The sequence below is a fragment of the Acinetobacter sp. TW_SC_4 genome (assembly GCF_054861205.1).
In genome coordinates, this window is record NZ_CM142174.1 from 865,073 (window position 1) to 1,095,758 (window position 230,686).

Consider the following 230,686-nt stretch of genomic DNA (forward strand, 5'->3'; position numbering starts at 1 on the left):
AGTCATGTGGGCAGGTTTCTGTAATTTCCTTGGGGTAATGGTGGCCAGTGGTGCTGTTGCATACGGAATCATTGCATTATTGCCTGTCGAACTGATCATGAATGTCGGCACAGGTGCCGGTTTTGCCATGGTCTTTGCCATGCTGATCGCTGCGATTCTCTGGAATCTGGGCACCTGGTTTCTTGGCATTCCTGCTTCCAGTTCACATACCCTGATCGGTTCGATTCTGGGTGTAGGCATCATGAACTACCTGCTAAATTCAGGTGGTGGTGCTTCCGGTGTGGATATGGAGCAGGTGCTGAAAGTCGGTAAAGCATTGCTGTTCTCACCTTTGATCGGTTTTGCTTTTGCTGGAGTGCTATTTCTGCTGGTGAAAAAGATCTTCAGAAAGCAGCTTGAACTGTTCAAGCCACCTGAAGGGAACAAGCCACCGCCACCGCTGATTCGTGCCATTCTGATCTTTACCTGTACAGGTGTAAGCTTCGCGCACGGTTCAAACGATGGTCAAAAAGGTATGGGTCTGATCATGCTGATCCTGATCGGCTGTGTACCTTTGGCATATTCACTGAACAAAAATCTGGATGCAGCTCATATCCAGTCTTTTGGCCAGTTGTCTGCGCAAACGGCTGATGCGATTTATCCGCAGCATGAAGATATTCCGGATGAGAAGGCTCGTGCCATCATTACCACATACATTCAAACTAAAGAATTGAATGCTGAGGTTGTTCCTGCACTGGCAAGCTTGACGGATCACTTGGGTGATAAAGTCGGTAGCTACAGCAATATTAAAGATGTCCCAGAAACGCAAGTTTCAGAATTCCGTAATGATATGTACCTGAGCACCACAGCGTTTAAACGTCTGGATAAAGCAGAAGCTTTACCGGCAATGAGCGAGGCTCAGGAAAAAACCGTCGACGAATACCGTGACAATCTGGATTCATTCCTGCAATACATTCCGACCTGGGTAAAAGTCGCAACAGCCTTGGCACTTGGTCTGGGAACGATGGTCGGCTGGAAACGAATTGTCGTGACGGTTGGTGAACGGATCGGTAAAGAACATATGACTTATGGTCAGGGCATGTCTGCTGAGTTGGTTGCCATGTCTACAATTGCAGCTGCTGATGGCTTTGGTATGCCGGTTTCTACTACTCACGTTCTGAACTCTGCGGTTGCAGGTACCATGGTGGCGAATAAGTCTGGCTTGAACTTCAAAATGGTGAAATCGATTCTGTCTGCTTGGGTATTCACCTTGCCAGCAACGATCTGTTTATCAGGTGGTTTGTACTGGATTCTATTGAAAGTGTTCTAAGAAATTCGATGTAAAAAACGCTGCTTAGGCAGCGTTTTTTTATGGGTGCTAGAAAAGTTTTAGCCTTAAGAAATAGCGATTTTCTTTCTGAAAATAAGAGACTTTTTATTATCTCATGGCTTTTAGAAATATAAGGGATGATGCTCCCTCTCCCTATGGGATGAGTAGCATTGCTGCGCAAGGGGGTGAGGGTAATCAGAAGGGTAAAAGTACTTTCAATAGAGAGATTAATAGCTAATTTCAACTAAATGTAAAAAATGAGTATTTCTTAGCCTTACTTTTGAAAGATGAGAAGTGCACTTCGCAAGGTAACAAAACTCTTTTGTTAGGCTGATGATACTTCCTGAGTATCTTTACAAGCACTGCTTGTGAAAGATACGCAAGACAGCCTAACGGCGACATCCATGTCGCCTGACCAATAAAATTGATTTCATCTTTATTTCAGAAAAAATTACTTCTTCAACTTACCCAACAATCCCTTCGGCAGTTTATCCGTTGCAAAACCATAAAGCGCGGCAAATGGTAGAGCAGTACGTGCCAGATAAGCCACACGCCATAAACCGCCATGATTTGCGCCTGACATCATCAATTCAAGTGGGTGATTGAGTTGTACATCAGGATTTGCAACAGACTCAGAGTTGCGTAAGTCATGAATCCACAGGGCTGCCATAATCGCATTAGTGGTTTCAGGTGCAAACGCTTCTACATCAAACAGGCTGGCACCATTAAACGCAGCTTTCAGCAGTGGATTCTTGGTCACTGAATAAGTCGTTGTTGAAGGAGCGATATTGATGCTCACTTGCTGCCCGCTGGCACGAGCCAATGTTGCACGCCATTGCTGGATGCGTTTAGCCAGTGCATAGTTTGGACCTTGCTCAACGACCAGACAGTCGCAAACACCATAGGACTTGTCGCCAACCTTAAACAGATCCTGCTTATTTTTCTGGAAAAAATGCTTGCGTGAAATCAGTGAAATGCCTTTGGTTAAAGTACTTTCCAGTTTCGATAACTGCTGGTATTTGCTTTGTGAAGCCTGAATCACTTCTTCTGGAACTGCATATACATCCGTCGGGGTGCACATATACATCAGGCTGGTATTGGCTTTCTGCTCACTGACATATTTCATAATGGCATCCATTGCCATAGAAACACGGACGTGCTTTTCACCGTCCAGATAAGCAATTGCCGCGAGATCCAGATCCTGTTTGAAATGAATCAGCCATTGGGCAATTTCAGGAATCTGGGTGAGCAGGTTAGCCCCTAGTTTTTCTTTTAAAACTTCCAGTGAAGTATCAGTTGGCAGCGCTTCAACTGATGGTGCATATAAAGTGGCGTTGCCTTGACTAACCGTATCTAAAATCTTGCCCCACACCCGGGTATTCGGTAGATCGATCGCGACGATATTGGCTTTCCATTTCGACAGCCAGATCAATGGACCTGCTTCAGAAGCGGCACCTAATAGAACAGTGGTACGATCGGATAGGTCAAACCATTCCGGATGGGCAATACATTCACGTAGCACATTGGCATGACTAGGTTCGACGATACCACGATTTTCCCAAGACTGGATTTGATCCAGTAATGCTTGTCCTTGCAGCTTTTTGCCATGGTAAGGCACATACCATTCTGGAGCTTTTTCAGACTGGCCTTTCAGCTGGAAAGTATTCAGGTTCTGCGCAGGCAGAGACATCACATCTTTTAGTAGATGCTTCTGGCCATCACGATAAAACTCAAAGCTAGCATGTGCGGTTTCCAGACCTTGCTTGGCAATACTCAATGCTGCACCCGCAGAGCGTAATCCACCTTCAACCAGATGTTTAAAGTGTAGTGGATATTGCTTACGCCAGTTCTTTTCTTGTTGTGCTGCAGTAGCATGTACAGGATCGACTGCGCCTAAGGCTTCAGAAATAATGTTACGGCCGATTTTCGATGTGCTTGGTTTTTGTTGTGAAGCAGAAATGGGAAATTGAAGACCGTCTAGGGAAGTGGACATGCAAAATATCTCGCGACTTACAGCAATTAATATACAGATGTATACATTATCGCTGCTAAGTTGCTTCTTGGGTTGGCATTAAATTCCAGTCTTGAGCGTTAATTTATTACGAGATGTTTCAAGGAAAAAGGAAGCTCGAAACTTCCTTTTTAGTAATGGATTAAAAATTAATTCGCTGTGCCTTTGATCAGTTCTTTCAACATGAAAGCGGTATTGTCCAAACCCGCACCAGTGATATACCAAGCATCAGCATTCACATAGATCACTTTTTTCTCTGCCAAGGCTTTGGCATTTTTTAGGGCAGGGTGTTTCTGAATATTATCCTGAGCGGTGTATTTCTGGGTATTCACTGCACCACGATCCAGGACAATGATGTAATCCGGATTCTTCTCAACGGCTGTTGTAATACGCTGAACATTTTTCTCCGCTGCTTTCAATGCTTCCGGAGAGCCTACTTCTGGACGGGGTGCATTTGACTGTTCAGAGGGGTCCAATACCGGTTTAAAACCTGCTAATTCATAAACAAAGCCAAAACGGTCATTTTCTGCATGTGGCATAAAATTTTCACCGACTGCAAACAGCATCAGTGCAGTTTTGCCTTCAGTCTGCTTTTTCAGTTGTTGCTGCAGCGTTGCGATTTTACTAAGCTTTTCAGTAGCAATGTTCTCTTTACCAAATGCACGTGCCAAGACATGGGCACGTTCCGTCAGATCGGCAATATATTGGCTAGTATCTGGAGAAAGATCTAAAGTCGGAGCAATACCTTTAACAGCCTCTGCTTTAGAAGCCGAACGGCCACCGACAATAATCAGGTCAGGTTTAGCAGTTTTTAGTACATTGAGATCCGGTTCGAACAGTGAACCAGCTTTGGTGAATTTGCCCTGCTGGTATTTGCTTAAATTGCCTGCAAAGCTTGCTGCAGGCACCAGCTGAGCTTCAAGCCCTAGTGCATTCAAGGTATCCAGTGCAGATAGGTCATATACTGCGATCTTTTTCGGAGCTTTTTTAAGTTGAATATTTTGGTCTTTATAGTCGAAAGTGACCTGTGCAGAAACTGTAAAAGAAGTTGTCAGTCCTAATATTGTGGCAAGTGCTAAAGTCTTAAATTTCATGTTTATTCCTTTAAATTCGCGACAAGATTAGCATAATTTATAGAAATGAAAATCATTTACATATGTGAATAATTAAAAAAGGGATAATGGCTATCCCTTAATCATTCAAAACTTTAGAAGGGAATTTGAGTCAGTTTATTCAGGAAATGCGGAATAAGTCGTGGTTCCAGAATAATCGTCATCACCACACCATAAGCCGCACCCCACAGATGGGCACTGTGATTGATATTGCTGTTGCCGCGTTTGCCCGACCAGATACTATAGGCCACATATAAAACAGCAAAAATAATCGCAGGGACTGGAATAAAGAACACGAAAATCAGCTTCCATGGTTCAAACAGAATATAAGCGAACAGAACCGCGGATACTGCACCGGAAGCACCCAAGCTGGCCCAGCGCGCATCATTTTTATGTTTCAGATAACTTGGCAAAATCGCTGCAACCAGACCACCAAGATAAAACAGAATAAAGCCCAGATCATATAAATACTGGCGATAAAAACTTTCAATAATGCTGCCAAAAAAGAACAGCGTGATCATATTGAACAGTAAATGCGTGCCATCTGCATGGATAAAACCATGGGTAATGAAACGGTCATATTGACCACGTTGCATCGCAGGCGGCCAGAAAATCAGACGATTCATTACCGTTTCTTTTGAAAAAGCAATAAAAGAAACAATACAGGTGATCAGAATAATAGTGACGGTATGATTAAAAGGTAAATCAAGCATATAAGTAATTCTGGTTCTATCTATTTGACAATGATCATGCCATTAAAACAAATCTAAAGTGCGACTTTTATAATAAATCCGACAATTTTGGTTGAATTTTTATAATTACCCCGCATCTTCAGTTAAAATAGCAGCTTCAGCTTGAGGAAATTATTGTTATGTCGACTGAGAACAGCAACACTCCGGTTGCAGAAGAAATTCCAAATCTTTTGATTACACCGACAGCACAAGAGTATTTAAAGGATCTATTGGACAAACAGAATACACCAGGTATTGGCGTACGTGTGTTTGTAGAAAATCCGGGTACACCGCGCGCTGAATGTTGCATGGCTTATAGTGCACCTGATGAGGTTGTACCTACAGACTATAAGCAGGAATATCCAGATTTTCCGGCCTATATAGACTCTCCGTCAATTCCATACTTGCTAGATGCAGTTATTGACTACAATAAAGACCGTTTTGGTGGTCAGCTGACTTTCCGTGCACCAAATTCTAAAGTGCCACGTGTGGGTCCTGATGCCTCTGTAGAAGAACGTATTACTTATGTGCTTCAGTCAGAAATTAACCCAGGTCTGGCAGGTCATGGTGGTAACTGTGCACTGGTTGAAGTGGTTGAAGATCCTGAGCATGGCTTAACTGCGGTTCTTAAATTCGGTGGTGGTTGCCAAGGCTGTTCAGCAATTGATGTGACTTTAAAACAAGGCGTTGAAACGACCTTGAAACAGCACATTCCTGAGTTGGCACGTGTCGTTGACCAGACTGACCATACCCAAGCTGAAGGTGCTTATTTCAAATAAGTCTCTAATAAAATTTAGCTTGTAAGAAATACCTCGAATAATCGGGGTATTTTTTTATTTGTATTTGATAGTGATAATAATTATCAATAGTGATTGTGTTTGTAATTACTTTTGTTACAATGCGTCACAATTCCAGCAATATTTCTTCATAAATCAACTTTTGGGGCACCTTCGAATATGAGTAAGCCGTTTATGAAATCGACTTTGGCCTTTGCAGTGCTTTCAGCATTAGCTGTTTCAGTACAAGCACAAGATCAGGTAACTGAAGAACAAAAAGCAGCATTACAGACTGAAGCTACTAAATTGCAGACTATTGTGGTAACCACAGCGGGCGGTTTTGAACAAAATATTGCAGATGCACCTGCTTCTATTTCAGTCATTACCGCGGAAGAATTACAAAAAAAATCATATACAGATGTAATTGATGCTGTAAAAAATATGCCAGGTGTTTCTGTACAAGGCGGTGGCAATAATAAAGAGATTACAATCCGAGGTATGGGTGCAACCTACACGAAATACCTTGTTGATGGCAGACCAATTAGTGCCGGTAGAGCAGTGAATGGTAATGGTACAGATGGTGGGAAAATTGGTGCATATTTACCACCAATTGACATGATTGAACGGATCGAAGTCGTACGTGGTCCAATGTCATCACTTTATGGTTCAGATGCTATGGGGGGGGTAATTAACATTATTACTAAAAAAGCGTCTGCTAGTAATTGGCATGGAAGTATTTCTCCTGAATATACGAAGTCTGATAATGATTATGCAAATGATAGTTATGGCGTCAGCATGTATGTCACAGGCCCATTAATTCAAGATAAATTATCTTTAAGTATAGATGGTAACTTCCAGGGGAATGACGAAAGTGACTTTGTCGGTGGAGAAGGGCAAAAATCTGGTTCAAGTGAGTCTGAGAAGAAAGTTAGAAAGCTCGGTACTGAACTGGTTTGGAATGTCGATGAACATAACGATATTGGTTTGAGATATGATTTTACAGGGCAGCAGTACACCACGACACTGGGTAAAAGTGTGGATGTTGCCACTCAAGCCTCTATCAATGAAAATGAGAAAAATCTATATACCTTAACGCATAAAGCACGTTACGATAATTTTACCCTTGATTCATACTATCAAGATGAAACAACTAAAAAAGTTTATAGTGGTGCCGTTGCTGACGAAAAAAATGAAGAATTAAAAGTCTTTAATACACAAGGCTCATTCTTTTTGGGTAACCATGCATTAACAGTGGGTGGTCAATATCAAAAAGAAAAAATCACTGATACCACAAATGGTCTAGCCGATATTACTGGGGTCACTTCACTCGACCGTTGGTTATTTGCTTTATATGCAGAAAATGAGTGGAGCATTACCGATGATTTCGCTTTAACTGTGGGCGCCCGCTACAATAAAGATGAATACTTTGGTGGTGAAATTACACCGCGTGTCTATGGTGTTTATCATTTAACAGATGCTATAACTTTGAAAGGTGGTGTAAGTACAGGCTATAAGCAACCAACGATTAGCCAAATTTCAGAAGGTTTTGGTAGCAGAACAGGAAAAGGCAGTGCTGTCATCATTGGTAACCCTGATTTGTCTCCAGAAAAAAGCACGAGCTATGAATTCGGATTTAACTATTCGGCTCCTGAACTTGGCTTAACAAGCAGTTTAATGGTCTTTAAATCTGATTTTAAAGATAAAATTGTTGAAGATCGTTTATGTGACACGCCAGGAACAACAAATAGTTCTCCTGTAGAAGAATGGAAATGTTCGGCAAATGGCAAGCCATATCGATTTGTTAGCCAAATGAAAAACGTTTCCGATGCAGAAATGAAAGGTGCTGAATTTACATTAGACTATGATGTACTTGATAATCTTCACGCGAGTACAAGTTATACTTATACAAAAACTGAGCAAAAAAGTGGCGAATTTAAAGGCCAGCCTTTGAATAAAATGCCAAAACATATGCTGAATGTCGGTCTGAATTATGATGTTTCAGATACCTGGACGACCTGGCTAGACTATAATTACCGTGGCAAAACCAGTGATTATTTAAGCCGTACTTCTATGGATAATGGGACACCGGGATATGGTACTTTTGATGCCGGTGCAGTCTTTAAAGCGACAGATAACTTAAGTTTGACTGCTGGTATTTATAACATTGCCAATAAAGAAATTACCAATGGCGATTATGACATTGTACTTGATGGTCGTAGATACACCGTAGGTATGAATATCAAATTCTAATTCATAGATATGAAAAAGCCGCTCTCGAGCGGCTTTTTTTAGTCTTCAATCTTTAAAATTTTTAAGGTATTTTCAGCATAATAGAATTTTTCTAGATAGGCACGGGCACGTTCACGCAAATAGCCCTGATGAATCATCTGCTGAATTATCGGTGTTAGCAATTCATTCAGCTCATATTGAATCAACGATTCATCAATATTCAGATCTCGTAATAACTGATCAAATGTATGTTCCTGATTGCGTACATACCAGGTATAAATCCCGTCATGCAGTTGCTGCTGTATATATTCCGTCTGGCGCATATGATCCCAGATTTCGTGCCCCAAACTTACCGTCTGGTTCAGATCCTGGGTTTCAATATAGTTCTTGAGCACGGACAGCGGCATGTCTTTGATCTTATGCCAAAGATTGGCCTGAAAATGGTATAGCTTGTCATCATCAAAGTGCTGGTTCAGCACATGCTCACTCATTTGGCTAAGTTTTAAAATATTTTTTTGCAAATAACGGGCAACTGTATTGTCCAGACTGGAATCCGTAACATTTTCCAGAACAGATTTTCCCATTTTCATGAAGCGGGAAACGCCCGGAACACTCTTGGCAATCACAGAATTATCCAGATAATCCTGAATCGAATGCTGGATCAGTTGCGTAATCATGGCTGAAAAAGCAGGATTATTCACCACCGCTTTGATCAGGCGCTGACGATGACCACTTTTGCTGGCCACATATTGTGCAATTTTATCAATGGTCAGTACCGGAATGACATCTGCAATTTTGGTCGTATCATTGGCTGGATGAACCAGTGCGAACCGGATATGTTCGGCAATCTGCTCAATTAGAAAAGAACTGGCAGCAGTATCCAGAATCTGCTTTTGTAGTAGCTGATTGATCAGTTCACAGCTCCACAGATCTTTAAGCGTCTGCTTGCGCAACCAGAGATAAAACTCGTGAAACTCGCTTTGAATGGTTTCAGATTGAGAAAATAACTGATCAAGAAAATCAAGTTGAGCATCAATCAACTGCTCAATCATCGGATGTTTCTGCATAACTTCTCTGAAACTTAATTAAAAGGAATGAGTTTATCAGCTAGTGGATTTTTTAGGGTCTGTGTCTTGGCCAGGAAAGGCAAATAATGTTGGGCGACCTGTTTTTCTGCTTCCAGAATCGGCATATGACCAACATTATTTAAAATCACCGGAGTTTCAGCACGTTTTAATAAAGAATATAACTCTTTCACCACTTCGACATTAATAATCCGGTCCTGTTTTCCCCATAGAATCAAGGTAGGCGCTTCCACTGTACGGGTCAGACGGGCAAAGGTATCAGGCGTATACAACCGGTTAAGCATTACCACCTGATCAATCGATTTGCTGGTTTGTTCGGAACGGGCAATCAACAGTTTTTCCTGCGCATGTCTTAACTGGTAAGGCATCGCTGGCGGATTCTGCATTAGCTGTTTGGAGACATCTTCCAGATCACCAGGTTTACTGACAATCAGGTCTTTGAGTGCATGCGGGTCTTTGGTATAAGGCGTATTTCCCATTTTATAGATGCCGGCACTATTCACTAGAAACAGGCTTTGGGTATCGAAAGGGTATTGTGACGCATAGACTGTCGCAATTGAGCCGCCTAGAGAATGACCGGCGACATGCAGATTTTTTTCAATCTTCAGGGTTTCGACAAAGGTACGTAATTGCGAAGTGACATTGGGTACAGACAAATCAAAATCTGCTGGAACCCGGGTATCGCCATTGCTCGGCAAATCTGGAATGATGACATGATAATAGGGCGTCAAAAACTGGGCGACACGATTCCAGTTGTCGCGTGTGCCTGCCAGACCATGAATCAGGATAATTGAGGGTTTGTTTTTTGCACCGCCTTCGCTATAACTCCAGGTCACATCACCGACTTTCAAGGTTTTGGATTGTAGACCCGCCTGAATGCGTTGCTGGCTCAGATAAAGCTGTAAAACTTCGGCAGACTTGGCTTTCGGCGGCGTAAACAGATATTGGCTATGGCTCAGGCTGGATATGCTAAGACCCAGAGCGACTAAAGTGGAATAGATAATTTTTGAGCGCAATTTTATTATTTTCTTCATTAGCACTGTCCCCTGAAAAAACTGAGCAAAAACGCTCAAAATACTTCCGTGTTATCGATTTGCAATTTATAGATGAATCAAATCGTAATCTTTCACTTATTTTAAAGCATTCCTTAATATTGTACATCTGTTAATTATTAGCTGAAGCAGAAAAACTGCCCAAAAAACGTGACGAACTTCACAGAAAAATTCCCAGAACAAGAAATCATCAAAGCGTTAAAAATTTTACAGCTAATTTTTTTTGCAAGTGACATTCAAAAAATCTAGCAGTAAGATATTCCCACTAAAAACATCGATGGTAAAAAAGAATGCTCACAGCTCAGGAAGCTATAGATCGTCTTAAAAAGGGTAACCAGCGCTTTGTCAATGGTGAAACGCAGCATTTAAAATTATTATCGCATCAGCAACGTGCTGAGATGGCAGAAAGTCAGGAACCATTTGCTATTGTTTTAGGATGTTCAGATTCACGTGTACCCGCAGAAATGGTCTTTGACCAAGGGTTAGGTGATCTGTTTGTCATTCGGGTAGCAGGTAATATTGTTGCACCGTCTCAAGTCGGCAGTGTCGAATTCGCAGCAGAAAGTTTTGGCTGTCCGATTGTAATTGTCTTGGGTCATACACATTGTGGCGCTATTCATTCAACAATTGAAGCATTAACCAATCCAGCAACGCCGCCATCTGCAAATCTGATGTCGATTGTGAACCGTGTACGTCCATCAGTTGAAATTCTAATGCAGACTGAACTGAAAGATGACCTGAATAAACTGTCTAAACATGCAGTCCGTTCCAATGTATTTGCTTCAGTAAATCAATTACGTCATGGTTCTGCAGTTCTGGAAAGCCTGATTGCTAAAGGTAAGTTACAGGTGATTGGTGCAGAATATTCACTTGAAACCGGTGAAGTAACTTTCTTTGACTTCTAAGAAAATTTTAAGATTTGATCCAGTTAAAGGCGCCTTAGAGGGCGCCTTTAATATAAGGATAAGCATTATTTAATAAAATAGTTTGGGCTTTGGCATTGGGATGAATGTGATCCTGTTGCATTAGGCCTTTATTGCCAGCGACACCTTGCATAAAGAAGGGTAGTAATTTGACCTTATACTGCTGACTGACCACCTTATAGTTATTTTCAAAAGCCTTGCTATATGCCTGACCATAATTTGGTGGCATTTTCATTCCAAAAACAATGACATTCGCCTTGGCTTTCTGGCTCTGCTGTACCAGAGCTGCTAAATTTTTTTGAATCATTTGGGGTGGCTGCCCACGCAGGCCATCATTCCCGCCAAGCTCAATCACCACAACATCTGGACGGTGAGTCTGCAATAGTTTTGGTAATCTCGCCAGGGCACCACTGGTGGTTTCACCGCTCACACTTGCATTGACCACTTTATGCTGTTTCGGATAGTGTTGGTCCAAACGCTTTTGTAATAAATGTACCCAACCTTGCTGTGGTTGCATGCCATAACCAGCACTTATACTGTCACCCACAATCATAATGGTCTTTGCCGACAGACTAAAAGGAATCAGGCACAGTCCAAAGAATACCAGGCAAGGCAATACACGATTTTTCTGATTTAGATCTTTCATATAGGACACGTATGATTCAAAGCAGCAACGATTCGACCATCATGCCACAAGCGATTATTTCTGCCCAGAAATTGACACAAAAGATACAACTTTCACAAAAACAACTGACTATTTTTGAAGATCTTTCGCTGGAAATTTTGACTGGAGAACAGGTCGCCATTACCGGACGTTCCGGTTCAGGAAAGTCGACTTTACTGGGCATTTTGGCCACTTTGGATCAGGCCAGTGCCGGGCAGTTAAAGGTCTGTGGGGAGCTGGTATCGAGCTTGAATGAAGAACAGCGCGCTTTAGTCCGGCTAAAAAATATTGGCTTTGTGTTTCAGTCTTTCCAACTTTTGCCTCATCTTACGGCACTTGAAAATGTCATGCTGCCTTTGCGTTTACAGCCATATTTTAAATATAGCCATGCTGAACAAAAGGCGCTGGCATTGCTACAAAAGGTCGGATTAGACCGTCAAGCTCAGCAAACACCGAAAGTACTGTCGGGTGGGGAGCAGCAACGTGTCGCCATTGCCCGCGCACTGGTCAGTGAGCCCAAAATCATTTTTGCTGATGAACCGACAGGTAATCTGGACGGGGAAACTGCCCAAGAAATCGAACAGCTGCTCTTTCAGTTGAATCGTGAATTAAGCACCACGCTGATTCTGGTTACCCATGATCCTGATCTGGCCCGGCAATGCCAGCGTCATTTTGAACTGGTCAATGGTCAGTTGATTGAACATGCGAGTGGAGGCTGATATGCAGCATCTGTTTCGTCCTTTACTCAGACAAAGTTTTAATACGACAGGAATTTATCTGCTAATCATCGCGCTGACCTTAGCGATTAGTGCCACAACGGCACTAAAGTTCAGTAATGAACAGATTCAGAACGCCGTTGCTTTACAGGCAGCTGAAATGCTGGCGGGAGATTTGGTACTTTCTGATAATGAGCCGCTAGCTCAGGAATGGCGTGATCAGGCCAGGCAGCTCGATTTACAGCAGTCTGAAGTCACATTTTTCAGTACGATGGCTTATACCAATGATCAGTTTGTCATGGTCAATGTTAAGGCTATTGATCAGGCTTTTCCTTTACGAGGAGAGCTACGGGTTCAACCTGCAGCAGACAAAATCCAAGCGGGGGAAATCTGGCTGAGTTCACGGGCCATGGATCTACTTAAGGTCAAACTGGGTGATGAACTGAATATTGCCGATGCCAAATTTAAGGTTACTGCAAAAATCGAGCAGGATTCGAATCAGGAGCTCGGTTTTTCTGGCTTTTCGCCGACTGTGATTATTGCTCAGTCTGAAGTGGCGCGCACCAATGCGATTCAGGTCGGTAGCCGGATCGATTACCGTTTATTAATGGCAGGCAATCCAGCCGATACCCGGCAATATGAAACCTGGTTCAAGCAGAAGATAAAATCTGAAAATGGGACTTCAGATGAAGCAGATGCTGAGGTTGAGGGGCAAGAACTGGAACAGCAGGGCAGTCTGCGCTTACGTAATGCCAGCGAAGGCAATACCCGTTTAATGAAACCAATTGCCAATCTGGATACTTTTTTGCAACTGGCCAATATTCTCACCATTTTGTTATGCGGGATTGCCATTGCTTTAACTGCGCAGCGTTATGTACAGCAGAATCAGGATCATATTGCCCTGATGCGCTGTATTGGCGCGACCAAAAATCAGATTCTGGCCGCTTATCTGGCTTTGCTAGGTTTAGTGCTTTTAATCGCCATGCTGATTGGTAGCGTAATAGGTGTAGCATTGGGTTATGGCTTATTGCAACTTATGCTACAGCTGATTCCAAACTTGCAGCTTGAGTTTTCTGCTACGGCGATGCTGCTGGGACCATTGCCAATTGCCATGCTGACCAGTGCTGTGGTGTTATTGGGCTTTGTCATGCCAAGTCTGTTTCAGCTCTTGAATACCCCTCCGATTCGGGTCATTCGTCAGCAGGAAAAATCCGTCCATTCGATGTTGTGGATGTTACTGACCGGAACCTTAAGTCTGATTATTTTCAGTGTGATTTTAACGGAAAATATTCTGCTGACAGCTTGGGTGATCGGGGCCATTATCCTGCTCTGTGCCGTACTGTATTTCACGGTCTGGAGTATCTTAAAACTGCTGCGTAATCTGAAATCCAACCTGTCTGCGTATGTGCGGACACCGTATCAGACCGCTTTACAAATTACTGCTTTAGCCCTTGGACTCAGCTTGATCAGTGTGCTGGCTGTGCTACGTACCGACCTGCTTGATCGCTGGCAGCAACAGTTGCCGGAAGGGACACCCAACCAGTTTGTCTATGGTCTGCCGCCTTTTGACATGCCTGACTTAAAAGCTCAGTTAGAACAGAATGGCTGGAAAAGTACACCCTTGTATCCCAATATTCGCGGGCGTCTGGTGGCGAAAAATGATCATCCTTTTGCTGCTGAACTGGTCAAGCAGAGTAATACCTTAAGACGTGAACTGAATCTGACTCAATCGGACCGCTATCCTCAGGATAATGTCATTGTGCAGGGGGAGGCAGGATTGAAACAGCCGGGTGAAGTTTCGGTCGAAGCCAATACTGCACAAGAGCTGGGCATCAAACTGGGGGATAAGCTCAGTTTTAGCTTGCCTGAAGGCATACTCGAAGCCAAAGTGGTGAATCTCAGAACGGTAGAGTGGGAAAGTTTTAGTCCAAACTTCTTCTTTATCTTTGCACCAAATACCATGGATGCTAATGCTGGCAGTTATCTGGGCAGCTTCTATGTACCGGAAACAGATAAAGATAAACTGGTGAATCTGGTTCAGCGGTTTTCCAATACGGTATTTATTGATGTCAGCCTGATTCTGGAAGAAATCAAACGGATTGTGAATGTACTGGTGCAGATCATTACCATTCTGGCTGTGCTGGTCAGCGTATCCGGTTTTCTAGTACTGATGGCCTGTCTAAACCTGCTCATGGATGAACGTAAACGTGAAGTGGCTTTGCTCCGGTCTTTTGGTAGTTCCAAACAGAAGCTGAAAACCATGATGAGTCTGGAAATCGGTTTTATCGGACTATTCGCAGGTATTGTTTCATGTCTGTTTGCAGAAGTGATCAGCGCCATTGCCAGCTATAAGATGGATCTGATCATCGAGCCCCATTGGGAAATCTGGATTATCCTGCCTGTGTTTATGACAGTTTTGTGTACCCTGATCGGGCGTTATCGTCTGAGTTATCTTTCCGAGATTCCGCCCTTGCAAAGCCTGCGTGAGATGAATCAATAAGATTTATCTTGCGGGCTGATCCGCCAACTGCTGTTGTAGCATTTGTAAAATTTCCTGCCAGAGTGGGCGGATCGGTTCAAGCAGGGCCAGATTATATTGATACAGCACGACACAGGCAGCGACGCCGAGCAGTAAGGCAACCAGACTGACCAAACGGCCACGCTGCATTTTCTGACCGAGATACCAGAGCGCTGTTAGTCCGGCCCCCATGATCATGCCGCCAATATGTGCGGCATTGTTAATTCCGCTAATCATAAAGCCCATCGCCAGGTTAAGGCCCATGATCATTACCAGTGTCTTTTTATCCAGAATAAAGGGCTGACGGGGCAACATCGGCAGTAAAGACAGAACAGTCAGTGAGGCACCGAGACCCATGACTGCACCCGAAGCACCCGCACTAACACCCGGCAATAAGCCAGGATTGGCTACACCGCCTTCGATTAAGGCATAGCTGTCCTGGATGCTCATATAACCACTAAGTAAACTGCCCATCAGGCCGGCACAAATATAAAGACCTGTAAAATAGATCCGGCCAAAAATTTGTTCAGCGACACTACCAAAAATATACAGTGCCCACATATTTAACATCAGGTGAATTAAGCCAAAATGAAAAAACATGCTACTAAACAGGCGTATGGGTTCCGCTAAATACGTTAAAGGTGCATAATCTGCTCCCCAGCGAATGGCATCTGGAGAACTGGGCTGTGTGATATCCATACCATTCAGAACCTGCCAGCCAAACAGGCCGACATTGATGCAGATCAAGAGTGCGGTCATCCGCCAGAGCTGCATTTCAAGTTTGCGATGTGTTGTTGGGGGAGAATTTTCAGGCATGCTATTTTTTTGCTGTGATTGTATATTTCGAATAAGCTTAACACGAAAAATTGAATTTTCAGGAGTAACGCGCTGACATGAAAGCCTTTCTGACCCGCACCCTTCTCGTGATTGTCAGTGTGATTTTACTTGTTCAACTGTGGATTTTTGCAAGTTTAGCCTGGTGGCGAACCAATCCGGTGAATACCACCATGATGATGCGGATTGATTATTGGACTGAGTCCTCCAAGCCCATTCAACATCAGTGGCGCCCTTATGATGAAATCAGTACCAATCTGAAACGGGCGGTAGTGACTGCAGAAGATGGAAAATTCATGCACCATCATGGCTTTGACTGGGATGGTATTCAGACTGCGCTCAGCCGTAACAAGAATGAAGGCCGTGTCGTAGCCGGTGGGTCAACCATTTCCCAGCAGCTGGCTAAAAACCTGTTCCTCGTCAACAAGCGTTCATTCCTGCGTAAAGGTCAGGAAGCTGTTGCGACCTGGATGATGGAACGTATGTGGTCTAAAGAGCGTATTCTGGAAGTGTATCTTAACTCGATTGAGTTTGGAGACAATATCTACGGGGCAGAAGCTGCAGCCAAACATTATTTCGGTAAGACTGCAGAGAGCCTGACGCGTGATCAGGCCATCTTCCTGGCAGCGATTCTCACCAATCCAAAATATTTTGAAGATCATCGTAATGCATCAGCCCTAAAAGCACGTAAACGTATGATTCAGCGTTATATGCGCTATGCTGAAATCCCTTAAATAAAAATATCAAGATAAAGCCCAAATATTTGGGCTTTTTTTATGAAAATGTCATTAATTTGAAGCATACTAAAAGCAATAAGCAAGACTTGAAAATAGCGTAGGTTTGATATGAATACGGCAGCCAGTACGACTTCGGCACCAACCGAATATACTTATAATGATCGTTACATTAATCGTGAACTGTCTATTCTGGATTTCCATTTGCGAGTGCTGGAACAGGCGGTCGATCCTCTGCATCCTTTGCTGGAACGCATGAACTTTCTTTTGATTTTTTCACGTAATCTGGATGAGTTTTTTGAAATTCGTGTGGCTGGCGTCATGGAACAACTGGATTTGGGCAATGAAAGTCGCAGTCCGGATGGTTTGACGCCAAAACAAGTATTAGAACAGATTGCCGAAACTGCGCATGCCGCCATTGAACGTCAGTACCGTATTTTAAATGAAGAGATTTTGCCGAAACTGCGTGAGGAAGATATCTGTTTTCTGCGTCGTGGAGAGCTAACACCGGCACAATCGACCTGGGTGAAAAAATATTTTCAGGAGCAGGTTGCGCCAGTTTTAACGCCCATTAGCCTTGATCCGGCACATCCATTCCCACGATTGGTCAACAAATCTTTAAACTTTATTGTGACGCTAGAAGGGAAAGATGCCTTTGGCCGTCAGATTGATCTTGCGGTTGTTCCTGCGCCACGTTCATTGCCGCGTGTGGTGCGTTTACCTGATGAACTGACTGATGGTAAAGAACATCATGTGATGTTATCCGCCATCATTCATGAACATGTGTCTGACCTGTTCCCGGGCATGACCGCGACGGGATGTTACCAATTCCGTGTTACCCGGAATGCCGATCTAGCCTTAAATGAAGATGTTGAAGACCTGGCCAAAGCCTTAAAAGGCGAGCTAAGTTCGCGCCGTTTTGGTCGTGCAGTCCGTCTGGAAGTGACTGAAAATTGTCCGCAGCATATTTATGAATATTTGCTGGAAGAATTTGATCTGGATGAAGACCAGCTCTATAAAGTCGCAGGACCAGTTAATCTGGCGCGATTACTGTCCAACTTCAAACGTCCACATTTACGTTATGATTCACATACGCCAATTCTGCCTAAAGTACTAAAAAAATCTGAAAATGTTTTCAGTGCCATGCAGAAGCAGGATATTTTGCTACATCATCCATTTGAATCTTTTGCTCCAGTGATTACGCTGTTACGTGAAGCGGCACGAGACCCTCAGGTGCTGGCGATCAAGCAGACACTGTACCGCAGTGGTCCAGATTCCGAGATCGTGCAGGTGCTGGCAGAAGCGGCCCGTAACGGTAAGGAAGTGACTGCAGTCATCGAGCTACGTGCACGTTTTGATGAAGAATCCAATATTGCAGTTGCCAACGTACTGCAAGAGGCGGGGGCTGTCGTGGTCTATGGCATTGTTGGCTATAAAACCCATGCCAAAATGATTCTGGTGGTACGCCGAGAAAATAACAAGCTGGTGCGTTATGTGCATTTAGGAACCGGAAATTATCATGCGGGCAATGCACGGATTTATACCGATTATGGCTTGTTAACCACAGACAAAGATCTGTGTGAAGATGTGCATCGTATCTTCCAGGAATTGACGGGAATGGGGAAAATGGCCAAGCTGAAAAAGCTGCTCCATGCTCCATTTACCTTGCATGCCCAGCTCATCAACTATATTGATAATGAAATTGCCAATGCCAAAGCGGGCAAGAAAGCTCAGATTATCGTGAAGGTGAATGCTTTAACTGAGCTGCAACTAATCAATAAACTTTATGAGGCTTCACAAGCGGGCGTACAGATTGACCTAATTATCCGCTCGATTTGCTGTCTACGTCCAGGCTTGCCGGGACTTTCAGAGAATATCCGGGTACGTTCAATCGTCGGCCGTTTCCTTGAACATACACGCGTGTTTTATTTTAGCAATAATGGCGATTCCCGCATTTATTGCTCAAGCGCGGACTGGATGGATCGTAACCTGTTTAATCGTGTAGAAGCCTGTTTCCCGATTGAAGATGAAACATTGAAGAAACGCATTTACCAGCAAGGTTTATTAAATTACCTGAAAGACAATCAGCAGGCCTGGTTGTTACAAGGAGATGGAACCTGGGTGCGTGCCCAAGTTGCAGAAGGTGAACAACCGCATAATGCACAGCGTACCTTGCTGGAAACCTTTAAATAACTCTATGCAAACTAAAAAGGCTGATAATTCAGCCTTTTTTATATTTTGTTAATTTTGAGAATGGATAAATGGATTCTCGAGTTTTTGATAGATTTTACGAATAGCAGCATAAATCTGGTAATCGTGCAGACTTAATCTGTTTTGAATTTCGGCCAAAGTCAGGTCTTGGCTGAAATACTTTAAAATCTGTACTTCAGTCTGATTTAAAAAATGTATTTTTGTTTCCTGACTCACTAAATAACGGGCTAATTCAGGATGTAAATCGGAACCACCTCGTAGGATGATTTTCAGGCTTGCTACTATTTTTGAAACAGGATGCGATGCAATCAGATATCGATCCACGCCAGATGACAAGAATAAATTAATCATTTCAGGTGAATCATCAGCTAAAACTGCAATCAGATGAGGAATCTGGATCCGGGTTTGAACCGTATACAGATGATTGAGTTGGGCTTTCTCATGAATCTCATATAGCACTAGATTGGGAAGATACTGTTCAATATGGGATTGAGCAGACAGATGATCGGTATAGGAGACAGCATATCCGGTTGATAACCGAGCTGTAGCAATGCAAGATCAAGATTAGAAGAGAGCGGTGGTGGATAAGGTTACACCAATAATACGGGTGCGGGCAAAAATGAGGCCAAAGAAATCTTATCCTGAGAGTAATTAATATACAGATGTATTTTGGCTTAACTTAGTCTTAATGCCAATCCCAAGAAATAGGGATTTAATCTTTATATATTATAAATAGTTAAAGTTTGAAAAATTGGTTTTTAGATCATTTTAATTGACTGAATTTATAAAAATTTACTTTATCAGAAGACACAGGCAATAAAAAAAGGAGCAATCTAAGTGCTCCTGTTTTCTTAGGGCTTAATTAAGCTGCATCATGGGCAGTAATTTTTTGCAAAATTTGTAATAACACATCGAATTCGCTTTGTAGCGGTGTGCTCTTACGAGTGACCAACGCCAGAGTACGGCTTGGTGCAGCATTGATTGGATTAATACGCAGATCCGGATTGGCTTTGATCATATTGGTATGCAGTGCAATTTCTGGCAACAGGGTAAAACCAAGATCAGCAGACACCATTTCGATCAACGTCGGTAATGAACTTGCTTTCAGGCGATGATCATTTTTGCGCTCACCAATTGGACAGGCACTCAATGCATGATCACGCAAGCAGTGGCCTTCTTCCAGAAGCATCAGGCGAGACAGGTCCAGATCTTCCAGAGATTTGGCTTGAGCCGCATTCTGGTCAGATTTGTGATGTACCAGATACAGATTCTCTTTGGCAATTTCAGCAACTTTCAGGCTACGGGTATCGAAAGGCAGCGCTAGCACTACCATATCCAGATTACCATGCTCCAGTTTCTCTACAATTTTCTCACTTTGAGCTTCATGTAAATGTAGCTGGATTTTCGGTAGCTGCTGATGCACTTCATCCAGAAATTGCGACAGAATGAAAGGGGCAATGGTTGGAATAACGCCAAGATGCAGATCACCGGTTAATGGTTCACTCATTTCACGACTTAAACGCATTAAGTCCTGAGCATCAGCCAGTAGAACACGGGCACGTGCAACCACTTGTTCACCAAGCGGCGTTAAACGTACATTCTGGCGATCGCGTTCAACAAGAACGCCACCGAGTAAACGCTCCAGCTCCATAATACCGCCAGACAAAGTTGACTGGGTAACAAATGAGCGGCGAGCAGCTTCTGTAAAATGCAGCGTCTCAGACAGTGTTACGAGGTATGACAGCTGTCTTAGGGATGGTAATGCAGCCATAGTGTCCTAATGTTTATGATTTAAAATGATCAGCAAATAATTCGCTAAGATATGGAATAAAATGCGGAGGGATATCATGCCCCATTCCATCAATTAATTCAAATTTAGCCCCTGAAATTGCTTTTGCAACAGCCTTACCATGACTAGGAGGCAGCAATCTGTCACGAGCACCATGAACCACCAGGGTCTCTTGTTGGATTTGCTTATCCAGTTGCAGCAATGAACCTGTACATAATATTGCTAAAAACTGTTGAAGTACACCCGCTGGATGGTAACTTCGCTTATATAGCTTACGGGCGGTCTGAATCGCTTCCAGATGATTCACATAACCCGGCGAGCCAATAATGTTAAACAGTTTCAAGCTATGATCAACAATGCCATCTTCATCTGTGGAAGCGGGTTTGTCAATTAAACTAAAGAGTTGCTTTGGAAAAGGCGGGGGTAACAGTGGCTGGTTATTACTGGTAAACAGTAAGCCCATTTTTTTAACTTTATCAGGATAACGTGCGGCCAGAATCTGGGCAATCATGCCGCCCATAGAGGCACCGAGCACATAGACCTGACCCAGTCCCATTTTTTCAATCAGAAGATGTACATCATCTGCCATATCATACAGTGTATAAGGCGCGCCCTGATTGCCTAAACCCAGTACAAAACGGCTCATCATTTTTAAAGTGTTTAAGCGAGGCTCTTTATGGTGAATCTTGGAAGATAAACCAATATCCCGGTTGTCAAAACGCACCAGATGATAGCCCTGATCAATGAGGGATTTACAGAAGAAGTCCGGCCAGTACAGCATCTGTGCCCCAAGCCCCATAATTAGCAGAATAGTCGGGTGTTCAGGATTTCCTCCGACTTCTACGTGCAATTCGATGCCATTGCCAAGATCGACCTTGGTTTCACGCATGAAAGCGGTATACGGAGAATGATTGAACTGCAGGGCACTATGCATGATATATTTCCTGATTAAAGGACATTTCGCTTAAAAAATGTCCTTTGTATTAAACATCTAAACTGTAGCTGGAATCAAGTCAGGAACCTGCTTGGTCAATGCCAGGCGTTGTTTGGCAGCAGTGGCACCAAGCAGGACAAAACCACGTAAAGTACCGCTGGCATCAAAGGCTTTGGCCAGCATACCGTCATCAAACTCTTCATTTTCCCAAGTTACTTCGACATCAACCGGAGCAGGAAGGACAGTCAATGGCGCAGCTGGGGTTTTGACCGCTACAGGCATCGCTGGATAGTGGACTGCTGTATGTTCACCATTCAATGTTTTAGATAGGGCTCGGGCCTGCTGCATGATTGGCATCACATAGGGCAAAAGCATTCCATTTACTTCCGCACAGTCGCCTACTGCATAAATGTCCGGTTGATTGGTTTCTAGTTTTGTATTTGTCAGAATCCCGCGACTGGTGTGAATATCGGCTTCTTTTGCGACAGAAATATTCGGCTGTAAGCCCACAGCAGACAGCACCACATCAGCAACTACCGACTGGCCATTGGCAAGTGTGACCAGATAATCACCATTTTCAACTTTAGAGACTTTTTCGACTGTTGTCCCCAGTACAAAATGAATGCCCGTCTCTTCAAGATTTTGCTGGAAAGCATCTGCGACATGAGCTGGTAATAAGCGACCTAAAGGCTGGGGTGCTAGATCAATCACGGTGACCTGATGATTAGTATGCTGCAAGTCATTGGCAAATTCACAGCCGATCAGGCCTGCGCCTAGAATCACCACACGTTTATCTTCACGGGCTGCCAGATTATGACGGAAAGCTTTATAGTCAGTCAGGTTATTCACCATATGAATATCGTCGCTCGCATCACCAGCAATGGCCAGGCGTACTGGATTAGCACCCACAGCCAGCACCAATTTAGAATAATCCTGTGAGCTTTCCTGACCGTCTTTTTCTAAAGTGAGCTGATGCTGTTCAGGATGAATCGCTTTGACCCAAGTGTTTTTTTCGATGCACATTTTCAGCTGCGTTGACATTTTTTCTGCATCACCCAAAGGGATATGTTCTGGTGCTTTGTTTCCTGCTAAAGCATTAGAAAGCGTAGGTTTTGCATAATTAGTCGCATCATCAGCACAAATCATGAAAAGTTCATGGTCTGGGTTGAGTTTGCGAAACTCACGTGCAACAGCATAACCCGCCATGCCCGAACCAATGATGACGATAGGATGCATACGATTCTCCATGCTTTTTTAAATTAGTTTTTTTCAGGTATAAAGGACATAAAAAAGACCATTCAATATGGTCTTTAAAAGAACATGATTAGATTTCAATCATTTCAAAATCGACTTTAGAAACACCACAATCCGGACAAGTCCAGTCATCAGGAATATCTTCCCATTTGGTTCCAGGAACGATTCCGTCCTCAGGCCAACCTTCTGCCTCGTCATAAATCCATCCACAAACGATGCATTGATATTTTTTCATATAACTCTCCAAAACTGACCAACTGTAGCTGTCAGCTTAAAATCCACAAATGGCAAGACCCTAAAGAATATGACTTTTAATAGTAAACATATTTGGCTAAATTTTTACGCAGTTCTATTCATAAAGTAAAGCGAATAAAAGTTTAATCAGTGAAATTAACAGCAGAAAGGTCAGTCTCTAGATATTTCATTACTAGAAATATATTTAAGGTTAGGCAAAGAGTTGTATTTTTAGTTTTATAAACACTCTTCTGGCTTAGATTTTAAGTTGTAGACCAAAGTCGGGCAGAAAATATGATTAAAATCAGATAACTTAGACTCAGCAAAGTCTTTATTAAATATTTTTAAAATAAATTTAGTTATGTAAATCAATTGCTTATTATTGTTTTTTGCTTTATTATTGCACAGTCGTTGTTGTTACACATTGTTAATTTAGTTTAAAATTCAGCTATTCCCTTCCTTGTTTAAAGATCTCCCATGAGCAATTTGTCTACTACTCTGTGGTCTCACATTCGTACTGTCCAGAATTTTCCAAAACCAGGCATTTGTTTCTTCGATTTGACTCCATTATTCATGAATAATCTGGGGCCATTAACTGAGGCTTTGATTGCCAGCATTCCTGAAGAAAAGCTAGCTGAAGTAGACAGCTTTGTGGCAGTGGAAGCACGTGGTTTTGTGCTGGCAAGCCTGTTGGCGCAGCTTACGGGCAAAGGCTTATTACTGGTTCGTAAAGCAGGTAAATTGCCGCCTCCAGTGGTAGGTGTAGGTTATAGCCTTGAATATGGTCTGGACCGTCTGGAAATGTCTGCAGAAGTTCAAGGACAAAAAGTGATTATTGTGGATGATGTTCTGGCAACTGGCGGTACATTAAAAGCAGTACATGAGTTGGCTGAAAAATGTCAGCATCAGGTTCTAGGTGCGAGCATCTTCCTTGATCTGCCAGATTTACACGGTGAATTAGGCTTGGACATCTGGTCAGTACTTGACGATAAATCTCAGCCTGAAGCTGCAGTTGCTTAAGTCTGGATGATCAAAAAAGCCCCAACTATTGGGGCGTTTTTATTGCCGGATAAAATGATATTCAATTTCCTGAATCAGGTCGTTAATCTGTTCGGGATATTCCAGACGATGATGACCACCTTCAATGACATGAATTTGCATATAATCTTCAAGCTGTGCTTGTGCTGCATGCATATCCAGAATTTCATCACCTAATTCCAGATAGGCCATTTGCGGAATATCATGCTGCAAATCACTGTCACAAATCGCAGGATAATCATCGCGGAAATTCGGTTGTAAACTAGGATTCGCGATCACACAAGGGATCTGATGAGCTTGTGACATTTTTAGCGCCCAATAACCGCCCAGACTGTGTCCGACCAGAATATCCGGTTTAATGGTTTCAACCATTTCGTGGTAGAAATCGGCTACCGACTGGTAGCTCAGATTGCGATAATCCACATCTATACAATATTTATGCATTGAATCAATTGCATGAAATTTCGTGGACTGTTTTGACGAATCCAAGCCATGAAAAAACAATATTTTAGACATATTTTTACTCATTTTTATCGGACATGGCAAAGTCGTGGTCAGGGTGTTAAAACACCACCTTCTAATATGGTCATTATTGTAAAACGTCTATTTTGAGGAAGCAGTTAGCTATTGGTCTAAGCTGATACTGGATATAAAGGCATAATTTGTGCAGAAGGTTGGGATCTTGGACTTTCATCTAATAAAAGTTTGGCAATATTTTAAAAAACCAATCATAAAATTCGAAACTGAAAATAATGCAAATCATTTGCCTTTAAGAATTTCATATATCCAGAAATTTTTCTCAAGAAAAGCCGCGTGTGGGAAGTCTTTACGCTACGATTTGATGCAGATTTCTGCTATTCTATGCAACTTCTATTTTTTAACTAATCTTATCCGAGGCAGAGATGACGCAAAATAACGCTCAATCGACTTCTGAACAAATCATTTCCGAAAACGATTTAATTGCACAGCGTCATGCCAAGTTAAAGCAGATTCAAGACCACGCAAAAGAAACTGGTGTTAGCCCATGGCCAAACACATTTAAACGTGAACATTATGCGCAAGACTTACAAGACCAGTTTGCTGATAAATCTAAAGAAGAAATTGAAGCTGGCGAACACGTTCATGTAAAAGTAGCAGGTCGTGTGATGTTGAACCGCGGTTCATTCATCGTGATTCAGGATATGACCGGTCGTATTCAGCTTTATGTTCCACGCAAAGAGCTTGAGCCAGAAGTACTTGCAACGATCAAAGGCCTAGATCTGGGCGATATCATTGCAGTTGAAGGTTATATCGGTCGTTCTGGTAAAGGTGACCTGTATGTTCATATCGAACATTTTGAATTACTGACAAAATCATTACGTCCACTTCCAGACAAGTTCCACGGTTTGACTGATACTGAAGTGAAGTATCGTAAGCGTTATCTTGATCTGATCGTGAATGAAGAAACCCGTAAAACTTTTGAAGTTCGTGCCAAAGTTGTTGCCGGTATTCGTAGTTTCCTGAATGACAAACGTTTTATGGAAGTTGAAACCCCGATGATGCACGTGATTCCAGGTGGAGCATCTGCGCGTCCATTTGAAACGCATCATAATGCGCTGGATATGCCATTGTTCCTGCGTATTGCACCTGAGCTTTATTTGAAACGTCTGGTTGTGGGTGGTTTCGAGCGCGTATTCGAAATTAACCGTAACTTCCGTAACGAAGGTGTTTCTACTCGTCATAACCCTGAATTCACTATGATCGAATTCTACCAGGCGTATGCAGACTACAAAGATCTGATGGAATTGACTGAGCAAATGCTGGAAAAACTGGCAATTGATATTCTGGGTACCACTGATGTGCCTTATGGCGATGAAGTCTTTAGCTTCAAAGGGCCATTCAAGAAAATTTCAATGTTTGATGCCATTCTTGAGCACAATCCACAGTTCACTCCAGAAAATGTCAATGACAGTGAGTTCCTGGCAAAATTTATTCAGGACGAACTGAAAGAACAGGTAAAACCAGGTTTTGGTCTGGGTAAACTGCAAACAATTGTGTTTGAAGAAACGGTAGAAACTCAACTACGTCAGCCTACATTCGTGACTGAATATCCAGCAGAAACTTCACCATTAGCACGCCGTAATGATCAAAACCCGCATATTACAGACCGTTTTGAATTCTTTATCGGTGGTCGTGAACTGGCAAATGGTTTCTCGGAATTAAATGACCCGATTGATCAGGCTGAACGCTTCCAGGCGCAGGTCGCTGAGAAAGATGCGGGTGATGATGAAGCAATGCACTATGATGCTGACTTCATTGAAGCCTTGGAATATGGTCTGCCTCCTACAGCAGGTGAAGGAATCGGTATTGACCGTCTGGTGATGATCTTTGCGAATGCTCCAAGTATCCGTGATGTAATCTTATTCCCGCATATGCGTCATAAACACTAATGACTTATTCGAAAAAAGGCAGTTTTTAAAACTGCCTTTTTTATGTGTTCAGTATTTATTTTAAATAAAATTAAAAACCAGCATTATTTCATTCTATTTTTTACATTTGTGATTTCATTTTTGTATTTCTATCTCATTTCTTGAAGCGATTTTTTATTTTAAAAGTCAATTAAATCTAGGGTTTCATATTATACTGATACAGTTTCGCCATTGAATATTGTTTTTGAAATATCTATGGTTAGGCAAAAATAAACTTGAGAATATTGATCCCATGTTTCTAAAAAAACCATTATTAAGTGCACTTCTTACGACGCTTTCGCTTCCTGTTTTTGCTCAAGGGCTGGTTCTGAATGATGCAAATCTTCGTACTGACTTGAACTGGTTAAACCAGCAAGGGGTGATCCAGATCAGTACCTCGACCTGGCCGCTCAGTGGGGATGAAATTCAACGTGCTCTATCCAATGCACAAGTGAGTAACAAAGTACAACAACGTGTTATTGATTCAGTTCTGGCAAAATTAACAGCAGACAATCAGCAGCTCAAAGTAGGCTTATTTGCGGAAAGTGATCCAAAAGATATTCCTCAAGCCTTTGGCGATCAGCAAAAGGCACAATTTCAGGCAGCTTTAGAGTTTAATGCAGGTGGCGAAAACTGGGATGCCAAGATCCGGGTTAATGCCGAAAAAGATCGACAAATTGAGAATGATCAGGATGTAAATCTGGAAGGATCTTATCTAGCAGGGAAACTCTGGAATCAATGGCTGATTGCTGGCCAAATTCCGACCTATTGGGGTCCAGGACATGATGGCAGCTTGATTCGTGGCGATGCTAGCCGCCCAGTATATGGTTTTATGGCACAGCGTGCAGAACAAACCGCTTTTGAAACTAAATGGCTGTCCTGGATTGGACCGTGGCAATATCAGGCTTTTGCAGGACAATTGGATGATTATACTGCCGTTCCAGATGCCAAACTTATTGGTCTTCGTGTAACTGCTCAACCTTTATCTTACTTGGAGCTAGGTGCTTCTCGTGCGGTTCAATGGGGGGGGGAAGGACGTCCTGAAAGCTTAAGTTCATTATGGGATGCTTTTGTCGGGAATAAAGATAATGGTGGTACGGGTAAACCTGACCCATCAAACCAGATTGCTGGTTTTGATGCACGTCTGAATCTGTTTCCTTTGACACAGGTGCCTATAGGCTTCTATGGGCAATATGTTGGTGAAGATGAAGCAGGTAGCCTCCCTGCGAAGAAAATGTATCTGGCTGGGATAGACTATTCTGCAACTGTAAGAAATATGCCATATCAACTTTATACAGAATGGGCAGATACACGGACTAACGGCAAGGTGCGCGGTATTTCTTATAGCCATACCAATTATACTGATGGCTTTTATCAGCATGGTTATCCGTTGGCACATCCTTTAGGTGGTGATGCGCAGATGGTTTCAGTAGGTGGTGATATCCGTGTTGATCCGATGAACCGCTTATCAGGACGGGTATTGTTTGCTGAAGTCAATCAGTCTGCACGTGCAAGTGCAAATAATGCTGCTTTTGCTTTTGATGATGAAATTAAAGCATTAGATGTCACCTGGTCGCATTATATTCGTCCAGAAATGCCACTTAAAATTAATGCCTGGATAAGTGACTCAGATGTAAATGGTCAGGATGGCGGTGCTTCTATTGGAATTGAAATTCCATTAGAAAAAAGCCTGTTCAAATATTAATATTCAAGAACCAACAACAAAATCCTGCTCATCTGGCAGGATTTTTTTATATTTTCAAAAATTACAGACAAAAAAAACGCAATGATTGGGGTTGTCATTGCGTAGAAAAAGGAAGTTTCTTTTAAAACTAAATCAAGATTAACTGTGGAGAGAGTTAAATTTGATTCCTTACTATATGTAAGTATATTAGGACTCATTCTCATGTGACTCATCAGTATTCATGTTAATAGATGTTAAGTAAGGTTAAAACTATGAAGAATCTGTGTGGAAACGTGCCTTATTTTTGCGCATTTTGGACTTACATAAAAAGAAGCCCCTCATATGAAGGGCTTCTTTTTAAATATTGTTTATCTTAGAAATGGAAAACGCCTAAGCCTGTTTTCACTTCATCTAAAGTGGCCTGTGTAATATCACGGCATTTATCTGTACCCGTTTTCAAAATATCCATGATGTAATCCGGGTCTTTAGTCAGTTCCATACGACGTTCACGAATCGGACCGATCAGCTCTTTCAGAATACCTTCCAGACGTTTTTTCACCGTACCATCACCTAAACCACCACGGCGATAATGTGCTTTCAGTTCTTCCAGTTCTTCTTTATTGGTGTCGAAAGCATCCAGGTAGGTAAATACCACATTGCCTTCAACCTGGCCTGGATCTTCAATATGCAGGTGATTCGGATCGGTATACATCGCATTGACAGCTTTTTTGATATCTTTATCAGAAGCATCTAGAACAATGGTATTGCCTAATGATTTAGACATTTTCGCTTTGCCGTCAAAACCTGGTAAGCGTCCCACATTAGAAAGCAGCGCCTTACATTCAGGCAGTAATTCACGGCCAATCTGACGGTTAAGGCGACGTACGATTTCATTGGTCTGTTCGATCATTGGAATCTGGTCTTCGCCCACCGGAACTACAGTGGCTTTAAAGGCTGTGATATCTGCTGCTTGAGCCACTGGATAGCATAAGAAACCTGCAGGAATATCACGCTCGAAACCACGCATCTGAATTTCTGATTTAATGGTCGGGTTGCGCTCTAGACGTGAAACTGTCACAAAGTTCAGATAGAGCATAGTCAATTCGTTTAAGGCTGGCAGGCAAGACTGAACACAGATTGTAGTTTTGGTTGGATCAATGCCGACAGCCAGATAATCTGTCGCCACTTCAATAATATTGCGACGTACTTTTTCAAAGTTATCTGCATTATCTGTCAGGGCTTGAGCATCAGCGAGTAACAAATGTTGATGGTGAGAATCTTGTAAACCTACGCGAGAGCGTAATGAACCGACAAAATGGCCAAGGTGAAGCTGTCCGGTAGGACGGTCGCCAGTCAAGATTACTGGACGATTATCTTGATTACTCATTATCTATTCCAAAAGTAGTCTGTACTACATCTATATTTTAACGAATGGCCACATTGTACGGCATTCTGTTTTTGAATGTCAGCCAGAAAAAAAGTCGTAGTAAAAAAATCTTATTAATTAAACAAGTGAATACAATATTTTTTAAATATTTTCATTAAAATATGTCTAAAGATGATAAGGATAACAAGAATGGCGAGCAGCTTATTAATATTATTGGATGATATTGCGACTGTTTTAGACGATGTTGCCGTGATGAGCAAGATGGCTGCAAAAAAGACAGCAGGTGTCTTAGGAGATGACTTGGCATTAAATGCCCAGCAAGTCAGTGGTGTACGGGCAGAACGTGAACTTCCTGTAGTGTGGGGAGTAGCGAAAGGTTCTTTTATTAATAAACTGATTCTTGTTCCTTTGGCTTTACTTATTAGTGTGGTTGCGCCCTGGTTAATCAATCCTTTACTGATGATTGGCGGTTTGTTTCTCTGTTATGAAGGCGTAGAAAAAGTTCTGCATAGCTTAAAGCATAAAAAAGCCAAGACTGAAGAAGACGCTGAGGCTGAATTCACTACGATCGAAACCGATTTGGCCACATTTGAAAAAGAGAAAATTAAGGGTGCAATCCGAACTGACTTTATTTTGTCTGCGGAAATTGTAGTGATTTCTTTGGGCACCGTGGCAGCCGCAGCTTTTACCACCAAGGTCATCGTACTGGCCGGGATCGCCATATTAATGACAGTCGGGGTGTACGGCTTCGTTGCCATGATTGTTAAAATTGATGATTTAGGTTTGTACCTGGCTAAGCAGGTATCTAGCTTCAAGCAAAGTATAGGCCGTGGATTACTGGCTTTTGCCCCTAAATTGATGAAAACCCTGACGATTGTAGGTACGATTGCGATGTTCTTGGTCGGTGGCGGGATTATTGCACATACCATTCCATGGTTTCATCATTTCACTGAAGATTCAGTTGAGTATGTAGAGCATATTCCTAGCCTAGGAAGTATCGTAGGGGCTGTTACGCCTACATTAATTAATCTGGTGATTGGTTTTGTGGCAGGGTTAATTGTATTTATCTTGATTGGCTTTATTCAAAAAATCAGATCGAAACCAAAGCAGGTATAAATTAGGCCCGTTAAAATAAGCTGACTTTAAACTATAAGGAATCTCACTATGCGCTGGAAAGGACGTCGTGTTAGTAGCAATGTAGAAGACCGTCGTGGCGGTGGTGCCAAAGCCGGTGGAATCAGTATTCTCGGGTTGATTATTGCTTTCGTGGCCTGGAAGTTTTTTGGTGTCGATCCACAGCAAGCCTATCAAACCACCAAGCAGGTCACTCAAGGTGTTTCTAGTGCAGAAACACGGGGTCTGGAAAATCCAACGCCAGAGCAGCAAGAAGCGATCGATTTTGTAGGAACTGTCCTTGCCGATACAGAAGATACCTGGTCTCAAGTATTTCAGCAGCAGCTGAACCAGCAATATACTGCACCTAAGCTGGTTCTATTTAGTGGGGTAGTAAATTCTGGTTGTGGTACGGCGCAATCGGCCATGGGACCTTTCTATTGTCCGGCAGACCAGAAAGTTTATATTGATACAGCATTCTTTAAAGATATGCGTACTCAAATGGGAATCAGCGGGGAACAGAACTCAACCGAGTTATCTCGCAATGATCAGGCAGGCGATTTTGCTCAAGCCTATGTGGTAGCGCATGAGGTGGGTCATCATATCCAGACCATTTTAGGTATTTCCTCACAGGTACAGCAGGCACGTCAACAAGCCACTCAAGTTCAGGGCAATCAGCTTTCTGTACGTCAAGAACTACAGGCAGATTGTCTGGCTGGGGTATGGGCTTATCATAACCATGAGCGTACTCAGTTCCTGGAGCAAGGTGATGTGCAGGAAGCAATGGATGCGGCACACAAGATCGGTGATGACTATCTGCAGAAAAAGGCACAAGGCCATGTCGTACCTGACAGCTTTACGCATGGTACCAGTGCACAGCGGGTAAAATGGTTTAATACCGGCCTGAAATCAGGTCAGATGGCTGCTTGCGATACTTTTAATCAAAATATCTAAAATTAAAGATCAAAAAAGGGGAGCAAATGCCATTGCTGTCCCACAATTTTTCACAAGAGGAAGCTCATTTGAGCTTCCTCTTGTTTTATGGGTATTTTATCGGGTGAAAATAAAGCTTTTAAAGTTCTTCTTTCAAACAAATTCACTTGAATTATTCTGAGTAAACGTTGAACTGTCCAACCTGTTTTTCCTAAATGTTGAGCGAAACTCACCAATAAATAGGCGATCATCGCAATCCAGATTTGTGTCTGAATTGCGTTCCTGCTGCGGCCTAGAAACGCTTTTAATTTGAGATTCTGCTTAATCGCCTTAAAGAACAGCTCAACTTTCCAACGATCTTTATAAATCGCCGCAATGGTAGAGGCGGCTAAATGAAAGTTATTGCTGAGAAAGCTAAAGTGCTTGCCACTTTGCTGATCTCTATATTCAATTCTTCTTAACACTGGGGCTTTTCTTTTTAGGGCATGTGCGCTATTCAGCTGAATGGTTTCATCTTTTAGAATACCTTTGGATTCAAGCACTGGATGTTGCTGGATCACCTGATACACAGATTTAGGCCTAAAACGTGTGACAAATCCAATGTTTTGAGCAGTCAGATTTGCATACCATTGGTAATCGACATAGCCTTTATCAAAAACTACAATGCTGCCAGCAGGAAACTGGAATTTGCGGCCTTGTACCATGTCATTTTCTTTGCCATTTTCAACTGCAACAAACTCAGGAATATCATTGCTGTGATTCAATCCTATACTGAGTTTCATGCTGGCTTTTGAGTCGTGAACTTTGGCCCATTCACATAAGGAAAGCGACAGGTCAATATGACTGGCATCCAAGGAATACAAGGGATTCTTAAAGCGAAATTTATGAGCTACTTTTGAGTGTTCATAGTATTTAAGCAACTTGTAAAATAGCTGTTGATACAAGGCAGCAGGCTGCTGCTCATTGATTCGTGCCAGCGTGCTTCGGGGAATAGACTTTGCTCCGAGATGACTTAGCTTTTCCTGTTGGCACTCCAAATTGGATTGAATATCTCTCAGACTTTGCCTACAAGAGAATTGAGACATCAATATGGCAATAAACTGATCCCACCGGGAAGCCGCTCTAAATTTCTGTCCAACATGGTGTACTTTAGCAAGTTGTTCAAAATCCTGTCGCACAACAGGTTTAATTAGCTCATGAAATACGGTATTCTGATGTGACAAAACCTGAGTCCTGGTCGTTAAAGTGTTTGTATGCACTCATATTTTAACTGTTAGGACTCAGGTTTTTTTATTTAAAGCAAACTATGGGACAGCAGTGGAGCAAATGCTCCCCTAATGATTGAATAGTTATTTTTCCAGAAAACGACGGAAGTTTTTCAAAATCTTGATACTGACAAATAAGGCAGCCAACGCAAATAGCGAAATCGCAAAGAGAATATATTTTAAATTGCTGATGTCATTATTATAAAATTGCTTCAATTCATTTTTGGAATAGCTAAGTTTAGTGATCTGACCAGTTCGACTATCTTGGAACTGAATATTTTCAATATAAAAATAATTTCTCACTTTTACTAAATTAACATTCTGAATCTGCCGGGTATGTGACTGATTGTAGTCATCAGTACATAGGGCAGCATAATGCTCACAGCTGATTTTTGCTACATAACCATTTCCCGCAATCAGGATAAACATCGCATTGTCTGGACGTTGTTTATTAGACACCAGTACATATTGCGCTTTGGTATTGCTTTTTAAAGGAATGCTCACAGCTTGCTGATAATATTGATCTGCTTTCAGGATTTCCTGAACTTTGGCAACACAGGTGAACATCAAGGAAAGTGTGACCAGAAAAATGACAGCAGCGAGACATAGACGGAATATGGTTTTGACAGTTTGATGCATAGGAGAAAATTTCTAAATAGAAAGAAGAGAGATGAGAGATGAGCAATAAAGTACTTTAAGACTGTATGTTAAATCATCAGTTGTGAATATTGAAAAGAAACTTAACTTAATTCGAAAAAAAATGGGACTAAACTTGATCCGCTAAAATATACTGTTTTTTTAAACTTATATTTCAAGTAAATCTTTCAGCTCACGGATGCAAATTGCCAAATCTTAGGAAACCTAATGGGAAGTTTCTTTTTTTTACAACTGTTGACGGTGGTCTTTGCTCTGTCAATTGCCACTACCATGTTCAACAAACGTGTTCTAAGTTTTCCTCAAGCGATTGGTGTGCCGATTGTTTCCGCTATTTTTGTATTTATCCTGCAATGGTGTGCCAGCCTGTTACAGGGTAATCCATTTTTTAGCATCAATATTGATAATATTGAGAAAGCAGTTCGCCATGTCGATTTTTATGACTTCCTGATTAATGGTGTGATTTGTTTTATTCTGACTTCATCCGCATTGAAGTTTAAGGTTTCAGATTTACGCAATCACTGGCGGCCGATTGGTATTCTGGCCAGTCTGGCATTGGTTTTCTGTGCAGTTTTCTTTGGTATTGCGCTGTACGGTTATCAGTTTCTGATTGGTAACCATGTCGATATATTGGTTCTACTATTGCTAGGTGCTGCGCTCGGAGCAACGGATCCAATTGGGATTAAAGGTGTCCTCAGTTCGGTACGCGCACCCCATCATTTGATCGTGAAGCTGGAAGGTGAGTCGCTGTTTAATGATGCCATGTGTATTGCATTATTTATGACCTTATTAAATGTACTGCAAGGTGAAAACTTTACCTTACTCGCCGTCCTGCAAACATTGCTTTATGAAATTGTCGTGGCAGTCTTGATCGGAATTGGGTTTGGTTTGGCGATTTTACGTATTCTGCGCGGTAAGCATGAAATGGAATCACTGATATTAACTACTGCACTGTTGGCTTGTGGTTCATATCTGGTTGCTTTACTGGCGCATGCTTCTGCACCAATTGCCTGTGTAATAGGCGGCTTGATTGTCGGTAATAAATGGAAAGAAATTCTGGCTGATGCAGATATCGGTGATGTAAACCATTTCTGGCATACGGTAGAGGGGATTATCAATTCCTTCCTGTTCACCTTGATCGGCCTGGAATTGTTCATTATTGATCTAAGCACCAGTCTGGTTCTAGGCGGAATTGTTGCTTTCATAATTCTGCATTTGGCGCGATTCCTGGCCAACCATCTGTCTTTTGCATTATTCCCTAGAATGAGCAAGAAGAGTTATAACGGCAGTTTAACCATTCTGTCTTGGGGCGGTGTACGTGGCGGGATTTCCTTAGCCCTGATTCTGGCAGTGGCCAATATTCCACAACTGGAAGCATATAGCAGTATTCTGATTGGATATACCTTTATTGTGGTGCTTCTTTCAGGGGTGGTTTGTGGCCTAGGTTTGCCAGCCGTAATGAATGCCTTTTATTACAACCCGAATGAAGAAACCCAAGGTTTTAAAGGCTGGTATCAGCGGATGTGCCACAAAATGAACCGTCGCGGTTTTCAGTATATTGTAGGGGAGGATGCAAATGGAAATGAAACCATCACCATCTTCCAGCCAGAAATGCTGATTGATAAGAAAGATGCAGATGGAGTAGCAACAGTGCATCATCCTGACAAAGTACAGGAAGTGAAGCGTTTAGAGAATCCGGAGAATTTCTAATTATTAGAATTTTCTATCAAGATTGAAAGCCTATGACATCAAGTGCAAGCCAGGAAATGGCACAAATGATTCTGAGTGTGGTTAGCCAAATTCCTTATGCGAAAGTAGCGACTTATGGGCAGATCGCTAAGCTGGCTGGCTTGCCTAAACATGCACGTCTGGTAGGTAGGGTTTTAAGTCAGCTTGATACAGAAACCGATTTGCCTTGGCATCGTGTCCTGAATGCTCAAGGTAAGATCAGTCTCAATAAACTGGATGAATATGGACATAATATTCAACAGCAAAAATTAGGCGCAGAAGGGATTTTATGTGCTGGAAATTGGGTCAGCTTAAAGCAGTTTCAATGGGATGGATTTGTTTGAAAGAGAAATCCCCACTTGATTGAAGTGGGGATTTTTTATTACTTACGGATGACCATTACAGGAACATTGGCCTGTCCCAAGATGCTTTGCGCAACACTTCCCAGGAACAGTTTCTTAAATCCAGTACGGCCATGTGAACCAATTACAATCAGATCAGTATTCAAGGATTCAGCTGCCTTGACAATTTCGCTATAAATCACCTGACCTTCAAGTAACTGAGTCTCTGCCTCAATACCTGCCGCAGCAAATTTTGCTTTTGCTTCGTCAAGTGTTTTTAAAATCGCGGTACGGGCACGTTCAACCAGATCATTGGTTTGAGCTGCTGTAATGTATTCAGCAGCGATATAGGGATCAAGTGCCAGCACCTGAACCACTGTCACTTTACTATTAAATGCTTTGGCAATTTCGACGGCTTTATCGACTGCAGCGTAGGAAGTTTCTGAACCGTCAACGGGTACTAAAATATGTTCAAATGACATTAGAATTCTCCTTATCGGAAATAAGTTTTATAAAAATATGACGCGTTAAAATCGTGTACGAATTGTTGTTTATACTTTGATCATAGCGCGTATTTTATAAAAATAAAACCAAGTAAATACCTCAGTATTATGTTTAACAAAGCAATAATTTTTAATGGTTGGTATATTTTATAAGTTTTTGATTTATAATTATATTTTAAGATTAAAATAATATGATTTTAGAATATTAATGAACTAGGTTAAGAAAGCCATCTAATTTTAATAATGTATTATTACCTGTAATTTTAGATTCAAAAAATCCCTGTTATATAAAACTGTAGGGACAGGTTTAAAATTGAGATTTTAATAATAAAAAATCTATCAAACTGCATAAAGATAGCCTGCTATTTCTAATAGTAAGCTTCTATCAGCATAATTTTAGTGTTCTAAAATTTCCCTTTCCGAGGGTGGGGTAATACCGTTATTTTCTTGTTTAGATTGATCATGATCTGAAATGGATTTCTCACATTCATTATAGTGATCAATTGCAAAATTTTTAATTAAGGTTGAGCGTTCAAACTGATCTTATAGTATTTCATATTTAAACGCTTTTTCAGTAAGTTTTATACCAATCAGAGCATGGAGATCATTCTCTGTACCGTAGTGCTGCTTTATTTGCTGAATCATCCATTTCTGAGGTGCACCTTTGAGTCTAAAGAGCATGACTTCTTGAGCCAGATCCTTTACATCTTCACATCCTAAAAATCTGCTGCTTGGATAAATAACAGTTGCAGTGGCTAAACTTGTAAAACTCAATAGGAGCAGGCTTAGGTATATTTTGAATTTCGTCATCTTCAGTTTTGCTTTAATCCAGAGATACTATTGGCCATATTTGGAAAAGCATTATAGCGATAGGAAAAGGTAGTAGATTCACTTTTTATTTTGTTTCTTCAGCAAGTTATTCTTAAAATTAAATATTATTTGATACGACTTCGATTCAGATTTGGCTTTAAAAAAAGATACTAATTTTCATAGTATTTGCTAATAGGTTTCGAATTAAAGCATGATTTGTACAAAGTTTAAGGGTTTATGATTAATTTGCATAAAGACTGAACATTTGTGGTTTAAAATGCTTGACGATACAACCTGAAATTACGATAATGCGCACACAGTTTACGGCTATGTAGCTCAGTTGGTTAGAGCACCGCACTCATAATGCGGGGGTCACAGGTTCAAGTCCCGTCATAGCCACCATTTTTAAAGACCAAGCTCTCAGCTTGGTCTCTTTTTTTGTACCATAAAAATATTAATAAAAAATTAAGAGAAAGTTCTTCTAAATTTCTTTCTGTTTAAATTTTTGAATCTTCTTTTAATTTCTTAACCCTATTTATTGCTTAAAGATAAAAAAATGCCCAAGCATTTACTTGGGCATTATGGCTAATCTAGTTTTGTTAAAACTTAGATACCTGCTTTCCAACCATTAACGACTGGATAGCGACGTTCACGACCATAAGACCGCGAGCTGATACGTGGACCAATTGCCCCTTGACGACGTTTGTATTCGTTAATATCAACTAGACGAATCACTTTTTTCACGACTTCAGCTTCAAAGCCTTTGGCAATGATGTCATCTTGGCTCAGATCTTCTTCAATATAAGCATAAAGAATCGCATCAAGCACTTCATAAGCCGGTAATGAATCCTGATCGACCTGATCTGGACGAAGTTCTGCTGATGGTGGACGAGTAATGACACGCTCAGGAATTACTGGAGTTTCTGCGATGCTGTTACGGTATTTTGCCAGTTCAAACACAATGGTTTTATAAACATCTTTTAATACCGCGAAGCCGCCGACCATATCGCCATATAGTGTGCAGTAACCAACGGCAAGTTCGGATTTATTACCGGTTGCCAGAACCAGATTGCCGAACTTGTTAGAAAGCGCCATTAATAAAGTACCGCGTGCGCGCGCTTGCAGGTTTTCCTCAGTAGCATCTACAGGGGCATTGCCAAAGAATGGATACAGGGTTTGCAAGAAGCCACTTACAATCGGGTTAATCTCAGCAATACCGAAAGTTACACCCATCGTTTTCGCCTGTTCAGTGGCATCTTCTACACTGATCTGAGCAGTATAGGTATAAGGCATCATCACTGCTTGGACTTTGTCAGGGCCAATCGCATCTGCTGCGATGGCAAGAGTCAGGGCAGAGTCAATACCACCAGACAGACCCAGAATCACGCCTGGGAAACCTGAACGCTGTACATAGTCACGAGTTGCCGTCACCAGACTTTGATAAATCTCAGCCATGGTTTCTAGGGCTGGAGTAATCGTGCCTTTGCTGAACTCTAATTTTTCTGCATCATATTCAGCGATATACAAGCCTTTTTCAAAGCTAGGCGCTTGTAGAGCCACTTCGCCTGATTTATTAAGTACAAAGCTGGTGCCGTCAAAAATGAGGTCATCTTGGCCACCTACCTGGTTACAGTACACCAAATTGATATTCAACTGTTTGACCAGTGCAGCCATGGTATCGATACGGTGTTGCGGTTTGCCTACTTCGTATGGAGAAGCATTTAGAACCAGCGCAGTATCAATATTTAATTGAGCCAGCTGTTGAACGGTAGATAATGACCAGACATCTTCACAGATCAGAACACCAAACTTGTGTCCCAGATATTCGAAGACCAGATGCTGATGTCCTTCACCAAAATAGCGTTTCTCATCAAATACACCATAGTTTGGCAGAGTTTGCTTATTATAAACCCCTAAAACTTCACCATCTTTCATGACGGCTGCTGAGTTATAGCGTTCACCATCTTCAGCCTGATTGACAAACCCGAAGACCATGACGATATCTTTTACTTCAGTCAGTTTCTCAAACGCCAGTTTTGTACGTTTAGCCAGACTTGGACGAATTAATAAATCTTCAGCCGGATAACCTAAAGTTGAAAGTTCAGGGAAAATAATAAGATCAGCATTATCTTTTTTGGCCTGATTTGCCAAATCTATCATTGTCTGCGTATTTGCATCTAAATTGCCCACATGTGGAGAGAATTGAGCAATCGCAATTTTAAAACTTTTCATTCCAATTAAGTCCTATTCCTATAGGTGAATACACTAAATCACTGATTTTTAAAATTCTAATTATCCAGCTGAGTGCAGTTTGATACGAACAAAATGCCAAATGGCCAAAATTAAAAAAGTCATGACCGCATGATCATTAAATCTTGATTTGCGAGCTACAAATATCATACTTGGCTTATTTTATCGAAATTTGAGGCAGATGCTAGAGCTGTTTCAGGAGAATTGAAACAGATATACAAAGTTATGATCAGAAATGATTTATTATGGTGCTTTTTTATTCTGGTAAATGCAAAAAAATACTCAATTGGATTTAAATGAGTTTATTTTCCAAAAATAGAAATCAACAGAATACTTGAGTGAAAAATATTCAATATCATCTGCTTAACTGATTTTTTAAAATAATATTAGGGATTTTTTTTAGAAAAATATCGCGTGCAATATCTCCCTGTTGTTCAATGTTATAGTCTAAAAAGGATTTGTTGGGATTAAATTGATATTTGTAAGGATTATATTTTCCCATACTTAAAAAATAAGCGGCTTGCAAAAAAGCACCCTTAAACAACACATTAATATTCTGCTGATATTGATAAATATGCGCCATTTCATGAATGAAAAGCGCCTGATAAGAACGGCTTTCTTTAGAATAATCGTCCCGATAATTCAGGTTACGCACATGAATATAACCACTTGGTGCCATAATCACATGCTTGGATTGCCAAGGCAGGAAAGGGTGATTCATGACACGGACTGCTGAATAGTCAATCAGGTCAGCAAAGACTTGCTGGCAAAGCTTGATTTCTCCTGAAGTCAGACTCCGGCTTTTAAACTGATCAAAACGAATCATTCTCAGGATGAAGGGAAGCAGGTAAAACAGCATTAAAACTCAATCCTTAACGATATAAGAGTAATTTCTAGAAATTTGCAGAAATTGAAAATTCTTCAGGTTTACTATTTTAAGTTTTTCACATCTTGGTTGTGTTGGTTTTTGTCAGTCATAAAAAAACCACCCAGAAGGGTGGTTTCTTACGTCTTTCAACGCTAACCGAATTAACGGTTGATGTCGCGTTGAACTTCGCCAGTGTAAAGCTGACGAGGACGACCGATCTTGTAAGGACCGCTGTGCATTTCTAACCAGTGGCTGATCCAACCAACTGTACGAGCAAGCGCGAAGATCACAGTAAACATTTCTGTTGGGATACCAATCGCTTTAAGGATGATACCTGAGTAGAAGTCTACGTTAGGGTAAAGGTTACGTTTGATGAAGTATTCGTCAGAAAGTGCGATACGTTCAAGTTCCATAGCAAGAGCAAGCTGTGGATCGTTGATGCCAAGAGCACCAAGAACTTCGTCACAAGTTTCTTTCATTACTTTCGCACGTGGATCGAAGTTTTTGTACACACGGTGACCGAAGCCCATGAGTTTAACTTCTTTAGTTTTCACTTTTTCCATGAAGCCAGCAACGTTTTCTACAGTGCCGATTTCATCAAGCATCTTAAGAACAGCTTCGTTCGCACCACCGTGAGCAGGACCCCAAAGTGCAGAGATACCAGCAGCGATACATGCATATGGGTTAGCGCCAGTAGAACCAGCTAAACGTACTGTAGACGTAGAAGCATTTTGTTCGTGGTCAGCGTGAAGTGTGAAGATACGGTCCATTGCTTTCGCAAGAATTGGATCTACTTTGTAGTCACGGTCTGCTGGAGTAGCAAACATCATGTACAGGAAGTTTTCAGCGTAAGTCAAATCGTTACGTGGGTAAACGAATGGTTGACCAACAGTATATTTGTAGCTCCAAGCCGCCAAAGTAGGAATCTTAGCGATTAAACGAATCGCAGTGATTTCACGATGGTTAACATCTTCGATGTCCAGATTGTTATGATAGAACGCAGACAACGCACCAACAACACCAACCATGATTGCCATAGGGTGAGCATCACGGCGGAAACCGTTATAGAAGCGGCTTACTTGATCGTGAACCATAGTGTGGTTACGAACTTTAGCGTCGAATTCTTCTTTTTGCTCAGCTGTTGGAAGCTCGCCATTAAGAAGTAAGTAGCAAGTTTCTAGGTAATCAGCTTTAGTTGCTAACTGGTCAATTGGGTAGCCACGGTGTAAAAGAACACCTTTATTACCATCGATGAAAGTGATTTTAGACTCGCATGCAGCTGTTGCCATAAAACCAGGATCAAAAGTAAAGTGACCTGCAGCCAACACATCCTTAACGTCGATTACATCTGGGCCCAATGTGCCGCTGTAAATTGGTAATTCAATTTCTTTGCCATCAAGCTGTAAAACGGCTTTCTTGCCAGTTGCTTCAGACATTCAATAGATCTCCTGTCCTGGTGAATGTATATCCGAGTTGCCTATCAATCTTTTAATGCACAAAACGGACGGATCAAAAATTTGCTATAAGATTAGTGGCTACTGAAATTTTGTCAATTATACTTATGGATGAAAAATGACATTCTCACAGTGGTTTAGTCATTTATCTTGGTATAAAAAGTTTAATAAAATCACAGTACCAAACCTCTATAATAAGTCAAATTGAACAGAAGGTGCAGAAAAAAATATAGTCTCTGCCGTATTTGTAAGCGTTTTTTCCTAGCAAAAAATAAAGCAGAAATTGAGAAAATATTTTAAGGCTGCAACTTAAAATTATATAAATCTCGTAACTTACATCGATTTCCTTAAGTTTTTACTTCAAACTTGAATTATAAATAAAAGCAATAAATTTTCTTTTTAGCTGTCTTTAGTCGGCTAAAAAATAGCTCGCAAATTTGCTTCACTTTGTTTAATGCAACTTAAACAAAAATAAATAAGTGTTTTTTTGAATCCAAAATGTCTAAAAACATCAAAAAAACTATGATCTACAAAGAGATAAGTAGGTTTTGGTACAAAAATTCCAAATTGAGATACCTCTATATAAATAGTCATTATTTATTTGTGAAATATATCCTTATGATTTTACTTGGGATTAAAGGACTTAGGGGCAGAATTACATTTTTACCGTTCATCTTTAGTCTAAATCTACTTAGTCGAAGCTTGGCTACATAACAGGCTAAATTAATCAGGTTAATTATTAAAAAACAAATATCTAGAATGAAAATATGAAGATAAAGCAAGTAGGGGAGAACTTAAAGTTGTTGTTAATGATTCTTATTTAAAGGTTTTTTATTTAAAAAGCCAAATACAGTTGTTTGTATTTTAATAGTTCACGTTTTATAATTCAGTGTCGTTTTATGTTTAGGCATGTATTTGCCTGATAATGCCAGCTTTCCTTCGAATTAATTCCAACAAACTCCGGATGGAGTTTTTAACTACAGGATGCCCGCTGTGAAAAGCAACAGACCTGTCAATTTGTCCATGGGTCAAGTTTTAGAAGTAAACTTAAAATCACCCGTGGCTATTGCATCAATTCTACACCGTCTTTCAGGTGTCATCGTATTTTTACTCGTACCGGTCCTTTTGTGGCTGTTGGATAAATCATTGTCTTCAGCAGAAGGTTTTGCTGAAGTGCAGGAAATCTTTAACGGTTTCTTTGTTCGCTTTATCGTATGGGTATTTGTAGCCGGCTTAATTTATCATTTGTTCACTGGTATTAAGCACTTACTTGCAGATATCGGCGTTGCAGAAGAACTGCAAAGCGGTCGTACTGCAGCTACTATTTCATTAATCTTGTCTGCAATCGGTATTGTTGCAGCATTTGTATGGATCGTACTCTAATGAAAAGTGCTACTGGTTTAACAGGTTCAGGTTCTCGTGATTGGTTTGTCCAACGCATTAGTGCTGTAGTTCTAGCTGTTTATACCGTTGTGGTGTTTGGTTGGATCCTACTGAATGGTGGCTTCAACTACGAGCAATGGTACGGCTTTATGATGACAGTTCCAATGAAGATTATGTCTTTGTTGGCAGTCTTATCTCTTGTTGCGCATGCATGGATCGGTATGTGGCAGGTATTCACTGACTATGTGACTACTCGTCAAATGGGTCCATCAGCATCAGGTTTACGCCTTGTACTGACTTCAGCAGTGATTATTGCTGTATTTGCATATGCGATCTGGGCAATCCAGATTTTTTGGGCGAATTGATAGGAAACAATCATGGGCGCTATAACCCCTAAAGAAGATTACACAAATATTCCACACGAAACTTTCGATGCAGTTATCGTTGGTGGTGGTGGTTCTGGTATGCGCGCTTCTTACCAACTTGCTCAAGCAGGTTTGAAAGTTGCGGTACTGACTAAAGTATTCCCAACACGTTCTCACACTGTAGCAGCGCAGGGTGGTATCGGTGCATCTCTTGGTAACATGCAAGAAGATAACTGGCATTACCACTTCTACGACACAGTTAAAGGTTCTGACTGGTTAGGTGACCAGGACGCGATCGAGTTCATGACTCGCGAAGCACCGCAAGTGGTATACGAATTAGAACATTTAGGTATGCCATTTGACCGTAACGCAGACGGTACGATTTACCAACGTCCGTTTGGTGGTCACTCTGCAAACTACGGTGAAAAAGCAGTTCCACGTGCATGTGCTGCAGCCGACCGTACAGGTCACGCGCTTCTTCATACGCTTTATCAAAGCAATGTTAAAATGGGTACTCAGTTCTTCGTTGAATGGATCGCGCTTGACCTGATCCGTAACGAAGCAGGTGATGTACTAGGTGTAACAGCAATTGACCAGGAAACTGGTAAAATTGCCGTATTCCAGGCGAAAGCTACATTGTTCGCTACAGGTGGTGCTGGTCGTGTTTACCGTGCATCTACTAATGCTTATATCAACACTGGTGACGGTCTTGGTATGGCAGCTCGTGCAGGCATTCCATTACAAGATATGGAATTCTGGCAATTCCACCCTACAGGTGTTGCGGGCGCAGGCGTACTGTTGACTGAAGGTTGTCGTGGTGAAGGTGCAATCCTTCGTAACAAAGACGGCGAACCGTTCATGGAACGTTATGCACCGACTCTGAAAGACTTGGCTCCTCGTGACTTCGTATCACGTTCTATGGACCAGGAAATCAAAGAAGGTCGTGGTTGTGGTCCTAAAGGCGATTATATCCTTCTTGATATGACTCATTTGGGTGCTGACACCATCATGAAACGTCTGCCATCTGTATTCGAGATTGGCAAGAAATTCGCGAACGTCGACATTACTAAAGAGCCAATTCCTGTAGTACCAACAATCCATTACCAAATGGGTGGTATTCCTACGAATATTCATGGTCAGGTAGTTGTTCCTGAGTCTCCAGAATCTGAACCTCTAGTAACGAACTACGACAAGAATACTGATACCTATTCTACTAACCAAGAAGGTCGCAACTTCACGAAACCAGTGAAAGGCTTCTATGCGATCGGTGAATGTTCATGTGTATCTGTACACGGTGCAAACCGTCTAGGTACAAACTCACTGCTTGACTTGGTTGTATTTGGTAAGGCTGCCGGTCAGCACATCATCGATTATGTGACTAAACACCACGGTGATGAATATGAACCGCTTCCTACAACTGTACTTGAGCAAACTGTTTCACGTATTCGTAAACTTGACGAATCAACTACAGGTGAAAATGCTCAAGAAGTTGCTGATGCGATTCGTGATATCGTTCAAGACCACGCTGGTGTATTCCGTACATCTGCACTTCTTGAAGAAGGTGTGAAACAGATTCTTGCAATTGAACCGCGCGTGCGCAACATTCACTTGAAAGACAAATCTAAAGTATTTAACACAGCACGTATTGAAGCACTTGAAGTTGAAAACTTGTATGAAGTTGCTAAAGCGACTCTAATTTCAGCTGCAGCGCGTAAAGAATGCCGTGGTGCGCATACGGTAGTAGACTTTGAAGAGTCTCCTGACCATCCTGCATACCCATACGGTCGTCGTGATGATGAGTGGATGAAGCACACATTATGGTTCTCTGCGGACAACCGTCTTGAGTATAAGCCAGTGCGTTACCGTCCATTGTCGGTTGATGCGATTCCACCTAAACCACGTACATTCTAATTCGGAGAAGTAAGATGAGTAGAGGTACTCGTACATTTAATATCTACCGCTACGATCCTGATAAGGATGCAGCACCGTACATGCAAACTTTTAAACTGGAATTGACTGACAAGCACCGTATGTTGCTTGATGCACTTCTGGCCTTAAAAGTACAAGACGAATCTTTAACGTTCCGTCGCTCATGTCGTGAAGGTATTTGTGGTTCTGATGGTGTAAACATCAATGGTAAAAACGGTCTTGCATGTCTGTGGAACCTGAATGATTTACCAGAAACAATCACAATCCGTCCACTACCAGGTCTTCCAGTAGTTAAAGACCTTGTAGTTGACATGAACCAGTTCTACGATCAGTACAACAAGATTCATCCGTTCTTGATCAACAACCAGCCTGCACCTCCTAAAGAGCGTCTGCAGTCTCCTGAAGAACGTGAACATCTTGATGGTCTGTATGAATGTATTCTTTGTGCATGTTGTTCAACTTCATGTCCATCATTCTGGTGGAACCCAGACAAGTTCTTGGGTCCTTCAGCATTGTTGAATGCATACCGCTTCATCATTGATTCGCGTGATACAGGTACTCAAGAGCGTCTGGCTCGTCTTGACGATCCGTTCTCTCTGTTCCGTTGTAAAGGTATCATGAACTGTGTATCTGTATGTCCTAAAGGCTTGAACCCTACTAAAGCAATCGGTCACATCCGTAACATGCTTCTAGATATGGCTGGCTAATTTAGACTGCAATCAACAGTTTTTCAAAAAGCACACCACTTGGTGTGCTTTTTGCTTTATAGAGCTCCATAAATGAACAGTGGTAGTGAAAACTGCTGTTATTGGTGCTGTATCTTATATGATCAAATCGGGTGATGAATCATTGCAGAACATTTTGGTCGGATTTATGCACTATTATGATGTTGTTTAAGGTATTTATGATTTTTAGATGTAATTCTGGACTGAAAAAGGTTTTCAATAATGTTATTATATAACGCAAAGTTGTAAAGGGAGTGGATTGGAAGATTTACTCTCTTTTTGTTTATCAAAAAGATGTAGGACTTTAGTCTACGCTGAATGTGTTTTTCATTTAAAGCTCCCTATGTTAGAGTAATTTCTGACGGAAGTATTTGACTAAAAAACATGCGTTTCTCGTCAAAAAAATCAATTGATTAGTCGAGATCGTGATAGCATTTAGCACAAGACTATATTTAAAAAATGTGTGGGCCGGTGTACATTTTTTAAACACGGAAAAAGTAGAGACTGGTATATAAATGTAAGTCAAAGTCGCTTTAGAAAAAATATAGTTTAAATCTTTGTTTTTTCTAAGTCGATTTGCAAAAAATTGCTCGGTCACGATCGGGTATTTAATGAGTGATGATGCCGCTGAGGGGCGTTATTGTTCATTAAACATATCAAGAATTTTCTTGGTGTGGTGATAACGCCTCATGGCTTATGCCTTATGGGGGACTAATGTTGAATTATCAATTTGACATTACTAATCCTGGGTTTTGCTTAAAAAGCATCCTGAAAATGTTTTTGCAATAGGAAATGGGTCCACAAATGCAAGAAGTTGCTGACGCTCTGCGTCTTGACACTGAACTTTCCGCTGATAGTGCAGCGTATATTGAAGAACTTTATGAGCAGTACCTCACTGCTCCAGACTCAGTGGGTGCTGACTGGAGAGCGTACTTCGATAAATTCCCAAAAGGTGATCAACCACACAGCAATGTACGTGAGCAATTCCTACTTTTAGGTCGCAATTCAAGCCGTATTCAGCCTGTTATCCAATCGACAGTAAGTTCAGAGCATGAACGTCGTCAAATTGGCGTTTTACAGCTGATTGCTGCGTACCGTAACCGTGGCCACCAAAAAGCAAAACTGGATCCATTAGGTCTGGCTAAACGCGAAGTTGTGCCAGATCTTGATCTTTCTGCGCACGGTTTAACTCAGTCTGATCTGGACACTATATTCAATACCGGTAACCTTGCGATTGGTAAGGAAGCAGCGACTTTGGGCGAAATGGTTCAAGCGATGGAAGCGACTTACTGTAGCTCTATCGGTGCTGAATACATGCATATCGTGGATACCAAAGAAAAACGCTGGATCCAGCAACGTCTTGAAAGCGCACGTGGTCAATATGGCCTGAGTGCTGATCAGAAAAAACATGTTCTTGAACGTTTAACTGCGGCTGAAGGTCTGGAAAAATACCTCGGTAATAAATTCGTGGGTGCAAAACGTTTTGGTGTTGAAGGTGGTGAGTCTTTCATTCCTATGGTGAATGAATTGATCCAGCGTGCCGGTTCTGTAGGCTGTAAAGAAGTCGTAATCGGTATGCCACATCGTGGTCGTCTGAACCTTTTGGTTAACATCATGGGTAAAAACCCGGCTGACCTGTTCGGTGAGTTCGAAGGCAAATCACTACACAAGAAAGGTTCTGGTGACGTTAAGTATCACCAAGGTTTCTCTTCTAACGTGATGACTCCAGGTGGTGAAGTTCACTTGGCATTGGCGTTTAACCCATCTCACCTTGAAATCGTTGGACCTGTAGTTGAAGGTTCTGTACGTGCACGTCAAGTCCGTCGTAAAGACATTGGCGGCGATGACGTGTTACCAGTGATTGTTCACGGTGATGCTGCATTTGCAGGTCAGGGCGTAAACCAAGAAACCTTCCAAATGTCACAGACTCGTGGTTACACAGTAGGTGGTACAGTTCATATCGTAGTGAACAACCAAGTTGGTTTTACCACATCTGATCCACGTGATGCACGTTCTACAGAATATTGTACTGACATCGCGAAAATGATCCAGGCACCGATCTTCCATGTGAATGGTGATGATCCGGAAGCTGTATTATTTGTAGCTCAGCTTGCACATGACTTCCGTCATACTTTCCGTAAAGACGTCGTGATCGATATGTTCTGTTACCGTCGTCGTGGTCATAACGAAGCGGACGAACCAGCTGCAACTCAGCCAATGATGTACCAAGTGATCAACAAAAAAGCGACCACTCGTACGCTTTATGCCGACAAACTGGTTCAAGAAGGTGTACTTGATCGCGCAACTGCAGATCAAATGGTTGAACAATACCGTTCTGATCTTGAAGCCGGTAAACATGTAGCCAATGCACTGGTTCTAGAGCCGAACAAGAAAATGTTCGTAGACTGGACACCGTACCTGGGCCATGAATACACAGACGAGTGGGATACTACATGTGATCTAGAACGTCTTAAAGAGCTTGGTCGCAAAATGCGTGAGCTTCCAGAAGGCTTCGTGATGCAGCGTCAGGTATCTAAAGTGATTGACGACCGTCTGAAAATGCAAACTGGTGAAATGCCGCTGAACTGGGGTGCTGCTGAAACTCTAGCCTATGCATCACTGCTAGATGATGGTTATCTGGTTCGTTTAACTGGTGAAGACGTGGGTCGTGGTACATTCTCACACCGTCATGCAAAACTGCATAACCAGGTAGATGGCTCAACTTATATTCCACTTTGCCACATCAAAGAGAACCAACCGCGCGTTGCGATCTATGACTCTTTATTGTCTGAAATGGCAGTACTGGCATTTGAATATGGTTATGCGACGACTCTTCCTAAGAGCCTGATCATCTGGGAAGCTCAGTTCGGTGACTTTGCAAACTGTGCGCAGGTGGTGATTGACCAGTTCATCTCATCTGGTGAAACCAAATGGGAACGTGTATGTGGTCTGACTATGCTTCTGCCACACGGTTTCGAAGGCCAAGGCCCTGAGCACTCATCTGCACGTCTGGAACGTTTCTTGCAACTATGTGCTGAAGATAACATGCAAGTGATGACTCCAACTACACCTGCACAGATCTTCCACGCGTTACGTCGTCAGGCAATCCGCCCGATCCGTAAGCCAATGATCATCATGTCACCTAAATCATTGCTTCGTCATAAATTAGCGGTGTCTAATCTGGAAGAACTGGCTAACGGTACATTCCAGACTGTGATCGACGAAGTAGATAACATCAACAAAGCAGACGTAACCCGTCTGGTATTGTGTGGTGGTAAGGTTTACTACGATCTGGTTGAAAAACGTCGTGAAAAAGAATTGAACAACACTGCAATTGTACGTATTGAACAATTGTATCCGTACCCAGAAGCACGTCTTGCAGAAGTTCTTGCTCAGTATCCAAACGTTAAAGAACTGGTTTGGGCACAAGAAGAACCGAAAAACCAAGGTGCTTGGTTGTTCATCGCGCCTCGTTTATATGACGATGTGATGAAAGCGGGCAAACAAATCCGTATTAGTTACGCAGGCCGTGAAGCTTCAGCTGCACCGGCGTGTGGTTCACCATACTTGCATGCAAAACAACAAGCTCAGCTCGTTAACGACGCTCTAGCGATCGATGCTGAATAATCCAGGAGATTCTAAATAATGGCAACCGAAATTAAAGCACCGGTATTTCCAGAGTCAGTTGCGGATGGTACGATCGCAACTTGGCACAAACAACCAGGTGAAGCAGTATCACGTGATGAAGTGATCTGTGATATTGAAACTGATAAAGTTGTTTTAGAAGTTGTTGCTCCTGCAGACGGTACAATTGCATCAATCGTTAAAAATGAAGGCGATACAGTGCTTTCTGCTGAAGTGATTGCACAGTTTGAAGAAGGTGCTGTATCTGGCGCAACTCAAACTCAAGCAGTTCAATCTGAAACTGAAGCATCAGTAGAGCAAGCTGCTGCAAAAACTGAAGCGGGTAATGCACCGATCGTTGAGCGTCAACAGGTTCAAGACCAGGCTCCAGCAGTACGTAAAGCATTGACTGAATCTGGTATCAATGCTGCTGACGTATCTGGTACAGGTCGTGGCGGTCGCATCACTAAAGAAGATGTTGCGAACCATCAGTCTAAACCTGCAGTGCCTGCTGCTGCACCGTTAAGCGTTGCGGTTGGTGAACGTATTGAAAAACGCGTTCCAATGACTCGTCTGCGTAAACGTGTTGCTGAACGTCTGCTTGCTGCAACTCAAGAAACAGCAATGTTGACTACGTTCAACGAAGTTAACATGAAACCAATCATGGAAATGCGTAACCAGTACAAAGAAGCGTTTGAAAAACGTCATGGTGCGCGTCTAGGCTTCATGTCATTCTTCGTTAAAGCTGCGACTGAAGCACTGAAACGCTATCCAGCAGTGAATGCATCGATCGATGGCGACGACATTGTTTACCATGGTTACTATGACATTGGTGTAGCGGTTTCTTCTGACCGTGGTCTAGTGGTTCCTGTTCTTCGTGATACAGACCGCATGAACTATGCTGAAGTTGAAAACGGCATCCGTGCATACGCTGGGAAAGCGCGTGAAGGTAAACTTGCGATTGAAGACATGACTGGTGGTACTTTCACAATTACCAACGGTGGTACTTTCGGTTCATTACTTTCAACTCCAATCTTGAACACTCCACAAACTGCGATCTTGGGTATGCATAAAATCCAGGAACGTCCTATGGCAGTGAATGGTCAGGTTGAAATCTTGCCAATGATGTACCTAGCGCTTTCTTATGACCACCGTCTCATTGATGGTAAAGAAGCTGTAGGTTTCCTTGTAACAATCAAAGAATTGTTAGAAGAACCAGCTCGTCTGATCCTTGATCTTTAATTTTAAAGAATAAATCCATGGGCTTAGGGTGATCCTCTAGGCCCATTTTTGGAGAGAATAATGTCTCAACAATTCGATTTAGTTGTAATTGGTGGTGGCCCAGGTGGCTACGAAGCTGCAATTCGTGCTGCACAGCTTGGTTTTAAAGTTGCATGTATCGAAAAACGTATTCATAAAGGTAAACCTTCTTTAGGCGGTACTTGCTTAAACGTCGGTTGTATTCCTTCTAAAGCACTTCTAGATTCTTCTCACCGTTATGAAGATACTGTTAAGCATTTAGATGACCACGGTATTACAACGGGTGAAGTTGCTTTCGATTTGTCTAAAATGCTAGCGCGTAAAGACAAAGTCGTTGAGCAATTGACTGGTGGCGTTGCACAGTTACTTAAAGGTAATGGCATCGAATGGTTACAGGGTACTGGTAAATTACTTGCTGGTAAAAAAGTTGAGTTCGTACCGCATGAAGGCGAAACTCAGGTTTTAGAGCCTAAATATGTCATTCTTGCATCTGGTTCTGTACCAGTAAATATTCCTGTTGCTCCTGTAGATCAAGACCTGATCGTGGACTCAACTGGTGCGCTTGAATTCCCAGAAGTGCCTAAACGTCTTGGTGTGATCGGTGCTGGTGTAATCGGTCTTGAACTTGGTTCAGTATGGCGTCGTCTCGGTGCGGAAGTTGTTGTATTTGAAGCAATGGACGCATTCTTGCCAATGGCTGACAAAGCATTAGCAAAAGACTACCAAAAATTACTGACCAAACAAGGTCTTGATATCCGTATCGGTGCGAAAGTTTCTGGTACTGAAGTTAATGGTCGTGAAGTGACTGTTAAATACAGCCAAGGCGGCGAAGACAAAGAACAGACTTTCGATAAGCTGATCGTTTGTGTGGGTCGTCGTGCTTATGCTGAAGGCCTATTGGCTGAAGATTCAGGTATCAAACTGACTGAGCGTGGTCTGGTTGAAGTAAACGACTGGTGTGCAACTTCTGTTGAAGGCGTATACGCAATCGGTGACTTAGTACGTGGTCCAATGCTTGCACATAAAGCAATGGAAGAAGGCGTAATGGCTGTTGAACGTATCCACGGTCATGCTGCTCAAGTGAACTATGACACTATCATTTCTGTCATCTACACTCATCCGGAAGCGGCTTGGGTAGGTTTAACAGAAGAGCAAGCCAAAGAAAAAGGTCATGAAGTGAAAACTGGTCAATTCGGTTTTGCTGTAAATGGTCGTGCTTTGGCGGCTGGTGAAGGTGCAGGTTTCGTGAAGTTTGTTGCTGATGCAAAAACTGACCGTCTACTAGGTATGCACGTGATTGGACCTGCTGCGTCTGATATCGTTCACCAAGGTATGATTGCACTTGAGTTTGTATCTTCAGTTGAAGATCTACAGTTGATGACGTTTGGTCACCCAACATTCTCTGAAGTCGTACATGAAGCTGCTCTTGCAGTCGATGGTCGTGCGATTCACGCGATCCAACGTAAGCGTAAGTAATTCTTCAAAGAGCGGCTCCGGCTGCTCTTTTTACATTTGATGGTTGTTTTTGAATGAATAATCATCTAAAAATAAAGATAAGTAAAATTTAAGATCCAAAAATACCAATATTGATTGATGTGAACCAAGAAATATTGGGAATACGTGTAATAACAAAGTCAAATAAGTAGTAAAAGGTTAATCAATGAATTTACATGAGTATCAAGCAAAAGCGTTATTAAAAAAATATGGGATGCCTGTACAAGAAGGTATTCTTGCTACCAATGCTGAAGAAACAGTACATGCTTTTGAGCAGCTTGGTGGGAAGTTTGCAGTATTAAAAGCGCAGGTTCACGCAGGTGGTCGTGGCAAAGCGGGTGGGGTAAAAGTGGTAAAGTCGGCTGAAGAAGCAGCTGAATATGCCAATCAGATTATTGGTTCACGTTTAGTGACCTATCAAACCGATGCAAATGGTCAGCCAGTCAATAGTATTTTGGTGTCTGAAGATGTTTATCCGGTTGAACGTGAACTTTATTTAGGTGCGGTGGTTGACCGTTCTAGCCGTCGTATTACTTTTATGGCATCTACTGAAGGTGGTGTCGAAATTGAAAAAGTTGCAGAAGAAAATCCTGAAAAAATCATTAAAGTGGAAGTTGATCCTTTAGTAGGGTTATTGCCATTTCAGGCGCGTGAAGTGGCGTTTGCACTTAAGTTAAAAGATAACCAGATCAACCAATTTGTCAAAGTCATGACAGCTGCTTACCAAGCTTTTGTCGAAAATGATTTTGCTTTATTTGAAATTAACCCGCTCTCTGTACGTGAAAATGGTGATATTCTTTGTGTCGATGCCAAAGTCGGCATTGATTCGAATGCACTGTATCGCCTGCCTGAAGTCGCAGTTTTACGTGATAAATCACAAGAAAATGAGCGTGAGCTGAAAGCGTCTGAATTTGATTTGAACTATGTAGCGTTAGAAGGCAATATCGGTTGTATGGTCAATGGTGCCGGTCTTGCGATGGCAACCATGGACATTATCAAGCTTTATGGTGGTCAGCCAGCTAACTTCCTGGATGTGGGTGGTGGTGCAACCAAAGAGCGTGTAATTGAAGCATTTAAAATTATCTTGGCAGATTCTTCTGTACAAGGTGTCTTGATTAATATTTTTGGTGGAATTGTACGTTGTGACATGATTGCTGAAGCAATTATTGCAGCGGTTCAGGAGGTAAATGTCACTGTGCCTGTCGTTGTTCGTCTTGAAGGGAACAATGCAGAGCTTGGTGCCAAGTTACTGGATGAATCTGGTTTGAAATTGATTTCTGCAAATGGCCTGGCCGATGCTGCAGAAAAAATTGTTGCTGCAGTAAAAGCTTAAGGAGTATCACAATGAGCGTATTAATTAATAAAGACACCAAAGTTTTAGTCCAAGGCTTTACAGGCAAGAACGGTACATTCCACTCTGAACAGGCTATTGCCTACGGCACTAAAGTTGTTGGTGGAGTAACACCGGGTAAAGGTGGTCAATCACATCTGGATCTGCCAGTATTTAATACTATGCGTGAAGCGGTGCAAGAAACTCAAGCTGATGCTTCTGTAATTTATGTGCCTGCACCTTTTGTACTTGATTCTATTGTAGAAGCTGTTGACTCAGGTATTGAGCTGATCGTTGTGATTACTGAAGGTGTACCAACACTGGATATGCTGAAAGCCAAACGTTATTTGGAAACCAATGGTAATGGCACGCGTCTGATTGGTCCAAACTGTCCGGGTATCATTACGCCAGGCGAGTGTAAGATCGGGATTATGCCGGGTCATATTCACCAGCCAGGTAAGATCGGCATTATCTCACGTTCAGGTACTTTAACTTATGAAGCGGTTGCACAAACCACTAAATTAGGTCTTGGACAGTCTACATGTATCGGGATCGGTGGTGATCCGATTCCAGGCATGAACCAGATTGATTGCTTGAAACTGTTCCAGGAAGATCCACAAACTGAAGCCATTATCATGATTGGTGAAATTGGCGGTACTGCTGAGGAAGAAGCAGCTGAGTATATTCAGTCACATGTGACCAAGCCAGTGGTAGGTTATATCGCCGGTGTCACAGCGCCGAAAGGTAAGCGTATGGGTCACGCAGGTGCCATCATTTCCGGCGGTAAAGGAACTGCTGAAGAGAAGTTTGCAGCCTTTGAACGCGCGGGAATGGCGTATACACGTAGTCCTGCTGAGCTGGGTTCAACCATGCTTCAGGTCTTGAAAGAAAAAGGTTTAGCTTAATTTATTAAGCTGATAAAAAGCCCTCACTCTTGAGGGCTTTTTTATAATTGCTGTAAAAGAAAATTAAAGTCTAACTAAATGATAATTCGAAAATTGAGTATTTAGCTATCTACACCAGCTTTAGCTTTCAGGCTTTGGGTCAGCCCATTGATGTCACCGCCCTGAATGCCTAATTCATTCATCAGACTATCAATCAAAGGTGCCTGGCTACGATAACGCAAAGCACTATTCACCACCTGATCGGAGAGGGCAACATTGCTGCCTTCATGATGGGCATCTGCCTGACAAGAACCCGCATGTGTGCCATGTAAACCATTGACTTGCAAAATCTTGATGTCATCAATGTTTTCCATAGGCTTAACACTTTCACGAATGATTTCAGGCAGGTATTTCAGCATGGCTAGGCGGATTTGCATTTCCACCTGTTCAGATGACAGTACATTATTTGCTTCATTCACTGCACGGGTACCTTCAGCATCGACCTGATACTGTTTCTCCATCGCTTGAGCAAGTAAGACTTTGGCATCCGCTTCACCTTTGGCTTTCAGGCGAACTTTTTCAGCTTCGGCTTCAGCGGCTATACGAACCGCTTCTGCATCATCAGCTGCTGCCTGCTTGCCAGCTTCAGCTGCAACGGTAATGGCAATCGCATCTTTCTCAGCCTGTTCTTTGGCTGCCACCAGTTCAACCGCTTTTTGACGTTCTGCTTGCTGGATCTGACGGACAGTGACGACTTCTTCTTCCGCTTTAACCGCTTGAGCACGTGCCTGATCAGCTAAAGCTTTGGCTTCAGATTCAGCACGAGATTTTTCTGCAATCGCAATCGCACGATCCTGTTCAGCCAGTTCAATCGTTTTCTTCTGTTCAACTTGGGCTTTTTGAATGAGCTGTGCTTTCTGAATGTTTTCATTTTCAACATCACGAGCTGCCAGAATGCGTTTCAGTTCTACTTCACGTTCAGCAGCAATACGAGCTTCTTCCGCTTCACGTTTTTTTGCAGCTTCCTGAGCTGCAATTTCAGCTAACTGTTCAGCGCGGCGAATCGAAATTTCACGTTCCTGTTGCAGTTTGGCATATTCTTCTTCACGGATAATTTGTAGACGTGCTTGCTCGGCTTCCAGATTTTTGGCTTTAATGGCCAGATCTGTATCCTGTTCAATATGATTACGCTTACGGCGACGATCTTCAATCGTTTCAGTGAGTTTGGTCAAACCTTCAGCATCGAAAGCATTTTGCGGATTAAAGTATTTAAAGCCAGTTTGATCTAAGCCAGTTAAAGAAACAGTTTCAAGCTCCAGACCATTTTTGTGCAGATCTTCAGATACCACTTGCTGTACTTTTTGTACGAAGTCGACCCGTTTTTCATGTAGTTCTTCCATGGCCATTTCAGCAGCTACCGCACGTAAAGAGTCGACAAATTTGCCTTCCACAAGATTTTTCAATTCATTTGGCGACATGGTTTTTTGACCAAGAGTTTGTGCTGCAGTTGCAATCGAATCGGCAGTTGGCTTAACGCGTACGTAAAATTCAGCCATTACATCGACACGCATGCGATCACGGGTAATCAGCGCCTGATCATCGGCACGGCGGACTTCCAGACGTAGGGTATTCATATTCACTGGAATGATTTCATGTAGCACCGGAAGTACCAAAGCTCCACCGCCTAAAATCACTTTTTCACCACCCCAACCGGTACGTACAAAGGAAATCTCTTTACTGGAACGACGGTATAAACGTGCAATGATTAATCCGAAGGTGACTAGGCCAACGAATATAATCCCCGCAATAATCAAAACATTATATAAATCAAAATTTAGCATTGTTCTAAAGTCTCTTTGGGCAAGCTTGATTTTTATAGGAAATTGGTTTAATTAAAGTTCAATAGCCTGAAAGCCATTTTTAGTTTTTTGAGTCAGAACAACTGTCTGACCTTGATTAAATATTTCATTGAGTTCAGGTTCGACCAGCACATAATGGGTCTTACCATGCTGATCCTGAACTTTGGCCTGCGCAGGGGAGTTAGCTTTGGCATCTCCCAGAATAATGGTAGCGGTTCGTCCGATCAGTTCATCGCTATAGATCGCGATGGTTTCATCCTGAGGCAGAATTTTGGCAGCAAGCACGGACAGCCCACGTACAATCGGCATGCATAAAAATAAACAGGCAGGGGAAATAATCCATGCATTTAAAAGCTGGCTGGTAAATCGTTCGAACAGGCCTTGGATTAATAATCCGCTCAGACCATAACTGGTCAGGAAAATAATGAGCCAGATAAAGAGAGGCAGGCGACCCAGATAAAGCCAGTCGAATACTTTATTGAGCAGGCCAGCATGCTGATCAACACCTACTTCCGAGTGAAGCGGTTCTTCAGGCAGGAATTGTTCGAACATATTTTGGGAGCCGCCTCCCAGCATCAGCAAGACACATTCCAAGGCAGCAAACATCAGCATCAGACTTAAACTAATACTAAATACAATGTTGGAAGGATGAGTGAACAGTTCCCACATGAGTTTCTGTCTCTAATTATGGTTTTATAAAAATTTTATGACCCTGTTAAAGATAACAGTTATTAATAAAATTGTAAGCAAAAAAACAACAAAATTCCCTATTGCGATAGCTTGATAAAATCTAAAAATTAAAAATATGTGATGGGCTTTTCTTTGATGCTAACAAATGTCGACTATTTTATAGGTAGGCGAATCTGAGGTTTTATCTAAAGAGTAGAAAAGCAATTGATGTACGCCTGCTTTTCTATCCCTATATAGATGTATAAAAAAACTAAAGGATGGCGGTCTGGATACGAACTTTCATTTCTAGGGCTTGTTGCAGGATATAGCTCTTCATCCATTGCACCTGTTCGCCCATTGGATTGGTTTTTACTGCAGTCTCCAGAAATTTAAGTTCAGGCTGATTAAATAGTTGTTCGTCGAGAGCCTGTTCCAATACCTGAGTATTTGCAGACAAAGGTAAGGTCACCAAGAAGAATGCTTTAGGATAGTTATAGAAAGCATAAAGCAGGTTAAAAGCCTTTTGATCGCCTCTCAGATTGCCGGCACCTATTTCGTAACCTGCCTGCTGGTTGCTATAAGTTATACCGAGCAGGTATTCCCATTGACCATTCAGCTTACGCAGGCCAAACTGCACGCCAATCTGATCCGTTGTCAGTTCATGCTGGATATAAATATTTAATGGACTGCCATCTTCAGTATAGGGTTCCTGAAGAACCAAAATATGTTGCTGGTGCTTGTAAATAAAACCGGCAAGTTTTGCCTGTTCCAGACGGGATTTTAAAGTATCTAAATCAAATTCGTTATAAGGCATACATAGTTTATAAATTGGAAGAACTAATCCTACTCTAATTTTTTTTCACCACGATGTGAACTGTCCGTTTAGATGATTAATATATCATTTCATTACTAAAAGTAATCTTCCAGAGTGCTTTGACTAAACAATCAATTGTCTTTATTTAGCTAAGCTATCAGATTCATAAAAACTGATAGTTGATATTAGTGAATTTTTATATGACGTTTTAATATATGAATATCACAAAACAAGCAATCGTTATGAGAAGTTAATCACTATAATGAATATAAATTTTATAAAGTGTAATAAGTACACGTGTAATACGCAGGTTGTCCATGTCATTAAATGAGGAAAGACTTACTCATCTTAAACAGCTTGAAGCTGAGAGTATTCACATCATTCGCGAAGTTGCTGCCGAGTTTGAAAATCCGGTTATGCTTTATTCAATCGGTAAAGATTCAGCAGTCATGCTGCATTTAGCACTGAAAGCGTTTTATCCTGCAAAACTTCCATTCCCGCTACTTCATGTAGATACCGGCTGGAAATTCAAAGACATGATCAAGTTCCGTGACAACATGGCCAAAGAACATGGCTTTGATCTGATCGTGCATCAGAACAAAGAAGGTCGTGATGCGGGCGTAAACCCATTTGACTATGGTAGCTCTAAATATACTGACATTATGAAAACCCAAGGCTTGAAACAGGCTTTGGATAAATATCAGTTTGATGCTGCTTTCGGTGGTGCACGTCGTGACGAAGAAAAATCACGTGCCAAAGAACGTGTTTATTCATTCCGTGACTCTAAACACCGTTGGGATCCGAAAAACCAGCGCCCAGAACTTTGGAACCTTTACAATGGTAAAGTGAACAAAGGCGAAAGTATTCGCGTATTCCCATTGTCTAACTGGACTGAGCTGGACATCTGGCAATATATCTATCTTGAAAATATCAAACTTGTTCCATTGTACTTAGCTGCTGAACGTCCAGTCGTTGAGCGTAATGGTACGCTGATTATGGTTGATGATGAGCGTATGCGCCTGAATCCAGGCGAAGTGCCACAAATGAAATCGGTTCGTTTCCGTACTTTAGGTTGTTACCCTCTGACTGGTGCAGTTGAATCAACTGCAACAACTTTACCGGAAATTATCCAGGAAATGCTTTTAGCGACCACATCTGAACGTCAAGGCCGTATGATCGACCATGATGAAGCAGGTTCGATGGAAAAGAAAAAGCAGGAAGGTTACTTCTAAGAGAAATCTCCCCCGGCCCCTCTTTTCCAAAGAGGGGAGAAAAAGTCTCCCTTAACAAAGGGAGATTTAGAGGGATTAAAAGAAACCGATTTCAACGTATTTGTGGAGCTATGAGCGATGTCTCACCAATCAGAACTTATTAGCCAAGACATTTTGGCTTATTTGAAACAGCACGAAAATAAAGACTTATTGCGTTTCCTGACCTGCGGTAACGTGGATGATGGTAAATCAACCCTGATCGGTCGTCTGCTTTATGATTCAAAACTGATTTATGAAGATCAGCTGCAAGCGGTTACCCGTGACTCTAAAAAAGTCGGTACGACTGGCGATGCACCTGACCTTGCACTTCTTGTAGATGGTCTGCAAGCTGAACGTGAGCAGGGTATTACAATCGATGTGGCTTACCGTTATTTCTCTACTGAAAAACGTAAGTTCATCATTGCCGACACCCCGGGACACGAGCAATATACCCGTAATATGGCGACAGGTGCGTCGACTGCGGATCTTGCCATCATCCTAATCGATGCGCGTTACGGTGTTCAGACTCAAACACGTCGTCACTCATTCATTGCGAGCCTGTTAGGTATTCGTAATATCGTGGTTGCAGTGAACAAGATGGACCTAGTTGAATTCTCTGAAGCACGCTTCAATGAAATTCAGGCTGAGTACAACAAGTTCGTGGATCAGTTGGGCGATCGTAAACCTGAAAATATTATTTTCACACCGATTTCTGCGTTGAACGGTGATAACGTGGTAAACAAATCACCAAATACGCCGTGGTACCAAGGTCAAACCTTAATGGAGACGTTGGAAACTGTAGAAATTACGCGTAATACCAGCAAAGATGAATTCCGTTTCCCAGTTCAGTATGTAAACCGTCCTAACCTCGACTTCCGTGGTTTCTGCGGTACCATCGCACTGGGTGAAGTGAAAGTTGGTGATGAAATTGTTGCGCTGCCATCTGGCAAGAAATCGACAGTAAAAGAAATCGTCACTTTTGATGGTAATCTGGATCATGCTGTAGCTGGTCAAGCTGTTACTTTAACACTGAACGATGAGATTGATATTTCACGTGGTAACGTGTTGGTAAAAGCGGGTGAACAACCACTGATTTCACGTTCTGCTCGCGCGTCTGTAGTGTGGATGAACGATCAGCCGCTTGTCGTTGGCAAACTTTATAATGTGAAGTTTGGTACTCAAACTATCCCTGCGAAAGTTGCGAAAATTAACTACCGTACCAATGTCAACACATTGGAAAAACTACAAGTAGAGCAGCTTGATCTGAATGCGATTGCTGATGTCACTATCGAATTTGATGCGCCAGTGGTATTTGACCGTTATCAAGACAGCCGTTACACAGGTTCATTCATCTTCATCGACCGTCTAAGCAACGTGACGGTTGGTGCGGGTATGGTTGAAGCTGCAGTGGAATGGACTGCACATAACGAGCCTGTTACTGCTGAAGCACGTGCTGCACGTTTAGGTCAAAAACCTGCTGCAGTCACTGTCACTGCTAAAGCGCTAGAAAATGCTCAAGCACTTGAAAGCCTGTTGATTCAACAAGGTGTGGTTGCAATTGCGAAAGCAGGTCTGACTGCTGAACAGGTTGCGCTTGTTCGTGAAACTGGTGTAGTAGTGATTACTGACCTTACAGAAGGTACAGATGTGACTTACACAGCCGATGCAGTTGAAGAACTGGCTGAGAAAATTGTGGAATTGGTTCGTCTATAAGGCTGGACTGATTTAAGAAAAACCCGCTGTAAGGCGGGTTTTTTATTGTCTGAATTTTGATTGTTTGAAAATCATTCGAATAATAAAAATGTGATCTTTCAATTTATTCGCTGCTTTATACAATGCTCTCAGATGGGGGAATGTATGAAAAAATTATTATTACTAATTGGACTATGTGTAGCTTTTGGAGTAGAAGCCAAGCAGGGCAGCCAAAGTGCGGAAGCAATTAAACAGAAGATTATTAAGGAATCTATTGAGAGCTATCCGGGCAATTGTCCATGTCCTTATAATACTGCACGTAATGGCAGTCGTTGCGGTAAACGGAGTGCTTATAATCGTGCTGGAGGTTATGCGCCACTTTGCTATCCGGAAGATGTTAGTGATCGGATGGTGCGAGAATATAAAAGTTAAAATTTAAGTTGAGGCACTAAGATTATAAATCATCTATTTTTATACATTTAGATAAGACAGTAACTATACAAAAGGTTCCTAGTTAAAGTGTTGTAATCTCAACTGAGAAAATGGCTTTATAAGGAAGGATGTTTTTCACAAGTATTTCGTGCCTACTTTTCTTCTTAAATTTAACTTTTATTGCTTTACTTGAAATAAATTCAATATTATCTATGATAAGATATATCTTAATTAAATTTAAGATATATCTTTGTTATGTCTAAAACACCTCATTTTGTCTTAACAGAAGAACGAGAAAGTCCCGCAAAACCTCGTAAACGCCTCTTTGAAGCAGGTGAAATGAAACTGCTCGTGCTGCATTTTATTGCTCAAGCGCCTAAGTACAGCTATGACATTATCAAAGATGTTGCTGCTTTGGTTGGGGGGGACTATAAACCGAGTACAGGCACGATCTGCCCGACGATTAACTATCTTGAAGAACAGCAATATACCCAAGTAGTTATGAGTGCTGATGAGCGTAAGCAGTATCACATTACAGACAAAGGCCGTGAGCATCTTGAATATAGTCGGGAAACCCTAGAAAAAGTGCTTAGCCGTTTTGAAACCCGTCGCCGTATTCAAGAAGATGAACGCTATATCGATATCCATAATTCAATGGAAAACCTGAAAGCTTCATTACGATTCAAACTGCAAAATGAACTTCGTCCAGAGCAGCTCAGTGATATTGCTGCCCAGATTGAACAGGCTGCAATTAATATCCGTCAACTGTAGGAGCAGGACATGAAACAACATCAATATGAAGTGACTGTTAAACATCTGGCTGATGCTCAAGGTAATCCATCAACCTATACTGAGGAGCTACAGTTTCAGATGGGTAATCACGATGACATCTTTAAAATACTGGAAAAACTTCAAGCCAGTCAGTTGCTCGATTCGGAAAGCACCAAGGCATTTACTGTTGGTTTAAAACTGTTTAGTGAAGTCATGCTGGAAAATAAAGATTTGCCACTCTTCAAGGAATTCATGCCGCAATTTGCCCAGTTTATGAAATCCCTGAAACAGACAGTTAAAGTGCAAAGTGAAGGAAAGTAAGTAAGTATTCTAAAGGTCATTTATGAAAAAAATCTCCCAAAATTTCACCCAAAACATCTGAACTGGTTAATGCCCTTGATTCTTTCCGGCATTATGAGTGGCGCGATTTCCTGTTTTAACATGCTGCTGAATAAAGGCTGGAGCAATGCGTTTATCTCGCTATGGTTACATGCTTGGGGACTGTCATGGCTGGTGGCATTTCCACTGATTCTACTTGTCTTGCCGCTGGTACGTAAATTCCTGATACAGTTTGTGCAGATGCCAGATCAATCTGCTAAATAAAAGATTGAGCCGCTTGAATCAGTCGGAATCGGATGATTCATTTAGAACTTGAAATAAAATAGATTTCATTTCAGTTAGGCTTTTCACACCAGCAATACGGTAAATAATCTGTCCATTTTTAAAGATAAGAGTAGAAGGCAGGCCATAGACGTTATAGCGTAAGGTCAGAATCGGTGATTGATCAACATTGATCTTACCGAACTTAATTTCTGGCTTTTGCCCAGCATAATGCACTGCCAGTTTCTCAAAAACTGGAAAATTCTGTACACAGGGCTTGCACCAGTCAGCATAGAACCGGATCACAGCAAGGCCTTCAAACCATTCGAAGTCACTGTGATTATCTTCATTGTAGGTGATGACTGCTGACATGAATTTGCTCTCATCATTTCAAAATTAAGATTTAAACCAGCTCATAGTGAGTTCAGCCTGACCGGTATTCTCATCGATTCCTTGATTGATCATCTTAAAACCCTGCTTTTGGTAAAAATGAACTGCTGATGTATTTGCAGCATAGACATTTAAATGCAGCTGATTACATTGCTGTTTTAAGAAATTAACTAAACAGCGGCCATAGCCAGCACCTTGTTGCTCTGGATCAATGAAAAGCGCAGCTAAGACATTTTCCGATTTTAATAACGAAACAAAGCCAAGCACCGTATGATTTTCTTTAAGGACATAGTTTTCTGCTAAGGGTTAAATATACATCTCGCATTGGAAGCAGCTGATTTTCCCAATAACTAGTAGGAATAAAATCATGCGCCTTTAAAGAAGCCTGGAACCAGATTTCAAGAATAGCGTCGATATCCTCGGTTTTCGCTTTTGTAATTATTGTCATCAGTGGTCTTATATCAATTTACTAAATAGGCAGCTGATTATACATAAGTCCATGCTGCTTCAATCCATAGCATTTCTATGTTCAAATAAGTTCGAAAAATACGAAACGTAAAGATTAGGGAAAGAATCCATGACGCAACACAGCATGCAACAAGTCATCATTACAGAACCGGGTGATGTAGAGAAACTCGCTTATGAAACCGTTGCCATCCCTGAACCTAAAGCAGACGAAGTGCTAGTCAAGGTACATGCTTTCGGGATTAACCGTCCGGATATCTTGCAGCGTCAGGGCTTGTATCCAATGCCTAAGGGAGTGACTCCGGTACCGGGTCTGGAAGTTGCCGGTGAAGTGGTTGCAGTCGGGAGTAAAGTAAGCCAGTTTAAAGTAGGTGACAAAGTCTGCGGTCTGACCAATGGCGGTGGTTATGCAGAATATAGCGTCGTGCCTGAAAGCCAGACTTTAAACATTCCTGAAGGTGTGAGTTTTGTACAGGCTGCGGCGATTCCGGAAACCTTTTTCACTGTTTGGGCAAATGTGTTCCAGATGGGTAAGGCTAAGGCAGGAGAGACTGTACTGATTCATGGCGGAACTAGCGGAATCGGAACCACGGCCTTAATGCTGTGCAAATCTCTAGGCATCAAAACCTTCGCGACAGCAGGCAGTGATGAAAAAATTCAGGCGATTTCACATCTGACCACAGGAATCAATTACAAGACCCAAGACTTTGAGCAGGTCATCAATGAAGCTACGGATAATGCCGGTGTAGATGTGATTCTGGATATGGTGGGTGCGCCGTACCTAGAGAAAAATCTGAATCTGCTGCGTCGTGATGGTCGTCTGGTGTATATTGCATTCCTGGGCGGCGCTAAAGCTAAGGATGTAAAATTGGGTCAAATCATGATGAAACGTTTGACCATTACTGGTTCTACCATGCGTGCACGCAATACGGCTGAGAAAGCTGAAATTGCCCAAGGCCTGAAAGAGCATGTGACACCACTCTGGGCAAAAGGCGAATGTTTACCGATGATTTATAAAACCTTCAAGTTTGACCAGATTCAGGATGCGCATGCAACGATGGATACGGGTGAACATATTGGTAAGATTGTGGTGGAAATCATCTAATTATTCTTGTGATAGAAATACTAAAAGCCAACTTTTGTTGGCTTTTATTTTGCATAAAAAACGATAACTAATTTAAATTAATTGCTTGAAATAGGGATATAAATTTTAAAAAACGGTAAAAAGTGTCGATTGTTCGACACAACCTGTCAAAACCGAGGAGTAAATTAGCGCTTAAATATAATCTGACTAAATTGTTTGGTATTAGATGAAATGTCACGTATTAAAAGGAAGTATATTATGAAGATAGTGTCGACCCCTTATACGCATGAACATGGCTTTCGTGCATTGAAGCGTTTGCATAAAGCGATTATCCGTAATCAGTTACTTCGTTCCGACTTACACAAGCTGTATCAAGCCATGTTGCATCTGGAACGCTATATGGAACGGCTGAGCCACTCAGCACCGAAACCACACTACAAACGTCGTAAAAAATCTTAAATACCCCTTGCCTATTAGCCTTAAGTTGAAGTGAATAACTCTAATCTCCTTTTTATTTGGCTGTATAATTTTCCCATAATTTAAAAATTCTAAGCAGATGATTCATTGTGCTGCACAAGCGGCATGAAGAGGGTATTTATGAAGGACAATGCGTCAACGCATGAGCGCCTCGCAGACCGTTTGGCAAATATTTTAACCAAACTTAATATAGGGCATCAGTTGAGTGTACAGGAGCTGGCACGAGAATTTCAGGTCAGCACTCGTACCATTGAGCGTGATTTTGTTCGTCTGAATGCGTATTTGCCGCTCATACAGGATGAAAATACGAAACGCTATTATCTTGAGCCTTCATATTTAGGGCGTTTCAAGTTACAGGATATCCAGAATTTTGCACAGTTGTCCGGAATCAGTGAGCTGTATCCGGCACTGGATATGTCTTTTATTCGTGAATTGTTGGATGAGCGGGCAAATCAGGTATTTTCGGCAAAAGGCTATTATTTTGAAGATGCCAAACAGTTTGCCGAGCATTTCAAGTTGCTTGCAGGGGCGATTTATAAACGGCAGCAGATTGAGCTGCAATATTCCGATCAAGCACGAATCATCCAGCCATACCGGTTGATTCATCATCATGGCATCTGGTATCTGGCCGGTGTCACTGAAGCTGAGCTCAAAACCTATCGTTTAAGTCAGTTGCAGGAAGTCAAACTGGTTCTTGAAAATGAAAGCTTTGAGCATGATCCTGAAGTTCTGAAAATGCTGGCAGATGAAGATAGCATCTGGTTTGGCCAGCAGAAACAGCAGGTTTTGATGAAGGTGCAACCTGAAGTCACGGTATTTTTTAAAGAGCGCCGTTTATTTCCGGAACAGCAGATCGAACAGGAATCAGAGTGTGGAGAATTATTGATTAGTTGTCAGATTCGTCATGAAATGCAGTTGCTGCCACTGGTACGTTACTGGCTACCGCATGTAAAGATCATTGAGCCGATTCATTTTCAGGAAAAACTGGAACAGGATCTGGAAGGTTATTTACGCTCTGCTAGATAATATTTTGAAAGTAGAGCAGGTTGGCGAATGCTAATAAAATTCTATTGAGAATTAGATTTAGCAAATTTCAGGCATAAAAAAACCAGCTTTCGCTGGGTTTTTTATTTACACCATCTTCAGTAGTAGAAGAATGGTGCCCGAGGCCAGACTCGAACTGGCACGCTTTGTGGGCGGGGGATTTTAAATCCCCTGTGTCTACCGATTTCACCACTCGGGCTTTAACAAGATTGGAGGCGGAGGTCGGAATCGAACCGGCGTCCACGGAGTTGCAGTCCGCTGCATGACCACTCTGCCACCCCGCCGCGTCTTGTTGATGCGTATATTATCAAGCTCTGAAAAAAAAACAATAGGATATTCATTTGTATGCGCATAAAAACAGCATATGGCGGAAAATATTCAGAATTATCATGTAGAATGTGCAAAATTGATTCATATCAACACTTGGGAGAAGTGCCGTGGCATTAGTTCTAGACGGTCGTGCATTGGCGAAGCAAATTGAAGCTGACTTGTTAACTCGCGTAGAAGCGCTAAAAGCAAAATCAGGTCGTACTCCAATTCTTGCGACTATTTTGGTGGGTGATGATGGCGCATCTGCAACTTATGTGCGTATGAAAGGTAATGCTTGCCGCCGTGTTGGTATGGATTCATTAAAAGTTGAGCTTCCAAAAGAAACAACTACTGAAGAGTTGCTTGCTGAAATTGAAAAATTGAATGCAAATCCGGATGTTCACGGCATTCTTTTACAACATCCAGTACCTGCACAAATTGATGAACGTGCTTGTTTCGATGCAATCGCGCTTGAAAAAGATGTAGATGGTGTGACTTGCCTGGGTTATGGTCGTATGGCGATGGGTGAAGCAGCTTACGGTTCTGCAACGCCTGCAGGTATCATGACCATCCTGAAAGAAAACAATATTGAAATCGCAGGTAAACATGCGGTAGTGGTTGGTCGTTCTGCGATTTTAGGTAAACCGATGGCAGCAATGTTACTTGAAGCGAATGCTACTGTGACCATTTGTCATTCACGTACTCAAAATCTGCCTGAATTTGTAAAACAGGCTGACATCATTGTAGGTGCAGTGGGTAAAGCTGAACTGATCCAGAAAGACTGGATTAAACCGGGTGCCGTTGTTGTTGATGCTGGCTTCCACCCACGTGATGGCGGCGGTGTAGGCGATATTCAATTAGTCGGTATCGAAGAAATCGCTTCTGCTTATACCCCAGTTCCGGGTGGTGTAGGTCCTATGACGATTACAACTTTAATTCGTCAAACTGTAGAAGCTGCTGAGAAGGCTTTGGGTTAATTGAAATTTAATTAGTTACGGCGGAGTCGTATCGTTGTGACTATTAAGATGTAAGAAGTTCATTTGTTACTTTTGTTTCGGCAAAAGTAACCAAAACCATTTGTCATTCGCAGAACTCGTCATATTTCTTTTGCGTGGTTGATGTGTCGCAAAAACAGGACGAATTAGATTTTAGTCTGCCTCGAACAGCTGCGAATGACGTGGTCATGTATCCGATTAATGTATAAATTCCAATAAACATATTTTCGCATCAAGGCTTTCTTCATGAGCTGTACCTTCCAATTTCCTAAAGCCCCTGAGCATTTACTTCAAGCCTTACATCAAGTCATTCCCAATTGTGAACTAACGGCACAACAACTGCCGGAAACACCGATTTCACTCTGGCTGATTCCACCAGTTTTTCCGACAGACAAACTTGACGATGAAGTGATTCGCCGGATCTGGAATGATACGCCATACTGGATCTTCTGCTGGGCATCTGGACTGGCCATGGCACAATGGCTGCTGGCTGAACCGCATCATGTCAAAGACAAGGTAGTGCTGGATTTTGGTGCGGGTTCCGGTGTAGTTGCGATTGCTGCGAAAATGGCAGGAGCCAAGCAGGTGATCTGTTGCGATATCGATCAGGTCAGTCTGAATGCCTGTCGTGCCAATGCTGAGCTAAATGATGTTGAGCTGGAATATCTGGATGATCTCTATAAAACAGAACAGGTGGATATACTGCTAGCGGCTGACGTGCTTTATGATCAGTGTAACCGATTCTTTCTGGATGAATTCCTGAAATTTGCACCCGAGGTCTGGGTTGCAGACAGCCGGGTTAAAAACTTTAATCATCCACAATATCTCAAACTGGATGAACGCAGTGCAACCACCTGGCCAGATTTAGATGAATCACCCGAATTCCGCAATGTTAGCTTCTATCGAACCAAATAAAACACAAGAGTTAAAAAATAAAAAAGGGCATCAAGCCCTTTTTTTATGCTCTGTTTTTATGAGCAGGTATAACGAATCACACGTACAGTGGTAGGGCGGGCATCTAATGCCTCTCGGGCACCTGGATTTTCACTGTTATATAAATCAGGTGTATTACTCAAGCTGATCTGGGTGCGGCTATCCCCAAGTTGACGGCCATACTGAACCTGTTCAGGTGTTGGGTTAACTATTTCCTGACTATTGATAATCTGGATATTATAGCTTTTAGAGCTTCCAAGAACTTGTCTGCAAGCAGCCTGTAATCTGTTTTCATCCTGACTTGGTCGTCCTGCTAATGTATAGCTTAAGGTCGCAGTATTTTCTGAACGTTCCAGGATTTCATATCCGGTCTGACCGTTAAATTGTTGAGGTGCCGTCTGACATGCTGTCAGGCCTAAAGTGCCGATAGTTAAGCCGAGTAAAAAAACTGTTTTTTTCATCATGATGATTTCCCGTATTTTTATCAGACAAGTATGCCATAGCAACGAAATAGCGGAATGGCACTAAACATAAAATTCCAATAAAAAAGCTTTCCGAATGTTTCCATCCGGAAAGCTCCTAGAGCAATACAGCTACTTAGTCATCAGTAATCATGCTGTGCTTTTTAGTGTCTTTCATAAAGACATAAGTCAGCAGTGACAGGCCAATCATAAAAGTAATGTAATAGAAGAAGTAGTTTTCATGGCCGGCATTTTTAAAGCTTAAAGCCACCAGTTCTGCTGTACCCCCAAATAGGGTGTTGGCAATCGCATAAGGCAAAGCTACGCCTAAGGCACGGATGTGGGCAGGGAATAGCTCAGCTTTTACTACGGCATTAATCGCTGTGTAACCAGTCACAATCACCATACCACTCATACATAACATGAATGCTGTAGTTGGGTTGGTAGTTGTGCCTAAGCCATTAAAGATAGGAATGGTAAAGAGAACACCTAATACGCCAAAGGCAATCATGATTGGCTTGCGGCCAATTTTGTCAGAGAGCGCACCCACAACTGGTTGCAATAACATGAATACGAAGATGGCGAGGGTTGTGATTTCAGTCGCTGTAGTCTTTTCAAAACCAGAAGTATTGACTAGGTACTTTTGCAGATAAGTAGTGAAAGTATTGAAAGCTAAAGTACCACCTGCAGTCAGCATGATTACGGTAAACGCCTGTTTAGGGTATTTAGTGAATAAAGCTAAGGCACCGGATTTAGGACCACCTTTTTTCGCCTGTTCAACAGCCTGTTTTGAAGATTGTGTTTCTACCAGACCGCGACGGATCCAGAACACTACAATCGCTAAGAATGCACCAATCAGGAAGGGAATACGCCAGCCCCATTCAGTGAGTTGTGCTTCAGTCAAAGCGCGTTGTAGGAAAATCAGTACACACAGTGCCAATAGTTGACCTGAGATCAGGGTCACATACTGGAAGCTTGAATAGAAACCACGATGATTTTTACCTGCCATTTCAGTTAAGTAGGTGGCACTTGAACCGTATTCACCACCTACACTCAGACCTTGTAACAATCGTGCAAATAACAACAGCGCAGGGGCCAGCATACCCACTGAATCATAGGTAGGTGCACAGGCGATAATCAGGGAACCGACACACATCAAAGATACAGAAAGTGTTAAACCGGCTTTACGACCCTTGCGGTCAGCGTAAATCCCCATAATCCATGCGCCAATCGGACGCATCAAGAAACCAAGTGCGAATACAGCAGCAGCCTGAAGGAGCTTGACAGTATTGTCACCATCAGGGAAGAACTGTGAAGCGAAATATAAGGTAAAAGCTGCATAAACATACCAGTCGTACCATTCGACTAGATTACCTGCAGAACCACCGAGAATAGATTTAACCCGTGTTTTACGGTCAAGCTGCGGTGTAGCAGCTTCAGGAAGTGGCTGATTCACAACATTGCTCCAAAGGAATGCTGTAAAACACATCTTTTTTAAATTTTCATTGCTATAAAATCTAAAAAGTTATGTTTTAGTGAGAGAGAAAGTGAGGAGATTTCATATACTTATACGCCTCCAAGTTTTCTGTTTTTATAGGACTTTAGTCTTAATAAATAATGGAATTTTTAAATATTTTTATAAAACATAGATTTACTATTTTTTTAGAGTAATTACTTGATTTTTATATTGGATTAACTGGTTAAATGATGTTCTTTGAGGAGATTAATAAACAGTGAATGTGGTTTTTATTTAGATGTAAAACAGATTAAAAGATTGGCTTTAACCTTGCCTTAAAATAATAAAAAAAGGCCGCTTACGCGACCTTTTTAAAATTAAATCAGCAATTAAGCAGATTTGACCGCTTTAAGAAGTTCAGCTTGGCGTTTTTTCAACGCTTCTGGCAGACGATCACCCAATTTGTTGAACAATTCAGTGTGGCTTTCAAGTTCTTTGATCCATTGATCTTTGTCTTGAGAAGTTACAAGGTCAAATTGTTCTTTAGTGAAATCAGAACCAGTCCAGTTTAGCTGTTCATAAGTAGGTACACGGCCGATTGGAGTTTCAACAGCATCAGCACGACCTTCACAGCGATCGATGATCCACTCAAGAACACGCATGTTTTGACCGAAACCAGGCCATACGAAGTTGCCTTCAGTATCACGACGGAACCAGTTCACGTTGTAGATACCAGGAAGCTTGTTACCAGCAGCAGCAGCTTTCTCGCCAACTTTCTCACCCATTTCTAACCAGTGAGTGAAGTAGTCAGCCATGTTGTAGCCAGCAAATGGAAGCATCGCAAATGGGTCGCGACGAACGATACCTTGTTGACCAACAGCAGCAGCAGTTGTTTCAGAACCCATGGTGGCAGCTTTATAAACACCATCAACCCAGTCAAATGCTTCTGAAATTAGAGGCACTGTGTCTGCACGGCGACCACCGAAGATGAACGCAGAAATTGGAACACCTGCTGGATTTTCCCAATCCGCATCGATAGAAGGGCATTGACCAGCAGAAACTGTGAAACGAGCGTTCGGATGAGCCGCTTTTTCTTCGCCAGTGTGTGGTTGACCTTTCCAGTTAGTCAGATTCGCAGGTGCTTCTTTAGTCAGACCTTCCCACCAAACTTCACCGTTGTCAGCCACAGCAACGTTTGTATAGATTACGTCTTTATGAAGAGTTGCCATACAGTTCGGATTCGTTTTGGTATTTGTACCAGGAGCTACACCGAAGAAACCAGCTTCAGGGTTGATTGCATATAAACGACCATCTTCACCTGGTTTGATCCAGGCAATATCGTCACCTACAGTTTCAATTTTCCAGCCTTCATAACCTGCTGGTGGAATCAGCATCGCGAAGTTTGTTTTACCACAAGCAGATGGGAATGCAGCTGCGATGTAGTGTTTTTCGCCTTTAGGGTTAGTCACGCCAAGGATTAGCATATGTTCAGCTAACCAGCCTTGTTGACGACCCATATAAGATGCAATACGTAAAGCCAGGCATTTTTTACCTAACAATGCGTTACCGCCGTAACCAGAACCAAATGACCAGATTTCACGAGTTTCTGGGTAGTGCACGATGTATTTTTCTTTGTTGCAAGGCCAAGCAACATCTTTTTGACCTTCTTCAAGTGGTGCACCCACAGTGTGTACGCAAGGAACAAATTCACCATCTGTACCTAGAACGTCATAAACAGCTTTACCCATACGAGCCATTTTAGACATGCTGACTGCCACATAAGGAGAGTCAGTTAATTCGATACCGATGTGCGCAATGTGTGAACCCAAAGGACCCATAGAGAATGGAACCACATATAGGGTACGACCTTTCATTGAACCGTCAAACAGACCATTCAATTTTTCGCGCATAACTGCTGGATCTTCCCAGTTGTTGGTGGCGCCAGCATCTTCTTTATTTGCAGAACAGATAAAAGTACGGTCTTCAACACGAGCAACGTCAGAAGGATCAGAATTTGCAAGATAAGAACCAGGATGTTTCTCTTGGTTAAGCGCTTGCATTGTGCCGTTAGCGATCATCAAGTCGATATAACGTTGATATTCTTCTGCGCTACCGTCACACCATTCAATTTTTGCTGGTTTTGTTAATTTAGCAATTTCTTCCACCCATGCAATAAGCTTAGGGTGACGAACGAATTCTGGTGCGTTCACTTGGGTCATGGTGAGGCCTATCTCAAATGTGTACAAAATTTTGTACAAAGTACAATCCGGTCAATAAAATACTGGCCAGATGAAATATGAAAAAAAGTGGCTGTATTAAAGCATAAAATCATCAAAAAAATAAGACTAAAGAAGTGCTGGATTTTATTTGGAATATTATGCTATTTTCTGTTTAAATTTATATAAAACAATAAGATATAAATAAAATCAAAACCTTAAATATGTATTTATTATCTTTATGTGTGGTATTTACTTTAATTATTTATATTTGAATCAAATATTTAATTAAAATTGTTCAATTGTATTTGTTATTGATTAAATAAATGGTCGCCATTCGAATTTTACATAAAGCAACTGTTAATTGTTTATGAATTGGACAAAATGCCAATAGGTGTGCATCAATCTGTGTAAAAAATGTCTAATCAATCTAAACCCTTATCTATTATTTATAATCATAGTTCTGGTTTCCGTCTATTTGACCAGCAAGAAAAATATGAGCAATTACTAGATATTTTTGCAGCGCATGATTTTGAGACTAAAGCCTTTGAAATCAATGATCCAGAACAGTTCAAAACAGTGATTGCTGAAGTATTGCAACGGCATCAACAATCGCCAGATCATGGTGTGGTCGTGGCAGCAGGAGGAGATGGAACGCTCAATTCAGTCGCCAAACACCTGCTTGAAACTGATATTCCAGTCGGAATATTGCCTTTAGGTACTTTTAACTATGCGGCAAGATTGCTGGATATTCCCTTAGATTTGGTTGAAGCCGCACAAGTCATTGCAACGGGTCAAACCAAATGTATCCATGTAGCGCGTATTAATCAGGAAATCTACCTGAACAATGCTAGTCTGGGCTTATATCCCTTATTTATTAAAAAACGTGAAGACTATAATCGCATATTTGGCCGTCTCCCTTTACATGCCTATACCTCAGCACTCGATGTTTTGATTCGTGACCGTAAAGAATTAAAACTGGAAATCTGGGTAGATCAGAAAAAATATCCGGTCAAAACTCCACTGATTTTCTTTGGCAATAATCCACTTCAACTGGCAGACATGAAAATGCGGATTGCCCAAGCTGCTGAGCAAGGGAAGGTGGCTGGGGTTGTGGTCTCCAAAAGTGACAAGCTGACGTTATTCAAGCTGGTATATCAGTTAATTCGGGGCAAAATTGATGAAGCCTCCGATGTCTATAGCTTTTCCGCAGATCAGGTGCGAATTGAGTCTAAACGTAAGAAATTAATGGTTGCCATAGATGGGGAGACGGTAGAAATGACACCACCGTTAAATATTTCAGTTTTAAAAAATAGTTTAAGTGTAATGGTGCCGCATGATTCTGCATCTCTCTGATCTACATTTTGGTACAGAAAGGCCTGAATGTTTGGAAGCCATCCGGCAATTTTGTCGGGATCATCAATTGGAAGCGGTGGTAGTCAGCGGCGATCTCACCCAGCGAGCACGTTTGGGACAATTTTTTGCCTGTAAACGGTTTCTGGATCAGTTGAATACGCCTTATCTTGTGATACCAGGGAATCATGACATTCCGCTTTATCATTTATGGAATCGGCTATTTACTCCATTTACCCGTTATCAATTATTTTTTGGTGAACTCGAGCCTGTTTTAGAAACCGAACATTTTTATCTGATTGGGGTAAATTCGATTAGACGTCGATATCATACCAAAGGGCATTTATCACTCGAACAGATTCAAAGGATTGACCTAAAACTACAGCAGGCACCTGCTTCCAAAATTAAGATTATTGTCAGTCATCAACCTTTTTATGTGCCATTTCAGAATAGGAGAGGTTTTAAGGATATTCCCCTGATGGCCAAAATTGCATTGGAGTCTTGGTCGCAACATGGTCTGTTTGCTGTATTGCATGGGCATTTGCATCATACCGCAGTCTATGATTTGAACCATATATTCGAATTGGGAGGAGATCATCCAGTTTATGATGTACATGCGGGGACTTCTGCGTCGCATCGACTCCATAGGAATCAGCCGAATAGCTTTAATGCAATTGATGAAACAGGAAAAATCACGCAATATTGTTTTGATGAACAGTTAAAAACCTTTTTTCCACAGCCTGATCCCATAAATAAATAGACAAAAAATACGCAATCCATCAAAAAATTAAAAAAAAACCAATTTTTTTTCATTTTTGCCCTTGAAGCATTTTATTCCATCTCCATAAAAAGCACATCAAAAAATTTTGATGATGACCAATGGAATAAATAAGTCGTCATCGGTGATCTAAAAAAGACTTAGTCTGATGGAGTTATTTATGAGCAACATTCGTCCATTACATGACCGCGTTGTTATTCGTCGTGTTGAAGAAGAAACAAAAACAGCTGGGGGCATCTTACTTCCAGGTTCTGCTGCTGAAAAACCTGCACAAGGTGAAATCATTGCAGTTGGTAATGGTCAAATCACTGACAATGGCGTACGCGCGTTAGACGTAAAAGTTGGCGACAAAGTATTGTTCGGTACTTATGCAGGTACAACTGTAAAAGTAAACGGCGAAGAACTTTTAATCATGAAAGAGTCTGACATCCTAGCAGTATTAGAAGCTTAATCTGCGCCAGATCGTTTTACTCATTCCAATTCAGATTTTGTAAAGATACAACAATATTCGGAGTCAAATATGTCAGCTAAAGACGTAAAATTTGGTGATTCAGCTCGTTCAAAAATGATTGCTGGTGTGAACATCCTTGCAGATGCGGTGAAAGTGACTTTAGGTCCTAAAGGCCGTAACGTTGTAATCGACCGTTCTTTCGGTGCACCGCACATCACTAAAGATGGTGTATCTGTTGCGAAAGAAATCACCCTAAAAGACAAATTCGAAAATATGGGTGCGCAACTGGTTCGTGAAGTTTCTTCAAAAACCAATGATATCGCAGGTGACGGTACAACGACTGCGACTGTATTGGCTCAAGCAATCCTGAACGAAGGGATCAAGTCAGTAACAGCGGGTATGAACCCAATGGATCTGAAACGCGGTATCGACCTTGCAGTGAAAACTGTTGTTGAAAATATTAAACAAACTGCAAAACCAGCTTCTGACTCTAAAGCGATTGAGCAAGTTGGTTCGATCTCTGCAAACTCTGACACCACTGTTGGTTCTCTGATTGCACAAGCAATGGAAAAAGTGGGCAAAGAAGGCGTAATCACTGTTGAAGAAGGTTCAGGCTTTGAAGATTCGCTTGATGTTGTAGAAGGTATGCAGTTTGACCGCGGTTATATCTCTCCATACTTCGCAAACAAACAAGACACTTTAACTGCTGAACTTGAAAGCCCATACATCCTGTTGGTTGACAAGAAAATTAGCAATATCCGTGAATTGATCACTGTTTTGGAAGCTGTTGCGAAAACTGGTAAGCCTCTTCTTATCATCGCTGAAGATGTTGAAGGCGAAGCACTAGCAACTCTTGTTGTAAACAACATGCGCGGCATTATCAAAGTATGTGCTGTTAAAGCTCCTGGCTTCGGTGACCGTCGTAAAGCAATGCTTCAAGATATCGCGATCCTGACAGGCGGTACTGTGATTTCTGAAGAAATCGGTATGCAGTTAGATCAAACTTTACTTGAACACTTAGGTACTGCGCATAAAGTAACTGTATCTAAAGAAAATACAGTGATTGTTGATGGTGCTGGTGATGCAAATCAGATTTCTGAGCGTGTTCAGCAAATTCGTGCACAAATCGAAGAATCTACTTCTGAATACGACAAAGAAAAACTTCAAGAACGTGTTGCTAAATTGGCAGGTGGTGTAGCAGTTATCAAAATTGGTGCTGCAACTGAAGTTGAAATGAAAGAGAAGAAAGACCGTGTAGACGACGCACTTCACGCAACTCGTGCTGCAGTTGAAGAAGGTGTTGTTGCAGGTGGTGGTGTTGCACTGGTACGTGCTGCATCTGCACTTGATGGTTTAACTGGTGCAAACGATGACCAAAACGTTGGTATTAATATCCTTCGTCGTGCAATCGAAGCTCCTCTTCGTCAAATCGTAGCAAATGCTGGTGATGAGCCATCTGTAGTGATCAATGCTGTGAAGAACGGTGAAGGTAACTATGGCTATAACGCTGCGACAGGCGAATACGGTGACATGCTGGAAATGGGTATCCTGGATCCTGCGAAAGTAACTCGTTCAGCACTTGAGCATGCAGCTTCTGTTGCTGGCTTGATGTTAACAACAGAATGTATGATTACTGAAATTCCAGAAGAAAAACCAGCTATGCCTGATATGGGCGGCATGGGTGGTATGGGCGGTATGATGTAATTCATCGTTCGATCATATGATGTAAAAAATCCCCGCATTTGCGGGGATTTTTTATTAAGTTAGAAAATGATTAAGGTGATTTTTTAACTAATTTATAATTCAGATTACTCTGTATTTCCTTACCTGTTTCTATATCACGAGCTTCAACGAAATTATCACCTACATAAAACTTCCTGTTTTCAGCTTTTCCATCTAGGACGATAATAGAAGGTTGTTGAGAATCGAAAGTGAAGCTACCTTTGGTCTCAGTTTCATTATTTCCAGTTTTACCTAAATATTCCTCACTCAATTCATAAGTTTTGTCAGGATTAAGATCTAGTTCAACTTTAATCCCTTCGCAGTCAGCACATGGGAAAACACCTTCATATTCACCTGCCCAGTTTGAGTTAACAGTAGCTTTACTGGTCATCTCAGTACTCATATTGCTTTGACTATTTGTAGTCTCTGTAGTAACAGGAGCATTTGTGGTATTAGATTGAGTATCTGCACTGGCCATATCGCGGTCATTCTGTTTAGAACATGCACTTAAACTAGTAACCGTTACTACCAGTAAAGCAGGCCATAGTATTTTTTTCATTGAAGATCATCCTCTTGTTCTTCTGTTCTAGGATTTACATTAGAAGTATGAGCTATCAATATACAGAGGGATCTTGTTAAAAATTGATTCGTTAAGTGAAACGGATTAAATATATGTAGATGAGAAACTAAGATAATTAAAATACAAAATAAGCGATTGGTTTTCTTTAGTTTTATTTTATAAACCTTAAGGTTATGATTTGATAGAAATAATTATTAAAAAGAGCGGTCATGAAAGCAGAACAGGAAAATAATATCATCGCGAAAATTTATGATGCTGCTTTATTGCCTGCTTTATGGCTGGAGGTCATTCAGGATATTGTGCAATATACCCAGAGTCATAGTGCAATTTTTACCAGCCTTGATCAATTCAATCCAGCCTATGACTTTGTTTATACTTACAATATCCCGGAAGAAAGTCTGGCTGCTTATCAGGAGGAACGGATTCGGGTCATTGATATGAAGCTGCACATGCCTCTATGGAATGAAATTGATATGGGGGAGGCACTTAATCAGGACTGCCGTCATTATGCGGATCAACCTGGAACAGAACAGTATATTTTTTATGAAAAATGCCTTAAGCCTACAGGGATAGGGTATATGGCGGGAGTATTGCTGGACAGAGGAAACTATCGCTGGGCAGTCATGGGACTACATCGTGCTCCACACACTCAAGGTTTTGAAGCAGCTGAACTGAATTTTCTCAAACGGATCGGCATACATTTGCGTCGCTCTTTACAGATTCATCGGCAAATCAGTTTGGTACAACAAGACAATATCAGCTTATATACTGTATTGGACTGTTTAAAAATCGGTATTATTTTGCTGGATCAGGATCTCAAGTTATCTTATTCAAATCCACTGGCACAAAGCATGATTGAAGCTTCAACGTGTTTGGAAATGGATATACATAACCGTCTGAAAACACCGGTAGGTGATCAGGAACGTCTGGAAAGATTGCTATCCAGTGCTTTGCTGGAAGAGACCAGTATGCCGAGTGAAATAGGCGGGGTCTTGGCTCTGCAGGATTCTAAAATGCAGCAATTGATGCTCACTGTTGTGTCTTTTAAAAGATTAAAAAAGATGCAGCAATTTTCTGAAGCTCAGCATCAGATTGCCGTATTTATGACAGACAAAAATCGGCATTATTCATTATCCAGAGCTTATTTACAGCAAGCATATCAACTGTCAAAACGTGAATTTGATTTGTGTGAGCTTTTAATCAATGGCTATAAATTAGAAGAAATTGCGGCGAAATGTGGGATCACTTTAAGTTCAGTACGCACTTATTTTAAGAATATTTATGAAAAAACTGACTGCACTTCACAAATTGAACTGATGCACTTATTGATGGGATGTACGATTCATTTTGAACATATTAATTAAACCTACCTAAAGATAATTCTTTAGGTAGACTGTGCTCATTATCTAACGCGCTGTAATGTTACAGGACCTTCACCTTGTGGATGCAAGATCAGAGTTTCAGCCGATACATTGATGTTTGCAATGGTCTTGCTGCCATCGGAACTGTCTTGTAATCCGCCACATTCATTGGTATCGAATAAAACTTCAGTGGTTGTGAGTGTATTACCTGAAAGAGTAAATTTGCCATATTCAATTCCAGGCCAGCCACAATCATCTCCGCCTTCAGTGTCCAGGAAGAAATAATAGTTTGTGTCAAAGAAGGCAAATAAATGGGTGTCACTAAATCTCCAAGCACCTACCAGACCATTAGCAGACTGTTTGACGCGGCTTAACCGGTATTCGGTATTGATCCCCGGTTCTGTCAGAATTAAGGTCGTTCCATCATAGTTTAAGGTGTAAGGTTTGCCTTTTGCAGGATCTGAGAGTCCCCATTCACCATTACTGTCTTGAATAATGCGCGGTGAAATCACGCTGGTAGTTGCGTTCCAGTTTAACTCTCCAGTTTCAATGCCAGGTGTCCCATCACCGTCAGCAGCTTCTGCTTGACCTAAGGCATAACGGCCATCTTCTAAAATATGGATCAGTACAGCGCTGTTTGCATTACGGCCAATTTCCCAAGTACCGGCAATATCTTTATAGAAAGTTGACTGGAAGTTTCCCGCAGCTTTTTCAGGTGTAATCAATTTTTCTGTGGTAACTACGCCTGTTGATACCACATCTGTAGCAAATGCTGTAGGGGCCTTAGAAAAATCTAAACTTTGATTAAGAAGGGCATTAGCAGCTTCAGTACTGATGCTAATCCCATTGTCATGATTACTGTCTGTATCTAAAGACTGTAAAAACACCATCAGATTGGTACGTGCAATTTCAGTTTGTGCTAAATCTGAAGGCCTAACACGTTCTTTAGCTTCAATTTCTTGACCTAGTTGTACGTCACCAATCAGGAATTTAACCTTTTCTCCGTCATTAAATTTAAATTCACCTTTTTCATTAGTAACCCCTTCAGCACCACTACTGGTGATATATGTTACCCCTGAGATAATTCCATCTGTCAGTACACCAGTTTCGGTCCCGACCGGAGCTGTAGGTGGAACAGGTGATGAACCCTCTGTACGATCATTATCTGAACCGCCACATGCTGTAAGTAACCCCGCTAAGGCAAGACAAATTAAAGTCTTTTTCATGAAAATCTTCCTAAAATTTATTATGTCAGCGAAGTATAGAAAGAAAGCTAAAATCAACATATTCTAAAATTAGGATGGAAAAATATATAAATCAGTAAAATAAATTGAACTCACTATTTGCTTAAAAGAATGAGCTTGCTATAGGAAGTGAAAAAAGGAAGATTCAAATAACAATAAATTGAAAACTCTTCCTAAAATTTAAAAATACAAATATATATTAATTGGTGATTTATTGATCAGTATGCACTATCTATATTCTGCTGCATTGTTAGACTGTGGCGAAATTTTGACAATGATTGTGATGTAGCTGTGTTTGAAAATTTAGCTGAGAAAACTTTAAATTTAATGGGCTGGAAAACCGATGACCAATGGCCCGAAGACCTTGATCAATGTGTGATGATTGCAGCGCCACATACCAGTAACTGGGATGCACTATATGCACGTTTGGCCTTAAAGGCATTAAAAGTGAATGTGCGCCTGACCATTAAAGACAGCTATATGAAATTTCCATTTGGGCCTTTTGTACGTGCAATGGGTGGAATTGGTATTGACCGTCGTCCCAAACAACCGGGTGAGCCACGTCCAAGCATGGTTCAGGCCATGACGGATTTATTTAAAGAACATTCTAAACTAGTCATGTTGGTTACACCGGAAGGCACACGTGCCCGTCAGGAACAATGGAAAACCGGTTTTTATCATGTGGCGATCAATGCGGGTGTGCCAATTGCGCTGGCTTATATGGATTATGCAAAAAAAGAAGCGGGCGTAGGTAAAATCATTTATCCAACAGGAAATTATGAACAGGATATGGCTGAGATCATGGCGTTCTATGCCAATGTTGAACCCAAATTTCCTGAAAAATTCAGTATTGATCAACGCTATTTTTAATTTCAGGAAAAATAAAAGCAGAGGGATGGACTCTGCTTTTCTGTACGATATATAAATACTGAATTTAATTTTGATTCTCTTCAGATAAAATTCCCCCCAGATTCTGGCAGGCATCTTTATAAAGATTGTATTGCTGTTCTACCACTTCATATAAAGGCAGGTCAAAAGGCTCTTTACCTTGATGATATTGCTCAATATAAGACTCGACCTTGGTTTTGCTGCTGTACAGCATGTGTTGATAATAATCCGTCATACTACTGTGTGGCATTTGCGCTGTATCAATCTTGGCACAATTGAAGTTTTGCAGAAGCTGTTCTGACTTTTTAAGATCATTGGACATACAACCTGCCAGTAATATGCTACTGAGCAATGCCGTTAGGAGTTTCATAGAAAAAGATGAACTTTGATGGGGAGCGCACTATTGTAGAAGCAAATGCGCTATGCAAAAGTAGTTTTATTCAACAACTGGTCAAAAAATAGAAGAATAAAATTTAGAATCTCATTCTTCCTTGGCAATCTTTAACCTTTAACCAGTCCGCCATCGACAATCAGGTTTTGACCTGTCACTGCACGTGAATAAGGTGACAGGAACATCAGAATAGCAGACGCAAATTCCTCAGGTGTAATCACGCGGCGCAGAGGAGTGGACTGAGCAATCAGGTCAAAGACAAAGTCAGGTGTTGCTTTACTTGCATCAGTGGTTTGCAGTAATCCGCCTGAAAGCATGTTCACGTTAATCCCATACTGACCAAGATCTTGCGCAGTAGTTCGGGTAAAGGCCAATAGCGCCGCTTTCGCAGTCGTATAATCATGATAAGGAACGACAGGGTTTTGAACCAGGTTAGTCCCAATATTCACGATACGACCAAAATGTGCCTGTTTCATATCTTCTAATGCAGCTTGTGTTGTATTTAAACAGGCCTGAACTGCTCCACTAAACTGACGGGACATACTTTCCCAGGTCAGATCTTCAACTTTAGGTCGCTCATCACCATTAAACTCAAACTGCACCAGCGCATTATTAATAACGGAATGGACGGCTTCTCCGAAATGGGCCTTGCTGGCAGCAAATAAAGCTTTTACTTGGTCAGCTTGTGTTACATCTGCCTGATAGGCAAAGACCTGATCAGGATACTGATTTTGTAAAGCTTCAGCTTGGGTTTTGCTGCTATGGTAATTTACTACCACACGTGCACCTTCCTGTATCAGGAGCTGGGTAATGGCTAGACCCAATCCACGTGCACCACCAGTGACAAGGGCAATTTGATCACGAATTTGCATTGCTTATATCCGCCTGAGAATCATTCGGGCTAACATAACAGCAATAGGGCTGAAAGCAAAGTGATGTAAGGTTTTAGAGCTGCTCTATCGCGCAAATGAGTCAATGCCTTCCTTAATCAGGAGAAAGCAGCCCGAGCTGAAGAGTAAGCCTAAGACAATCTGTTTAAAACGTAATTCTGATATTCGATGAAACAGACGTGCGCCTAAAATAGCGGGAATACTTACAGCTAGAATGAGTACCGCCATATAGGGAAGGTGAGTCTGATTTAAGCTGCCTTGCAGTAAATAGGCGGCTAAGGTAAACACCTGTATGGCAAAATTAAAATGACGCAATATGTAGCGCTGCTGTTCTTTCGGCAGCTGTTTCAGCATTAACCAGGCAGATGGTACAGAACCACAGAATCCCCCTAAACCTCCTAAAATGCCACCAACCAAACCAATCCCTGCATCCGCAGTTTTGCCTGAATGTTGAATCAATTTAATCTGTGGATTCAGCAGCATTAGTGGACACCAGATCACGAGAAATATACCAAGAAAAATACGAAAAGTGCCCGCTTCAACGATATTCAGTAACCAGGTACCGAGTGGGACACCGATCAGACCTGCAATTAAATAAGGTAGATATAAGGCTCGGTGCAGGTGAGGAAGTTTAGGCTCATTAGATAATGAAATGAGGTGACTCCACACCGAGGCAAAAACCACTAAAGGCGCAGCAAGTTGAGGACTCAATCCCCATACCCAGAATGATATGGCAATTAATGCAAAAGCAAAGCCGGTAAGTTCCTGTACAAATCCCGCGATAATTGCACCAAGAATAAAGAGTAGCCAGGTCGTCATAAAAATCAGGGTATTGGAAAAGTTTGTAGTATTCAAAATATGGTCAGAAAAACCAAGCAGATCCTTAGCTGTATTTATGCGAATCTAAGTGTAAATATGCATAAATGATTTTTATTAAATCCGAGACAAATCCTTTAATTAAGTATGGAAAATGAACAAAATCATACAAGAGTGCAACAATGGCTCCGCGTACTCTTCATGAAATCACTTGATACTAATTGAGGGCGGTATAGAGGTGATGAACATGAAAAAAATGATATTACTGTCATCCGTATTGGCAGTAGCGCTAACAGGCTGTGTGGTTGATCCTTGGGATGAAGGTTATCGCGGTCATCATGATCGTAATGGACATTATGATCGGGATCGTGGTGATAAGGACTGGAAAAAACATAAAGATCATCGTGACTGGAAACGTGATAGAGGAGATCGGGACTGGCGTCGTAATCGTTAACCATTATCTTCTATTTATAAAAAAGGATTCCTTAAAGGAAGTAATCCTTTTTTATTTAAGTATTTAATATAAGTAAGTCTTAAGCTGCTTTTTTCTGATACAGCCCTGCGCGTACTGTGCCGGCTTTGGTATTTTTGATTAAATGCCATGAACTTGGCAGCTTCAATGTACTCAGTTCACGATCGGCTTCTACATAGATAAAACCATCTTCTTTAATCAGTGGATCAGTCTGAGTAGCCAGAGTTTCCCATAAATCCAGACTATAAGGTGGGTCTAGAAAGACCAGATCAAATTGCTGTTTCAGGCTGGTTAAGGCTTGTTGTGCTGTCGCAATTTTAAGTTGCGCACGTGCTTTGGTGACTTTGAGTAATTCCAGATTTTGGGTGAGGAATTGTGCCTGAGTACGATCCGGCTCAATCATCACCACTGAAGCTGCACCACGTGATAATGCTTCAAAGGATAAAGCGCCTGAACCGGTACACAGATCCAAGACACAGGCATTCTGGACATCCCACATCAGCCAGTTAAACAAAGTTTCACGCACACGGTCAGGTGTAGGACGTAATCCTTCAATACTGGCAAAAGCCAATTGACGGCGTTTCCAGTCACCACCAATAATTCTAAGTTGATTTTTCATGAATTATTCCTGATCGTCATTGGCTGCAGGAGCAGAGCGAGAAGTTGCAGGTTGCGGATTGTTTGACTGTGCATGGGTCGCCTGACTGCCTTCTTGGGTTGGGCTCGCATTCGGATCTGCACTTAACATATTCGGTCCACTTGGCAATTCACCCGGTTTAATACCTGCTGTCATGAGACCGCCACTAATTTGATGGCCTGCAGGATGAATCGGATTTTTATCGCGAGACAGTAACCAGTAGTCAAATAACGGTTTAGCCAGTTGAGCAGCAGAACCCCCATGTCGACCATTTTCCCAGACAACGACTACTGCAATTTCAGGGGTTTCAGCAGGAGCAAAACCAACAAACAGACCATGATCCAGCTGGCGTTCAGTCAGCAGGGCTTCATTATAGCGTTTACCCTGGGCAATACTTTTCACCTGTGCCGTACCAGTTTTACCTGCAATTTGATACATTGGTGTGCGGATTCCGCGACCTGTACCTGACTGAACCACATCAATCATGGCATCACGCATTTTAATCCAGTCGTCTGGTTGACCGTCAAAGTCGATTTTACCATTAGGGGCATTATGTACTGTAAAAGGTTTGGCACCCTTACTTTCACGCAGTACGTGAGGCGTAACATGTGAGCCTTGATTCGCTGTAATAGCAGTTGCCATAGCAAGCTGTAAAGGTGTTGCGGTAAATGCGCCTTGGCCAATACTCACCGAAATGGTTTCACCACGTGACCATTTGGATTTACGGGTACGCATTTTCCATTCAGGACTTGGGTAAAGACCTGAGCTTTCACTTGGTAAATCTACACCGGTTTTTTCGCCAAAGCCGAACTGGCGCATCCAGCTATTCATTTTTTCAATGCCCATGCGGTAGGACATGACATAGAAATAGGTGTCGCAGGACACCACTTGCGCCTTATGCAGGTTCACAGCACCATGACCAGTTTTCTTATGGTCACGGAAGCGGTGACTATCGCCCGGCAAGGTAAAGTAGCCCGGGTCAGAAATCGCTGTACTCCAGTCGACCAATCCATAATGCAGACCGCCCATACCAAACATCGGTTTGATCGTTGAACCTGGAGGATAAGCCCCTTGAACCGCACGGTTATAAAGTGGCTGATCCAAACTGTCACGAAGGCCTGAATAGTCTTTGCTACTAATCCCGGTGACAAATAAATTAGGGTTAAAACTTGGACTGGAAACCAGCGCCAGAATTTCACCTGTACGTGGGTCAATCGCGACAATAGCACCGCGACGACCGGCCAGTTGCTCTGTGGCAATGGTTTGTAGACCATAATCTAGTGACAAATACAGATCATTACCGCGTACCGGCTCTTTACGGCCTAAATGACGCAGGACATTACCGAAAGCATCAGCTTCGACTGACTCATTCCCTGGCACACCATGTAAGAGATCTTCATAGTATTTTTCTACCCCAATTTTCCCGATCAGGTTAGACCCGGCATAGAGATCCTTATCAATTTCTTTAAGTTCTTTGTCATTAATGCGGCCGACATAACCAATCACATGCGCAAAGAGTTCACCATGCGGATAGTAACGAGTCATCTGGGTTTCAATATTGACGCCCGGAAATAGATATTTTACTTCACTAAAACGGGCAATATCATTTTCATTCAGATTCAGCTTGATCGATACCCGCTCAGTTTTACGCGCCGTCTTGACTCGTGCCTGAAAACGTTCAATATCTTCTTCAGTCAATTCCAGAATCGGTGTAAGACGTTTCAGCGTATCATCAATATCTTGCACATCGGCGCGGCTTAAGGTAGCTGTGAAAACAGGATAATTATCGGCAAGTAAAATACCGTTACGATCATAAATATAGCCACGTGCGGGCGCTAAGGGCTGCAGACGAATACGGTTCTGGTCAGAAGCCGTAGAGAAGGTTTCAAAATTAAAAATTTGCAAATAGGCATAGCGGCTGACCAGCAGCAGCATAAAGAAAACCACAATACCGACAGAGATCCAGACCCGACTGTTATAGATGCGCTTTTCTTGTTGTGCATTTTTTAAAGGAAAGTGCTGCTTCATACGCGATCGACTTAAGACCAGAGGGAAAGGAATCAAAGTGGAGTATTCTAGCGCAACTGTACGGGATTTGATAATGAAAAACTGGCTGTAGCAATTCCTGTGTTTAAACTTTGACTTTGCAGACATAAAAATTGTAAAGTGCTGTATACAAGAGTTTTAATAATTCTGATAAAGTCAAAATTAAATAAAAATAGGACTCTACCAAAAACTATAATTAAGGAAGATGGTGAAGGAATGAACAAAGTTTACCCTTTGTTGGCATTTGCATTCTTTGCAAATGGGGGATATGCACATGATCAAGTGAATAATACGACAAACAGAACTGAGGATCGTGAGCCTAAAGTATTTAATGTTGGGGTCGGTTTTACCCAGAAACTTATCCATCTAAACACTGAATGGGTGAATCCTTATGGGATTGCTTATGTGAAAGGTGGTGCTTTTCTCAACGATGATCGTACAGTTGGAGCACAAGTTGGCTTTCGTTATCCTGTACACCTCACCGGCAAGGACAAAAATGGTTATTATATAGGGGCTTATGCCGGTCATATCGATAGCAAACAGGTTGATGGCAAATACGAAAGCCGTTTAGGTGGGGGCATTGATCTGGCGTATGTTTTGCTTAGTTCAGAACGGATCAGCAGTTTTAGTATCGGTATTGGGGCGGGGGAGAAATTACAGGACAGTAATGGTCGCGTTGTAGCCGAAACTGAACCCAGACTACAATTCTCCTATACTTTAAGTATCGGTTTATAGACAAAATATTCAACTTTATTAATACCTGTATTCTGTGAACAAAAAATTAAATATGGAATTTATGCATGCTTGAGTACGTCAATGAATTGTGGCAAGCCTTCTTGAATCGCCCAGATTTTTGGGCAGTGCTCAGCATTATCCCAGTGACCGCATTCGTAACATGGGCTCACGTGTGGATGGCGCTAAAAATGGTGTTTTATCCAATTAATTTTTGGGGTTTTCATGTCGGGCCTGTTCCTGTTGGCTGGCAAGGTATTGTGCCGCGTAAAGCTGGAAGAATCTCAGGAATTATCACGGATAATACCTTATCTAAATTGGGCTCCATCCAGGAGTTCTTGCAGGCAATGGATCCGGATGATATGGCACGTATTATCGGGGAACAGGTCGGTTTTGAACTCGAACATCTGATTGATGAAGTCATGATGGACCGTAATGCGGTGCTATGGGAAAACTTGCCTTATTCAATCAAGCGCCGTATTTATGCCCAAGCCCATAAACAGCTGCCACAGGTATTAAAAGAATTAGTGACTGAACTGACCATGAACGTCGAGTCACTGGTCGATATGCGCGACATGGTGGTCAGTCAAATGGAAGGCGATCGCCGTTTAATGGTGCGCATGTTCCTGAAAGTGGGGCAGAAAGAAATCAACTTTATCTGGCATATCAGTGCCCTGATCGGGATGTTCTTTGGCCTGTTTCAGATGGTGGTCTGGTTTGTGGTGCCATGGCACTGGACCGTACCGTTCTGGGCGGCTATCTGGGGCTTTCTGACCAACTGGATTGCGATCTGGATGGTGTTTAATCCGGTAGAACCGCATTATATTAAATACCCGCAATTCTTTAAGCGTACGGCTGATCATAGATTCCCTTGGATCAAACCGGTGATTCCAAGAATTGGCACCTTTAACATACAAGGCGCATTTATGAAACGTCAGGAGGAAGTCTCTGACGTATTTGCAAGTGTGGTCACAGAAGATCTGATTACGCTAAAATCGATCATGACAGAAATGATGTATGGTGGTAAAAAAGATAAAACCCGCCGTATTGTCAAACGTCATATTAACGAAATTATGGAAACACCGCTGGTTCGGACCTCTTTACAGCTGTCTTTAGGGCCAAAAGAGTATGCAAAACTCAAGACAGACTTGATCGATCGCTCGATTGAAATTACGATGGTGCCTGTAAGCGACCCTGCGTTTAATGCGAGCCGTGCACAGAAGATCTACCAAATGTTTAGAGACCGCATACGTGATTTGACGCCTAACGAGTTTCAGAATCTATTACGTCCTGCCTTTCAGGAAGATGAATGGATCTTGATTGTCCTGGGGGGAGTTACCGGTTTTGTTGCGGGTTTAATCCATTTGTTTGTGGCTTTCTTATAATTAGATGCCAAAGAGCAGCACACGTTTTGGTCGTGTGAAGCTGGGTATCTTATACATAGTTAAAAAATGAGGATGTTTATATATGCGCATTATCTTACTCGGACCACCTGGAGCAGGTAAAGGTACACAAGCTCAGTTGATCTGTAAGCGCTACAATATCCCACAAATTTCAACCGGTGATATGCTCCGTGCTGCAATTCGTGAAGGAACTGAATTAGGTTTACAAGCTAAAAGCGTCATGGACAATGGCGGTTTGGTTTCTGATGAATTGATCATTGGTCTGGTCAAAGAGCGTATTGCACAACCTGACTGTGCAAATGGCTGCATCTTTGATGGTTTCCCACGTACGATTCCTCAAGCTGAAGCGCTGGAAAAAGAAGGCATTGCAATTGATCATGTAATTGAAATTGATGTGCCGGATGAAGAAATCGTTCAACGTCTATCTGGTCGTCGTCAACACCCGGCGTCTGGTCGCGTTTATCACATCGTTTACAACCCGCCAAAAGTGGAAGGTAAAGATGATGAAACTGGTGAAGATCTGGTACAACGTCCAGATGACCAGGAAGAAACTATTCGTCGCCGTTTAGGTTCATACCACACTGAAACTGAACAGCTGGTTGGCTTCTATCAAGGCCGTGCAGCTTCAGGCGAAAATGCACCGACTTATGACAAGTTAAATGGTCTACGTCCAATCGAAGAAGTTCAAAAAGATCTTTTTGCGATTCTGGATCAAGCAAAATAATCAGTTTCCGATCATTTTGACTTTCAAAGAGCCCTAAGTCATATTAGGGCTCTTTTTATTGCGTTGTTCAAAAGGATCTGCTGTGAAATTTGCTGTATTGGGATTGATGATTGTATTTCTGGCAGTACTGTTTGCGCTGTTCTATGTCAGCTTCAAGATGCTGAAAAAAGTACGTCAGGAAGAACGTGCTGAAAATGCGGGTAAGGTACCTGAGCGTCAGCTGCATCCTAAATTACAGGCCGAGCTTGAGCAAAAGCGCAAGCAAGAACAGGCTGAGCAAAATAAAAAATAAAAAAATTTCGAGTACTTAAATTAAAAAAGCTGAACCTAAAGTTCAGCTTCAATATTTTTCACCGGAATTGCGTGACCTGCACCAAATTCAAAACGGTCGGGCCAGTTACAGACATCAGCGACCACACACTCGTGACACTTCGGTTTACGTGCGATGCAGCAATAGCGACCATGTAAAATCAACCAGTGATGTGAATCAATAATAAATTCTTTTGGAATCACTTTGACCAGACGATGCTCGACCTCAAGCACGTTTTTACCCACTGCCAAACCGGTACGGTTACCAACACGAAAGATATGCGTATCTACAGCCATGGTTGGCTGGCCAAAGGCAGTATTCAGCACAACATTCGCTGTTTTGCGCCCTACACCCGGTAAAGCTTCTAGATCTGCACGATTGTCCGGTACCACGCTGTTATGCTTCTTGATTAACATTTCACAGGCTTTAATGACGTTCACAGCTTTGGAGTTATACAGGCCAATCGTTTTAATATATTCCTTGAGGCCATCTACACCAAGTGCATAAATTGCTTCCGGTGTATTGGCGACCGGAAACAGTTTATCGGTGGCTTTATTCACGCTCACATCCGTAGCCTGGGCAGACAGGGTCACTGCAACCAGTAATTCAAATGGACTTGAATAATTCAATTCAGTTTTTGGATTCGGACGCTGCTCACGCAGGCGCTCAAAGAAAGTCTGAATCTGTTTTTTAGTCATGTTTTTTACAGGCTTAGCTGTTACTGTTATCATGTCTTATCCCTGTAAAGCCTGTAATTGCTGCGTCAGTTCTTCAAGTTGCAGGCGTTTGCGTGCATCCTCACGAACAGAAAGCTGTTTTTCTAACTTTTTGATTTGTGTGCGTAATTTAGCAAGCTCAATCGTGGTTTTGGCATCAAGTGTAACCACTTCATCTGCTGGTTTTTTCACGATTTCAATGACAGGAACCTGATCGACCTGAGCAGAGAACTGGGCAAATAGGGCTGTATTAATTTCTGCACGAACCACTGGACCTTTACGGTCAATTCGGCGTTTTTCTTCACGTTGAATATGCGCATAGTAACGTTTACGCAAATCATCCTGTTCAGCAATACGCTGAGCTTCAGTTGGCAAAGGCTGAAGATCTTCGACCAGATCAATACAGTCTACCGGGCAGGGCGGAATGCAGAGTTCACAGCCGGTACACAAGTCAGTAAGCACAGTATGCATCAATTTGCCTGAGCCAATGATCGCATCGACCGGGCAAGCACTGATGCATTTGGTACAGCCAATGCATTCATCTTCACGGATGATGGCTTTCATGCGCTGAGGACGACCATCCGCCTGAATTGGCCAGACGCTTTCTTCAGCGGGCAGTTTATAACGATTTAACAATGCTGCCAGAGCATCAGCGACGGGCTGTCCACCCGGTACACATTTATTGGCATCTTCGCCCTTAACAATGGACTGAGCATAGGGCAAGCAGCCATCACGATGACCACATAAACCGCACTGGGTTTGAGGCAATAAAGCATCAATAGACTGGACTAGAGAGATCTGCGAATTCATGAATAACCTAGGCTGCTCGGGCTGAGCCTTAGAGTGAATGAAACAAAATATGTCAATTTAATGATTTTAACATGTTTTTAAGGAACTAAGTTATGCACGATTAAGGGTCACTTTGTGCATTATTATCAGGCATAAACTAACAATTAAGCATTGATTCAGTTGGTATTTAAGCACACAGAAAAAATATTCATAATCAATATAAATAATTGTTATCAAATTAAATTTAAACTATTTTTCAAAAAAGTATTGTAGATTAGTTACAAAAGATATTTAATATTTTGCGCCAAAATTTAACATTGATTGTAAATTTGACCAATTTTGATCCATTTTCTGCTGAGGATTAAGCGTTGAAATACAACACACTTAATGAGTTCCTAGATTACGTAAAATCACGTGATGCACATCAACCCGAATTTCTTCAAGCTGTAGAAGAAGTGATGACCAGTTTGTGGCCATTCATTGAAAAGAATCCACAATACGCAGCACATGGTTTACTAGAACGTCTAGTTGAACCTGAGCGTGCGATCCAGTTCCGTGTTGCTTGGGTAGATGATCAAGGTCAAACACAGGTTAACCGTGCGTTCCGCGTACAGTACAACTCAGCGATTGGTCCATTCAAAGGTGGTATGCGTTTCCACCCGTCAGTGAACCTTTCTATTTTGAAATTCCTCGGTTTCGAGCAAACTTTCAAAAATGCCCTGACTACATTGCCTATGGGCGGTGGTAAAGGCGGTTCTGATTTTGACCCTAAAGGCAAATCAGAAGGCGAAATCATGCGTTTCTGCCAAGCGTTAATCATCGAGCTTTATCGTCATCTTGGTTCTAATACAGATATCCCAGCGGGTGATATCGGTGTGGGTGGCCGTGAAGTTGGCTACATGGCTGGTATGATGAAAAAACTCAGCAATGACACTTCATGTGTATTCACTGGTAAAGGCCTGACTTTCGGTGGTTCTCTAGCTCGTCCAGAAGCAACGGGTTATGGTACAGTGTATTTCGCTGAAGAAATGCTGAAAACTCGTGGCGAAAGCTTTAAAGATAAAGTGGTAACAATCTCTGGTTCTGGTAACGTTGCGCAGTACGCAGCTGAAAAAGCAATGTTCCTAGGTGCTAAAGTTGTTTCTCTATCTGACTCTGCGGGTACTGTTCACGTTAAAGACGGTTTCACTGAAGAGCTTCTTGCTGAAGTGATGGAACTGAAAAACGTTAAACGTGGCCGTATCTCTGAATTTGCATCTAAACACGGTTTTGAATACCTTGAAGGTCAACGTCCTTGGGGTATCAAATGTGATATCGCACTTCCATGTGCGACTCAAAACGAACTTGATGCGAATGATGCAGCAGCTCTTCTTGCAAACGGCGTAATCTGTGTTGCTGAAGGCGCGAATATGCCTTCTACACTTGAAGCAGTTGAGAAATTCGTTGAAGCGAAAATCCTTTATGCTCCAGGTAAAGCATCTAACGCCGGTGGTGTAGCAACTTCTGGTCTGGAAATGTCTCAAAACGCATTGCGTTTAGGCTGGACTTTCGAAGAAGTTGACGAGCGCTTACACGCAATCATGAAAGAAATTCACCGCAACTGCGTAAAATTCGGTACGAAAGAAGACGGTACCGTGAACTATGTAGACGGCGCAAACATCGCTGGCTTCGTAAAAGTTGCTGATGCAATGCTTTCTCAAGGCGTATTCTAAGTCTGACTGAGTTTAAGCTTGAAAAAAAACCGAGGTGAATGCCTCGGTTTTTTTATATTGCGATTTTATCGTTATAGAGTGCCTTTGACTGCTTCACGCTGTACGGTCATGTCGAATACATAGGCATATTTAGACTGGTCAGCTGCCGGATTTTTAATTTCATAACGTTTGACCCGAATAATCTGAAGCTCATTCGGTGTATGCTGAAAACCTTCAATTTGATCATAGAATAAAGCCCAGTCTTTATCGACCTGAGTCTTTAAGCCTTTTTCATCATATTTGATTTCTTTTACTTGCAAGCAGGTTTGTTGAGCTACACCCGTACAGGCTTTAGTCTGCGGTGAAACTTCTAGGAAAATGGTTTCTGCCTGACCTTGGTATTTGGTTTCCGGTGTCATTTTTCCGGTAAAGACATATTTTTGACTATCAGCTGCAGTAATACTCAGTTTCGGCTGATTGGCATCACTTAGATCCAGACTAAACGGAATATCACGCTTTTGCAGAAGCTGGCTGATAAAACGTTCCTGTTCCATTAATGGTGCATCACATGCCATCATGGTGCCCATCATGTCACCCGTACTCAGGGTATTATCTTTAACAGTCCAGCTCGTGCCAAGGCCATTACAGCCAGAAGCGACACTCAGTCTGCCTTGCTGATCAAAGCTCAGAACAATCGGGCGTTGCAGCCCACGATCAAGTTCCCAAGTATAAGCAGGCAAAATTTGTGTAGGCGTTTTTAATGTAGTAGATAGAGTAGAAATAGCCGGATCTCCTGAAGTGACAGGAAGATGAGAAGATTGACATGCAGTTAAAGCCAAAGGGAGTAGGGCAAGCGCAAAAATACTGAATTTCATTTGTTTATATTCTATGTGCTAAAGTTTCAACGTGATTATAATCAAGAGATTAGCAAAAAATATGGATACAAATCGTAGCTTTTGCTAACAAAATGTATCCAAATTAAAAAGTCAGATTTTAAATAAGCGGAGCTATCGGTTAGTCAAAACGGTAGATATCCATCCCCAAAGCGCCCATCGTAAAACTGCTGTGTACGATGCTGAAACGGTTGCCGGTACCCATAGCAAAGAACAGTGGAGCAAAGTGTTCCAGTGTTGGGTGATTACGTTTTAGCTGAGGAATAGACTGCCAGTCCAGAACGGCATCAAAATCACTATGGGTTAATTTATTGGCCACATAGTTTCGGAAGGTAGATGCCCATTCCGGAACTTCATCGCTATTTCCCTGCCAGGACAATTCACGCAAATTATGGGTAATGCTCCCTGACCCGATCAGGAAAACCTGCTGCTCACGAAGTGGCGACAAAGTCTGGCCAATCTTGTAAATCTCTTCTGCACTCATCGACATCGGCAAAGAAATTTCAACTACTGGGATATCTGCTTCTGGATACATATGTAAGAGCGGCATCCAGACGCCATGATCACGCGGACGGGTGCTGTTGGCATGTGCAGAGAGACCGGCATTGGCCAATAAGCCCAAGACTTGCTCAGCCAGCTCTGGATTGCCGGGAGCTGGGTAGCGTAACTCATACAATTCATGTGGAAAGCCACGGAAGTCATGCCAAGTTTCAGGACGAATACCTGTATTGACTTCCAGAGCTTCACTTTCCCAATGTGCCGACATAACAATAATGGCAGTTGGACGTGGCAGATTCAGGCTTAAACGGTGCAATGCCGGGCCAACCTGCTCAGGATTGAGCGCGAGCATGGGAGAACCATGAGAAATAAATAAGCCGGGCAAAGTCTGTAAGTTCATAAGTCAAACCACATTAATTCAATGTTTTAATCATGCAATAAAAAGGAAAGCAAAGGCAGGGGTGATTGTTCAACAAAACGTTGCATAATCAGAACGCATCAACAGATCAGCCTGCACGGTGATAAGGATGATTATGGTTAATGCTCATGGCACGATACAGTTGTTCAATCAGCATTACACGGACTAGCGGATGTGGCAAGGTAAGTTTAGACAGAGACCAATGCCAGGCTGCTGCTTTTCGGACTGCTTCAGAATGGCCATCTGGCCCGCCAATCGCCAAGGCAATATCATGACCTTCCAGCATCCAGCCTTTCATAGTTTCAGCCAGTTTTTCCGTACTAAACTCACGTCCACCGACTTCTAGTGCAATCAGGACTTCATTCTGTTTTAAGGCATTTAAAATACTGTCACCTTCAATATTCCGGTATTTCAGAATATCGGCTTCAGAATCGTTTTTGCCCCGTTTCGCCATGGGCAATTCAACCACCTGAGTCTGTACAAAAGGCTGGATACGTTTGAAATAGTCTTCAAAGCCTGTCAACACCCAAGCCGGCATTTTCTGGCCGATGGTTAAGATACGGATTTTCATAGAACTGGATCAATAATTAGATACTTCATTATAACGATCAAACAACACGAAGTTGAGCTAGGGAAACAAATTGAAATTGAAATCATGAATTTAATGTTGCTTTAATATCCATGATTCAAGTATCCGCTTGATAATAAAGGAATGGATAATAAGAAATGCGGACCAGTTTCATTATTAAAAGATCTTGTACTTTTCTACTAATTATTCTTGGTTTAACCAGTTCAGGCATGAGCTTTGCTGCGCCTGCAAATTTTTCCTCCAAACAGGCTCAGCCAGAACATCTGGAACTGTTTATCAAACAGATTATCAGTGTGGACGAATACCGGAATTTTAAAAATACAAGTGAATTGAATCGAGTATCCGCATGGCTCAAAGAACAAATGCGTCTGCTTGGCATTCCATGTCAGTTCCAAAACTATATTGTAAATAACCTAAGCTATAGAAATGTGGTATGTCAGCTGAATTCCAAAGCCAAAACCAAACTGGTTATTGGCGCCCATTATGATGTCTTTAGTGACTTGTATGGAGCTGATAACAATGCTTCTGGTGTAGCAGGGGTACTGGAAACAGCTCGATTACTGGCCTTACAAAAGTCAAAACTCAAACATAATATCGAGTTTGCTTTCTATACACTGGAGGAGCCACCATATTTCAAGACTGAACATATGGGAAGTTATTTACATGCCAAAGTACTAAAGATCCAGAAGCAAAAAGTGAAAGGTGTCATTATTCTGGATTCTATTGGCTATTATGATGAAAATCTAGTGCAGACCTATCCGACAGGTTTGAAATGGATCTATCCACGGCATGGGAACTTCATTGCTGCGATTGGACATTTGGCATCAGCCAGTTTGACAGGAGATTACTGCACGTCCATGCAACGTTTCAAGCGGCTAGACTGTCAGCGTTTTATTAGTCCGGCATTTGCTCAGGACATGAATTTTTCTGGCTATTTGAATTATGCCAAGTTTAACTATTCAACTATGCTGATTACAGATACAGCGTATTATCGTAATCCTTACTACAATACCGAGCAGGATACCTTAGATAAACTGGATCTGACCAAGATGGCTCAGGTCGTGAATGGTTTGGTCGATATGGTGATTCGTCTTTAAAATTATCTTCGTTTGGATACAAAAACACCCTGCCAGAGCAGGGTGTTTTTCAAAGCCTTTAGGTCTTAATGACGTGCAGCTTTAGCTTCTTCGCTCGCTTTCACAATTGGTGGTTTGACCAGTGATTTCGGCATATCGATCAAAGCCAAAGGTAAAATCTCATCAATCGATTTAACAGCTTTGATTTCTAAGCCTTCTTTTACATTCTCAGGAATTTCCGCAAGGTCGCGAACGTTTTCCTGTGGAATGAACACCAGTTTAATGCCACCACGGTGCGCAGCAAGCAGCTTCTCTTTCAAACCACCGATACGCATTGCACGGCCACTCAAGCTGGTTTCACCTGTCATCGCAATATCTGGGCGAATCGCAATACCGGTGAATGCAGACACTAGAGCAGTCGTCAGTGCCAAACCTGCAGATGGGCCATCTTTCGGAGTCGCACCTTCTGGTAAATGCACGTGCACATCAGTTTCTTCAAAGCGGGAAGCTTCGATACCTAATTCAGCCGCACGGGTACGAACGACAGTCATGGCAGCGGTAATTGATTCTTTCATTACATCACCAAGTGAACCGGTGGTAATGAATTTACCTTTACCGGGTACTGCTGCAACTTCAATAGTCAGTAACTCGCCACCCACTGAAGTCCAAGCCAAGCCGTTTATGCGGCCGATTTGAGCTTCTTCTTCCGCCATACCGTAGTCAAATTTATGTGGACCCAAGTAATCTGGAAGATTACCTGCATTCACTTCAACCTGAAGATTTTTAGCTTTCTTGCTAACCGCTTCTTTCACTACCTTACGTGCAATTTTAGACACTTCACGTTCAAGGTTACGAACACCAGCTTCACGCGTATAACGACGCACGATGTCACGAATCGCTTCTTCATGCACAGTCAACTCTTTAGCACGTAAACCATTGTTCTTAATTGCTTTAGGAACAAGGTAACGGTCAGCAATGTTAACTTTCTCTTCTTCGGTATAACCAGGCAGACGGATCACTTCCATACGGTCCAGCAGGGCCTCTGGAATATTCATGCTATTGGCAGTACAGATGAACATCACTTCTGACAGGTCAAGGTCAAGATCAAGATAGTGATCGTTGAACTTGTTGTTCTGTGATGGATCAAGTACTTCAAGCATCGCAGAAGCTGGATCACCACGGTAGTCTTGAGCCATCTTGTCGATCTCATCGAGCAGGAACAGCGGGTTTTTCACGCCAACTTTGGTCAATGACTGCACGATCTTACCTGGCATCGCACCAATGTAGGTACGACGGTGACCACGAATTTCTGCTTCGTCACGTACACCACCGAGGGCCATACGGACAAACTCACGGCCAGTCGCTTTGGCAATCGATTCACCCAAGGAAGTTTTACCTACACCTGGAGGACCGACTAGACACAGGATTGGACCGCGTAATTTTTTCACGCGAGACTGAACCGCCAGATATTCCACAATACGGTCTTTGACATCGTCCAGACCATAGTGATCGGCATCCAGGATTTCCTGAGCTTTGTTCAGGTTAATGCTAACTTTGCTGGCTTTGTTCCATGGCGTATCTAGAATCACTTCCAGATAGTTACGAACTACCGCAGCTTCGCTAGAGGCTGGTTGCATTGCTTTGAGTTTACGGAACTCAGATTCCGCTTTCTTACGCACATGCTCAGGCAGATCAGCTTCAGCCAGACGTTTTTCGATTTCCGCAACGTCATCTTCTGCACCGCCATTCATATCGGAAAGCTCGCGCTGAATGACTTTCATTTTTTCATTCAGGAAGTATTCGCGCTGGTTTTTTTCCATTTGACGTTTAACCGAGTCATGCAAAGTCTGTTCAATCTGCTGTTCTTCAGACTGTTGCAATAAATATGTCATCAACTCAGTTAAATGTGCATCGAACTCGTCGTATTCGAGGAATTTCTGTTTCACTTCGATATTCAGAGGAACACGGGTCGCTACGAAGAATAACAGCTGCAGTAAGTCTTCGATTTTATTCGCCGCTGCAATCAGCTCACGAGCATTACGAAGTTTTGCTTCAGCATACTGAGCGAACAGGGCACGCAGCTCCTGTAAGCGCGTAGCTTGAGTGGTTTCATCGACTGATACAGTCATTGGGCTAAGTTCATGCTCAGCAGTCAAATACTCATTTTCATCAATGATGGTTTTGAGCTTGGCACGATACAGTCCTTCAATCAGGACTTTAATACAGTTTTCATCATTTTCGTGATTCACAACTTGCACAATCTTCGCGACAGTACCGTATTGATAGAGGTTGTCGTGATCAATTTCTTCTGTAAGCGAATCTTTTTGCGCAACTACAAATACTAGATTGTCACTGTTACGAGCCACATCAACTGCATTGATCGATTTTTCACGACCGACAAATAGCGCAATTTGCATGTGTGGATACACCACCACATCACGTAGCGCCAAAAGTGGTAATACACTTGGAACCTGAGGCTCTAAGGTTTCTTGATTCATAATAATTTCAGACATGGGCACTCCTAATGAGTGACAACGGTGTTGCCATGTTTTTAATAGTGATGGGTAATTTAAAAATTACAAGGGCTATAGCGACTAAATTGTATAAAAAATTACTAATTATTTGATTTTAAAGTACTTGTGTATTTGGAAATACATCATTTAACGCTTAAAACGTTGTAAAAGTGTAGGCGTAAGCAGGGCATCTAGAGGCTGGTCCCAAACTTCTCGGACTAAAGGTTGTGACACACGCTGAAAGTCATGCGCCAGTCCAAGGCGAAAAGGACGGCGCGCTGCTGTTGCCAGCGTACGATCATAATAGCCACCTCCCATACCAATCCGGGTACCATATTGATCACAAGCTAATAGTGGCATAACCAAAAGATCCAGTTTTGAGACATGCAGCCCCCGTGTAGCCATGGGTTCACGCATTCCCAACCGATGATGAGCAAAACGCTGGGAATGATAATGATTTTGACTGATTTCTACCCACGTGAGCCGCTGGTTCATATTGCAAATATTTGGGAGATAAACCCGTTTATGATGCTTAAAGCAGTATTCAATTAGCGCCTGAGTGCGAACCTCACCGAAAGCATCCAGATAAACCCCCACAGACTTGCTTGCATGAAATTCTGGCAAAGTCCGAATCATATTCAGGATACGTTGTTGAGTCTGTTTTTGGGTAAATCGAGAGAGTTGACGGCGCTGTTTACGTAGCTGTTTGCGAAGTTCGGAAAGATTCATCGTCGTCATAAATATGGTCTTCAAGATTTTAGGGCATTAGATTAATAAAATGCCATAACTTAAATAGAGGGTAGCAACATAGCGAGTATTATAGGCATCTGTATGAATTTTTGATTGAATTTTAAAAATAATGAAACATTTATGATGAATTAATCGATCTGTACTTAGATCCAGGTAACTTTTTAAAAGACGAAAAAAGATACGGATACAGGACGCTAAACCAGGAAAATGTAATAAATTTGAGATTTATAAAACAAGATAAATAATGAAATATTTTTAGAAAAATAGAAGCACTCCGAAGATGCCGCTGCATGTCATTACCCTTGAACCCTAAAGTTCAAGGTGGACGAGACGCATACTTGCTGGGTTTCCCATACCGGATGGGCATACACTCTAAATATGCAGAACTCAATCCTAAGATTTAAATATCGGCTCAGGGGAATCTGACCCGCTGGCGAACATCTCAGAGTTAGACTAAGTATAAACGATAATGCCGATGTGGCAACTCTATGCTGTTCGTGAACTGTAAACAGTTTAGTCGAACGACCGAAGTTTAAACAAAAAACTCGATTATTCAGTTAGTTCTTCAACTTCTTCTAAAATAGTTTGTAACAAACGTTCGCAGTGCGCATATTGTTGCAGGGATTTATTCATCGTCAATACTTCCTGCATCAGTTCCAGTGCCACCATAATGATCAGTTTACTTGGTTCCATACGAGGGGCTTTACGGCGAAATTCATCGTATTTTTCATTGAGTAATTGCGCTGCACGTTGTAGTTCATCCTGCTGATCCGCAGTCGAGGCCAGACGGAAACTATGACCCAATACCTTTAAGTCGATTGCGATTTGTTCACTCATGATGAAGCTTCCTCAGTCACTTCAGTAGGATGGGCCAATTGCTGAATTTCCTGTGCATTTTGGTCTTGGGCTGTTCCCAAAATCGCCAGACGTTGAATAATGGCTTCAACTTTAGCTTTGGCATTTTCATTTTTTTGGGTAAGACGTTCAGATTCCTGATTCAGGCGCTGAATTTCTTGTTGAGCATGACGCTGTTCCAGCAATAACTTTTCTTTCAGCACACGCAATTCATTGCGTTCAGCCAGAATTTCCTGAAAACGGTTCTTTAGATCAGTGCAACTTTTTTCCAGACGGCTATAACGATCTGCCAGTGCTGTAGCATCTTGGTTTAAATGCTGAAACTGATTACGTGATTCTGTCAGTTGCTGATTGAGGTTCTGTATTTCTTGTTGTTTTTGCGCAATAAAGCTATTTTTTTGTTCAATTTGAGTTTCATGTTGCACGCTTGAAGCCTCTTGCTTCTCACGTAAACTGGTATTCTCACTTTCAAGTTGTGCAAGTCGCGTTTTTAAAACGCCAATATGCACTTGTAGACGCTGTAATTCTTCTAACATATCGAGGTCGCACAGTGTTGCAAACAAAGGTAATATATAAAGCAGTATAGAGATTGGATAAACGAATGCAAGACGATATTTCAGGTTGGTCAGAATGGTACCGCAATTTTTCTTCAATTGAAGAAATTTCTAGCCCAAGCGAACTGCATGGTTTGCTTACTGGAATTGTCTGTGTCACTCAGGCACCTTCAAGTGATGAATGGGTACAGATTTTAGAAACGCTAGATGTCCCTGAACTGAATCCTGAAGCATTAGAATTGTTAACAGGTGAGGCAGAAGACATCTTTCATGCGCTGTCTGAAGATGAGCTGGATTATCTGCCATTACTACCAGATGATGAGCATAGCTTGGCAGAACGCGTTCAGGCTCTGGCTGACTGGTGTGCAGGCGTAGTGCTTGGTTTTGGTCTGGCTTCAGGTCATATCCGCAATGATGAAATGGAACTGATTGAACATTTACAAGATGTTGCAGCAGTTGAATTTGAAGACTCTGATGACGATGCCGAGGGTGAAGAAAGTTATCAGGAGTTGTATGAGTTTGTTCGTCTGATTCCAGTAAGCCTGTCCGTCGGTCGTAAGAAAGTAGAGGTTGAGGAAACACCTTTATTGCAGAAATTCACGCAAAAAGCACCAGCTCCAGCTTCTGCAACTGAAGCGCAATCTGTAGTTGAAATTTTCTCGCCGAAACGTCCGAGTTAAGTTCAAGCGGTTTTAAACACAAATTAAAAACGGTTCTGAAACCGGCATATTTTTTGCTGAGTCTTCTCATGAAGATGATAGTAAATTGATCTGACCCGTTTTCAGAATCAAATTTTAAATAACAGTAGCAATTGATAAGAAGTAAGGTGTAATGAAGAAACTGACTCAAGCCGATTTTCAGGAACGTCGTGACATCCTCGCAGGGGAAATGGGATTACGTAGTATCGCGATTATTGCCACCAGCCCGGTTGCCCTGCGTAACCGTGATGCAGATTATAAATATCGTGCGGACAGCAGTTTCTTTTACCTGACCGGATTTGCTGAGCCTGAAGCAGTTGCAGTCATTGAAACTTTTGATACGGAAGAAGAAGGCTATACCTATAGTCTGTTCTGCCGCGAACGTGATCGTGAAATGGAAATCTGGAATGGCTACCGTGCCGGAGTGGATGGCGCCGTTGATGATTATGAAGCGGACGAAGCTTATGCGATTGATCTACTGGATGAGGAAATCCTCAACAAGCTTCAGAACAAAGACAAGCTTTTCTACCGGATTGGGCACAATGCCGAATTTGATGCACGCGTAGCTAAATGGATTGCAACAGCCAGTGGTGAAAGCCGCCGTGGTACTTCTGCACCGGCACAGATCATGCGGCTGGATCGTATCGTTGATGAAATGCGTCTGCATAAAGATGAAAATGAAATTGAACTGATGCAGCTTGCATCGGATATTTCTGCAGAAGCCCATACACTGGCTATGCAGAAAGTTCGTCCAGGCATGATGGAATATGCTTTAGAAGCTGAATTGAATTATATCTTTGGTAAAAATGGCTGTGTACCATCCTATAACAGTATTGTCGGTGGCGGTGAAAATGCCTGTATTCTGCATTATGTGGAAAATGATAAAGAGCTGAAGGATGGTGATCTGGTTCTGATTGATGCTGCCTGTGAATATCAGTTTTATGCATCAGACATTACCCGTACGTTCCCGGTAAATGGTAAATTCAGCCCGGAACAAAAAGCTTTATATAATGTCGTACTGGATGCACAGATTGCTGCGATCAATGCTGTTCAAATCGGGAATTCTTATAAAGAGCCGCATAATGTGGCGGTTCGCATTCTGGTTCAAGGTTTACTTGATTTGGGGATTATGCAGGGGGAACTTGAAGAAATTATCCAGACTGAAAGTTTCCGCCAGTTCTATATGCACGGTACTGGGCATTGGCTCGGTATGGATGTCCATGATGTAGGTACATATAAAGCCAACGGTGAATGGCGTGCATATGAAGAAGGTATGGTCGTGACCGTTGAGCCGGGTCTTTACATTGCGCCAGATGATGAAACTGTAGATGCGAAATGGCGTGGCATCGGAATCCGGATTGAAGATGATGTGGTTGCTACCAAAAATGGCCCACTAGTGCTAACTGCAAAAGTAGTGAAAACTGTGGAAGATATTGAAGCCTTAATGGCTCAAGCACGTGCTGCTTAAATAAAAGATATAAAAAAGTCGATGATCGCATCGGCTTTTTTATCTTTATAGGAAAAAGCTAAAAATTGACTTATTGAAGACATTAATTTTTCTAATCTATTGATATTAAAATGAGTATTTATAAAATTTTAAGAAAATGTAAATTATTTTCTTAGAAATAAGTTATCCAATAGCTAGATAGAACAAAGATACTATCGAGAAACAAGCAAGACATTTACTTACGTTAATCGCGACTTATTCAAATAAAATTAATTTTGTTAAAATTGAGAATTATAAGATGACAGGAATTCAACACAGCAATTGAGTTTTTAGCATCAAAGCAACATATTAATTCCGATTTCGTTCTCATACTTGACCTGTTCCTTAAATAAACTCAAAGAAGAGCAGGAGAAAAATGATGAGACTAAATACGCTTGACTGGATTGCTTATGCTTTAGCGATTATTGGTGGCATCAACTGGGGTCTGGTTGGTGCGTTTAACTTTGATTTAGTCGCTGCCATCTTTGGTGAAATGAGCGCACTATCTCGAATTATTTATGTATTGGTTGGTTTGTCTGCCTTGTATCTGATTTATACGGGTACAAAATTGGGTCGACGCGATGTACATCATGAGTCTCAGGCTCGAGTAGTACGTTAACTGACTGAAAGTTAATTGAAATCATTGATATTTTTTTAATTAACTGATGCCTATAATAGATTAGTTAATTTAAAAGATATAAAGGCATTTAACAAAAACGGAGCTTAGGCTCCGTTTTTCGTCTTTAAATTGGTCAACCTATATAAAATTTTAAATTGATAAAAACCGTATAAAGTGATCAAAAAATCTCTATAATTTTTTTCTATCAACCGGATAAAAATACTTAAAGAAGTTAAATGGTTCTTTGCCTAATTTAATTAACCTTTTTTCTAAAACCAGATAAATAATAGAACCTGCTAAGATAGAAGAAGTAATAAGTATAGAGCTAAATAGGTAAGGGTTTAATATATTGAGTTTGTTTAAAACCATAGCAACTGGGCTTAAAGTAAAAGGATGAATCAAATATAAAGAGTAAGATGAATCTCCAAGATGATTAAAAAATCTTAAAATTAGTGATTTGGTTTCAGTGATTAAGTCCTCTAAAGCTACGCATCCAATAAAAATGAAAAACATCGGGATCCCGATTTTTAATGATCTCAAGGTGATGAAATCAGGTAATTTATAAAAGTTTTGATAGGCTAGTAGGGAAGCTCCGATAAGAATCATAAATATAGACATTAATCGGGAAAGACTAGTATTTTTTATAATGATAAATGCCAGAACGCCTAAAGCGAATTCAAGCAAAAGATTATGGGTTAAAAACATCAGAAATTCAGATTTTGGTTGGAGTATTAAACCTATAGCCACAACAACTGAAAAATATAGAATGATAAAAAGATATTTATATAAGTCTTTTAATAAAAAGATTAGGAAAAATGAAAAAATAAAATAATAATAAAATTCATAGCTTAAGGTCCATCCATTATTGATTAAAAATTTACTGCCATTCGGAATTAAGAAGAAGGATTCGAAAATTCCTGTTTCACCACCAGATGAATTTATAAGATTTGGAGAAATCAGAAATACGATTAAAGCAAAAAAACTGAGAACCCAATAAAGAGGAATGATTCGGATGAATCGGTTTCTCATGAAATTTAAAAAATTAACTTTTTTATTATATGTTGTATAACACATAATAAAGCCAGAGATGATGAAAAATAAATCAACGCCAGAACCGCCTATGTGATACCACTGGAGTGCATCTACATTGTATTGTTGTCCTTTAAAGGAGGTATGGCTTATAACTACCATTAAGGCAGCAATCCCCCTAAGAAATTGCACTGAATAAAGCATAGTTATTATTTTATTAAAGTATTTAATTTAAACTATCATACTCAATGTTTGTCTCACAAATATACCTAGTGAAAGACCGTGAATATTACTGATTATTTAATCTAAAATTATTACGGTTATTTTTATATAAAAGTAGCCTATTTTACGAGAATTCGATTGTTTGCTAGAGTATTTTAAATAAATGAAAATTGAATTTTTTATTAATTATTATTATTTATTAGCCCCTTTCAAATATGTTTCAAAAGTTTAATAAAAAGTAAAAGTACTCAGCTTAATAAAAGAAATTCCAGAAACCATTGATGAATTAATTCAAAGATCACGTATACATTATCAACTTCACACCAAAATTTGGGAATTTTCTATAAGTAGATGAAAGATATAGGTAGTAGTGATTGCTAAGATTTCTGTTCAGAAACCTTGTTACTATATTCAAATTTTTAATCATTAGATAATAAAAAACCCCGGTATCCTGCCGGGGTTTTTCATATTGGTTAGCTTGGTATAACTCCTGTCGTACCTTACCGTCCTTGTGCCTATCTATTGTTATTCTTATGTGGGACTTCCTGTTCCTGATGAAATCATCATATGAAAATTCATTTAACTAAAATAGTAGTAAAGGACTTGAATGACTGTAAGTCAAAGACTACAGGATTGATTATTAAATAGGCATGTTTTTTGTATCGTTTAGAAATTTAAAACAGTTAACCTTTAAAAATATTTTGAGAAAAGAGGAAGAAGAATGTCCATGCTTAATAAGTTGCTTGAGCTCGACTTAGACTGTCGTTTCTAAGTAGAGTAGCAAGACTCATTTAATCTTTTCCTTCATCTTTGCTATTGTATTTGTAGCGGTTGCACTACTGATCGAGAACAAATCGCTGATTTACATTTTTGCTGGCTTGCTGCTGTTCTGACAAAGATATCTGGTGCTCAAATTACATGAGCATTTAGAAAGTAAAAAAACTGATACTTGATGGTAGATCTCAAATAGCAAAATTTTGAAGCTTTTTAATGTAGAAATATTTGGAAAATGCATATTAAAAGCAAGTGACTGAATTTATATAAAAATTCATTTTATTTTTCAAGTTATTTTACTATTCTATAAATTATTTTGTATATAATCATAGAAAATTTTTATAAAATCAGTTATATATATTAAACGGAAAAATATTGAGTAATGTACATAATCTAAAATATTGAGGTAGACAATGAGCAACGCAAGACTTTTATATGTTAGTAAGTTGTATGATTGCGAAGATCCAATGAATGATCTATTCAATATTCTTACAGAAGCGTTGAATTTCAATTCACGTAATGCGATTTTTGGGGCTCTGTATTATGGGAATGGTTACTTTGTTCAATGTCTGGAAGGAGATAGGAACAAGATTGAAGATCTGTTCTATAAAAAAATCTTGAAAGATCCTCGACATAAAAATTGTGAAGTACTGTATTTTGAAGATGTAAATGATCGACTCTTCTCAGACTGGCATATGAAATATGCCAATATCCATCAGGATATTCTTGGATTCTTTGCCGAACATAATCTGGATGAATTCAATCCTTATACCTTGAATGCCGAGACCATTCCTCAATTTATTCAGATATTGGCAAGTTTGAATGACCATGCCTATACATTGAAAGCAAGTTAATCCTTACATCATCATGCGATATAAGCTTTAGCCCTGCATCGTATGATTTTTTAAAAATTTTTTAAAATGAGTATTTACTTTAAATAAGTTAAATAAAAAATACTTTATAAATTCAAAAACATAAATATTGTTAATTCAAAAAAATATATCCAGATCTCATCCTTATCATTTCATACCAAGCCAAGCTTTTAAACCTAACAATCAGTGCAAAATTCTTCTGCTTTTCATCAGGCAGACGACACTTCTGTATTTTGAAAAATTTAAGTAGGCCGTTGAGGTTAGCTATAAATTAACCACAAGCAGACTTCGCTTCGAAACCGCTACCTAATTTATTATAAAAAAGAAATTTTTTAGGCTAATATAAAATTCATCATGATTATAAGTATCTATGTATATAGATACGATATTAAAAGGATTACAGCATGCAACAAGAAGTCATCATTGTCGGTGGTGGTATGGTCGGCTTGAGTCTCGCGCTGATGTTGGCCAAAACCAATATTGCAGTCAAACTTTTGGAAGCGATCAAATATCCAGATTATGATGATGTAAACCTTGCACCCTATCATTCCAGCTTTGATGCACGTAATAGTGCCTTGTCACGTCGTAGTGTACAGATTTATCAGGAACTTGAGCTTTGGGATGCCTTGCAGGAACATGCAACGCCGATTCTTGAAGTGAATATCACTGAGCAGGGCAGTTTTGGTAAGGCGCGCTTAATTGCAGAACAGGAAAAAGTCGAAAGCTTTGGCCAAGTGATTGAAAATGCCTGGCTAGGTCGTGTGCTATTAACTCAAGTCAAAAAAGAACCACTCATTGAACTGATTGATGGGGTTCAGGTCAGCTCTCTGACTCAAGATGCTGAGTTTGCTTATCTTGAAGCACAACGTGGTGATGCTTTATTGAGACTTCAATCCAAAGTGGTGATTGCTGCTGATGGGCGTGATTCTTTCTGTCGTAAAGCGCTTGGCATTGGGGCTTCAGAGCATGACTATGATCAGGTCGCCATTGTCACTACCGTTCAAACTTCTAAACCGCATAATCATGTTGGCTTTGAACGCTTTAGCCACCTAGGACCATTAGCCTTATTACCACTTCCAGGTGAATATCGTCGTTCTGTCGTCTGGCCTGTGAAGAAAGGAACGGAAGGAGAATGGCTGGGTGAGGAAAATGACCAGCATTTCCTGAACGCCTTACAAGAAACCTATGGCGATCGTGCCGGTAAATTCCAGAAAACAGGCAAGCGCTTCAGTTTTCCATTGTCCCAAGTATTAGCAGAAAAACAGGCTGTGGGCCGCGTGGTCTTGATGGGTAATGCTGCACATACGATTCATCCAGTAGCGGGTCAGGGTTTTAACCTGTGTATGCGAGATGCACATGTATTGGTGCGCTACCTGAAAGAGCAGCAGTCACAAGGCGCAGACTTAGGTGATGCAGCGGTATTACAAGACTATGAGAAATCCCGCTTGAATGATCAGCAAAGAGTGATCAAGTTCTGTGATTCAGTCGTACGTGGTTTTAGTAATCAGAATCCATTCTTGAAACTGATCCGTAATACCGGACTGATTGCTTTTGATACTATTCCTGGCATCAAGCCACTGGTCGCTAACTATGCCATGGGGTTAAAAGCATGAGTCTGAATCCGAGTTCTGGTGTATTAGATGTTGTCATTGTTGGTGGTGGGCTAGTAGGTGGCCTGACAGCTTTATTACTTGCTCAAGGTGGTGTGCAAGCTACTGTGCTGGATGCTGCGCCTATTCTGGATGCAGACAAAACTTTAAGCGTAGCCAATCCGCGGGTTTTGGCTTTAAGTCAGGCGACCATTCATTTATTAAAAACCGTGGGTGTGTGGGACAAACTTGCACGCCAGCAGCCATATACTGGAATGCAGGTCTGGAATAAAAATGGCTACGGTGAAATTAACTTTGGTCATTCTTCAGAAAGGACACCTTCTGTAGAGCAGGCGCTAGGCTCGATGGTAGAACCGAGTATCCTGAATCTGGCCATACAGCAAAAGATGCTTGAAGAGGTGCAAGATTACCGCACACAGGTCAAAGTTAGCCGGGTGGAACGTGGTGTAAATGTCTGGATCATTCATCTGACAGACGGCACCCAGCTCAAAACCAAGTTGGTCATTGGCGCAGATGGCGCGAACTCCTTTGTACGTGAACAAGCCTTTATCGATATCGATGTACTGGACTATAAACAGGCTGGAATCAGCTGTGCAATTAGAACAGCCCAGCCGCATCAGCATGTGGCTCGTCAGATTTTTCTGGAAACCGGTCCTTTGGCTTATCTGCCAATGGCAGGTCTTAAAGAAGAAGAGCAAGGCCACTGGCAATCCATAGTCTGGACATTACCTGATGATTATGCCGATGAATATGTAGCATTATCAGATGCTGACTTCACTCAACTATTGACCCGTGAAAGCTATCATATGCTGGGCGAAGTGCTGGAAGCGACACCGCGAGCTAAATTCCCACTCAAAGCTCGTGCTGCACAGCAGTATGTACAAGATGGCTTAGCATTAATTGGTGACGCTGCGCATGTGATTCATCCGCTTGCTGGACAAGGGGTTAATATCGGCTGTCTGGATGCTGCTGTACTTTGTGAGGTGTTGCTACATGACAAAGCGCGTGGAGTGTGGGCCCATGTGCAGACCTTAAAACGTTATGAGCATCGTCGTAAAGGCCAGAATGATGCGATGATGCATAGCATGTCGGCGATTGGCTGGATGGAAACTACTGAGCTTTTCCCAGTGGTGTGGGCACGTAATTTCGGGCTGAAACAGGTAGAGCAACAGGCAGTCCTGAAAGATGCATTTATGGCTCAGGCGAATGGTTTAAGTTTACTCAAAGATACACGTTATTCAACCTAGTGGCAGAATGTAAATTTTTTAAACAAACATCTATAAAGAGTAACTATTTTGTTTAAAAAAGATACGATTTTTTGAAAATTAGGGCTAGGCGAAGACCAAAGAGATTGCTAAATTTCAGTTAATTTAAAGCTTGGTTCAATAGATAAAAGCGAAGCCGTTTGTGGGGAGAGCAAAATGACAGACGTAAATGATTATGATGATGTAGAAGATCCTGTAATCGACGACGATGAAGCAAAAGCAGCAGAAAAAGGTGCTGCAAGTAGCGAAGAAGTTGTGAATGATACAGACGTATTAGAAGCTGAAACTTTGACTGTAACTGCTAAGCAGAAAAAACGTCAGGCACTTGAGGATGAAATTGCAGCTTTTCTGGCAAGTGGTGGCCGTATTACTGAAGTTCCAGCTGATGAATCCGTTGCAAGAGAATAATTGCACTTGATATTAGCAAATAAAAAAACACCACATTGATTGTGGTGTTTTTATGAGTAAAGAAAAATTAATCGTTGGCAGAGGTTAGTTCCAAAGCACGTTGATAGGCAATTTTTTTCTTGATCCCGGTCAAATCTGCAGCCAGTTGTGAAGCTGCTTTGACAGACAGATCTTGTAATAAACGCAGTAACAATTTATCCAGTTTTTCCTGATCCAGATCTTTCTCTTCGATAGAACCGCCAATCACCAGTACGATTTCACCTTTTTGCTGGTTATGGTCATTGGCAACAAATTCAACCAGTTCACCCAGTGTCATTTTCTTGATGGTTTCAAAGGTCTTGGTAATTTCACGGGCAAAACCTACAGGACGCTCTGTACCGAATACCGCTGCCAGATCTTTAACACATTCCAGAATGCGGTGTGGTGCTTCATAGAAAATTAAGCTCTGGGTTTCATCTTTCAGTTTTTCCAGAGTCAAGAGTCGCTGACTTTGTTTAGACGGTAAAAAACCTTCAAAGCTGAAACGATCACTCGGTAAACCTACTGCGCTTAAAGCGGCAATTGCAGCGCATGCACCCGGCACAGGCACCACACGAATATTATGTTCTTGTGCAGCACGGACAAACTTGAATCCTGGATCGCTAATCAGTGGTGTGCCTGCATCACTGATCAATGCCATATCTTCACCATTGAGCAGGCGTTGAATCAGCTGATCAATCTTGTTGCTTTCATTATGTTCATGACAGGCTGTCAAAGGTGTTTGAATATTAAAGTGTTTAAGTAATTGTGCAGAAGTTCGTGTATCCTCAGCTGCTGTTAGCGGCAGTGTAAAAATGACCCCCTAACGGCATTTAAAAACTGACCCCCTTGGTTAATATAGCGGTCATTTTGGACTGCTCAACATGTTAACTTTGGAGCAAGCAGTGACAATCCAAATACTTCATCAGCAAGGTAAATCCATTAAAGCCATTAGTCGTGAACTGGGGGTGTCCCGAAATACCGTACGTAAATATTTACGGCAGAAGGAAACACCTCAGTATCGGCGTACACAACCTAGAACAAGTATTCTTGATCCATATAAACCCTATTTACTCAAACGTGTAAACGCAGCTCATCCTGAATGGATTCCTGCTGTTGTGCTCTACCAGGAAATTTTAAGGTTGGGATATCCAGGAAAGATCAGGATCTTGAGGGAATATCTCGCAACATTAAAACCAGTTGCTAAACCGGAACCGATCATTCGTTTTGAAACCCAACCTGGCCAACAAATGCAGGTGGATTTCACCACGATTCGACGCAACAACACGACTTTGAAAGCCTTTGTCGCAACATTAGGGTATTCCAGAGCGACTTTCGTGAAATTTTATGATCATGAACGTACCGATGCATGGATCGATGGTCTAGAAAATGCATTTCAGTTCTTTGCAGGAGTACCTCAAGAAATCCTGTTTGATAACGCTAAAACGATCATGATTGAACGGGATGCCTATCAGGAGGGGCAGCATAAATGGAACCCCAAACTGCTCGACTGCGCCAAGAAATACAGCTTTCGTCCTCGCGTATGTAAGCCCTACCGTGCACAGACCAAAGGCAAAGTTGAACGCTTTAATGGATACCTCAAATCAAGCTTTATTGTGCCATTGAAAGCAAGCCTGAAGACTTCGGGTTTACTGTTAAATGTTGATGTCGCCAATGCCCACATTGGCCGGTGGCTGCATGAAACCGCCAATCAGCGGATTCATGCCACCACGCAAGAAAAACCGGCTGTTCGACTGCAACAGGAGCAGCAAAAATTTACGCCATTACCGCAATCAGATACAGGTTCTGGCACTGTACCTGTTGCAGCAGCACAGCATATCATGCCCTACGAGAGTTTGCAGCATCCCTTATCGGTATATGATCAGTTGCTAGGAGTTTCCTGATGAATCTGCAATACGACCGTATAGAGCAGCTTTGCCAAAAGCTCAATCTGCCTGCCATCGCATCACAATGGTCACATCATGCACAACAAACATTAGGTCAGGATGGAAGTTATGCCGACTTTGTTGAAGCAATCTTGACGCATGAATATGCTGCCAGGCAACAGCGCAGTCAGCAGGTACTGATGAAACTCTCAGGCCTGCCTCAAGTCAAAACCCTGGAAGACTATGATTTTAATTATGCCCTAGGGGCCCCTAAATCACAGGTGATTGAACTGTTCAATCTGAGCTTTATTGCTAGAGCAGAAAATGTGGTGTTTCTGGGGGCTAGCGGAGTAGGAAAAACGCACTTATCTATGGCATTAGGCTATAAGGCCATCATGAACAACATTAAGATCAAGTTCATTACCGCAGCGGATTTAATGCTGCAACTGAGTACAGCCTATCAGCAAGGTAAATTGAAAACCTATATGCAGCGTGCGGTACTGGGACCAAAGTTACTGATTATCGATGAAATTGGTTATTTACCATTTGGACGTGAAGAAGCGAATCTGTTCTTTAACGTGATTGCCAAGCGTTATGAAAAAGGCAGTACGATATTGACGAGTAACTTACCCTTTAGCCAATGGTCTAAGTCATTTGCGGATGATGTCACGTTGACCGCTGCGATGTTAGATCGGCTATTACATCACTGTCATGTGGTACAAATATCGGGTGAGAGTTATCGTTTGAAGGGTAAAAAAAGAATTGGGATTCAGCCCCAGGTTGAAACTTAATACGAGATCAAAGGGGTCAATTTTACTTTGCCATTTGTAAGGTAAAAGGGGTCAATTTTAGAATGCCGTTGACACTGCAATAAGACTCACCGATTTCAATACATTAATTGCACGATAACTAATATCATCTAAGTGCCCGATTGGAGTCGCAACAACAAATAACTGAGCACTCATAGGTTTCTCCATGTGGAATAAATCGAATAATAAAAAATGGAAGATTCAAAATAAAATTTTGGGCTTGGGGTTACTGGCCTGCGTCAGCAGCGTACAAGCGGAAGTGCTGATTATTCTACCTGAAACCGGCCCCTTGGCGCGAGCCGCTTCAAGTATCAAGCAAGGATTTCTCAGTGCGTATATGGCGTCCGGACAGAAAGTACCATTGAAATGGGTCAATTCAGACCAGAAAAAAATCTCTCAATTACTCAAACAGCATGTCAGTAAAAAGACGCAAATGGTGATTGGTCCTTTGGCACGTCAGGATGTAGAGCAGTTGGTGCAGACTAAACCCAAGATTCGTACACTGAGTTTGAATGAAACTAGCCTCACGGCCCCAAATATCTGGCAATTTAGCCTGTCGAAAAAAGAAGATGCAGCTGCCTTACAGAAGCAGATTGCGCTAGATGGGATTCAGCAACTGTTTGTGCTGCGTCAACCGGGCAGTGAGTCAGAACATGAACTCTTGCTGATGTCACTACTTAGCCAGAGTGAACTGCAACTGGAAATGATCCAGAAGCCGCCATTTTTTCTGAAGAGCAAGCAGGGGATCCTATTGCTCGGCAATGCGGACTGGCTGGCATCCTTACAGGGTTTAGGACATAAACGGATTTACACAGTCGCGAATGCAATTAATGAACAGCATGCTCCGCCACGAGGCATCAAGTTCTGCGATGTGCCGGTACTTTATTTTGCTAACTGGCCTGATGTGATGCAGGCTTATCAACAGGCACCGGTGAATATGTCCTATCAGCGTTTGATTGCTTTTGGTGGTGATGCCTGGCAAATCACCCAGTATTATTTAAACAATAAAAAAATACGCAATATTGAATTCCAGGGTCGTACTGGAATGATTCGGGTATCGGATCAGGGCATACAACGTACGCCGTCCTGTTTTCAGCAGAGTGCCAAAGGTCTCAAGGCACTATAAGGGTCAACGATGCAGAAACAATTAGGTGCATGGGCAGAACAACAAGCTGCCCAACTAATGCAGCAACAAGACTTTCAGCTCATTGCCAGAAACTGGCATAGTCGCTATGGTGAACTTGATCTGGTCATGCAGCGTGAGCAGGAACTGGTCTTTGTCGAGGTAAAAGCACGGGCTAAAACAGCTTATGCATTGGCTTTTGAATCGGTTTCCTCTGCCAAGCAACGAAAAGTCCTACAAACGGCTGTATGTTTTATTCAAAAAAATCCACAGTTTGCACATTATTACTATCGTTTTGATGTGATTTGTTTTGATTTTAATCGGTATTTTGCAAAAACCATACAGCATGATTTTTCTCAATACCCTTATGATCTGCACTGGTTTGAAAATGCTTTTACTTTTGATCAAGAGTTTATTAATCTTTGAATAAAATAAGATCTGATGCGGTAGATAAAATTTGCAGCATCATGGGAAAGTTCAAGTATGATGAAGAACATCTGGCCTTGAAAAAACAGATTATTATATTGAAATAAGACTGATTAAAATTAAGGAGTCTTGCTGAGTGGTTAAGCGTATTGCAATAACAATGCTGTGTGTCGCAAGTTTATCGGGTTGTGCCAGCTTTATTTCTAGCGGTACTGGTACTGCTCCTGTAGGTACCGAAAATGGAGCTCGGACGCTAGGACAGGTATTTATCGATTCTTCTATTGTACGTACTGCAAAAATTAATCTTTATAAACTGGATTCACGTTTTAAACAGTCAAGGGTCAATATTGAAAGCTTCCATGGCAATGTCCTGTTGACCGGGCAGGTGCCGGATGCGCATCTCAAGCAATTGGCAGAAGATAATGTCAAATCCATGAGTGACGTCAAAGCGGTGCATAATTTTATTACTGTGGGTAACCAGAGCAGCTACACTACGATCATGCAGGATACCGCCGTGACGGCGAATACCCGTGGCCTGATTATGAAAGCACCGGTGGTATCTGACAGTAAAGTGCATGTGCATACTGAAGATGGTGTGCTGTATGTGATGGGACGTCTGAATAGTGCAGAAATCGATGACCTGAATCAGGTGCTGCAACAAGTGGGGAATATCACAAAAATTGTCACGCTCATCGACAACGTGGATCAGCGCTCTGGTTATAATACTAACCAGAATTTTGCAGCGCCTGCATCTTATGCACAGTCGGGTGTTGAACAGACTCCAGTCGCCATTGATCCTGATACAGTTGAACCGACTGATGTTCCATAAGGTCGGTCAATTTAAAACGCAGCTGTCAGACCGGATCCTTGAAGTCCAGCAACGTTATAAAGATTTCCGGATCTATGATTTTGGCAGTTATGCGCTGAACCGTTTAACCCCAAAACAGGGTTATAGTGTTGAAACCCAGTTAGCCTATGGCTTAAAAGCCCGTCAACGTTTTGATCTGTTTTTAAGTCATCAGCCTTTAGCGCATCGCCCCCTGATTGTCTTTGTCCATGGTGGTGCCTGGCTGCACGGTGATAAAAAGGATTACCATTTCATTGGCGAGGCCTTTGCCAAAGAAGGCTATGATGTGGTGGTGATGAACTATCACCTAGCGCCTGAACACATTTTCCCGATCTATATCAATGACCTGCATCTGTTGCTAAATCATTTGCAGCAGCATGCAGGCCAGTTAAATGTTTCTACGGAAAATCTGGTCTTGATGGGACATTCAGCCGGGGCATTTAATGTCATGTCAGCGCTATACCATCCACAAAAGGCCATGATTGAGCGGGAACAGATCCGCGCCATTATTGGTCTGGCAGGACCGTATCATTTTAACTATAAAGATGATCCAATCTGTGCCGATGCTTTTGACCAGTCGATTCCGTATCAGCAGGTGATGCCATATTATTTTGTGGAAAATACCTCCACCAAACATTATCTGTTCATGGCAGAGCGGGACAATATTGTCGGTCATTTTAACAGTCAGGATCTGGATCGGGTATTAAAAGACCATGGCAATCATAGCGAGCTGATTACGATTCCGAAACTGGGCCATATTACAATGATTGGTTCATTGTCCAGTTTGTTTAGCCGGTTCTTTGAAACCAAGCCACGTGTGATGTGGGCGCTAGAAGATACTTTTAAATGAATATCTGTGATTTTGGTAATTCTCACAAAAAAGCCCGGTATAAAAACCGGGCTTTTTTAGTTGAAAACCTTAGAGCCATTCACGGGTATCATCTGCGACCGGTGTACCTTGAGTCACATGCATGATCATGGCATGGGCAATACTGCCTTTAAATGGAATTTCCGGCAGCTGATTAAATTTAAAGAATTTCGCGTCGCTAATTTCTTCTTCCTGCAATTGCAGCTCACCGCCAGCATATTCTGCTTTGAAGGCAATCATCAGATTACTCGGGAAGGGCCAGGGCTGACTAGCCAGATACTGGATATTTTTCACTTTCAAGCCGACTTCTTCCAGCGTCTCGCGACGTACCGCTTCTTCAAGCGTTTCCCCAACTTCGACAAATCCGGCAATCAGGCCATACATCTGGCTTTTGGTATTACGTGCATTTTTAGCCAGCAAAATTTCATCTTCACCACGGGTAATCACGGTAATCACACAAGGTTGCACCCTTGGATACTGACGATAATGGCAAGCTGGGCAAACCATGGCATATTCAATAGCATGGGCTTTAGTCGGGGTGCCACAGTGGCTACAGAACTTGTGATTTCGGCGCCATTCCAATAGTTGCACAGCACGGCTGGCCTGTTCAAATTGCTGAACATTCCAGAACTGTAATAATTGACGGACTGGAACCAGTTGCAAGCCTTCAGGAGTTGGCTCATCTGGAAGAAGATCACGGGCAATCACCTGATCACCCGGATTCAGCAGCAAATCACTTGCCAGAGCTTCAACTTGAGGCAGTTGAAAGTGTTGGTCGACCAGCAACTGTTGCTGCTGGAAAATATAAGCAAGTGATAATTTTTTAGACATTAGGCAACGATTTTCAGTTTCTCACTACTGTCTAATGCTACCTTAAACATGGACTGTAATACAGGCTGTTTATTCTTTAAGTTATCGATCATCATATCGGCACTAGCCAATGCATCCAGCGCATGATGAATTTCTGCTGGTGTTAATGCAACCGACTGTTCAATACGGTTTTTGATAAACAGGGCAGTTGTATTGAATGCAGCTTTCACATGTTCAGCATTCAGGAACAGCATAGCACCGCCAATTTCACAGAACTGGATGGGTACAGGTTCGAGTTTGGTCAGATCTTGATCCTGCAGATAATCAGTCAGAATCTGGCTAGATAATTCAATCAGTGCCTTGGTTTCATTTAACAAAGCGTTATGTGCTTCGTCCAGACGATCCAATGAGATATTCATGTTATTCACACGTAGCTGCAGACGGCTCGAAGTATGGTGACGTTCCAATACACCAATCGAGTTCATCGCGGACAGAATCACATTCATCAACTGCTGGGCAAAAGACTCATCTTTCAGAATATCCGCCTGGCTGAGTGAAGCTGCCTGACGGTTTAAATCATGATAGGCTTCGTTCAGGTTCAGAACCTTGAAGATATTGGCCAAGCTATTCAGCTGAGTCTGGAGTTCCTGCGTTTTTTCAGGTGTCATGTGCTGATAGTTATATTCGATATCATTGCGGATCTGGGTCATTTCCGCAGTCACCAGCTCGCTAATGGTATGCATGGTTTCAAAGTCCGGACCATATAGGTGACGGCTGAACACCTGAAGTTGCATATCTGTCAGTAGATCATCACCAATATTCAGCTGGCTACGGATTTGCTGTGCAGTTGCATCTTCCTGACTGATACATAAGCTTAATACATTTGCCAGATCGGACAGAGAGGCTTTGAAGCTGTTGGCTGAACTAAAGTACTGCGCCATGTTGCGTTCAATACTGATTAAAGTACGCAAACGTGGTTCATTGATGAGCAGGTGATCAATATTATCAAAAGCAACATGCACCAGATGCCAGTATTGCTTGCTTGGATGATTTGCTGAAAGACCTGCCAGATAAGTACCGACCAGTTTGATCGCTTGCAGATCCATCTCGCTTTCTTCCTGTTTTAGCAGTTTGTTAAGAGACAGCTTATACAGGCGTTGCACATATTTGGATTTTTCCAGACCTGGTACTTGGGGTAACTGGAAGTCTGGAGTAATCAGATCAAGCAAAGGTTCAATATGCTGACCTTCGGTCGTCAATGGTTTACCAAGCGCAAGTTCCAGACGGTTCAGGGTATCGAGCAGGAACTGCGGAATTTTCACTTCACGCAAGCAGATAAATTCGATATAGCGTTTCAGCATGGTGGTGCCTTCACTCAATGCGATCACATCCTGAGTGTTGACCTGCGCCGGATTCCCCATAATCTTGCGCATCAGTTCTGCTGAATATTGAGCAATTTGTGCCAGATTCGGCATATCAATCAGTGCCAGTACCTGTGCACATTGTTCGAACTGATTTAATGCATCGTCAATGCCAAAAGGTAAAGTTTGATCTTCTACCAAGGTGCTTACTGCTGATTCGACTAACTTGATCGAGTTATCAACCTCATTTTTTATTATCAGTAAAGCTGTTGGATCAAAATGTATAGAGGTTTGGTAAGACATGGATCTGCACCTTTCCTTGAGTATTTTCTATATATGAGCCCCGCTTTATCGGACGGGGCCTCTTTGGAATTACTATAACTGAAGAACTGTATTTTAAAAGCGAAATTACTGCTTGAAATTTAGATTTTATTTTGCAAAAAGGCAAGGCGTTCCATGCTTTTCTTCAAATTGTTTGACCCATTTCTCATGTTCGGCAAGTTCTTCATCTGATGGAAGAATCACAGGCAATTCAATTTCGATTTTCACAGTGCTTGAACTGCCACCTTGTTCTTCGGTATGTGACAGGGCATCCATATCAAAAGAGACCTGTCCACCGGTCATGGCCAGATAAACATCGGACAGAATTTCCGCATCGAGCAAGGCACCGTGGAAGGTACGGTCACGTTGTGGAATTTCGTAACGACGCACGAGGGCATCTAGAGAGTTTTTCTGTCCAGGATGCTTGGATTTGGCCATTGCCAGAGTATCGGTTACTTCACAAACTTCAGAAAGTGCGACAAAGCCTGCACGCTTGAATTCCATATCCAGGAAGTTCATATCGAAGGTCGCGTTATGCGCAATAATTTCGGCACCTTGCAGATAGTCAAACAGTACCTGTGAGATTTCTTCAAACAGCGGCTTGTCTTGCAGGAACTCGTCGGTAATACCGTGGACATTCACCGAATCACCAACCGGTTTTTTCGGATTGATATAAATATGGATTGAGCTGCCGGTAAGTTTCCGGTTAATCATTTCGATCGCACCCACCTCAATGATCCGGTCACCATCCTGATAATAGAAACCGGTGGTTTCCGTATCCAGAATCAATTGACGGGGGCCATGCAGCTCTAAGGTCGGCGGTGTAATCACAATTTGCGGATGTAGTTCGGTTGAATCTGAAGTGACTGAAGCAGACTCATCGGTATTTTCAATTGTTTCTAAATTTTCAGTCCGTTCCATTTTTTCTTCGGCCATTTCCATGCTCTCTTCGAGTTCTTCTTCACTATCGACAAGATCCAGCCCGAAAGGGTCGTCTAGAAGCCAGTCAGGTTCAGATTTTTTTTTATTTTCAGTGATTGCAGTAACTGATTTGGATTTTTTCAAGGTTTCATCTGCGCCCTGATTAGCCAGTTGATCGGCCATTTCATTGCCAGGATGTCCGGCATGGCCTTTTACCCAGTGCCATTCAATATCCCGACCTTGGCAAATGGCATCCAGTTTTTGCCATAGATCCGGATTTTTAACGTCTTTCCAGTTTTTCTTTTTCCAGCCATGAATCCATTCGGTAATGCCTTGTTTGACATAATTGGAATCGGTATAAATGACCAGCTTGGCATCTTTTGGACAGAACTGGATGCCTTCGATCGCTGCGGTCAGCTCCATGCGATTATTGGTGGTATGATCTTCGCCACCGCAAATTTTGTGTTCCTGCTGTTCGGTAATTATGTACGCACCCCAACCGCCTAAACCCGGGTTGCCGCGACAGGCGCCATCAACATATAGCGTGATAGTGTGAGACATAAATTAAAATCCGATCAAAAAAGAACTTGCTGAAGCGGATATTGTATAACGCAAATACGCTTGATGCGTCTAGATGCACCAGTTTTTTTAATTTCTTGTAACATTTAACGTGAAATCGGGGTAAATTAATGCCTTGTGTCCACGACATGCTTCACTACAATGGCATATCTAAAAAATAAATTTATATACGAATTGTTTGGATTTCTTTATGTATAAACCAACCGCAATTTTGTGGCAGCCTGCATTACCAACATTTTTAAAATTTTCTGTACTTGGAACGGCACTCGCTTCCTTGGGACTGACGGGCTGTTCTTCTACACAAAGTGCGACCCAAAAAGCGTCAAGCAAGCAGGTTGGCTCACAATATCTAGATGCAAGCAGTTTGGATGGGCTGGAAGATTTACTTTCTGCAACGGATATGCGTGCGGTTGAAGGTGACCGCTTACTGATTTTGAAGCATGGTGATATCTGGAAACGGATGACCGTGGGTTTCAAGATGGATCTGAATACCTGGAATCCGCGTATTGATGCACAGCGTGGCTGGTTTATTTCCCGTCAGCCTTATCTGGACCGCCTGAGTGCCCGTGCATCGCGCTATCTCTATTATACGGTGAAAGAAGCAGAACGCCGTGGCATGCCTACAGAGCTGGCTTTATTACCGATCATTGAAAGTTCTTATGACCCGGCGGCGACCAGTAGTGCAGCAGCAGCAGGTTTATGGCAGTTCATTCCAAGTACTGGCCGTATTTATGGTCTGAAACAAACCTCACTTTACGATGGCCGTCGTGATGTCGTTGAGTCGACTCGTGCGGCTTATGAGTTTCTAGGCAGCTTATATAACCAGTTTGGTTCCTGGGAATTGGCTTTGGCCTCTTATAATGCCGGTCCAGGCCGTATCCAGCAGGCGATTAACCGTAATAAGGCCGCAGGCTTGCCTACCGATTACTGGTCCTTGAAACTGCCTCAGGAAACCATGAACTATGTGCCGCGTTTCCTGGCAGTTGCGCAGATTGTGAAAAATCCGGGTACTTATGGCGTGAGTTTGCCACCAATTGCCAACCGTCCTCACTTTCGTGAAGTGACTGTCGGTGCAGCCAATTTAAATGAGATTGCAGCCATTACCGGTTTAAGCCGTGCTGAACTGTATCAGCTTAACCCGGGGCATCGTGGTGATCGTATTGATCCGGAAAGTCCGCGCCGTATTTTGATTCCGGCTGACTTAAGTCCATCGATTGATGGAAAACTGAAAAAACTGCAGTCTAGTTCAAGCGGCTTATGGGCAGGTACTGTCATCAGTAACTCGCCTAAAACGACCACTACAGTAACTCCAAATCCAACTGTAGCACCAGCATCAACCAGTACCACCATCGTACCTGCCAAGCAGACTCCGCCGGTGCTTGCCACTACGACTGCTAAGACTGCAACAGCAACTAAAGCTCCAACTGCGACTACATCACCAAAGCCAGCTACGACTGCACCAGCAGCAGTGTCAACCACGACGACACCTAATCTAACTGCACAAACCACCAAACGGGTCAGCACACCACGTGGTTCCGAAGCACTTGCTGAATTTGCGGCAAAAAGTGAATTGCCTATTCCAAGCGCGCCACGTATTCCGGTTGCTGTGACGCCAGTTGCTTCAGTGAAGCCTATCCAGGTCGAGCCACCAATTACCGCAGCTGAACGTCAGCAAATCCAGAAAGTGGTGTCAGCAGAAGAAATTAATAAGACCGTGGATGAGCTTTTACAACCTGTGGCGACTGCAGCTGAACAGGCACAGGTCATTGAAGAGTTGAAAGCACTGGCACCTGCAGGCACAGAAATTGTTGACCCTTATGATGGCAAGATCAAACTGACTGCAATTCAGACCAGTCAGTCTATTGCCGAGCAGCAGGGCAAGGAACTGACCAAAGGATTCTCATATCCGAAAGAAGTCGCTGTAAACACCAGTGCAGATTCAGTTGAAGCTCGACTCAATCAGGGCAAAAACTATGTAAAAACTGATTCAGAAGTTGTGGTTGTGGCACCGAAAGGTAAGCGCAGTACCTATAAGGTTTTACCGGGCGATAATCTGGCATTGATTGCAGCGAAGAATGGCGTGAACTGGCGTGATGTCGCGAAATGGAACCAGATTGATCCAAACTCTACATTATATGTGGGCACCACAATTTATCTCTATGATGCCAACCCAGTACAGGAAGTACCGAAAGCCAAAGAGAAACCGGAAAGTTATGTGGTTCAGGCCAATGATTCTTTGACCAGCGTTTCCAGCCAGTTCGGCCTGAGTGTTAAACAGTTGGCTGATTATAATGATCTGAGTACGACCAGTGGTTTATTTGTGGGGCAAAAGCTTTCCCTAAAAGAAAGTACCAGCAAAGCGAAAGTTGAAGACAGCAAAAAAGTCGAAACTGTCAAAGTCCAGACCAAGTCCTATACCGTTAAACGTGGTGAGTATCTGAAACTGATTGCAGATCGCTACGCATTGTCGAATGCAGAACTTGCTGCACTAACTCCGGGTTTAACCGCGGGTAGCAGTTTGATGATCGGACAGAAGATTAATGTTCCTCTCAATGAAGTTGATGAACTGACTGCGAGCAGCAAGAAAACCGAAAAAATCGAACAGAAGTTTGAGAACGTTAAGGTTGATCATACGCCAACAGAAAGCTATCAGGTCAAACGTGGTGAAACCCTGTACAGCATTGCCAATCAAAGTAAATTGACGGTATCTGAACTGGCAGCGTTAAATGGCCTGTCTGCAAACAGCGGCTTACGCATTGGTCAGACCATCAAGATTCCGGCCGGTAGTCAGGTTCCTGACAGTTATACGGTTCAATCGGGTGATACGCTGACCGGGATTGCAGCAAAATATAATCTGTCGATGGATCAGATTGCCAACCTGAACAATATTTCCCGTAGTGCAAATGTGCGTGTGGGTCAGCATCTGAAATTATCTGGTAGTCCTGAACCTGTGCAGGAAGTGGTCACCGAGACTCAGGAAAACAATGTCAAATCAGATACTCACATCGTGAAATCTGGTGAAACCTTAAGCTCGATTGCCCGCCAATATCATCTACAATTACGTTATCTGGCAGACCTGAACGGCCTAAGCACCAATAGCAATGTGCGGATTGGACAGCGTTTAAAAATTAATGAAGATATTCAGATTGCCAAAAAAGAGCCAGTAGTAAAAGTCGCAACAAAATCTGCCTCTTCTAAGGCGACAGAATCCTATACGGTAAAATCCGGAGAATCACTGATTGCGATTGCCAATCGTGTAGGAGTACCCGTTACTGATCTGGCGAGCCTGAATAATCTTAGTCCACGTGCTGGTTTACGTGTGGGCCAAACGCTTCAGCTTCCAAAGCTGGTCACTGAATACAAGGTGAAGCGTGGCGATACCTTGATTGGTCTGGCATCCCGTTATGGTATGGCAACCAATGAGCTGGCAGAAATGAATGAGCTGAAACCCAATACTCAATTGCGTATTGGTGATGTGATTAAGGTTCCAAATTAATTTCTGGATCGTGAAATTGTTTAATCCCGTCCATGTCTTATGGATTCTTGCTGCCCCTTGGATCATCAGTTCTAGCGGGGCAGCAGTCATTACGACACCTTATATTGCACTGCATGGTGCACCCAAATATGCACAGGCTAAATCTCTGCCTTATGCCAATCCGCAAGCGCCCAAAGGCGGCATTCTTATTCAGGCAGCCGATGGCAGTTTTGATAATCTGAACAGCATGAATGGTAAGGGGAATGTCACTGAAGGGATTAATTATATTTTTGACAGCCTTATGTCGAAATCCCTGGATGAGCCCGGCGTTTATTATCCTCTGCTGGCGGAGAAAGTCAGTTTCGATCCAAAGCAGACTGCTTATATTATTTTCCATTTAAATCCTAAGGCCAGATTCAGTAATGGTCAGCCAGTGACGGCTAAAGATGTGAAATACAGTTTTGATCTGTACCAGACCCAGTCTAATTTTGGCTTACAGATGTATCTGGCAGATATTAAAAAAACCGAAGTCCTGTCACCTTCAAAAGTTAAGATTAGTTTTAAATCTCGCCATAATCCGGAAATGGCCATGATTGTGACTCAGATGCCGATCTATTCTCAGCAGGAATGGCAAAAGCGTAATTTCAAAGACATTAACCTGAAACCGATCTTGGGTTCTGGGCCTTATGTGATTGAACGTATTGATGCAGGACGCAGTATTTCCTATAAACGTAATCCGCATTACTGGGGTAAAGATCTGCTGGTCAATCGTGGGCGTTATAATTTTGATCGCATACAGTATCGTTATTACCGTAGTCCGGAAATCAAGTTTGAAGCTTTTAAGTCGGGCCAGTTCACACTGCATGAAGAAAAACAGGTTAACCGCTGGGTAAGTGATTATCGCTTTCCTGCGGTAGAGCAAGGCCAGATCAAAACCTATCGTTTTCACCATCACAATCCGATTCCAACCCAAAGCCTGATTTTTAATATGCGGCGTCAGCCCTTTGCCGATATCCGCTTCCGGCAAGCTTTAACTCTGGCCTATGATTTTGAATGGCTAAATAAAGCCTTGTTTCATGGGGAATATCAGCGTCTCAACAGCTTTTTTAGTAACAGTGAACTGGCATCTACAGGCAAGCCGAGTGCCCAAGAGCTGAAAATATTACAGCCAAATTTATCTAAATTGCATCCGGTGCAACGTCAGACGGTATTACAGGATTGGCATTATCCGCAATCAGATGCCTCCGGGTTTAACCGCAAAAATTTATTACAGGCGCGACAAATTTTATTGAATGCCGGTTACCGTTATCAGCAGGGAAAACTGGTGACTGCTCAAGGTAAACCTGTACAGATTGAATTTCTGTTGCATCAGGCTGAACAGCAGCGTCATCTAATGCCTTATCTACGCCATTTGAAACGTTTAGGAATTCAGGCGTACATTCGGATGGTGGAAACGGCTCAGTACTATGAGCGCCTTAGAAATTATCAGTTTGATATGATTGTGGATACTATGCCGCAATCGCTGACACCGGGGCAGGAACAGAAACAGTTTTGGGGTAGTCAGGCGGCACGTCAGCCTGGCAATTATAATTATGCCGGTATTCAAAATCCGGTGATTGATCGGGTGATTGATCAGGTGGTTCAACCACAAAGCCGGGAGCAGCTGATTTATAGTAGCCGAGCTTTAGATCGTTTATTGCGAGCCGGTTATTATCATATTCCGACTTATGGTACGGGTGAATACTGGTATGCTTACTGGAATATGTATCAGCAGCCTAAAATCAAGCCCAAGCTTTCTGCGGGTATTGATTACTGGTGGGTGGATGCAGCTAAAGCCAGACAAGTGGCGCCGTACTTAAAATATCGCTAGATTTCCAGCTTTGGGGAGTGCCATGAGCACTTATATCGTCAAACGTTTGCTTCTTATGATTCCGACATTATTGATGGTTTTACTAATCAATTTTGTGGTGATTCAGCTTGCACCGGGTGGTCCAGTGGAACAGGCCATCTATCAGGCACAGCATGCAAATAATTTGGCGATCGGTGGCTTGCAGTATCAGGGACAGCAAGGCCTGACGCCCGAAATGCTGGAGCAGATCAAGACTCAGTATGGATTTGATCAGCCGGTTTATTTACGTTTCTGGGAAATGTTGAAAAGCTATGCCCAGTTTGATTTAGGCCAGAGCTTTTTTAAAGGCCAAGCTGTGACTGAACTGATCTGGGAAAAATTGCCAGTTTCACTGTCTCTAGGTTTCTGGAGTACCTTGCTCATTTATCTGGTCTCTATTCCTCTTGGCATCCAGAAGGCCAAAAAGCATGGCAGCCTGTTTGATCAAACGACGTCTTTGCTGCTGGCTGTGGGCTATGCTATTCCAGCCTTTATCTTTGCCATTTTGCTGATTGTATTTTTTGCAGGTGGTTCCTATCTGCAATGGTTTCCTTTACAAGGGTTAAGCTCGGAAAATTTTGCTGAATTATCCCTCTTTGGAAAAATTCAGGATTATTTTTGGCATATGGCTTTGCCGCTACTGGCTATGGTACTCGGCGGTTTTGCACGGCTGACTTATCTGGTGAAATTTTCCTTTATGGAAGAACTCAGTAAACAATATGTGCTGGCAGCAAGAGCGAAGGGACTACAGGACAGAGCAGTGTTCTACCGTCATGTACTGCGCAATGCTGTGCTGGTGTTGGTTGCCAGTTTGCCAGAAGCTTTGCTCGGTATTTTATTTGTCGGGAACCTGTTTATTGAAATCCTCTTTAATCTGGATGGTTTGGGCATGCTGGGATTTGAAGCGATTCTGCAGCGGGATTATCCGGTCATTTTTGGAACCTTGTTTATTTTTACCTTATTGGGCTTGGTGCTGCGTTTGATCAGTGATGTGCTGTATCGGGTGATTGATCCCCGGATCCATTTTGATTCGCGAGGGTCAAAATAATGTCACCAATGCTACGCGCCAGCCTGCAACGTTTTAAAAATAATAAAACCGGATTTGCCTGCTTCATTGCCTTTACCATTATTTTTATCTTGTCACTTGGTGCTGAGCTGATCGCTAACGATAAGCCTTTACTGGTCAAGTATGAGGATTCCTATTATCTGCCAGTAATAAAGTCATATCCTGAAACGACTTTTGGGGGTGTCTTTGAAACTGAAGCCGAGTATCAGGATCCTACGGTACAGCAGCTGATTAATGCCAAAGGCTGGGCAATCTGGTCGGTGATCCACTTCGGCTATGACACACCCAATTTGGCACTCGATATTCCAGTACCTTCACCTCCAAGCCGACAAAATTGGCTAGGAACAGACGATCAGGGAAGGGATGTGCTAGCACGTATTTTATATGGCTTGCGTATTTCCTTGCTGTTTGGCTTTGCATTAACTTTACTGTCAGCAGGATTAGGTGTGCTGGTTGGGGCAGTTCAAGGCTATTATGGTGGCTGGATTGATCTGATCGGGCAACGTGCACTTGAGGTCTGGAGCAGCCTGCCGATGCTGTTTATGGTCATGATTCTGGTCAGTGTGTTTAGTCCAAATATTTACTGGCTATTTGTGATCATGCTGTTTTTTGGCTGGACGACACTAGTGTCGATGGTGCGCGCCGAATTTTTACGAGCCAGAAATCTGGAATATGTCTGGGCAGCAAGAAGCATTGGAGCAGGGCATGGCCGGATCATGTTTCGGCATATCTTGCCGAATGTCATAGGTTCCAGTCTGTCACAACTTCCTTTCATGCTGACCGCCAACATCAGCGCACTAACTGCACTGGACTTTTTAGGTTATGGTTTGCCGCCTGAAACCGCTTCTTTGGGTGAATTATTGCTGCAGGGCAAAAATAATATCAATGCGCCGTGGTTGGCTTTGTCCGGGTTTCTGACCTTAGCCATTGTCTTGTCTTTGCTCATCTATATCGGTGAAGCCATCCGAGATGCTTTCGATCCCAAAATTTAAAATGATTTTTTTAAGACTACCCCCTAATATCTAAAAATAAAATTTGTATCCATTTGACAATATGAATTGTCAATTATGGCAAGTTAGGTTATAACACATACAAAATAAGATAAACATTTTAGGAAAGTACATGACACAATTGGCCGATTCCATCCAGATTCGTAATACCCAGTTTAAAAACCGTATCATTAAAGGTGCCATGAGTGAGGCATTGGCCAATGATGCAGGCCAACCTAATCAGGCCCATTTAAAGTTATATGAAGCTTGGGCCAAAGGTGGTTTAGGCTGTGCGATTACAGGTAATGTCATGGTGGATTTTCGTGCCAAGAATGAACCCGGTGTAGTGGTAATAGAAACTGAACGTGACCTGGAAAAGTTAAAAGCCTGGGCGAATGTCGGAAAACGTCATGGTATGGTACAACTGGTACAGTTATCTCACCCTGGACGTCAATGCCCAAAAGGCTTGAATAAAGAAACCGTAGCACCTTCAGCTGTACCTTTCAGTCCAGCACTGGTGATGAGTTTCGCTACGCCACGTGAACTGCGTGAATATGAAATTTTAGATATTATCCAGCGCTTTGCGACTTCAGCTGCTATTTGTGAAAAGGCGGGATTTGAAGGCGTGCAGTTACATGGGGCACATGGTTACCTGATTAGCCAGTTTTTATCGCCACTGACCAATAAACGTCAAGACCAGTGGGGTGGTAGTATTGAAAACCGCAGCCGATTCTTGCTAGAAACCTATAAGGCAGTACGTGCAGCAACTTCAGAGAATTTTATCATTTCAGTAAAATTAAATTCGGCAGACTTCCAGCGCGGTGGCATTAGTGAAGAAGACGTTATTTATGTTTTTAAGGCGATGGATGCAGCCGGGATCGATATTATTGAAGTTTCTGGTGGAACCTATGAAGCACCCGCAATGGCAGGGGTAAAAGCAGAGAAACGTAAAGCATCAACGGTTGCCCGCGAAGCCTATTTCCTCGATTTTGCCGAAAAGATCCGTCAGGAAGTTAATTGTCATTTGATGGTAACGGGAGGCTTCCGTACCGCAACAGGTATGAATGCAGCCCTAGATAGTGGCGCATGTGATTTTGTCGGTATTGCACGTCCATTTGCAGTCGAGCCTGATCTGGGTAACCGTCTGGTTGCAGGACAGGATGTACGTTATGCAGTGGAGAAAATTAAAACTGGTATTCCAATGATCGATAAGATGGCGATTATGGAAATCATCTGGTATGCCGCGCAATTTAAAGAAATTGCCAAAGGTAATCGACCAAATCCAAAACTGTCGCCTTTAAAGGTATTTTTAAATTACGTAAAAGGTAATGTGAAAGCTGTGATTAAAGGTCAGATCAATTCACGTAAATCGGCTTAATGTGCATAATGTATTGAAGCAAAAACAGGGCATATACAATGCCCTGTTTTTTATGAATGATCTTTCTAAGAATAAGTCATGGCTTGGGTCTGGAAAGGGAAGAGCAGCTGGGAAAGCTGACGTGTTGCCCACAAGCCTACTTCCTGATGATGCATATGCGGTGCTACATAAGGAATCAATAAATCAATCTTTTGTTCGGCAGCGGCACAGCGATTCAGACGGCCTTTCAGCTGATGAATCTGTTGCTGGTCAATACGGTTCAGCACTGGTTCCATCTGGTTATGTACTTGGGATCTGCTACGTGATGACAGACGAGCAGCTAAAGTCTCACCTTGAATCCAGTCTTTAATAATTTGTTTTTCAGTCGCATTAAATACACCAAACATTTTGCCATCTGGATCATCAATCATTTTCCAGAAACGGCTTTGTTCTACAGGTGCATCTTTTACAATCCAGCCTTTTTCAATCATGACTTTCAGGAAGTCTGCAATCAGTGCCGGATCGGATAACCATTCATTAATGGTCTTGCCACTAAACTGGCATTTCTGGTTATGGATATATTGTCCAATCAGCGCTTTGTTCTGGAACACTTTCAAAGCCAGTTTTTCAGTATCCAGTTGCTTGATGATCTGGGTAGAACTTTTGCCAATGTCATTCAGCACATAACCTTTTTTAATCAGGTCTAGATACTGGGCAGGATCTTCAGCGAGTGCATATTGATCTAAATACGCTTGCAGCGATTTTTGTGCATGACCATTGTGAGCATTATCAATAGTAATGTGCACATTGAAGTAATGCGGATCAATACCCAGTTCAGACAGCTCATAATTGGTAATTAACAGGTGTAATGGCAGCTGCTCATAACCCAGATTAAAGCCAATTACCAGCGGTAAATATTCTGGCGATGCATAAGCTAGTGCCAGTTGAACGGCTGCCTGTTCATAATAGCTGGCATCTAACTGTTCAGCATAGCTGTTCAACTCATAATGATTCAGCAAGTCCTGATACATGGTGACATGATTGGCGCGGGTATGACCCATACCCAGTTCTTCCAGATAGATATAAATCAGGTCTTTGGTTTCTGGACGATTCCAGTTTTGTACAGTCGAATAAAGCCATGAGCCGTCTACCAGTTTTACAGGTGCGACTTTGGCCAGGAACTCAAATGCATGTGACACAGTCGGGAAGTACTCGCGTCCTTGCTGCCGTTTACGCCGTTCTACATACGACTGGAAAATTGCGCAGGTTTGGTGGTGCTGTTCCAGAAAATGTTGCTCTACATGTCTGGGTTGATCCAGCCATTCCAATCCAGCCACATCAACTTGATGGATTAAACCTCTTAAATAGTTCTCAGCCTGTTCGGTCTTTACTGTCGTCGAAATCTGTTGATCTTGAAAGAAGTTGACCCAATCTTTAAAGTTATTAAATTGATGATTATGATTTTTAATAGATGATTCAGGCGAACTTAACTTTGTACTGACGAACATAATCTGATCCTTGCAGATATATTATGCTTTCTACCTTAACGACATGCTTATACCACCGGTGTTGATTTTTTGTTCGGATTTATAGTGCGATTGCTGTAAATGAAAATGAATGGATAACGAGTTGAAGAGAAATGTAAAAGAATAAGATTTTGAATGAATTATTTATAAACAAATAAAATTGCAATCGAGACAATTTGATCAAACATTAAAAAAACAGGAATGAAGGAACATGCAATAAAAAAGCCCAAGTCATCATGCTTGGGCTTTTTTATGAGAAGTTAATTAAATTAACCATCTCGAATATGGCGTCCCTACGGGGATTCGAACCCCGGTTACCGCCGTGAAAGGGCGATGTCCTAGGCCTCTAGACGATAGGGACAATGTAGAAGTGATATTTTAAACCAGAACTTTTGATCTAAAGTAATGGCGTCCCTACGGGGATTCGAACCCCGGTTACCGCCGTGAAAGGGCGATGTCCTAGGCCTCTAGACGATAGGGACTTAATAAAATATTACTTCTGAAATTGGCGTCCCTACGGGGATTCGAACCCCGGTTACCGCCGTGAAAGGGCGATGTCCTAGGCCTCTAGACGATAGGGACGTTTCAGAGGTGGGCGTATATTAGGGTGAAAACATGGGGGTGTCAAACGCTTTTCCAGAGTTTTTTGGAATTTTTCTTTTGAGTGCATAAATTTAAAACAATATTAGTAGAATACTTGAAAAATGCCGGATTTAAGCCGGATTTTTAAGTAATTCCAGAATAGCTTCAACGACCTGAGGATGTAGTAAATAGCCAGTAATATCATGTGGACGGTGAATATGTGTACGAATGCCATGATTGATGATTTCAGGTTCAAACTTGAATGGCGGTTGAGTAAGCGGAATGGCAGTAAGATAATCATCCGTTGAATAGAAATTGATCCAGTCGCCTTTAATTGCCTGAGGTCGTACCACTGGCTGTGCCAGGCTGGATTGAATCACCTGGAAAGCTAATGGCGAACCTAAAGTAATAAAACGCTGTACATTCAGTTCAGGGTGCTGGATGAGATGATTATAGGCAATCACACTTCCTAAAGAATGAGCAATGACAATGCAGGGTTTGCGACCACTCAGTTGTCGGGCAATCCGTTCATGTACCTCTCTCATGAAATCAGGGTTATCGAGATAAAGATAAGTTTCAATCAGAAATCTCTGCAATAGAGTGCGATGCAGAGTGGGAAAATAATTGAGTAATAAGGCAAAATCCCGAAGCGCCACATTCCTGCCGAGAGCGGTAAAATAATTGAATTTCTGTCTGAAATCCATGGTGTCACTTGAACCGGGTTGGGAAAAATCGGTAATTGTGGGCCTACGCCAGCCAGGACGTGGAACAGGGGCAGGAAGCTGAGGTTGAGCTGGCTTGCGAAAAGGAAAGCTGGGCCATTCCTGTGGTATCAGGGTGCCGGCTTCTAGAATATTGCGGACGTTATAACGTGAAAGCAGATCGCCATAAAATGGAATACGAATGTGACGTTTTAAATAGCTAAATCTGGCATCTTGTTGGTGTTTGCGCATCCCTTTTTGAAGTATATGGAGCCAGCGTTGGCGGATGGAGGCAGCGCTATGATGTTGCTGATTCATTCCATGAATAAAAATAACTTTCATCGACACCCCACTGAGTTCGATAGAATTATATTTACAGTATAGAAAAAATTAACGTAGCAAAAGCAGCGCTTTTTGTGGTGTTAATGTGTAAATTATCTTTGATAAAACAATAATTAACAGACATATGTATATTTGTAAAAATGTCATAAATAAACCAGAAAATGAGTAGGTATGGATAAAGAATTTGACTCAGCAGAAAAATAGTACAAAGAAAATATTAGAATTAAATCTGTAAATTGAGATGCTTTTTAGAGTAATTCCAGCAGGGCTTCGATGACTTTCGGATGCTGGACATAGCCATCAATATCATGCGGATGATACATTGAAGTACGAATCTCCCGATTGATAATTGCCGGCTGAAACTGAAAAGGCGGTTCTGATAATGGAAAGGCAGTTAAAAAGTCATCACTGCAATAAAAATTAATCCAGTCACCTTTAATAGCTTCTGGCCGGTGAACAGGCTGTGGCAAATGTTCCTGAATGACCCGGAAAGCCATTGGTGATCCCATACTGATAAAACGCTGTACATTCAGTTCTGGATGCAGAAGCAGATAATGATAGGCAATCACACTTCCTAAGGAATGAGCTATCAGGATACAGGGTTTATCGCCATGCAGTTGCTGGCCAATTCGCTGATGCACCTGCTGCATGAATGTGAAATTTGCCAGATAAGAATAGGTTTCAATCAGAAATTTTTTGATCAGCGTATCATGCAGGCGAGGGAAATGATTCAGTAAGATCACAAAATCCCGTAATAGAGTATTCCGGCTCAAAGTACTAATAAACTTCACCTTCTGGTTAAAGGTCATGGCATCCTCAACCTTTAGCTCGGGAATTTCACAAATTTCAGGTGAATATTGATTGAGATGGGGTGGTGGTGGCTGGGATTTAACTGGCTGATGGAAGGGAAAGCGAGGCCAGTCTTGTGGCATCAAGGTGCTGGCATTTAGCACATTATGTAAATGATGACGGAACAGCAAGTCGCCATAAAAAGGAATACGGATATGCCGTTTCAGATAAGCAAAATGTGCCTGTTGATGTAACTGTTCCAGACCGCGTTTTAGCAGACTGAGCCAGCGTTGACGCAAAGACGCAGAGCTGAATTTCTGCTTGTTCATGCCATGAATATAAATAATTTTCATCGACACACCACGCTGGCTGCCTAGAACATTTTCAGTATAAATAAAAGAAAGCAGCCGAAGCTGCTCTTTTAATCATTTTAATGTTTAAGCATTTTTGTGATAGAACTTGTAGTAGCTGCCATAGCACAGTGCGATAAACAGCAGACAGCCAAAGAAACTGATCCGCATGCTCGGATCAAACACCATACTGATACAGGTAATCAGACAGAAAAGAAAACCCAGGATCGGTACGATCGGGAACAATGGCGCAGCAAAATCAAGATCCTTCGCTGTTTTACCCTGTTTGTACCATTCACGGCGGAAGTTGAACATGCTGAGACAGATGCTCATCCAGACCACTACCATGGTAAATGCTGCAATACCTAGCAAGTTAGTGAAGATAGTTTCCGGGGCAAACTGTTCAGACAGCAAACCAGGCATACCACCAATCATGGTGACAATGACTGCAATATAAGGTACACCACGCGCATTTAAGCGGGAAAATACTGCTGGTAACTGTTTGCTGTAAGACAATGACCACATCATACGGGATGCAGCGAATAGACCTGAGTTAGCAGCAGACAGCAGTGCTGTGATAATCACAAAGCGGATAATATCTTCGGCATAAGGAATACCAATATGCTGGAATACTGTCACGAATGGACTGCTACTGACACCTTCAGCTGCCAGACCTGCTTCCTGATGCGGAAGAAGGGAGGTCACCACAATAATCGTACCTACAAAGAAAATCAGTAAGCGGAAAATTGCAGTATTAATCGCTTTTGGTACATTTTTGGCAGGATCTTTGGTTTCACCCGCAGCCACACCAATCAGTTCTGTGCCAGAGAATGCAAAGTTTACAATCAGCATGGTTGTGAAGATTGGGAACAGACCTTCCGGGAACCAGCCTTGAGCTGTCAGGTTACTGAATAGCGGAGCAGTTTCCTGTCCTTGATAGCCTACTACACCAAATATAGCGAGTAGGCCAAGCAGGATAAAGGTTACGACAGTAACGACTTTCACCAGTGCCAGCCAGAACTCGGACTCTGCAAACCAGCGAGTGGAAATCATATTCAGTGCGAATACGAAAGCGCCAAAAATCAGTGTCCACATCCACATGGAGCTATCAGGGAACCATTCCTGCATTAATAAAGCTGCAGCGGTAAATTCGGTTCCCAAGGTCACTGACCAGGTCAGCCAGTATAGCCAGGTAATGGTGTAGCCAGTCCCTGGTCCAATATAGCGTTTGGCATAGGCGCCAAATGAACCCGATTCGGGCATATGAACGGCAAGTTCACCCAGACATAGCATAACCATGTAAGCGATGATCCCGCCAAGGAGATAAGCAAGAATGGCACCTACAGGCCCCGTTTGTGCAATGACTTCACCCGAACCTAGAAATAGGCCTGTTCCGATTGCGCCACCAAGCGAAATCATGACCAGATGTCGAGTACTCATAGCGCGTTTTAAAGGCGCAGAATTGCCCTGATGCGTAGCATCATTCGGAGATGAGTGCATAGGAGTCAAAAAATAAAAGAATGAAGCGGGTTATTGTAGTGAAAAACTACAAATCTGCAACGTATTAATATGGATTATGTATAAGACTTGATCGTGAGCGATCAGATAATGGCGTCCCTACGGGGATTCGAACCCCGGTTACCGCCGTGAAAGGGCGATGTCCTAGGCCTCTAGACGATAGGGACGTTGCGAGGTGATGGCTATATTAAGGACTAAGCCGGACTTTGTCAAAAGAGTTTTTACTAAAATGTATTTAACAGTTTAAACATTAGGCAAAACAAAAACTTTATTTTATTAAGATATTATTTTCTGAACGGATTTACCTGATATGAAAAAATAAACCCAATCGGAATTGGGTTTATTAAAGAAATTATTTCAGTTCAAAAGTTTAGAATTTAAGCTTTTTGATGATAAAGCCAATAGTAACTTGCATAACATGCTGCCATAAACAATAAACAGCCAATAAAACCAGAGAGCATTTCTGGGTCAGCTGCCATACTCAGACCAGTTGCAGTACAAGTTACAAAACCTAGAGTGGGAACTAAGGGGAACCAAGGTGTACGGAATTTTAGTTCAGAGACGCTATGACCAGACTTCAGCCATTGGCGACGGAAATTAAACTGGCTCCAGCAGATACTCATCCAGACAATCACCATGGTAAAAGCGGCCACGCCCATCAGGTTTTTAAAGATGACATCTGCACCAAATTGTTCAGAGAGCAGACCAGGCAAGCCGCCAATCATGGTGACCCAAACTGCTACATAAGGCACGCCGGATTTGCTGACTTTGGCAAATAGTCGCGGTAACTGGTTTTGTGAAGACAATGCCCACATCATACGTGAAGCTGCATAGAGTCCAGAGTTTGCAGTAGAGAGCAGCGCAGTGATAATTACGAAACGGATAAAGTCTTCCGCATATGGAATACCCATTTGGGTAAACACGGATACAAACGGACTGCTGCTTAAGCCCCCATGACCACCGACCTGTAAACCCGCATCGGTATAAGTCAGCAGCGAGCTAATCACGATAATGGTTCCGACAAAGAAAATCATCAGACGCCATACCGCAGCATGAATCGCTTTCGGTACATTTTTCTCAGGATTTTCGGTTTCACCGGCAGCGATCCCGATCATCTCGGTACCATTAAAGGCAAAGTTCACGATTAGTAATGTGGTGAATAACGGAATTAAACCGTTTGGCAGCCAGCCATGTTCAGTCAAATTATTGAACAGTGGCGCAGATTCATAACCTTGGAACGGAATAAAGCCAAAGATACAGGCAAAGCCCAGAATAATAAAAATCAGTACAGTCGCGACTTTCACCAGCGATAGCCAGAATTCTGATTCGGCAAAGGTACGGGTTGAGCTTAGATTGGAGAGCAGAACACCTGCAGCAAAGATCAATGTCCATAACCAGATCAAAGTTTGCGGAAACCATTCCTGCATCAGAATCGCAGCGGCAGTAAATTCGGTACCCAAGGTGGCTGACCAGCCCAGCCAGTACATCCAGGACACCATATAGCCTGTACCCGGCCCAATATAATGGGTTGCAAAGGCACCAAAAGAACCAGACACAGGTAAATGTACGGCCAGTTCACCGAGGCAGAGCATTACCATATAGGCGATCAAGCCACCAATAATATAGGCAAGGACTGCGCCCAAAGGCCCAGCCTGTGAAATGACTTCACCTGAACCCATAAACAGGCCGGTACCAATTGCGCCACCAAGGGAGAGCATGATCAGATGACGTGTGCCCATGGCACGTTTTAATGACGGAGTTTGACCCTCAATAGACGAATGCTCTGAAGGTGGAGAGGGAGATTGCATAGCTCAATTAAAAGGAGAGATGTAAAAAAAGTATTTTAGTTTTAATTATGTGAAATATCACATAAATTGGAATTTCCTCATAAAGTTGTTTATTTAATTTGAAAAATAAATATTTGCGAAGTCTCTTAAAAACTAGTGATCTGGGGTCTGGTATTGCTCAGTTGATGTTTTTTCAGCAGGCGTAGTTTCTGCTTGATTCTCAGCAGTTTTATCATCGCGACTGATCACATAAATATAAAGCGCTGAAGGTGCCAGAATGAGTAAAACAAGCAAGATTTTCTTTAGCATGGGAAAATTGATCAAAACCTAACATCAACTTGATTATAGCCTAAGCAAACGAGAAAGTGCACCAAACTCAGTCATGCGGAATTTATAACAATAGGATTGAAAGCAATAATAAGAAAAAGAGTTTTCTTGGAAAAAATGAAAGAAGAGTGGAGTAAATAAGATGGCGTCCCTACGGGGATTCGAACCCCGGTTACCGCCGTGAAAGGGCGATGTCCTAGGCCTCTAGACGATAGGGACGTTTAGAAGATGGCGGTATCTTATTGATCCGCCACCAAAGTGTCAAGCAGGTGAGGTGCGAGTTTGTTTAAAATATAGCAAAACAGTTCCGCAGTCTTTTGCGTATCGTATAACGCAGAGTGTGCTTCTTTGCCATCAAACTCAATACCGGCCTGAATACAAGATTTAGCCAGAACCGTTTGACCAAACATCACCGCACTTAACGTCACGGTATCAAACACAGAAAAACTGTGGAACGGGTTCTGGTTTTTGGTTCCGGTACGGGCAATTGCTGCCTGTACAAAGCCCAAATCAAAATGCGCATTATGACCGACCAAAACGGCATGCGTACAGTTTTGCTGACGACGCACTTCATTGACTGATTTAAAAATACGTTTCAACGCGGTTTTTTCATCTTCAGCCATCGCGATCCGCATTGGATTTGACGGGTCAATCCCGATAAATTCCAAAGAGCGGCGATCCAGGTTGGCACCTTCGAAAGGATTGATATGTGCATGGTAAGCTTCACCAGGCACAAACTGACCATCTTCATTATAAACAATTGGAATGGCCGCAATTTCTAACAAGGCATCAGTCTGTGCATTAAAGCCTGCTGTCTCAACATCGACAACAACAGGCAAAAATCCACGGAAACGCTGACCAATGACTGGAAGAGTTTCATTTGTCACATTTTTCTCCATTGAATGGTTTTTCCTGCATATAGCGGAACGATTTTTTCACCATCCAAGTAGTCTAGACTTTCAGGAATAATTTGATCTTCTTTGACCAGCGTAATGGTTTTGGTATTACGTGGGAGGCCGTAGAAATCTGCACCAAAGTGGCTGGCAAAACCTTCTAGACGGTCGATTTTACCTACTTGATCAAAAGCCTGAGCATATAACTCAATTGCAGTAGGAGCACTATAGCATCCTGCGCAGCCACACGCATTTTCTTTGGCATTTTTTGAGTGCGGTGCACTGTCGGTGCCTAAGAAAAATTTAGGATTACCGCTGGTCGCTACTTCAAGCAACGTTTGCTGATGCGTCTGACGTTTTAAAATTGGCAGGCAATAGAAGTGCGGTTTGATCCCACCAACCAGCATATCATTACGGTTAAACAGTAAGTGCTGTGGAGTAATGGTCGCAGCTACATTACGATCCTGTTCCAGCACGAAATTAGCTGCTTCGCTGGTGGTAATGTGTTCCAGAACCAGTTTCAGTTTCGGGAACTGTTTCAGTAACGGTGCTAAGACTTCGTCTAGAAAGCGTTTTTCACGGTCAAAAATATCGACATGGTTATGCGTCACTTCACCGTGCAGCAATAAAGGCACCTGATGCTCTTCCAGCTGTTCAATAACTGAATATACTTTACGAATGTCGCTTACACCGCTATCCGAGTTGGTGGTTGCGCCAGCAGGGTAAAGTTTAATGGCATTGACATGATCAGAATCTTTAATCTTTTTGACTTCACTTGGAGAGGTATTATCTGTGAAATACAGCACCATGCGTGGATCAAAATCGCTACCTTCAGGAACATGCGCCATAATACGTTCACGGTAGCTTAATGCTTCTTCCACAGTTTTAACTGGGGGAACAAGATTCGGCATACAGATTGCGCGGGAAAACTGTTTGGCTAGATCAGGAACGGTGCGTTGCAGAGCGAGACCATCACGCAAGTGGGCATGCCAGTCGTCTGGCTGGAGAAGGGTAATCGTATTCAAGGCGAATTCAATCGGAGAAATAAAACAAATGATAATGCATCTATGCCCAAAATGGTAACGAGAAATATATACAAAATAAGGGATATCTATAAATTAATTTATAAAAGTATGATATTTTAAAATTAATAAAAAAATTACATAATTACTTGGCAATGGAATACAAGTACAATCTAGCAAAATTGCAAGATGAAAAAGAAAAAATAGAAGAATTAATCACACGGCAAAGTCAGCGTGTAGGTTCGATTTTCCCTCAGAATCTGGAACAGGAGTTCTGGAGCAAAAACCTGGAGCGGGCACGTAAACATGTCGAAAAATATGTTTGGGCAGGAGTACTGACCTATTTTATTTTTCTGCTCGTTATGGTTCCAACGGACTACTGGATTATCGATTCACAATATTTCGTACAAGATTTTGTGCGCTGTATGCTGGGGCTGATCAATGGTAGTCTAGCTTTACTTGCTTTTTATTTCTTCTCCTGTCTACCTAAAATCAAACGCTTTTTTCCGCAAGCTTCCATGCTGCTGATGTTCTGGATGATAGTCTCGACCTCCTATCTGACCATGTCCATTCAAACAGTAAGCTTGCAACATCAGTCGATGGCGATCATCACCATTATCTACATTCTGGGTTATATTCTGACCGGAGTAAAACCTTTACAGATGTTAATCACGGGGTTATTTGCTGCACTTTGTACAGTCTGGCTGTTATCCATATTATCGATCGACTTTAATGCGCTGGTCTTGGGACGGATTCTGATCGGCAGTAGCCTATTGGGATGTGTGATTAGTTATATGCTTTTTGCCCGTGAGCGAATGATTTTTCTCTATACTATGCGGGCCAGAATCAGTGAGAAAATTCAGCGGATTCATACCACAGAATTACTGCATTTAAGCCAGCATGATGAACTGACCAAAATCTCTAATCGACGAACTTTCGATGAAACACTGGATATCTTTTTTGAACGTTCCCGTCGTAATCAGCATGCTTTGGCGATTTTGTTTATCGATGTCGATCACTTTAAAAACTATAACGATTTTTATGGACATCAAAAAGGGGACGATGTTATTTCCAGTATTGCCTTTACCATTAAAAATGCGATCCGGCATATGGACTTTGTGGCCCGTTATGGTGGTGAAGAGTTTGTCGTACTGCTTCCGGAAACCGATGCGCATGGCGCCTATGCAGTGGCTTCCAATATCTTTAATGCAATTGAGCGTCTGGAAATTCCACATGAGAAATCTGGTGTAGCTAACCATATCACCATCAGTTTGGGCATTACCGTTTATCGTGGTGAATACTTCATTGATAAGGATGCTTTGTTGGGAATTGCCGATCAGGCGTTGTATCGAGCCAAACAGCTAGGACGGAATCAGATTTATTATCAGTCGATCCGCACTGCAAATCCAAACAGTGTGAATGTCTAAATCGAATCTATAAAAAAACCGCTCAGATGAGCGGTTTTTTTGACTTTAACAAACTTATTTGTTTTTGTCTTTTAATTGAGGTACTGCAGAACCTGTACCTACTGCGAGTAAGCCAGAATCTGTATAGATACCCAGTTTCGCACGTGTATCTGTGATATCCAGGTTACGCATAGTCAACTGACCGATACGATCCGCTGGAGAGAACATAGAATCACCTTTCTCCATAGTCAAACGCTCAGCTTCATAAGTGAGGTTAGGAGATTCAGTGTTCATGATGGTGTAGTCATTACCACGACGCAGTTCTAAAGTCACAGTACCAGTGATAGCTTTAGCTACCCAACGCTGTGCAGTTTCACGAAGCATCAATGCTTGAGAATCGAACCAGCGACCTTGGTACAGAAGACGACCCAAACGAAGACCGTTGATACGGTATTGTTCGATCGTATCTTCGTTATGAATACCAGTGACCAGACGTTCATAAGCGATGTGAAGAAGGGCCATACCCGGAGCTTCGTAGATACCACGAGATTTCGCTTCGATGATACGGTTTTCGATCTGATCCGACATACCTAGACCATGACGGCCACCAATACGGTTCGCTTCAAGAATGAACTCAACTGGATCTTCGATACGTTGACCATTGATTGCAACAGGGAAACCTTCTTCAAAAGTAATCGATACTTCTTCAGGTTTGATTTCAACTTCTTCTTTCCAGAATGCAACGCCCATGATTGGGTCAACGATTTTGATACCCGCATTCAGGTATTCAAGATCTTTGGCTTCGTGAGTCGCACCCAACATGTTTGAGTCAGTTGAGTAAGCTTTCTCTTTTGACATTTTGTAGTCAAAGCCATTGTCGATCAGGAACTGTGACATTTCTGCACGGCCACCTAGCTCGTCAATGAAGGTCTGGTCTAACCAAGGTTTGTAGATTTTCAGGTTAGGGTTAGTCAACAGACCGTAGCGGTAGAAACGCTCGATGTCGTTACCTTTATAAGTAGAACCGTCACCCCAGATGTTCACGTCATCTTCTTTCATTGCAGTTACCAGCATGGTACCTGTTACTGCACGGCCAAGAGGAGTCGTGTTGAAGTATGGAACGCCACCTGTAGAAATGTGGAACGCGCCACATTGAATTGCAGCAATACCCTCTAATGCAAGCTGTAAACGGCAGTCGATCAAACGTGCTTTTACTGCGCCATAAGCTTCAGCTTTTTTTGGAATCGCATCGTAATCGTCTTCGTCTGGCTGACCCAGGTTTGCTGTATAAGCATAAGGTTCAGCGCCTTTTTGTTTCATCCACAAAAGAGCTGCAGAAGTATCTAGACCGCCAGAAAAGGCAATACCAACTTTTTTGCCTACTGGGACATTCTGCAAGATAGTTGCATTATCAGACATTGTTCATCCTAATGATATGAAATAGGCACGCCAGAAGTGGTGGCCTGAAAAAACACATATTGCGTCAATTGTATCATTATTTTATTTAGGTTTGCTTTAGAAAAGAAAAACTCGTTTCAAAATCTTGATTCAATAGGCTTAGATAATCATAAAATTACCGTATTTTTGACAAATGCTTAAAAAATAGGAAAATCTGGGAAGATTCAATAACATCATTAAAAAAACATCTTCAGGATAGCCCTCATGAGCCCAAATATTCCTCCTTTACCTAATCTGCAACCGGCTGCCAAAAATGAAACCCTGTCGATTGTGCATGGAATCTATGCCGGTTTGCTGGTTTTTAGTACGGTTGCATTTTTATATCTGGAATATCAGCAGTCGACGATTTCCATGTTGAGTCTGGTTATTGTGTTGCTACTTTTGGCTGTGCTGATTGTTTTGAATATTCAGGCCTGTCTCAAGGTAAAACAGGGCAATGGTTCAGGACGCACCTTGTCCAGAATTATGGCGATCCTGATGCTGCTCAGTTTTCCCATTGGTACAGTACTCGGTGTAATTGCCTTATGGAAATCGAGCAAAAATCAATGGCAGCAATAAATTCACCATTAAGGTACGGCATAAATATCACAATTGGTATTTGTGCCTGAGAAAGCGGACCTGATAGTCATAAAAAGCCTCTAAAAATCAGTTAAAGTACATGGATAAGATTTAAGCTTTTAGCCAAATAAGAATCAGGGATATTTTATGACAACGACGCGCTATGCAAATATTTTAAAACCATTACATCTGGGTTTCACCACGATTAAAAACCGTGTGGTGATGGGATCAATGCATACGGGCTTGGAAGATCGGTTTTATAATTATCCTAAACTGGCAGCTTATTTTGGTGAACGTGCCAAAGGTGGTGTGGGTCTCCTGATTACTGGCGGGATTTCACCTAACCGTCAGGGCTGGTTATTGCCTGCTGGTGGAACGATGAATACCTTGGGTGATGTTGCACCGCACCGACTGGTTACGCATGCCGTGCATAAGCATGGGGCCAAGATTCTGTTGCAAATTTTGCATGCCGGACGTTATGGCTATCAGCCCTTTGTGGTATCTGCGAGCCCGATCAAATCGCCAATTTCACCTTTTAAACCACGTCAGATGTCTGAAAACCAGATTCTGGATACGGTTCAGGACTATGTTAAAACTGCAAAACTGGCTAAAAAAGCGGGCTATGACGGCGTGGAAATCATGGGATCTGAAGGGTATTTGATTAACCAGTTTTTAAGCCGTCACGTCAATCAGCGTACTGATCGCTGGGGTGGAGAAATTGAAAACCGCATGCGTTTTGCGGTGGAGATTGTTAAAGCAATCCGTGCTGAAATTGGTGAAAAATTTATTATCTGTTTCCGCTTGTCCTTGCTAGATCTGGTGCATGATGGCAATACTATGCAGGAAGTGATTACAGTGGCTAAAGCACTAGAGAAGGCTGGAATAACTTTGCTGAATACCGGTATTGGCTGGCATGAAGCACGTATTCCGACGATTGTCACTTCAGTTCCTCGTGCTGCATTCGTAGATTACACCGCAGAAGTCAAAAAGCATGTTACTGTTCCAGTCATTGCATCGAACCGGATTAATATGCCAGAAACTGCTGAAGCGATTTTGGCATCGGGTCAGGCAGATATGGTGCAAATGGCACGCCCACTATTGGCAGATGCATTCTGGGTGAATAAGACAGCAACCAATCGTGTTGATGAAATTAATACCTGTATCGCCTGTAATCAGGCCTGTCTGGATCATACATTTAAAAATAAACGCGCTACCTGTTTAGTGAATCCACGTGCTGGTTATGAAACCGAACTGGTTTATGTCAAAACCAAAAAGCCTAAAGGGATTGCCGTGGTGGGTGGTGGTGTGGCAGGTTTATCCGCAGCCACAGTCGCTGCCAGCCGCGGTCATGATGTGACTTTGTTTGAAGCTACTAGTGAAGTGGGTGGGCAATTTAATCTGGCCAAAGTGATTCCAGGCAAAGAAGAATTCCATGAAACCATTCGCTATTTTAAAGTACAACTGGAAAAAACTGGGGTAGATGTCCGTTTAAATACTCGAGTGAATCGGGAGCAATTGGAACGCGAAGGTTTTGATGAAGTCATTGTTGCTACGGGCGTTGTTCCGCGTGAATTGAAAATTGCCGGTAGTGATGCACCTCAAGTTCTGTCTTATGCTGAAGTATTGCGCGGTGCACCAGTAGGAGATCGTGTCGCGGTCATTGGTGCCGGTGGAATCGGTTTTGATGTATCAGAATTTTTATTAAAGCCCCCGCATCAGCCGCAACCACAACCTGTAGATGAATGGAAACGGGAGTGGGGTGTAGATCTGCATGCTAATTATGTAAGTGAAGGCGGACTGCAGCCAGCAGAACTCGAGCCACCAGTCCGGGAAATTTATTTATTACAGCGTAAAACTACTGCTTTAGGAGCAGGTTTGGGTAAAACCACAGGTTGGGTTCATCGTGCCCAACTAAAAAAACATGGCGTGCGCATGTTACGCGGCGTGCACTATAAATCGATCACGGATGAAGGTTTGTGGATTGAAGTGGATGGGCATGATCAGTTGCTGCGTGTAGATACGGTCGTCGTTTGTGCTGGTCAGGAGTCAGTCAAAGATGTCATGCCTTCAGAGGATCAAAAGACTTTAGCGAATTACCATATTATTGGTGGAGCAAAGCTGGCTGCTGAGCTGGATGCCAAGCGTGCAATTCGTGAAGGGGCAGAATTGGCAGCAAAATTGTAAGGATTTGATGAAACTATATGCAGTTGATGAGATTCACTGTAATTTTCACTTGTCAGTCGCCTAAAAGCTCCGTATTATTGCGCACATGGAAGCGTGGCAGAGCGGTTTAATGCACCGGTCTTGAAAACCGACGAGGGCTTATACCCCTCCGTGAGTTCGAATCTCACCGCTTCCGCCAAATTTTGAATTAAGCCCTTGTATTTGCAAGGGCTTTTTTCTTGTCTATGATTTTACCCCCACAACCTACCCCTCATCAAATTTTGGATTGGATTGGCTATTTTTAGCTGTATTTAGAAAACTAAGGAATGTAGTTTAAAAACTGTATTTAAAACTAACTATATTCTTAATAAAACAATTCTTAATGGCTTTGTTGCACAAAGAATTAAAAGTAAAGATTTCTCATATCTACTCAAATTTAAGTGACAACTCGGGTATGTGGTCTGCCTAAGTCCGTAAATTTATTTAATACTGCCACACGTGCATGAATCTCATTGATTTGGCTTTGAAAATTTCTCGCACTGAGTTTATCCCCCAACAATTTGATGCAATGCATCTTGGTTTCAACCAAACTTCGCCGATGATAGCCTGACCATTTCTTCCAAATAGTTCTTCCTAAACGCTTAATTGTTCGAAGCAATTCATTGCGTTCTAGCGAGCCCATCTTTTTATCTTTCGATGGCTTCGCATTTTTTCTTGGTGGAATGACCGCATGTGCATCTCGATCTAAAATGACTTGTCTGCAGTACTTCGTATCATAAGCACCATCGGTATAGACCGAATCAATTCGTTCGTCTAAAGGAATTTGAGTAAGTAAATCATCGAGTACTTGTGAATCGCTCACATTATTTGTAGTGAGCTGTACTGCACGTATTTGCAAGGTGTCGGCATATCAATACCAATATGAAGTTTGCGCCATTGTCGACGATATTCAGGCTGATGTTTCTTTCGTTTCCGTTCACCTTCACCTATAAACTTTAAGCCAGTAGAGTCGACAAGTAGATGTAGTCCATCACTACTTTTTTGATAGCCAATCGTAGTATCAATACGCTGTTGTCGTCTACAAATTGTAGTGTAGTCTGGCGCTACCCAATTTAACCCACAAAGATGGATGAGACTTTGAACAAAGCCAGTGACCATACGCAAGGACAATCGAAAGAGAGATTTAATCATTAGGCAACATTGGATAGCTGTGTCAGAGTAAGTTTGATTTCGTCCTTGTTTGCCTTTTGATGGGGCATACCATTGCGTAGCAGGATCAAACCAAATGGCAATATTTCCACGATTAATGAGTGCTCGGTTATATGAAGACCAATTGGTTGTACGATAAATTTTAGGTGTAAGCTTATTCATTTGAAAATTATATTGTGGAATAAGCCTTTAAAGATAGGTTTGTGTAACAAAGCCATCCTAAACTTAAAATGTACAATCGAGAGATTAATACAAGAAGAATCGGGATTAAGTACGTATTTGGTCGCCTTAAGACCTTTGAAATTCTGGCTGACCATTATCGAAATAGATGCAAAAGACTTGGTCTGAGATTTATTTTAATCACTGGAATTTACAATATGGGATTGAGTTAAAAATCACTTATGAAAGTGATCCACTATTGGTATCTTATTTGCAATAAAGCTTTTAATAAATCGTATTAATATTTATGTGTCATCTTACTTAAATATCCGCTGTGTATGGTCCAGCTAAATTAAGATGGGTTGATGCCATGATCTGTTCTCTTGAAAAATTCCAATTAAAAACAATCAGCGTGGCATGTATAAGTTTCAGCGCTATATTGCTTACTGCTTGTCAAAGTACGACGATAACGCGAAATCAACAGGCCAATACAGCACAACAGCTCCAACAAGAAAAAGTCCAACAACCGAAACGTGTGGTCTTTTTCTTGGGTGATGGTATGGGCATCACCACACTTACTGCTTCACGTATTTATGCTGTTGGTGAAGATGGTCAGTTGGCGATTGATCGGCTGCCTGAGTCGGCCTTTGTTCGTACCTTTTCTGAGGATGCACAAGTCACGGACAGCGCACCTTCGATGGGCGCGTACATGACCGGTGTAAAGATGAAAAACGAGGTGATCTCGATGCAGACAGGGACAATTGCGGTTGAACCTGACTCAGTAGGGAATAACCAGTGTGCGAGTAACCCTCAAAACAAAAATAAGCAAAACACACAGACATTACTCGAATTAGCCAAAGCAAAGGGTTGGGGGACAGGCGTTGTGACCACTACGCGGATCACGCATGCCACACCAGCATCAACTTATGCTCATATTTGCCACCGTGATGCTGAAAATGATATTGCATCACAGTTAGTCCCGAGTTCAAAAGGCGATGCTTATCAAAGCTATAACCTCAAACTTAAAGATGGGGTCGATGTGGTTTTAGGTGGAGGTAAGCGTCAATTTTTGCCTAAAGATGCAGGTGGAGAACGTACTGATGGGCGCAATCTAATTAGCGAGATGCAAAAGGCAGGCTACCGCGTGGTTTTTGATGAAAACCAACTCTCCCAAGTGCAACTGGCGAAAAATGAAAAATTATTGGGTTTATTTAATCACAGCCATTTAAATTACGACTTGGATCGCACCAAGAAAAACTTGGCAGAGCCGAGTCTCAAGCAAATGACGCTGTCTGCTTTAGACATCCTGACGCAAAATAAAAAAGGTTTTTTCCTGATGGTGGAGGGAGGGCGTATAGATCATGCGCTGCATGACACCAATGCCAAGCGCGCATTACAAGACACGATTGCCTTAAATGATGCTTTAGAAGCAACCATTCAAAAGCTTAAACAAAGTGATCCTGAACTTAAAAATACACTGATTGTGATCACGGCCGACCATGATCACACCTTGGTTTTAAATGGTTATGCCAAGCGCACAGGAAAATACGTCGAAGGTAAGGAAACCAGCGTGCTTGGATTGGTAAAAAACTATGATCAAGCGGGCTTTGCTCAAGATATTCATGGTCAACCTTATCCGATTATCGGTTTTGGTACGGGCAAAAAACGCCCCACTCAAAACCGTATGGATGACTTGGTCCTGAACTTAAAAGACACTGATGTCTGTCATCCTGTAAAAGGGCCAAAGGCACCACAAGGTGAAAAATATAGTTTCACTTATCCTTTGGCTGAAACGGGTTGGTGTACGGGCACTGCTGCGGATGATTTCCAACAAGAAGCTGTGATTCAAACGGGCTATAAAGATAAAGAAACGCATGGTGGTGCAGATGTGTTTTTAGGTGCGATTGGTCAGGGGGCAGATCAGTTCTCGGGTAGCCTTGAAAATATTGAGGTCAATCACCTTATTCGTAAGATCACAGGCTTATAGCAGAGGGATACCATATGAAACATACTTTAAAAACCATCCCATACATGAAGCTTCTGCTTACAGCGTCGATTTCTTCAAGTGCTTTGTATGCTGCTGAAACCACACTTACGCCGACGAAAAACGTTATATTCTTTTTAGGCGATGGCATGGGACCAACCACAGTGACGGCAAGTCGTATTTATGCTGTGGGGGAAAATGGCAAACTGGCCATGGACAGCATGAAGCACGCAGCACGGATTAAAACCTATTCTGAGGATGGTCAAACCACAGATAGTGCTCCCTCTATGGGCGCCTATATGACTGGGCAGAAAAATAAAAATGAAGTGATTGCCATGACAACAGGAACGGTTGCGGTCGAACCTGAAGATGGAAAATTGCCGAATGGCAAAAGCTTAGCTAAAGCCATCAACCGTTGTCCAGAACAGGGCAGTAGTATAGTCGCAGGGATGCCTGCGTTAAGTATTTTAGAACTGGCAAAAAAGAAGGGAAAAGCGGTTGGCGTAGTGACGACGACTGAACTCACCCATGCCACACCTGCGGCAACCTATGCACATATTTGTCATCGTGATGCACAATACGATATTGCGCTTCAAGCTGTTCCAAAAGGTAAAGCTTATAATCCAAACTTATTGGATGGCATTAATGTCCTTCTGGGAGGTGGCTTAAATCACTGGACGCCTTATGATGCAGCCTCTAACCCCAAAGGGCGCTTGGATGGCCGTGATTTATTGGTAGAGTTTAAACAGCAGGGTTATCAAACCGTTTTAAGCCAAAGTGATTTGGCACAGACGGTCAATACTCAGAAAATTTTCGGCGTATTCTCCACACAGTCGCATTTAAATTATGATTTGGACCGACTCAAGAAGAATATAAAGACTGAACCGAGTCTGGCGGTGATGACCAGTAAAGCGATTGATGCACTGCAAGCACAGAGTCATGGACAAGGCTATTTCTTGATGGTTGAGGGTGGGCGTATTGACCATGCACTACATGCCAATAATGCCAAACGGGCATTGCAGGAAACCAAGGCATTTAATGATGCAATTCAAACTGCACTGGATAAAGTGGACTTGAGCAATACCTTGGTTGTAGTGACGGCAGACCATGACCATGTGATGACCTTTAATGGTTATGCCGCACGAACGGGTCAAACGACGGAGACTAATCCAGGTATTTTGGGGCTGAGCTATGACTATAATATTGCAAAAGAGCAAAATGCTTACAGCAAAGTGCTGGCTGATGGCCAAGTACATAATCCATACCGCGATGTAAATGGAGCAACAGGAACGACACTCGTTTTTGGAAATGGCACGGGCAAGCGTTTAGATATTCGTGACAGTATTAGCAACGAGCAAGCCTTTGCTGACGACTATAAACAAGAAGTCGGGGTACAACTGGCGAAAAGCGAAACACATGGTGGCGGAGATGTGATGCTGTTTGCTGAAGGAAAGAATTCAAATCTATTCAAAGGCACACAAGAAAATACATGGGTATTTGAGCAATTGAAAAAGGCGTTTGGATTCTAATGGATACAAGATTTATACGGCCGTTCAAATTCAAAATGAAGTTCTTAGCATTGTCTTTCAGTTTGCTCAGTCCATGGGTATGGTCGGCCGATGAATATCGTATTGATTATCAGATTGAACGGTTGGATGCCAATGGGGTCACGACCATTCAAAAATACAGTGAGAAAATGATTCGAGATGCGCAAAATATCTGGATTGAACGTTTAAACACTCAAACGCATGCTGACGAAGCCCAGACACATAGCAATGCTCATGTATCTGCCAAAACAGACACCCATGAGCATGAGAGTTTTGACAGTGCAATTCAGTGGATGCAGCGCAAAGATGTAGTCGGACAAGCAAACGTAGAAAGTCCGTTTCAGCGTTTTTATATTTTGCCAGATGAAAAAATGCGGGTGCAATTGCAGGATGTCGATCAAGAAATGCTAGGGATGAAAAACTGTTGGCGCTGTGAATATAGTTTGATTCATCCTGACATTTTAAAGCGAGCACAATTGATTCAACGTGATCCGAAGTTAGCGCATTATCAAATACGCAGTGCTGGGCAAACGTTGAATATTATATGGAATGAACAGGATCAACTGGTTCAAAAATATGAATTGCTCAAACCGACCTCAGGCTATGCTAAAACCTTTACCGTGCGCAAAATTGGCCAACATGTTGCTACACCTTGGACGCAAACAGAAAAATACAGCGAACGTGACTATGCGGACTTTAGTGATTAGCTGATGAGTTTTTGGCTTTTAATTTCGGCGTTACAACAGGAATATCCGTGATTTTTTGGGAAAATAAGTGGTTAGGACTGTGCCGCTTGTACTGTTAAACCACTCCAACGTTTAAATGCACGTCGAAAATTAGTGGCATCGTTAATTTGTAAATACTGAGAAATCTGTTCAGTTTTAAAACCATGCACACGATATAAAATGATGGCGGTATGCAAACGGCTTTGATCGAGTTGCGCCTGAAAATGGGTCTGATGCTTTTTCAGTTTACGTTTTAAGGTGGCAGAACTCATTTGAAAATAATCAGCAGTTTGTTCAAGTTGAATATTATTTTGAATATTTTGCATGAAGTATTGATGCAAACTGAGCAAAAAACTCTGTTGAATATTTTGAGCTGTCATTTCTTTCAGCGCATGTTGATAACTGATTGCAGCTAAGGTCGAAGAGGCATTGGGAAGTTTTTCATGGACCAAGTCACGAGGCAGGCTCATCATGTTGATCGGGCGATTAAACTCTAAAGCACTGCCTAAATGCGTCCAATATTGTTCAATATAATCCGGTTCAGAAAAATTAAATTCGAATTTCCATGCTAACTTGGTTTGATACAGTTGACGGCTAAATGCTTGTATTGCACTCATTGCGCTTTCGATTAAAAAGCGATTTTCAAGCTTGTTTTCATCTAACCAATAAATATGAATATGGCTTTGACTATACATGAGTCGAGGGCATAACCACGGTGAAACAGATGCGGAAAATGTTAAATAACGGCTAAGCGCCTCATCGAAGGTCGATGCATACAGCATGGATTTAATGGCGTCATTAAAGGGGGTGGTTAGGCTGCGTTGACCGAATAAAAAACTGATGTCCTGATTGCGAAAACACTGCTCAGCATTTGTTAAAACTTGTTGTAACTGTTGCTGGCTAATCAGCTTTTGCCCTGAAAAGATATCTTCCAAGAAAATACCGCTACCACTAAGTAGGACGTGATGTTCGACCTCATGGCTGACTGCTAAATCAATTAAAATAGATAATTGATGATGCGCAGGAATGTAACTGTAGTCGCATTCAAAGCTCATACCGCGACTCGCTTTGGTGAGTAGTATTGCTTCACTTGGAGCAATTGCTGATTTAATGCACTCAAAAGTTGCTGAGCAGTTTGGTATTGCCCTACTGAACAGCAGGTCGTGAGTGCTTTTAAAGGAATGTGTGCGGACAGATCACGTTGATAATAAGCACTGACCATAAGCATGCGCTCAAGTTGAGCTGCCATTTTTTCAGCCTGTTGTAGCTTCGTCTCTGGTAACAACATAATAAAACGATCTCCTGCGAAGCGGCAGAGCAGGTCTTGTGGTCGTAAGTTTAAGCTAATCAATTGTGAAACATGCTGTAAAATAGATGTGCCTTCATCAAAGCCATATGTTTGATTAATCTGATTAAAATTATGCATATCTAGCAGTATGACGGACATGTCGCTGGGTTCATGCAAGTTCTGCTCAATTGCAGCTTTGAGCTGTGTTTTAAAGTAATGAGCATCGGCTAAAGGGGTGAGTGCATCGAATAAACGGTGATCCCGATAAATACGTTCTCGTTTTTGCATGTGTTTAGAAATCGCCAGTTCTTCTTGATGCCAAAAATAAATCCCGATGGTAAATAGGCACAGTCCAATTGGAAAAGGAATGGACTCAAGCCATGCATCCCACATGATTTCTTTAGGCAGGCGAATAAATTCATCTAAGCTGTCCATCCACATATGGAAAAAAATAAAACACAGTCCATAAAAGATATAGTTGGTTACACGGCCTAAAGGACGGCTTTTAATAATAAAGAAAATCCAAATAGCAATAAAAACAGTTGCTCCCCCTTCACCTAAAATATCGACCCAGTTCCATTCAGCAAACGACTTGCTCTGCCCAAGTAAGATAAATAACCAGAGAGATAAGCTACAGGCAGTCGCTACACATAACAAAGGCCAGCGGTAGTAAGCAAAGTATTTAGGCATAGCATTTTTTGAAATGATTTATTTTCGCCCAAGCTAAACAGATTTAGATGACAGTTTGATGGCAAAGGCTAGAGTCAAAATAGATCAGGGTATTTTTGATTTTTGAGAATAAAAATGCTGAAAAACCCTATCTTTGTGGTGAATATGCATCATTCTGTATGCTCAGAATTTTCTCTATACAGATCAAATTAGCTCACTTTTTGCTGAAAATGACCAAAAACAAATAAAAAGGGCAGGTGGTAAAAGGCACTGTCACATCATGTTCACATTCAATTTCTATTGTGCGTTCAAACCATGCCACTTTGGCTTGAGGGGAAGAACATAATGCAAAATAATCAGAACCGTTTCATGAAACATAAGCGTGCGGGTTTTCAGCTCAGTACACTGGTCCTGTCAATGCTGAGCATGACGCATCTACATGCCGAAGATAACACGGTGGAATATGTACAGGTCATTGGCCAAGCTGCAAGTATGGATAAAGCACTCAAAGAACAAAAACGTGCCGACCAAATCAGCAGTGTGGTACATGCCGATGGCATCGGACAATTACCCGATGATAATGCCGCAGAAGCTTTGCAACGGATACCGGGTGTATCTACAGAGCGTGACCAAGGCGAAGGACGTTTTGTTTCAGTTCGTGGTTTAGGTGCTGACTTAAATGCAGTGACCATCAATGGTACTTTGGTTCCCGCGCCTGAAAGCGATCGCCGTGGCGTGGCATTGGATGTCTTACCATCAGAGCTGGTGCAGTCTTTGGCTGTGGTGAAAACGCTGACACCAGATATGGATGCCAACTCATTAGGCGGTACGGTGCAAGTCGAAAGTTTATCAGCCTTTGACCATGACGGTTTGTTTTATACGGGAACGGTTGAAGGTGGTTATGATGAAAAACGGGAAAAATATAGCCCTAAAGCATCGGGTGCCATCAGTAACCGTTTCAGTGTTGGTGAGGGGCAAGACAACCTTGGGGTAGCGTTGGCACTGAGTTATCAAAACCGAAAATTTGGCTCGGACAATGTTGAAACGGGCGGGGCTTGGGATGGCGATGCACTTGAAGAAACCGCAATGCGCCAATATGACATCGAGCGGGAGCGCATTGGTGCGGGGCTAAATTTTGATTACCGCCCCAATGACACAGGCGAATACTATTTAAGAACTTTATATAGCCGATTTAAAGATACCGAATCGCGTCAAGAAGTCTCAGTTGAATTTGCCGATCCGCAAACTGCGGGGCAAAGTGGAGATGCCGAAGTCACTCGCTCATTAAAAAGTCGTGTTGAAACGCAAGAAATTCAGTCCTTTGTTTTAGGGGGAAAGCAAGGTTTCGGTACTTGGACGGTAGAAGGTCAACTCGGTTATAGCGAAGCATCGGAGGAAAATCCGGGTGGTATTTCGGGGGCGAAATATAAAGCTGAGTTTAGAAATGTTGGCTTTAGCAGTACCCAAAAGCCAGTTGTAACAGCAGATCAAGATTTTTATGATGCTGCCAACTATGAGCTAGATTCGGTGTCGTGGGAAAAGTCTAAAACCACCGATAAAGAATACAACGGTAAATTAGACTTTTTAAAAGACTATATGTTGGGGAATTATGCTGCTGCATTGAAGTTCGGGGGCAAAATCAGTCAACGTGAGAAAACCAATAATACCGATGAGTGGAAATATAAAGACCTCAGCACGTCAAGTTCAGATTTCAATTCAAACAGTCACTATGAACTGGGACAGTTTGGCCCAAGCATCAATGAAAATGCCATTCAGGACAAAATAAATGGGCTAAATGCTGCTGACTATGTGGTTGCGGATGGCTCCATCATTAATGACTTTAAGTCAAATGAAGACATACAAGCGGCTTATGTCATGAATACGATTGATTTGGATCAATTGCGTGTGATTGCTGGTTTACGTTATGAAAATACCAACTTCGAAGCACATGGTTTTGAGTTTAATGATGATGTGATCACTGCGACCAAATATGAAAATGACTATGATCATTGGTTGCCAAGCTTACATTTGCGTTATCAATTGGCGGACAATACCTACCTGCGTGCGGCATGGACCAATAGTGTCGTGCGTCCGAACTTTGCGCAAAGTGCGCCAGGTGTTTACATAGATGGTGATGAAGCTGAGTTTGGTAACCCAATGTTAAAGCCTTTAGAGTCTTCTAACTTTGATTTGGGTGTAGAAAAGTATTTTGGCAAAGCCAGTATGGTGAGTTTTTATAGTTTTTATAAAGATATCGACAATTTTATCTATAACACCAATATTGCAGGGACAGGTCAGTGGGCTGACTTTGATGAAGCTGTGACTTATAAAAATGGTCAAAGTGCCAAACTCTATGGAATGGAGTTTTCCTATTCACAAAAATTTGACCACTTAGGAGCACCATGGAACGGGTTCTTGTTGGGTTTAAATACCACCTTTAGTAAGTCAGAGGCGGATATTGATTCGATGAAAGATGGTGAACTTCTGAGCCGTCGTATTCATTTGCCAAATCAGTCGGATGTGGTGGCGAATGCGATGCTTGGCTGGGAAAATGAACGTTTTGGTGTACGACTTTCAGCAAATTATAAATCGAGTTATCTGTATGAACTTGGTGACATTGATACACCTGAAAAAGATATTTATACCGATGACCAAATCTTCCTTGATTTGAGTAGTCATGTGAACTTATCTAAAAACTTACAGCTCAAGTTTGATATACAAAACATCACCGATGAGCATTATTACAACTATGCAGGTTCTAAGGCTTATAACGCGCAATATGAAGAGTATGGCCCAGCTTACAAACTGGCACTGACCTATACCCATTTTTAAGTCGAATTAAATTTAGTACTCAGGTTTGCTCAACAGAAGCAGACCTGAGGTTCCTTGCCCAATTTTGAGTATCTCTATGAAATTTTCATCTTTTAAATGGTCTGCTTTAAGCAGTTGCTTGCTGTTATTGAGCGCATGCAGTCAGCACAGCGTGTCCCAAGCTCCGCAAAATAGCCAGTCGTTAAGCTCGGTTGAAATACCAATAGATCAGCCTATGGCAGCGAAGTTGCAATTACGTGAAGTCGACATGAATGGGGCGAAAACTGAGGATGTACAATGGTTAACCTTGAGTGCATGGCCTGAAGTTGCCGCGCTGTTGAGCAGTAAAAATAAAGGGCTACAAATTTTAGATGATCAACAAAATGTACTACATCAAATTCAAGGTCAGTTTGGGCGTTTTGATTATCGGATTGGTTCGGAGCATTTATTGATTGCTGCGTCGAATTTGCAACAACAGCAAATTCAACTGATGAGCATGAACTTAAAAAATAAAGCATGGAACAAACCTAGTTTTATTCCAAAGCGTTCATTTAAGTCTGAAGATGTTTGCCTATATACCGATGCTCAAGGACTGAGTTTTGCTTTTTTAGTAGGTGAAGAGGGGCTTGGTGAACAATGGTTGGTGGCTCAGCATGAGAAGGCTTTGGTTCAACCACAGTTGGTACGCCGTCTCAGTTTTCCACCTGCTAGTAGTGTATGCAAAGTGAATGATGCCACAGCAGAGTTGTTTATTAATGAAGCGAATGTTGGCATTTGGGCATATCCAGCTCATTCTGAAGCAGACATGGTGCGTCAGGCGGTGGATCTCGTGCAACCCTTTGGTTCGATTCAAGGTTCACCTTCTGCAATTGCGATTGTAGATGATCATGTCGCGGTACTCGATGCAGAAAAACCTTTGCTTTATCGTTATCAAAAGCAAGATAAGCAATGGAAAGCACAGCCGCCTTTACAACTAGACACGGTGAAAGAAGCAGAGACTTTGAGTGTTCAAGGTAATTTAACTGATAAATCCTTGCTGATTTTAGATGATAAAACCGTGAAAGTGACAGATGTAGAATGGGAAATTCAAACCCAGACCAAAGCTCAAAATATCATTACTATTCCAGCAGAAGTGCAGACGGAGGGTGTGCCAAGTACAGGTGACGCGGCTGATGATCCTGCGATTTGGCATAACGCTGCACAGCCGAGTCAGTCCCGTATTTTAGCGACAGATAAACAAGGTGGTCTACAGGTTAACGACTTACAGGGTAAAACTGTGCAGTACTTGCCAGTAGGGCGATTGAATAATGTCGATGTACGCCACGGTTTTAAATGGGGCAATCAGACAGTCGATTTGGCGGTGGCATCGAACCGAGATCATAACAGCCTGCATCTCTTTGCGATTCAACCCAAAACGGCCAAGGTTTCTGTGCTTGGCGAGTTAGCGACCACATTGGATGATATTTATGGCATTTGCATGTACCGCGATGCTCAAGGGGAAATTTATGCCATTCCCAACGATAAAAGCGGGACTTTTATTCAATACCACATCACGGCTGCACAGCAAAAATTAAGGGCTGAAGAAGTACAACGTTTTTCAGTGAAAACCCAACCTGAAGGCTGTGTCGTAGACGATGCCACAGGGCGTATTTTCTTGGGTGAAGAAGATGTCGCGGTGTGGGTAAAAGATCTCAACCCAAAAACTCAGCTTCCTATGCAGCAGGTGATAGGTGTAGGAGAGGTGATGCATGATGACATTGAGGGAATGGGACTTTATCACAGCAAAAACCAAAGTTATTTGGTGGTTTCAAGCCAAGGCAATGACAGCTTTGTGGTGCTTGATGCCGCTGCACCTTACACGGTTCGTGGCGCATTTCGTATTGGCATCAATACCGAAAAAGGCATTGACGCTGTGTCTGAAACAGATGGACTGGATGTGAGTTCCTTAAATTTTGGTGGCAAATGGAAGCGAGGCATGTTGGTGATACAAGACGGACGTAAACGTATGCCTGAAACCAATCAGAACTTTAAATATGTGCCTTGGGAAAAAATCGCTCAAGCGCTGCATTTGGACTAAATAGCGCTTTAGTACCTGAGTGAGTACATGGGCTGCTAAAGAATCACAGCCCATTTTAAAAATATATATGTACTGCACCATGCAGTAAAAAAATTGGAGTGCGTTATGCAAGCAACGATGGATCAAATGTCAGTTTGGATGTTGATTAGCCATGCCAGTGTGTTGGTAAAAGTAGTGATGTTGATTTTGGTTTTATCCTCAGTCGTAAGTTGGTATTTAATCGTGCGTCACGGCATGTTACTTCGTGGACAAGAGCAGCTTTGGAACCGTTTTTTAAAGAATTTTAGACAGCAAAAAGATCTCAATCTTTTACAGCAAGATTACCAACAGCCTGAACAACAAAAAGGCGTTGTCAGCATTTTTCAACATGGGGTGGATGAATACCATCAATTGATCAAAGATGAGCAACTCACCACAAGTGATGTGATTGATGGGGTAGAACGTCGTTTACTCAGTAGTATCAGTGAAGAAGAAGAAAAGCTTCAGCAGAATCTAACCTTTCTCGCAACAGTCGGTTCAGTCAGCCCTTATATAGGCTTATTTGGAACGGTCTGGGGCATTATGAATGCGTTTATTGGACTGTCTGCCGTTGAACAGGCAACCCTCAATACAGTTGCACCAGGGATTGCAGAAGCGCTAATTGCGACAGCTATTGGTTTATTTGCCGCTATTCCTGCGGTCGTGGCGTATAACCGCTTTTCGGCACGTGCTGACAAGCTTTCCATTCGTTATTACGGTTTTGCCAATGAGTTGCAAACGCGTATTTATCGTTTGTTGGGGCACACTGAGCGCACTTCGCGTTAAGGAGCAAGAACCATGATTAAGCGTCCTCAAAAATTAAAACCCAATGCTGAAATGAATGTGGTTCCTTATATTGATGTCATGTTGGTGTTGTTGGTAATTTTTATGGTGACTGCACCAATGTTGACGCAAGGCATTCAAATTGATTTGCCTAAAGTGGATGCCAATGTCATGCCCGCGTCACAACAGCAGCGTATTGTAACCTTATCTATTCAAGCCAATGGCCAGTATTACTGGAATATTGGATCAGAAGTGAATACTGAGAAAGTTACGGATCAGGCCATTGATTTAGCTACTATGCAACAAAAGCTCGTTCCAATTATTCAAAAAGATAAAAGCTTACAGTTTTATGTACGTGCCGATCAGGATGCTGATTATCAACTGGTTGCACAGGCCATAGCATCCTTGCAAAAAAGTGGGGTAACGAACTTGGGGCTAGTGACAGAGGAACCACAATCATGATGGCAACCGTTTCCAAAATTAGGTTTCGTGATCAAGGTCTAGCACTTTCGGTCACGGCTGGATTGCATATTGCGCTAATTGCATGGTTATGTACGGTTGAGATGCATGAAACATTGGCGGAACCCAAGCCGAAAACCATTCAATTACAATTTGTGCAAATACCCCCTCCAATCAAACAACAACCTGAACCTAAAAAGCCTGAGCCGATAGTCGAAGAAAAACCCTTACATGAGGTTGTCAAAAAACAGCTTGAGAAACCTACTGAAGTCCAACCGAAAACCACCAAGAAGTTTGTAGAGTCACAGAGTAGCAAAATTGTACCTACAGCGGCTAAACCGACACAGCAAGTCGTGACGGAAAAGCAAACGGCAGTAGCGGAATCTCAGAAAACAGTAGATACGCAGTCTCAAGCGGATATACCAACTCAGACGAAGACCCAGAAATCAGTAGAACCTAAAGCACAAACTCATCCTGAATCATTTGATGTTAAAAATTATCAACCTGTTGCAAAAATAGCACCAGCTTACCCTGAACAAGCTTTGGATCGTAAGCTGGAGGGGGATTGTACGGTGGTATATAGCGTGAACGAAAAAGGACGGGTAGAAAATCCAAAGGCACAAGGTGACTGCCATCCGATGTTTGTACGACCTTCGATTCAGGCTGCACTCACTTTTAAATATCAGCCTCGTCTCGTCGATGGCAAACCAACCAGTGTATCGAATGTTAAAAATACTTTCCAATATAGGATTGAAATTTAATTGTTGAATAGTAACCAAAATTCTAGATATATAATCATTTTTGATAGGGATTTCATAATTTAGTGGAGCAAATATATCTAATTTGAAAGATTTTTTTGTGCAGTAAAATAATATTGGAATTATTATGGATGTTACCTAGTGTAGCGAATTCTCCAATATCGGCTATATGGCCAAAATGAATATTGTAAAGTATTATATTAATTTGAGTTAGTGTAATTGGGCAGTGTAGATGAGCTAAAGAAGCAAGTCTAGAACAAGTCTTGCGCCTGTCTGAGTTAAATACTTTTACTGATGAGCATAGGCACTGTATTATAAAACCAACTATTTCTTTAATTGCACATCTTATCTGCCTTTTTTAAGTATGTTTTTTTTATTGCCAAAATTTGAACTAACTGAGTTGTTTGAGGTGAGTACATAACAGGTATCTAATAAGTCTCAATTAAAAAAGTATGATCTAAATTTTTATCTGACAAGAGGATATAAAAATTTAAAGCTTATTTTATTGCCGTTATCAGTTTATTAAATAGAACATTTTTCATTATTAATTCGCTGAATGACTGAAACACCTGAAAGTCGACTAGGATAGTAGGATAATTTTTTGTTCTTTTCGGCTTTCATTCATGTCGAATCTTAAAGTGCGAGTTAAAAATGGCAACTGAACCTCTGAACCCTAAACGTCCACTTTATATTCCCTATGCAGGTACTGCATTACTTGAACTCCCATTGCTGAATAAAGGTTCAGCATTCTCTGTAGAAGAACGTATACATTTTAATTTACATGGACTTTTGCCCCAAGCGATCGAATCGATTGAGGAACAAAGTCAGCGTTCGTATCAACAATACTGCTCATTCAATGATGCAATCAATAAGCATATTTACCTACGTAACATCCAAGACACCAATGAGACGCTTTTCTATCATTTGATCGAAAATCACTTAAGCGAAATGATGCCGATCATCTATACGCCAACGGTAGGAGAGGCATGTCAGCATTTTTCCAAGATTTATCGCCGTCATCGCGGGGTTTTTATTTCCTATCCGGATCGGGATCATATTGAGCATATCCTACATAATGTAAATCGAAGAAATGTCAAAGTGATCGTGATTACAGATGGAGAGCGCATTCTTGGTTTAGGCGATCAGGGTATTGGCGGAATGGGCATTCCGATTGGAAAGCTGGCTTTATATACGGCCTGCGGAGGCATTAGTCCGGCCTATACCTTGCCAATTACTTTGGATGTAGGCACGAACAATGAGCAGCTGTTGAATGATCCGATTTATATGGGATGGCGTCAGCCTCGTATCACCGGTGATGAATATTATGAATTTGTCGAAATGGTGATACAGGCGATTCAGCAAAGATGGCCCGATGCGCTAATTCAATTTGAAGATTTTGCCCAGCACAATGCCATGCCTTTACTGGAAAAATATCGCGATCGAGTATGTTGCTTCAATGACGATATTCAGGGTACGGCAGCTGTGGCAGTAGGCAGTCTGATTGCAGCTTCCTATGCGTCTAATAAGCAACTAAAAGACCAGACCATTGCCTTTTTGGGAGCAGGTTCAGCCGGTTGTGGGATCGCTGAACAGATTGTGGCAAAAATGGTAGCAGAAGGCCTGACTGATGCAGAGGCACGTAAGCGGGTTTTTATGGTGGATCGCTTCGGCCTTATTACCCAGAATCAGCCAAATCTATTAAATTTCCAGAGAAAACTGGCGCAAGACCCAGAAAATATTGCTGAATGGGGGAATGCTGAAGAGATTATTTCTCTATCGGATGTCATCAAATATGCGAAACCCACAGTGTTGATTGGGGTATCTGGACAGCCGGGATTATTTAGCAAAGATGTGATCACGACAATGGCTGAAAATTGTGAACATCCGATTATCTTCCCTTTATCGAATCCTACTTCTCGCGTAGAAGCTGTTCCAGCCGATATTATTCAATGGACCAATGGGAAAGCTTTGATTGCTACAGGTAGCCCATTTGCACCTGTTAATTATCAGGAACAGATTTATACTATTTCTCAATGCAATAACTCTTATATTTTTCCGGGAATTGGACTAGGCGTGATTGCTTCAGGTGCCACACGTGTTACGGATAATATGCTGATGGCATCAAGTAATGCCTTAGCAGAATGCTCTCCAAAACTTCAGGATCCAACTGCCAACTTGTTGCCAGATCTGGATCAGATCCAGCATATTTCCAAGATTATTGCCTTAAGGGTTGCGCAAGCTGCGATTGATGATGGCGTTGCTCCAAAAGTTGGTTTTGATGTGCTGCAGAAAGCCATTGATACAAATTTCTGGATACCGGAATATCGGGAATATAAGCGTGTGACCTTTTAATATTATTAGGAAAAGGGCGGCCTAATATTAAGTAAAGCAGAGCGATGACATTGTTATTTCTCTGCTTTTTTTGTTTGGAGAAAGCGAAGATAATCTAAAATATAGAAGTTCAATCTACTCAAATCTTTATTATTTTCAAAGTTACAACTGGTCATTCAGATGACTAAAAATTAATAGGTTTTATTATGTCAAACTCAAATATTGTTAAAGGTACTGTAAAGTGGTTCAACGAAACTAAAGGTTTCGGTTTTATTCAACAAGAATCTGGTCCAGATGTTTTTGCTCATTTCAGTGAAATTGCCAGTTCAGGTTTTAAAACCTTAATGGAAGGCCAGCAAGTTGAATTTAGCGTAGTTCAAGGTCAAAAAGGCCCAAATGCTGTAAATATTACTGCGCTATAAGTCTTTAGAATAAAAAAGCACGCATCAGTGCTTTTTTATTGTTTTAAATAAAAGTTAAAGAGCTTTTTCCAGATTGGAAGAAGTATAAAAATAGGATACAAGTTGTTAAAAATTAATGAATTAATTGCAAAATCTAAAAATGGTACAGAAATTATTGTTTCTTTGATTCCCTTGAATAAAATGCAAAATACACGTCAAGGTTTTAAGGAAATAGAAGTAGGTAAAAGAGTGCTGCTTCAATCAGGAATAGAAGTTGACCTGAATCTAGACGGTCGTACATTTTATACATCTTTAAATCAATTATTTAAATTAAATCATAAAGTTATTTAATATTTAAATTATATATTGGCTAACCAATTTCTAGCCGATCTCTCTTATAATCATTACTAAAAGTTTATTTATGTTTAAGCAAAATATCAGTGTGAAAGATCAATTCGGTGTTCAATACGCGATTCAGGCTACTGTTGACCCTGATTTTGTTCATACCCAATCGGATTCTAACGTCAAACATATTACGGTTGAAGGTGAAAATATTCGCCCAAGTTTTGAAATGTTTTTTCAAAGCACCATCAGCGGCAAAATTTTCAAAATTATTTAGTGGTCATGTGACATGACCAAAAGTGAATATAAAAAATCTTGGTATTTTGCCAGGATTTTGTCTTTGAAATTATGAACTTGAGAGGTGGATCAGGAAATTTGAACAACACTTATAAGTGATATTTTGCTCCCCAAATGATGTTATAAACATCAATATATGGAGTATTTTATGGCACGTAGACCAAGAAGAAATCATTCAAATGATTTTAAAGCTAAGGTAGCACTTGCTGCGATTAAAGCAGAAAAAACACTTGCTGAATTGAGTTCTGAATTTGATGTTCATCAAAACCAAATTATCGACTGGAAAAATCAACTGATTTCAGCTTCCTCGCAAGCTTTCGATCAATCAAAAGCTCCAACAGAACCACCCATCGATCTAAAAAAACTACATGCAAAAATCGGTGAGCAGGCATTAGAAATTGATTTTTTAGAAGGTGTGTTGAAGAAACTGGGCCGCTTCAACCACAAAAGTTAATCGATGACTCACTTCAGATTTCAGTATCTAAGCAAGCTCAGCTGCTGAAAGTCTCCCGTGGTTGTTATTACTATCGCCCAAAACCTGTGAGTGCATCAGATCTGAAGCTGATGCGGTGTATGGATGAGTTACATATGCAATACCCTTTTGCAGGTAGCCGTATGATGCGTGATTTGTTGAATCGTCAAGGACATCATATAGGACGACGTCATACACGTACTTTAATGAAGAAAATGGGCATTAATGCGTTATATTGCAAACCAAATTTAAGCCAGGCTAATCAAGCTCACCGCAAATATCCATATCTGCTCAAAGGATTGGCTATTCAGCGCAGTAATCAAGTGTGGTCTACGGATATAACGTATATCCCTATGGCAAAAGGCTTTGTTTATTTATGTGCTGTGATTGATTGGCATAGCCGCAAGGTACTTGCGCATAGAGTATCGATTAGTATGGAGGTTACATTTTGCATAGAAACATTAAATGAAGCTATTGAAAAATATGGTCGACCTGAAATATTTAATACAGACCAAGGCAGTCAGTTTACCAGTGATGCATTTATTGATGTATTGAAATCAAATGGCATTCTAATCAGTATGGATGGTAAAGGTCGATGGGTAGATAATGTGATGGTTGAACGATTATGGCGGAGCGTTAAATATGAAGAGGTGTATCTCAAAGCTTATAGCAGTGTCACAGATGCGAAAAAGCAATTGAGTGCATATTTTGAGTTTTATAATCTGAAACGACCTCATTCGAGTCTAGACAAAATGACACCAAATGAGTTTTACTATGATCAGCTACCCCAACAAAACAAGGTGGCTTAACTAGAGCGGAATATCACTTATAAATACGCTTTTAGTTGTTCAAACATGTGGGACCACCTCTCTTGATAATTAAACCTATTCATCGTCTTATAAATAAATCCTGAATTAATAAGCATATTTTTAGTTCAAATTTAAATCGACTTAGCCATCATTTCAGTGATCCCTATTTTATATCTTCTACTACTTATGCTTTTAGGCATAAAACTATTATCAACCTATAAAAAATCTAATACACATCAAATCAGAAAGCCAATCAGAGTTAAAACCCGTCAAGGTTATTATAAGTTTCGTTGGTATGAACTTAAGTCATATAAATGACTGAGGATATGCAGCTGGTTTAAGGTGGTGAGCAAGGGCAGTTCAGTTTTAGTTTTGCTAGAACATTCAGACGCTAAGTATTTAATCTTTTCTTTTTGAACATTTAATAATCAATAGATGATCATAAAGTCAGGAGTTTACTCTATGAATAAATGTATAAAATTACTCGCCAAAAAAAAATTAAGTATTACTTTTCTAGAGAGTGCATCAGCAGGTTACCTGGCTTACCGATTTTCCCAAAATAAATATTCTGGCGATATTCTATATGGCGGACTGGTGTGTTATGACATGGGTGTCAAAGAAAATATTTTAAAGATCAAACCTGAGTTTATTAAAAAATATACCCCGGAATCTATGGAAATCACGCAGGAAATGGTCAGAAAAGCCAAGAAAATGTTTTATTCCGATATTTATATTGCCTGTACAGGACTATTAAAAAGAGGCGGGACAGAAACCAAAGAAAAGCCAGTAGGAACTTTTTTCTATGTGATTTCTTATAAGGATGAGCTTTATAGTTTCCGCTTTCTTTGCAGAGGTAAACCGAGAGAGAAATTAAAAAAACTGGCAAGAAATATCAATCTGAGCTTAATTGAAATCCTTGAGGGCAGTCGATACAAGAGAAATAAGTAAATCGCTATTTATTTAGCTCTTGATGGTCGCTCATACACTGATCATGAAAATGCTCTGCTATAAAAAAATCCCAGCCGAAGCCGGGATTTTTTTATATTTGATCGATCAATTAATAAGGATAATTAGGGACAGGGCCGTTCGTTGGAATGGTGAGCTATTGTCCTGTTGCAAGGCGATTTGAGCCGCCATCCGGTTGCGCATAGAAATACAAAGGTACGGTAGGCAGATTAAGCATAGCGACTGAGGCATGTGCGGTTGCAGTTACAGGCAAGCCATACAGTGTATAAAAATCTTTAAGATCATAGCCCATGATTTTTGAACTGAGCACATAAATCAGGTCAGGGCGGCTCATGTTTTTCGCATTAAAGGCGCCTAATCCCAGTTTATTCTTATCTGCTTGAGATGCTTTATTTAAATCAATCTGATTATACAAACGCTGTGAAGTATTCAGTAAGCGTATGAACTCAAATACACCCTGAAGATCAGGTCGCGATTTACCTTGATGTAAACGGGTATAGTTCATGGCCATCTGGATATGGAAGGCCTGCATCGATACATGATAGCCATCTTGCCATAAGCGTTTTTCCATTGCGGCACGTTGTGCTTCACCTGACAAACCAAGGCTTCGTGTATCCTTGATATTGGCATATAAAGTTGGGTAACGGAAATTGCTACCATTACTGTCCTGAGCATATAGATGATATTTACGCATCATGCTTAAACCCGCCAGAATGTTGTTATTACATTCCACTACGCAACCAACAGTTTTTCCGGTTTTAGTAGAAGGGAATACCATGGTTAAGACATCCTGAACAGTATTATGTCCCAATTCATGTACCCAGCCCCAACCGGTATCAATGCCAGTTGACCCATCTGATGGATTTCCTGAGCATAGGAAGCCACAGGTCGCAATCCAGCCCACAAAATGCTGAACATTCGGTGCACGATGAACTGTGCCGGTACAATCCCAGCCTAATTCATTACAACGCTGTGCCGTACTGCTATCCAGCGGCATGTTGTTATAACCGTTGGCAATGTGGTTACTGTCAAAGATTACGCCCTTAATCTGATCCACATAGGTACGTGCCGATCGATCACCAATGGCTTTTAAAGCATAGTCATTGGTCTGCTGAATTTCACCACCAACAAATTTAAAAGTGTTCCAGCCGAAGTTTCTACTTTGCAGGATGCTGGTGGCTTCGCTAATATCCGCTTCAGTGATCGTTTGAGTAAAATCATAATGTGCATATTTTGCTGCGCCTTTGATTTTTAAGGTCACCACAGAGCCTGCTTTGGCATTGCTGTAATTCAACATCAATGGTCCACCGAACGGGCTGATAAAGTCATTGCTTTGAGTGGCGTCTAATTTTACGGCGAAACTGTTTGGTCGGCGAGGACGTTTATAGCCGCCATCATCAAAGGGATTGCCCCAGGCACGTAAATAGCTGGTCTGGACTGAAAGCTGTGCACCTTGAGCATCAACAATCTCAATACTGACAGGCTTGCCCGGAATGCTGGCACGACCAATTGCGGTAATTCCGCTGCCTTGCGGAATGGTCACAGTAATGGTTTCGGCTTGCGCACTGACAGCCATGTTTTGTGCAGAGGCTGGCATATAATCACTGGCACCATTTGGATTCACCAATGTGGTTTTGCGTTTATAGTCCGTCCAGGAGTCGCTGGCATAAGTACGCATAAAAGTCAGAGCATCGCCATTTTTCGACAGTCCGCTGTAATTCACGCCTGGACGCCAGAGATCTGCCAATAACACCAAAGCTTTTAGAATCTGATTATTATTTTTTGCGCTAAATGCAGTAATGCCTTGTGCATTTAAATTTTGTAGATTGGTAGAAGCTTTATTGATGGTTTGAATCAACGGATTATTGGCATTTAAATCACCTAGGTGTGCTGCACTTGGTGACTTGAAATATTCCAGCATTTGGATCGTACTATCGATGTCATTCACTTTATTCCATTGATCCGTGATGGAATGTCCTGAAGACATGAGTAAAGTATCTTGGCCATGCTAGTAATTATTATTGGTCTCAATCTTCAATGCCGAAAAGATTTTTTCTATCGGTGTAGTGACGTTATAACCCATTGCCTGGAAATATATTGGCTTACCTGCCTCCAGATATTCCTGAATCAAGCTGGATTCAAAATTATTGGCGCCGATATTACTGCCTAAAATCATCAGGTCAGCATCTTTCCAGCAGGTATTAGTTTGATCCAGTACATTACATTGTAGAAAGGTAACTTTAACCCCTAAATGCTGGGCAAAATAATTTTCTATTATGCTCAGGTTGGTTTGTGCCAGGCCATTCACGGTAAGTTTAAGTTCTTGTTTAGGCTGTGCTTGTGTTTTCCCCGTCAATAGCCAGCGAAAACCATTATTAAGCACGGGTGCAAAATCTATCACGTCAGGACTATTCGCTGAGATCCCCCCAAGCATATTCTGGCCAAAAGCCAGCGCACGGCCTTTACCGATTTGTGATGCGACTCCCAGACCACAACCCTTATTCGCCTGCTGACTTAAATTCCAGCCGAAGGCTTGATCTGAAACTGCGATTGGCAAAGCTGCACTTAAATCATAAGGATAAAGATTAATCGAAGCAGTTGGCGTAAATTGCAGTTGAGGTTGCAAAACTTTGCCATTTGAACTGGTATAAAGTGAGGTAATTAAACCCTTTTGCCACGTTTGTTGTTGCTTGGCGAGCTGTAAGGCCCAGTCTAGTAGTGCAGTTGAATCCTGCTCAGTTAAAGGTATCGCGTCACCTGTACTCAATGCCTGATCAATCCGATTGGTTGCAGGTGGCAGAGGTGTTACAGGTGAACTATTATCTGGTACTTCTTTAGGCGCTGAGGCTGATTCTTCACTACCACCTCCACCACAGGCAATCAGACTGATCGATAGCGATAAGGTCAGTAAGGCTGTTCTCAACCTCAAATAATTTCTTTCCACAATTTTCCCCAAGGTATAACCAAAAAGACGACATTATTTTTAAAGTTGTCGTAAATATTAGATGAGAATTATAGAAGTAAGTAGTGATAAAATAGAACTAATATTTAATTTAAGTATATGTTTTTTAATGATAAATAATTATTGAAAATAATTTTAAATGTGATGCGGATTGAGTTAATTTTTATTTGTTTTACTTAGGCCGCAGTTTAAAAATAGCCTCGACCCGAGCTGAAATTTCATGTTCTATCAGTTTTGACTTCGAACTTGAGCAGGGCCAGCGCAATTCTTTCTACATGTTGATAAGCAGGTTGCTCTAACTCTTCACCAAAAATATCCGGATCAATTTCCTCATAAGACCAGTCAATATTTTGATGCTGCTTCATCAAAGCTTCCAGATGCTGCAAGAAGCGATTGCCATCCTGACAAATAGTGACGCCAGTGTATAAAAATAGACGTCCATCTGGACTGAGTCGCTGTAAACCCTGTTTGATAATCTTAAAAGACAATTCATTGCCATCCAGTTTATTGCCTCCATGACGGTATTGCCGTTGATCTGGATCAATTAAATAAGGAGGATTGGCAAAAATCATATCGAACTGGCCTTCAAGACCAGAAAATAAATTACTCTGCACAGGATGAATCGTATCAAAACCTGAAAAATCGATATTAATCTGGCTATAGAGAAGAGCTTTCGGATTCAGATCTGCGACAAAGATTTCCTCATGATCTGGAAAATGTTTAGCCATATGGATCGCAGCAGCAGAAGTGCCACAGCATATTTCAGCCGCCCGTTTAAAAGAATTGGCCTGGCAAGATAAATACTGCTTTAAATGATAGGCAAAGCGGTAAGTATCAGGACCAAAAAAAACAGCGTCCTGTTGGGTCGTAGGAAAGGCGGAGTGAATAAATAATTCGCCTTCGAGTGAAGCGACTCTGATCAGACTTTTATATGCATTATTCTTAACTTCTAGAAGCTGATGTTCTAACAATAATGAAAAAAGAACAGGATCAAGATCGGTAATTGTAAATTCCAGATTCCAGCCAAAAATATCCTGTAGAGTTTTCTGTTTATTTTTTTCGCTTCTTTTGCGATCCAGAATCCGTTGATGTGAAAGTGGCGTAATAGCGATAAACTGATATTGCTGCTGTTTTAAAAAGTCTAATAAAAAGCGCAGAGCTTGTTGCTGGCTATTTTGAATTTCTAAAATCTGGTTCATTAGATGTGCTCTTCGGTTTATTTAGAATAAATGAAAAGGTGCATACACCTGTTTAATCTATACAAGATAATGACCAGAACAGCCATTCGTTATATTGATTCAATCAAAATGGATCAGATTAATCTTCGCCCAAAATTTATTGTTGTTCGGTAAAAAACTGATGTGAATTGGTTTAATTTGTATAGCGGTATTTTGAAGTTCAAATCCTTATAAAGAATGAATCACTTTTATTTTTATATGTTTTCTATAAAAATGCCGACTGATCAAAATGATAAGTCGGCATAGACTGAATATAAATAGAAGTTTTAATGAGCAGCTTCTGGTAAATCAAACCAGATCACTTGAGCATCTTCAATTGCTTTAATTTCTGCGTCATCCATAAAGGCAATCGCACCACCAGCTTCAACTGTATATTCTGCAATTTGTACTGAGCCAGAAATCACATGTACATAATTGATATGCTGAGTCGCTTTGATGTCCAGACTTTGGCCTTGATGGATCACGGCTGTTTTGACTTCTGAATTTTGACGAATGTGCATGGGTGCATTGTCATTCGGTCCACAGATTAAATGCCATTGATTCGGTTGTTCTTTGGCATCCAGACGAATTTGCTGATAATTCGGCTGAGCATCACGTTCATTCGGAATGATCCAGATTTGCAGGAGATGTACCTGTTCATCACCCTGGTTCATTTCACTATGACGTACACCGGTTCCGGCACTCATCAGTTGCCATTCACCTGCTGCAATACCGCCATGATTGCCCATACTGTCCTGATGAGTAATCGTACCTTTCAATACACAGGTCAGGATTTCCATATTGTCATGCGGATGGGTACCAAAGCCCTGATGTGCATCAATCAGGTCGTCATTAATGACACGTAAAGCACTCACGCCCATATAGTTCGGATTGTACCAGTTGCCAAATGAGAAGCTGTGTCTAGATTCCAGCCAGCCCATTTTTACATGACCACGATTTTCACTTGGATGTAGAAAAGCTTTCATGGGTTTATCTCACTTTAATTTTTAACTTGAGATCATCATACCGTTGTTTTAATTCTTAAAAAATCATAAACAGGCGACAGATCATTGCATTTTTGCAACGATACAAAAGGATGTAGGTATAAAAAAAGCCCACTCGTAAGCGGGCTTAGGTATTTAAATAAAGATTATTCAAGGAAACGGACAGTTACACCTGATTTCACTTTACGGCCTAAATCATTCGCATCCCAGTTAGTCAGACGGATACAGCCATGTGACGCAGTTTTAGAGATTGCAGAAGGATTCGGTGTACCGTGAATACCAAATGATTTTTTGCTTAAACCAATCCAGATATTACCTACAGGACCGTTTGGACCAGGTGGTAAAGAAAGTGGTTTCTTGTTATTGCCTTGAACAAAGTTAGATGGCGAGTAGCTATACCATGGGTTTTTCGCTACGCCAGTCACCTTATAAGTTCCTGTTGGCGATGGAGTACTTGAACTACCAATCGTTGCCGGGAAAGAAGCGATCATCTGGTTGCGGCTATTGAACAGATAAAGCTGCTTAGCACCTTTATGCGCCACAATCAAATGAATATCTTCAGGAACTTCATTGCGGATATTGGCAACAATCAGCTTTTCCCCAGCTTTCTTAAAGGTAGCTTTTGGATTTAACTTTTTCAAAAAGTCTTCATCCATATGGAATTTTTCACCCAGCATTTCAGTTACGCGAGTGTAATACAAACCTTTCATTTTTGCCTGTAAGGCATAGTCAGAAGGAATAGACTCGGTATAAGGACCTTTTAGGTCTTCTTCAGTGATGGTGTATTCCACAAAAGCAGGCTTAGAACCCTGTTTAGCCAATAGGGCATCCCAAGTTTCCTGAGTCAACGTACCTGTTGGTTTAATACCATTCATTTGCTGGAAAGATGCGATCGCTTTCAAGGTATTTTTACCGCTAGTACCGTCAATCGCACCTGGAGAAGCATGGGCATTATTCAACATGACATGCGCACGTGCATACACCGGAAATTGGCCTTTACCAATATCTTCATACCAGCTTGCATTATTAAGGCCATCTAAAGTCCAAGATGCTTTCGCAGCAGCAGAATTCGTCGGTGCTTTAGTCTTGGTTGAAGCAGCACCGATATCGGCCGTCTGGTCTTCAGTATCTTGTAATACATCTAATGCTTCAGAAGCTTTCTTCAGATCTTGTTGTTCTTGAGCACTAATTCGAGTTTCTGCTTGTGCTGCCGAAGCTTCAGTCGCTAAAGGATCAATCGGATCCTGAACCGCAACATCAGTGACAACTTGGGGGTTTAATGGTTGTTCAGCAGTAGACGCAGCGAAAACAGTACCTGCGAAAATGCAACCTAGACTCACAGCGAGCATTGTGCGAACGAACATGTAACTCAACCTTAAAAATATTTCGTTAACTATGTGAAAAAACACTATAAGTATTACAGAAAAAATGTGGAGATGCAGTAGTTCTTTTGTGTAATTCCTTACATTTGATCACTTAACATGATCGGTTTTTAAAGTCATGAGAAGTTATTCAAAATGCAGTCATTTTGTTATGATGTGAGCAATATCAAAGATAGATAGGAAAGTGAATGACGACCTTAAAAAATGATCGTTTTCTGCGCGCATTGTTACGTGAACCTGTAGATACTACCCCTGTATGGATGATGCGTCAGGCAGGCCGTTATTTACCAGAATATCGAGAAACACGTGCCAAAGCAGGGGATTTCCTTTCTCTTTGCAAAAATACTGAATTTGCCTGTGAAGTGACTTTGCAGCCTTTACGCCGTTATGAGCTGGATGCGGCTATTTTATTTTCGGATATTCTGACTGTTCCGGATGCTTTAGGTCTGGGCCTGTATTTTGAAGCAGGTGAAGGTCCAAAGTTCCACAAAACTGTGCGGACTGAACAGGATGTGGCTAATTTACCCAAATTTAATGCCAAGTCTGACCTTGATTATGTAATGAATGCAGTATCGACCATTCGTTCCGCTTTGGGTGGGCAAGTACCATTGATCGGCTTCTCCGGCAGCCCGTGGACCTTGGCAACGTATATGGTTGAAGGGGGTTCGAGCAAAGACTTCCGCTTCACTAAAAACATGATGTACGCACAGCCAGAAGTTCTGCATGCTTTATTAGAGCGTTTAGCAGATGCCGTGACTGAATATCTGAATGCACAGATTGATGCCGGTGCTCAGGCAGTGCAGATTTTTGATAGCTGGGGCGGAGCACTTGCTCATCGTGAATATATTGAATTTTCACTTAATTATATGCAAAAAATCGTGGCAGGTTTGCAGCGTGAAAAAGATGGCCGCAAGATTCCAGTGATTCTGTTTACTAAAGGTGGTGGTCAATGGCTAGAGCCAATGGTTGCGACCGGTGCAGATGCCTTTGGCCTGGACTGGACCACACCGCTCAATGTTGCACGCCAGACTGTTGCAGGTCGTGCTGCGTTACAAGGCAACCTTGATCCGGCAACTTTATATGGCACTCCGGACGCGATTGCTAAAGCGACCAAGTTGATGCTGGATGATGCCTATGCCAATGGTGAAACAACCGGTTATGTAGCCAACTTAGGTCATGGCATTACCCAGTGGGTGGATCCAGCCAATCCTAAAGTATTTATTGATACCGTACATGAGTACAGCGCTAAATATCTTTAGGATGTAAACGTTGATCGACTTTTTTAAATCAGGGTTTGAATTTACCTATAAGGCAGCTTCGGCTGCCTTATTTGGGATTCTGCTCCTGCTTGCTTTTGCACAAACCGCATCTATGGGTAGTGAACTGTTTTACGGTTTCTACCGCTATGACTATTTATTATTTTTCGCTTTACTGATTCAGGTAGTATTGCTCTATACCAAATTAGAATCCTGGGCCGAAGCCAAAGTAATTGCCTTATTCCATATCATGGCGATGGTCATGGAAATTTTCCTGACCCATCCGGCGATTGCATCCTGGCAATATCCGCAACCTGCAATTTTTAAAATACTGACTGTGCCCTTATTTGCCGGTTTTATGTATTCGGCTGTCGGCAGTTTTTTTGCACGTTCCTTACGCTTATACCAAGTCTCATTTGAAAAATTGCCGCGCTTTAGCCATATGCTGGCTTTGGCAGTCTTGTCCTACATCAACTTCATGAGCAAATTCTTCATTCCGGACTATCGCTTGCTGTTATTTGTCTGGAGTGTAGTGATGTTCTGGAAAACCAGAATCCGATTTCAGTTGAATCAACATGCTTTTCAGCTGCCGATGTTACCTGTCCTGTTGATTTTGGCCTTTATTATCTGGGTGGCTGAGAACATCAGTACTTTTTATCAGATCTGGCTATATCCAAGCCAGGTAGAAAAATGGCATATGGTCGGTTGGGGCAAGCTCGGTTCCTGGTATTTACTTTTATTGCTCAGTCTGGTGCTGGTATTAAAGATTTTAGGACAGCGTAATTCTCAAGGTAACTGGAGCCTAAAAACCCGGTAAAACTATTCTGTTTATGTTTATGTAAATTGGACATTTTTTCATTGCGCCAAATTAGACTTCCCGCTACTCTCCTGAATGTGTAATGAAGATTACATCATTAGCGTAATAACAAAAGATGCATGAGAATAACCGGAGAATAAGTATGTTAAAAAAGATTATGCTCGCTGTGGTAGTGGCAACGGGTTCTGGTATGGCGATGGCGGATAGAGATGTAGGTTGTGGTATTGGTAGCCAGGTATGGGCAGGCCAGTCAGGCATTATTCCTAAGCTGCTTGCAGGTACAACAAACGTGCTGTTTACTAACCAGTGGCTAGGTATTACTTTCGGTACTTTAGGATGTAGCCAGGGCGGTACAGTGACGGCTCAAGTTGTGACTTTTACCAATGAAAATGCCGAAGCATTGGCACGTGATATGGCCGTAGGTGAAGGTGAAAGCCTGAATGTACTGGCTGAACTGCTAAATATCAAGGCAGAAGACAAAGCACGTTTCTTCACTGTATCTAAGCAGAATTTTTCTGAAATCTATTCAGAAGAAAACCAGAATACTTTACAAGTGTTAAGTACTCTACAAACAGTCATGGCTAAAGATGAAGTATTAAAAGCTTATATCTAAGTATCGCTGTAAAAACCCTGCTGTCCTGGCAGGGTTTTCTTATAAATAAAAATTGAAAAGAACCGTAGACTGAATGAAATATGCTTTTTTGCTCTCAGCCTTGCTGTGGAGTCCCCTGAGTTTTGCGTCCGAAATTTCTCCAGATATTCAAGCTTATCTAGAACAAGCCACACAAAAAAAATTGCACCAGACTTCGACCTGGCAGCGTTTGATGTATGCCAATGCTGAAGGAAAAAGTGAAGTCAGTTATGCAGGCTATTTTCTGGCAAAGCAGGGCAAGACAGACCTGCAACTTGAATTGGAGCAAAATATACAGGCATTGTTTGAGCCCGCAGAACCCAATCAGTCTGTACGATGTAAATTCCCGGCACGTAGCCAGTGGTTAATGCAACAGCTGAATATTTCTGAACAGCAACTGCCTGAAGCGAGTTGCCCGGATTTTGATCGCTGGATGAATGAAGTCAAGCCTTATCAGGCGACCCTGATTTATGCCACCGATTATATGGGTAATCCCAGCTCCATGTTTGGTCATACTTTGCTGCGTCTGGACCCGAAAGACCAGCAGCAACTGAATCTGGTGTCTTATGCAGTCAATTATGCTGCTACAGTTGACAGCAATGATAACTGGTCCTTTGCCTGGAAAGGGCTGACCGGCCAATATCCGGGTGAATATTCCTTGATGCCGTATTACCGAAAAGTCAAGGAATATGGTGACTTTGAAAGCCGTGATTTATGGGAATATGAACTTAATCTGACGCCTGAAGAAACCGGATTTTTGGTGAAGCATCTCTGGGAAATGCAGCAGGTAAGTTTCCCTTATTATTTCATTAATGATAACTGTGCCTATCGTCTACTAGGGCTTTTTGATCTGGTGCGTCCTGAACTGAACTTGCAGCAGCAATTCGATACCGCCGCGATTCCGGTCGAAACTTTAAAAGTTGTGGAACAGCAGGGACTGATCAGGAAGAAGACTTACCGTCCGGCCCTGGAAACTCAATTGCTGGCTCAAGCCCAGCAACATGGCAAATCCTTGGCAAAAACTGCACATCAGGTAGGGTATGCAGAAACTTCTGAAATGGAAGCCATGTTGCAAAATTATCCGGCTGAAGATCAGGCCAAGATTCTGGAAATGGCCTACGACCATTTATATCTGGATTTTCTTCGTCAAGAAGTAGATGAGTCTTTTGCCCAGCCACGCTTTCGCAAATTATTGGGCCTAAGAAGTCAGTTGGCGATAGACAAACAGCGTCAGCAGCCAGAGCCTCCAAAAATAGATCCGGTTCAAAGCCATCATGCCCGAAATATCGTTCTTGAAACTGGGCAAGTACAGGGTGAGACTTTTGTGCAGCTTGGTCATCGTCAGGCTTATCATGACCTTATGGATCCGCTAGGCGGGCTGCGTACAGGAACCCAATTATTATTCCTGGATGGTGCATTGCAATACCGTGATGACCGCGTGAAGCTGGAGCACCTGGATCTACTGACAGTAAATTCCTATAACCCAATTAATGCATTTAAAGCGCCGTTATCTTGGGGCTTTAATTTAGGTTGGAAACAGGAAGCACTGGATCAGCAGGGCCAGTTTAGTACCGAGCAACAGCATGGTGTAGCCAATTTTCAGGTTCAGGGTGGCTATAGCTGGGCAAATGAAGCACGTGAACATCTCTGCTATGTGCAGCTACAAAATCATGTACAGGCCGGAAAAGCGCTAGACAAAGGATGGCGTATCGGTATGGGGCCAACGGTGGGTTGTCAGAATATCTGGACGGATCAGATCAATAGCCTAGTACAGGTGGAATTACCGTATTGGGAAGACTCCCATCAGTGGCAGCTGAAATTAAAAAGCCAGCTGCAATATGCATGGAATACACAAAATGCCATTCGGGCGAGCTGGGAATATCAGCAACAGGACTCGAAAGACTGGGAAAAATGGAGTCTGGGCTTAGTCCATTATTTTTAATTTGGCTAACATACCCTCGAATATTGAGTAAATGAAGTTTATAGATCAAATGACTTATATTTGAATGTTTAAAATAAATTCATGTTCGGAGACTTCTACCGATATTATCAAAGATTGTATTCAGTAATTGGGTTAAAATGCCTGAATATTGTTGTATTTTTCACATAATATCACTGAGAATCGCAAAGTATCGGGAAAAGTTATATGAATAATGAGTGTATGGCTATGCTGGCGGAGCAGTGGAAGCAGATCTGTCAAAATTATTCATCGGATGATTTGCTACACGCATTTCAGTTTATTCAAGACCACTCGTCGGTACTGGTAGAAGAATTCTATAAAAATATGCTTCTGGAAGAAGAAGCTTCTCATTATTTTACTGATGAGCTGATTCAGCAGCGTTTACGCGATACTTTACATCAATGGCTTTCAGAAAGTTTCAGTGTGGCGCTGAATAAGCGTTATGCAGAAGCCGTGCAAAAACAGAATATCGTTGGACATGTGCATGCACGCGTTGGGATTCCATCCTGGCTGATTATGCGCGGTGTACGAGAAATTCAGCGCAAAATGTTTGAATTGCTGAGTTTAAATCCGCAGCCGAACATGCTTACTACCTGTAGCTATATTGTACAAATCATGGGATTTGCCACAGAAATTATGTGTCGTTCCTATGAGGCAAAATCAGTCCAGAATCAGGAAATGAAGCACAGTTACCGGGTATTTTCTGCAATGCAGGATGTCGCGGTACAAAAAGATAAGCAGCGCAGTTCATTGCTGGATTGGGAAAATGAGCTGATGTTCAAGGTCTTTTCTGGCACTACAGGCATTAGACATCAAATACTGTCCAAGTCAGAATTTGGCTTATGGTTTATTCATAAAGCGTCTTATGCCTTTACCGGTTCTGATCAGGTCGATTTAATTATCGAGCGAATTTATCAGATCGATACGTTGAATCAGGCAGTGCTGGAATGTACTGAAAAAGATCAGATGCTGAATCTGATTCAAAGTATTCGTGATTTAAACCGTGAAATACAGCACCTGGTCGATCAATTATTCCAGGTTGCAGATTACATCGAATCAGGAAATGACTCGTTAACCCAGTTATTGAATCGCCGTTATTTAAATACCATTATTTCACGTGAAATCAATTTCTCTCGTGATAACCAGACACCATTATCCTTGCTAGCGATTGATGCCGATTTCTTCAAAGCCATTAATGATAAATATGGTCATGCAGCTGGTGATCTGGCCTTAAAATTTATTGCGGATGCCTTACAGAAATATATTCAGGGTAGTGACTACGCCTTCCGTGTCGGTGGTGAGGAATTCCTGCTGCTGCTGGTCGATTCCGATGAAAGACGCGCGCTGAACATTGCTGAAAATATCCGTAAATATGTAGAGCATGGCTTGATCAATACGGCTCAAGGACAGCAATTCAGACTCACAGTTAGTATTGGCTGTGCGTTATTTGATGGTCATCCGGATTACCAAAGATTTCTGGATGCCGCAGATGCTGCATTGTATATGGCTAAAAATACGGGGCGTAACCGGGTCTATCTGGCGCAACCTTCTCAAATTCAGGGCGCACAAAAAGCGTCTGTTTAATTTAAAGCTTGCTGCTGAATCGCAGCTTGGAATTGCTGTTTTTGCCGCACATATTCGGGATGGATTTTGGCTTCATCCCATTTTTGTTTAAATATTTTGGCTGCAGCAGCTTTAACCGGATCTTCAGAACTGCGCGGCAATTCCTCACGCCCATGTGCACCGCTTAAGCCTTTTTTATCATCTGGAACTGGACCATCGTATTTTTTGCCGCCTTTGTGATTGGCATAACGTCGGGCGCGGGTATAACCCATTTGTAAAAACTTGCGTGCCATATCGGCCCCGACAAAATCTTCCTGTTTTAAATATTCCAGAAATAGAGCATAAATTTTTTCACTACTGACTTGGGCTTTTTCAGCATCTGCAAAACGCCAGTGGGGCAGGATTTCCGACTTATAAGGTTCTACTAAAAGCACGCCTTGCTCACCGCGTCCAATCCGGTATAAGTCCGGACGTTTACGGAAATCAATTTTCTTAAAATCCAGACTATAGTCAAAACTATTTGAATGAACACGTGAAGGGCGTTTAGGCGGATCAAGCTGCTTTTTACTCATGGCTGTTTCCAGAATTTATATACTTGGATCATGCAGACTTCTAAACAAAAGGTCTGTATTTAAACATGGCAGGAAATGTAGTCAGGAAATTAATTATGCAGCATCAATCTGTTTATTTTTTAAAGGAAGGAAACTAAGTTAATAAGATAAATTTTTGAAAAGAATGTAGGAATTAAATTTTAAGAAATTGAGTGAATACGTAGAAAAGTTAAGGAATTGATCGCAAAATTCCTTAACTGATGAAGATATTAAACTCGTACTTATGTTTTAACTTTCTACCACGACATAATATTTTTTAACGGCTTTAACCACTTCAAAAGTGCCAACAAAACCGGGTGGAATAATGCCAGCTTCACCTGCCTTGATTTCAACAAAGGATTGTCCTTGAGCATCATGTAAACGGACGATCCCTTCGATTATCTGAAAGAATTCCTGTTTATTTTCAGCGAATACGATATTCCAGGCACCCACTTCACATTGCCAGATCCCGCAATCCATATTGGGATGTTGATAGGCACTCTGGGTCAAGCGTTTAGGATTACCTTTAACCAGCCGGTCTGGACGTGGATAATCGATACTTTCTTCAGCCTGACCTAAACCTCGACCCGCAATCCAAATAGATGACATTTTCATAACCTCATCGTGTAAAAAAGCCCCAATATCAATTGAGGCTTTCATTTATGAATCTATATTAATAACTTTCTGGTACAGCGCCTAAAAACTCACGGCGGACTTCTTTATCGGTTTTAAAGTCACCGATAAATGACACCGTACGCGTTGTTGATTCCTGTTTGCCAACACCACGCATCATCATACACATATGTGCTGAATCAATCATCACGGCCACACCACGTGCATTGGTGACTTCAGCAACCGCTTCTGCGATTTGCTGGGTCAGATTTTCCTGAATCTGCAAACGACGTGCAAACATTTCAGTAATACGTGCAAATTTAGACAGCCCCAATACTTTGCCTTCAGGTAAATAGGCAATATGTACACGGCCATAAAATGGCAATAAATGGTGTTCGCAGAGTGAATAAAATTCGATATTTTTCACTAAAACCATTTCACGGTTATCTGATGGAAAAACCGCACTATTGGTCACTTCTTCCAGAGTCTGGCTATACCCTGAGGTTAAATACGAAAACGCTTTCGCAGCACGCACGGGCGTATCTTTGAGACCAGGGCGATTGAGATCTTCACCAACGGCAGTAAGAATGTTTGCGTAAGATTGCTGCATAGTCATATGACGTATTCACTTAAACTGAGAATGAACAAGGACGGCATTGTAGCAGAAATCTTTTACAATGCCTTGTTTTGGGGGTAAATCCGCTTACTGTTTAAACTTTGGATTTTTTTCTGCACGTTTTAGCAAAACTAAAACTGCACCAGTGCCACCCTGTTTTTCAGGAGCACTGACAAAGGCCAGAACATCACGGTGCTGACGTAACCAGCCGTTGACATAAGTTTTTAAGATCGCTTCAGGCCCTTTGCCATGTACAATCTTGATCACGTTCTGGTTTTCATCTTTGGCGATCTGGATAATCTGAAGCACAGCCTGACGTGCTTCTTCGACCGTACAACCATGCAGGTCGACAGCTTCGAACCAACGCAGATTTCCCGCTTTCAGATCTTCAAAAACCTTATGCTGCAAGGTCGCAATGCGGTAGCTTAAGCTCGCCTGACTGCCAACCGGATTGAGCATAGCTTGAGTATCAGACAGCACGGTTTCATCGGTATGCATGGGACCTTCGGCAGCCGCACGCTTGGCCAGAGTTTGTGCATCGACCTTTTTCTTGGGAGATTTTTCAATTTTCGCAATATTGCTGGCATCAATTTTTTGTACGCCTTGCATCTGCTTGCGAAATAGATCGAGGTCTTCCGCCTGTTCCTGCTCCGCTGTTTTCACGACAGGGGCAACAGGTTCAGCCTTAGGCTGAGGATGACTAATTTGCTTTTTAAGATCTTTCAGTAAATTGTACTGATCTTTAGAAAGCGAAGAATCGTGTTTGCTCATAATCTGGAAACGGGGGAGATACTGAATTCTATTAAATTATAGTCTTAAATGACTGAAAGGAGAAATGAATTGCACTAAATACAACATATCCTAAACCCAGCTTTAATTTCTGGGTTGTTTTCTAATATTGAATAGCTTAATGAACTTTAAATAGAAAATAATTCATGAATCTTCTCTTTTTATCATTTTAATAGTTGTTTCGATGGAACATCTCTTTTTGAATATAAATCAATCAAACCTGGAAATAAAAAATGAGTTATTCAGGCAGTTGTTTGTGTGGCAATGTCCAGTTCAAAATAAATACGAATATTCAGACCATGTATCATTGTCACTGCAGTTTATGTCGTAAACAGAGTGGTACGGCCGCGAATGCACAACTTTAGTTCATCAGCAATATTTTGAAAGGACCTCAGGACACGCTTCAATTTCCTGTTATCAAAAAGAGACCGGATTTCGTTCTTATTTTTGTCAACACTGTGGCTCGCCTGTACCGAATCAGGTAGGTACAATTGCATTGATCTGAATTCCTTTAGGGCTTCTGGATCAAGTACCCAAAATTCAGCACGGACTGAGTTTTTGTCTGAACTCTAAAGTAGATTGGGCAGATGAAATCAAGGCGGATGAGTACTATTCTGAACTTCCAGAATTTGAAAAATTAATCTCTTATTTTGATCATTCAACTCAGTATTAAATGAATTGGTTAATGGAAATAAAAAAAGCCCCATGCTGAGATGGGGCTTTTTTATACTTAATATTTTAAACCGATTCAGGCTCACCGAATAAATCACGGAAAGCATGATCTGGGCGTGGCTGTTTCATGAAACTTTCACCGACCAGGAAAGCATGAATATCATGTTCCTGCATCATCGCAACATCAGCAGGGGTTGCGATACCGCTTTCAGTGACCAGCAGGCGTGAAGGATCCAGTAGTTTTTTCAGACGTAATGATGTATTCAGGTCGACATCAAAAGTTTTTAAATTACGGTTATTCACACCCAGCAGACAACGATCAGAAAGTTTTAAAGCACGTCCTAATTCTTCTTCATCATGCACTTCAACCAGTACATCCAGATTATGCTCAAATGCGGTTTTAGACATTTCCTCTAACTGCTGATCAGACAGACAGGCCACGATCAGCAAGATACAGTCTGCATGTAGTGCACGCGCTTCAATCACGCCATAAGGATCGATCAGGAAGTCTTTACGCAACGCAGGCAAGTCACAGTGCGAACGGGCGATCTGAATATTTTCATCAGCACCCTGAAAAAAATCCACATCAGTTAGTACAGATAAACAGGCAGCGCCGGCATCCTGATATTGCGCCGCAATTTCTGCAGGATTGAAGTTTTCACGAATCACGCCTTTGGACGGAGAAGCCTTTTTAATTTCAGCGATTACACCTGGGCGTTTAGACATTAAGGATTGGGCAAAGCCACGGACTGGTGTCCCACCTTGTGCCAGTTCTTCGATATCCTTATAGCTTTTCTGCTTCAAACGAAGAGCGAACTCTTCTTTCTTACGATTAACAATTTTACCCAAAATTGTATTTGCAATATCAACCATGATTCAAATTCCTGACCGTATTAAGCTTCATATTGTTTGATGGTTTTGGTGAATTCAGACAGCACGCTCATTTTTTCCAGTGCCTGGCCACCATAAATAATATCGTGTGCCAATGCCACACCTTGCTTATAGCTTGAAGTCAGGCCTGATACATAAATACCAGCACCGGCATTTAGGGCAATCATATTAGCAGCCTTATGACCGATCTCAGATTTCATTTTGCCTAAGGCATCTTTAATCAGAGCCAGACTTTCTGCTGAGCTTTCAATAATTAAACCAGTTAAGGTTTGCGATTCAATATCGACCTGTTCAGGAATGATTTCCCATTCAGTGATTTCACCGTTTTTCAGCTCAGCCACATGGGTAGAAGAAGCCAGACTGATTTCATCTAAACCATCACGTGAATGTACGACCATCACATGTTCAGCACCGAGCTGTTTCATCACTTCTGCAATTGGACGGCAAAGTTCATTAGAAAATACGCCGATGACCAAACGTTTTACACCGGCCGGATTCGTAAGCGGGCCGAGCAGGTTGAAAATACTACGAATACCCAGTTCTTTACGTGGACCAATCGCATATTTCATGGCTTTGTGATGGTTAGGCGCGAACAGGAAGCCAACCCCAATATCACGGATACAGCGTTCGGTTTGCTGCATATTCAAATCAAGATTAATGCCTGCCTGTTCCAGTAGGTCAGAAGAGCCTGATTTGGTAGAAACACCACGGTTACCATGTTTGGCAATGGTTGCACCAGCTGCTGCAATTACAAAGGCTGAAGCGGTAGATACATTAAACAGGTTTTGTCCATCACCGCCTGTACCGACGATATCCACCAGATGAGGGACATCACTGACATCGATTTTGGTTGCGAGTTCACGCATGACACGTGCTGCAGCGGTAATCTCGTCAATACTTTCACCTTTCAGGCGTAGACCCATGAGCAGAGCACCAATCTGGGCATCGGTTGCTTCGCCAGACATAATGGTGTGCATCACGTCTTCCATTTGTTCCTGAGTCAGGTGAATGTTTTTAGTAATATTGCTTAAAGCTTGTTGAATATTCATGACTTGCGTTTTACCCATTATGCGTAAATTTCAAGAAAGTTTTTAAATATCTGATGACCATGCTGGCTCAGGATTGATTCCGGATGGAACTGCACACCTTCAATCGGTAGTGTCTTATGTTTAACCCCCATGATCTCTTCCATAGAGCCATCTTCTTCATTGGTCCAGCAGGTCACTTCCAGGCATTCTGGCAAAGTGGCCTGATCAATCACCAGCGAGTGGTAACGCGTCGCAGAAAAAGGATTTGGCAGATTGCTGAAAATACCTTTATCACTGTGATACATATCAGACAAACGCCCATGCATGACGCGTTTGGCACGAATAATATCGCCACCAAAAGCCTGACCAATACTTTGATGCCCCAGACAAACACCGAGCAGGGGAATCTTGCCACCAAAATGCTGAATGGCAGGAATCGAAATTCCAGCTTCACTTGGCGAACATGGACCAGGGCCAATCACCAGATACTTGGGTTGCCATCGCTCAATATCCTCCAATGTCACGGCATCATTGCGGACTACTTTTACTTCTTGATTCAGTTCGCCAAAATACTGGACGATGTTATAAGTAAAGGAGTCATAGTTGTCGATCATTAGAAGCATGAGCTTAACCTATTGAAATTATTGCACTTAACTGTGCTAAAGTGATCCAGATTGAGCTTTATCGGGACTTGTTGCAAGTCTAGGGAATACACGACTAAATCGTTGATTTCATTGTGTGAAAATAAAGCACCCCTCATCATAGCAAAAAATAGCCACATCGGGCGCAATAATTTTTCAATTTTCAGGCTGGTGATTAGCTCACAGCCTTTTAGGCATTTTAAATGTGCGTATAAGTAATTAACTGACGAAAAGTAAGTTTAAATAAATATTGCAGTTATTATTTTTTTAAATTAAAAATAGGGTCTGTTGACATTTACTGTTCATAATTAAACCTATAAAGGTAGCCATAAAAATATACAGGCTAAGGCAACAGAACTTTGATAATTTCTTTTGAGCTTGTCATATCGAGTAGCTATTCCTCTAAATTGCTTTAATCTACAAAACATATTTTCAACTAAATGCCTGATTTTATATAAATACCAGTCCATATGATCATTGTTCGATTGGCTATTTATTTTCTTTGGTATATTCGCTTTTGTCCCTGTTTTTCTGATCTGTTCACGCAGTGGTTCTGAATCATAGCCTTTATCTGCGCAGACCACTTTTGTCTCTTTTAAGTCTAATGTTGATATTAAATCAGGTGCAACTTTGACGTCATGTGTGGTTCCATCGGTAATCATGAAATCAACAGGATTGCCATTTGCATCAACAATCAAATGTATTTTTGAGGAGTTTCCTCCTACACTTTTAGAAATGGATTGATTCGCTATACCGGCAGAATGTTGATGAGCACGTACGTGAGAGCCATCAATAAAAATCCACTCCATATCGGGGCATGATGCTAATAATTTGAATAATCTAAGCAACTTACCGCTGCTTGACCAACGATTAAAACGTTTGAAAATAGAGTTTGATTGACCGAAATAGGAAGGAATATCTCGCCACGGACAGCCTGTTCTAATTCTATAGAGAATAGCTTCAATAAAATTACGTAAGTTTGAGTTGTGATGAATAGATAAATTACGCAAAATAGTTTTCAACTTTTGCCAGTGTTGATCTGTCAGCATGGTACGAGGCATAGCGAATAGTAAAATTGGGTTTGGCGATTTGATTTTACTACTTCGCTATTTTTTAAGCTAAAAGTGTCAACACACCCTAAATAAGTTTTAAATGATTAAAATAATAGACCTCTTGCGTTAGTCAAAATTTAAACAGCCCAAAGCTACATTTTATAAGGTTTTAGCCAATTCAAAAATTAGGTAAAACGATACTTTCGCAAGAGGTCTAATGATGCTGAAAAAAACATCATTTGAATAATAATGCATGGGATAAATCAAACGATAAGATCGACAATTTGAATAAAAGTGACTCAAAATAGTGATCTTTTTAAGTACATAAACCTACAGAGCACGCTTTGTAACTGATAAAACTTAACCAGAATTAAACGAAATCGAATATTTTTTAAACTAAATTAGCATAAAAACGCAATTCCTCACTGAAAAGTGCTCCTATTCTTACCTAATATGAAATCATCGCACTATTTAGGTGCGCTAAAAAAATACCTGCAACAAATCTCAGGAAGAATGCTTGAATATAGTGCATTTAGTTTAAGTCACAGTATAATAGCGACAAGGTATTTTTATCTTCCTATGTTTTCTTATAAAGATTTCAAGATTTTAGATATACTTTTAAAAGTTGGTACGCTAATTGCTTAATAGATACCAACTTCTAACACGCACTTTGCGAGTGCAACAAAAAACATCGGAGCAAAATGAGCATGGCGAACAAGGTCCTTCAACTCATACAAGAAAGTGGCGCAAAATGGGTCGATTTTCGCTTTACTGATACCAAGGGTAAAGAACAGCACGTTACTTATCCAGCAGACAGTATTGATGAAGATACGTTTGAAGACGGCAAAATGTTTGACGGTTCTTCAATCGCAGGTTGGAAAGGCATCGAAGCATCGGACATGATCTTACGTCCAGATGCAGAAACAGGTTTCATCGACCCGTTCTTTGCAGAGCCAACTGTTGTTGTGACTTGTGACGTTATCGAACCATCAACTGGTCAAGGTTATGAACGTGACCCACGTTCGATTGCTCGCCGTGCAGAAGAATACCTGAAATCTACAGGTATCGGTGATACTGCATTCTTCGGTCCAGAACCAGAATTCTTCGTATTTGACGAAGTGAAATGGGACATCGACATGTCTGGCGCTCGCCACACATTGATCGCTGAAGAAGCTGCTTGGTCTACTGGTAAAGATTACGAAGCAGGTAACTCAGGTCATCGTCCACGTGTTAAAGGTGGTTATTTCCCAGTTCCTCCTGTTGATTCTCATCAAGATATGCGTGCAGACATGTGTGCAAAAATTGAAGAAATCATGGGCCCAGGTCGTGTAGAAGTACATCACCACGAAGTTGCGTCTTGCCAGTTAGAAATTGGTGTGAGCTTCAACACAATGGTTCGTAAAGCTGACGAAGTACAACAGTTCAAATATGCTGTTTGGAACGTTGCGCATCAATACGCTAAAACTGCAACCTTTATGCCTAAACCAATGGTAGGCGATAACGGTTCTGGTATGCACGTGCACATGTCGATCTCTAAAGATGGCAAGAACTTGTTTGCTGGTGATGAATATGCAGGCCTTTCAGAAATGGCATTGTACTTCATCGGTGGTGTGATCAAACATGCTCGTTCATTGAATGCGATCACTAACCCATCTACAAACTCATACAAACGTTTGGTACCTCACTTCGAAGCACCGATTATGCTTGCTTACTCAGCGCGTAACCGTTCAGCTTCTATCCGTATTCCTTACGTTTCTAGCCCTAAAGGCAAACGTATTGAAGCACGTTTTCCTGATCCAATGATGAACCCGTACCTAGGTTTCGCTGCATTGTTGATGGCGGGTATCGACGGTATCCAAAACAAGATTCACCCAGGTGAAGCTGCTGACAAGAACCTGTACGATCTTCCTCCTGAAGAAGAAGCGAAAATCCCTACAGTGGCGCACAGCCTTGAAATGGCACTTGAATCTCTTAAAGAAGATCATGACTACCTGCTTAAAGGTGGCGTGTTCACTAAAGAAATGCTTGATGCCTATATCGAACTTAAGACTGAAGATGTACGTCGTCTGAATACGACTACTCACCCAGTTGAATTCGACATGTACTACAGCCTGTAATTCTGATCTGAATTTCACTGTAAAAAAACCCGCCTTTGTGCGGGTTTTTTTGTATGATGCTGTTATTGATCAAAGATATGAAGTTATGGCACAACGTAAAAGACATACCGGCTTTTTTCCCTGGATTGATCCTCAGGATCATAGTAAAGGCTTTAAACTGAATTTTTCTGAAGTGACCTATGTAGAAGTTGCGCGTACACCTGAAGGTTATAAACAGGTTGAGTTTGTGGCGTTACGTCATCCTGAACTGGCTCTGGACTATGACTACCCCCAAAGTTTTTATCTCACCACAGATGGCATGATTTTGAAAAAGCTGCCAAGTGGAAAATATGAAGTGATTGCCAAGACAGATAATGCCTAATCGTGAAGTTGATAACATTGTGAGTGTAAAATTTAAAAATCCGAATAGACAGCAGATGCCTACAGCACTTCGAGAGTGGCTGTATGCCTCAGGATCATTGACGCAGCAGTTAACAGATCTGGCTGGTGGTCAGTTCCGGGTAGAACCACAGCAGGAACATTTTCAGCGTCTGGAATTTGTGGATGCGCGGTGGATGCAGATGCCACATCAGCATACGTCCTGGGTGCGGGAAAGTTATTTATATGGCTGTGAAGAGCAGCCATGGGTCAAAGCAAAAAGTATATTTCCGATATTAAGCTTGCAAAAACGTGCGCGGATTTTTCAGCATATTGGATCGAAGCCGATTGGCTGGCTATTATTCCAGCGTACCAATCCACAGTGTGAACGGCGTGTGATTTATCTGGAAGAGGGCTGGACCCGCCAGAGCTGCTATACTTGGCATGGTTGTAAATTTATCGTACAAGAAACATTTTTACCGGCATTTGAACACTTTATAAAAAATCAACAGGCTTAACTTGATATGGCAACTGCACAAGCAATTACTTGGCGTGAACGTCTGAGCGCCTATTATTATCTTTGTCGTTTTGATAAGCCAATTGGCACAGAGCTGGTCTTTTGGCCAACCATGTGGGCGCTATGGGTCGCAGCAAAGGGAATACCTGATCTCAGTATTTTGGTGCTGATGATTCTAGGTGTAATTTTTATGCGCGCAGCGGGCTGTGCCATTAATGACTTTGCCGACCGTAAAGTGGATGCGCATGTCGAGCGTACCAAAACCCGTCCCTTAGCCACCGGTATTATTAGTGCTAAAGAAGCAGTGATGGTCTTTCTGGTGCTCGTCGCAGCCAGTGCCTGCCTGTTATTTTTCCTGCCGATTGAAACCTTTTACTGGTCCTTTGGAGCCTTGTTTTTAGCGTTCATTTATCCGTTTATGAAACGCTATACCCATTTGCCGCAGGTATTTTTGGGAGCTGCATTTTCCTGGTCAATTCCAATGGCCTATACTGCCGTCGGGCAGACGCCAGATTTAACTTGTTGGCTTCTCTATTTTGGCAATCTGGCTTGGACCGTGGCCTATGACACGCAATATGCGATTACTGATCGTGAATATGATTTGAAAATTGGTGTGAAATCCACAGCCATTTTATTTGGTCAGCATGATATTCAGATCATTAGTACCTTACAGGCTTTAAGTCTGGTCTTGATTGGCGCAGCATTATGGATTGAGGATTTGCTGATTCCATTTGGCCTGATGGGGCTTCTAGCCGTCGCAATTGATTTTATTTATCAATGGTCCAAAACTCGAGATAAGGACCCACAGCGCTGTTTCTGGGCTTTCCGTCATAACCGTTGGGTGGGGCTGATGATTTTCCTTGGAATCTTTGCCGCGCTTCTATGACTGCACCTTGTCGATTCATAACAAAAGCATCCTATAAGGGTGCTTTTTTTTATGCTTAATTCAAGATTCTTCATGAAAATCATAAACAACAATAAGGGATTAGAATATGAATAATGTAGTGAAAAACGGTTTCAAAAAAACCTGTCTAGCACTGGTATGTTCCATGTCATTGTTCATGACTGCGTGTAATGACGATGATAATGATTCGTTCCGACCACAGGAAAGGGTATTTTTAAGTCAACAATCTTATGATGAGGATACCTTGCCTGAAGCTTCGGATATTCAAGTCATACGCTATAATATGCCAAACGTAAATGGTGAGCGGGCTGAAGCGACAGCCATGGTGTTTTATCCAAATACACCTCAACCTCAAGACGGATGGCGGGTGGTGGTTTGGGAACATGGCACGGTGGGTAGCGGTGATTCTTGTGCACCAAGTAATAACCAGCTGAATAATAATTTTAGAGGATTGGCCAGCAGCTTGCTTGCACAGGGATATGTGATTGTTGCACCCGATTATGAAGGATTAGGTACTCGAGGGATCCATCCTTATTTAAATTTAAAAAGTGCGGCACAATCGGCTATCTATGCAGTAAGAGCCTTTAAGGAACAACAGGGAAATCGATTTAATGGTGCCTGGGTCTCAGTGGGACAATCCCAGGGAGGGCACGCATCACTTGCCACAGCCCAGTTTGCCGATGAAGATCCAAATTATAAGGCAGCAGTTGCAGCAGCTCCGGCTTCAAGTCTGGGTTATATTATCAGTGAAGTAGCACCGCAAGCGCTTAGTGCTTTGGTTGAGGCTGGGCAAGATAATGCTGCGAAAGCAGTCTATGCAGAATTACTGGCTTATGCGGCTTATGTTGCTGTCGGGATTAAAGCTTATGAACCAGGCTTTAACTATCGCAATATATTTTCAAGCCGTGCAGGGATTGTGGCTGAAAAGGCGGAAGGCACGACTGGAGAAAATGGACTTTGTTTAGGGCCATTGATTACTGAATATGTGCAAGATATTGATGATTATCTGGTGAATAATCCGGAAAAAACGGTTGTAGACTATCCAGGATTAGTAGAAAACTTCCAGAATAATTCGTCGGTTGAAAAGTTCCTTGAGAATAATCAGCCTGCAACTGAAAAAATTAATGTTCCTGTGATGATCATTCAAGGTACTGCAGATATGGCTGTTCCATATCCAGTGACAAATACTTTACAACAAGGCTTGAAAGATATGGGAACCACAGTGACTTTTGTACCGGTACAAGACGCATCACATACCGAGGCTATTGTACAAAGCAGAACCCAGCTGCTGACCTTCATCAATACCTATATGCCTTCAGGTATTTCTGTCAGTCCTTAATCCTAAAAGGAGCTTCGGCTCCTTTTCTATTCCTTGTAAGGCTAGGCCTTGAGCAATCATTTAAGTTTGTTATAGTGACTCAGGATTATAGGTTATCAGTATAGGCTTGTTATGTCGGAACAGACAAAACCCCGCAGTATTAAAAAACTGCTTATCTTTGGAAGCCTGGCTTTATGTGTGCCGATTTTTTTAGTGATGATGGCATTTCTGGCAGTTAATAGCGATGCAAAAAATCAGGAAAAATATAAGCAGCAACAGGCAGATATGATTGCCCGGATTGAAGCGCGCGAAGCGGCTGAAAAATCAAAGGCAGAGCAGGAGGCTAAAGCAACCCAAGCTGCTTCCGAAGCTGAAACAAATTCCTCTCATTAAACTATTTATCTCAAATCCCTTTGAAGTTGCCGGATCGTTGGAATTTCAGTGTAGCGGACGACTGTATAGCCGGCAGCAATCAGCATTGCATCGCGTTCCGCATCTTCCTGTTCCTTGCCAATATGGGTGGGGTCATCCAGTTCTATAATCGCCACCACATTATATTCCCGGTCCATCATCACAAAATCGGTCACCTTGCGGTTAAACTTGCTGCGCATTTTCATATTGTCATGCGTAATCAAAGCACTAAATGCGACCTGTGCCAGAATGTGATGATGCGGAAAAGCATCTTTCAGGCGAGTAAACATCTTGCTTTCGAAAGCTGTAATGACACGCTTGGGATAGAATTTCTTCTGGCGGGTAAACAGATGAGGGAAGAGCAGGCAAATTAAGGCAAAGCTTGCCAGACAGCCAATCACAAAGAATATAAACTGACTCAAATCAAACACGGATCATAAAAGAGAAAAGAATAAAAAAACCCACTTCGCAATGAGTGGGTTTTTCAGAATCTTGGCTCTCCCACCTGGGCTCGAACCAGGGACCTGCGGATTAACAGTCCGTCGCTCTACCGACTGAGCTATGGGAGAATAGATTGGCTCTCCAACCTGGGCTCGAACCAGGGACCTGCGGATTAACAGTCCGTCGCTCTACCGACTGAGCTATTGGAGAATCTGCAAGCGATTATAGAGAGATTTAAAAAGGGGTCAAGGCACTTTTATAAAAAAGCTGAAAAAACTGAATCAAGTGTTTTAAAAATAATCAAAAATGATTGTAGTTCAAAATGTTATGTTTATGTAACCTAGATTAAAGGTAGAGGGGTTGCGTGATTATTCGCTGCCATGGTTGCGAGTCGCTAAAACTACAAACAAGACTCATATAGATATTTAATCCGAAAAATACCGGCATAAAAAAACCCACTTCGTAGTGAGTGGGTTTTTTTAGAATCTTGGCTCTCCCACCTGGGCTCGAACCAGGGACCTGCGGATTAACAGTCCGTCGCTCTACCGACTGAGCTATGGGAGAATAGATTGGCTCTCCAACCTGGGCTCGAACCAGGGACCTGCGGATTAACAGTCCGTCGCTCTACCGACTGAGCTATTGGAGAATCTGATGCGCATTTTAGGCAGGAAAACAAAGACCGTCAATCAATTCCTGTAAAGAAATGAATCATTTGCTTTTTTAATATGCATCTTAGACCTAAAAATAAAAAAATCACCCATGAAGGGTGATTTTTTAAGCTGGAAATAAAAAATTATTTCTCAACACCAGCAGGTTGACCAGCATATTTCGCGTTTGCGTAATCCCAGTTCACCAGGCTTTCTAGGAAAGTAGAGATGTATTTAGGACGAGCGTTACGGTAGTCGATGTAGTAAGCGTGTTCCCAAACATCGATTGTCAACACAGCAATCTTACCGTGTGCCATTGGAGTGTCAGCATTTGAAGTTTTAAGGATAGACAGGTTACCGTTTACTTCATCAGCAACTAACCAAGCCCAACCTGAACCGAACTGAGTTGCAGCAGCAGTTGCGAACTCTTCAGCGAATTTTTCGTAAGAACCGAAAGCTTCGTCAATTTTTGCAGCCAAAGCGCCAGTTGCTTTACCGCCACCGTTTTTAGTCAAGCAGTTCCAGTAGAATGTGTGGTTCCATACTTGTGCAGCGTTGTTAAATACACCTGCTTTAGATGAATCACCAGCAGTTGCTTCGATGATTTCTTCTAGAGTTTTGCCTTCAAGCTCAGTACCAGCGATCAGGTTGTTCAGGTTAACCACATAAGTATTGTGGTGTTTGTCGTGGTGGTATTCTAAAGTTTCTTTGCTGATGTGTGGAGCAAGAGCGTCGTAGTCGTATGGTAATGGTGGTAAAGTAATGGTTGTCATGTTTTCAATTCCTTGCATTTTGCTGGGTTTTGACAATAAGTGGCGTTATTGTAATAGATTCTTAGGCAAAAATGGGACTGTGTATAAATAACAATACAGAATAAAGCCTGAAAATTTAAAGATAAAGCCACTCATCTACTTGCCAATCGAAATTAAATCGGATTGTTTAATTCGAAATAACTATACTCAATATTAAATTGTTCTGAAATAGCTTTAGCCAGACGTTGTACACCATATTTTTCAGTGGCGTGGTGGCCGCAGGCATAATAATGCACATCCAGTTCCTGAGCATCATAAAAAGTACGCTCACTGACTTCGCCAGAAATATAAGCATCACAGTCTTGTGCCGCTGCTTTATGAATATAATCCTGTGCACCACCAGTACATAAACCGACTTTTTGAATCAGGCTTTTTTCGGCAGGTAAATGCAACGCATCATAGCCCAGTCTTTCTGATACATAGGCCTTGAATCCTTCTGGCGTCATGGCCTGTTTTAAATAACCAATATTCCCAATTGGACGGCGCTCACTCGGATCAAGCTGTTCCAGGTTTTCCAGTTCCAACAGGTCTGCAATCGCAATATTATTTCCCAGAGTTGGATGGCTATCTAAAGGCAGGTGATAACCAACAAGCGAAATATCATTTTGGATCAGGCTTTTAATTCGTTTACCACGCATCCCGGTAATCGGGTAGGCTTCACCTTTCCAGAAATAACCATGGTGAACCAGTAACAAATCGGCACCTTGTTTAATTGCAGCTTCGATCGCAGTTTGGGAGGCAGTAACGGCACATAAAATTTTATTGACTTCAGCGCGGCCTTCGATCTGTAAGCCATTTGGTGCATAGTCCTTAAATTCGGAAGATGCCAAAGTCTGATCGCACCAGCGGATAATATCGTTTAAATTCGCCATAAAATTCCTGTCAGTTTATGAACTTGCCAATTCTTATTCATATGTCCAATTGTAACTAAAGCAGCACAAATCTCTGTGGATTTTTTTGTGTTTAGTTATGTATTTGGCATTAGAATAGGATACAAATTACTTAGTCATCAACGAATTAAAATATTTTAGAGGATAGCAAAGTGCGCCGTACCTTTACATGGTTACCTTGGGTGTTACTGATTTTAGTCATTATCGGTTTTTTGGGGTGGCAGCAGCTGCAGAAACCTAAATCACCGATTGCGCCGGATGGCGTAAAAATGCCTGCTGAAAAAGTAGAACCGTTGATCGATACTTCGCGTTCTGGAGGCGTTGTCTCCTATAGTGCCGCAGTGAAAGTCGCAGCACCTGCGGTGGTAAATATCTTTACCACACAAAAAGTAAAACAGCAGGCGCATCCTTTACTGACAGATCCAGTCTTCCGTGAATTTTTCGGTGATCAGTTACCAGACCAGTTTGGTCAAAGTCCAAATGAAAACAGTTTAGGTTCAGGCGTGATAGTTCGTCCTGATGGTTATATCCTGACCAATAATCACGTGATTGCACAAGCAGACCAGATTGTAGTGGCCTTGCATGATGGACGCCGTGCTGAAGCTAAAGTTATAGGTACAGACCCGGATACGGATTTGGCTGTAATCAAGATCGAACTTGAACAATTACCAGTTTTGCCATTTAAGCTGAGTGGCAATGAAGTCGGTGATGTTGTTCTGGCAATTGGTAACCCGTTTGGTGTCGGTCAAACCGTGACTCAGGGGATTATTTCTGCGACAGGCCGTTCTGATCTGGGCATCAATACTTATGAAGACTTTATTCAGACAGATGCTGCAATTAACCCGGGCAACTCGGGTGGTGCATTGATTGATGTTGCCGGTAACCTGATCGGAGTGAATACAGCAATCTTCTCGCAAACAGGTGGCTCACTGGGGATTGGTTTTGCGATTCCCGCTAAAATCTGTCAACAGGTGATGAATGCAATCCTGAAAGATGGCCGTGTTGTTCGTGGCTGGCTGGGTATCAGTCTGTTGCCGACAGAACGTAATGATGTACTGCAACCTAAAGAATCAGGTGTAGTGGTCGCTGAAGTGCTGGAAAATGGACCAGCAGCAAAAGCGGGTATCCAGCGTGGTGATAAAATTATCAAAGTGAATAATGAAGTGATTACTTCTGCCTCACATCTGATTAATTTTGTCGCTTTACAGGCACCAAACAGTACTGTTCAGATTGAAGTAGAACGCGCTGGAAAAGCCATGACACTAGATGTGGTGATTAGTGAACGTAAAACGCAAAGCAGTTCTTCGCAATATATTCCTTTACCAGGTCAGTAATTTTTTCTAAGAAAATCCCTCCATGTGAGGGATTTTTTTATGCACGATTGATTTGCTTTAGATACAAAACAAAAATATTTTATGTGAATTAAATCATTTAACTTCATTGAATAAAAATCAAAAAGAGTAAAGAACAATGAGTTTTATGACTGCAGATCAGGCCAAAATGTTATCGAACGTGGCTAATTTAAATATTGAAATGTACAAGCCTCGCTTGGCTCAACTGATTGAAGATAATGCCCGACTGGGCAATACCGCTGTGCTAACAGTCTTTCCTAAACATTTGCCTCTAGAAGAAATTCGGGGTCTTTCGGCAGAGCTGACTGAGCTCGGTTATAACGTGCGCTTTGAAGTGCAGGAGTTTTATTATAGCTTTAATGTCTACTGGCTATAATTTTATCAATTGTTCAAAAAAAATCCTGTTTAGGCATATATTTTGCTGCATTTACCTCATAACGAAACTATGAGAAATTTATGTCTTTATTTATTCATCCTGCAGCACAGGCAGATGCACCTTATGTGGTGCTTTCATCCGGACTGGGCGGGCATGCCAGTTTCTGGAATCCTCAAATTAGAGTTTTACAGCAGCATTTTCATGTAGTCACTTATGATCAGGAAGGCTGTCATTCAGATTCTGAGCTATTGCCCATGTCTTATTCGATCGACCATATGGCCGGTCAGATTCTGGAGTTATTGATCAATGATGGCATTCGAGAGTTTCATTTCATCGGGCATGCATTGGGCGGACATATCGGCATGCAACTAGTAACCTATCAGGCTGAAAGAAAGTTTAAGCTGCTCAGTCTGACCATGTTAAATGCCTGGGGAGAGCTGGATGCTCATACTCAGAAATGTTTCGAGGCACGAACTTCCTTATTAGTGAATAGCGGACCAGAGGCTTATGTGCGGGCACAGGCTTTATTTCTTTATCCGCCGCACTGGATCTCGATACATATTGATCAGTTAACTGAAGCAGAAAATAGGCAGCTCTTAGACTTTCCACCGATCCAAAATGTTCTGGCCCGCCTACAAGCCGTGCAGGCTTTTAAACTGAACACAGAGCATCAACAGGCACTCAAGGATATTCCTGTGCATCTGCTTGCTAATCAGGATGATTTTCTGGTGCCTTATCAACGGTCACAGCAATTACAACAATGCCTGCCGCATAGTTACTTCAGTTTGCTTGATACAGGTGCACATGCATCTACCGTGACCGAAACGGATCAGGTCAATCAGCTGATCCTTTCCTTCCTGATTTCCACTTAGTTTGAAGATTTTTTAAAAGCCAGACCTCCTGTCTGGTTTTTTATTTTTTCTAATCAATCATTTTTGTAGCATCAGCATGGTTTTTACTTCGAATTGATGCATGAACTGCAAATGCACAAATTGCTAGGAGTGCACTTGAATGAAACAGTATGTTCAAAATTGACTCATAGGTAAAAATAGATATTTTACTAAAAATTCAAAAAATAAAATATTAAGTATTTGATAAACAATAAATAAAAATAGTTGGCATACGCTTTGCAATGTTTATCTTGTAAATAAAATTCCCGAAGTGGAATTAGAATTTTGAATAAGTGTTAAAAATGATGAGGTGTGAAAATGAAAATAGGTGTCTTCTGTCCAATCGGAAATAATGGCTGGTTACTCTCTGAAAATGCACCGCAGTACATGCCGACTTTTGAGTTAAATAAACAAATCGTACAGCGCGCTGAGCACTATGGTTTCGATTTCGCACTTTCTATGATCAAGCTGCGTGGCTTTGGCGGCAAGACTGAATTCTGGGAACATAACCTGGAAACATTTACCCTGATGGCAGGTCTTGCTGCTGTGACCAGTAAAATTAAAATTTTCGCAACTGCCGCAACTCTGGTGATGCCACCCGCAATTGTCGCGCGCATGGCATCAACCATTGATTCGATTTCAAATGGCCGTTTTGGTCTGAATGTCGTGACCGGCTGGCAACCACCTGAATATACCCAAATGGGTATGTGGCCAGGTAATGACTATTTTGGTAAACGCTATGAATATCTGTCTGAGTATGTACAGATTCTGCGTGAACTTTGGGCGACTGGTAAATCAGACTTTAAAGGTGAACATTTCCAGATGGAAGACTGTCGTGTGAGCCCACGTCCACAAGCGGATATGAAAATTATCTGTGCAGGTCAGTCTGATGCAGGTTTAGAGTTTTCTGCACAATATGCCGACTACAACTTTGTATTTGGTAAAGGCTTGAATACTCCAACAGCTTATGCAGAAATTAATGACCGCCTCAAAGAAAAAACAGATGTGACTGGCCGTGATGTACAGACTTATGTGCTGTTTATGGTGATTGCAGCTGAGACCGATGAAGAAGCGCAAGCAAAATGGCAGCACTATAACGATGGCGCCGATATGGAAGCGATTAACTGGCTCATGAATCAGGGCGGTAAAGACACCACCTCGGGTACAGATACCAATATCCGTCAAATGGCTTCTAGTGTATCTCCAGTCAATATCAATATGGGTACGCTGGTAGGTTCTTATGAAAATGTGGCACGAATGTTGGATGAAATTGGTGAAATCAAGGGCACTGAAGGTGTGTTACTGACTTTTGATGATTTTATTCAAGGAGTTGAAGATTTCGGTCAAAAAATCCAGCCACTCATGAAATGTCGTAATCATATTGTTATTGAAGAGGCAGCACCGGTTCTGGAGAAAAGCGCATGAGTGAATCAGTCGTAACAGCCGGTTTTACTGAAAAACTCGGCACAGGAAAAACGCTTAAAGCTGAACCCGAAGCGATTCGTCTTGCACCAGAACAGACAGCCTTGATTGTGATTGATATGCAAAATGCCTATACCTCGCAGGGTGGCTATCTGGATCTGGCGGGCTTTGATGTCTCGAAAACCAAGCCAGTGGTTGAAAATATTAAAAAGGCAGTTGATGCAGCGCATGCAGCCGGTATTCAGGTGATTTATTTCAAAAATGGCTGGGATGCAGAATATAAGGAAGCGGGTGGAACCGATTCTCCAAATTTTCATAAATCAAATGCCCTAAAGACCATGCGTAAGCGTCCTGAATTACACGGGAAATTATTAGCAAAAGGCGATTGGGATTTTGAACTGATTGATGAGTTAAAGCCATTGCCACAGGACCTGGTCATTGAAAAGCCACGTTATAGCGGTTTCTTTAATACCGCGCTGGATAGCATGTTGCGTGTGCGTGGTATTCGCAATCTGGTCTTTGTGGGAATTGCGACCAATGTTTGTGTGGAATCGACCTTACGTGACGGCTTCTTTCTGGAATATTTTGGTGTCGCACTTGCCGATGCCTGCCATCAGGCAGGTCCTGTCGAAGCGCATGAAGCCAGTCTGTATAACATCAAGACCTTTTTTGGCTGGGTGTCAGATACTGCAAATTTTGTCGAGACCTTTCAAAAAGAAAGTGAGTCACTAAAAGAAACTAAATTAGCTGTAAGCGCATAAAGAATTAAAGATCAGGATTAAGGAAAAAAAGTATGCCTAAAGAAATCATTATTCCAGCAGGAACATCGAAACCACTCGCACCGTATGTACCGGCAACTAAGGCAGATAATATTGTGTATGTGTCCGGTACATTGGCCTTTGATGAAAATAATAATGTAGTGCATGTCGGTGATGCCGCAGCACAGACCCGTCATATTCTGGAAAGCATCAAGCGTGTGATTGAAGAAGCCGGTGGCAGCATGGATGACGTAACGTTTAACCATGTCTTTGTCAAAGACTGGGCAGATTATGCTGCGATTAATGCAGTGTATGCAGAGTATTTCCCGGGAGATAAGCCGGCACGGTATTGCGTACAGACAGGTTTGGTCAAACCTGATGCGCTAGTCGAAATTGCTTCGATTGCCCATGTATAAGCCGATCCACCTGATTCAATCTCATTACTAGATGCCCCAAGTCTAAAACTGAATATTGACTTGGGGGCGGGAGAACAGCATGAATGCCAAACTATCTAAAATCATCACAGAGACAGTTGTAGAAAATAACGCATTAAATAAGGTTTTGGCGACTAACGCATCAGATGACATCTTTACCCAAGTCGATCAGCAGATTTTCCGTCAGGGCATGTCCAATCTGGGTGCTGCGGTGAATGTGATTACTACGCAAGGCGATGCAGGAATGGCTGGATTTACCGCTTCGGCCGTATGCAGCGTGACGGATACACCACCAACGTTGCTGGTGTGTCTAAACCGTTCTGCTTCAGTTTATGAAACTTTTAAAAAGAATCAGGTGTTGTGTGTGAATACCTTGGCATCACATCAACAACATCTCTCCAATCTGTTTGGTGGAAAGACACCAATCGCAGAGCGTTTCAGCCAGGGGAACTGGAAAACCTTGGTGACCCATTCACCTGTACTTGAGGATGCTTTAGTCAGTTTTGACTGCGAGGTGGTCCAATGTTTATCCGTAGGCAGTCATGACGTGCTGTTCTGTGAGGTGAAAGCCATGTGCCAGAGTCAAGGCAATGCGCTGATGTACTTCAATCGTTCTTACTGTGAGCCACACAAAATGTGCTAATTAAATTCAATCCTAATCAAGGAGGGGAAGCCGATGCAAGAAAAAGAAACGTGGTTTCCAAAATTTAAGCCTTACCAAGGCAATCTCGATACCACACCCGTGCAAACAGATGAATATCTGCCTGCTGGAAAAAGTATTATTCTCGGGTTACAGCATGTGTTTGCCATGTTTGGCGCAACCGTGCTGGCACCCTTATTAATGGGGTTTGATCCCAATCTCACAATTTTTATTACCGGGATTGGTACCATTTTATTTTTCCTGATCACGGGCGGTCGATTGCCTAGTTATCTGGGATCTAGCTTTGCCTTTATTGGTGCGGTCGTCGCAGTGACGGGGTATTCCGGAGCTGGAGCGAATCCTAATATCGGACTGGCGCTTGGCGGTACGATTGCTTGCGGTATTGTTTATGCCTTGATTGGGCTGCTGGTGATGAAAACCGGTACCAACTGGATTGAAAAACTGATGCCACCTGTAGTGACAGGCGTGATCGTAATGATTATCGGTTTGAACCTGGCTCCAGTGGCAATCAAAAGCGTTTCAGCGAACCAGTTTGATTCCTGGATGGCATTAATCACTATTATCTGTATCAGTGTGATTGCTGTATTTACACGAGGAATGGTACGCCGTCTGTTATTGTTATTGGGCTTATTATCTTCCTACCTGATTTATTTCCTTTTCACCAATGTGATGGGCTTCGGACCTGCGATTGATTTTACTAAGGTCAGTGAAGCAGCATGGTTTGGTTTGCCAAATTTCCAAAGTCCGGTCTTTGAAATGAATGCCATGCTGATGATTGCACCAGTAGCAATTATCTTGGTTGCAGAAAATCTAGGGCACTTTAAGGCAGTCTCTGCGATGACCGGTAAAAACCTGTCTCCATATATGGGTCGTGGTTTCTTTGCTGATGGGGTGTGTACTTCATTATCAGCTTCTGTGGGTGGTACGGGGATGACCACTTATGCCGAAAATATCGGTGTCATGGCAGTCACCAAAGTTTATGCAACCACTGTATTTGTCTTTGCTGGTATCTTCGCCATCTTACTTGGGCTTTCACCTAAATTCGGTGCAGTGATCAGTACCATTCCAGTGGCCTTGTTGGGTGGTGCATCGATTGTCGTATTTGGTCTGATTACTGTGGCTGGTGCGAAAATCTGGGTGGATAACCGTGTTGATTTTACCAAGAACAGTACGCTGATTATTGGTGCAGTCTGTCTGATCATGGGCACAGGGAACTATAGCTTGCAGATCGGTGGTTTTGATCTGGGTGGTATTGGTACTGCAACTTTAGCTGCGATCTTACTCAATCTGTTCCTGAACCGTGGTGAAGATAAAGAATTGCCAGCATCTGAACCAGCTGAAACCGTAACTGAGGTTGAGGCTAAGCCAGTCGCTTAATATGAGGAGCATTTTTTGAGTCATTCAATTGCATTTTTAGGACTCGGGGCAATGGGCTGGCATATGGCCTCCCATTTGCCAAAACTCGGGCATCAGGTTTGGGTCTGGAATCGAACTGAACAGAAAGCTGTAACGCATGCTGAAATTTTTGCAACTCAAGCGGTGAGTATTAAGCAGGCGGTTCAGGCAGATTTTATCTTTTCCTGTTTGCCGACCAGTCAGGATGTGGAAGCATTGATTGCAGCCCATCCACCCAAACAAGGTGCAATCTGGATTGACTGTACCAGCGGTGTACCGGAATCTGCCCAGAAACTGGCGAAGCTCTTGGAGCAACAAGGCAGTTTTTATCTGGATGCACCGGTTTCTGGTCAAACCGTTGGCGCAGAAAAAGGCACTTTAACTGTGATGGTGGGTGGCAATGAACAAGCCTTTGAACGAGCCAAACCGATCATTGATGCCTTTGCTGGCCTGATTGAATATGTGGGAGAAAGCGGTTCTGGCTTTGCGGTAAAAGCTGTGAATAATACCTTAATGGCGACTCACTTATGGGCATTGGCTGAAGGGCTGACTGTGCTGAAAGGGCAGGGTGTTGATTTAAGCAGTGCACTAAACTGTATTAATCATTCCAGTGGTAAAAGCAGCATGTCGGAAAATATCATGGCACAGCGTGTACTAAGCCGTGAATTTAATAAGACCTTTGCACTGGATCTATTACAGAAAGATATTGGCATTGCCTTGGAGTTGGTACAGCAACAGCAACTGGATTTATCAGTAATGTCTTTGGTTCAGCAAGAGTTTCAGCAGATTGCCAAACCACAGGCCAGTCAGCTGGATTTCTCCGCTGCGGTGCAAGGACTGGAACAGCGGACTCAAATTGAATTAAGAGGATAATCTTTTCAAACAATATTAAAGAAGTATAGCTATAGATATATCAGTTTAAAATTTAAAAATCCGGGAATTTTAATTCCCGGCTTTATTATTGATAAGCTAGTTAAATAGCCTAAGCAATTCTTAATTCTGCTGATTTGCCTGATATTCCTGAATTACTTCATGCGCTGCACGGAAGGCTTCCTGTGTGGCAGGGGCACCGCAGTAAGGCAGGCTATGCAGTAGCACTTCTTGAATTTCTTCAACTGTTGCACCATTATTCAAAGCACCACGAACATGGCCTTTCAATTCAGTCGGGCTTTTTTGCGCGGTAAGAAAAGCAATGGTAATTAAAGAACGGTATTTACGTGGTAAAACCCCTTCACGTTGCCAGGTTGAACCCCAGGCATGTTCATTAATCCAGTCCTGCAAAGGCTGAGTAAAAGGAACCGTATTGTCCTGGGCACGTTTTACAAAACTTGCACCCATCACTTCAGTACGGACTTTCAAGCCATTTTCATAATCTTGTTGTGACATCATTGACCCTCAATTTTATTATGGGTGTAGCTTAACGTTTTATCTCTTAAATACCATCGTGCAATAGTCGTAAAAAAGTGGCTGAATAGCCACTTGAGATATCCAAAGTGAAGTCAAGAAATAACTTCACTTTGGAAAGCAAGATTCGATTGAGATAAGAAATTTATCTAAGGGCTGGTTGAATGTGAAGGTGCACTTTGAACTGAGGTATCAGTACCTGTTGCATCTGCTTTCGAAATATGAGGATTTTCCAGCTCCAATACTTCCTGTAAATGCAAATCGAAGACATCAGTCAACATGCTGTCATAGCGACGCGCATTATAGTGCAGTAACTTATTGGCTTCTTCTTCATTAATAAAGCCTTGTCCATGCGCGTCAGCCACATGATCAGCAAAACTGAGTCCCTTAAATTGACCTTTGTTTTCGGCTTTCTTAAAGCGATCCCAAAGCTGCTCAATCTCCAATAACATGGTGAAGGTTGATTCCATACGACCATTCACATCATCTTCCGCCGTGCTATAGAAAACATGCTTTTTCAGTACCTGCCGGAAAGTGTTATCTTCCATCATGACATTTGCGACTTCCTGTTTAAGTCGGTCAGATGGTTTCGCGACAGGTCGGCCAAATGGGAAACAGATGAGTTTGACCATGCCAGCAGCAACACCCACCGGGAAGTTCGCAAACAGGTCATAAAACGCTTCCTGAGCGGTATATAAAGATTTCTCAATTGCCAATTGTGCATGCAGACGTTCAGCTTCAGTTTTTTTACTATGTTCAAAAAATTTCAGAATTGCCGTCGCAATAAACAAATGGGCATGAATATCAGCCAGACGGCCAGAAAGCATTTCCTTGCGTTTAATATCACCTGCTAATAAACCTAAACACATATCTGCAGTCAGGGCAAAGTTGGCACTGAGCCGGTTGATAATCTTGTAATAAGGACGGGTAAAATCAACCGCACTTTGTGGCGCAGCACTTGAACCCCCGCTAAAAGCATAGGCAAAAGAGCGGGCAGTCCGGTTAAAGGTATAACCCAGATGCTTAAACAACATAGTATCGAATGGATTCAGAGCGGCTTTCGGGTCTTCAGCTTGCAGAAGCTGTAATTCTTCATACAGATAAGGATGGCAACGCATCGAACCTTGACCAAAGATCATCAATGAACGGCTCAGAATATTGGCGCCTTCAACTGTAATTGATACTGGAATGGCTTGATAGTTTAAGGCCAAAAAGTTACGAGGCCCTATCTGAATGGCGCGACCACCCACGACATCCATACCATGATTGACGATTTTACGCATGGTCTCAGTGGCGTAGTATTTGGCAATCGCGGTCATGACTGCCGGCTTACCACCTTGATTCAAGCCACAAGTCACTAAATAACGGAATGCTTCCAGCATATAGGCATCACTGGCAATTTCGCTATTGGCTTCCTGTACGCCTTCAAATTTACCCACCGAAATCTTGAATTGCTGACGGATTCGCGAGAATGCACTGACATTCAGGTAAGTCATTTCGGCACTAGAGGTAGATAAAGCCGGTAGGGAAATACCACGACCAACCGCTAGACATTCCATTAGCATGCGCCAGCCTTTACCGGCATTTTTCACACCACCAATGATCCAGTCTAAAGGAATAAATACATCCTTACCTTCAACCGTACCATTCATAAAAGGGGAGCCAGGATTATGTCGTGGACCGACTTTTACCCCTTCATGATTGGCCGGTAGCAGGGCACAAGTAATCCCATAATCTGTTTTATCACCGAGTAGATGATCAGGGTCATACATTTTAAAAGCCAGACCGACGACAGTGGCAATCGGTGCTAAGGTAATCCAGCGTTTAGAAAAATTCATTCTCAAACCGAGAACTTCCTGACCTTCAAACTGTCCATAGCAGACCACACCGGTATCTGGAATTGCACCGGCATCTGAACCGGCCTCAGGACTGGTCAGACCAAAACATGGGATTTCTTCACCTTTAGCCAGACCGGGTAAATAACGATCTTTTTGCTCATCGGTACCATAATGTAGTAACAACTCACCCGGCCCGAGAGAGTTAGGCACCATACAGCTCACAGCAGCAGTGAGAGAGCGTGAAGAAATTTTGCTCATCACTCGGCTCTGAGCAAAGGAACTAAAGGCACGACCGCCGTATTCTTTGGGAATAATTAGTCCCAAGAAACCGTTATCTTTAATATATTGCCAGATATGTTCAGGCAGCATTTTCTTCTCATGAATTTCCCATTCATCCAGCATACTACAGAGCGTTTCGACTTCGTTATCCAAGAATGCCTGTTCCTCAACGGAAAGTTTTGGATAGGGATAGCTATTAAAGGTTTCCCAGTTCGGCGCACCCATAAAGAGTTCTTTTTCCCACCAGCTGGTGCCGGAATCAAGAGCCTCGCGTTCTGTCGGGCTAATGCTCGGCATGGCATCCGCTAAAGCTTTATAGGCTGGCCTGGAAATGAAAGACATGCGCAAAGGTTCGATCATGACGACCAGACTGATCAGGATCAAAGGAATGCCCAGAATCAGTGACCAAGGACTGATAAAGGCACAAACCACTGACATGACAATCAGGGTAATTGTACCAGTGGTACGGGAGAGTTGAAAAAAGAAAATCGCCCATAAACTGGCAATGAGAAGAAGTACGGCGAAAATAAATAGCATTGTTATATTTCTCCAGGGTCATACAATTGTGATGCTGCCGATCTCCCTAAGGTGTCTTCATAAGACTTGATCAATTTTTTTACATCGCTTAAGCAATTGGCAAATTCACAATTGTTCTTGTGAGAACAATCGTTATTAAATATTTCAACGATATATTGAAGTGTTTTATCTGTTTTTGAGATTGTTTGAAAAATGCGCAGTCTTCAAGTGAGAACACGCAAAGAAATGTGAAGATAAGTAATAACTTAATCTCCAAGAGAGGGTAGATAAAATAATTAAAAAGTGAACAAATATAAATTTAGTTAGGTATAAAAAAGCCCTCTACTTGAGAGGGCTTTGATCTAAGTCATTTTAAGCTTCAATTGCCTGTACAGCGATTTTTTTTGCTGGATCAACTTTACGGCGTACTTCTGGAACCGGTTCACCATAGTATTGACGATCCGCAAAGTAACTTGAACGTACCATCGGTGCTGACCAGATATTCTTAAAGCCAAGCTTACGGCCATGTTCTGCATAACGTTCGAATTCTTCTGGCGTTACAAAACGGTCGATTGGCGCATGCTGTTTAGATGGCTGTAGATACTGGCCAATCGTTACATAATCCACGTCATGTGCTTTCAGGTCGTCTAACAGAGCGAGAACTTCTTCTTCAGTTTCACCGATACCGACCATCAAACCACATTTGGTTGGAATTTCTGGGCAATAATCTTTAAACATTTTCAACAGATTTAAAGAGTGCTGATAATCAGAACCTGGACGCATGGCTTTATACAGACGTGGCACAGTTTCAATGTTGTGGTTAAACACGTCTGGTGGACATTCAGTCATGATGCGTAAAGCGATGTCCATACGACCACGGAAATCAGGTACCAGAATTTCTAGCAAAGTCTTTGGACTCAAAGCACGAGCTTCTTTAATACAGTCTACAAAATGCTGTGCACCGCCATCCAATAGGTCATCACGGTCTACTGAAGTGATGACTGCATATTTCAGACCTAGGTTGGCAATCGTTTCTGCCATATGACGCGGTTCATCCGGATCAAGCGCGTTTGGACGACCATGTGCCACATCACAGAATGGACAGCGACGCGTGCAAATATCACCCATAATCATAAAGGTTGCTGTACCCCCACCAAAACATTCAGGCAGGTTCGGACAGGCAGCTTCTTCACATACGGTATGCAGTTTTTGCTGACGAAGTGTAGTTTTAATACGCTGAACTTCCTCGGGAGCGGCCATTTTCACGCGGATCCAGTCCGGCTTACGTGGCGTTTCAACCGTAGGAACAACTTTTACAGGAATACGGGCGACCTTTTCTGCGCCGCGAAGTTTGATACCCTGTTCAGGTTTACGGTTTTCAGACATATATAACTTTTCCACTGTTTTGAAGGAGGGAGATAAATCAAAGTTAACACTTTTTTAATTATAACGAAACTCGGGTGAAATAGGGCGAAAAGGATTATTCATTTAAAAAATGTTCTTATCACACAATATATGTAAGTTAAATACACCAAATTGGTAGCAATTACGTCATAATATAGCGTAGATTAAAGCAAAATTTTTTAATTTTAAGGAGCGTTGAATGCCACGTAAAAAAGAGGTCGTTAGTGGAACTTTCGTTAAGTACGATGCGGTAGTTCTAGGTTCAGGCCCTGCGGGCGAAGGCGCGGCAATGAAACTTGCCAAATCTGGTAAGCGTGTTGCAATTGTAGATATGCGTGAACAGCTGGGTGGTAACTGTACACACGTAGGTACGATTCCAAGTAAGGCATTGCGTCAAACGGTATCCAGCATCATCCGTTATCAACGTGATCCAATGTTTCAAAAAGTAGGTGAATGGAAACAATTCACTATGAAACAGGTACTGCGCAATGCACATAAAGTGATTCAGCAGCAGGTGGATACTCACTCACGTTTTTATGACCGTAACAAGATTGATATCTATCATGGTCGTGCTTACATTCAAGACGAAAATACGATCTTTGTATTTACACCAGATGGCATAAAAGAAACCATTATGTTCCAGCAACTGGTGATTGCGACGGGTTCACGTCCATACCGTCCAGAGATTCTTGATTTCAATCATCCACGTGTATTTGATTCAGACAAAATTCTGGATCTGGATTTCTCGATCCAAAAAATCATTATTTATGGTGCAGGTGTGATTGGCTGTGAATATGCATCAATCTTTATTGGATTGGGACATAAGGTTGACCTGATCAACACCCAACCAAAACTGCTGAGCTATCTGGATGATGAAATCTCCGATGCGCTGTCTTATCACTTACGCGAACAGGGTGTATTGATCCGTCATAATGAACAGATCGACTTCCTTGAAACTTCTGATGATTATGTCGTTCTGCATACACAAAGCGGCAAGAAAATTAAGGCAGACGCTATTCTGTGGTGTAACGGCCGTTCAGGGAATACTGACGGTTTAGGCCTTGAAAATATTGGCCTGAAACCAAACAGCCGCGGTCAATTAACCGTGAATGAACAGTATCAGACTGAAGTCGAAAATATCTATGCTGCAGGTGACGTGATTGGCTGGCCATCATTGGCTTCTGCTGCCTATGACCAAGGTCGTTGCGCAGGTGCCAACATGAGCGGTGAGCAAGACGTTGCACCCGTAACTGATATTCCGACTGGTATTTATACCATTCCAGAAATTTCTTCGATCGGTAAAACTGAGCAGCAGCTGACTGAAGAAAAAATCCCGTATGAAGTGGGTCAGGCTTCTTTCCGTCATCTGGCGCGTGCGCAGATTACCGGTGATACGGTTGGTGAATTAAAAATCCTGTTCCACCGCGATACGCTGGAAGTTCTAGGTGTGCATTGTTTCGGTAATAATGCTTCGGAGATTATCCACATTGGTCAAGCGGTCATGAACAGCCCGAACAATACGATCAAGTATTTTGTGGAAACTACATTCAACTATCCAACGATGGCGGAAGCCTATCGTGTGGCAACCTTGAATGGTATGAACCGTTTATTCTAATTTGATTTATTCAGGTTAGATCAAAAACCCGCAAGCTCAATTTGCGGGTTTTTTATTTATCATAATTTTGGCATAACCACTGAATAAACAGTTGGGCTTCATCAGATATGTTTTTCCTCGGGTCTACAATTGCATAATATTGAAATTGAGGCTGCGCTGTAATATCAAATAGTTGTACGAGTGATCCTTGATTAATGAGTTTATTTACTAGTGATTCTCTAGCTAACGCTATACCCCAGTTATTTTGTGCTGCATGATAAAGTAAAGATAAATCTTCAAAGCGATGTCCTTGTATAGGTTCTTTCCATTCTAAATGTGCTTGCGTAAACCAAGGTGACCAAGGCTCTAAATAGCTCCTTAAAAGGTCACAGTTTTTAAGATCCCTAGGTGAACGAATATTCTTTATTTTTACATAATAAGGCGATGCAACTGGGAAAATAGTATCTCGGCTAATCTGATAACTTTGCATACCAGGGTAGATTCCAGTTCCATATCTAATATCAAAATCAACTTTGCTAATTTCATAATCAAGCTGTGATTTTGCAATTTCTATAGCAATCTCAATATCTGGATACTGTTCTAAAAAGTCTTTTAAACGAGGAAGTAAATAAATATTTGCGAAAGTAGGAGGAGACGATAGCGTAACTGTTTTTTGATGAGGGTTATTCGAGTTAATTTTATTAAGACTATCTAGTGAATGTAGGGCTTTTTTTACTGACTGATAATAGGATGCACCTGTAGCACTTAAATTTAACTTGCGTGTAGTTCGCTCAAATAAAACAGTATTAAGTAATTTTTCTAAGGTCTGAATCCGATGTGAAATTGTACTACGGGTAACATTAAGTTCATCAGCTGCTTTGGAAAATGATGAATGCCTAACTACAGCTTCAAAAGCATAAATAAGATGAAGAGGAGGAATCCTTCCTGGCATAAATTGTCCAATCCTATTCAACAATGTGTCTTTTAAATATCACAGATTGTCAAAAATAAAAAGACTATGATGAATTCAATCAGACATTTTAATATCTGATAGCACTAGCAAAATATAAAGACATTATGGACTCAGCCAGCTACTAGAAAGGAAGCAAACAGTGAACACATCTTATATTCTTCAATTGCATCCGAATGATAATATTGCAATTGCCAAAAGCCCTTTGATATCACGCACACCGATTACAGAAGAGATTGCTACTTTAGAAGATATCCCTGCTGCCCATAAAGTCGCACTAAAAGATATTTTCAAAGGTGAAGCTGTATTACGTTATGGTCAGATTATTGGTTTTGCTACCCAGAATATTCTAGCGGGTCAGCATGTTCATATACAAAATTTGGCCATAGCTGATTTTGATCGTGACTACGCGTTTGGAGAAAATGTAATTCCAATAGCAACTGCGCTGCAGCCTCGAAATTTTTTAGGAATTAAACGTGCAGATGGACGTGTAGCTACTCGGAATTATGTGGGAGTAATCAGTACAGTCAACTGTTCAGCAACAGTGGTAAAAAAAGTTGCTCAGTATTTTGACCACCCAGAAATCATAGACAATTATCCTAACGTAGATGGCGTAGTAGCATTATCACATAGTTTTGGTTGTTGTATTGATCATCATGGTGAAGGGCTCAAGCAATTACGTCGTACTATTGCAGGTTATATGGAGCATCCTAACTTTGCAGCGGTAGTAATCATAGGATTAGGGTGTGAAGCCAATCAGTTGAAACCACTTCTTCAATCAAAAAATCCAGCATATGCTAGTAAAATAAAATCACTGGTTATGCAGGAAGAAGGGGGGACACAAAAAACTATTGATAAGGCGATTGCGTTAGTGCAAGAAATTTTACCTGAAGCAAATCAAGTGAGCCGAGAGCCGCTACCATTATCTCATTTATGTGTCGCTCTGCAGTGCGGTGGCTCCGATGGATACTCTGGAATTACTGCTAATCCTGCCCTAGGTGTAGCTGTTGATCATTTGGTTGCACATGGCGGTACAGCAATCTTATCGGAAACTCCAGAAATTTACGGTGCAGAACATCTATTAACACGTCGGGCGGTGAATAATGAAGTAGGTCATAAATTAGTAGAGTTGATTCATTCTTGGGAAGCTTATGCTGATCGTGAAAAAGGTAGTATTGATAATAATCCTACTCCTGGAAATAAGGCGGGCGGTCTTACTACTATTCTAGAGAAGTCACTGGGTGCGGTAGCAAAAAGTGGTTCAACACCATTAAAAGGTGTGTATCGTTATGCGGAAACTATTGACACACAAGGCTTGGTATTCATGGATGCACCAGGTTATGACCCTATGGGAGCTACTGGCCAAATTGCCGGTGGGGCAAATTTAGTTGCCTTCACGACAGGACGTGGTTCTTGTTTTGGTGCTAAACCTTCACCCTCAATCAAAATTGCAACGAATACTGCTATGTATGATCGGATGCTAGATGATATGGATATTAATTGTGGAAATATTATGGACGGAACATCAAATGTGGCAGAAAAAGGTCAAGAAATTTTTGAAATGTTTATTCGTGTAGCCTCGGGTGAGAAAAGTAAAAGTGAAGCGTTAGGAATTGGTGGAGAAGAATTTGTACCTTGGATGATCGGTGCACAAATGTAAAAAGGAAATTGCTCAATAAGAGTAATGGTTTTGATCTCCACAGCCGCAATAAATATCTTTCTATTTTAAAAAATAGTTTCAAAATAATTAAGATCAGTATTGCTTTATCAAAACCATAACTCTTCAGGATGGAATTCGAGGGAGTTTTTAAAATGGAAATTAAAAAATTTATAGATAAAGTACCTGGTGGAATGATGCTAATTCCACTTTTAATTGGTGCAACAATTCATACATTTGCACCAGATACTGCTGAATATTTTGGTTCATTTACTAAGGGAATTATTACAGGGGCTGTACCAATTTTAGGAGTCTGGACTTTCTGCTTAGGGGCTTCTATTAATGTTCGTGCTACTGCCACTGTCGTCAGAAAAGCAGGAGCCGTTATCGGTGCAAAATTATTTATTGCCTGGATGTTAGCTCTAGTTTTAGGTTCTCTCATGCAGCCAGATGAAATGTTGAATACTCCGCTATTTGCGGGTTTTTCTATTTTAGCTATAGTGGTTGCATTTGATATGACCAATGCTGGTCTTTACTCTTCATTAACGTCAGAATATGGAACTAAAGAAGAGGCAGCAGCAGGCGCACTCATTGGAATTGAGTCTGGCCCTTTATTTACTATGCTTATTTTAGGTTCAGCTGGTGTTGCTTCTTTTCATCCTGCCGCTCTAGTAGGAGTGGTTCTACCATTTTTGTGTGGTTTCTTATTAGGCAATCTAGATGAAAAAATGAGAGACTTTTTTGCTCCTGCAGCGAAAGTAATGATTCCATTTTTTGGTTTTGCTCTGGGTAATAGTATTAATTTTGGACTAATTCTAGAAACTGGATTACCTGGAATTATTCTAGGTGTTACTGTTGTCTTGATTTCGGCTCTCTTTTTAATACCAGCAGATATATTTTTGGCCAAAGGTAATGGTACAGCAGGAATAGCAGCATCTAGTACAGCAGGTTCTGCAGCCGCTACACCAATGCTTATTGCTCAGGTAGCCCCACAATTTGAGGTTGTGGCACCAGCAGCAACTACTTTAATTGCAGCCTGCGTAGTTATTTCAGCAATTATCGTGCCTTTACTTACATCTTTATGGGTTAAAAAGTTTGCTTATAAAATTGATGATATAAGAGCTAAAAAAACTGAGTTTAAAGCAGAATTTTCCAAAATTACAGATACCTAAAATCTTAAATAATAAGAAAAACCCGCAAGTTCGATTTGCGGGTTTTTTATTTTCTAAATTGAAAAAGTTCAATCTAGCCAGTAATGCTGGAAATTAAGCTGCCATTTTGCGGCATTCTTCAGCACAGCGACGGCAAGCTTCTGCACATTGCTGGCAATGATCATCCTCATGATGGCCACATTCTTCTACACAATAATCGCAAGCTTTAGCACATAGCTCGCAAATCTCTTTCATAAATGGAGATTGCTTTTGTTGCATGCGGGCGCAGAGCTGACACAGATCAGCACAGTCCAGACAGCGCTGAATACATTCCCGCATCATTTCTAAATCTTCTTCTTTCAGGCAGGCACTGGCACAGTTGGTACAGGCCAGCGAGCAAGTCATACATGCGCGGACACAATCTGAAAATTGAATCTCGTTCATTTTCTTCTCCTTTTTGCAGCTATAGCAATCGCTTGTTTTTTAATACGCTAAGCAGAAAAGGAAAAATACACTAGGCAGTTTGAGTGAGAAAAAGTAATCTAATTACCGATTTTGTTAAAAGCTGTATTTCTAAAAAATTTAATTCAAAGCATCTCTCCTGATATTGCCAAAATAGGATGATTGAAGATTTAAAAATAAAACCATTGAGGTGGTCATTCCTCAATGGCGGAAAATCTACATGATGAGTCGTTATTGTCGAAGGCTTAAATAACCTTTCTCTTTATTATATTTTTATGGAGATTAAAATGGACGACTACCTGCCAAGCTGATCCGTTTTAATAAACGGCGTTGATCAGCGGGGAAAGGACGGCGTGAATGTAGAGTAACCTGATTATCCCAGAACACGATATCGCCTGCTTCCCAATTGTGCTCATAAGCGAATTCAGGTTTTAAGACATGTTCACGTAATTTTGCAATCAGTTCACTGCCTGCCTGATCGTCATAATTCACCAGCTCAACTTCGGTATGGGTATTTAACCAAAGCGCTTTACGCCAGATTCAGGATGGGTACGTACCAGTGGGTGCGGGTAGGCGTGACCTAAAATTGGCTCATCTTTAAAGCGATACCTTGGCATATTACCCGCATAAGCATTACCACCTTTATTGCTTTGGAAGCGCACAAATGGATTATAGGTAATGAGCTGTAACTGGTAGGGGTGTCCACTGGTGATCGGCATGCGGTGCAAGTTCACCATGGCCGGTGTAATCCCCTTGACCGACTGCATTGGAAACTGGTACGACATCAGATGGGGGGCCCGTATCGGTTTTAGAAGCTAGCACTGGCGTGTCAGCATCTGGACGGAAGATTGAACCGAAATAGGTGGCAAAGGCAAGATACTGTAGATCATCCAGACTTTGGTTTCTAAAGATCAGGATCAAGTGTTCGGCCAGAGCTTGCTTCAGACGCAGGATGATTTCACCAGATTGGGCTTTGCGGGCATCGAGGCCATAAACCACTGCGCCTAGCGCTTGATCTGCCTGCGGAACAATTTTAATTTCATCAGTATTCTGGAACTGATCTTGCTGATGCCAGCGTGGTGCATCGTGAATGGCTTGTGAAAGTTGGGTCAAGCTTGTCATTGGAAAGTCTCTGAATTTTCTTGTTGTAGAAAATCTAAAAAAATCCAGAGCAAAAATAAAATCACAAGAATTGCTAAACTTATGAAAATTCGGATAAAAATATCTAAATGATTGAATTGAAATCTTTTAATTAATATGGCAAAACAAAGTCCTAAAGCTGCTGAAAAATGTCAAATATTTGACAATCAGTGTGCGCAAAAAGCCTGGTTAAAGTACTCAAACAGTTCTGGAGTCTGGCTCCAGAGCAATAGAGAAATAGCGAGGAGAAGTACCATCGCTACCGCAATGGAAAGCTTGAGCAGAAAAGTGGAATCAGTCATGTACAATTTGCTCCTCATTTACCCATAAGTGCACCAGTACGCCAAAAATACTTAAGGCAATCGACAGCATCCATACTGCATTATAGTTACCACTCATGTCATGGTTTACACCGCCGAGCCAGCCGCCAAAGAATGAACCGACCTGATGGGTAAAGAATACAATCCCGCTGAGCATGGTCAGATATTTCACGCCAAACATATTGGCAACAATACCATTGGTGAGCGGTACGGTAGAAAGCCATAATAATCCCATGATGACACCAAACGCATAGACCGTCCAGGTGCTTAAAGGCAGCATCAGAAAGGCGATAATCGCAATCCCGCGCAGACCGTATAAGCCCATTAGCAGACGTGGTTTGGAATACTTTCCACCGAGCCAGCCAGCCGTATAGGTACCGACAACATTAAACAGGCCCACCAGCGCCAGGAAAATCGTGCCAGTTGTAGCATTGAACCCATGATCAATCAGATAACCCGGCAGGTGAATCCCGATAAAGACCACCTGAAAGCCACAGACAAAAAAGCCCATCGCCAGAAACCAGAATGGCTTATGGTTTTTGACTACCACTAAAATCTCTTTAAAGCTTAGTGAAACTTTATTCGGTGTAGGAGTCGCATTCGGATCGACATACATCGGGGCTTTTAGCATCCAAGCCAAAGGTACAATCAAAGCGATTAAAATTGCGCTGACAACAAGTGCTGCTGACCAGCCGACATTCTGTAAAAGTAACAGCGTTGAAGGCAGCATAATAAACTGGCCGAAGGAGCCTGCTGCACTGGCAATCCCCATTGCCAGACTGCGTTTTTCAGGTGGTGCAGCTCGTCCAACCGCAGACAATAAAACCGGGAAAGAAGTCGCAGACAAAGCCAGACCTAAAATCAGTCCGACGCTGAGATTCAATAGTAATCCGGTTGAACTGACAGCCATCAATAACAGACCAAGCGCATATAAGGCACCGCCAACGGCAACGACAATCTTGCTGCCATATTTGTCAGCGAAGGCACCAGTAATGGGCTGAACAGCACCCCAGATCAGGTTCTGCATGGCAATGGCTAAACTAAAGACATTATGACCCCAGCCAAATTCTTCACTCATTGGCACCAGATACAGGCCAAATGCATGACGAATCCCCAAAGATAAGGCCAGAATAATGGCAGCGCCAATCAGCATAAAAATCAGGGTTCTGGAAAATTGACTGTCAGCCATAAGTCATTCATGCATATAAAGTTGATAGGTATAGTATTCGATTCAACCTAGAGAGGCGATAAAATAAAAATTAATCAAACGATAAATTTTTTTTATAGCTGTATAGAACGTCAGAAAATAAAACAACGGCCGTAGCCGTTGTTCTGGAATTTTGAGGTTTGAATAGAAATTGTAATTGATTAGAAACGCATCCCGAATCCTGCATAGGCCAGAATTGGATTGACTTCAATATCGGCTTTGGAGGTAATTAATTCACCCAAACTATCATCAGAAACAGTAATAGTGGTTTCATTTTTCAGATGAGCATAAGATACAGAACCTACCGCGAACCAAGTATGATTAAAATCATAGGTGAAACCGACGGTGGCTATCGGAGCGAATGCATCGGTTGCTTCAAGATCTACTGTAGGATTGGCATTGCTCGGTTTACCTTCCAGTGAAGCTCCGGCATTGCCTTCTTTGATATTGGCAATCATATGACCGGCTGCAATCAAATCCTGTTCAGTACGCGGGTTAATCTCCAATTCATTAAAGTAAGCGTACATTATCCCTAAGCCGACATAAGGGCGAAACTTATTAACTCCGGTTTTTCCAAAATGATATTGTAATTCAAAGGCAGGCGTCCAAGCACGTGCTGACGCTGCAGGACCATGAGCTTCTAAATCAGTAATAAAAATATCATTTTGCAGATCGATATTTAGAAATTCTAAAGGCAAACTACCGATTTGAGGTGTAGCGATCGCAGCGAAAGGAGCATAAATTTTTCCTTTGCCTTGTAAGTCCACTTTGGGTGGAATGCCGGCTTTCATTTCAAGTGATACGTGATCGGTAAAAAAGTAATTACTTAAAATCCCAAGGGTAGTGACATCATCTGCTTCCAGACCGGTGCCCGGATTATTCCACTCCTCCAACCCTTGAATTCGTGAACTACCGCTGAGTCCACTACCTAATTCACCACCGGTAAAAAAACCCAGAAATTCTAATGCTGCTGCAAGACCCTCTTGGTCAACATTAGAATTCAAGTTATTCAATACAGTATCGACTTGAATAGTACCATTTCTGGCAACTTCACCATTTTTTACAGCAGTATTAACTTGAAAAGGCTGAGCTTTTCCTTGTGGCATGACATGCAGTGCACCAACTGAAACGGAAAATCGCTTAAAGCCATCGCCATCCTGTAGGCTGAAATATGGGGATTCTGCATGTGCAAGCAGGGGTAGTGTGGCTAGACCTGCCATGCATACCATGATTGTCTTCATTGTTCAGAGGACTCCTTGTCCGTGCTAGTTATTTTTTTTTCTATTGGACAATTTAGTTAAATCTCACCAATTTACACAGTTACAGAACGAGTAGTAAAAAGTTAACAGAAAGTAAAAAATGCCAAAATTTGTATAAATTGTATTAATAAAATATATATTTATGTAAAAATTATCATGAATAGTGAAGATAAATAGGATGTTAATTTTTATAAAATTTTCAATTTTATTGAAGTAATAGAATAATAAGTGGGTAACATTTTTATCATTAATCTAAGTTTTAAATAATGATTTAAGCTTTCTGTTCCGGACGTGATATATACAAGAAATCAGCAAATTTTCCGCTTAAAACTTACTAGAAAAAGCTTTAATAAATTTAGCTAACCGATGGTACACTGCAGATAGAGTTTTTTTGTACAATAGCCGCATAAATTATTGAGTATTGCGCATGAGCTCCCAAAATTCTCCCAAGAAAAAGCCACTGGTTAATTTACCGTTTCCATTAAAACAGGCAGAACAATCTGCTTCAGATGAAGTTCTGGAACATCTGCGACCTAAACCGCAACGTTATGCTGATCGGACCTGGATGCCACCTCGTGGTACACGCCGTTCAATGGGCAAACGTTAATAAATAAAAAAGCCATGAAGTTCATGGCTTTTTTATGAGTAAAATTTGAGATTTTCTTAGCGAACTGTTTTACGCGCCTTATTTTCAGGTTTTGGCGGGGCAATCTCACGATCGCCTTTCCAGACATCAATAAAGTCTTTTTCATTGATATTATAAAGTTCCAGTAGCGCCAGAATTACGGCACCAAACAGCATGGAACCTTCAGAATTATTCTGAAAGTCAAAAATCTTGCCATTCAGGTTATGCAGAATATCTTCAATCTCGAATACACGATCACGACCATTGCTATCGACCGGATAAATCTGAGTATTGAGCAGAATCTTGGCCAGACTCTTTTCATTATCGGTCAGTGCCAGAACATCAATCAGCTCATCTGTCGCCGGAGTAAAAATCACTGAATCCCGGAAGATGGTATGCAGGAATTGCGACGTAATTTTTGGAAGCGCTTTTTCTACAAAAGGCCGGAAAGATTGTGGAAAAATGACATTGTGGGAAATGCCTTTGAACATAGGAGCAATTTCTTCAACTTTATAGCCTGCAATGCCACAACCAACCGAAGTAATAAAATATTTAATTTTAGGATGGTTCTTGGTGTAAATCTTGAAGTCATCAATATAGTGCTGGATCTGTGAGAGAGGCATCTGTTGCAAATGCTCATTCATAGTCGGAATGGCATAACTTTGACCTGCCCAGCCACGACCAACCCCCATAACCGCCCCAAAATGCTCATAAGCTGTTCGAGCTGCACCTCCGGCATGTTGTCCAGCCAAGTTGCTTCCGAAAACAAATACCGTATTTTCTGGCAGAGATTTAACAATACTTTCATCGTGATAATGGTAAGTCATGGCTTTTTTATTCGATGTCCTGATTAGCTTCATGTTGCCTTTGAACGCTATAAGGGTCAAGGTGAAATTAATTTTTATTACATCATCAGATAAAGCAGAACTTTATACAGAAATTTTGGCTAAATATTGAATAAGCCAGAATAAGGTAAGGAACCGAATCAAAACTTATACTGATTCAATTTTGATAGAAAAGATTAGAACTAAAATGGTTTTAGGCTACGAAAGCATAATATTTCACTCGATTTATTTTACTAAACAGAAACCTGGATAGGGATTGAGTAATTCAATTTTACCCCCATAATAAATTGAGTCGATATCCGCAGTGAAATTATTAAAGCTATGAGTGATAAACAACCCTTTGAACTGGTGACTAATTATCAACCTGCTGGCGATCAGCCACAGGCCATTGAAAAGCTGGTCAAGGGTATAGAAAAAGGCTATCACGATCAGCTTTTGCTGGGGGTTACCGGTTCAGGTAAAACCTATACTATGGCCAATGTCATCGCCCGTACCCAGCGTCCGACTATTGTCATGGCCCATAACAAAACGCTGGCTGCACAGCTTTATGGCGAATTTAAAGCATTTTTCCCGAATAATGCGGTTGAATATTTCGTCAGTTATTATGACTACTATCAGCCAGAAGCCTATGTGCCATCTTCAGATACCTTTATCGAGAAAGATGCGGCGATTAATGACCACATTGACCAGATGCGTCTTTCGGCCACTCGTGCACTTTTAGAACGACGTGACGCGATTATTGTTGCTTCGGTGTCTGCAATTTATGGTCTGGGTGATCCGAATGCTTATATGAGCATGCTGCTGCATGTGGTGGAAGGGGATCGCATTGGTCGTGATGATATTATCCGTCGTCTGGTCGAAATGCAGTATTCACGTAATGAACTGGAATTCCTGCGTGGTACCTATCGTATCCGTGGTGAGATCATTGATATTTTCCCAGCCGAATCGGATCAGGATGCCATCCGGATTGAACTGTTTGATGATGAAGTCGACTCCATTCGCTGGTTTGATCCTTTAACCGGGAAAATGATCCGTAAAGTGCCGCGTGTCACGATCTATCCTAAAAGTCACTATGTAACACCTAAAGACAATCTGGCTCGCGCGATTGAAACGATTCGAGATGAGTTAAAAGAACGTCTGGTCTTTTTCCGTGAAAATGACAAGTTGCTGGAAGCTCAGCGGATCGAGCAGCGTACCCGTTATGATCTGGAAATGATGCAGCAGCTCGGTTATACCAACGGGATCGAAAACTATTCACGTCATTTATCGGGTCGTCCGGCAGGCGAAGCACCGCCGACGCTTTTTGATTATGTACCTGATGATGCCTTGCTGATTATTGATGAATCGCACGTGACTGTTCCACAAATTGGAGCCATGTACAAAGGTGACCGTTCCCGTAAAGAAAATCTGGTGAATTATGGTTTCCGCTTGCCAAGTGCGCTGGATAACCGTCCGATGAAATTTGAGGAATGGGAACGTATTGTACCGACGACCGTGTACGTCAGTGCCACACCTGCAAGATATGAACTGGAAAAATCTGAACAGGTGGTCGAGCAGGTGGTTCGTCCAACCGGTCTGATTGATCCGGAAATTGAAATCCGTCCAGTCCTGACTCAGGTCGATGATGTACTGTCTGAAATCAATATCCGTAAGGAAATGAATGAGCGTGTGCTGGTGACGACCTTGACCAAGCGCATGGCAGAAGACCTGACATCCTATTTAAAAGAATATGGAATCAAGGTTGCCTATTTGCATTCCGATATTGATACCGTTGAGCGTGTGAAGATTATTCATGAGCTACGTACCGGTGTGTATGATGTTCTGGTCGGCATTAACCTGCTGCGTGAAGGTCTGGATATGCCAGAAGTTTCACTGGTTGCAATCCTGGATGCGGATAAAGAAGGTTTTCTGCGTTCAGAGCGTTCATTGATCCAGACCATTGGTCGTGCAGCGCGTAACTTGAAAGGTAAAGCGATTTTATATGCAGATCGCATCACTGATTCAATGCAAAAAGCCATTGATGAGACTGAACGCCGTCGTGCCAAACAGATTCAGTTCAATGAAGAGCATGGTATTACACCACGTAGTGCAGTACGTCAGGTGATTAAGGAAATTGATACGGGTGAAGTGCTAGATGATGAAACTATTGAGCTGAAAGCTTCGGATCAGGCCCGTGCGATCAGTGCAGATGAACGCCATATCATGGCCGATCCAAAGATGTTCGCGAAGCATATCAATAAACTGGAGAAAGAAATGCTCAAGGCTTCAAAAGAGTTACAATTTGAGCAGGCTGCACGTATACGGGATGAAATTTTACGTTTAAAAGCGCAGATGTTAAGTTAGGTCTGTGTGTAAATTACAGATTTAAATTACGTAAAATCAATCACAAACCTAACACAATGCTACAAAGTATGTCTGCGGATGTCGCTATTGTAAGTACGAAATATTCATGTTGAAAATTTTGTCCTGATCAAATAGGTATCGTATGACAACTAAAAATAATCTCCCTCATGCGGGATTGAAACTTGCAAAAATTGCAGTGGGTGGTGCAGTTCTACTTGGACTCGGGGCTGCAACTATGGCTTATGCCAAGAACGATTCTTTACCCACTGTAGAGAAAGTTGAACTGGACCGTTATTTGGGCACCTGGTATGAAGTGGCTCGTAAACCACTTACATTCCAGAACAAGTGTGATCGCGATGTTACAGCGACGTATACATTAAATGAAAATGGTAACGTTAATGTAGATAACCGCTGTATCCAGAAAAATGGTCAGGTGACCCAATCAGTGGGTGAGGCATACATTCAGAATGCACCTTATAACACCAAGCTCAAAGTAAGTTTCTTACCAGAGTTTATTCGCTGGTTGCCAGTGGGCCGTGGCGATTATTGGGTATTGAAACTGGATGATAATTATCAAACCGTACTGGTAGGCGAGCCTAAACGTAAATATATGTGGGTATTGTCACGTGATCCTCAACTTGATCAGAACGTGGTGAATGAATACCTGCAATATGCGCAATCTGTGGGTTATGATTTGAGTGATGTGATACATACCAAACAGACCCAACAGGCAAGAAAATAAAAGGTCAATCTGGTTATGTATAAAAAACCCTGCTTCGGCATGGTTTTTTTTTAATCCATTTCTTTTTTGAATTATATATTTTGCCTTGCTATTACCTTTGGTCAGATGAATCTTCAAGCTTTATTTTAGACTAATCGTTATAATGTGCTGGAATGATCTTGGGTTTGAAGCAATGTATAAAGGTATTGCATTATCGGTATTGGCATCAGTGGTATTTGGTGTTCTTTATATATTCACGCCATTGTTGCAGCCTTTAGACAGTGAACAGACCTTTGCTTGGCGGATGCTGGCGACCATTCCATTTTTGACTGTGTTCATGTGGTGGTCAGGCGATTTGATTCATATCACTCATATTTTTAAACGCATTCTCAAACAGCCTGCTTTTCTGATCTGGTTGATCATCAGTTCCCTGTTATGTACGACACAGTTGTGGCTCTTTTTATGGGGACCAATTAATGGCCGCGGTTTACAGGTATCCCTGGGATATTTCCTGTTGCCTTTAGTCATGGTCTTGGTCGGATGTGTGCTCTATAAAGAGAAGTTGTCACGCTGGCAAATGGCAGCAGTCGCACTGGCCATATTAGGTGTAGGACATGAAATCTGGAGGATCGGTTCGATCGCGTGGGAAACGGTGTATGTAGCACTGGCATATCCGCTGTATTTCTTTATGCGCCGTAAATTCCAGACGGATCATTTGGGCGGTTTCTGGTGGGACCTTTTCATCATTCTGCCTGTCGCGATTTATCTGGGCTTTATTCATAGCGATTCCATGCAATTAATTCTTAATGCACAGCATTTGATTTTTGCGGTATTGGGTCTAGGCTTTTTAAGTGCGTTAGGATTGGGAAGCTATATTCTGGCGAGTCGCTATTTGCCTTTTGTCATCTTTGGGTTATTGAGCTATTTAGAACCAGTACTTTTGGCTTTTGCGTCTATGGCATTAGGGGAGCGGGTTGAAGCTGGCGAATGGCTGACTTATCTTCCGATCTGGCTGGCCGTCGTATTGTTGGTGATTGAAGGTATACTACACATTATTGAACAACGAAAAAGACGATTGGCACTAGCACAAAATTTAGAGCGTTATCAGAAACGTTTAGATTCTTGAATGATAAATTTGACTGAATAAACAACATTTAACAAAAATCTGGTTTTTACAGGGAATAGAGGAACTTTCAAATTTTAAATGCAAAATCATCTGACTAATTACAATTATTTTCAAAATTTATAGTGAATATATCGGATTTTCGGCCAGAGTTAATCAGCTTTTGATTCAAACTTGCGGCCAATTCCATTACAATTATCGGGTTTTGAAATTTATGCTTAGATTTACAATTAATTAGAGGACGTATCTGTGAGCAAAGACACTATCGTTGCCCTCCATGCAGAGCACCAAGGTCGTTGGAAAAACCGTGAAGAACTTGCGGAACGTATGATTGCCCTAGTAGGTCAGTTATATCGTGAAAAAAATATCGTAGCTACAGTTTATGGTCGCTCTTTAATTAACCGTTCTGTAATTCAGATCCTTAAAGCGCATCGTCGTACTCGCGTATTAGACGTTGAGCTTTCTGTTGTAGACACTTTCCCAATCCTTGAAGCATTGGCAAAAGTGGAAAACATCGGTACTGCTGAAATTGATCTAGGCAAACTTGCTGTTGAATTCAAAGCGAAAGGTGGTGATGTTAACGCATTCGTTGCTGATGCTGTGAAATCACTTGAAGGCAATGCAACTTCTGTTGAAGGTAAAGACGTTGTTCTTTACGGTTTCGGTCGTATCGGTCGTATCCTTGCCCGTTTGATGATCAGCCAGTCAGGTCTAGGCCGTGGCTTGAACCTGAAAGCAATCGTAGTTCGTAAATCATCTGACGGTGACCTTGAAAAACGTGCGTCTTTATTACGTCGTGACTCAATCCATGGTCCATTCGCGGGTACGATTTCTGTAGATGAAGAAAACGAAGCAATTATTGCAAACGGTCAGTTCATCAAAGTGATCTATGCATCTAATCCATCTGAAGTGGATTACACTGTATACGGTATCGAAAATGCATTAGTGATCGATAACACTGGTAAATGGCGTGATGCTGAAGGTCTTGCTCAACACCTTAAATGCCCAGGCGCTGCTCGTGTAATTCTGACTGCACCTGGTAAAGGTGACATGAAGAACGTTGTATTTGGTGTGAACCAGGCTGACATCCTTGATGAAGATCAAATCATCTCTGCTGCAAGCTGTACAACCAATGCGATCACTCCAACATTGAAAGTGTTAAACGACAAATACACAGTGATCAATGGTCACGTTGAAACAGTTCACTCGTTCACAAACGACCAGAACCTGATCGACAACTACCATAAAGCGGATCGTCGTGGCCGTGCTGCAACATTGAACATGGTCATCACTGAAACTGGTGCTGCTAAAGCAGTTGCGAAAGCACTTCCTGCACTGAAAGGCAAGTTGACTGGTAACTCTGTACGCGTTCCTACACCAAACGTATCTCTTGCGATCCTGAACCTGACTTTAGATAAAGAAGTTGATCGTGATGAAGTGAATGAATACATTCGCCAAATCTCAATCAATTCTAACCTTCAAGGTCAAATCGGTTATACAAACTCTACTGAAGTTGTATCTTCTGACTTTATCGGTTCGCGTACTGCAGGTGTATTCGACGCTCAAGCGACAATCACTTCAGGCAACCGTTTAACTTGCTACGTTTGGTATGATAACGAAGTAGGTTATAGCTGCCAGGTACTTCGCATTGCTGAGCAAATGGGCGGCGTAAGCTATCCAAAAGTTCCTGCTGAAACAAATGCATAATTTGTAGAAGTGATCTAAAAAAGAGTCTCTTTTGAGGCTCTTTTTTATTGTGGAAGATAAAGGCGGCAAATCAGCTTTATAAAACCATTGCATTAATTGATGGAAAATTCACCTTGATGTGCCTATTTGAATCTGTTAGCTTACAAATGGTAAGTACATTAAAAATAGTAAGTAAGAACTAAAAACTGTGATCAAGAAAGGAACTCTTTAATGACCAAATATGCAATCAGTCCATTACTGGGACAAGTGCTATCTAATGAATGTCCATCCCGTGAAATACTGGAACATCTCACCAATAAATGGTCAGTGCTGGTATTGCGCTGTTTAAGTGAGGGCGTACATCGCTTTAGTGAGTTGAAACAGCGAATTGAAGGGGTCAGTGAAAAGATGCTGGCACAAACCTTAAAAATGCTGGAACAAGATGGTTTTATTTTAAGAACGGTATATCCGGTTGTACCCCCTAAAGTGGAATATCAATTGACCATTACCGGTTCGCAAGCGGCAGAAAAAATAAATTATTTGATTGGCTGGGTAGAGCGGAGTTTGCCAGAGATTTTGGAAAATAAAGAGCGTGTTGCTAAATAAAACTTAAATTGCTTTTGGGGAAGCAATAAATGGATAAATCAGAAAATTTAGTTGCTCGATTATTGGCAGTGTACGCAATTATCCTAACTTTATGCATCGCTATTTATGCGATCTTTCAACTTTTAGAAGTTGATCTCACTTTAGCGACTAATCTTTTACTTTGGTCAGCTGCAATCTTTGCTCCAATAGCCGTATTAATGACTTATACAAGCTGGAGAGAGCAGAAAGGGAGTGAAATTCTATCTAGTATGTCTAAAGATAATTATGCATCTTTGCTTGAATTAGAGAATCATTTGATAGATGTAGCAAATAGCGTGAAATATCAATTTAGATCATGGCAATTAAGTGAAAATAGAGAAAAACTTTTTAATAACCAGTATCTTTTTGAAATTGAAAAATCGAATGTTTTCACTCAAAAAGAATCTGGATATGATAGTTCGGTATCAAAAGGAAAATATAGAATTAAAGACATTGGTAAATAATTTTAATTCTGAATGTGAGTTGGTGAATGAAGGGTATAAAAGAACTCTGTGATCATATTGGAACATATGGTAATGATGATACTTACTTTAAAGCTAATTATTTAAAATATGAAAATGATCTTGATATGACAGTAGGTGAAGCTAATAAATCGAATCAAGAGCTTAGAAATTAGCTCATCAACCTTGTTTTTTATAAAACTTAATAAGACAGTTTCTAATTTTCTTTTGGATTACAAATAAGTTATTTTTTCAAAATCAACTCAATCAAAGAGTAAAACACAATCAAGAAAATTAAGCTTAAAGCAGTAAATCACTTCAACTATAAGAAAAGACCTAACTCAAATCTAAGCCAAGTACAAATATTTTGTTGATCTTTATTTTGTATAAGTTCCTCACAATAATTTCTTGATAAATCGTCAATCTGTATCAGCTTTTTGCTTGAATAATATAAAATAATCTTAAATTGGGTCTTCTTCATGGAAAGCCCAATAAATATAGTCGAGAAATGCTTTAAAATATGGCAGAATAGGCGGTTTTTAAAGTTTTTAGAGGATTGGCATTATGCGCTTTGTTGATGAAGCAGTCATTACCGTAGAGGCTGGCGACGGTGGCAATGGCGTAGCCAGTTTTCGCCGTGAAAAGTTCGTACCATTTGGTGGTCCAGATGGTGGTGATGGTGGTCGTGGCGGCAGCATTTATATTCAGGCTGACGACGACACGAGTACCCTTGTAGATTATCGTTATACCCGTAAATTTCGCGCTGAACGTGGTAAAAACGGTGCTGGCGCAAACTGTGCTGGTCGTGGTGGCGAATCAGTTATTTTAAAAGTTCCTGTGGGAACAACTATCGTCGATTCAGAATCTGGCGATATTATTGGAGATCTGGTTGAAGACGGCCAGAAAGTATTAGTGGCACATGGCGGCCAAGGTGGTTTGGGTAATACCCACTTCAAATCATCAACCAACCGTTCTCCGCGTAAATGTACGCATGGTACCAAAGGCGAATTCCGTGAAATCCGTCTTGAGCTGAAAGTGCTGGCTGATGTTGGCTTGCTCGGTATGCCGAACGCAGGTAAATCAACCTTTATTCGTGCAGTCTCCGCAGCAAAACCAAAAGTGGCGGATTATCCATTTACAACCATGGTGCCTAACCTGGGTGTAGTGGATGCGGATCGTCACCGTTCATTTGTAATGGCGGATATTCCAGGTCTGATCGAAGGTGCGGCAGAAGGTGCAGGTCTCGGGATTCGCTTCCTGAAACATTTGGCACGTACCCGTATTCTGCTTCACATTGTAGATGTTCAACCGATTGACGGTTCAGATCCAGCTTACAATGCCAAAGCGATTTTGAATGAGTTGCAAAAATTCTCCCCAACGCTTTCAAAATTACCAGTGGTATTGGTTCTAAACAAGGTCGATCAGCTTGCTGTAGAAACTCGTGACGAATGGTGTAACCACATTCTTGAAGAATTACAGTGGGAAGGCCCTGTCTTTAAAACTTCTGGCTTAACGGCAGAAGGGACGAAAGACGTTGTGTACTACCTGATGGATCAAATCGAACAGCAACGCGAACGTGAAGTTGAAGATCCAGAATATGCAGCAGAAATGAAAGCATTCCGTGATCAGCTGGAAGCTGAAACACGTGAACAAACGATTGCTGCGAAAGAAGCTTATCGTGAAATGCGTCGCGCTCAACGTCTGGGTGGCGATGACTTTGATGATGAAGATGATGACGACAGCGACGTAGAAGTATATTACGTACGTTAATCTTTTAAAGATAAGTCTGAGGACAAGATGATAGAAGTGGTAGATGGGCAACGTCAGCTCAAGGGTTGTAAACGAATCGTTGTTAAAATCGGATCATCTTTACTCACAGCAAACGGGCAAGGTTTAGATTTAGATGCCATCTCGCACTGGGCGGGACAAATCGCGGATCTATACAATGCCGGACACGAGATTATTCTCGTTTCTTCCGGAGCTGTGGCTGAAGGTATGGTTCGAATGAAACTTGAGAATCGACCCACCGATCTACCCAGTCTTCAGGCTTGTGCTGCCATTGGTCAAATGGGTTTAATCCAGACCTGGTCAAGTGTGCTGGAAAAACACAGCATTCAAACCGCTCAGGTATTATTGACTCATGATGATCTGGCAGACCGTCGTCGCTATCTCAACTCTTGTGATGCTTTGCAACACCTGATTGACTGGCATGTGATTCCAGTCATTAATGAAAATGACACGGTTTCTACTGACGAAATCCGTTTCGGTGATAACGATACCTTAGCTGCGATGGTCGCAGGTCAAGTTCATGCAGATCTGCTGATTATCCTGACTGATCAGGAAGGCATGTTTGACTCGGATCCACGTTCTAATCCGGATGCCAAACTGTTTCATACCGTGCGTGCCATGGATGAAAGCCTGTTTGATATGGCAGGCGGCGGCGGAAAATTTGGTCGTGGCGGTATGCTGACCAAAGTCCGTGCTGCACGTCTGGCTGCAAAATCTGGTTGTCCAACGCTGATCGCTAGTGGTGATAGCGACAATGTTTTATCGCGCCTAATGGCAGGTGAAATGTTGGGTACACTTTTTATCACTGATGATGATCGCATGACTGCACATCAGCAATGGTTAGCAGCGCATCTGCAAACTGCAGGTCGTTTGGTGATTGATGATGGTGCGGTTAAAGCCATCAAAGAAAATCACCGTAGCTTGTTGCCTGTCGGTGTCAAAGCGGTAGAAGGACATTTTGACCGTGGTGATGTAGTGGAATGTGTCGATCGACAAGGTCACCGTATTGCTGTAGGACGTGTCAACTTCAGTTCGCGTTCAGCGGAAATTGTCAAAGGTCTGGCATCAGATAAAGTGCATCAGGTCTTGGGTGAAGCACGTTCTTTAGAGATGATTCACCGCAATCATATGGCGATTTACTAAATCTTCGGTCTATAAAAAAATCCCGCTTTCGAGCGGGATTTTTTTATGACATTTGGATTAAGTTTATTTAATCCATCCCATTCGAATAAAAGGCTTAAACAGGAATTGATGAATACTGAAAATAAAGCTCATGATTTTATTCTCATATTTCCACCAGAGCGGTAAGCCGGCAAGATTGACTGCTAAAGCAATCAGGAATGCTCCCACCATATCAATCGGAAAATGTACACCCACATAAACCCGTGACCAGGCTACCAGCCAAGCAGTCCAGAGCAGGATTCGTCCCAAATCACGTTGTGCTGAGAAATAATAGGCAAAGGCAATCCCGCTGAAAATACTCATGTGGTTGCTTGGGAATGAACCTGTAGGCGCATGTTCAATCAAAGTTCGGCCAACTTCCATGACAAAAGGGCGAGGTGTGTTTAGAACGGTAGATAATACCTCGCTAATCGACAAGGTAATTGCTGTGAAGATTGCAGCTTTAATAATCCCGGTTTTTACTTCATGACTACCACGCAGCCAGGCAATAGCAAAAATCAGCAGGAATACATACACCAGATCATGCGCTATCAGACTGGCATAGTTAATCATCCAGATCGAGGCTTGGTCAGGTACATTGAGAAGATGAAACAGATACAGGTTCAATTGATCGAGTGACATGAGGAGAGAGGGTTGACACAAATGTCCGTTACTCTAAACCGATCAAAGCTCAATTCATATCTGAGTTTGTATGAATTTGTAGCATTGATTTTTCAGAGAATATTCACATGATAAAAAAACCACTCAAAAGAGTGGTTCTTAAAAGTCCGAGGAATATAATGAAGTCTTATTTAAACTGAATCGCCCCATTCGCGCTGACGGTCATTTGCGATTCACCCGCCGCAACTTCCTGCTCAGGAACCGCCATATCAGCCGATGCAGATTTCATCATGGCCATACGCGGTACTGGCTGTGGTGAATAATTGTTAGTATTCAGGTTTAAGTTCACCAGTTGATAACTCGGTTTGTTCCAGGTCTGCGTGAGTGCCTGTGCGCGTTGCTGGAAGTTTTTGGTGGCTTCAATTATCAGTTCGCTTTCAACTTTTTTACGCTTTTCGTCTGATACTTTAAAGTTAATCGACTGGGTCTGGAAGTGCTGTTGTAATTCGGCAATCAGTTGAGATGTCGCTTTAAAATCTTTCGATTCCAGACGAATTTGGGCACGACCACGCCATTCTTTCAATTTACGGTTGTCATTGTCATAAATAGGGTAAGTACTTTGTGCCCCAGTCTCGATTTTCACAGTTGGATATTTGCGTGCTGTGGCGATCGCCTGATTCATCAGCTGGTTAATTTGAGTGGCCAGTTCAGCTGGTTGTTTGTTGGATTTTTCAATATAAAGCACAGCATGCATTTCATCATTTGAGATTTCACGGCTGGCCTCTGCCGAAAGATTAACAACATTATAATTCAGAGATTCGGCAGGAGCTGCAAATGCGCCTGTGGCGAGGCTACTGGCAAGGATTAAATTGGTAAGTGCTAAGAGACGCATGAAATTGTCCTGTTTTTCTTAAAATTGGCCATCTAGGCCGTTGTTAAAATATTAAATCTCAATTGTGATCTTTTTACGAAATATTTGTCGTAAGAGTGTTAAATTTTCTTTAATTTTATCTCATTATTTAATTTATATTTATTATTAATAATTAAATACTTAATGAATAATTTTAAGATTAATTACCCAAATGCCGCCTGCGCTACAAAAAAGCATAAAAGAACACGCTTTTCTTTCTACTGTCACACTGTAAGATGATGATTTAGGGGATGGATTAGCATGATGTTTTTTTTCGATAAAGATTAGGACAAAATGTGACTGAAAGTTATTTATTTTCCTGAAAAATTCGGTATCATCCGCCTCCTAGTTATTCGAATACAAAACTGCTAGCTAGAACCCTTATAAAGCGCCGAGTCAAAGGACCAAACGTCACCAGACTTATTTCTTTCACCCATATCAGAGATGGTAATTCGATATGAGCGTTACTTCTGTAAACCCTGCCACCAATTCCACAAACGAATACTACTTGACTCGCCAAAGTCAGATGGAATCGAATGTGCGTAGTTATCCACGTAAATTACCGTTAGCGATAGCGAAAGCACAAGGTTGCTGGGTTACCGATGTTGAAGGTACTGAGTACCTTGATTGTTTAGCTGGGGCAGGGACGTTGGCTTTAGGCCATAATCATCCTGCAGTCATTCAAAGTATCCAGGATACAATTGCAAGCGGTTTACCATTGCATACCCTGGATCTTACTACTCCTTTAAAAGATGCTTTTACCGAAGCACTTCTTTCTTATCTTCCAGGTGGCCAAGAAGAGTACTGCTTGCAGTTCTGTGGTCCATCAGGTGCAGATGCAACTGAAGCCGCAATTAAACTGGCGAAAACCTTTACTGGTCGTAGCTCAGTGATCAGCTTCTCTGGCGGTTATCATGGTATGACTCACGGTGCATTGGCAATGACAGGTAACCTGTCTGCGAAAAATGCAGTGAACGGTTTGATGCCGGGTGTACAGTTCATGCCGTATCCGCATGAATACCGTTGCCCACTGGGTCTTGGCGGTGAAGCCGGTGTTGATGCCCTGACTTACTACTTTGAAAATTTCATTGAAGATGTCGAAAGCGGTGTGACCAAACCTGCAGCTGTAATCCTTGAAGCGATTCAGGGTGAAGGCGGTGTGGTAACTGCACCAGTAAAATGGTTGCAAAAAATCCGCGAAGTGACTGAAAAACACAACATCGTGTTGATTCTTGATGAAGTTCAGGCTGGTTTTGCGCGTTCAGGCAAAATGTTTGCATTCGAACACGCAGGGATTGAACCTGATGTCGTAGTGATGTCTAAAGCCGTAGGTGGTAGCTTGCCGCTTGCCGTACTTGGTATTAAACGTAAGTTTGATGCTTGGCAACCTGCTGGTCATACCGGTACTTTCCGTGGTAACCAATTGGCGATGGGTACAGGTCTTGCAACGATCAATACCATTAAAGAACAGAACCTGGCGCAAAATGCACAAGAACGTGGTGATTTCCTGCAAGCTGAACTGAAAAAACTGGCTGCTGAATTCCCATGTATCGGTAACGTGCGTGGCCGCGGTCTGATGATCGGTGTTGAAATCGTCGACGAGCGTAAACCAGCGGATCATATGGGTTCTTTCCCTGCTGATGGTCAGTTGGCTGCAGCGATCCAAACCGCTTGTTTCAACAACAAACTGTTGCTGGAAAAAGGTGGGCGTAATGGTACAGTAATCCGTTTACTTTGCCCATTGATCATCACTCAAGCTGAGTGTGAAGAAGTTCTGGTTCGCTTCAAGAAAGCGGTTGCTGAAGCTCTAGTCGCAGTTCGAGGCGCGTAATTCATGGTAGATTTTGCAGAACACCGTAAAGCGTTACTCTGCAATGATGCTGCATCTATCGCTGACTATGAGTCGGCGATGGATCAGGCGACCAAAGCGGTTGCAGCATGGTTGCAAAACGACAAGATGTATACCGGCGGTAGCATCAAGGAATTGCGTAGCGCAATTGCGTTCAATCCTTCTAAAGAAGGCTTGGGCGTACAGAAATCTTTAGAGCGTATGGTTGAGCTATTCCTCAACAAGAGCTTGAAAGTACATCATCCGCATTCGCTAGCACATTTGCATTGCCCGACGATGGTCACCAGCCAGATCGCGGAAGTGCTCATTAATGCCACTAACCAGTCAATGGACTCTTGGGATCAAAGCCCGGCAGGTTCTTTGATGGAAGTGCAGCTGATTGACTGGCTACGTCAGAAAGTTGGCTATGGCTCAGGTCAGGCAGGTGTGTTCACTTCTGGTGGTACCCAATCCAACCTGATGGGTGTATTACTGGCACGTGATGCCTGTATCGCGAAAAACTGGAAAGATGAAAACGGTAATCCGTGGTCGGTTCAGCGTGATGGTATCCCAGCGGATGCAATGCGTAACGTCAAAGTCATCTGTTCTGAAAATGCACACTTCTCTGTGCAAAAGAACATGGCGATGATGGGCATGGGCTTTCAGTCTGTCGTGACTGTTCCTGTGAATGAAAATGCTCAGATGGACGTTGATGCGCTGGAAAAAACCATGGCGCATCTTCAGTCTGAAGGCAAAATCGTGGCATGTGTAGTCGCAACAGCGGGTACTACAGATGCTGGTGCGATTGATCCACTCAAACAGATTCGTGAAATCACCAATAAATATGGCGCGTGGATGCATATCGACGCTGCATGGGGTGGTGCACTGATCCTGTCGAATGACTATCGTTCTATGCTGGATGGCATCGAGCTGTCTGATTCTTTGACACTGGATTTCCATAAGCATTACTTCCAGACCATTTCATGTGGTGCGTTCTTGCTGAAAGATGAAGCGAACTATCGTTTCATGCACTACGAAGCAGAATATCTGAACTCTGCTTATGATGAAGAGCACGGTGTTCCTAACCTGGTATCGAAGTCTCTACAAACGACTCGTCGTTTTGACGCGTTGAAATTGTGGATGACCGTAGAAGCGCTGGGTGAAGAGCTTTATGGTTCGATGATCGACCATGGCGTAAAATTGACTCGCGAAGTGGCAGATTACATCAAGGCAACAGATGGTCTGGAACTTCTGGTTGAGCCACAATTTGCATCGGTATTATTCCGTGTGGTTCCAGCAGGCTATCCAGCTGAGTTTGTCGATGCCTTGAACCAGAACGTCGCAGATGAACTGTTTGCGCGTGGTGAAGCGAACATTGGCGTCACCAAAGTCGGTCAGGTTCAATCTCTGAAAATGACCACTTTAAGTCCGGTGGCAACACTTGAAAACGTGAAGAACCTGCTGGCAC

205 protein-coding genes, 13 tRNA genes, 1 other RNA gene and 6 pseudogenes (2 of these 225 cut by a window edge) are annotated in these 230,686 nt (G+C 42.0%); 122 read left to right on the forward strand and 103 right to left on the reverse strand.

Annotated elements, in window-relative coordinates:
- Positions 1–1,309 carry the 3' portion of an inorganic phosphate transporter gene (locus ACWM1W_RS04060; protein ID WP_104426473.1) on the forward strand. It extends 311 nt beyond the left edge of the window, so 1,309 of the gene's 1,620 nt are visible here — the last part of the coding sequence; its start codon lies beyond the left edge, outside the window; its stop codon occupies positions 1,307–1,309.
- 451 nt (positions 1,310–1,760) lie between these two features.
- Here the strand turns inward: ACWM1W_RS04060 and ACWM1W_RS04065 are convergent, their stop codons facing one another.
- The 3 genes from ACWM1W_RS04065 to ACWM1W_RS04075 all read right to left on the reverse strand — a co-directional run bounded on the left by ACWM1W_RS04065 (position 1,761) and on the right by ACWM1W_RS04075 (position 5,145).
- Complete coding sequence (locus ACWM1W_RS04065; RefSeq protein ID WP_214001450.1) at positions 1,761–3,302, reverse strand: hypothetical protein; 1,542 nt, start codon at positions 3,300–3,302, stop codon at positions 1,761–1,763.
- 167 nt (positions 3,303–3,469) lie between these two features.
- Entirely contained in the window at positions 3,470–4,414 is a 945-nt protein-coding gene (locus ACWM1W_RS04070) for an ABC transporter substrate-binding protein (RefSeq protein WP_208462451.1), read from the reverse strand.
- A gap of 113 nt (positions 4,415–4,527) precedes the next feature.
- Positions 4,528–5,145 (reverse strand): rhomboid family intramembrane serine protease, encoded by a 618-nt coding sequence (locus ACWM1W_RS04075; protein WP_004783040.1) that lies wholly within the window; start codon positions 5,143–5,145, stop codon positions 4,528–4,530.
- A 158-nt stretch (positions 5,146–5,303) separates the two neighbouring features.
- Between ACWM1W_RS04075 and nfuA the strand changes: the two genes are divergently transcribed.
- Both nfuA and ACWM1W_RS04085 read left to right on the forward strand, forming a co-directional pair.
- On the forward strand, positions 5,304–5,942 hold the full coding sequence (gene nfuA, locus ACWM1W_RS04080) for a Fe-S biogenesis protein NfuA (protein WP_004783039.1): 639 nt from the start codon (positions 5,304–5,306) through the stop codon (positions 5,940–5,942).
- Between the two features lie 192 nt (positions 5,943–6,134).
- A complete protein-coding gene (locus ACWM1W_RS04085; RefSeq protein WP_228301722.1) occupies positions 6,135–8,189 on the forward strand; it encodes a TonB-dependent receptor domain-containing protein in 2,055 nt (684 codons plus the stop codon).
- A 38-nt stretch (positions 8,190–8,227) separates the two neighbouring features.
- Here ACWM1W_RS04085 and ACWM1W_RS04090 read toward each other — a convergent pair whose 3' ends face one another.
- Both ACWM1W_RS04090 and ACWM1W_RS04095 read right to left on the reverse strand, forming a co-directional pair.
- Positions 8,228–9,235, reverse strand: coding sequence for a hypothetical protein (locus ACWM1W_RS04090; RefSeq protein WP_208462450.1), 1,008 nt, complete (start codon positions 9,233–9,235; stop codon positions 8,228–8,230).
- A 14-nt stretch (positions 9,236–9,249) separates the two neighbouring features.
- Positions 9,250–10,287, reverse strand: coding sequence for an alpha/beta fold hydrolase (locus ACWM1W_RS04095; RefSeq protein WP_005234575.1), 1,038 nt, complete (start codon positions 10,285–10,287; stop codon positions 9,250–9,252).
- Between the two features lie 308 nt (positions 10,288–10,595).
- Between ACWM1W_RS04095 and ACWM1W_RS04100 the strand changes: the two genes are divergently transcribed.
- Positions 10,596–11,210 carry a carbonic anhydrase gene (locus ACWM1W_RS04100; protein WP_004783034.1) on the forward strand — a complete coding sequence of 205 codons (615 nt, stop codon included), beginning with the start codon at positions 10,596–10,598 and terminating at the stop codon, positions 11,208–11,210.
- A gap of 34 nt (positions 11,211–11,244) precedes the next feature.
- Here ACWM1W_RS04100 and ACWM1W_RS04105 read toward each other — a convergent pair whose 3' ends face one another.
- Positions 11,245–11,874 carry an arylesterase gene (locus ACWM1W_RS04105; protein ID WP_208462449.1) on the reverse strand — a complete coding sequence of 210 codons (630 nt, stop codon included), beginning with the start codon at positions 11,872–11,874 and terminating at the stop codon, positions 11,245–11,247.
- A gap of 11 nt (positions 11,875–11,885) precedes the next feature.
- Between ACWM1W_RS04105 and ACWM1W_RS04110 the strand changes: the two genes are divergently transcribed.
- On the forward strand, positions 11,886–12,611 hold the full coding sequence (locus ACWM1W_RS04110) for an ABC transporter ATP-binding protein (RefSeq protein WP_208462448.1): 726 nt from the start codon (positions 11,886–11,888) through the stop codon (positions 12,609–12,611).
- Between the two features lies 1 nt (position 12,612).
- Positions 12,613–15,108, forward strand: coding sequence for an ABC transporter permease (locus ACWM1W_RS04115; protein ID WP_375725712.1), 2,496 nt, complete (start codon positions 12,613–12,615; stop codon positions 15,106–15,108).
- Between the two features lie 3 nt (positions 15,109–15,111).
- Here the strand turns inward: ACWM1W_RS04115 and ACWM1W_RS04120 are convergent, their stop codons facing one another.
- The gene (locus ACWM1W_RS04120) at positions 15,112–15,942 is read right to left on the reverse strand and encodes a rhomboid family intramembrane serine protease (RefSeq protein WP_208462446.1); all 831 of its coding nucleotides are present in this window, start codon (positions 15,940–15,942) and stop codon (positions 15,112–15,114) included.
- 77 nt (positions 15,943–16,019) lie between these two features.
- Here ACWM1W_RS04120 and mtgA point away from each other — a divergent pair, with 77 nt between their 5' ends.
- Together mtgA and ppk1 are read left to right on the forward strand one after the other, a co-directional pair.
- Positions 16,020–16,694, forward strand: a complete 675-nt coding sequence (mtgA, locus tag ACWM1W_RS04125) for a monofunctional biosynthetic peptidoglycan transglycosylase (RefSeq protein WP_005234581.1) — start codon at positions 16,020–16,022, stop codon at positions 16,692–16,694.
- Between the two features lie 111 nt (positions 16,695–16,805).
- Positions 16,806–18,887 (forward strand): polyphosphate kinase 1, encoded by a 2,082-nt coding sequence (gene ppk1 / locus ACWM1W_RS04130; RefSeq protein ID WP_005234583.1) that lies wholly within the window; start codon positions 16,806–16,808, stop codon positions 18,885–18,887.
- Between the two features lie 48 nt (positions 18,888–18,935).
- On the opposite strand, the gene ACWM1W_RS04135 is transcribed toward ppk1, so the two are convergent.
- The 5 genes from ACWM1W_RS04135 to rubA form a co-directional block, all read right to left on the reverse strand.
- Positions 18,936–19,364, reverse strand: coding sequence for a DNA-binding response regulator (locus ACWM1W_RS04135; RefSeq protein ID WP_228301721.1), 429 nt, complete (start codon positions 19,362–19,364; stop codon positions 18,936–18,938).
- A gap of 403 nt (positions 19,365–19,767) precedes the next feature.
- Positions 19,768–20,676, reverse strand: a complete 909-nt coding sequence (oxyR, locus tag ACWM1W_RS04140; RefSeq protein ID WP_005234587.1) for a LysR family transcriptional regulator OxyR — start codon at positions 20,674–20,676, stop codon at positions 19,768–19,770.
- Between the two features lie 13 nt (positions 20,677–20,689).
- The gene (gene estB, locus ACWM1W_RS04145) at positions 20,690–21,628 is read right to left on the reverse strand and encodes an esterase EstB (RefSeq protein ID WP_034170437.1); all 939 of its coding nucleotides are present in this window, start codon (positions 21,626–21,628) and stop codon (positions 20,690–20,692) included.
- A gap of 57 nt (positions 21,629–21,685) precedes the next feature.
- Positions 21,686–22,864, reverse strand: a complete 1,179-nt coding sequence (gene rubB, locus ACWM1W_RS04150) for a rubredoxin reductase RubB (RefSeq protein ID WP_208462445.1) — start codon at positions 22,862–22,864, stop codon at positions 21,686–21,688.
- Between the two features lie 88 nt (positions 22,865–22,952).
- Complete coding sequence (rubA, locus tag ACWM1W_RS04155) at positions 22,953–23,117, reverse strand: rubredoxin RubA (protein WP_034170439.1); 165 nt, start codon at positions 23,115–23,117, stop codon at positions 22,953–22,955.
- A gap of 476 nt (positions 23,118–23,593) precedes the next feature.
- On the opposite strand from rubA, the gene ACWM1W_RS04160 reads away from it, so the two are divergent.
- Positions 23,594–24,136 (forward strand): adenine phosphoribosyltransferase, encoded by a 543-nt coding sequence (locus ACWM1W_RS04160; RefSeq protein WP_034170440.1) that lies wholly within the window; start codon positions 23,594–23,596, stop codon positions 24,134–24,136.
- A gap of 39 nt (positions 24,137–24,175) precedes the next feature.
- Here the strand turns inward: ACWM1W_RS04160 and ACWM1W_RS04165 are convergent, their stop codons facing one another.
- A complete protein-coding gene (locus ACWM1W_RS04165) occupies positions 24,176–24,670 on the reverse strand; it encodes a YqiA/YcfP family alpha/beta fold hydrolase (RefSeq protein ID WP_208462444.1) in 495 nt (164 codons plus the stop codon).
- 386 nt (positions 24,671–25,056) lie between these two features.
- On the opposite strand from ACWM1W_RS04165, the gene lysS reads away from it, so the two are divergent.
- Positions 25,057–26,583 (forward strand): lysine--tRNA ligase, encoded by a 1,527-nt coding sequence (lysS, locus tag ACWM1W_RS04170; protein ID WP_175967059.1) that lies wholly within the window; start codon positions 25,057–25,059, stop codon positions 26,581–26,583.
- Between the two features lie 271 nt (positions 26,584–26,854).
- Entirely contained in the window at positions 26,855–28,306 is a 1,452-nt protein-coding gene (locus tag ACWM1W_RS04175) for a capsule assembly Wzi family protein (RefSeq protein ID WP_375725713.1), read from the forward strand.
- A 352-nt stretch (positions 28,307–28,658) separates the two neighbouring features.
- Here the strand turns inward: ACWM1W_RS04175 and trpS are convergent, their stop codons facing one another.
- On the reverse strand, positions 28,659–29,672 hold the full coding sequence (gene trpS / locus ACWM1W_RS04180) for a tryptophan--tRNA ligase (protein WP_208462443.1): 1,014 nt from the start codon (positions 29,670–29,672) through the stop codon (positions 28,659–28,661).
- A 189-nt stretch (positions 29,673–29,861) separates the two neighbouring features.
- Between trpS and ACWM1W_RS04185 the strand changes: the two genes are divergently transcribed.
- Both ACWM1W_RS04185 and ypfJ read left to right on the forward strand, forming a co-directional pair.
- Complete coding sequence (locus tag ACWM1W_RS04185) at positions 29,862–30,788, forward strand: DUF808 domain-containing protein (protein WP_461603306.1); 927 nt, start codon at positions 29,862–29,864, stop codon at positions 30,786–30,788.
- A 48-nt stretch (positions 30,789–30,836) separates the two neighbouring features.
- Positions 30,837–31,739 carry a KPN_02809 family neutral zinc metallopeptidase gene (ypfJ, locus tag ACWM1W_RS04190; protein ID WP_208462441.1) on the forward strand — a complete coding sequence of 301 codons (903 nt, stop codon included), beginning with the start codon at positions 30,837–30,839 and terminating at the stop codon, positions 31,737–31,739.
- A gap of 50 nt (positions 31,740–31,789) precedes the next feature.
- On the opposite strand, the gene ACWM1W_RS04195 is transcribed toward ypfJ, so the two are convergent.
- Together ACWM1W_RS04195 and ACWM1W_RS04200 are read right to left on the reverse strand one after the other, a co-directional pair.
- Entirely contained in the window at positions 31,790–32,941 is a 1,152-nt protein-coding gene (locus ACWM1W_RS04195) for an IS4-like element ISAbe18 family transposase (protein WP_004646736.1), read from the reverse strand.
- Positions 32,942–33,067: 126 nt separating this feature from the next.
- Positions 33,068–33,622, reverse strand: coding sequence for a hypothetical protein (locus ACWM1W_RS04200; RefSeq protein ID WP_208462440.1), 555 nt, complete (start codon positions 33,620–33,622; stop codon positions 33,068–33,070).
- Positions 33,623–33,847: 225 nt separating this feature from the next.
- Between ACWM1W_RS04200 and ACWM1W_RS04205 the strand changes: the two genes are divergently transcribed.
- The gene (locus ACWM1W_RS04205) at positions 33,848–35,347 is read left to right on the forward strand and encodes a cation:proton antiporter (RefSeq protein WP_208462439.1); all 1,500 of its coding nucleotides are present in this window, start codon (positions 33,848–33,850) and stop codon (positions 35,345–35,347) included.
- 65 nt (positions 35,348–35,412) lie between these two features.
- Positions 35,413–35,709 carry an MGMT family protein gene (locus tag ACWM1W_RS04210; RefSeq protein ID WP_375725720.1) on the forward strand — a complete coding sequence of 99 codons (297 nt, stop codon included), beginning with the start codon at positions 35,413–35,415 and terminating at the stop codon, positions 35,707–35,709.
- 38 nt (positions 35,710–35,747) lie between these two features.
- Here ACWM1W_RS04210 and ACWM1W_RS04215 read toward each other — a convergent pair whose 3' ends face one another.
- Positions 35,748–36,188, reverse strand: a complete 441-nt coding sequence (locus ACWM1W_RS04215) for a universal stress protein (protein ID WP_005234607.1) — start codon at positions 36,186–36,188, stop codon at positions 35,748–35,750.
- Between the two features lie 564 nt (positions 36,189–36,752).
- On the reverse strand, positions 36,753–37,019 hold the full coding sequence (locus ACWM1W_RS04220; RefSeq protein WP_228301720.1) for a hypothetical protein: 267 nt from the start codon (positions 37,017–37,019) through the stop codon (positions 36,753–36,755).
- 325 nt (positions 37,020–37,344) lie between these two features.
- Here ACWM1W_RS04220 and ACWM1W_RS04225 point away from each other — a divergent pair.
- Positions 37,345–37,421, forward strand: a tRNA-Met gene (locus ACWM1W_RS04225).
- Positions 37,422–37,625: 204 nt separating this feature from the next.
- On the opposite strand, the gene ACWM1W_RS04230 is transcribed toward ACWM1W_RS04225, so the two are convergent.
- The 3 genes from ACWM1W_RS04230 to gltA all read right to left on the reverse strand — a co-directional run bounded on the left by ACWM1W_RS04230 (position 37,626) and on the right by gltA (position 41,573).
- The gene (locus ACWM1W_RS04230; protein ID WP_034170522.1) at positions 37,626–39,251 is read right to left on the reverse strand and encodes an NAD+ synthase; all 1,626 of its coding nucleotides are present in this window, start codon (positions 39,249–39,251) and stop codon (positions 37,626–37,628) included.
- Positions 39,252–39,624: 373 nt separating this feature from the next.
- A complete protein-coding gene (locus tag ACWM1W_RS04235) occupies positions 39,625–40,128 on the reverse strand; it encodes a hypothetical protein (RefSeq protein WP_034170521.1) in 504 nt (167 codons plus the stop codon).
- A gap of 170 nt (positions 40,129–40,298) precedes the next feature.
- On the reverse strand, positions 40,299–41,573 hold the full coding sequence (gltA, locus tag ACWM1W_RS04240) for a citrate synthase (protein WP_004782984.1): 1,275 nt from the start codon (positions 41,571–41,573) through the stop codon (positions 40,299–40,301).
- A gap of 1,002 nt (positions 41,574–42,575) precedes the next feature.
- Between gltA and sdhC the strand changes: the two genes are divergently transcribed.
- The 9 genes from sdhC (at position 42,576) to sucD (ending at position 54,606) form a co-directional block, all read left to right on the forward strand.
- Positions 42,576–42,974, forward strand: coding sequence for a succinate dehydrogenase, cytochrome b556 subunit (gene sdhC / locus ACWM1W_RS04245; protein WP_034705238.1), 399 nt, complete (start codon positions 42,576–42,578; stop codon positions 42,972–42,974).
- Positions 42,974–43,339: a succinate dehydrogenase, hydrophobic membrane anchor protein gene (gene sdhD, locus ACWM1W_RS04250; protein WP_004782980.1), complete on the forward strand. Its 366-nt coding sequence runs from the start codon at positions 42,974–42,976 to the stop codon at positions 43,337–43,339. The genes sdhC and sdhD overlap by 1 nt, the downstream gene beginning before the upstream one ends.
- A 12-nt stretch (positions 43,340–43,351) precedes the next feature.
- Positions 43,352–45,250 (forward strand): FAD-binding protein, encoded by a 1,899-nt coding sequence (locus ACWM1W_RS04255; RefSeq protein ID WP_034170520.1) that lies wholly within the window; start codon positions 43,352–43,354, stop codon positions 45,248–45,250.
- Positions 45,251–45,264: 14 nt separating this feature from the next.
- On the forward strand, positions 45,265–45,975 hold the full coding sequence (locus tag ACWM1W_RS04260; protein WP_034170519.1) for a succinate dehydrogenase iron-sulfur subunit: 711 nt from the start codon (positions 45,265–45,267) through the stop codon (positions 45,973–45,975).
- An 822-nt stretch (positions 45,976–46,797) separates the two neighbouring features.
- Positions 46,798–49,620 (forward strand): 2-oxoglutarate dehydrogenase E1 component, encoded by a 2,823-nt coding sequence (locus ACWM1W_RS04265; RefSeq protein WP_005234618.1) that lies wholly within the window; start codon positions 46,798–46,800, stop codon positions 49,618–49,620.
- 18 nt (positions 49,621–49,638) lie between these two features.
- Positions 49,639–50,859, forward strand: a complete 1,221-nt coding sequence (odhB, locus tag ACWM1W_RS04270; protein ID WP_208462616.1) for a 2-oxoglutarate dehydrogenase complex dihydrolipoyllysine-residue succinyltransferase — start codon at positions 49,639–49,641, stop codon at positions 50,857–50,859.
- A gap of 60 nt (positions 50,860–50,919) precedes the next feature.
- Positions 50,920–52,353, forward strand: a complete 1,434-nt coding sequence (gene lpdA / locus ACWM1W_RS04275; RefSeq protein ID WP_004782973.1) for a dihydrolipoyl dehydrogenase — start codon at positions 50,920–50,922, stop codon at positions 52,351–52,353.
- A 184-nt stretch (positions 52,354–52,537) separates the two neighbouring features.
- Positions 52,538–53,704, forward strand: a complete 1,167-nt coding sequence (gene sucC / locus ACWM1W_RS04280) for an ADP-forming succinate--CoA ligase subunit beta (RefSeq protein ID WP_104426439.1) — start codon at positions 52,538–52,540, stop codon at positions 53,702–53,704.
- A gap of 11 nt (positions 53,705–53,715) precedes the next feature.
- A complete protein-coding gene (gene sucD, locus ACWM1W_RS04285) occupies positions 53,716–54,606 on the forward strand; it encodes a succinate--CoA ligase subunit alpha (RefSeq protein ID WP_005234623.1) in 891 nt (296 codons plus the stop codon).
- A gap of 101 nt (positions 54,607–54,707) precedes the next feature.
- Here the strand turns inward: sucD and ACWM1W_RS04290 are convergent, their stop codons facing one another.
- From ACWM1W_RS04290 to ACWM1W_RS04300, 3 genes are all read right to left on the reverse strand, one after another.
- On the reverse strand, positions 54,708–56,426 hold the full coding sequence (locus tag ACWM1W_RS04290) for a flotillin family protein (protein WP_208462617.1): 1,719 nt from the start codon (positions 56,424–56,426) through the stop codon (positions 54,708–54,710).
- A 51-nt stretch (positions 56,427–56,477) separates the two neighbouring features.
- A complete protein-coding gene (locus ACWM1W_RS04295) occupies positions 56,478–57,113 on the reverse strand; it encodes a YqiJ family protein (protein ID WP_208462618.1) in 636 nt (211 codons plus the stop codon).
- A gap of 271 nt (positions 57,114–57,384) precedes the next feature.
- Positions 57,385–57,927 carry a hypothetical protein gene (locus ACWM1W_RS04300; protein WP_208462619.1) on the reverse strand — a complete coding sequence of 181 codons (543 nt, stop codon included), beginning with the start codon at positions 57,925–57,927 and terminating at the stop codon, positions 57,385–57,387.
- Positions 57,928–58,244: 317 nt separating this feature from the next.
- Between ACWM1W_RS04300 and cysD the strand changes: the two genes are divergently transcribed.
- The 6 genes from cysD (at position 58,245) to ACWM1W_RS04330 (ending at position 62,675) form a co-directional block, all read left to right on the forward strand.
- The gene (cysD, locus tag ACWM1W_RS04305; RefSeq protein ID WP_034170514.1) at positions 58,245–59,159 is read left to right on the forward strand and encodes a sulfate adenylyltransferase subunit CysD; all 915 of its coding nucleotides are present in this window, start codon (positions 58,245–58,247) and stop codon (positions 59,157–59,159) included.
- Between the two features lie 117 nt (positions 59,160–59,276).
- Positions 59,277–60,890 (forward strand): sulfate adenylyltransferase subunit CysN, encoded by a 1,614-nt coding sequence (cysN, locus tag ACWM1W_RS04310; RefSeq protein WP_104426435.1) that lies wholly within the window; start codon positions 59,277–59,279, stop codon positions 60,888–60,890.
- A gap of 144 nt (positions 60,891–61,034) precedes the next feature.
- Positions 61,035–61,301: a hypothetical protein gene (locus tag ACWM1W_RS04315; protein ID WP_208462620.1), complete on the forward strand. Its 267-nt coding sequence runs from the start codon at positions 61,035–61,037 to the stop codon at positions 61,299–61,301.
- Between the two features lie 255 nt (positions 61,302–61,556).
- Positions 61,557–62,072: a PadR family transcriptional regulator gene (locus ACWM1W_RS04320; protein ID WP_208462414.1), complete on the forward strand. Its 516-nt coding sequence runs from the start codon at positions 61,557–61,559 to the stop codon at positions 62,070–62,072.
- 9 nt (positions 62,073–62,081) lie between these two features.
- The gene (locus ACWM1W_RS04325) at positions 62,082–62,393 is read left to right on the forward strand and encodes a DUF3861 domain-containing protein (protein WP_208462415.1); all 312 of its coding nucleotides are present in this window, start codon (positions 62,082–62,084) and stop codon (positions 62,391–62,393) included.
- 69 nt (positions 62,394–62,462) lie between these two features.
- Positions 62,463–62,675: a DUF2798 domain-containing protein gene (locus tag ACWM1W_RS04330; RefSeq protein WP_208462416.1), complete on the forward strand. Its 213-nt coding sequence runs from the start codon at positions 62,463–62,465 to the stop codon at positions 62,673–62,675.
- An 18-nt stretch (positions 62,676–62,693) separates the two neighbouring features.
- Here the strand turns inward: ACWM1W_RS04330 and ACWM1W_RS04335 are convergent, their stop codons facing one another.
- Both ACWM1W_RS04335 and ACWM1W_RS04340 read right to left on the reverse strand, forming a co-directional pair.
- Positions 62,694–63,044 carry a thioredoxin family protein gene (locus ACWM1W_RS04335; protein WP_208462417.1) on the reverse strand — a complete coding sequence of 117 codons (351 nt, stop codon included), beginning with the start codon at positions 63,042–63,044 and terminating at the stop codon, positions 62,694–62,696.
- Between the two features lie 24 nt (positions 63,045–63,068).
- Positions 63,069–63,329, reverse strand: coding sequence for a GNAT family N-acetyltransferase (locus tag ACWM1W_RS04340; RefSeq protein WP_228301719.1), 261 nt, complete (start codon positions 63,327–63,329; stop codon positions 63,069–63,071).
- A 310-nt stretch (positions 63,330–63,639) separates the two neighbouring features.
- Between ACWM1W_RS04340 and ACWM1W_RS04345 the strand changes: the two genes are divergently transcribed.
- The 3 genes from ACWM1W_RS04345 (at position 63,640) to ACWM1W_RS04355 (ending at position 66,114) form a co-directional block, all read left to right on the forward strand.
- On the forward strand, positions 63,640–64,632 hold the full coding sequence (locus tag ACWM1W_RS04345) for an NAD(P)H-quinone oxidoreductase (RefSeq protein ID WP_104426430.1): 993 nt from the start codon (positions 63,640–63,642) through the stop codon (positions 64,630–64,632).
- A gap of 237 nt (positions 64,633–64,869) precedes the next feature.
- Positions 64,870–65,070: a hypothetical protein gene (locus ACWM1W_RS04350; RefSeq protein WP_004782944.1), complete on the forward strand. Its 201-nt coding sequence runs from the start codon at positions 64,870–64,872 to the stop codon at positions 65,068–65,070.
- A 138-nt stretch (positions 65,071–65,208) separates the two neighbouring features.
- Positions 65,209–66,114, forward strand: a complete 906-nt coding sequence (locus ACWM1W_RS04355; protein WP_208462418.1) for a helix-turn-helix transcriptional regulator — start codon at positions 65,209–65,211, stop codon at positions 66,112–66,114.
- 131 nt (positions 66,115–66,245) lie between these two features.
- Here the strand turns inward: ACWM1W_RS04355 and ACWM1W_RS04360 are convergent.
- Both ACWM1W_RS04360 and ACWM1W_RS04365 read right to left on the reverse strand, forming a co-directional pair.
- Positions 66,246–66,331, reverse strand: a tRNA-Leu gene (locus ACWM1W_RS04360).
- A gap of 11 nt (positions 66,332–66,342) precedes the next feature.
- A tRNA-Cys gene (locus ACWM1W_RS04365) sits at positions 66,343–66,416 on the reverse strand.
- Positions 66,417–66,569: 153 nt separating this feature from the next.
- On the opposite strand from ACWM1W_RS04365, the gene folD reads away from it, so the two are divergent.
- Both folD and ACWM1W_RS04375 read left to right on the forward strand, forming a co-directional pair.
- Positions 66,570–67,418, forward strand: coding sequence for a bifunctional methylenetetrahydrofolate dehydrogenase/methenyltetrahydrofolate cyclohydrolase FolD (folD, locus tag ACWM1W_RS04370; RefSeq protein ID WP_208462419.1), 849 nt, complete (start codon positions 66,570–66,572; stop codon positions 67,416–67,418).
- 264 nt (positions 67,419–67,682) lie between these two features.
- On the forward strand, positions 67,683–68,351 hold the full coding sequence (locus tag ACWM1W_RS04375; protein WP_208462420.1) for a class I SAM-dependent methyltransferase: 669 nt from the start codon (positions 67,683–67,685) through the stop codon (positions 68,349–68,351).
- Positions 68,352–68,407: 56 nt separating this feature from the next.
- Here ACWM1W_RS04375 and ACWM1W_RS04380 read toward each other — a convergent pair whose 3' ends face one another.
- The 3 genes from ACWM1W_RS04380 to ACWM1W_RS04390 all read right to left on the reverse strand — a co-directional run bounded on the left by ACWM1W_RS04380 (position 68,408) and on the right by ACWM1W_RS04390 (position 72,505).
- On the reverse strand, positions 68,408–68,833 hold the full coding sequence (locus ACWM1W_RS04380; RefSeq protein WP_208462421.1) for a hypothetical protein: 426 nt from the start codon (positions 68,831–68,833) through the stop codon (positions 68,408–68,410).
- A gap of 133 nt (positions 68,834–68,966) precedes the next feature.
- Complete coding sequence (locus tag ACWM1W_RS04385; protein WP_375725714.1) at positions 68,967–70,319, reverse strand: MFS transporter; 1,353 nt, start codon at positions 70,317–70,319, stop codon at positions 68,967–68,969.
- 356 nt (positions 70,320–70,675) lie between these two features.
- On the reverse strand, positions 70,676–72,505 hold the full coding sequence (locus ACWM1W_RS04390) for a phosphoenolpyruvate carboxykinase (GTP) (protein WP_208462422.1): 1,830 nt from the start codon (positions 72,503–72,505) through the stop codon (positions 70,676–70,678).
- A 414-nt stretch (positions 72,506–72,919) separates the two neighbouring features.
- Between ACWM1W_RS04390 and ACWM1W_RS04395 the strand changes: the two genes are divergently transcribed.
- The 4 genes from ACWM1W_RS04395 (at position 72,920) to groL (ending at position 76,788) form a co-directional block, all read left to right on the forward strand.
- Positions 72,920–73,858, forward strand: coding sequence for a diacylglycerol/lipid kinase family protein (locus tag ACWM1W_RS04395; RefSeq protein WP_208462423.1), 939 nt, complete (start codon positions 72,920–72,922; stop codon positions 73,856–73,858).
- Positions 73,839–74,615, forward strand: coding sequence for a metallophosphoesterase family protein (locus ACWM1W_RS04400; RefSeq protein WP_208462424.1), 777 nt, complete (start codon positions 73,839–73,841; stop codon positions 74,613–74,615). The genes ACWM1W_RS04395 and ACWM1W_RS04400 overlap by 20 nt, the downstream gene beginning before the upstream one ends.
- Positions 74,616–74,793: 178 nt before the next feature.
- A complete protein-coding gene (locus ACWM1W_RS04405) occupies positions 74,794–75,084 on the forward strand; it encodes a co-chaperone GroES (RefSeq protein ID WP_004646315.1) in 291 nt (96 codons plus the stop codon).
- Between the two features lie 69 nt (positions 75,085–75,153).
- Positions 75,154–76,788 carry a chaperonin GroEL gene (groL, locus tag ACWM1W_RS04410; protein WP_461603307.1) on the forward strand — a complete coding sequence of 545 codons (1,635 nt, stop codon included), beginning with the start codon at positions 75,154–75,156 and terminating at the stop codon, positions 76,786–76,788.
- Between the two features lie 70 nt (positions 76,789–76,858).
- Here groL and ACWM1W_RS04415 read toward each other — a convergent pair whose 3' ends face one another.
- Complete coding sequence (locus ACWM1W_RS04415; protein WP_104426422.1) at positions 76,859–77,365, reverse strand: copper resistance protein NlpE; 507 nt, start codon at positions 77,363–77,365, stop codon at positions 76,859–76,861.
- Between the two features lie 230 nt (positions 77,366–77,595).
- On the opposite strand from ACWM1W_RS04415, the gene ACWM1W_RS04420 reads away from it, so the two are divergent.
- A complete protein-coding gene (locus ACWM1W_RS04420) occupies positions 77,596–78,750 on the forward strand; it encodes a helix-turn-helix transcriptional regulator (protein WP_214001448.1) in 1,155 nt (384 codons plus the stop codon).
- A 38-nt stretch (positions 78,751–78,788) separates the two neighbouring features.
- Here ACWM1W_RS04420 and ACWM1W_RS04425 read toward each other — a convergent pair whose 3' ends face one another.
- Positions 78,789–79,973 carry a putative periplasmic lipoprotein gene (locus ACWM1W_RS04425; RefSeq protein WP_208462427.1) on the reverse strand — a complete coding sequence of 395 codons (1,185 nt, stop codon included), beginning with the start codon at positions 79,971–79,973 and terminating at the stop codon, positions 78,789–78,791.
- 309 nt (positions 79,974–80,282) lie between these two features.
- Here ACWM1W_RS04425 and ACWM1W_RS04430 point away from each other — a divergent pair, with 309 nt between their 5' ends.
- Positions 80,283–80,861 (forward strand): 1-acyl-sn-glycerol-3-phosphate acyltransferase, encoded by a 579-nt coding sequence (locus tag ACWM1W_RS04430; protein WP_208462428.1) that lies wholly within the window; start codon positions 80,283–80,285, stop codon positions 80,859–80,861.
- 64 nt (positions 80,862–80,925) lie between these two features.
- Here the strand turns inward: ACWM1W_RS04430 and ACWM1W_RS04435 are convergent, their stop codons facing one another.
- The 3 genes from ACWM1W_RS04435 to ACWM1W_RS04445 all read right to left on the reverse strand — a co-directional run bounded on the left by ACWM1W_RS04435 (position 80,926) and on the right by ACWM1W_RS04445 (position 82,979).
- Positions 80,926–81,249 (reverse strand): hypothetical protein, encoded by a 324-nt coding sequence (locus ACWM1W_RS04435; RefSeq protein ID WP_208462429.1) that lies wholly within the window; start codon positions 81,247–81,249, stop codon positions 80,926–80,928.
- 131 nt (positions 81,250–81,380) lie between these two features.
- A complete protein-coding gene (locus ACWM1W_RS04440) occupies positions 81,381–82,142 on the reverse strand; it encodes a 3-oxoacyl-ACP reductase (RefSeq protein WP_208462430.1) in 762 nt (253 codons plus the stop codon).
- A gap of 84 nt (positions 82,143–82,226) precedes the next feature.
- Positions 82,227–82,979, reverse strand: a complete 753-nt coding sequence (locus ACWM1W_RS04445) for a sulfite exporter TauE/SafE family protein (protein WP_208462438.1) — start codon at positions 82,977–82,979, stop codon at positions 82,227–82,229.
- A 244-nt stretch (positions 82,980–83,223) separates the two neighbouring features.
- On the opposite strand from ACWM1W_RS04445, the gene ACWM1W_RS04450 reads away from it, so the two are divergent.
- The gene (locus tag ACWM1W_RS04450; protein ID WP_004782913.1) at positions 83,224–83,430 is read left to right on the forward strand and encodes a hypothetical protein; all 207 of its coding nucleotides are present in this window, start codon (positions 83,224–83,226) and stop codon (positions 83,428–83,430) included.
- Between the two features lie 79 nt (positions 83,431–83,509).
- Here the strand turns inward: ACWM1W_RS04450 and rsmD are convergent, their stop codons facing one another.
- Both rsmD and mrdA read right to left on the reverse strand, forming a co-directional pair.
- Entirely contained in the window at positions 83,510–84,067 is a 558-nt protein-coding gene (gene rsmD / locus ACWM1W_RS04455; RefSeq protein ID WP_104426417.1) for a 16S rRNA (guanine(966)-N(2))-methyltransferase RsmD, read from the reverse strand.
- 3 nt (positions 84,068–84,070) lie between these two features.
- Entirely contained in the window at positions 84,071–86,113 is a 2,043-nt protein-coding gene (gene mrdA, locus ACWM1W_RS04460) for a penicillin-binding protein 2 (RefSeq protein ID WP_175967164.1), read from the reverse strand.
- A 234-nt stretch (positions 86,114–86,347) separates the two neighbouring features.
- On the opposite strand from mrdA, the gene ACWM1W_RS04465 reads away from it, so the two are divergent.
- The 4 genes from ACWM1W_RS04465 (at position 86,348) to ACWM1W_RS04480 (ending at position 89,282) form a co-directional block, all read left to right on the forward strand.
- On the forward strand, positions 86,348–86,866 hold the full coding sequence (locus ACWM1W_RS04465) for a hypothetical protein (protein WP_208462431.1): 519 nt from the start codon (positions 86,348–86,350) through the stop codon (positions 86,864–86,866).
- Positions 86,867–86,931: 65 nt separating this feature from the next.
- Positions 86,932–88,248, forward strand: a complete 1,317-nt coding sequence (locus tag ACWM1W_RS04470) for a DUF445 domain-containing protein (protein WP_375725715.1) — start codon at positions 86,932–86,934, stop codon at positions 88,246–88,248.
- An 82-nt stretch (positions 88,249–88,330) separates the two neighbouring features.
- A complete protein-coding gene (gene adk, locus ACWM1W_RS04475; RefSeq protein WP_004782907.1) occupies positions 88,331–88,990 on the forward strand; it encodes an adenylate kinase in 660 nt (219 codons plus the stop codon).
- A gap of 82 nt (positions 88,991–89,072) precedes the next feature.
- Entirely contained in the window at positions 89,073–89,282 is a 210-nt protein-coding gene (locus ACWM1W_RS04480) for a hypothetical protein (RefSeq protein ID WP_034170490.1), read from the forward strand.
- 35 nt (positions 89,283–89,317) lie between these two features.
- On the opposite strand, the gene nth is transcribed toward ACWM1W_RS04480, so the two are convergent.
- Together nth and ACWM1W_RS04490 are read right to left on the reverse strand one after the other, a co-directional pair.
- Positions 89,318–90,031: an endonuclease III gene (gene nth / locus ACWM1W_RS04485; protein ID WP_208462433.1), complete on the reverse strand. Its 714-nt coding sequence runs from the start codon at positions 90,029–90,031 to the stop codon at positions 89,318–89,320.
- Between the two features lie 3 nt (positions 90,032–90,034).
- A complete protein-coding gene (locus ACWM1W_RS04490) occupies positions 90,035–90,826 on the reverse strand; it encodes an RnfABCDGE type electron transport complex subunit B (protein ID WP_208462434.1) in 792 nt (263 codons plus the stop codon).
- A 347-nt stretch (positions 90,827–91,173) separates the two neighbouring features.
- Between ACWM1W_RS04490 and gdhA the strand changes: the two genes are divergently transcribed.
- Positions 91,174–92,517, forward strand: coding sequence for an NADP-specific glutamate dehydrogenase (gdhA, locus tag ACWM1W_RS04495; RefSeq protein ID WP_175967170.1), 1,344 nt, complete (start codon positions 91,174–91,176; stop codon positions 92,515–92,517).
- Between the two features lie 71 nt (positions 92,518–92,588).
- On the opposite strand, the gene ACWM1W_RS04500 is transcribed toward gdhA, so the two are convergent.
- From ACWM1W_RS04500 to rlmH, 3 genes are all read right to left on the reverse strand, one after another.
- Entirely contained in the window at positions 92,589–93,371 is a 783-nt protein-coding gene (locus tag ACWM1W_RS04500; protein ID WP_034170486.1) for an META and DUF4377 domain-containing protein, read from the reverse strand.
- 139 nt (positions 93,372–93,510) lie between these two features.
- Positions 93,511–94,287 carry a dioxygenase family protein gene (locus tag ACWM1W_RS04505; protein WP_034170485.1) on the reverse strand — a complete coding sequence of 259 codons (777 nt, stop codon included), beginning with the start codon at positions 94,285–94,287 and terminating at the stop codon, positions 93,511–93,513.
- A 106-nt stretch (positions 94,288–94,393) separates the two neighbouring features.
- The gene (gene rlmH / locus ACWM1W_RS04510; RefSeq protein WP_004782895.1) at positions 94,394–94,876 is read right to left on the reverse strand and encodes a 23S rRNA (pseudouridine(1915)-N(3))-methyltransferase RlmH; all 483 of its coding nucleotides are present in this window, start codon (positions 94,874–94,876) and stop codon (positions 94,394–94,396) included.
- 155 nt (positions 94,877–95,031) lie between these two features.
- Between rlmH and ACWM1W_RS04515 the strand changes: the two genes are divergently transcribed.
- Positions 95,032–95,991: a M28 family peptidase gene (locus ACWM1W_RS04515; protein ID WP_034170484.1), complete on the forward strand. Its 960-nt coding sequence runs from the start codon at positions 95,032–95,034 to the stop codon at positions 95,989–95,991.
- A 65-nt stretch (positions 95,992–96,056) separates the two neighbouring features.
- On the opposite strand, the gene lon is transcribed toward ACWM1W_RS04515, so the two are convergent.
- From lon to ACWM1W_RS04540, 5 genes are all read right to left on the reverse strand, one after another.
- Entirely contained in the window at positions 96,057–98,483 is a 2,427-nt protein-coding gene (gene lon, locus ACWM1W_RS04520) for an endopeptidase La (RefSeq protein WP_375725716.1), read from the reverse strand.
- A gap of 147 nt (positions 98,484–98,630) precedes the next feature.
- Positions 98,631–99,212 (reverse strand): 5-formyltetrahydrofolate cyclo-ligase, encoded by a 582-nt coding sequence (locus ACWM1W_RS04525; RefSeq protein ID WP_034170526.1) that lies wholly within the window; start codon positions 99,210–99,212, stop codon positions 98,631–98,633.
- Positions 99,213–99,500: 288 nt separating this feature from the next.
- A non-coding RNA gene (gene ssrS / locus ACWM1W_RS04530) (6S RNA) lies at positions 99,501–99,685 on the reverse strand.
- Positions 99,686–99,782: 97 nt separating this feature from the next.
- On the reverse strand, positions 99,783–100,070 hold the full coding sequence (locus ACWM1W_RS04535; RefSeq protein ID WP_005234746.1) for a cell division protein ZapA: 288 nt from the start codon (positions 100,068–100,070) through the stop codon (positions 99,783–99,785).
- Positions 100,067–100,624: a hypothetical protein gene (locus ACWM1W_RS04540; RefSeq protein WP_004782884.1), complete on the reverse strand. Its 558-nt coding sequence runs from the start codon at positions 100,622–100,624 to the stop codon at positions 100,067–100,069. The genes ACWM1W_RS04535 and ACWM1W_RS04540 overlap by 4 nt, the downstream gene beginning before the upstream one ends.
- 65 nt (positions 100,625–100,689) lie before the next feature.
- On the opposite strand from ACWM1W_RS04540, the gene ACWM1W_RS04545 reads away from it, so the two are divergent.
- The 3 genes from ACWM1W_RS04545 to ACWM1W_RS04555 all read left to right on the forward strand — a co-directional run bounded on the left by ACWM1W_RS04545 (position 100,690) and on the right by ACWM1W_RS04555 (position 103,445).
- Positions 100,690–101,322, forward strand: a complete 633-nt coding sequence (locus ACWM1W_RS04545) for a UPF0149 family protein (protein WP_034170482.1) — start codon at positions 100,690–100,692, stop codon at positions 101,320–101,322.
- Between the two features lie 151 nt (positions 101,323–101,473).
- On the forward strand, positions 101,474–102,808 hold the full coding sequence (gene pepP, locus ACWM1W_RS04550; protein WP_208462437.1) for a Xaa-Pro aminopeptidase: 1,335 nt from the start codon (positions 101,474–101,476) through the stop codon (positions 102,806–102,808).
- A gap of 397 nt (positions 102,809–103,205) precedes the next feature.
- The gene (locus ACWM1W_RS04555) at positions 103,206–103,445 is read left to right on the forward strand and encodes a DUF378 domain-containing protein (RefSeq protein WP_034703714.1); all 240 of its coding nucleotides are present in this window, start codon (positions 103,206–103,208) and stop codon (positions 103,443–103,445) included.
- A gap of 189 nt (positions 103,446–103,634) precedes the next feature.
- Here ACWM1W_RS04555 and ACWM1W_RS04560 read toward each other — a convergent pair whose 3' ends face one another.
- A complete protein-coding gene (locus tag ACWM1W_RS04560) occupies positions 103,635–104,636 on the reverse strand; it encodes an acyltransferase family protein (protein WP_461603308.1) in 1,002 nt (333 codons plus the stop codon).
- Positions 104,637–105,883: 1,247 nt separating this feature from the next.
- Between ACWM1W_RS04560 and ACWM1W_RS04565 the strand changes: the two genes are divergently transcribed.
- The 4 genes from ACWM1W_RS04565 to ACWM1W_RS04580 all read left to right on the forward strand — a co-directional run bounded on the left by ACWM1W_RS04565 (position 105,884) and on the right by ACWM1W_RS04580 (position 109,625).
- Positions 105,884–106,324: a BLUF domain-containing protein gene (locus ACWM1W_RS04565; RefSeq protein ID WP_208462808.1), complete on the forward strand. Its 441-nt coding sequence runs from the start codon at positions 105,884–105,886 to the stop codon at positions 106,322–106,324.
- Positions 106,325–106,746: 422 nt separating this feature from the next.
- Positions 106,747–107,955 carry a 2-octaprenyl-6-methoxyphenyl hydroxylase gene (ubiH, locus tag ACWM1W_RS04570; protein WP_214001445.1) on the forward strand — a complete coding sequence of 403 codons (1,209 nt, stop codon included), beginning with the start codon at positions 106,747–106,749 and terminating at the stop codon, positions 107,953–107,955.
- Positions 107,952–109,199 carry an FAD-dependent monooxygenase gene (locus ACWM1W_RS04575; protein ID WP_214001444.1) on the forward strand — a complete coding sequence of 416 codons (1,248 nt, stop codon included), beginning with the start codon at positions 107,952–107,954 and terminating at the stop codon, positions 109,197–109,199. Before ubiH ends, ACWM1W_RS04575 begins: the two co-directional genes overlap by 4 nt.
- Positions 109,200–109,373: 174 nt before the next feature.
- On the forward strand, positions 109,374–109,625 hold the full coding sequence (locus tag ACWM1W_RS04580; RefSeq protein ID WP_004782870.1) for a hypothetical protein: 252 nt from the start codon (positions 109,374–109,376) through the stop codon (positions 109,623–109,625).
- A 67-nt stretch (positions 109,626–109,692) separates the two neighbouring features.
- Here the strand turns inward: ACWM1W_RS04580 and rsmI are convergent.
- Positions 109,693–110,442 (reverse strand): annotated as a pseudogene (rsmI, locus tag ACWM1W_RS04585) (16S rRNA (cytidine(1402)-2'-O)-methyltransferase); the annotation flags it as partial.
- A gap of 85 nt (positions 110,443–110,527) precedes the next feature.
- On the opposite strand from rsmI, the gene istA reads away from it, so the two are divergent.
- Positions 110,528–111,547, forward strand: coding sequence for an IS21 family transposase (gene istA / locus ACWM1W_RS04590; RefSeq protein ID WP_286716026.1), 1,020 nt, complete (start codon positions 110,528–110,530; stop codon positions 111,545–111,547).
- Positions 111,547–112,320, forward strand: coding sequence for an IS21-like element ISAba8 family helper ATPase IstB (gene istB, locus ACWM1W_RS04595; protein ID WP_075167882.1), 774 nt, complete (start codon positions 111,547–111,549; stop codon positions 112,318–112,320). Before istA ends, istB begins: the two co-directional genes overlap by 1 nt.
- A 75-nt stretch (positions 112,321–112,395) precedes the next feature.
- On the opposite strand, the pseudogene ACWM1W_RS04600 reads toward istB, so the two are convergent.
- Positions 112,396–112,494: pseudogene (locus tag ACWM1W_RS04600) on the reverse strand (16S rRNA (cytidine(1402)-2'-O)-methyltransferase); the annotation flags it as partial.
- Between the two features lie 10 nt (positions 112,495–112,504).
- On the opposite strand from ACWM1W_RS04600, the gene ACWM1W_RS04605 reads away from it, so the two are divergent.
- The 4 genes from ACWM1W_RS04605 to ACWM1W_RS04620 all read left to right on the forward strand — a co-directional run bounded on the left by ACWM1W_RS04605 (position 112,505) and on the right by ACWM1W_RS04620 (position 115,584).
- Positions 112,505–113,464: a penicillin-binding protein activator gene (locus ACWM1W_RS04605; protein ID WP_214001442.1), complete on the forward strand. Its 960-nt coding sequence runs from the start codon at positions 112,505–112,507 to the stop codon at positions 113,462–113,464.
- Positions 113,465–113,473: 9 nt separating this feature from the next.
- Positions 113,474–113,887, forward strand: a complete 414-nt coding sequence (locus ACWM1W_RS04610; protein WP_034170475.1) for a YraN family protein — start codon at positions 113,474–113,476, stop codon at positions 113,885–113,887.
- 136 nt (positions 113,888–114,023) lie between these two features.
- Positions 114,024–114,716 carry a BON domain-containing protein gene (locus ACWM1W_RS04615; RefSeq protein WP_004782863.1) on the forward strand — a complete coding sequence of 231 codons (693 nt, stop codon included), beginning with the start codon at positions 114,024–114,026 and terminating at the stop codon, positions 114,714–114,716.
- A complete protein-coding gene (locus ACWM1W_RS04620) occupies positions 114,706–115,584 on the forward strand; it encodes an alpha/beta hydrolase (protein ID WP_214001441.1) in 879 nt (292 codons plus the stop codon). The genes ACWM1W_RS04615 and ACWM1W_RS04620 overlap by 11 nt, the downstream gene beginning before the upstream one ends.
- 69 nt (positions 115,585–115,653) lie before the next feature.
- Here ACWM1W_RS04620 and nudC read toward each other — a convergent pair whose 3' ends face one another.
- From nudC to dnaQ, 3 genes are all read right to left on the reverse strand, one after another.
- The gene (gene nudC, locus ACWM1W_RS04625) at positions 115,654–116,433 is read right to left on the reverse strand and encodes an NAD(+) diphosphatase (RefSeq protein WP_214001440.1); all 780 of its coding nucleotides are present in this window, start codon (positions 116,431–116,433) and stop codon (positions 115,654–115,656) included.
- The gene (locus ACWM1W_RS04630) at positions 116,433–118,076 is read right to left on the reverse strand and encodes a chemotaxis protein (protein ID WP_214001439.1); all 1,644 of its coding nucleotides are present in this window, start codon (positions 118,074–118,076) and stop codon (positions 116,433–116,435) included. The genes nudC and ACWM1W_RS04630 overlap by 1 nt, the downstream gene beginning before the upstream one ends.
- A gap of 126 nt (positions 118,077–118,202) precedes the next feature.
- A complete protein-coding gene (gene dnaQ / locus ACWM1W_RS04635) occupies positions 118,203–119,576 on the reverse strand; it encodes a DNA polymerase III subunit epsilon (protein ID WP_175967198.1) in 1,374 nt (457 codons plus the stop codon).
- Positions 119,577–119,784: 208 nt separating this feature from the next.
- Here dnaQ and ACWM1W_RS04640 point away from each other — a divergent pair, with 208 nt between their 5' ends.
- The 5 genes from ACWM1W_RS04640 to ACWM1W_RS04660 all read left to right on the forward strand — a co-directional run bounded on the left by ACWM1W_RS04640 (position 119,785) and on the right by ACWM1W_RS04660 (position 128,390).
- Positions 119,785–123,090: a LysM peptidoglycan-binding domain-containing protein gene (locus ACWM1W_RS04640; protein WP_214001438.1), complete on the forward strand. Its 3,306-nt coding sequence runs from the start codon at positions 119,785–119,787 to the stop codon at positions 123,088–123,090.
- A gap of 43 nt (positions 123,091–123,133) precedes the next feature.
- Entirely contained in the window at positions 123,134–124,939 is a 1,806-nt protein-coding gene (locus tag ACWM1W_RS04645) for an extracellular solute-binding protein (RefSeq protein ID WP_375725721.1), read from the forward strand.
- 22 nt (positions 124,940–124,961) lie between these two features.
- Positions 124,962–126,005: an ABC transporter permease subunit gene (locus ACWM1W_RS04650; RefSeq protein ID WP_005234771.1), complete on the forward strand. Its 1,044-nt coding sequence runs from the start codon at positions 124,962–124,964 to the stop codon at positions 126,003–126,005.
- Complete coding sequence (locus ACWM1W_RS04655) at positions 126,005–127,015, forward strand: ABC transporter permease (protein ID WP_005234773.1); 1,011 nt, start codon at positions 126,005–126,007, stop codon at positions 127,013–127,015. Before ACWM1W_RS04650 ends, ACWM1W_RS04655 begins: the two co-directional genes overlap by 1 nt.
- A gap of 130 nt (positions 127,016–127,145) precedes the next feature.
- Positions 127,146–128,390, forward strand: a complete 1,245-nt coding sequence (locus ACWM1W_RS04660) for an NADH:flavin oxidoreductase/NADH oxidase family protein (protein ID WP_214001437.1) — start codon at positions 127,146–127,148, stop codon at positions 128,388–128,390.
- 65 nt (positions 128,391–128,455) lie between these two features.
- On the opposite strand, the gene ACWM1W_RS04665 is transcribed toward ACWM1W_RS04660, so the two are convergent.
- The 13 genes from ACWM1W_RS04665 to pyrC all read right to left on the reverse strand — a co-directional run bounded on the left by ACWM1W_RS04665 (position 128,456) and on the right by pyrC (position 138,209).
- Positions 128,456–129,877, reverse strand: a complete 1,422-nt coding sequence (locus ACWM1W_RS04665; protein WP_214001436.1) for an iron-containing redox enzyme family protein — start codon at positions 129,875–129,877, stop codon at positions 128,456–128,458.
- Positions 129,878–130,180: 303 nt separating this feature from the next.
- Positions 130,181–130,256, reverse strand: a tRNA-Glu gene (locus ACWM1W_RS04670).
- A gap of 45 nt (positions 130,257–130,301) precedes the next feature.
- Positions 130,302–130,377 (reverse strand) — tRNA-Glu (locus ACWM1W_RS04675).
- A 24-nt stretch (positions 130,378–130,401) separates the two neighbouring features.
- A tRNA-Glu gene (locus ACWM1W_RS04680) sits at positions 130,402–130,477 on the reverse strand.
- 131 nt (positions 130,478–130,608) lie between these two features.
- The gene (locus tag ACWM1W_RS04685; protein ID WP_005234779.1) at positions 130,609–131,520 is read right to left on the reverse strand and encodes an alpha/beta fold hydrolase domain-containing protein; all 912 of its coding nucleotides are present in this window, start codon (positions 131,518–131,520) and stop codon (positions 130,609–130,611) included.
- Positions 131,521–131,768: 248 nt separating this feature from the next.
- Positions 131,769–132,662, reverse strand: coding sequence for an alpha/beta fold hydrolase (locus ACWM1W_RS04690; protein ID WP_214001435.1), 894 nt, complete (start codon positions 132,660–132,662; stop codon positions 131,769–131,771).
- A gap of 84 nt (positions 132,663–132,746) precedes the next feature.
- On the reverse strand, positions 132,747–134,159 hold the full coding sequence (locus ACWM1W_RS04695; protein WP_214001434.1) for an amino acid permease: 1,413 nt from the start codon (positions 134,157–134,159) through the stop codon (positions 132,747–132,749).
- A 109-nt stretch (positions 134,160–134,268) separates the two neighbouring features.
- Positions 134,269–134,344, reverse strand: a tRNA-Glu gene (locus ACWM1W_RS04700).
- Positions 134,345–134,554: 210 nt separating this feature from the next.
- Entirely contained in the window at positions 134,555–135,985 is a 1,431-nt protein-coding gene (locus ACWM1W_RS04705; RefSeq protein ID WP_214001433.1) for an amino acid permease, read from the reverse strand.
- Positions 135,986–136,117: 132 nt separating this feature from the next.
- The gene (locus ACWM1W_RS04710; RefSeq protein ID WP_214001432.1) at positions 136,118–136,273 is read right to left on the reverse strand and encodes a hypothetical protein; all 156 of its coding nucleotides are present in this window, start codon (positions 136,271–136,273) and stop codon (positions 136,118–136,120) included.
- Between the two features lie 161 nt (positions 136,274–136,434).
- Positions 136,435–136,510, reverse strand: a tRNA-Glu gene (locus ACWM1W_RS04715).
- 20 nt (positions 136,511–136,530) lie between these two features.
- Positions 136,531–137,190: a ribonuclease T gene (rnt, locus tag ACWM1W_RS04720; protein ID WP_034704922.1), complete on the reverse strand. Its 660-nt coding sequence runs from the start codon at positions 137,188–137,190 to the stop codon at positions 136,531–136,533.
- The gene (pyrC, locus tag ACWM1W_RS04725) at positions 137,175–138,209 is read right to left on the reverse strand and encodes a dihydroorotase (RefSeq protein WP_375725719.1); all 1,035 of its coding nucleotides are present in this window, start codon (positions 138,207–138,209) and stop codon (positions 137,175–137,177) included. Before pyrC ends, rnt begins: the two co-directional genes overlap by 16 nt.
- A 152-nt stretch (positions 138,210–138,361) precedes the next feature.
- Here pyrC and ACWM1W_RS04730 point away from each other — a divergent pair, with 152 nt between their 5' ends.
- On the forward strand, positions 138,362–139,633 hold the full coding sequence (locus ACWM1W_RS04730) for a GGDEF domain-containing protein (RefSeq protein ID WP_214001430.1): 1,272 nt from the start codon (positions 138,362–138,364) through the stop codon (positions 139,631–139,633).
- Between the two features lie 54 nt (positions 139,634–139,687).
- Here the strand turns inward: ACWM1W_RS04730 and argG are convergent, their stop codons facing one another.
- Complete coding sequence (argG, locus tag ACWM1W_RS04735) at positions 139,688–141,031, reverse strand: argininosuccinate synthase (protein ID WP_005234795.1); 1,344 nt, start codon at positions 141,029–141,031, stop codon at positions 139,688–139,690.
- 243 nt (positions 141,032–141,274) lie between these two features.
- Here argG and ACWM1W_RS04740 point away from each other — a divergent pair, with 243 nt between their 5' ends.
- The 3 genes from ACWM1W_RS04740 (at position 141,275) to ACWM1W_RS04750 (ending at position 143,990) form a co-directional block, all read left to right on the forward strand.
- Entirely contained in the window at positions 141,275–141,628 is a 354-nt protein-coding gene (locus ACWM1W_RS04740; RefSeq protein ID WP_034170456.1) for a hypothetical protein, read from the forward strand.
- A gap of 147 nt (positions 141,629–141,775) precedes the next feature.
- Positions 141,776–143,812 (forward strand): NADPH-dependent 2,4-dienoyl-CoA reductase, encoded by a 2,037-nt coding sequence (locus ACWM1W_RS04745; protein WP_034170455.1) that lies wholly within the window; start codon positions 141,776–141,778, stop codon positions 143,810–143,812.
- Between the two features lie 87 nt (positions 143,813–143,899).
- Positions 143,900–143,990: transfer RNA gene (locus ACWM1W_RS04750), tRNA-Ser, on the forward strand.
- 237 nt (positions 143,991–144,227) lie between these two features.
- Here ACWM1W_RS04750 and ACWM1W_RS04755 read toward each other — a convergent pair.
- A pseudogene (locus ACWM1W_RS04755) lies at positions 144,228–145,162 on the reverse strand (IS5 family transposase).
- A 119-nt stretch (positions 145,163–145,281) separates the two neighbouring features.
- On the opposite strand from ACWM1W_RS04755, the pseudogene ACWM1W_RS04760 reads away from it, so the two are divergent.
- From ACWM1W_RS04760 to ACWM1W_RS04775, 4 genes and pseudogenes are all read left to right on the forward strand, one after another.
- Positions 145,282–145,392, forward strand: a pseudogene (locus ACWM1W_RS04760) (IS5/IS1182 family transposase); the annotation flags it as partial.
- Between the two features lie 137 nt (positions 145,393–145,529).
- Positions 145,530–147,146, forward strand: a complete 1,617-nt coding sequence (locus ACWM1W_RS04765; protein ID WP_214001429.1) for an alkaline phosphatase — start codon at positions 145,530–145,532, stop codon at positions 147,144–147,146.
- Between the two features lie 14 nt (positions 147,147–147,160).
- On the forward strand, positions 147,161–148,672 hold the full coding sequence (locus tag ACWM1W_RS04770) for an alkaline phosphatase (protein WP_214001428.1): 1,512 nt from the start codon (positions 147,161–147,163) through the stop codon (positions 148,670–148,672).
- 35 nt (positions 148,673–148,707) lie between these two features.
- The gene (locus ACWM1W_RS04775) at positions 148,708–149,397 is read left to right on the forward strand and encodes a hypothetical protein (RefSeq protein WP_228301717.1); all 690 of its coding nucleotides are present in this window, start codon (positions 148,708–148,710) and stop codon (positions 149,395–149,397) included.
- A 71-nt stretch (positions 149,398–149,468) separates the two neighbouring features.
- On the opposite strand, the gene ACWM1W_RS04780 is transcribed toward ACWM1W_RS04775, so the two are convergent.
- Positions 149,469–150,470 (reverse strand): helix-turn-helix transcriptional regulator, encoded by a 1,002-nt coding sequence (locus ACWM1W_RS04780; protein ID WP_005234808.1) that lies wholly within the window; start codon positions 150,468–150,470, stop codon positions 149,469–149,471.
- Positions 150,467–151,393 (reverse strand): diguanylate cyclase domain-containing protein, encoded by a 927-nt coding sequence (locus tag ACWM1W_RS04785; protein ID WP_214001426.1) that lies wholly within the window; start codon positions 151,391–151,393, stop codon positions 150,467–150,469. The genes ACWM1W_RS04780 and ACWM1W_RS04785 overlap by 4 nt, the downstream gene beginning before the upstream one ends.
- 324 nt (positions 151,394–151,717) lie before the next feature.
- Here ACWM1W_RS04785 and ACWM1W_RS04790 point away from each other — a divergent pair, with 324 nt between their 5' ends.
- The 11 genes from ACWM1W_RS04790 to ACWM1W_RS04840 all read left to right on the forward strand — a co-directional run bounded on the left by ACWM1W_RS04790 (position 151,718) and on the right by ACWM1W_RS04840 (position 163,878).
- The gene (locus tag ACWM1W_RS04790) at positions 151,718–154,204 is read left to right on the forward strand and encodes a TonB-dependent receptor (RefSeq protein WP_214001425.1); all 2,487 of its coding nucleotides are present in this window, start codon (positions 151,718–151,720) and stop codon (positions 154,202–154,204) included.
- 76 nt (positions 154,205–154,280) lie between these two features.
- Positions 154,281–156,260, forward strand: a complete 1,980-nt coding sequence (locus ACWM1W_RS04795) for a phytase (protein ID WP_214001424.1) — start codon at positions 154,281–154,283, stop codon at positions 156,258–156,260.
- Between the two features lie 105 nt (positions 156,261–156,365).
- Entirely contained in the window at positions 156,366–157,064 is a 699-nt protein-coding gene (gene tolQ, locus ACWM1W_RS04800) for a protein TolQ (RefSeq protein WP_214001423.1), read from the forward strand.
- Between the two features lie 12 nt (positions 157,065–157,076).
- The gene (gene tolR, locus ACWM1W_RS04805; protein WP_086208627.1) at positions 157,077–157,523 is read left to right on the forward strand and encodes a protein TolR; all 447 of its coding nucleotides are present in this window, start codon (positions 157,077–157,079) and stop codon (positions 157,521–157,523) included.
- Positions 157,520–158,281, forward strand: a complete 762-nt coding sequence (locus tag ACWM1W_RS04810; protein WP_214001422.1) for an energy transducer TonB — start codon at positions 157,520–157,522, stop codon at positions 158,279–158,281. Before tolR ends, ACWM1W_RS04810 begins: the two co-directional genes overlap by 4 nt.
- A 648-nt stretch (positions 158,282–158,929) precedes the next feature.
- Positions 158,930–160,630 (forward strand): NAD-dependent malic enzyme, encoded by a 1,701-nt coding sequence (locus ACWM1W_RS04815; protein ID WP_214001421.1) that lies wholly within the window; start codon positions 158,930–158,932, stop codon positions 160,628–160,630.
- 185 nt (positions 160,631–160,815) lie between these two features.
- Positions 160,816–161,031: a cold-shock protein gene (locus tag ACWM1W_RS04820; RefSeq protein ID WP_004782814.1), complete on the forward strand. Its 216-nt coding sequence runs from the start codon at positions 160,816–160,818 to the stop codon at positions 161,029–161,031.
- Between the two features lie 102 nt (positions 161,032–161,133).
- Positions 161,134–161,361, forward strand: coding sequence for a hypothetical protein (locus tag ACWM1W_RS04825; RefSeq protein ID WP_004782813.1), 228 nt, complete (start codon positions 161,134–161,136; stop codon positions 161,359–161,361).
- Between the two features lie 70 nt (positions 161,362–161,431).
- Positions 161,432–161,629: a hypothetical protein gene (locus ACWM1W_RS04830; protein WP_214001420.1), complete on the forward strand. Its 198-nt coding sequence runs from the start codon at positions 161,432–161,434 to the stop codon at positions 161,627–161,629.
- Positions 161,630–161,785: 156 nt separating this feature from the next.
- Positions 161,786–162,930, forward strand: a protein-coding gene (locus tag ACWM1W_RS04835) for an IS3 family transposase (protein WP_375725726.1) whose coding sequence is annotated in 2 segments (ribosomal slippage) — positions 161,786–162,050 and positions 162,050–162,930 — 1,146 coding nt in all. Because the reading frame shifts where the segments join, the coding sequence is not laid out codon by codon here.
- 462 nt (positions 162,931–163,392) lie between these two features.
- Positions 163,393–163,878, forward strand: coding sequence for a CinA family protein (locus tag ACWM1W_RS04840; RefSeq protein WP_375726176.1), 486 nt, complete (start codon positions 163,393–163,395; stop codon positions 163,876–163,878).
- 154 nt (positions 163,879–164,032) lie between these two features.
- Here ACWM1W_RS04840 and ACWM1W_RS04845 read toward each other — a convergent pair whose 3' ends face one another.
- The 5 genes from ACWM1W_RS04845 to ACWM1W_RS04865 all read right to left on the reverse strand — a co-directional run bounded on the left by ACWM1W_RS04845 (position 164,033) and on the right by ACWM1W_RS04865 (position 170,443).
- The gene (locus tag ACWM1W_RS04845; protein ID WP_375726175.1) at positions 164,033–165,883 is read right to left on the reverse strand and encodes an ImpA family metalloprotease; all 1,851 of its coding nucleotides are present in this window, start codon (positions 165,881–165,883) and stop codon (positions 164,033–164,035) included.
- A gap of 21 nt (positions 165,884–165,904) precedes the next feature.
- Entirely contained in the window at positions 165,905–166,840 is a 936-nt protein-coding gene (locus tag ACWM1W_RS04850) for a hypothetical protein (protein WP_261634918.1), read from the reverse strand.
- 236 nt (positions 166,841–167,076) lie between these two features.
- Positions 167,077–168,057, reverse strand: a complete 981-nt coding sequence (locus ACWM1W_RS04855) for a methyltransferase (protein WP_214001419.1) — start codon at positions 168,055–168,057, stop codon at positions 167,077–167,079.
- A gap of 305 nt (positions 168,058–168,362) precedes the next feature.
- On the reverse strand, positions 168,363–169,061 hold the full coding sequence (locus ACWM1W_RS04860; RefSeq protein ID WP_214001418.1) for a pirin family protein: 699 nt from the start codon (positions 169,059–169,061) through the stop codon (positions 168,363–168,365).
- Between the two features lie 164 nt (positions 169,062–169,225).
- Complete coding sequence (locus tag ACWM1W_RS04865) at positions 169,226–170,443, reverse strand: L,D-transpeptidase family protein (RefSeq protein WP_214001417.1); 1,218 nt, start codon at positions 170,441–170,443, stop codon at positions 169,226–169,228.
- A gap of 206 nt (positions 170,444–170,649) precedes the next feature.
- On the opposite strand from ACWM1W_RS04865, the gene hemE reads away from it, so the two are divergent.
- From hemE to ACWM1W_RS04890, 5 genes are all read left to right on the forward strand, one after another.
- Positions 170,650–171,720, forward strand: a complete 1,071-nt coding sequence (hemE, locus tag ACWM1W_RS04870) for a uroporphyrinogen decarboxylase (RefSeq protein WP_166138565.1) — start codon at positions 170,650–170,652, stop codon at positions 171,718–171,720.
- Positions 171,721–171,730: 10 nt separating this feature from the next.
- Positions 171,731–172,534: a DUF817 family protein gene (locus ACWM1W_RS04875; RefSeq protein WP_125278918.1), complete on the forward strand. Its 804-nt coding sequence runs from the start codon at positions 171,731–171,733 to the stop codon at positions 172,532–172,534.
- A gap of 142 nt (positions 172,535–172,676) precedes the next feature.
- Positions 172,677–173,147: a DUF3015 family protein gene (locus tag ACWM1W_RS04880; RefSeq protein ID WP_214001416.1), complete on the forward strand. Its 471-nt coding sequence runs from the start codon at positions 172,677–172,679 to the stop codon at positions 173,145–173,147.
- 73 nt (positions 173,148–173,220) lie between these two features.
- The gene (locus ACWM1W_RS04885; protein WP_214001415.1) at positions 173,221–175,107 is read left to right on the forward strand and encodes an Lnb N-terminal periplasmic domain-containing protein; all 1,887 of its coding nucleotides are present in this window, start codon (positions 173,221–173,223) and stop codon (positions 175,105–175,107) included.
- A gap of 204 nt (positions 175,108–175,311) precedes the next feature.
- Positions 175,312–176,709: a diguanylate cyclase gene (locus ACWM1W_RS04890; RefSeq protein ID WP_375726174.1), complete on the forward strand. Its 1,398-nt coding sequence runs from the start codon at positions 175,312–175,314 to the stop codon at positions 176,707–176,709.
- Here the strand turns inward: ACWM1W_RS04890 and ACWM1W_RS04895 are convergent.
- The 4 genes from ACWM1W_RS04895 to ACWM1W_RS04910 all read right to left on the reverse strand — a co-directional run bounded on the left by ACWM1W_RS04895 (position 176,706) and on the right by ACWM1W_RS04910 (position 179,277).
- Positions 176,706–177,260 carry a DUF4385 domain-containing protein gene (locus ACWM1W_RS04895; protein ID WP_214001413.1) on the reverse strand — a complete coding sequence of 185 codons (555 nt, stop codon included), beginning with the start codon at positions 177,258–177,260 and terminating at the stop codon, positions 176,706–176,708. The two genes, ACWM1W_RS04890 and ACWM1W_RS04895, sit on opposite strands and share 4 nt — an antisense overlap.
- Positions 177,261–177,527: 267 nt before the next feature.
- The gene (locus tag ACWM1W_RS04900) at positions 177,528–177,887 is read right to left on the reverse strand and encodes a cupin domain-containing protein (protein ID WP_104427005.1); all 360 of its coding nucleotides are present in this window, start codon (positions 177,885–177,887) and stop codon (positions 177,528–177,530) included.
- A 64-nt stretch (positions 177,888–177,951) separates the two neighbouring features.
- Positions 177,952–178,500 carry a GTP cyclohydrolase I FolE gene (folE, locus tag ACWM1W_RS04905; protein ID WP_171064799.1) on the reverse strand — a complete coding sequence of 183 codons (549 nt, stop codon included), beginning with the start codon at positions 178,498–178,500 and terminating at the stop codon, positions 177,952–177,954.
- Between the two features lie 93 nt (positions 178,501–178,593).
- The gene (locus tag ACWM1W_RS04910) at positions 178,594–179,277 is read right to left on the reverse strand and encodes a Smr/MutS family protein (RefSeq protein WP_214001412.1); all 684 of its coding nucleotides are present in this window, start codon (positions 179,275–179,277) and stop codon (positions 178,594–178,596) included.
- Positions 179,278–179,528: 251 nt separating this feature from the next.
- Here ACWM1W_RS04910 and ACWM1W_RS04915 point away from each other — a divergent pair.
- Positions 179,529–179,968 (forward strand): annotated as a pseudogene (locus ACWM1W_RS04915) (GFA family protein).
- A 65-nt stretch (positions 179,969–180,033) separates the two neighbouring features.
- On the opposite strand, the gene trpC reads toward ACWM1W_RS04915, so the two are convergent.
- The 4 genes from trpC to ACWM1W_RS04935 form a co-directional block, all read right to left on the reverse strand.
- Positions 180,034–180,840, reverse strand: a complete 807-nt coding sequence (gene trpC / locus ACWM1W_RS04920; protein ID WP_214001411.1) for an indole-3-glycerol phosphate synthase TrpC — start codon at positions 180,838–180,840, stop codon at positions 180,034–180,036.
- Between the two features lie 20 nt (positions 180,841–180,860).
- Entirely contained in the window at positions 180,861–181,907 is a 1,047-nt protein-coding gene (gene trpD / locus ACWM1W_RS04925; protein ID WP_214001410.1) for an anthranilate phosphoribosyltransferase, read from the reverse strand.
- A gap of 17 nt (positions 181,908–181,924) precedes the next feature.
- Positions 181,925–182,509, reverse strand: a complete 585-nt coding sequence (locus ACWM1W_RS04930; RefSeq protein WP_034171526.1) for an anthranilate synthase component II — start codon at positions 182,507–182,509, stop codon at positions 181,925–181,927.
- Between the two features lie 332 nt (positions 182,510–182,841).
- Complete coding sequence (locus tag ACWM1W_RS04935) at positions 182,842–183,588, reverse strand: IS5 family transposase (RefSeq protein ID WP_261634917.1); 747 nt, start codon at positions 183,586–183,588, stop codon at positions 182,842–182,844.
- A gap of 692 nt (positions 183,589–184,280) precedes the next feature.
- On the opposite strand from ACWM1W_RS04935, the gene glnA reads away from it, so the two are divergent.
- From glnA to ACWM1W_RS04965, 6 genes are all read left to right on the forward strand, one after another.
- Positions 184,281–185,696 (forward strand): type I glutamate--ammonia ligase, encoded by a 1,416-nt coding sequence (glnA, locus tag ACWM1W_RS04940; protein ID WP_171064793.1) that lies wholly within the window; start codon positions 184,281–184,283, stop codon positions 185,694–185,696.
- Positions 185,697–185,781: 85 nt separating this feature from the next.
- Positions 185,782–186,057 carry a hypothetical protein gene (locus ACWM1W_RS04945; RefSeq protein ID WP_180004239.1) on the forward strand — a complete coding sequence of 92 codons (276 nt, stop codon included), beginning with the start codon at positions 185,782–185,784 and terminating at the stop codon, positions 186,055–186,057.
- A 55-nt stretch (positions 186,058–186,112) separates the two neighbouring features.
- Complete coding sequence (locus tag ACWM1W_RS04950; RefSeq protein ID WP_208462063.1) at positions 186,113–186,571, forward strand: chorismate--pyruvate lyase family protein; 459 nt, start codon at positions 186,113–186,115, stop codon at positions 186,569–186,571.
- 6 nt (positions 186,572–186,577) lie between these two features.
- Positions 186,578–187,456 carry a 4-hydroxybenzoate octaprenyltransferase gene (gene ubiA / locus ACWM1W_RS04955; protein ID WP_175967241.1) on the forward strand — a complete coding sequence of 293 codons (879 nt, stop codon included), beginning with the start codon at positions 186,578–186,580 and terminating at the stop codon, positions 187,454–187,456.
- A 106-nt stretch (positions 187,457–187,562) separates the two neighbouring features.
- The gene (locus ACWM1W_RS04960) at positions 187,563–188,813 is read left to right on the forward strand and encodes an alpha/beta hydrolase family protein (RefSeq protein WP_208462022.1); all 1,251 of its coding nucleotides are present in this window, start codon (positions 187,563–187,565) and stop codon (positions 188,811–188,813) included.
- 111 nt (positions 188,814–188,924) lie between these two features.
- Positions 188,925–189,185: a hypothetical protein gene (locus ACWM1W_RS04965; protein ID WP_208462025.1), complete on the forward strand. Its 261-nt coding sequence runs from the start codon at positions 188,925–188,927 to the stop codon at positions 189,183–189,185.
- A 5-nt stretch (positions 189,186–189,190) separates the two neighbouring features.
- Here the strand turns inward: ACWM1W_RS04965 and ACWM1W_RS04970 are convergent, their stop codons facing one another.
- From ACWM1W_RS04970 to ACWM1W_RS05000, 7 genes are all read right to left on the reverse strand, one after another.
- Positions 189,191–189,634 (reverse strand): DUF2726 domain-containing protein, encoded by a 444-nt coding sequence (locus tag ACWM1W_RS04970; RefSeq protein ID WP_214001408.1) that lies wholly within the window; start codon positions 189,632–189,634, stop codon positions 189,191–189,193.
- 62 nt (positions 189,635–189,696) lie between these two features.
- A tRNA-Asn gene (locus ACWM1W_RS04975) sits at positions 189,697–189,772 on the reverse strand.
- Positions 189,773–189,778: 6 nt separating this feature from the next.
- Positions 189,779–189,854, reverse strand: a tRNA-Asn gene (locus ACWM1W_RS04980).
- 278 nt (positions 189,855–190,132) lie between these two features.
- Positions 190,133–190,208, reverse strand: a tRNA-Asn gene (locus tag ACWM1W_RS04985).
- Between the two features lie 6 nt (positions 190,209–190,214).
- Positions 190,215–190,290 (reverse strand) — tRNA-Asn (locus tag ACWM1W_RS04990).
- Between the two features lie 147 nt (positions 190,291–190,437).
- Positions 190,438–191,064 (reverse strand): superoxide dismutase, encoded by a 627-nt coding sequence (locus ACWM1W_RS04995; protein WP_005234867.1) that lies wholly within the window; start codon positions 191,062–191,064, stop codon positions 190,438–190,440.
- A gap of 152 nt (positions 191,065–191,216) precedes the next feature.
- Positions 191,217–191,975 (reverse strand): Nif3-like dinuclear metal center hexameric protein, encoded by a 759-nt coding sequence (locus ACWM1W_RS05000; protein ID WP_208462030.1) that lies wholly within the window; start codon positions 191,973–191,975, stop codon positions 191,217–191,219.
- A 170-nt stretch (positions 191,976–192,145) separates the two neighbouring features.
- On the opposite strand from ACWM1W_RS05000, the gene ACWM1W_RS05005 reads away from it, so the two are divergent.
- The 9 genes from ACWM1W_RS05005 (at position 192,146) to ACWM1W_RS05045 (ending at position 200,154) form a co-directional block, all read left to right on the forward strand.
- Complete coding sequence (locus tag ACWM1W_RS05005; RefSeq protein ID WP_375725989.1) at positions 192,146–193,327, forward strand: S1C family serine protease; 1,182 nt, start codon at positions 192,146–192,148, stop codon at positions 193,325–193,327.
- A gap of 136 nt (positions 193,328–193,463) precedes the next feature.
- Complete coding sequence (locus tag ACWM1W_RS05010; protein WP_208462032.1) at positions 193,464–193,721, forward strand: hypothetical protein; 258 nt, start codon at positions 193,464–193,466, stop codon at positions 193,719–193,721.
- An 80-nt stretch (positions 193,722–193,801) separates the two neighbouring features.
- On the forward strand, positions 193,802–194,593 hold the full coding sequence (rutD, locus tag ACWM1W_RS05015; protein WP_208462034.1) for a pyrimidine utilization protein D: 792 nt from the start codon (positions 193,802–193,804) through the stop codon (positions 194,591–194,593).
- A 336-nt stretch (positions 194,594–194,929) separates the two neighbouring features.
- Complete coding sequence (gene rutA / locus ACWM1W_RS05020; protein WP_208462039.1) at positions 194,930–196,036, forward strand: pyrimidine utilization protein A; 1,107 nt, start codon at positions 194,930–194,932, stop codon at positions 196,034–196,036.
- Positions 196,033–196,794, forward strand: coding sequence for a pyrimidine utilization protein B (gene rutB / locus ACWM1W_RS05025; protein WP_375725988.1), 762 nt, complete (start codon positions 196,033–196,035; stop codon positions 196,792–196,794). The genes rutA and rutB overlap by 4 nt, the downstream gene beginning before the upstream one ends.
- Before the next feature lie 32 nt (positions 196,795–196,826).
- Complete coding sequence (rutC, locus tag ACWM1W_RS05030; RefSeq protein WP_208462043.1) at positions 196,827–197,207, forward strand: pyrimidine utilization protein C; 381 nt, start codon at positions 196,827–196,829, stop codon at positions 197,205–197,207.
- A gap of 145 nt (positions 197,208–197,352) precedes the next feature.
- The gene (gene rutF / locus ACWM1W_RS05035) at positions 197,353–197,868 is read left to right on the forward strand and encodes an NADH-dependent FMN reductase RutF (RefSeq protein ID WP_461603314.1); all 516 of its coding nucleotides are present in this window, start codon (positions 197,353–197,355) and stop codon (positions 197,866–197,868) included.
- Between the two features lie 33 nt (positions 197,869–197,901).
- Complete coding sequence (gene rutG / locus ACWM1W_RS05040) at positions 197,902–199,263, forward strand: pyrimidine utilization transport protein G (protein WP_208462045.1); 1,362 nt, start codon at positions 197,902–197,904, stop codon at positions 199,261–199,263.
- 51 nt (positions 199,264–199,314) lie between these two features.
- Positions 199,315–200,154 carry an NAD(P)-dependent oxidoreductase gene (locus ACWM1W_RS05045; protein WP_005234878.1) on the forward strand — a complete coding sequence of 280 codons (840 nt, stop codon included), beginning with the start codon at positions 199,315–199,317 and terminating at the stop codon, positions 200,152–200,154.
- A 120-nt stretch (positions 200,155–200,274) separates the two neighbouring features.
- Here ACWM1W_RS05045 and ACWM1W_RS05050 read toward each other — a convergent pair whose 3' ends face one another.
- From ACWM1W_RS05050 to lipA, 3 genes are all read right to left on the reverse strand, one after another.
- Positions 200,275–200,667 (reverse strand): carboxymuconolactone decarboxylase family protein, encoded by a 393-nt coding sequence (locus tag ACWM1W_RS05050; RefSeq protein ID WP_208462047.1) that lies wholly within the window; start codon positions 200,665–200,667, stop codon positions 200,275–200,277.
- Positions 200,668–200,834: 167 nt separating this feature from the next.
- Positions 200,835–203,339, reverse strand: a complete 2,505-nt coding sequence (locus ACWM1W_RS05055) for an acyl-CoA dehydrogenase (RefSeq protein ID WP_375725987.1) — start codon at positions 203,337–203,339, stop codon at positions 200,835–200,837.
- A gap of 351 nt (positions 203,340–203,690) precedes the next feature.
- Positions 203,691–204,704 (reverse strand): lipoyl synthase, encoded by a 1,014-nt coding sequence (lipA, locus tag ACWM1W_RS05060; RefSeq protein ID WP_004782741.1) that lies wholly within the window; start codon positions 204,702–204,704, stop codon positions 203,691–203,693.
- 217 nt (positions 204,705–204,921) lie between these two features.
- Here lipA and sthA point away from each other — a divergent pair, with 217 nt between their 5' ends.
- On the forward strand, positions 204,922–206,337 hold the full coding sequence (gene sthA, locus ACWM1W_RS05065) for a Si-specific NAD(P)(+) transhydrogenase (protein WP_005234884.1): 1,416 nt from the start codon (positions 204,922–204,924) through the stop codon (positions 206,335–206,337).
- Between the two features lie 52 nt (positions 206,338–206,389).
- Here sthA and ACWM1W_RS05070 read toward each other — a convergent pair whose 3' ends face one another.
- Positions 206,390–207,268: a LysR substrate-binding domain-containing protein gene (locus ACWM1W_RS05070; protein ID WP_034170052.1), complete on the reverse strand. Its 879-nt coding sequence runs from the start codon at positions 207,266–207,268 to the stop codon at positions 206,390–206,392.
- A gap of 160 nt (positions 207,269–207,428) precedes the next feature.
- Here ACWM1W_RS05070 and ACWM1W_RS05075 point away from each other — a divergent pair, with 160 nt between their 5' ends.
- Entirely contained in the window at positions 207,429–208,946 is a 1,518-nt protein-coding gene (locus tag ACWM1W_RS05075; RefSeq protein WP_005234887.1) for a UxaA family hydrolase, read from the forward strand.
- A 152-nt stretch (positions 208,947–209,098) separates the two neighbouring features.
- On the forward strand, positions 209,099–210,115 hold the full coding sequence (locus ACWM1W_RS05080) for a 2-keto-3-deoxygluconate permease (RefSeq protein WP_034170051.1): 1,017 nt from the start codon (positions 209,099–209,101) through the stop codon (positions 210,113–210,115).
- Positions 210,116–210,208: 93 nt separating this feature from the next.
- Here the strand turns inward: ACWM1W_RS05080 and ACWM1W_RS05085 are convergent, their stop codons facing one another.
- The 5 genes and pseudogenes from ACWM1W_RS05085 to ACWM1W_RS05105 all read right to left on the reverse strand — a co-directional run bounded on the left by ACWM1W_RS05085 (position 210,209) and on the right by ACWM1W_RS05105 (position 214,464).
- The gene (locus ACWM1W_RS05085; RefSeq protein ID WP_005234894.1) at positions 210,209–210,538 is read right to left on the reverse strand and encodes a four-helix bundle copper-binding protein; all 330 of its coding nucleotides are present in this window, start codon (positions 210,536–210,538) and stop codon (positions 210,209–210,211) included.
- Between the two features lie 300 nt (positions 210,539–210,838).
- A pseudogene (locus tag ACWM1W_RS05090) lies at positions 210,839–211,678 on the reverse strand (TauD/TfdA dioxygenase family protein).
- Between the two features lie 185 nt (positions 211,679–211,863).
- A complete protein-coding gene (locus tag ACWM1W_RS05095) occupies positions 211,864–211,998 on the reverse strand; it encodes a hypothetical protein (RefSeq protein WP_034170050.1) in 135 nt (44 codons plus the stop codon).
- Entirely contained in the window at positions 211,991–213,205 is a 1,215-nt protein-coding gene (locus ACWM1W_RS05100; protein ID WP_034170049.1) for an MFS transporter, read from the reverse strand. The genes ACWM1W_RS05095 and ACWM1W_RS05100 overlap by 8 nt, the downstream gene beginning before the upstream one ends.
- Positions 213,206–213,384: 179 nt before the next feature.
- Positions 213,385–214,464, reverse strand: a complete 1,080-nt coding sequence (locus ACWM1W_RS05105; RefSeq protein WP_005234901.1) for an OmpW/AlkL family protein — start codon at positions 214,462–214,464, stop codon at positions 213,385–213,387.
- A 445-nt stretch (positions 214,465–214,909) separates the two neighbouring features.
- Between ACWM1W_RS05105 and ACWM1W_RS05110 the strand changes: the two genes are divergently transcribed.
- Positions 214,910–215,089, forward strand: a complete 180-nt coding sequence (locus ACWM1W_RS05110) for a hypothetical protein (RefSeq protein ID WP_005234902.1) — start codon at positions 214,910–214,912, stop codon at positions 215,087–215,089.
- Positions 215,090–215,145: 56 nt separating this feature from the next.
- On the opposite strand, the gene ACWM1W_RS05115 is transcribed toward ACWM1W_RS05110, so the two are convergent.
- On the reverse strand, positions 215,146–215,934 hold the full coding sequence (locus tag ACWM1W_RS05115) for an A1S_2505 family phage non-structural protein (protein ID WP_034580895.1): 789 nt from the start codon (positions 215,932–215,934) through the stop codon (positions 215,146–215,148).
- A gap of 339 nt (positions 215,935–216,273) precedes the next feature.
- On the opposite strand from ACWM1W_RS05115, the gene uvrB reads away from it, so the two are divergent.
- From uvrB to proB, 9 genes are all read left to right on the forward strand, one after another.
- Positions 216,274–218,295 carry an excinuclease ABC subunit UvrB gene (uvrB, locus tag ACWM1W_RS05120; RefSeq protein ID WP_005234910.1) on the forward strand — a complete coding sequence of 674 codons (2,022 nt, stop codon included), beginning with the start codon at positions 216,274–216,276 and terminating at the stop codon, positions 218,293–218,295.
- Between the two features lie 142 nt (positions 218,296–218,437).
- Positions 218,438–219,037 (forward strand): lipocalin family protein, encoded by a 600-nt coding sequence (locus tag ACWM1W_RS05125; protein WP_004782725.1) that lies wholly within the window; start codon positions 218,438–218,440, stop codon positions 219,035–219,037.
- A 172-nt stretch (positions 219,038–219,209) separates the two neighbouring features.
- Complete coding sequence (gene rarD / locus ACWM1W_RS05130; protein ID WP_448765249.1) at positions 219,210–220,142, forward strand: EamA family transporter RarD; 933 nt, start codon at positions 219,210–219,212, stop codon at positions 220,140–220,142.
- Positions 220,143–220,388: 246 nt separating this feature from the next.
- Positions 220,389–221,846, forward strand: coding sequence for a glyceraldehyde-3-phosphate dehydrogenase (locus tag ACWM1W_RS05135; protein WP_208462051.1), 1,458 nt, complete (start codon positions 220,389–220,391; stop codon positions 221,844–221,846).
- A gap of 210 nt (positions 221,847–222,056) precedes the next feature.
- Positions 222,057–222,431: a winged helix-turn-helix transcriptional regulator gene (locus ACWM1W_RS05140; protein WP_159123113.1), complete on the forward strand. Its 375-nt coding sequence runs from the start codon at positions 222,057–222,059 to the stop codon at positions 222,429–222,431.
- Positions 222,432–222,460: 29 nt separating this feature from the next.
- Positions 222,461–222,913, forward strand: a complete 453-nt coding sequence (locus ACWM1W_RS05145; protein WP_228301713.1) for a hypothetical protein — start codon at positions 222,461–222,463, stop codon at positions 222,911–222,913.
- Between the two features lie 26 nt (positions 222,914–222,939).
- A complete protein-coding gene (locus ACWM1W_RS05150; protein WP_214001406.1) occupies positions 222,940–223,086 on the forward strand; it encodes a hypothetical protein in 147 nt (48 codons plus the stop codon).
- A gap of 388 nt (positions 223,087–223,474) precedes the next feature.
- Positions 223,475–224,680: an Obg family GTPase CgtA gene (cgtA, locus tag ACWM1W_RS05155; protein ID WP_208462052.1), complete on the forward strand. Its 1,206-nt coding sequence runs from the start codon at positions 223,475–223,477 to the stop codon at positions 224,678–224,680.
- Positions 224,681–224,707: 27 nt separating this feature from the next.
- Positions 224,708–225,841 (forward strand): glutamate 5-kinase, encoded by a 1,134-nt coding sequence (gene proB / locus ACWM1W_RS05160; RefSeq protein ID WP_208462053.1) that lies wholly within the window; start codon positions 224,708–224,710, stop codon positions 225,839–225,841.
- A gap of 63 nt (positions 225,842–225,904) precedes the next feature.
- On the opposite strand, the gene ACWM1W_RS05165 is transcribed toward proB, so the two are convergent.
- Positions 225,905–226,501 carry a phosphatase PAP2 family protein gene (locus tag ACWM1W_RS05165; protein WP_208462054.1) on the reverse strand — a complete coding sequence of 199 codons (597 nt, stop codon included), beginning with the start codon at positions 226,499–226,501 and terminating at the stop codon, positions 225,905–225,907.
- A gap of 166 nt (positions 226,502–226,667) precedes the next feature.
- A complete protein-coding gene (locus ACWM1W_RS05170) occupies positions 226,668–227,372 on the reverse strand; it encodes an SIMPL domain-containing protein (RefSeq protein WP_208462055.1) in 705 nt (234 codons plus the stop codon).
- Between the two features lie 475 nt (positions 227,373–227,847).
- On the opposite strand from ACWM1W_RS05170, the gene ACWM1W_RS05175 reads away from it, so the two are divergent.
- On the forward strand, positions 227,848–229,221 hold the full coding sequence (locus tag ACWM1W_RS05175) for a diaminobutyrate--2-oxoglutarate transaminase (protein ID WP_005234927.1): 1,374 nt from the start codon (positions 227,848–227,850) through the stop codon (positions 229,219–229,221).
- Positions 229,222–229,224: 3 nt separating this feature from the next.
- Positions 229,225–230,686: the 5' portion of a pyridoxal phosphate-dependent decarboxylase family protein gene (locus ACWM1W_RS05180; protein ID WP_208462056.1), read on the forward strand. It continues 71 nt past the right edge of the window; the window shows 1,462 of its 1,533 coding nt (coding positions 1–1,462); the start codon lies at positions 229,225–229,227; the stop codon falls past the right edge of the window.

Bases quoted from the DNA above. Each gene is read 5' to 3' on its own strand.
- hemE (WP_166138565.1), top strand. From the start codon at position 170,650: ATGACGACCTTAAAAAATGATCGTTTTCTGCGCGCATTGTTACGTGAA.
- ACWM1W_RS04265 (WP_005234618.1), top strand. From the start codon at position 46,798: ATGCAAGAAGTTGCTGACGCTCTGCGTCTTGACACTGAACTTTCCGCT.
- ACWM1W_RS04235 (WP_034170521.1), bottom strand. From the start codon at position 40,128: ATGCTGTTTTACCTGCTTCCCTTCATCCTGAGAATGATTCGTTTTGAT.
- ACWM1W_RS04185 (WP_461603306.1), top strand. From the start codon at position 29,862: ATGGCGAGCAGCTTATTAATATTATTGGATGATATTGCGACTGTTTTA.
- nth (WP_208462433.1), bottom strand. From the start codon at position 90,031: ATGATAACAGTAACAGCTAAGCCTGTAAAAAACATGACTAAAAAACAG.
- rutC (WP_208462043.1), top strand. From the start codon at position 196,827: ATGCCTAAAGAAATCATTATTCCAGCAGGAACATCGAAACCACTCGCA.
- ACWM1W_RS04405 (WP_004646315.1), top strand. From the start codon at position 74,794: ATGAGCAACATTCGTCCATTACATGACCGCGTTGTTATTCGTCGTGTT.
- ACWM1W_RS05070 (WP_034170052.1), bottom strand. From the start codon at position 207,268: ATGCCAGGAAGGATTCCTCCTCTTCATCTTATTTATGCTTTTGAAGCT.
- ACWM1W_RS04395 (WP_208462423.1), top strand. From the start codon at position 72,920: ATGTCTAATCAATCTAAACCCTTATCTATTATTTATAATCATAGTTCT.
- ACWM1W_RS04295 (WP_208462618.1), bottom strand. From the start codon at position 57,113: ATGTGGGAACTGTTCACTCATCCTTCCAACATTGTATTTAGTATTAGT.
- rubA (WP_034170439.1), bottom strand. From the start codon at position 23,117: ATGAAAAAATATCAATGCATCGTTTGTGGATGGATTTATGACGAGGCA.
- ACWM1W_RS04325 (WP_208462415.1), top strand. From the start codon at position 62,082: ATGAAACAACATCAATATGAAGTGACTGTTAAACATCTGGCTGATGCT.
- estB (WP_034170437.1), bottom strand. From the start codon at position 21,628: ATGCATAGTGCCCTGCAGTTCAATCATTCTCCGTATACCGCTTTCATG.
- ACWM1W_RS04215 (WP_005234607.1), bottom strand. From the start codon at position 36,188: ATGTCATTTGAACATATTTTAGTACCCGTTGACGGTTCAGAAACTTCC.
- rutD (WP_208462034.1), top strand. From the start codon at position 193,802: ATGTCTTTATTTATTCATCCTGCAGCACAGGCAGATGCACCTTATGTG.
- ACWM1W_RS04200 (WP_208462440.1), bottom strand. From the start codon at position 33,622: ATGCATCAAACTGTCAAAACCATATTCCGTCTATGTCTCGCTGCTGTC.
- pepP (WP_208462437.1), top strand. From the start codon at position 101,474: ATGAAGAAACTGACTCAAGCCGATTTTCAGGAACGTCGTGACATCCTC.
- ACWM1W_RS04535 (WP_005234746.1), bottom strand. From the start codon at position 100,070: ATGAGTGAACAAATCGCAATCGACTTAAAGGTATTGGGTCATAGTTTC.
- ACWM1W_RS04885 (WP_214001415.1), top strand. From the start codon at position 173,221: ATGAAATATGCTTTTTTGCTCTCAGCCTTGCTGTGGAGTCCCCTGAGT.
- ACWM1W_RS04960 (WP_208462022.1), top strand. From the start codon at position 187,563: ATGAATAATGTAGTGAAAAACGGTTTCAAAAAAACCTGTCTAGCACTG.
- ACWM1W_RS04910 (WP_214001412.1), bottom strand. From the start codon at position 179,277: ATGAGCAAACACGATTCTTCGCTTTCTAAAGATCAGTACAATTTACTG.
- ACWM1W_RS04785 (WP_214001426.1), bottom strand. From the start codon at position 151,393: ATGCCTAAATACTTTGCTTACTACCGCTGGCCTTTGTTATGTGTAGCG.
- ACWM1W_RS04210 (WP_375725720.1), top strand. From the start codon at position 35,413: ATGATTCTGAGTGTGGTTAGCCAAATTCCTTATGCGAAAGTAGCGACT.
- ACWM1W_RS04665 (WP_214001436.1), bottom strand. From the start codon at position 129,877: ATGTTCGTCAGTACAAAGTTAAGTTCGCCTGAATCATCTATTAAAAAT.
- proB (WP_208462053.1), top strand. From the start codon at position 224,708: ATGATAGAAGTGGTAGATGGGCAACGTCAGCTCAAGGGTTGTAAACGA.
- ACWM1W_RS04105 (WP_208462449.1), bottom strand. From the start codon at position 11,874: ATGAAAGATCTAAATCAGAAAAATCGTGTATTGCCTTGCCTGGTATTC.
- rnt (WP_034704922.1), bottom strand. From the start codon at position 137,190: ATGGAGAAAAATGTGACAAATGAAACTCTTCCAGTCATTGGTCAGCGT.
- ACWM1W_RS04500 (WP_034170486.1), bottom strand. From the start codon at position 93,371: ATGAAATTCAGTATTTTTGCGCTTGCCCTACTCCCTTTGGCTTTAACT.
- ACWM1W_RS04935 (WP_261634917.1), bottom strand. From the start codon at position 183,588: ATGCCTCGTACCATGCTGACAGATCAACACTGGCAAAAGTTGAAAACT.
- sthA (WP_005234884.1), top strand. From the start codon at position 204,922: ATGCCACGTAAAAAAGAGGTCGTTAGTGGAACTTTCGTTAAGTACGAT.
- ACWM1W_RS04650 (WP_005234771.1), top strand. From the start codon at position 124,962: ATGAGCACTTATATCGTCAAACGTTTGCTTCTTATGATTCCGACATTA.
- ACWM1W_RS05165 (WP_208462054.1), bottom strand. From the start codon at position 226,501: ATGTCACTCGATCAATTGAACCTGTATCTGTTTCATCTTCTCAATGTA.
- ACWM1W_RS04830 (WP_214001420.1), top strand. From the start codon at position 161,432: ATGTTTAAGCAAAATATCAGTGTGAAAGATCAATTCGGTGTTCAATAC.
- uvrB (WP_005234910.1), top strand. From the start codon at position 216,274: ATGAGTGATAAACAACCCTTTGAACTGGTGACTAATTATCAACCTGCT.
- ACWM1W_RS04375 (WP_208462420.1), top strand. From the start codon at position 67,683: ATGAGCTGTACCTTCCAATTTCCTAAAGCCCCTGAGCATTTACTTCAA.
- ACWM1W_RS04260 (WP_034170519.1), top strand. From the start codon at position 45,265: ATGAGTAGAGGTACTCGTACATTTAATATCTACCGCTACGATCCTGAT.
- ACWM1W_RS04115 (WP_375725712.1), top strand. From the start codon at position 12,613: ATGCAGCATCTGTTTCGTCCTTTACTCAGACAAAGTTTTAATACGACA.
- rarD (WP_448765249.1), top strand. From the start codon at position 219,210: ATGTATAAAGGTATTGCATTATCGGTATTGGCATCAGTGGTATTTGGT.
- ACWM1W_RS04380 (WP_208462421.1), bottom strand. From the start codon at position 68,833: ATGATGAAAAAAACAGTTTTTTTACTCGGCTTAACTATCGGCACTTTA.
- ACWM1W_RS04220 (WP_228301720.1), bottom strand. From the start codon at position 37,019: ATGACGAAATTCAAAATATACCTAAGCCTGCTCCTATTGAGTTTTACA.
- ACWM1W_RS04070 (WP_208462451.1), bottom strand. From the start codon at position 4,414: ATGAAATTTAAGACTTTAGCACTTGCCACAATATTAGGACTGACAACT.
- ACWM1W_RS04630 (WP_214001439.1), bottom strand. From the start codon at position 118,076: ATGTCTTACCAAACCTCTATACATTTTGATCCAACAGCTTTACTGATA.
- ACWM1W_RS05110 (WP_005234902.1), top strand. From the start codon at position 214,910: ATGAGCTCCCAAAATTCTCCCAAGAAAAAGCCACTGGTTAATTTACCG.
- ACWM1W_RS04330 (WP_208462416.1), top strand. From the start codon at position 62,463: ATGCCCTTGATTCTTTCCGGCATTATGAGTGGCGCGATTTCCTGTTTT.
- rutA (WP_208462039.1), top strand. From the start codon at position 194,930: ATGAAAATAGGTGTCTTCTGTCCAATCGGAAATAATGGCTGGTTACTC.
- ACWM1W_RS04465 (WP_208462431.1), top strand. From the start codon at position 86,348: ATGAACAAAGTTTACCCTTTGTTGGCATTTGCATTCTTTGCAAATGGG.
- ACWM1W_RS04445 (WP_208462438.1), bottom strand. From the start codon at position 82,979: ATGACGACCTGGCTACTCTTTATTCTTGGTGCAATTATCGCGGGATTT.
- ACWM1W_RS04315 (WP_208462620.1), top strand. From the start codon at position 61,035: ATGAAAAAATTATTATTACTAATTGGACTATGTGTAGCTTTTGGAGTA.
- ACWM1W_RS05000 (WP_208462030.1), bottom strand. From the start codon at position 191,975: ATGGCGAATTTAAACGATATTATCCGCTGGTGCGATCAGACTTTGGCA.
- tolQ (WP_214001423.1), top strand. From the start codon at position 156,366: ATGCAAGCAACGATGGATCAAATGTCAGTTTGGATGTTGATTAGCCAT.
- ACWM1W_RS04815 (WP_214001421.1), top strand. From the start codon at position 158,930: ATGGCAACTGAACCTCTGAACCCTAAACGTCCACTTTATATTCCCTAT.
- sdhC (WP_034705238.1), top strand. From the start codon at position 42,576: ATGCCCGCTGTGAAAAGCAACAGACCTGTCAATTTGTCCATGGGTCAA.
- rubB (WP_208462445.1), bottom strand. From the start codon at position 22,864: ATGCATCCTATCGTCATCATTGGTTCGGGCATGGCGGGTTATGCTGTT.
- ACWM1W_RS04705 (WP_214001433.1), bottom strand. From the start codon at position 135,985: ATGCAATCTCCCTCTCCACCTTCAGAGCATTCGTCTATTGAGGGTCAA.
- ACWM1W_RS05125 (WP_004782725.1), top strand. From the start codon at position 218,438: ATGACAACTAAAAATAATCTCCCTCATGCGGGATTGAAACTTGCAAAA.
- istA (WP_286716026.1), top strand. From the start codon at position 110,528: ATGTTAACTTTGGAGCAAGCAGTGACAATCCAAATACTTCATCAGCAA.
- lon (WP_375725716.1), bottom strand. From the start codon at position 98,483: ATGTCTGAAATTATTATGAATCAAGAAACCTTAGAGCCTCAGGTTCCA.
- ACWM1W_RS05010 (WP_208462032.1), top strand. From the start codon at position 193,464: ATGAGTTTTATGACTGCAGATCAGGCCAAAATGTTATCGAACGTGGCT.
- ACWM1W_RS04950 (WP_208462063.1), top strand. From the start codon at position 186,113: ATGCCTACAGCACTTCGAGAGTGGCTGTATGCCTCAGGATCATTGACG.
- ACWM1W_RS04515 (WP_034170484.1), top strand. From the start codon at position 95,032: ATGCGGACCAGTTTCATTATTAAAAGATCTTGTACTTTTCTACTAATT.
- ACWM1W_RS04995 (WP_005234867.1), bottom strand. From the start codon at position 191,064: ATGACAACCATTACTTTACCACCATTACCATACGACTACGACGCTCTT.
- argG (WP_005234795.1), bottom strand. From the start codon at position 141,031: ATGTCTGATAATGCAACTATCTTGCAGAATGTCCCAGTAGGCAAAAAA.
- ACWM1W_RS04230 (WP_034170522.1), bottom strand. From the start codon at position 39,251: ATGAAAAGTTTTAAAATTGCGATTGCTCAATTCTCTCCACATGTGGGC.
- ACWM1W_RS04350 (WP_004782944.1), top strand. From the start codon at position 64,870: ATGAAGATAGTGTCGACCCCTTATACGCATGAACATGGCTTTCGTGCA.
- ACWM1W_RS04895 (WP_214001413.1), bottom strand. From the start codon at position 177,260: ATGAGTAAAAAGCAGCTTGATCCGCCTAAACGCCCTTCACGTGTTCAT.
- ACWM1W_RS04790 (WP_214001425.1), top strand. From the start codon at position 151,718: ATGCAAAATAATCAGAACCGTTTCATGAAACATAAGCGTGCGGGTTTT.
- lipA (WP_004782741.1), bottom strand. From the start codon at position 204,704: ATGTCTGAAAACCGTAAACCTGAACAGGGTATCAAACTTCGCGGCGCA.
- rsmD (WP_104426417.1), bottom strand. From the start codon at position 84,067: ATGAAAAATCAACTTAGAATTATTGGTGGTGACTGGAAACGCCGTCAA.
- ACWM1W_RS04545 (WP_034170482.1), top strand. From the start codon at position 100,690: ATGCAAGACGATATTTCAGGTTGGTCAGAATGGTACCGCAATTTTTCT.
- ACWM1W_RS05115 (WP_034580895.1), bottom strand. From the start codon at position 215,934: ATGACTTACCATTATCACGATGAAAGTATTGTTAAATCTCTGCCAGAA.
- lysS (WP_175967059.1), top strand. From the start codon at position 25,057: ATGACGCAAAATAACGCTCAATCGACTTCTGAACAAATCATTTCCGAA.
- ACWM1W_RS05045 (WP_005234878.1), top strand. From the start codon at position 199,315: ATGGGCTGGCATATGGCCTCCCATTTGCCAAAACTCGGGCATCAGGTT.
- ACWM1W_RS04930 (WP_034171526.1), bottom strand. From the start codon at position 182,509: ATGCTTCTAATGATCGACAACTATGACTCCTTTACTTATAACATCGTC.
- ACWM1W_RS04965 (WP_208462025.1), top strand. From the start codon at position 188,925: ATGTCGGAACAGACAAAACCCCGCAGTATTAAAAAACTGCTTATCTTT.
- ACWM1W_RS04540 (WP_004782884.1), bottom strand. From the start codon at position 100,624: ATGTTAGAAGAATTACAGCGTCTACAAGTGCATATTGGCGTTTTAAAA.
- ACWM1W_RS04400 (WP_208462424.1), top strand. From the start codon at position 73,839: ATGATTCTGCATCTCTCTGATCTACATTTTGGTACAGAAAGGCCTGAA.
- glnA (WP_171064793.1), top strand. From the start codon at position 184,281: ATGAGCATGGCGAACAAGGTCCTTCAACTCATACAAGAAAGTGGCGCA.
- ACWM1W_RS04120 (WP_208462446.1), bottom strand. From the start codon at position 15,942: ATGCCTGAAAATTCTCCCCCAACAACACATCGCAAACTTGAAATGCAG.
- ACWM1W_RS04710 (WP_214001432.1), bottom strand. From the start codon at position 136,273: ATGCTAAAGAAAATCTTGCTTGTTTTACTCATTCTGGCACCTTCAGCG.
- nfuA (WP_004783039.1), top strand. From the start codon at position 5,304: ATGTCGACTGAGAACAGCAACACTCCGGTTGCAGAAGAAATTCCAAAT.
- ACWM1W_RS04525 (WP_034170526.1), bottom strand. From the start codon at position 99,212: ATGAATCTTTCCGAACTTCGCAAACAGCTACGTAAACAGCGCCGTCAA.
- lpdA (WP_004782973.1), top strand. From the start codon at position 50,920: ATGTCTCAACAATTCGATTTAGTTGTAATTGGTGGTGGCCCAGGTGGC.
- ACWM1W_RS04740 (WP_034170456.1), top strand. From the start codon at position 141,275: ATGAGCCCAAATATTCCTCCTTTACCTAATCTGCAACCGGCTGCCAAA.
- ACWM1W_RS04160 (WP_034170440.1), top strand. From the start codon at position 23,594: ATGAGCAATTTGTCTACTACTCTGTGGTCTCACATTCGTACTGTCCAG.
- ACWM1W_RS04505 (WP_034170485.1), bottom strand. From the start codon at position 94,287: ATGAACTTACAGACTTTGCCCGGCTTATTTATTTCTCATGGTTCTCCC.
- trpS (WP_208462443.1), bottom strand. From the start codon at position 29,672: ATGAGTAATCAAGATAATCGTCCAGTAATCTTGACTGGCGACCGTCCT.
- trpC (WP_214001411.1), bottom strand. From the start codon at position 180,840: ATGGTTGATATTGCAAATACAATTTTGGGTAAAATTGTTAATCGTAAG.
- ACWM1W_RS05150 (WP_214001406.1), top strand. From the start codon at position 222,940: ATGAAGGGTATAAAAGAACTCTGTGATCATATTGGAACATATGGTAAT.
- cgtA (WP_208462052.1), top strand. From the start codon at position 223,475: ATGCGCTTTGTTGATGAAGCAGTCATTACCGTAGAGGCTGGCGACGGT.
- ACWM1W_RS05145 (WP_228301713.1), top strand. From the start codon at position 222,461: ATGGATAAATCAGAAAATTTAGTTGCTCGATTATTGGCAGTGTACGCA.
- ACWM1W_RS04900 (WP_104427005.1), bottom strand. From the start codon at position 177,887: ATGTCATCTATTTGGATTGCGGGTCGAGGTTTAGGTCAGGCTGAAGAA.
- ACWM1W_RS04730 (WP_214001430.1), top strand. From the start codon at position 138,362: ATGGAATACAAGTACAATCTAGCAAAATTGCAAGATGAAAAAGAAAAA.
- ACWM1W_RS04565 (WP_208462808.1), top strand. From the start codon at position 105,884: ATGAGCAACGCAAGACTTTTATATGTTAGTAAGTTGTATGATTGCGAA.
- ACWM1W_RS05100 (WP_034170049.1), bottom strand. From the start codon at position 213,205: ATGGCTGACAGTCAATTTTCCAGAACCCTGATTTTTATGCTGATTGGC.
- ACWM1W_RS04820 (WP_004782814.1), top strand. From the start codon at position 160,816: ATGTCAAACTCAAATATTGTTAAAGGTACTGTAAAGTGGTTCAACGAA.
- ACWM1W_RS04435 (WP_208462429.1), bottom strand. From the start codon at position 81,249: ATGAAACTCCTAACGGCATTGCTCAGTAGCATATTACTGGCAGGTTGT.
- ACWM1W_RS04100 (WP_004783034.1), top strand. From the start codon at position 10,596: ATGCTCACAGCTCAGGAAGCTATAGATCGTCTTAAAAAGGGTAACCAG.
- ACWM1W_RS04880 (WP_214001416.1), top strand. From the start codon at position 172,677: ATGTTAAAAAAGATTATGCTCGCTGTGGTAGTGGCAACGGGTTCTGGT.
- sucD (WP_005234623.1), top strand. From the start codon at position 53,716: ATGAGCGTATTAATTAATAAAGACACCAAAGTTTTAGTCCAAGGCTTT.
- ACWM1W_RS04065 (WP_214001450.1), bottom strand. From the start codon at position 3,302: ATGTCCACTTCCCTAGACGGTCTTCAATTTCCCATTTCTGCTTCACAA.
- cysN (WP_104426435.1), top strand. From the start codon at position 59,277: ATGTCTCACCAATCAGAACTTATTAGCCAAGACATTTTGGCTTATTTG.
- sucC (WP_104426439.1), top strand. From the start codon at position 52,538: ATGAATTTACATGAGTATCAAGCAAAAGCGTTATTAAAAAAATATGGG.
- ACWM1W_RS04090 (WP_208462450.1), bottom strand. From the start codon at position 9,235: ATGCAGAAACATCCGATGATTGAGCAGTTGATTGATGCTCAACTTGAT.
- ACWM1W_RS04320 (WP_208462414.1), top strand. From the start codon at position 61,557: ATGTCTAAAACACCTCATTTTGTCTTAACAGAAGAACGAGAAAGTCCC.
- ACWM1W_RS05095 (WP_034170050.1), bottom strand. From the start codon at position 211,998: ATGACTGATTCCACTTTTCTGCTCAAGCTTTCCATTGCGGTAGCGATG.
- mtgA (WP_005234581.1), top strand. From the start codon at position 16,020: ATGAAAGCCTTTCTGACCCGCACCCTTCTCGTGATTGTCAGTGTGATT.
- ACWM1W_RS04165 (WP_208462444.1), bottom strand. From the start codon at position 24,670: ATGTCTAAAATATTGTTTTTTCATGGCTTGGATTCGTCAAAACAGTCC.
- ACWM1W_RS04440 (WP_208462430.1), bottom strand. From the start codon at position 82,142: ATGCAAATTCGTGATCAAATTGCCCTTGTCACTGGTGGTGCACGTGGA.
- ACWM1W_RS04575 (WP_214001444.1), top strand. From the start codon at position 107,952: ATGAGTCTGAATCCGAGTTCTGGTGTATTAGATGTTGTCATTGTTGGT.
- istB (WP_075167882.1), top strand. From the start codon at position 111,547: ATGAATCTGCAATACGACCGTATAGAGCAGCTTTGCCAAAAGCTCAAT.
- ACWM1W_RS04390 (WP_208462422.1), bottom strand. From the start codon at position 72,505: ATGACCCAAGTGAACGCACCAGAATTCGTTCGTCACCCTAAGCTTATT.
- ACWM1W_RS04335 (WP_208462417.1), bottom strand. From the start codon at position 63,044: ATGTCAGCAGTCATCACCTACAATGAAGATAATCACAGTGACTTCGAA.
- ACWM1W_RS04425 (WP_208462427.1), bottom strand. From the start codon at position 79,973: ATGAAAAAGACTTTAATTTGTCTTGCCTTAGCGGGGTTACTTACAGCA.
- ACWM1W_RS04420 (WP_214001448.1), top strand. From the start codon at position 77,596: ATGAAAGCAGAACAGGAAAATAATATCATCGCGAAAATTTATGATGCT.
- ACWM1W_RS04845 (WP_375726175.1), bottom strand. From the start codon at position 165,883: ATGTCTTCAGGACATTCCATCACGGATCAATGGAATAAAGTGAATGAC.
- ACWM1W_RS04685 (WP_005234779.1), bottom strand. From the start codon at position 131,520: ATGAAAGTTATTTTTATTCATGGAATGAATCAGCAACATCATAGCGCT.
- gltA (WP_004782984.1), bottom strand. From the start codon at position 41,573: ATGTCTGAAGCAACTGGCAAGAAAGCCGTTTTACAGCTTGATGGCAAA.
- ACWM1W_RS04255 (WP_034170520.1), top strand. From the start codon at position 43,352: ATGGGCGCTATAACCCCTAAAGAAGATTACACAAATATTCCACACGAA.
- rlmH (WP_004782895.1), bottom strand. From the start codon at position 94,876: ATGAAAATCCGTATCTTAACCATCGGCCAGAAAATGCCGGCTTGGGTG.
- ACWM1W_RS04640 (WP_214001438.1), top strand. From the start codon at position 119,785: ATGTATAAACCAACCGCAATTTTGTGGCAGCCTGCATTACCAACATTT.
- ACWM1W_RS05170 (WP_208462055.1), bottom strand. From the start codon at position 227,372: ATGCGTCTCTTAGCACTTACCAATTTAATCCTTGCCAGTAGCCTCGCC.
- ACWM1W_RS04810 (WP_214001422.1), top strand. From the start codon at position 157,520: ATGATGGCAACCGTTTCCAAAATTAGGTTTCGTGATCAAGGTCTAGCA.
- ACWM1W_RS04385 (WP_375725714.1), bottom strand. From the start codon at position 70,319: ATGTGTTTTACAGCATTCCTTTGGAGCAATGTTGTGAATCAGCCACTT.
- ACWM1W_RS04075 (WP_004783040.1), bottom strand. From the start codon at position 5,145: ATGCTTGATTTACCTTTTAATCATACCGTCACTATTATTCTGATCACC.
- cysD (WP_034170514.1), top strand. From the start codon at position 58,245: ATGTCATTAAATGAGGAAAGACTTACTCATCTTAAACAGCTTGAAGCT.
- ACWM1W_RS05105 (WP_005234901.1), bottom strand. From the start codon at position 214,464: ATGAAGACAATCATGGTATGCATGGCAGGTCTAGCCACACTACCCCTG.
- ACWM1W_RS05055 (WP_375725987.1), bottom strand. From the start codon at position 203,339: ATGCTATTTATTTTCGCCGTACTTCTTCTCATTGCCAGTTTATGGGCG.
- ACWM1W_RS04660 (WP_214001437.1), top strand. From the start codon at position 127,146: ATGACACAATTGGCCGATTCCATCCAGATTCGTAATACCCAGTTTAAA.
- ACWM1W_RS05050 (WP_208462047.1), bottom strand. From the start codon at position 200,667: ATGTCACAACAAGATTATGAAAATGGCTTGAAAGTCCGTACTGAAGTG.
- ACWM1W_RS04855 (WP_214001419.1), bottom strand. From the start codon at position 168,057: ATGAACCAGATTTTAGAAATTCAAAATAGCCAGCAACAAGCTCTGCGC.
- ACWM1W_RS04620 (WP_214001441.1), top strand. From the start codon at position 114,706: ATGTTCCATAAGGTCGGTCAATTTAAAACGCAGCTGTCAGACCGGATC.
- dnaQ (WP_175967198.1), bottom strand. From the start codon at position 119,576: ATGTCTCACACTATCACGCTATATGTTGATGGCGCCTGTCGCGGCAAC.
- ACWM1W_RS04765 (WP_214001429.1), top strand. From the start codon at position 145,530: ATGATCTGTTCTCTTGAAAAATTCCAATTAAAAACAATCAGCGTGGCA.
- ACWM1W_RS04745 (WP_034170455.1), top strand. From the start codon at position 141,776: ATGACAACGACGCGCTATGCAAATATTTTAAAACCATTACATCTGGGT.
- rutB (WP_375725988.1), top strand. From the start codon at position 196,033: ATGAGTGAATCAGTCGTAACAGCCGGTTTTACTGAAAAACTCGGCACA.
- ACWM1W_RS04795 (WP_214001424.1), top strand. From the start codon at position 154,281: ATGAAATTTTCATCTTTTAAATGGTCTGCTTTAAGCAGTTGCTTGCTG.
- ACWM1W_RS04695 (WP_214001434.1), bottom strand. From the start codon at position 134,159: ATGCACTCATCTCCGAATGATGCTACGCATCAGGGCAATTCTGCGCCT.
- ACWM1W_RS04300 (WP_208462619.1), bottom strand. From the start codon at position 57,927: ATGCCTTATAACGAATTTGATTTAGATACTTTAAAATCCCGTCTGGAA.
- ACWM1W_RS04355 (WP_208462418.1), top strand. From the start codon at position 65,209: ATGAAGGACAATGCGTCAACGCATGAGCGCCTCGCAGACCGTTTGGCA.
- ACWM1W_RS04085 (WP_228301722.1), top strand. From the start codon at position 6,135: ATGAAATCGACTTTGGCCTTTGCAGTGCTTTCAGCATTAGCTGTTTCA.
- adk (WP_004782907.1), top strand. From the start codon at position 88,331: ATGCGCATTATCTTACTCGGACCACCTGGAGCAGGTAAAGGTACACAA.
- ACWM1W_RS04290 (WP_208462617.1), bottom strand. From the start codon at position 56,426: ATGCTAAATTTTGATTTATATAATGTTTTGATTATTGCGGGGATTATA.
- ACWM1W_RS04415 (WP_104426422.1), bottom strand. From the start codon at position 77,365: ATGAAAAAAATACTATGGCCTGCTTTACTGGTAGTAACGGTTACTAGT.
- ACWM1W_RS04860 (WP_214001418.1), bottom strand. From the start codon at position 169,061: ATGAAAGCTTTTCTACATCCAAGTGAAAATCGTGGTCATGTAAAAATG.
- mrdA (WP_175967164.1), bottom strand. From the start codon at position 86,113: ATGAAGCAGCACTTTCCTTTAAAAAATGCACAACAAGAAAAGCGCATC.
- ACWM1W_RS04095 (WP_005234575.1), bottom strand. From the start codon at position 10,287: ATGAAGAAAATAATAAAATTGCGCTCAAAAATTATCTATTCCACTTTA.
- ACWM1W_RS05140 (WP_159123113.1), top strand. From the start codon at position 222,057: ATGACCAAATATGCAATCAGTCCATTACTGGGACAAGTGCTATCTAAT.
- ubiH (WP_214001445.1), top strand. From the start codon at position 106,747: ATGCAACAAGAAGTCATCATTGTCGGTGGTGGTATGGTCGGCTTGAGT.
- ypfJ (WP_208462441.1), top strand. From the start codon at position 30,837: ATGCGCTGGAAAGGACGTCGTGTTAGTAGCAATGTAGAAGACCGTCGT.
- ACWM1W_RS04205 (WP_208462439.1), top strand. From the start codon at position 33,848: ATGGGAAGTTTCTTTTTTTTACAACTGTTGACGGTGGTCTTTGCTCTG.
- nudC (WP_214001440.1), bottom strand. From the start codon at position 116,433: ATGTCTAAAAAATTATCACTTGCTTATATTTTCCAGCAGCAACAGTTG.
- ACWM1W_RS05175 (WP_005234927.1), top strand. From the start codon at position 227,848: ATGAGCGTTACTTCTGTAAACCCTGCCACCAATTCCACAAACGAATAC.
- trpD (WP_214001410.1), bottom strand. From the start codon at position 181,907: ATGAATATTCAACAAGCTTTAAGCAATATTACTAAAAACATTCACCTG.
- ACWM1W_RS04450 (WP_004782913.1), top strand. From the start codon at position 83,224: ATGAAAAAAATGATATTACTGTCATCCGTATTGGCAGTAGCGCTAACA.
- ACWM1W_RS04945 (WP_180004239.1), top strand. From the start codon at position 185,782: ATGGCACAACGTAAAAGACATACCGGCTTTTTTCCCTGGATTGATCCT.
- oxyR (WP_005234587.1), bottom strand. From the start codon at position 20,676: ATGGCTGCATTACCATCCCTAAGACAGCTGTCATACCTCGTAACACTG.
- odhB (WP_208462616.1), top strand. From the start codon at position 49,639: ATGGCAACCGAAATTAAAGCACCGGTATTTCCAGAGTCAGTTGCGGAT.
- folE (WP_171064799.1), bottom strand. From the start codon at position 178,500: ATGCAGCAATCTTACGCAAACATTCTTACTGCCGTTGGTGAAGATCTC.
- sdhD (WP_004782980.1), top strand. From the start codon at position 42,974: ATGAAAAGTGCTACTGGTTTAACAGGTTCAGGTTCTCGTGATTGGTTT.
- ACWM1W_RS04655 (WP_005234773.1), top strand. From the start codon at position 126,005: ATGTCACCAATGCTACGCGCCAGCCTGCAACGTTTTAAAAATAATAAA.
- ACWM1W_RS05085 (WP_005234894.1), bottom strand. From the start codon at position 210,538: ATGAACGAGATTCAATTTTCAGATTGTGTCCGCGCATGTATGACTTGC.
- tolR (WP_086208627.1), top strand. From the start codon at position 157,077: ATGATTAAGCGTCCTCAAAAATTAAAACCCAATGCTGAAATGAATGTG.
- ACWM1W_RS04890 (WP_375726174.1), top strand. From the start codon at position 175,312: ATGAATAATGAGTGTATGGCTATGCTGGCGGAGCAGTGGAAGCAGATC.
- ACWM1W_RS04770 (WP_214001428.1), top strand. From the start codon at position 147,161: ATGAAACATACTTTAAAAACCATCCCATACATGAAGCTTCTGCTTACA.
- ACWM1W_RS04775 (WP_228301717.1), top strand. From the start codon at position 148,708: ATGAAGTTCTTAGCATTGTCTTTCAGTTTGCTCAGTCCATGGGTATGG.
- ppk1 (WP_005234583.1), top strand. From the start codon at position 16,806: ATGAATACGGCAGCCAGTACGACTTCGGCACCAACCGAATATACTTAT.
- ACWM1W_RS04470 (WP_375725715.1), top strand. From the start codon at position 86,932: ATGCTTGAGTACGTCAATGAATTGTGGCAAGCCTTCTTGAATCGCCCA.
- ACWM1W_RS04865 (WP_214001417.1), bottom strand. From the start codon at position 170,443: ATGTTCGTTCGCACAATGCTCGCTGTGAGTCTAGGTTGCATTTTCGCA.
- ACWM1W_RS04610 (WP_034170475.1), top strand. From the start codon at position 113,474: ATGCAGAAACAATTAGGTGCATGGGCAGAACAACAAGCTGCCCAACTA.
- ACWM1W_RS04840 (WP_375726176.1), top strand. From the start codon at position 163,393: ATGAATAAATGTATAAAATTACTCGCCAAAAAAAAATTAAGTATTACT.
- ACWM1W_RS04580 (WP_004782870.1), top strand. From the start codon at position 109,374: ATGACAGACGTAAATGATTATGATGATGTAGAAGATCCTGTAATCGAC.
- ACWM1W_RS05080 (WP_034170051.1), top strand. From the start codon at position 209,099: ATGGAAATTAAAAAATTTATAGATAAAGTACCTGGTGGAATGATGCTA.
- groL (WP_461603307.1), top strand. From the start codon at position 75,154: ATGTCAGCTAAAGACGTAAAATTTGGTGATTCAGCTCGTTCAAAAATG.
- ACWM1W_RS04555 (WP_034703714.1), top strand. From the start codon at position 103,206: ATGAGACTAAATACGCTTGACTGGATTGCTTATGCTTTAGCGATTATT.
- ACWM1W_RS04175 (WP_375725713.1), top strand. From the start codon at position 26,855: ATGTTTCTAAAAAAACCATTATTAAGTGCACTTCTTACGACGCTTTCG.
- rutG (WP_208462045.1), top strand. From the start codon at position 197,902: ATGCAAGAAAAAGAAACGTGGTTTCCAAAATTTAAGCCTTACCAAGGC.
- ACWM1W_RS04690 (WP_214001435.1), bottom strand. From the start codon at position 132,662: ATGAAAATTATTTATATTCATGGCATGAACAAGCAGAAATTCAGCTCT.
- ACWM1W_RS04490 (WP_208462434.1), bottom strand. From the start codon at position 90,826: ATGAATTCGCAGATCTCTCTAGTCCAGTCTATTGATGCTTTATTGCCT.
- ACWM1W_RS04345 (WP_104426430.1), top strand. From the start codon at position 63,640: ATGACGCAACACAGCATGCAACAAGTCATCATTACAGAACCGGGTGAT.
- ACWM1W_RS04110 (WP_208462448.1), top strand. From the start codon at position 11,886: ATGATTCAAAGCAGCAACGATTCGACCATCATGCCACAAGCGATTATT.
- ACWM1W_RS04560 (WP_461603308.1), bottom strand. From the start codon at position 104,636: ATGGTAGTTATAAGCCATACCTCCTTTAAAGGACAACAATACAATGTA.
- ACWM1W_RS04780 (WP_005234808.1), bottom strand. From the start codon at position 150,470: ATGAGCTTTGAATGCGACTACAGTTACATTCCTGCGCATCATCAATTA.
- ubiA (WP_175967241.1), top strand. From the start codon at position 186,578: ATGGCAACTGCACAAGCAATTACTTGGCGTGAACGTCTGAGCGCCTAT.
- ACWM1W_RS04605 (WP_214001442.1), top strand. From the start codon at position 112,505: ATGTGGAATAAATCGAATAATAAAAAATGGAAGATTCAAAATAAAATT.